Origin of the sequence: Nonomuraea sp. NPDC050643 (assembly GCF_040654715.1) — a bacterium.
In the GTDB taxonomy this organism is placed as follows: domain Bacteria; phylum Actinomycetota; class Actinomycetes; order Streptosporangiales; family Streptosporangiaceae; genus Nonomuraea.
Genome location: NZ_JBFAIM010000003.1, coordinates 113018 through 336157 on the forward strand (window position 1 = coordinate 113018; position 223140 = coordinate 336157).

Annotated in this window: 204 protein-coding genes, 1 pseudogene and 2 riboswitches (2 of these 207 only partly in view); of the genes and pseudogenes, 94 read left to right on the plus strand and 111 right to left on the minus strand. The window is 71.7% G+C overall.

The genetic code is table 11. The annotated features are described in order from the left end of the window. The 6 genes from AB0I15_RS04735 to AB0I15_RS04760 form a co-directional block, all read right to left on the minus strand. A protein-coding gene (locus tag AB0I15_RS04735) for a hypothetical protein (protein WP_358090157.1) crosses the window boundary here: on the minus strand, positions 1–300 show its 5' portion. It extends 594 nt beyond the left edge of the window; the window shows 300 of its 894 coding nt (coding positions 1–300); its start codon is at positions 298–300; the stop codon falls past the left edge of the window. Between the two features lie 5 nt (positions 301–305). Beyond that, positions 306–1211: a hypothetical protein gene (locus AB0I15_RS04740; RefSeq protein WP_358090160.1), complete on the minus strand. Its 906-nt coding sequence runs from the start codon at positions 1209–1211 to the stop codon at positions 306–308. Between the two features lie 34 nt (positions 1212–1245). After that, a complete protein-coding gene (locus tag AB0I15_RS04745) occupies positions 1246–2160 on the minus strand; it encodes a hypothetical protein (RefSeq protein ID WP_358090163.1) in 915 nt (304 codons plus the stop codon). Beyond that, complete coding sequence (locus AB0I15_RS04750; RefSeq protein WP_358090165.1) at positions 2157–2480, minus strand: PadR family transcriptional regulator; 324 nt, start codon at positions 2478–2480, stop codon at positions 2157–2159. Before AB0I15_RS04750 ends, AB0I15_RS04745 begins: the two co-directional genes overlap by 4 nt. 57 nt (positions 2481–2537) lie before the next feature. Continuing rightward, complete coding sequence (locus AB0I15_RS04755; protein WP_358090168.1) at positions 2538–5051, minus strand: glycoside hydrolase family 9 protein; 2514 nt, start codon at positions 5049–5051, stop codon at positions 2538–2540. Positions 5052–5162: 111 nt separating this feature from the next. After that, complete coding sequence (locus tag AB0I15_RS04760) at positions 5163–5708, minus strand: TIGR03086 family metal-binding protein (protein WP_358090170.1); 546 nt, start codon at positions 5706–5708, stop codon at positions 5163–5165. On the opposite strand from AB0I15_RS04760, the gene AB0I15_RS04765 reads away from it, so the two are divergent. Then, complete coding sequence (locus AB0I15_RS04765) at positions 5707–6519, plus strand: helix-turn-helix domain-containing protein (protein WP_358090172.1); 813 nt, start codon at positions 5707–5709, stop codon at positions 6517–6519. The genes AB0I15_RS04760 and AB0I15_RS04765 overlap by 2 nt on opposite strands. Here the strand turns inward: AB0I15_RS04765 and AB0I15_RS04770 are convergent. Continuing rightward, positions 6498–7622, minus strand: coding sequence for an epoxide hydrolase family protein (locus AB0I15_RS04770; protein ID WP_358090175.1), 1125 nt, complete (start codon positions 7620–7622; stop codon positions 6498–6500). The two genes, AB0I15_RS04765 and AB0I15_RS04770, sit on opposite strands and share 22 nt — an antisense overlap. Positions 7623–7706: 84 nt before the next feature. Continuing rightward, positions 7707–8309, minus strand: a complete 603-nt coding sequence (locus tag AB0I15_RS04775) for a TetR-like C-terminal domain-containing protein (protein WP_358090178.1) — start codon at positions 8307–8309, stop codon at positions 7707–7709. An 89-nt stretch (positions 8310–8398) separates the two neighbouring features. Between AB0I15_RS04775 and AB0I15_RS04780 the strand changes: the two genes are divergently transcribed. Next, complete coding sequence (locus AB0I15_RS04780; RefSeq protein ID WP_358090181.1) at positions 8399–9568, plus strand: DUF418 domain-containing protein; 1170 nt, start codon at positions 8399–8401, stop codon at positions 9566–9568. A 43-nt stretch (positions 9569–9611) separates the two neighbouring features. Here the strand turns inward: AB0I15_RS04780 and AB0I15_RS04785 are convergent, their stop codons facing one another. Further along, the gene (locus AB0I15_RS04785; protein WP_358090184.1) at positions 9612–12833 is read right to left on the minus strand and encodes a BTAD domain-containing putative transcriptional regulator; all 3222 of its coding nucleotides are present in this window, start codon (positions 12831–12833) and stop codon (positions 9612–9614) included. A 170-nt stretch (positions 12834–13003) separates the two neighbouring features. Between AB0I15_RS04785 and AB0I15_RS04790 the strand changes: the two genes are divergently transcribed. Together AB0I15_RS04790 and AB0I15_RS04795 are read left to right on the plus strand one after the other, a co-directional pair. Further along, positions 13004–13489, plus strand: a complete 486-nt coding sequence (locus AB0I15_RS04790; RefSeq protein WP_358090187.1) for a hypothetical protein — start codon at positions 13004–13006, stop codon at positions 13487–13489. Between the two features lie 54 nt (positions 13490–13543). Then, entirely contained in the window at positions 13544–14758 is a 1215-nt protein-coding gene (locus AB0I15_RS04795; RefSeq protein WP_358090189.1) for a helix-turn-helix domain-containing protein, read from the plus strand. On the opposite strand, the gene AB0I15_RS04800 is transcribed toward AB0I15_RS04795, so the two are convergent. The 4 genes from AB0I15_RS04800 to AB0I15_RS04815 form a co-directional block, all read right to left on the minus strand. After that, entirely contained in the window at positions 14742–15623 is an 882-nt protein-coding gene (locus AB0I15_RS04800) for an SGNH/GDSL hydrolase family protein (RefSeq protein ID WP_358090192.1), read from the minus strand. The two genes, AB0I15_RS04795 and AB0I15_RS04800, sit on opposite strands and share 17 nt — an antisense overlap. Before the next feature lie 49 nt (positions 15624–15672). Continuing rightward, on the minus strand, positions 15673–16797 hold the full coding sequence (locus AB0I15_RS04805) for an alkaline phosphatase PhoX (RefSeq protein ID WP_358090195.1): 1125 nt from the start codon (positions 16795–16797) through the stop codon (positions 15673–15675). 109 nt (positions 16798–16906) lie between these two features. Next, a complete protein-coding gene (locus tag AB0I15_RS04810) occupies positions 16907–17509 on the minus strand; it encodes a GNAT family N-acetyltransferase (RefSeq protein ID WP_358090198.1) in 603 nt (200 codons plus the stop codon). A gap of 22 nt (positions 17510–17531) precedes the next feature. Then, complete coding sequence (locus AB0I15_RS04815) at positions 17532–17774, minus strand: hypothetical protein (RefSeq protein WP_358090200.1); 243 nt, start codon at positions 17772–17774, stop codon at positions 17532–17534. A gap of 176 nt (positions 17775–17950) precedes the next feature. On the opposite strand from AB0I15_RS04815, the gene AB0I15_RS04820 reads away from it, so the two are divergent. After that, positions 17951–19552: a carbamoyltransferase C-terminal domain-containing protein gene (locus AB0I15_RS04820; protein ID WP_358090203.1), complete on the plus strand. Its 1602-nt coding sequence runs from the start codon at positions 17951–17953 to the stop codon at positions 19550–19552. Positions 19553–19628: 76 nt separating this feature from the next. Then, positions 19629–20423 (plus strand): N-acetylmuramoyl-L-alanine amidase, encoded by a 795-nt coding sequence (locus AB0I15_RS04825; RefSeq protein ID WP_358090205.1) that lies wholly within the window; start codon positions 19629–19631, stop codon positions 20421–20423. Here AB0I15_RS04825 and AB0I15_RS04830 read toward each other — a convergent pair. After that, the gene (locus AB0I15_RS04830) at positions 20404–21042 is read right to left on the minus strand and encodes a TetR/AcrR family transcriptional regulator (protein ID WP_358090207.1); all 639 of its coding nucleotides are present in this window, start codon (positions 21040–21042) and stop codon (positions 20404–20406) included. The genes AB0I15_RS04825 and AB0I15_RS04830 overlap by 20 nt on opposite strands. A 105-nt stretch (positions 21043–21147) precedes the next feature. Between AB0I15_RS04830 and AB0I15_RS04835 the strand changes: the two genes are divergently transcribed. Next, positions 21148–22248: a serine hydrolase domain-containing protein gene (locus tag AB0I15_RS04835; protein WP_358090210.1), complete on the plus strand. Its 1101-nt coding sequence runs from the start codon at positions 21148–21150 to the stop codon at positions 22246–22248. Between the two features lie 81 nt (positions 22249–22329). Here AB0I15_RS04835 and AB0I15_RS04840 read toward each other — a convergent pair whose 3' ends face one another. Continuing rightward, positions 22330–22515: a hypothetical protein gene (locus tag AB0I15_RS04840; RefSeq protein WP_358090212.1), complete on the minus strand. Its 186-nt coding sequence runs from the start codon at positions 22513–22515 to the stop codon at positions 22330–22332. A 420-nt stretch (positions 22516–22935) separates the two neighbouring features. Between AB0I15_RS04840 and AB0I15_RS04845 the strand changes: the two genes are divergently transcribed. Both AB0I15_RS04845 and AB0I15_RS04850 read left to right on the plus strand, forming a co-directional pair. Then, positions 22936–23811, plus strand: coding sequence for a hypothetical protein (locus tag AB0I15_RS04845; protein ID WP_358090214.1), 876 nt, complete (start codon positions 22936–22938; stop codon positions 23809–23811). Between the two features lie 52 nt (positions 23812–23863). Next, the gene (locus tag AB0I15_RS04850) at positions 23864–24682 is read left to right on the plus strand and encodes an SAM-dependent methyltransferase (RefSeq protein WP_358090216.1); all 819 of its coding nucleotides are present in this window, start codon (positions 23864–23866) and stop codon (positions 24680–24682) included. Here AB0I15_RS04850 and AB0I15_RS04855 read toward each other — a convergent pair. After that, positions 24672–25232, minus strand: a complete 561-nt coding sequence (locus AB0I15_RS04855; RefSeq protein ID WP_358090219.1) for a hypothetical protein — start codon at positions 25230–25232, stop codon at positions 24672–24674. The two genes, AB0I15_RS04850 and AB0I15_RS04855, sit on opposite strands and share 11 nt — an antisense overlap. A gap of 303 nt (positions 25233–25535) precedes the next feature. Here AB0I15_RS04855 and AB0I15_RS04860 point away from each other — a divergent pair, with 303 nt between their 5' ends. After that, positions 25536–28952 carry a M28 family peptidase gene (locus tag AB0I15_RS04860; RefSeq protein ID WP_358090221.1) on the plus strand — a complete coding sequence of 1139 codons (3417 nt, stop codon included), beginning with the start codon at positions 25536–25538 and terminating at the stop codon, positions 28950–28952. Here the strand turns inward: AB0I15_RS04860 and AB0I15_RS04865 are convergent. Further along, complete coding sequence (locus tag AB0I15_RS04865) at positions 28949–31825, minus strand: AAA family ATPase (protein ID WP_358090223.1); 2877 nt, start codon at positions 31823–31825, stop codon at positions 28949–28951. The two genes, AB0I15_RS04860 and AB0I15_RS04865, sit on opposite strands and share 4 nt — an antisense overlap. Positions 31826–32027: 202 nt before the next feature. Between AB0I15_RS04865 and AB0I15_RS04870 the strand changes: the two genes are divergently transcribed. Beyond that, positions 32028–32606, plus strand: a complete 579-nt coding sequence (locus AB0I15_RS04870; RefSeq protein WP_358090226.1) for a TetR family transcriptional regulator — start codon at positions 32028–32030, stop codon at positions 32604–32606. Between the two features lie 130 nt (positions 32607–32736). Here the strand turns inward: AB0I15_RS04870 and AB0I15_RS04875 are convergent, their stop codons facing one another. The 7 genes from AB0I15_RS04875 to AB0I15_RS04905 form a co-directional block, all read right to left on the minus strand. Next, the gene (locus AB0I15_RS04875) at positions 32737–34299 is read right to left on the minus strand and encodes a cellulase family glycosylhydrolase (protein ID WP_358090229.1); all 1563 of its coding nucleotides are present in this window, start codon (positions 34297–34299) and stop codon (positions 32737–32739) included. 293 nt (positions 34300–34592) lie between these two features. Continuing rightward, positions 34593–35540 carry an RICIN domain-containing protein gene (locus AB0I15_RS04880; protein ID WP_358090232.1) on the minus strand — a complete coding sequence of 316 codons (948 nt, stop codon included), beginning with the start codon at positions 35538–35540 and terminating at the stop codon, positions 34593–34595. Positions 35541–35588: 48 nt separating this feature from the next. Next, positions 35589–36233 (minus strand): sialidase family protein, encoded by a 645-nt coding sequence (locus AB0I15_RS04885; RefSeq protein ID WP_358090234.1) that lies wholly within the window; start codon positions 36231–36233, stop codon positions 35589–35591. 11 nt (positions 36234–36244) lie between these two features. Continuing rightward, positions 36245–38272 carry a sugar-binding domain-containing protein gene (locus tag AB0I15_RS04890; RefSeq protein WP_358090238.1) on the minus strand — a complete coding sequence of 676 codons (2028 nt, stop codon included), beginning with the start codon at positions 38270–38272 and terminating at the stop codon, positions 36245–36247. 25 nt (positions 38273–38297) lie between these two features. Next, on the minus strand, positions 38298–39140 hold the full coding sequence (locus AB0I15_RS04895) for a carbohydrate ABC transporter permease (RefSeq protein ID WP_358090241.1): 843 nt from the start codon (positions 39138–39140) through the stop codon (positions 38298–38300). Continuing rightward, positions 39137–40003, minus strand: coding sequence for a sugar ABC transporter permease (locus tag AB0I15_RS04900; RefSeq protein ID WP_358090245.1), 867 nt, complete (start codon positions 40001–40003; stop codon positions 39137–39139). The genes AB0I15_RS04895 and AB0I15_RS04900 overlap by 4 nt, the downstream gene beginning before the upstream one ends. Next, positions 40000–41364 carry a substrate-binding domain-containing protein gene (locus tag AB0I15_RS04905; protein ID WP_358090248.1) on the minus strand — a complete coding sequence of 455 codons (1365 nt, stop codon included), beginning with the start codon at positions 41362–41364 and terminating at the stop codon, positions 40000–40002. The genes AB0I15_RS04900 and AB0I15_RS04905 overlap by 4 nt, the downstream gene beginning before the upstream one ends. Positions 41365–41501: 137 nt before the next feature. Here AB0I15_RS04905 and AB0I15_RS04910 point away from each other — a divergent pair, with 137 nt between their 5' ends. Together AB0I15_RS04910 and AB0I15_RS04915 are read left to right on the plus strand one after the other, a co-directional pair. Continuing rightward, positions 41502–42512, plus strand: a complete 1011-nt coding sequence (locus tag AB0I15_RS04910; protein WP_358090251.1) for a LacI family DNA-binding transcriptional regulator — start codon at positions 41502–41504, stop codon at positions 42510–42512. A 71-nt stretch (positions 42513–42583) separates the two neighbouring features. Continuing rightward, positions 42584–43270: a hypothetical protein gene (locus tag AB0I15_RS04915; protein WP_358090254.1), complete on the plus strand. Its 687-nt coding sequence runs from the start codon at positions 42584–42586 to the stop codon at positions 43268–43270. 5 nt (positions 43271–43275) lie between these two features. On the opposite strand, the gene AB0I15_RS04920 is transcribed toward AB0I15_RS04915, so the two are convergent. The 6 genes from AB0I15_RS04920 to AB0I15_RS04945 are packed head-to-tail and all read right to left on the minus strand — an operon-like array spanning position 43276 to position 49259. Next, a complete protein-coding gene (locus AB0I15_RS04920) occupies positions 43276–43800 on the minus strand; it encodes a GNAT family N-acetyltransferase (RefSeq protein WP_358090256.1) in 525 nt (174 codons plus the stop codon). Further along, positions 43797–45236: an ATP-binding cassette domain-containing protein gene (locus AB0I15_RS04925; RefSeq protein ID WP_358090259.1), complete on the minus strand. Its 1440-nt coding sequence runs from the start codon at positions 45234–45236 to the stop codon at positions 43797–43799. The genes AB0I15_RS04920 and AB0I15_RS04925 overlap by 4 nt, the downstream gene beginning before the upstream one ends. Continuing rightward, the gene (locus AB0I15_RS04930; RefSeq protein ID WP_358090262.1) at positions 45233–46003 is read right to left on the minus strand and encodes an ABC transporter permease subunit; all 771 of its coding nucleotides are present in this window, start codon (positions 46001–46003) and stop codon (positions 45233–45235) included. The genes AB0I15_RS04925 and AB0I15_RS04930 overlap by 4 nt, the downstream gene beginning before the upstream one ends. After that, on the minus strand, positions 46000–46944 hold the full coding sequence (locus AB0I15_RS04935; RefSeq protein WP_358090265.1) for an ABC transporter permease: 945 nt from the start codon (positions 46942–46944) through the stop codon (positions 46000–46002). Before AB0I15_RS04935 ends, AB0I15_RS04930 begins: the two co-directional genes overlap by 4 nt. Then, entirely contained in the window at positions 46941–48467 is a 1527-nt protein-coding gene (locus AB0I15_RS04940; protein ID WP_358090268.1) for an ABC transporter substrate-binding protein, read from the minus strand. The genes AB0I15_RS04935 and AB0I15_RS04940 overlap by 4 nt, the downstream gene beginning before the upstream one ends. 42 nt (positions 48468–48509) lie before the next feature. Further along, the gene (locus AB0I15_RS04945) at positions 48510–49259 is read right to left on the minus strand and encodes a sulfite exporter TauE/SafE family protein (RefSeq protein ID WP_358090271.1); all 750 of its coding nucleotides are present in this window, start codon (positions 49257–49259) and stop codon (positions 48510–48512) included. Between the two features lie 155 nt (positions 49260–49414). Here AB0I15_RS04945 and AB0I15_RS04950 point away from each other — a divergent pair, with 155 nt between their 5' ends. From AB0I15_RS04950 to AB0I15_RS04960, 3 genes and pseudogenes are all read left to right on the plus strand, one after another. Then, complete coding sequence (locus AB0I15_RS04950) at positions 49415–51772, plus strand: glycoside hydrolase family 2 TIM barrel-domain containing protein (RefSeq protein ID WP_358090274.1); 2358 nt, start codon at positions 49415–49417, stop codon at positions 51770–51772. Between the two features lie 92 nt (positions 51773–51864). Continuing rightward, complete coding sequence (locus AB0I15_RS04955; RefSeq protein WP_358090276.1) at positions 51865–54345, plus strand: M20/M25/M40 family metallo-hydrolase; 2481 nt, start codon at positions 51865–51867, stop codon at positions 54343–54345. Between the two features lie 4 nt (positions 54346–54349). Then, positions 54350–55398: pseudogene (locus tag AB0I15_RS04960) on the plus strand (GAF domain-containing protein). Here AB0I15_RS04960 and AB0I15_RS04965 read toward each other — a convergent pair. Genes AB0I15_RS04965 through AB0I15_RS04980 form a run of 4 tightly spaced genes read right to left on the minus strand, consistent with a single transcriptional unit; the run spans position 55376 to position 59362 of the window. Continuing rightward, positions 55376–55795 carry a pyridoxamine 5'-phosphate oxidase family protein gene (locus tag AB0I15_RS04965; RefSeq protein WP_358090279.1) on the minus strand — a complete coding sequence of 140 codons (420 nt, stop codon included), beginning with the start codon at positions 55793–55795 and terminating at the stop codon, positions 55376–55378. The pseudogene AB0I15_RS04960 and the gene AB0I15_RS04965 overlap by 23 nt on opposite strands. A gap of 51 nt (positions 55796–55846) precedes the next feature. Continuing rightward, entirely contained in the window at positions 55847–56488 is a 642-nt protein-coding gene (locus AB0I15_RS04970) for a response regulator transcription factor (RefSeq protein WP_358090282.1), read from the minus strand. Positions 56489–56493: 5 nt separating this feature from the next. Next, entirely contained in the window at positions 56494–57999 is a 1506-nt protein-coding gene (locus AB0I15_RS04975; RefSeq protein ID WP_358090285.1) for a long-chain fatty acid--CoA ligase, read from the minus strand. Next, on the minus strand, positions 57986–59362 hold the full coding sequence (locus AB0I15_RS04980; RefSeq protein ID WP_358090288.1) for a helix-turn-helix domain-containing protein: 1377 nt from the start codon (positions 59360–59362) through the stop codon (positions 57986–57988). Before AB0I15_RS04980 ends, AB0I15_RS04975 begins: the two co-directional genes overlap by 14 nt. A 178-nt stretch (positions 59363–59540) precedes the next feature. Between AB0I15_RS04980 and AB0I15_RS04985 the strand changes: the two genes are divergently transcribed. From AB0I15_RS04985 to AB0I15_RS05005, 5 genes are read left to right on the plus strand one after another with little or no spacing between them, the layout of a single operon-like run. Then, the gene (locus AB0I15_RS04985; RefSeq protein WP_358090291.1) at positions 59541–60299 is read left to right on the plus strand and encodes an ABC transporter ATP-binding protein; all 759 of its coding nucleotides are present in this window, start codon (positions 59541–59543) and stop codon (positions 60297–60299) included. Next, complete coding sequence (locus tag AB0I15_RS04990; RefSeq protein ID WP_358090294.1) at positions 60296–61012, plus strand: ABC transporter ATP-binding protein; 717 nt, start codon at positions 60296–60298, stop codon at positions 61010–61012. Before AB0I15_RS04985 ends, AB0I15_RS04990 begins: the two co-directional genes overlap by 4 nt. Positions 61013–61016: 4 nt before the next feature. After that, positions 61017–61898, plus strand: coding sequence for a branched-chain amino acid ABC transporter permease (locus AB0I15_RS04995; protein ID WP_358090297.1), 882 nt, complete (start codon positions 61017–61019; stop codon positions 61896–61898). Continuing rightward, positions 61895–62896 (plus strand): branched-chain amino acid ABC transporter permease, encoded by a 1002-nt coding sequence (locus tag AB0I15_RS05000; RefSeq protein WP_358090299.1) that lies wholly within the window; start codon positions 61895–61897, stop codon positions 62894–62896. Before AB0I15_RS04995 ends, AB0I15_RS05000 begins: the two co-directional genes overlap by 4 nt. Positions 62897–62901: 5 nt before the next feature. After that, positions 62902–64173, plus strand: a complete 1272-nt coding sequence (locus tag AB0I15_RS05005; RefSeq protein ID WP_358090302.1) for an ABC transporter substrate-binding protein — start codon at positions 62902–62904, stop codon at positions 64171–64173. A gap of 4 nt (positions 64174–64177) precedes the next feature. On the opposite strand, the gene AB0I15_RS05010 is transcribed toward AB0I15_RS05005, so the two are convergent. Together AB0I15_RS05010 and AB0I15_RS05015 are read right to left on the minus strand one after the other, a co-directional pair. After that, positions 64178–65131 carry an NAD(P)-dependent oxidoreductase gene (locus tag AB0I15_RS05010; protein ID WP_358090305.1) on the minus strand — a complete coding sequence of 318 codons (954 nt, stop codon included), beginning with the start codon at positions 65129–65131 and terminating at the stop codon, positions 64178–64180. A 63-nt stretch (positions 65132–65194) separates the two neighbouring features. Further along, positions 65195–66709, minus strand: a complete 1515-nt coding sequence (locus AB0I15_RS05015) for an FAD-dependent monooxygenase (protein ID WP_358090308.1) — start codon at positions 66707–66709, stop codon at positions 65195–65197. 73 nt (positions 66710–66782) lie between these two features. On the opposite strand from AB0I15_RS05015, the gene AB0I15_RS05020 reads away from it, so the two are divergent. Then, a complete protein-coding gene (locus AB0I15_RS05020) occupies positions 66783–67979 on the plus strand; it encodes a cytochrome P450 (protein ID WP_358090311.1) in 1197 nt (398 codons plus the stop codon). An 81-nt stretch (positions 67980–68060) separates the two neighbouring features. Beyond that, positions 68061–69008 carry an AAA family ATPase gene (locus AB0I15_RS05025; RefSeq protein ID WP_358090314.1) on the plus strand — a complete coding sequence of 316 codons (948 nt, stop codon included), beginning with the start codon at positions 68061–68063 and terminating at the stop codon, positions 69006–69008. Here AB0I15_RS05025 and AB0I15_RS05030 read toward each other — a convergent pair. After that, positions 68969–70534: a ricin-type beta-trefoil lectin domain protein gene (locus AB0I15_RS05030; RefSeq protein WP_358090317.1), complete on the minus strand. Its 1566-nt coding sequence runs from the start codon at positions 70532–70534 to the stop codon at positions 68969–68971. The two genes, AB0I15_RS05025 and AB0I15_RS05030, sit on opposite strands and share 40 nt — an antisense overlap. 454 nt (positions 70535–70988) lie before the next feature. On the opposite strand from AB0I15_RS05030, the gene AB0I15_RS05035 reads away from it, so the two are divergent. Then, positions 70989–71261 (plus strand): hypothetical protein, encoded by a 273-nt coding sequence (locus AB0I15_RS05035; protein ID WP_358090319.1) that lies wholly within the window; start codon positions 70989–70991, stop codon positions 71259–71261. Positions 71262–71727: 466 nt separating this feature from the next. Here AB0I15_RS05035 and AB0I15_RS05040 read toward each other — a convergent pair whose 3' ends face one another. Continuing rightward, positions 71728–72825: a transposase family protein gene (locus AB0I15_RS05040; RefSeq protein WP_358090322.1), complete on the minus strand. Its 1098-nt coding sequence runs from the start codon at positions 72823–72825 to the stop codon at positions 71728–71730. 722 nt (positions 72826–73547) lie between these two features. Here AB0I15_RS05040 and AB0I15_RS05045 point away from each other — a divergent pair. The 3 genes from AB0I15_RS05045 to AB0I15_RS05055 are packed head-to-tail and all read left to right on the plus strand — an operon-like array spanning position 73548 to position 76012. Then, positions 73548–74690: a methyltransferase domain-containing protein gene (locus AB0I15_RS05045; RefSeq protein WP_358090325.1), complete on the plus strand. Its 1143-nt coding sequence runs from the start codon at positions 73548–73550 to the stop codon at positions 74688–74690. 36 nt (positions 74691–74726) lie between these two features. Then, entirely contained in the window at positions 74727–74858 is a 132-nt protein-coding gene (locus AB0I15_RS05050; protein WP_358090328.1) for a hypothetical protein, read from the plus strand. After that, entirely contained in the window at positions 74855–76012 is a 1158-nt protein-coding gene (locus tag AB0I15_RS05055) for a methyltransferase domain-containing protein (protein ID WP_358090331.1), read from the plus strand. Before AB0I15_RS05050 ends, AB0I15_RS05055 begins: the two co-directional genes overlap by 4 nt. 12 nt (positions 76013–76024) lie before the next feature. On the opposite strand, the gene AB0I15_RS05060 is transcribed toward AB0I15_RS05055, so the two are convergent. The 4 genes from AB0I15_RS05060 to AB0I15_RS05075 form a co-directional block, all read right to left on the minus strand. Then, positions 76025–76867, minus strand: a complete 843-nt coding sequence (locus AB0I15_RS05060) for an ABC transporter permease (RefSeq protein ID WP_358090334.1) — start codon at positions 76865–76867, stop codon at positions 76025–76027. Next, complete coding sequence (locus tag AB0I15_RS05065; protein WP_358090337.1) at positions 76864–77832, minus strand: ATP-binding cassette domain-containing protein; 969 nt, start codon at positions 77830–77832, stop codon at positions 76864–76866. Before AB0I15_RS05065 ends, AB0I15_RS05060 begins: the two co-directional genes overlap by 4 nt. 10 nt (positions 77833–77842) lie before the next feature. Continuing rightward, a complete protein-coding gene (locus tag AB0I15_RS05070) occupies positions 77843–78415 on the minus strand; it encodes an NAD(P)H-dependent oxidoreductase (RefSeq protein ID WP_358090340.1) in 573 nt (190 codons plus the stop codon). Positions 78416–78564: 149 nt separating this feature from the next. After that, complete coding sequence (locus tag AB0I15_RS05075; RefSeq protein ID WP_358090343.1) at positions 78565–79143, minus strand: TetR/AcrR family transcriptional regulator; 579 nt, start codon at positions 79141–79143, stop codon at positions 78565–78567. 65 nt (positions 79144–79208) lie between these two features. On the opposite strand from AB0I15_RS05075, the gene AB0I15_RS05080 reads away from it, so the two are divergent. Both AB0I15_RS05080 and AB0I15_RS05085 read left to right on the plus strand, forming a co-directional pair. Then, positions 79209–80093, plus strand: a complete 885-nt coding sequence (locus AB0I15_RS05080) for an ABC transporter ATP-binding protein (protein ID WP_358090345.1) — start codon at positions 79209–79211, stop codon at positions 80091–80093. Further along, positions 80090–81598 carry a hypothetical protein gene (locus AB0I15_RS05085; RefSeq protein WP_358090347.1) on the plus strand — a complete coding sequence of 503 codons (1509 nt, stop codon included), beginning with the start codon at positions 80090–80092 and terminating at the stop codon, positions 81596–81598. The genes AB0I15_RS05080 and AB0I15_RS05085 overlap by 4 nt, the downstream gene beginning before the upstream one ends. On the opposite strand, the gene AB0I15_RS05090 is transcribed toward AB0I15_RS05085, so the two are convergent. From AB0I15_RS05090 to AB0I15_RS05105, 4 genes are read right to left on the minus strand one after another with little or no spacing between them, the layout of a single operon-like run. Continuing rightward, a complete protein-coding gene (locus AB0I15_RS05090; protein WP_358090349.1) occupies positions 81481–81768 on the minus strand; it encodes an ATP-binding protein in 288 nt (95 codons plus the stop codon). The genes AB0I15_RS05085 and AB0I15_RS05090 overlap by 118 nt on opposite strands. Continuing rightward, positions 81731–81919 (minus strand): hypothetical protein, encoded by a 189-nt coding sequence (locus AB0I15_RS05095; RefSeq protein WP_358090352.1) that lies wholly within the window; start codon positions 81917–81919, stop codon positions 81731–81733. Before AB0I15_RS05095 ends, AB0I15_RS05090 begins: the two co-directional genes overlap by 38 nt. Further along, positions 81916–82449: a hypothetical protein gene (locus AB0I15_RS05100; protein ID WP_358090355.1), complete on the minus strand. Its 534-nt coding sequence runs from the start codon at positions 82447–82449 to the stop codon at positions 81916–81918. Before AB0I15_RS05100 ends, AB0I15_RS05095 begins: the two co-directional genes overlap by 4 nt. Beyond that, complete coding sequence (locus tag AB0I15_RS05105) at positions 82446–83177, minus strand: response regulator transcription factor (RefSeq protein ID WP_358090357.1); 732 nt, start codon at positions 83175–83177, stop codon at positions 82446–82448. The genes AB0I15_RS05100 and AB0I15_RS05105 overlap by 4 nt, the downstream gene beginning before the upstream one ends. Positions 83178–83761: 584 nt before the next feature. On the opposite strand from AB0I15_RS05105, the gene AB0I15_RS05110 reads away from it, so the two are divergent. Beyond that, positions 83762–84268, plus strand: a complete 507-nt coding sequence (locus tag AB0I15_RS05110) for a hypothetical protein (RefSeq protein WP_358090359.1) — start codon at positions 83762–83764, stop codon at positions 84266–84268. A gap of 210 nt (positions 84269–84478) precedes the next feature. Here the strand turns inward: AB0I15_RS05110 and AB0I15_RS05115 are convergent, their stop codons facing one another. Continuing rightward, entirely contained in the window at positions 84479–85498 is a 1020-nt protein-coding gene (locus tag AB0I15_RS05115; protein WP_358090361.1) for a LacI family DNA-binding transcriptional regulator, read from the minus strand. A gap of 277 nt (positions 85499–85775) precedes the next feature. Here AB0I15_RS05115 and AB0I15_RS05120 point away from each other — a divergent pair, with 277 nt between their 5' ends. The 6 genes from AB0I15_RS05120 (at position 85776) to AB0I15_RS05145 (ending at position 93527) form a co-directional block, all read left to right on the plus strand. Continuing rightward, positions 85776–86597: a sugar ABC transporter permease gene (locus AB0I15_RS05120; protein ID WP_358090756.1), complete on the plus strand. Its 822-nt coding sequence runs from the start codon at positions 85776–85778 to the stop codon at positions 86595–86597. Then, positions 86594–87415: a carbohydrate ABC transporter permease gene (locus tag AB0I15_RS05125; RefSeq protein ID WP_358090364.1), complete on the plus strand. Its 822-nt coding sequence runs from the start codon at positions 86594–86596 to the stop codon at positions 87413–87415. Before AB0I15_RS05120 ends, AB0I15_RS05125 begins: the two co-directional genes overlap by 4 nt. Then, positions 87412–88833 carry a glycoside hydrolase 43 family protein gene (locus AB0I15_RS05130; RefSeq protein WP_358090367.1) on the plus strand — a complete coding sequence of 474 codons (1422 nt, stop codon included), beginning with the start codon at positions 87412–87414 and terminating at the stop codon, positions 88831–88833. The genes AB0I15_RS05125 and AB0I15_RS05130 overlap by 4 nt, the downstream gene beginning before the upstream one ends. 6 nt (positions 88834–88839) lie before the next feature. After that, positions 88840–90126 carry a sugar ABC transporter substrate-binding protein gene (locus AB0I15_RS05135; protein WP_358090369.1) on the plus strand — a complete coding sequence of 429 codons (1287 nt, stop codon included), beginning with the start codon at positions 88840–88842 and terminating at the stop codon, positions 90124–90126. Next, positions 90123–91994, plus strand: a complete 1872-nt coding sequence (locus AB0I15_RS05140) for a pectinesterase family protein (protein ID WP_358090371.1) — start codon at positions 90123–90125, stop codon at positions 91992–91994. Before AB0I15_RS05135 ends, AB0I15_RS05140 begins: the two co-directional genes overlap by 4 nt. A gap of 129 nt (positions 91995–92123) precedes the next feature. Further along, entirely contained in the window at positions 92124–93527 is a 1404-nt protein-coding gene (locus AB0I15_RS05145) for a hypothetical protein (RefSeq protein ID WP_358090373.1), read from the plus strand. 57 nt (positions 93528–93584) lie between these two features. Here the strand turns inward: AB0I15_RS05145 and AB0I15_RS05150 are convergent, their stop codons facing one another. Then, positions 93585–94919, minus strand: coding sequence for a hypothetical protein (locus AB0I15_RS05150; protein WP_358090376.1), 1335 nt, complete (start codon positions 94917–94919; stop codon positions 93585–93587). 183 nt (positions 94920–95102) lie between these two features. On the opposite strand from AB0I15_RS05150, the gene AB0I15_RS05155 reads away from it, so the two are divergent. Beyond that, positions 95103–95357 carry a hypothetical protein gene (locus AB0I15_RS05155; protein WP_358090379.1) on the plus strand — a complete coding sequence of 85 codons (255 nt, stop codon included), beginning with the start codon at positions 95103–95105 and terminating at the stop codon, positions 95355–95357. Positions 95358–95360: 3 nt separating this feature from the next. Here the strand turns inward: AB0I15_RS05155 and AB0I15_RS05160 are convergent, their stop codons facing one another. From AB0I15_RS05160 to cobF, 4 genes are all read right to left on the minus strand, one after another. Beyond that, positions 95361–96023, minus strand: a complete 663-nt coding sequence (locus tag AB0I15_RS05160; RefSeq protein ID WP_358090381.1) for a response regulator transcription factor — start codon at positions 96021–96023, stop codon at positions 95361–95363. Further along, positions 96011–97285 (minus strand): sensor domain-containing protein, encoded by a 1275-nt coding sequence (locus tag AB0I15_RS05165; RefSeq protein WP_358090384.1) that lies wholly within the window; start codon positions 97283–97285, stop codon positions 96011–96013. Before AB0I15_RS05165 ends, AB0I15_RS05160 begins: the two co-directional genes overlap by 13 nt. Before the next feature lie 93 nt (positions 97286–97378). Then, entirely contained in the window at positions 97379–97783 is a 405-nt protein-coding gene (locus tag AB0I15_RS05170; RefSeq protein WP_358090386.1) for a hypothetical protein, read from the minus strand. A 71-nt stretch (positions 97784–97854) separates the two neighbouring features. Then, positions 97855–98598, minus strand: a complete 744-nt coding sequence (cobF, locus tag AB0I15_RS05175) for a precorrin-6A synthase (deacetylating) (protein ID WP_358090389.1) — start codon at positions 98596–98598, stop codon at positions 97855–97857. A gap of 50 nt (positions 98599–98648) precedes the next feature. On the opposite strand from cobF, the gene AB0I15_RS05180 reads away from it, so the two are divergent. Genes AB0I15_RS05180 through AB0I15_RS05195 form a run of 4 tightly spaced genes read left to right on the plus strand, consistent with a single transcriptional unit; the run spans position 98649 to position 101708 of the window. Further along, positions 98649–99035 (plus strand): pyridoxamine 5'-phosphate oxidase family protein, encoded by a 387-nt coding sequence (locus tag AB0I15_RS05180; RefSeq protein WP_358090392.1) that lies wholly within the window; start codon positions 98649–98651, stop codon positions 99033–99035. Further along, positions 99032–100246, plus strand: coding sequence for a precorrin-6y C5,15-methyltransferase (decarboxylating) subunit CbiE (gene cbiE, locus AB0I15_RS05185; protein WP_358090395.1), 1215 nt, complete (start codon positions 99032–99034; stop codon positions 100244–100246). The genes AB0I15_RS05180 and cbiE overlap by 4 nt, the downstream gene beginning before the upstream one ends. After that, the gene (gene cobM, locus AB0I15_RS05190) at positions 100243–100998 is read left to right on the plus strand and encodes a precorrin-4 C(11)-methyltransferase (RefSeq protein ID WP_358090398.1); all 756 of its coding nucleotides are present in this window, start codon (positions 100243–100245) and stop codon (positions 100996–100998) included. The genes cbiE and cobM overlap by 4 nt, the downstream gene beginning before the upstream one ends. Then, on the plus strand, positions 100983–101708 hold the full coding sequence (locus AB0I15_RS05195) for a cobalt-precorrin-6A reductase (RefSeq protein ID WP_358090400.1): 726 nt from the start codon (positions 100983–100985) through the stop codon (positions 101706–101708). Before cobM ends, AB0I15_RS05195 begins: the two co-directional genes overlap by 16 nt. On the opposite strand, the gene AB0I15_RS05200 is transcribed toward AB0I15_RS05195, so the two are convergent. From AB0I15_RS05200 to AB0I15_RS05210, 3 genes are read right to left on the minus strand one after another with little or no spacing between them, the layout of a single operon-like run. Further along, complete coding sequence (locus AB0I15_RS05200) at positions 101699–103177, minus strand: precorrin-2 C(20)-methyltransferase (protein ID WP_358090403.1); 1479 nt, start codon at positions 103175–103177, stop codon at positions 101699–101701. The genes AB0I15_RS05195 and AB0I15_RS05200 overlap by 10 nt on opposite strands. 5 nt (positions 103178–103182) lie before the next feature. Continuing rightward, complete coding sequence (locus AB0I15_RS05205; protein WP_358090406.1) at positions 103183–103803, minus strand: precorrin-8X methylmutase; 621 nt, start codon at positions 103801–103803, stop codon at positions 103183–103185. Beyond that, complete coding sequence (locus tag AB0I15_RS05210) at positions 103800–105014, minus strand: precorrin-3B synthase (RefSeq protein ID WP_358090408.1); 1215 nt, start codon at positions 105012–105014, stop codon at positions 103800–103802. The genes AB0I15_RS05205 and AB0I15_RS05210 overlap by 4 nt, the downstream gene beginning before the upstream one ends. Before the next feature lie 12 nt (positions 105015–105026). After that, a riboswitch (cobalamin riboswitch) is annotated at positions 105027–105235 on the plus strand. A 30-nt stretch (positions 105236–105265) separates the two neighbouring features. On the opposite strand from AB0I15_RS05210, the gene cobN reads away from it, so the two are divergent. Then, positions 105266–109003, plus strand: a complete 3738-nt coding sequence (gene cobN / locus AB0I15_RS05215) for a cobaltochelatase subunit CobN (protein WP_358090411.1) — start codon at positions 105266–105268, stop codon at positions 109001–109003. Here the strand turns inward: cobN and AB0I15_RS05220 are convergent. Genes AB0I15_RS05220 through AB0I15_RS05245 form a run of 6 tightly spaced genes read right to left on the minus strand, consistent with a single transcriptional unit; the run spans position 108955 to position 114801 of the window. Next, complete coding sequence (locus tag AB0I15_RS05220) at positions 108955–110418, minus strand: cobyrinate a,c-diamide synthase (RefSeq protein ID WP_358090413.1); 1464 nt, start codon at positions 110416–110418, stop codon at positions 108955–108957. The two genes, cobN and AB0I15_RS05220, sit on opposite strands and share 49 nt — an antisense overlap. Continuing rightward, positions 110412–111014, minus strand: a complete 603-nt coding sequence (gene cobO / locus AB0I15_RS05225) for a cob(I)yrinic acid a,c-diamide adenosyltransferase (RefSeq protein WP_358090416.1) — start codon at positions 111012–111014, stop codon at positions 110412–110414. Before cobO ends, AB0I15_RS05220 begins: the two co-directional genes overlap by 7 nt. Before the next feature lie 2 nt (positions 111015–111016). Then, complete coding sequence (locus AB0I15_RS05230; RefSeq protein ID WP_358090419.1) at positions 111017–113215, minus strand: VWA domain-containing protein; 2199 nt, start codon at positions 113213–113215, stop codon at positions 111017–111019. Further along, the gene (locus AB0I15_RS05235) at positions 113212–113844 is read right to left on the minus strand and encodes a histidine phosphatase family protein (protein WP_358090422.1); all 633 of its coding nucleotides are present in this window, start codon (positions 113842–113844) and stop codon (positions 113212–113214) included. Before AB0I15_RS05235 ends, AB0I15_RS05230 begins: the two co-directional genes overlap by 4 nt. A gap of 4 nt (positions 113845–113848) precedes the next feature. Then, complete coding sequence (locus AB0I15_RS05240) at positions 113849–114601, minus strand: CbtA family protein (protein WP_358090425.1); 753 nt, start codon at positions 114599–114601, stop codon at positions 113849–113851. Positions 114602–114609: 8 nt separating this feature from the next. Continuing rightward, positions 114610–114801, minus strand: coding sequence for a CbtB-domain containing protein (locus AB0I15_RS05245; RefSeq protein ID WP_358090428.1), 192 nt, complete (start codon positions 114799–114801; stop codon positions 114610–114612). A 32-nt stretch (positions 114802–114833) separates the two neighbouring features. Further along, positions 114834–114963, minus strand: a riboswitch (cobalamin riboswitch). 220 nt (positions 114964–115183) lie between these two features. Here AB0I15_RS05245 and AB0I15_RS05250 point away from each other — a divergent pair. Beyond that, on the plus strand, positions 115184–116359 hold the full coding sequence (locus tag AB0I15_RS05250; RefSeq protein ID WP_358090430.1) for a 4-hydroxybenzoate 3-monooxygenase: 1176 nt from the start codon (positions 115184–115186) through the stop codon (positions 116357–116359). Between the two features lie 45 nt (positions 116360–116404). Further along, positions 116405–116776: a chorismate mutase gene (locus AB0I15_RS05255; protein WP_358090432.1), complete on the plus strand. Its 372-nt coding sequence runs from the start codon at positions 116405–116407 to the stop codon at positions 116774–116776. A 31-nt stretch (positions 116777–116807) separates the two neighbouring features. Here AB0I15_RS05255 and AB0I15_RS05260 read toward each other — a convergent pair whose 3' ends face one another. From AB0I15_RS05260 to AB0I15_RS05270, 3 genes are read right to left on the minus strand one after another with little or no spacing between them, the layout of a single operon-like run. Then, positions 116808–117956, minus strand: a complete 1149-nt coding sequence (locus AB0I15_RS05260) for a LacI family DNA-binding transcriptional regulator (protein WP_358090435.1) — start codon at positions 117954–117956, stop codon at positions 116808–116810. A gap of 30 nt (positions 117957–117986) precedes the next feature. Next, entirely contained in the window at positions 117987–118847 is an 861-nt protein-coding gene (locus tag AB0I15_RS05265; protein ID WP_358090438.1) for a PfkB family carbohydrate kinase, read from the minus strand. Positions 118848–118850: 3 nt separating this feature from the next. Next, positions 118851–119855 carry an SIS domain-containing protein gene (locus AB0I15_RS05270; protein ID WP_358090442.1) on the minus strand — a complete coding sequence of 335 codons (1005 nt, stop codon included), beginning with the start codon at positions 119853–119855 and terminating at the stop codon, positions 118851–118853. A 264-nt stretch (positions 119856–120119) separates the two neighbouring features. Between AB0I15_RS05270 and AB0I15_RS05275 the strand changes: the two genes are divergently transcribed. The 3 genes from AB0I15_RS05275 to AB0I15_RS05285 are packed head-to-tail and all read left to right on the plus strand — an operon-like array spanning position 120120 to position 123162. After that, a complete protein-coding gene (locus AB0I15_RS05275; protein ID WP_358090445.1) occupies positions 120120–121433 on the plus strand; it encodes an extracellular solute-binding protein in 1314 nt (437 codons plus the stop codon). 11 nt (positions 121434–121444) lie between these two features. After that, complete coding sequence (locus tag AB0I15_RS05280) at positions 121445–122332, plus strand: sugar ABC transporter permease (protein ID WP_358090448.1); 888 nt, start codon at positions 121445–121447, stop codon at positions 122330–122332. Then, positions 122326–123162 (plus strand): carbohydrate ABC transporter permease, encoded by an 837-nt coding sequence (locus AB0I15_RS05285; RefSeq protein WP_358090451.1) that lies wholly within the window; start codon positions 122326–122328, stop codon positions 123160–123162. Before AB0I15_RS05280 ends, AB0I15_RS05285 begins: the two co-directional genes overlap by 7 nt. 11 nt (positions 123163–123173) lie before the next feature. Here AB0I15_RS05285 and AB0I15_RS05290 read toward each other — a convergent pair whose 3' ends face one another. The 4 genes from AB0I15_RS05290 to AB0I15_RS05305 form a co-directional block, all read right to left on the minus strand. Further along, a complete protein-coding gene (locus tag AB0I15_RS05290) occupies positions 123174–123935 on the minus strand; it encodes a MauE/DoxX family redox-associated membrane protein (RefSeq protein ID WP_358090454.1) in 762 nt (253 codons plus the stop codon). Positions 123936–123945: 10 nt separating this feature from the next. After that, on the minus strand, positions 123946–124542 hold the full coding sequence (locus AB0I15_RS05295; RefSeq protein WP_358090457.1) for a cell wall protein: 597 nt from the start codon (positions 124540–124542) through the stop codon (positions 123946–123948). 11 nt (positions 124543–124553) lie between these two features. After that, positions 124554–125003: a hypothetical protein gene (locus AB0I15_RS05300; protein WP_358090460.1), complete on the minus strand. Its 450-nt coding sequence runs from the start codon at positions 125001–125003 to the stop codon at positions 124554–124556. A 377-nt stretch (positions 125004–125380) separates the two neighbouring features. Next, on the minus strand, positions 125381–126484 hold the full coding sequence (locus AB0I15_RS05305; RefSeq protein WP_358090463.1) for a sialidase family protein: 1104 nt from the start codon (positions 126482–126484) through the stop codon (positions 125381–125383). A 281-nt stretch (positions 126485–126765) separates the two neighbouring features. Between AB0I15_RS05305 and AB0I15_RS05310 the strand changes: the two genes are divergently transcribed. Further along, entirely contained in the window at positions 126766–127617 is an 852-nt protein-coding gene (locus AB0I15_RS05310; RefSeq protein ID WP_358090466.1) for a LuxR C-terminal-related transcriptional regulator, read from the plus strand. On the opposite strand, the gene AB0I15_RS05315 is transcribed toward AB0I15_RS05310, so the two are convergent. Then, entirely contained in the window at positions 127614–129662 is a 2049-nt protein-coding gene (locus tag AB0I15_RS05315) for a peptidoglycan-binding domain-containing protein (RefSeq protein ID WP_358090469.1), read from the minus strand. The genes AB0I15_RS05310 and AB0I15_RS05315 overlap by 4 nt on opposite strands. Before the next feature lie 101 nt (positions 129663–129763). Between AB0I15_RS05315 and AB0I15_RS05320 the strand changes: the two genes are divergently transcribed. Continuing rightward, the gene (locus tag AB0I15_RS05320) at positions 129764–130015 is read left to right on the plus strand and encodes a hypothetical protein (RefSeq protein ID WP_358090472.1); all 252 of its coding nucleotides are present in this window, start codon (positions 129764–129766) and stop codon (positions 130013–130015) included. On the opposite strand, the gene AB0I15_RS05325 is transcribed toward AB0I15_RS05320, so the two are convergent. Next, positions 129987–131138 (minus strand): ArgE/DapE family deacylase, encoded by a 1152-nt coding sequence (locus AB0I15_RS05325; protein WP_358090475.1) that lies wholly within the window; start codon positions 131136–131138, stop codon positions 129987–129989. The genes AB0I15_RS05320 and AB0I15_RS05325 overlap by 29 nt on opposite strands. Before the next feature lie 89 nt (positions 131139–131227). Beyond that, the gene (locus AB0I15_RS05330; protein WP_358090478.1) at positions 131228–132274 is read right to left on the minus strand and encodes a peptidase; all 1047 of its coding nucleotides are present in this window, start codon (positions 132272–132274) and stop codon (positions 131228–131230) included. 280 nt (positions 132275–132554) lie between these two features. On the opposite strand from AB0I15_RS05330, the gene AB0I15_RS05335 reads away from it, so the two are divergent. Then, a complete protein-coding gene (locus AB0I15_RS05335) occupies positions 132555–133166 on the plus strand; it encodes a hypothetical protein (protein WP_358090480.1) in 612 nt (203 codons plus the stop codon). A gap of 266 nt (positions 133167–133432) precedes the next feature. On the opposite strand, the gene AB0I15_RS05340 is transcribed toward AB0I15_RS05335, so the two are convergent. Both AB0I15_RS05340 and AB0I15_RS05345 read right to left on the minus strand, forming a co-directional pair. Beyond that, a complete protein-coding gene (locus tag AB0I15_RS05340; protein WP_358090483.1) occupies positions 133433–133726 on the minus strand; it encodes a hypothetical protein in 294 nt (97 codons plus the stop codon). A 220-nt stretch (positions 133727–133946) separates the two neighbouring features. After that, entirely contained in the window at positions 133947–135152 is a 1206-nt protein-coding gene (locus AB0I15_RS05345; RefSeq protein ID WP_358090485.1) for a serine hydrolase domain-containing protein, read from the minus strand. Positions 135153–135322: 170 nt separating this feature from the next. On the opposite strand from AB0I15_RS05345, the gene AB0I15_RS05350 reads away from it, so the two are divergent. Continuing rightward, positions 135323–136480: a histidine kinase gene (locus AB0I15_RS05350; protein WP_358090488.1), complete on the plus strand. Its 1158-nt coding sequence runs from the start codon at positions 135323–135325 to the stop codon at positions 136478–136480. After that, complete coding sequence (locus AB0I15_RS05355) at positions 136477–137139, plus strand: response regulator transcription factor (protein WP_358090491.1); 663 nt, start codon at positions 136477–136479, stop codon at positions 137137–137139. Before AB0I15_RS05350 ends, AB0I15_RS05355 begins: the two co-directional genes overlap by 4 nt. Positions 137140–137208: 69 nt before the next feature. On the opposite strand, the gene AB0I15_RS05360 is transcribed toward AB0I15_RS05355, so the two are convergent. The 6 genes from AB0I15_RS05360 to AB0I15_RS05385 form a co-directional block, all read right to left on the minus strand. After that, a complete protein-coding gene (locus AB0I15_RS05360; protein ID WP_358090493.1) occupies positions 137209–137793 on the minus strand; it encodes an ATP/GTP-binding protein in 585 nt (194 codons plus the stop codon). Next, positions 137774–138124, minus strand: a complete 351-nt coding sequence (locus AB0I15_RS05365) for a DUF742 domain-containing protein (protein ID WP_358090496.1) — start codon at positions 138122–138124, stop codon at positions 137774–137776. Before AB0I15_RS05365 ends, AB0I15_RS05360 begins: the two co-directional genes overlap by 20 nt. Further along, positions 138121–138546, minus strand: coding sequence for a roadblock/LC7 domain-containing protein (locus AB0I15_RS05370; RefSeq protein WP_358090499.1), 426 nt, complete (start codon positions 138544–138546; stop codon positions 138121–138123). The genes AB0I15_RS05365 and AB0I15_RS05370 overlap by 4 nt, the downstream gene beginning before the upstream one ends. After that, positions 138527–140794 carry a nitrate- and nitrite sensing domain-containing protein gene (locus tag AB0I15_RS05375; RefSeq protein WP_358090502.1) on the minus strand — a complete coding sequence of 756 codons (2268 nt, stop codon included), beginning with the start codon at positions 140792–140794 and terminating at the stop codon, positions 138527–138529. Before AB0I15_RS05375 ends, AB0I15_RS05370 begins: the two co-directional genes overlap by 20 nt. A gap of 373 nt (positions 140795–141167) precedes the next feature. Then, on the minus strand, positions 141168–143378 hold the full coding sequence (locus AB0I15_RS05380) for a hypothetical protein (protein WP_358090505.1): 2211 nt from the start codon (positions 143376–143378) through the stop codon (positions 141168–141170). Between the two features lie 44 nt (positions 143379–143422). Next, entirely contained in the window at positions 143423–143722 is a 300-nt protein-coding gene (locus tag AB0I15_RS05385) for a hypothetical protein (RefSeq protein ID WP_358090507.1), read from the minus strand. 388 nt (positions 143723–144110) lie between these two features. Between AB0I15_RS05385 and AB0I15_RS05390 the strand changes: the two genes are divergently transcribed. Together AB0I15_RS05390 and AB0I15_RS05395 are read left to right on the plus strand one after the other, a co-directional pair. After that, the gene (locus tag AB0I15_RS05390) at positions 144111–146129 is read left to right on the plus strand and encodes a PQQ-dependent sugar dehydrogenase (protein ID WP_358090510.1); all 2019 of its coding nucleotides are present in this window, start codon (positions 144111–144113) and stop codon (positions 146127–146129) included. A gap of 10 nt (positions 146130–146139) precedes the next feature. Further along, positions 146140–147048 (plus strand): sugar phosphate isomerase/epimerase, encoded by a 909-nt coding sequence (locus AB0I15_RS05395; RefSeq protein WP_358090513.1) that lies wholly within the window; start codon positions 146140–146142, stop codon positions 147046–147048. Between the two features lie 37 nt (positions 147049–147085). On the opposite strand, the gene AB0I15_RS05400 is transcribed toward AB0I15_RS05395, so the two are convergent. Further along, entirely contained in the window at positions 147086–148075 is a 990-nt protein-coding gene (locus AB0I15_RS05400; RefSeq protein ID WP_358090516.1) for a hypothetical protein, read from the minus strand. Positions 148076–148399: 324 nt separating this feature from the next. Here AB0I15_RS05400 and AB0I15_RS05405 point away from each other — a divergent pair, with 324 nt between their 5' ends. Beyond that, complete coding sequence (locus AB0I15_RS05405) at positions 148400–149539, plus strand: trypsin-like peptidase domain-containing protein (RefSeq protein WP_358090518.1); 1140 nt, start codon at positions 148400–148402, stop codon at positions 149537–149539. Positions 149540–149545: 6 nt separating this feature from the next. On the opposite strand, the gene AB0I15_RS05410 is transcribed toward AB0I15_RS05405, so the two are convergent. Both AB0I15_RS05410 and AB0I15_RS05415 read right to left on the minus strand, forming a co-directional pair. Beyond that, a complete protein-coding gene (locus AB0I15_RS05410) occupies positions 149546–149758 on the minus strand; it encodes a hypothetical protein (protein WP_358090521.1) in 213 nt (70 codons plus the stop codon). Positions 149759–149795: 37 nt separating this feature from the next. Continuing rightward, positions 149796–150404: a dihydrofolate reductase family protein gene (locus AB0I15_RS05415; protein ID WP_358090524.1), complete on the minus strand. Its 609-nt coding sequence runs from the start codon at positions 150402–150404 to the stop codon at positions 149796–149798. Positions 150405–150601: 197 nt separating this feature from the next. Here AB0I15_RS05415 and AB0I15_RS05420 point away from each other — a divergent pair, with 197 nt between their 5' ends. The 12 genes from AB0I15_RS05420 (at position 150602) to AB0I15_RS05475 (ending at position 166133) form a co-directional block, all read left to right on the plus strand. Continuing rightward, positions 150602–151921 (plus strand): hypothetical protein, encoded by a 1320-nt coding sequence (locus AB0I15_RS05420; RefSeq protein WP_358090527.1) that lies wholly within the window; start codon positions 150602–150604, stop codon positions 151919–151921. A gap of 123 nt (positions 151922–152044) precedes the next feature. After that, complete coding sequence (locus AB0I15_RS05425; protein WP_358090530.1) at positions 152045–154684, plus strand: hypothetical protein; 2640 nt, start codon at positions 152045–152047, stop codon at positions 154682–154684. A gap of 345 nt (positions 154685–155029) precedes the next feature. Then, a complete protein-coding gene (locus AB0I15_RS05430) occupies positions 155030–155557 on the plus strand; it encodes a flavin reductase family protein (protein ID WP_358090532.1) in 528 nt (175 codons plus the stop codon). A 14-nt stretch (positions 155558–155571) separates the two neighbouring features. Beyond that, positions 155572–156483 carry a glutathione S-transferase C-terminal domain-containing protein gene (locus AB0I15_RS05435; protein WP_358090534.1) on the plus strand — a complete coding sequence of 304 codons (912 nt, stop codon included), beginning with the start codon at positions 155572–155574 and terminating at the stop codon, positions 156481–156483. Then, positions 156480–157799: an NtaA/DmoA family FMN-dependent monooxygenase gene (locus AB0I15_RS05440; protein WP_358090537.1), complete on the plus strand. Its 1320-nt coding sequence runs from the start codon at positions 156480–156482 to the stop codon at positions 157797–157799. Before AB0I15_RS05435 ends, AB0I15_RS05440 begins: the two co-directional genes overlap by 4 nt. Continuing rightward, positions 157796–158962 (plus strand): LLM class flavin-dependent oxidoreductase, encoded by a 1167-nt coding sequence (locus tag AB0I15_RS05445; RefSeq protein WP_358090540.1) that lies wholly within the window; start codon positions 157796–157798, stop codon positions 158960–158962. The genes AB0I15_RS05440 and AB0I15_RS05445 overlap by 4 nt, the downstream gene beginning before the upstream one ends. Next, entirely contained in the window at positions 158959–159990 is a 1032-nt protein-coding gene (locus AB0I15_RS05450; protein WP_358090543.1) for an LLM class flavin-dependent oxidoreductase, read from the plus strand. The genes AB0I15_RS05445 and AB0I15_RS05450 overlap by 4 nt, the downstream gene beginning before the upstream one ends. Beyond that, positions 159987–161075, plus strand: a complete 1089-nt coding sequence (locus AB0I15_RS05455) for an LLM class flavin-dependent oxidoreductase (protein ID WP_358090546.1) — start codon at positions 159987–159989, stop codon at positions 161073–161075. Before AB0I15_RS05450 ends, AB0I15_RS05455 begins: the two co-directional genes overlap by 4 nt. Next, positions 161072–162670 (plus strand): ABC transporter substrate-binding protein, encoded by a 1599-nt coding sequence (locus AB0I15_RS05460; protein WP_358090549.1) that lies wholly within the window; start codon positions 161072–161074, stop codon positions 162668–162670. The genes AB0I15_RS05455 and AB0I15_RS05460 overlap by 4 nt, the downstream gene beginning before the upstream one ends. Then, positions 162667–163572: an ABC transporter permease gene (locus AB0I15_RS05465; protein ID WP_358090552.1), complete on the plus strand. Its 906-nt coding sequence runs from the start codon at positions 162667–162669 to the stop codon at positions 163570–163572. The genes AB0I15_RS05460 and AB0I15_RS05465 overlap by 4 nt, the downstream gene beginning before the upstream one ends. 6 nt (positions 163573–163578) lie before the next feature. After that, positions 163579–164514, plus strand: a complete 936-nt coding sequence (locus AB0I15_RS05470; RefSeq protein ID WP_358090555.1) for an ABC transporter permease — start codon at positions 163579–163581, stop codon at positions 164512–164514. After that, positions 164511–166133, plus strand: coding sequence for an ABC transporter ATP-binding protein (locus AB0I15_RS05475; RefSeq protein ID WP_358090558.1), 1623 nt, complete (start codon positions 164511–164513; stop codon positions 166131–166133). Before AB0I15_RS05470 ends, AB0I15_RS05475 begins: the two co-directional genes overlap by 4 nt. A gap of 159 nt (positions 166134–166292) precedes the next feature. On the opposite strand, the gene AB0I15_RS05480 is transcribed toward AB0I15_RS05475, so the two are convergent. From AB0I15_RS05480 to AB0I15_RS05495, 4 genes are all read right to left on the minus strand, one after another. Further along, on the minus strand, positions 166293–167846 hold the full coding sequence (locus AB0I15_RS05480; protein ID WP_358090561.1) for a sulfatase: 1554 nt from the start codon (positions 167844–167846) through the stop codon (positions 166293–166295). A gap of 121 nt (positions 167847–167967) precedes the next feature. Next, positions 167968–169551 carry a serine/threonine-protein kinase gene (locus AB0I15_RS05485; protein WP_358090563.1) on the minus strand — a complete coding sequence of 528 codons (1584 nt, stop codon included), beginning with the start codon at positions 169549–169551 and terminating at the stop codon, positions 167968–167970. A gap of 85 nt (positions 169552–169636) precedes the next feature. Then, positions 169637–169849 (minus strand): hypothetical protein, encoded by a 213-nt coding sequence (locus tag AB0I15_RS05490; protein WP_358090566.1) that lies wholly within the window; start codon positions 169847–169849, stop codon positions 169637–169639. A 133-nt stretch (positions 169850–169982) separates the two neighbouring features. Beyond that, complete coding sequence (locus tag AB0I15_RS05495; RefSeq protein ID WP_358090568.1) at positions 169983–170237, minus strand: hypothetical protein; 255 nt, start codon at positions 170235–170237, stop codon at positions 169983–169985. A gap of 134 nt (positions 170238–170371) precedes the next feature. Between AB0I15_RS05495 and AB0I15_RS05500 the strand changes: the two genes are divergently transcribed. After that, positions 170372–170785 carry an STAS domain-containing protein gene (locus AB0I15_RS05500; RefSeq protein ID WP_358090571.1) on the plus strand — a complete coding sequence of 138 codons (414 nt, stop codon included), beginning with the start codon at positions 170372–170374 and terminating at the stop codon, positions 170783–170785. 4 nt (positions 170786–170789) lie between these two features. Here the strand turns inward: AB0I15_RS05500 and AB0I15_RS05505 are convergent, their stop codons facing one another. Continuing rightward, positions 170790–171722 (minus strand): sensor histidine kinase, encoded by a 933-nt coding sequence (locus AB0I15_RS05505; protein ID WP_358090574.1) that lies wholly within the window; start codon positions 171720–171722, stop codon positions 170790–170792. Position 171723: 1 nt separating this feature from the next. After that, positions 171724–172590 carry an MEDS domain-containing protein gene (locus AB0I15_RS05510; RefSeq protein WP_358090577.1) on the minus strand — a complete coding sequence of 289 codons (867 nt, stop codon included), beginning with the start codon at positions 172588–172590 and terminating at the stop codon, positions 171724–171726. Between the two features lie 125 nt (positions 172591–172715). Between AB0I15_RS05510 and AB0I15_RS05515 the strand changes: the two genes are divergently transcribed. From AB0I15_RS05515 to AB0I15_RS05525, 3 genes are all read left to right on the plus strand, one after another. After that, positions 172716–173048: a winged helix-turn-helix domain-containing protein gene (locus tag AB0I15_RS05515; protein ID WP_358090581.1), complete on the plus strand. Its 333-nt coding sequence runs from the start codon at positions 172716–172718 to the stop codon at positions 173046–173048. Beyond that, on the plus strand, positions 173045–173293 hold the full coding sequence (locus AB0I15_RS05520; RefSeq protein ID WP_358090584.1) for a hypothetical protein: 249 nt from the start codon (positions 173045–173047) through the stop codon (positions 173291–173293). Before AB0I15_RS05515 ends, AB0I15_RS05520 begins: the two co-directional genes overlap by 4 nt. Before the next feature lie 124 nt (positions 173294–173417). Continuing rightward, positions 173418–175460, plus strand: coding sequence for a serine hydrolase domain-containing protein (locus tag AB0I15_RS05525; protein ID WP_358090587.1), 2043 nt, complete (start codon positions 173418–173420; stop codon positions 175458–175460). A gap of 4 nt (positions 175461–175464) precedes the next feature. Here AB0I15_RS05525 and AB0I15_RS05530 read toward each other — a convergent pair whose 3' ends face one another. The 5 genes from AB0I15_RS05530 to AB0I15_RS05550 form a co-directional block, all read right to left on the minus strand. After that, entirely contained in the window at positions 175465–175935 is a 471-nt protein-coding gene (locus tag AB0I15_RS05530; protein WP_358090590.1) for a hypothetical protein, read from the minus strand. Positions 175936–176003: 68 nt separating this feature from the next. Beyond that, the gene (locus AB0I15_RS05535; RefSeq protein ID WP_358090593.1) at positions 176004–177569 is read right to left on the minus strand and encodes a hypothetical protein; all 1566 of its coding nucleotides are present in this window, start codon (positions 177567–177569) and stop codon (positions 176004–176006) included. Next, complete coding sequence (locus AB0I15_RS05540) at positions 177562–178881, minus strand: FAD-dependent monooxygenase (protein WP_358090595.1); 1320 nt, start codon at positions 178879–178881, stop codon at positions 177562–177564. Before AB0I15_RS05540 ends, AB0I15_RS05535 begins: the two co-directional genes overlap by 8 nt. Before the next feature lie 124 nt (positions 178882–179005). Continuing rightward, the gene (locus AB0I15_RS05545; RefSeq protein ID WP_358090598.1) at positions 179006–179776 is read right to left on the minus strand and encodes a hypothetical protein; all 771 of its coding nucleotides are present in this window, start codon (positions 179774–179776) and stop codon (positions 179006–179008) included. Between the two features lie 62 nt (positions 179777–179838). Continuing rightward, positions 179839–180810 (minus strand): helix-turn-helix domain-containing protein, encoded by a 972-nt coding sequence (locus tag AB0I15_RS05550; RefSeq protein ID WP_358090601.1) that lies wholly within the window; start codon positions 180808–180810, stop codon positions 179839–179841. Between the two features lie 183 nt (positions 180811–180993). On the opposite strand from AB0I15_RS05550, the gene AB0I15_RS05555 reads away from it, so the two are divergent. After that, positions 180994–181242: a hypothetical protein gene (locus AB0I15_RS05555; RefSeq protein ID WP_358090604.1), complete on the plus strand. Its 249-nt coding sequence runs from the start codon at positions 180994–180996 to the stop codon at positions 181240–181242. Next, complete coding sequence (locus tag AB0I15_RS05560; protein WP_358090607.1) at positions 181239–182603, plus strand: serine hydrolase; 1365 nt, start codon at positions 181239–181241, stop codon at positions 182601–182603. The genes AB0I15_RS05555 and AB0I15_RS05560 overlap by 4 nt, the downstream gene beginning before the upstream one ends. On the opposite strand, the gene AB0I15_RS05565 is transcribed toward AB0I15_RS05560, so the two are convergent. The 3 genes from AB0I15_RS05565 to AB0I15_RS05575 all read right to left on the minus strand — a co-directional run bounded on the left by AB0I15_RS05565 (position 182590) and on the right by AB0I15_RS05575 (position 185367). Beyond that, the gene (locus tag AB0I15_RS05565; protein WP_358090610.1) at positions 182590–183549 is read right to left on the minus strand and encodes a cytochrome P450; all 960 of its coding nucleotides are present in this window, start codon (positions 183547–183549) and stop codon (positions 182590–182592) included. The genes AB0I15_RS05560 and AB0I15_RS05565 overlap by 14 nt on opposite strands. Continuing rightward, entirely contained in the window at positions 183510–183734 is a 225-nt protein-coding gene (locus AB0I15_RS05570) for a hypothetical protein (RefSeq protein WP_358090613.1), read from the minus strand. The genes AB0I15_RS05565 and AB0I15_RS05570 overlap by 40 nt, the downstream gene beginning before the upstream one ends. A 91-nt stretch (positions 183735–183825) precedes the next feature. Next, positions 183826–185367, minus strand: coding sequence for a nitrilase-related carbon-nitrogen hydrolase (locus AB0I15_RS05575; RefSeq protein WP_358090615.1), 1542 nt, complete (start codon positions 185365–185367; stop codon positions 183826–183828). Positions 185368–185489: 122 nt separating this feature from the next. Here AB0I15_RS05575 and AB0I15_RS05580 point away from each other — a divergent pair, with 122 nt between their 5' ends. Next, a complete protein-coding gene (locus AB0I15_RS05580; RefSeq protein ID WP_358090617.1) occupies positions 185490–186563 on the plus strand; it encodes an AraC family transcriptional regulator ligand-binding domain-containing protein in 1074 nt (357 codons plus the stop codon). Here AB0I15_RS05580 and AB0I15_RS05585 read toward each other — a convergent pair. Further along, positions 186467–187576, minus strand: coding sequence for an aldo/keto reductase (locus tag AB0I15_RS05585; protein ID WP_358090619.1), 1110 nt, complete (start codon positions 187574–187576; stop codon positions 186467–186469). The two genes, AB0I15_RS05580 and AB0I15_RS05585, sit on opposite strands and share 97 nt — an antisense overlap. Positions 187577–187694: 118 nt before the next feature. Between AB0I15_RS05585 and AB0I15_RS05590 the strand changes: the two genes are divergently transcribed. Next, complete coding sequence (locus AB0I15_RS05590; protein WP_358090622.1) at positions 187695–188285, plus strand: TetR/AcrR family transcriptional regulator; 591 nt, start codon at positions 187695–187697, stop codon at positions 188283–188285. On the opposite strand, the gene AB0I15_RS05595 is transcribed toward AB0I15_RS05590, so the two are convergent. Further along, a complete protein-coding gene (locus tag AB0I15_RS05595; RefSeq protein ID WP_358090625.1) occupies positions 188276–189502 on the minus strand; it encodes a cytochrome P450 in 1227 nt (408 codons plus the stop codon). The genes AB0I15_RS05590 and AB0I15_RS05595 overlap by 10 nt on opposite strands. 358 nt (positions 189503–189860) lie before the next feature. Here AB0I15_RS05595 and AB0I15_RS05600 point away from each other — a divergent pair, with 358 nt between their 5' ends. Next, positions 189861–190907: a hypothetical protein gene (locus AB0I15_RS05600; protein WP_358090628.1), complete on the plus strand. Its 1047-nt coding sequence runs from the start codon at positions 189861–189863 to the stop codon at positions 190905–190907. A 150-nt stretch (positions 190908–191057) separates the two neighbouring features. On the opposite strand, the gene AB0I15_RS05605 is transcribed toward AB0I15_RS05600, so the two are convergent. Continuing rightward, positions 191058–192404 (minus strand): acyltransferase, encoded by a 1347-nt coding sequence (locus AB0I15_RS05605; RefSeq protein WP_358090631.1) that lies wholly within the window; start codon positions 192402–192404, stop codon positions 191058–191060. Between the two features lie 441 nt (positions 192405–192845). On the opposite strand from AB0I15_RS05605, the gene AB0I15_RS05610 reads away from it, so the two are divergent. Further along, positions 192846–193601, plus strand: coding sequence for a hypothetical protein (locus tag AB0I15_RS05610; protein ID WP_358090634.1), 756 nt, complete (start codon positions 192846–192848; stop codon positions 193599–193601). Between the two features lie 100 nt (positions 193602–193701). Here AB0I15_RS05610 and AB0I15_RS05615 read toward each other — a convergent pair whose 3' ends face one another. Beyond that, positions 193702–195936, minus strand: a complete 2235-nt coding sequence (locus AB0I15_RS05615; RefSeq protein ID WP_358090637.1) for an Orn/Lys/Arg decarboxylase N-terminal domain-containing protein — start codon at positions 195934–195936, stop codon at positions 193702–193704. Between the two features lie 58 nt (positions 195937–195994). Next, positions 195995–196933 (minus strand): acyl-CoA desaturase, encoded by a 939-nt coding sequence (locus AB0I15_RS05620; RefSeq protein ID WP_358090640.1) that lies wholly within the window; start codon positions 196931–196933, stop codon positions 195995–195997. A 217-nt stretch (positions 196934–197150) separates the two neighbouring features. Here AB0I15_RS05620 and AB0I15_RS05625 point away from each other — a divergent pair, with 217 nt between their 5' ends. The 4 genes from AB0I15_RS05625 (at position 197151) to AB0I15_RS05640 (ending at position 202522) form a co-directional block, all read left to right on the plus strand. Next, positions 197151–198443, plus strand: coding sequence for a cytochrome P450 (locus tag AB0I15_RS05625; RefSeq protein ID WP_358090643.1), 1293 nt, complete (start codon positions 197151–197153; stop codon positions 198441–198443). Positions 198444–198445: 2 nt separating this feature from the next. Next, entirely contained in the window at positions 198446–200032 is a 1587-nt protein-coding gene (locus AB0I15_RS05630) for a peroxidase family protein (RefSeq protein WP_358090647.1), read from the plus strand. Continuing rightward, a complete protein-coding gene (locus AB0I15_RS05635) occupies positions 200029–202164 on the plus strand; it encodes a hypothetical protein (RefSeq protein ID WP_358090649.1) in 2136 nt (711 codons plus the stop codon). The genes AB0I15_RS05630 and AB0I15_RS05635 overlap by 4 nt, the downstream gene beginning before the upstream one ends. A 112-nt stretch (positions 202165–202276) precedes the next feature. Further along, entirely contained in the window at positions 202277–202522 is a 246-nt protein-coding gene (locus AB0I15_RS05640; RefSeq protein ID WP_358090652.1) for a hypothetical protein, read from the plus strand. Positions 202523–202529: 7 nt separating this feature from the next. On the opposite strand, the gene AB0I15_RS05645 is transcribed toward AB0I15_RS05640, so the two are convergent. Further along, positions 202530–202994: an SRPBCC family protein gene (locus AB0I15_RS05645; RefSeq protein ID WP_358090655.1), complete on the minus strand. Its 465-nt coding sequence runs from the start codon at positions 202992–202994 to the stop codon at positions 202530–202532. Between the two features lie 22 nt (positions 202995–203016). On the opposite strand from AB0I15_RS05645, the gene AB0I15_RS05650 reads away from it, so the two are divergent. After that, positions 203017–203640, plus strand: a complete 624-nt coding sequence (locus tag AB0I15_RS05650; RefSeq protein ID WP_358090658.1) for a TetR/AcrR family transcriptional regulator — start codon at positions 203017–203019, stop codon at positions 203638–203640. Here the strand turns inward: AB0I15_RS05650 and AB0I15_RS05655 are convergent. Continuing rightward, positions 203609–204925: an aspartyl protease family protein gene (locus AB0I15_RS05655; protein ID WP_358090661.1), complete on the minus strand. Its 1317-nt coding sequence runs from the start codon at positions 204923–204925 to the stop codon at positions 203609–203611. The genes AB0I15_RS05650 and AB0I15_RS05655 overlap by 32 nt on opposite strands. A gap of 70 nt (positions 204926–204995) precedes the next feature. On the opposite strand from AB0I15_RS05655, the gene AB0I15_RS05660 reads away from it, so the two are divergent. Continuing rightward, a complete protein-coding gene (locus AB0I15_RS05660) occupies positions 204996–205631 on the plus strand; it encodes a hypothetical protein (RefSeq protein ID WP_358090663.1) in 636 nt (211 codons plus the stop codon). A 21-nt stretch (positions 205632–205652) separates the two neighbouring features. On the opposite strand, the gene AB0I15_RS05665 is transcribed toward AB0I15_RS05660, so the two are convergent. Then, a complete protein-coding gene (locus AB0I15_RS05665) occupies positions 205653–206549 on the minus strand; it encodes a cytochrome P450 (protein WP_358090666.1) in 897 nt (298 codons plus the stop codon). A 63-nt stretch (positions 206550–206612) separates the two neighbouring features. Next, on the minus strand, positions 206613–207617 hold the full coding sequence (locus tag AB0I15_RS05670; protein ID WP_358090669.1) for an NAD-dependent epimerase/dehydratase family protein: 1005 nt from the start codon (positions 207615–207617) through the stop codon (positions 206613–206615). A 576-nt stretch (positions 207618–208193) separates the two neighbouring features. On the opposite strand from AB0I15_RS05670, the gene AB0I15_RS05675 reads away from it, so the two are divergent. Further along, a complete protein-coding gene (locus tag AB0I15_RS05675) occupies positions 208194–209783 on the plus strand; it encodes an MMPL family transporter (RefSeq protein WP_358090671.1) in 1590 nt (529 codons plus the stop codon). Between the two features lie 202 nt (positions 209784–209985). Here AB0I15_RS05675 and AB0I15_RS05680 read toward each other — a convergent pair whose 3' ends face one another. Further along, positions 209986–211530, minus strand: coding sequence for a PQQ-dependent sugar dehydrogenase (locus AB0I15_RS05680; RefSeq protein ID WP_358090672.1), 1545 nt, complete (start codon positions 211528–211530; stop codon positions 209986–209988). Positions 211531–211865: 335 nt separating this feature from the next. After that, positions 211866–212546 carry a helix-turn-helix domain-containing protein gene (locus AB0I15_RS05685; RefSeq protein WP_358090675.1) on the minus strand — a complete coding sequence of 227 codons (681 nt, stop codon included), beginning with the start codon at positions 212544–212546 and terminating at the stop codon, positions 211866–211868. A gap of 91 nt (positions 212547–212637) precedes the next feature. Between AB0I15_RS05685 and AB0I15_RS05690 the strand changes: the two genes are divergently transcribed. Together AB0I15_RS05690 and AB0I15_RS05695 are read left to right on the plus strand one after the other, a co-directional pair. After that, on the plus strand, positions 212638–213144 hold the full coding sequence (locus AB0I15_RS05690) for a DUF1772 domain-containing protein (protein ID WP_358090677.1): 507 nt from the start codon (positions 212638–212640) through the stop codon (positions 213142–213144). 164 nt (positions 213145–213308) lie between these two features. Next, positions 213309–213563 (plus strand): hypothetical protein, encoded by a 255-nt coding sequence (locus AB0I15_RS05695; protein WP_358090679.1) that lies wholly within the window; start codon positions 213309–213311, stop codon positions 213561–213563. Positions 213564–213626: 63 nt separating this feature from the next. Here the strand turns inward: AB0I15_RS05695 and AB0I15_RS05700 are convergent, their stop codons facing one another. After that, a complete protein-coding gene (locus tag AB0I15_RS05700) occupies positions 213627–214643 on the minus strand; it encodes an NAD-dependent epimerase/dehydratase family protein (protein WP_358090682.1) in 1017 nt (338 codons plus the stop codon). Between the two features lie 112 nt (positions 214644–214755). Between AB0I15_RS05700 and AB0I15_RS05705 the strand changes: the two genes are divergently transcribed. The 4 genes from AB0I15_RS05705 (at position 214756) to AB0I15_RS05720 (ending at position 216745) form a co-directional block, all read left to right on the plus strand. Next, positions 214756–215349 (plus strand): TetR/AcrR family transcriptional regulator, encoded by a 594-nt coding sequence (locus AB0I15_RS05705; RefSeq protein ID WP_358090685.1) that lies wholly within the window; start codon positions 214756–214758, stop codon positions 215347–215349. Positions 215350–215425: 76 nt separating this feature from the next. After that, positions 215426–215758 carry a MerR family DNA-binding transcriptional regulator gene (locus AB0I15_RS05710; protein WP_358090688.1) on the plus strand — a complete coding sequence of 111 codons (333 nt, stop codon included), beginning with the start codon at positions 215426–215428 and terminating at the stop codon, positions 215756–215758. Continuing rightward, positions 215683–216069 carry a hypothetical protein gene (locus AB0I15_RS05715; protein ID WP_358090690.1) on the plus strand — a complete coding sequence of 129 codons (387 nt, stop codon included), beginning with the start codon at positions 215683–215685 and terminating at the stop codon, positions 216067–216069. The genes AB0I15_RS05710 and AB0I15_RS05715 overlap by 76 nt, the downstream gene beginning before the upstream one ends. Positions 216070–216142: 73 nt before the next feature. Then, a complete protein-coding gene (locus tag AB0I15_RS05720) occupies positions 216143–216745 on the plus strand; it encodes a response regulator transcription factor (protein ID WP_358090693.1) in 603 nt (200 codons plus the stop codon). A 20-nt stretch (positions 216746–216765) separates the two neighbouring features. Here AB0I15_RS05720 and AB0I15_RS05725 read toward each other — a convergent pair whose 3' ends face one another. The 3 genes from AB0I15_RS05725 to AB0I15_RS05735 are packed head-to-tail and all read right to left on the minus strand — an operon-like array spanning position 216766 to position 219093. Further along, positions 216766–217461, minus strand: coding sequence for a GPP34 family phosphoprotein (locus AB0I15_RS05725; RefSeq protein WP_358090695.1), 696 nt, complete (start codon positions 217459–217461; stop codon positions 216766–216768). Next, positions 217458–218177 (minus strand): ABC transporter permease, encoded by a 720-nt coding sequence (locus AB0I15_RS05730; RefSeq protein ID WP_358090698.1) that lies wholly within the window; start codon positions 218175–218177, stop codon positions 217458–217460. Before AB0I15_RS05730 ends, AB0I15_RS05725 begins: the two co-directional genes overlap by 4 nt. Before the next feature lie 31 nt (positions 218178–218208). After that, on the minus strand, positions 218209–219093 hold the full coding sequence (locus AB0I15_RS05735) for an ABC transporter ATP-binding protein (RefSeq protein ID WP_358090700.1): 885 nt from the start codon (positions 219091–219093) through the stop codon (positions 218209–218211). A gap of 226 nt (positions 219094–219319) precedes the next feature. On the opposite strand from AB0I15_RS05735, the gene AB0I15_RS05740 reads away from it, so the two are divergent. From AB0I15_RS05740 to AB0I15_RS05755, 4 genes are all read left to right on the plus strand, one after another. Then, positions 219320–219952 carry a DUF1345 domain-containing protein gene (locus tag AB0I15_RS05740; RefSeq protein WP_358090703.1) on the plus strand — a complete coding sequence of 211 codons (633 nt, stop codon included), beginning with the start codon at positions 219320–219322 and terminating at the stop codon, positions 219950–219952. 94 nt (positions 219953–220046) lie between these two features. Then, entirely contained in the window at positions 220047–221240 is a 1194-nt protein-coding gene (locus AB0I15_RS05745) for an aminoglycoside phosphotransferase family protein (protein WP_358090706.1), read from the plus strand. Positions 221241–221788: 548 nt separating this feature from the next. Beyond that, on the plus strand, positions 221789–222013 hold the full coding sequence (locus AB0I15_RS05750; RefSeq protein WP_358090709.1) for an MbtH family NRPS accessory protein: 225 nt from the start codon (positions 221789–221791) through the stop codon (positions 222011–222013). Between the two features lie 33 nt (positions 222014–222046). Beyond that, positions 222047–223140: the 5' end (the start) of an amino acid adenylation domain-containing protein gene (locus tag AB0I15_RS05755; RefSeq protein WP_358090712.1), read on the plus strand. The gene runs 2164 nt beyond the window's last position; only the first 1094 of its 3258 coding nucleotides appear in the window; it begins with the start codon at positions 222047–222049; its stop codon lies off the right edge, out of view.

Consider the following 223140-nt stretch of genomic DNA (forward strand, 5'->3'; position numbering starts at 1 on the left):
GTGCGCCGCGAACACCCCGAATCCATATTTTTGGCGATATTTCTTCATTGCCGGGTAATCGCCGGAGTTGCGCCTGCGCTGCTCCTCGGTCGGCGGCTTCTCGGGCGCCACGTACGGGATGTACTTGAAGCCCTGCCGCTTCATGCAGTCGGCCTTGGCCGTCTCCAGCCGGTGCCTGGCGTCGGCGGCGGGCGCGCTCGGAGAGGGCTGGGCGCTTTCGGTGGCCTGCCCGCACGCGGTGAGCGCGACGGTCAGTGCGGCGGTCAGCGCGGCGAGGGCCAGAAGGGGTCTCGTGTCCATGGCCGTCAGAAGGCGTACCGGTCGTTGATCTGCTGCTGGAGCGCCGACACCCGCGGCTGGTAGATCGCGTAGAAGTCCTTGCCGCACTCCAGGTCGTCGAGCGCCGCCTTGATCTCCTTGCCCAGGTACGGCCGGGCATCCTGGGGCGTGAGGTCCGGCATGTGCAACTGCATGCCCTTGCCCGGCTTGCGCGGCGGCGCGACGTCGGGCACCTTGTCGTCCTGCCTCCTGCCGATCTTGTCCAGCTCGAACATGAACCGGTCCTCGCCGAGCCTGGCCATGACCGTCGGCTTGGTCTCACCGACGGTGTCGCCCTTGCCCTTGAGGCAGGAGGCCATGACGCCGGCCAGCTCCGCCAGTTCGGCGTCGCCGTCCAGCTCCCTGGTCTTGGCCTGCCTGTGGGCGAGGGTCACGCTGTTGAAGTAGTCCATGTTCGACTTCAGCGTCAGGCCCAGGACCTGCTTGCCCGCCTGCGCCACACAGGTGTCCTTGGCCTTGCGGTAGGCCGTGTCCTGGGCCGGTGAGAGGCTGGTCTGGATCTTGATGTTGGGGTCCTGGACGGCCTCTCCGCCCATGTGCTCCGGGGCGCGCAGCTCTTTGGGGTAGACGAACATGGAGAAGACGCCGAACCCGTATTTCTCGCGGTGTTTCCGCATGGCCTCGTAGTCGCCCGAGGCGACCTTGCGGTCCTGTTCGGTCTCCTGTTCTTCCGGCTTGACGTACGCCACGTACTTGAAGCCCTGCCGCTTCATGCAGTCGGCCTTGACGGACTCGAACCGGTGCTTCTTGTCCTTGACCGCGGTCGTGCTCGTTGCCGGTGTCGGCTGTGCGCTCTCTGCGGCGCCCCCGCAGCCGCAGAGGACGGCCACGGAGAACGACAAGGCAAGAGCCAGGCGGGATCTCTTGAGCATGGTGGGAGACCATACTCCGTTGAATGAAGTATGGTCAATCCAGACAGTGCCGCCGCTGGCGGAGAGGGGTGAAGGCGGCGGCCAGGGTCAGCAGGAGCAGCAGGCCCGCGTAGGCGAGATGTTGCCTGGTCAGCTCCTCCGAGTGGATCGCCAGGTCGCCCGAGACCACCGCCAGGTAGAGTCCGGCGGCCAGCGCCCACCGGTGGTCGCGCGCCAGATAGCCGGCCGCCACCGCCAGCCCGAACATCAGGGCCTCCACGGTCATCCGGCTCAGGCTGATCGTGAAGATCGTCCCGTCCTCCATCCACTCCGGCCCGGCCCACGCGGCGATCACGACCGCCGGCCACCACCACCACGACCTGACCCGCGCCCGCCGTCGCGGGGCCAGCACCGCCAGGCCGATCAGGACGACCGCGTAGGACCCGGCCACCACGTACGGGTCGCTGTTGCCGAACAGGGGCGGCCCGCCGAGCGGGCCCGGGTAGACCGGCAGCAGGGTCAGGTCCAACGGCTGCCAGCCGCCCGAGATCGCCACCGCCTTGACCCCGACGGCCAGCGTGAGCGCGAACCCCGCGCGCATCCACCCGCGCAGGATCGCCAGCAGCCCCAGCGCCGAGACCAGCGTCCACAGCGGCAGCGCGTGCGCGAACGGCAGCAGCGTCGCCAGGTTCGCCGCCGCCACGGCCGTGACGCCCAGGTGCAGGCCGTCCGCCCAGGCGCTGCCGGTCGCCTGGTGCACGACGCGGCTGCGTACGCCGCCCGTGAGCAGGCCCCACGCCTCCCTGAGCACCGGGACGGTCCTGCCGGGGCCGGCCGACTCCAGCAGGACGTCGAGCAGCTCGTCGCCGTGCGCCGTGCGGTATTCGCGCGGATAGACCAGCAGCAGCCGGCGATAGCGCCGTTCGAGTGCCGTCATGGGCGAGGAGTCCGCGGGGTCGAGGGCCGTCATGCGCCGGACGGGCGCAGGACCAGCGAGGCGGCCTCCTGCATCCGTCTGGCCTCGGCCTCCACGAGCGCCTGGCCTTCGTCGGTGATCCTGAAGTAGCGCCGGTTGCGGCCGTTGACCGTCTCCTCGCGGTCCACAGTGATCACGCCCCGCTCGTTCAGGCGCTCCAGGATGCCGTAGAGGGTGCCGACCGACGGCTGGACGCGCCCGCCCGACAGTTCCTTGATCGACTTGCTGATCGCATGTCCGTGCAGCGGGCCCGCGCGGAGAGCGGTGAGCACGAAGTACATCGGCTCGCTGACTTCTGAGGTTCCCCTGGGCATGGGGCTGACAGTATTCCGTTGAACGGAGCGTCCGCAACGCCCAGGGGTCACCACGTCCTACTTGCAGCGGGCTCCGTCGAGATGGAACACCTCGGGAGCCGGGTTGGGGCCTCCGGGGTGCGTGGCGGTGAAGCCGAACGTCGCGGATCCGCCCGGTCTGATCTTGCTTCGGCTCCTGGCCGTCACCACCGAGCCGGACTGCGACAGCGCCGCGCCCCAGTCCTGCCGGACCCGCTGGCCGCTCAGGAACGACCAGCGCAGGCTCCAGCCGTCAACGGTGTGCCTGCCGGTGTTCTCGATCACGACCTGCGCGGCGAACGTGCCCGAGCCGTGCGCCGAGTAGCGCACCCGGCAGTCCGACCGCTCGCCCGGGTCGGCCAGGAAGGCCGAGACCCAGGTCAGGGGCGAGTTCCAGTTGATGGTCAGCTCGTTCGTGGCCCACGACTCGATGTGGTCGATGTAGCAGAACTGCGGCTTGCAGCCCCGCAGCAGGCGCTGCGCGAGCGGGTCCTGGATGCTGGAGTTCGGGCCGCCGGCCAGGGTGCCGCGCGGCGGGTTGGGCAGGGCGGGGTCGAGCTGGCGGGCGTACCAGCGGCTGTGCTGGTTCTTGGAGGCGACCTCGCCATAGCCGGTGACGTATGACTGGTTGAGCGCGTTGCGGCCCAGGATGTAGTCCATGCCCTCGCGTACGGCGGCCCGGTACTTCTCCTGGCCGGTCAGGTCGTACGCGATGGCCATCACGACCATGTTGTTGAGCACCAGGTTGTTCGAGCCCCAGTCGAAGTCCGGCGGATCGTAGGGCAGCCCGTACGGGTGCGCGCGCTGGATCGCCAGATACTTCTCCGCCCCTTCGACCACCGACTGCCGCACCCGCGCCCGGCCGGGCAGCGCGTTCGGCACGGTCGCCAGGTCCAGACGGCCGAGCTGGGCGGTGTTGCCCCAGTCGAAGCCGCGCTCGCGCCAGACGTCGCCGGTGTGGTGCGGCGAGGCCAGCACGAAGTCCCTGAACTCCCTCTCGCCCGTCGTGATGAACAGCTCCGCCGCCGCCCAGTAGAACTCGTCGCTCACGTCCGCGTCGTTGTAGGCGCCGCCGCCGTTGCCGTCGTTGGGGTCGGCGTAGCGCGCCGGCTCGGCCTTGGCGGCCGCCCACGCCCTGCGGGCCGCCTGGAGGTTCCTGGCCGCGAACGCGGCGTCGTAGGGGGCGAACAGCCGGGCCGCCTGCGCCGCCGTCGCGGCCAGGTTGAGCGTGGCGGCCGTGGACGTCGGGTGCAGCTCGCGAAGCTGCGGGTCCAGGTGCGGCAGCAGGGGGAGCCCGGTCCAGTTCTGGTCGTGGATCTTGTGGTGGGCCATGCCCGCGTACGGCTTGCCGTCCGGCACCTGCATGCTCAGCAGGAACTCCTGCTCCCAGCGGGCCTCGTCGAGGATGTCCGGCGTGCCGTTGCCGCTCTCGGGGATGTCGAGCTGCCGGTCCTTGAAGGCGGCCTTGTCCCGCTCGTACGTGGCCATGAGCTGGTGGACCGAGATGCCGCCGTTGACGACGTACTTGCCATGGTCGCCGGCGTCGTACCAGCCGCCCTTGACGTTCAGCGAGTAGTCGCAGACGCCCGGCTGGCACGGCACGCTCACGTCACCCTGGTTCGGCGCGACGCCGGCGTGGCCGGCCGGTCTGCCGTAGCCCGGCCTGAGGCTGTCGAGGATCTCGATGCCGCTGCGCTGGGTGTAGTAGAACTTCAGCGCGTCCACCGGAAGCCGGTCGTAGAGGTCGGCGGCGATGTCGAACGGCCTGCTCGTCTCGCCGTCCGCGCTCACCGTGTAGTCCTTGCCCGGCCGGCGGTAGGAGCCGAAGTCGAGCGTGTGCACGTTCTGGCCCGAGCTGGCGTCCACGCCTCTGGGGGTGGTCCGGCCGCTCGCGACCGTCTCCTTCGCGGCGTTCTTGAGCTCCCAGTCCACGGCCTCGGTCGCGGTCGTGACCACGGTGGCCTTCTTCGGCCCCGCGGGGAGGTAGCCGACCATGTTCACGCGCACGCGGGGGCCCGTGTCAGGCTCATAGACCTCGGGTTCGGCGCCGCCCTTGAGCGACACGTCGTCCATGCAGAACCTCCACGGCTCGGCGCTGCCGCCCAACTGGAAGACGACCTGGGCGTTCGGCAGCGACACGGGGGCGGTGAACGTGTAGGAGTAGCCGTTGCCCGAGACGCTCATCTCCGGTGCGGCCGACAGGTACTGGGTCCAGGGGTCCACGGGGAGCTGGATCAGGGCCCTGCCGACCTTGGCCGGGGTCGCGGCGGCGAAGAACCTGTAGGCGTAGCTTTCGCCCTCCACCAGGGGGAGGTTGTCCTGGCCGATGATGACGTCCCAGGGGTTGGTGGTGCCGCCCGGGATGTCGGCGCAGAGCCGGCCGTCGTCCACGGCGAGGGTCAGGTTGGCGGTGCCCCACCAGGGGGCGGTGCCGGCGTCGAAGGTGCCGTTCACGATCTGCTCGGGTCCCTCGTCGGCGGCCTGGGCGGCCGTGGCGGGGAACAGGGCGACCATGGTGAGGAGGGCCAGTAAGGCGGCCCGGCGTCGGGTCATGGAGGTCCTTAGGGGGTGGGAGCGCTCCCAATGGAGCGATCCCGATCCTCCTTGCCCATTGCCGCCCCGTCAACGGCCCCGCACCATCCGCTTCGGAAGACCGTGAAACTTTCACGCACTCCGGTCGGGAGCCCACTCCGGGTCACGGCCGGCCATCGCCAGCAACCGGTCGAGCTCCGTCGCGCCGGGGCCGACCGCCACGGCCTCGGCGAAGATGCCCCGCTGCCTGCCCGTCGGCGTCATCTGCGCGGCGAAGCCCAGCAGCGCCTTCACCGTCTCCGGCTCGGCCTGGAAGGGCGCGCCCGTGGCCCTGGCCAGATCCCAGCCGTGGACGACCAGGTCGAACAGCGCCATCGTGGCCACCGCGCGCATCGGCAGCCCCATGCCGGGGCTTTCGCCCTCCCACGCCTGCTCGGGCTCCCACGCGGCCAGCATCCGCCGCACCCGCTCGGGGAAGTCGCCCGCGTATTCGCGCTGCTCCACCATCGGGCCCTTGGCCGCCAGCGACGCGAACAGGTCCGCCACCCACTCCAGGTGGTTGATCAGCGCCTTGACGTCGAACTCGGCGCAGGGCGTGCGCAGCCCGAACTGCTCTTCGCGCACTCCGGCGACCACCGCCGCCGTACGCCCGGCGGCCTGCGTCATCATGTCATGCATGGGTCACGAGCTTGCCGGAGACGCCGGGCGGAGTCTTGTAGAAACGCGCCAGCGGGGCTGGATCGATCCCGTGCGCGCGAGTTTCGACCACCGCCGGCACACGGTCGCGCCGGAGCTGGCCCCGTTCGCCGAGCACTTCTGGATCAGCTCGTGGGACCTGGCGGAGCCGTTCACGCAGAGGCTGATCTCCCACCCCATCGTGAACCTGACCGTCACCGAGGAGTTCGCCAGGATCGCCGGCGTGATCCCGGGAGAGTTCTCCTGCACGCTGGAGGGCCGCGGGCGGGTGGTGGGGCTGCGGTTCAGGCCGGGCGGCTTCCGCCCGTTCACGGACGGCCCCGTGTCGGCGCTGACCGGCCGTTTCGTGTCCCTGCCCGACATGTTCGGCACGGCGGGCGCCACCCTGTGGCGGCAGGTCCAGGCGGCGCCGGACGAGGAGGCCATGCGCCTGGTCGAGGCGTTCCTCCTCGACCGGCGGCCGGCGCCCGACCCGCTGATCGACGAGGCCGCCGCGCTGGTGGCCGCGGTGGAGGCCGACCAGACGCTCACCAGGGTGGGGCGGCTCGCCGCCGTGGCCGGCACGTCCGTGCGCTCGCTCCAGCGCCTGTTCCAGGAATACGTCGGGGTCGGCCCGAAATGGGTCATCCGCCGTTTCCGCCTGCACGAGGCCGCGGAGCGCGTACGAGACGGCCTCGACCTGGCGGAGCTGGCGACCGAGCTCGGCTATGCCGACCAGGCCCACCTCACCCGCGACTTCGCCGCCGTGGTGGGCCTGCCGCCCGCCGCCTATCAGCGCTTCGTCGCGCCGTGACCGAGCTTGGCGAAGAAGGCCGTGATGTCGGCCGCCAGCGGGCCGGGGGCGGCCATCGCGAGCATGTGGCTGGGGTGGTCGAGGTCCTGCCAGTGGACCACGTCGTTCCCGCGCTCGGCGATCCGCCGGAACACCGGGGACCCGCCGTGTGACACGCCCGTCGGCACGGCGCTCTGGTCGATCGGCATGCCGGCGGCGCCGTCGTAGTAGGTCCACGACGATGAGCCGCCCGTGTTGGTCAGCCAGTACAGGCTCGCGTTCGTGAGCACGAGATCACGGTCGATGGGCTCGCTCCCGGGCTGCCAGCCGTCGAACTCCTTGAACCTCTCCACGAGGTAGGCGAGCTGCGCCACCGGCGAGTCCGCCCAGCCGAAGCCGAGCGTCTGGGGCCTGGCCGCCAGATAGGGCGCATAGCCGCTCCCGCCCGTGCCGCTCAGCATCTCGGAGACCCACGACAGGCTCTCCTTCTCCTCCTCCGTCAGGCCCTCGAGCTCGGCCGGGTCGCCGGTGGGCAGGCCGATGCCGCCCGTGATGTGCACGCCGACGACGTTGTCCGGGAACAGGGCGCCGAGCTGGGGAGAGACGAGGGCGCCGGCGTCGTTGCCGTGCGCGCCGTAGCGCTCGTAGCCGAGCCGGTCCATCAGCTCCGCCCAGGTGCGGGCGACCCGCTCGGCACTCCACGGACGCTCGTCGGCGGGTTCGGGAAAGGCCGAGAAGCCGAATCCGGGCAGGGAGGGCGCCACCACGTGGAAGTGCTCCGACAGCGGGCCCAGCAGGTCGGCGAACTCGGCGATCGAGTTCGGCCAGCTATGCGTGATGATCAGCGGCAGCGCGTCCTCCTTGGCGGAGCGCACGTGGAAGAAGTGCACGACCTGGCCGTCGATCTCGGTGGTGAACTGCGGGAACTCGTTGAACCTGGCCTCGAAGGCGCGCCAGTCGTAGCCGTCGGCCCAGTACGCCACCAGGTCCCGCAGATACGACACCGGCACCCCTCGGCTCCACTCGGCGCCGGGCAGTCGCCTGGGCCAGCGCGTACCCGTCAGGCGGGTGCGCAGATCGTCCAGATCGGCCTGGGGGATCTCGATGCGGAAAGGCTTGATCACGGAAACCTCCATGTGCGGTCAGCGGCAACGAGCTCGACACTAGGAGGCAAAGCGGAAAGGTTCGTTCCGCGATGGCCGGAGGCTCTACGCGCCCGTCCTGCCGAGGCCGATCGCGGGCAGGATGGCCTGGTCGACGATGGCCGCCAGGTCGGCGTCGTCGGGTGGGACGGCGGCGTCGATCATGCGCTTGGTGACCAGGGCCTCGCCGATGTCGGCCACGACCGGGGTGAGCAACTCGGCGCGGAAATGGCCGCGTTCGGCGTAGTGGCTCAGGATGGTGCTGGTGAACGTGCCGCCGCGCTCGGCGAAGACCCGCTCGAACAGCGCCTCGGAGATCTCCGGGGTGCGCCGGGGGTCGGTGAGGATGGCCGCGACGGCGCGGCCGGCCGGGCTGAGCATCCAGTCCACCATGAGCCGGAGGGCGCGGATCAGGTCGCCGCGCAGGTCGTCGGCACCGGGCGTCGGCTCCTCGACCGGATGCAGGGCGTGGAGCGCGTCCAGCAGCACCTCGACGGGGTCGGACCAGCGGCGGTAGAGCGTGGTGCGGGGCGTCGCCGCCCGCTTGCCGATGCCGTCCATGGTCAGCCGGCCCACGCCGACTTCGGCCACTTCTTCCAGGACCGCCGTGTGGATGGCGTTGATGAGCTCTTCGCCACGCCGCCGGGTCCGCGCGCTGTGATCGCCCATCCTCGCTCCCGCTTGCTCAGGTACGCGGCTGTAGCTTACCGTTGGGCTCATTAGCTACAGTTCGTGTATCTAATTTCCTTGGGAGAGTCATGTCCTTAGCCCCGCCCGCCCCCGTCCAGCCCCGGGGAGCCGTGCCGCTCACTCATCGCGCGCTCGCCCCCGACCTCGCGCGCGGCCTCATGCTGCTGCTCATCGCCGTCGCCCACGCGCACATGTACCTGTCCGGCCACCAGACCGGCTTCCGCGGCTACGCCCTCGACGGCGGCCTCGTCGACCGGCTGGTCGCCGGGGTCCAGATCCTGCTGGTCGACGGGCGGGCGCTCCCCATGTTCGCCGCCCTGTTCGGCTACGGCCTCGCCCAGCTCGCGGGCCGGCAGCTCGCCGCGGGCAAGAGCTGGCCCGAGACGCGGCGGGTGCTGCGACGCCGGAGCCTATGGTTGCTGGCCTTCGGGTTCTGCCACGCGCTGCTGCTGTTCTTCGGCGACATCCTGGGCGCGTACGGGCTGGTGGGGCTCGTCCTCATCGGGTTCGTCCGGCGCCAGGACCGGGCCCTGCTGTGGGCCGCCGGGGTCGGGCTGGCCCTGCACGTCGTCATCCTCGCCGCGTTCGGGCTGCTCACCGTCTCCGCTCCCAAGGGCGACACGCCCGCCGCCATGGCGGACCCGGTCGAGGCGCTGATGATGAGGCTGATCGGCTGGGTGGGGATGACGCCCACGTACTTCGCGGTCGGCGTCGTGTCGGCCTTCCTGCTCGGCATCTGGGCGGCCCGCCGGCGGCTGCTCGAGGAGCCGGCCGCCCATCGGGCGCTGCTCTCCCGGGTCGCGGTGGTGGGCGTGAGCGTGGCGGTCGCCGGCGGGGTGCCGTTGACGCTGGTGGACACGGGGGCCTGGGCGCCCTCGACGGCCGTCGCCGTGGCCGTGTACGTGCTGCACAGCCTGACCGGCATCGCCGGTGGCCTCGCGTATGCGGCCGTCATCGGTCTCGCCGTGAGCCGGACGCGGCGCGGGACCCCGGGGCCGGTGGTCTCCGCCCTGGTGGCGTGCGGGCAGTGGTCGCTGACCTGCTACCTGCTGCAGTCGGTGATCTTCGTGGCGGTGTTCGCGCCGTACGCGGGCGGTCTCGGCTCGAAGGTGGGCGACGCCGCCGCCTCGGGCATCGCCGTGGCCGCCTGGCTGGCCACCGTGGCGCTGGCCACGGCCTTCCGCGGACGGCGGGGCCCGGCCGAGACCGTGCTGCGCCGGCTGACGTACGGTGCATGACCTCGCGCGGGCCCTCTAGGGGGAAGCACAGCCCGGCTGCCGCTCAGCGGCGCACGTGCCCGAGCCGCCGGGTGATCTCTTCCGCTCTGCGGTGGTCGTAGGGGACCGACAGGCGGTCCGCGGCGGCCACGGCCCGCTCCGCCTCCTTCTGTGCCGCCCGGTCCTTGCCCGCCACCGCCAGGGCCAGGGCCCGGGCCCAGCCGATTCGGGCCGCCGCGCCCGGGTTGCGGGCCGCGTACCTGGTCAGATGGGTGGTGAGCCGGCGCGCGGTGGCCCGGTCCGGACGGGGGTCCAGCGCCCAGAGCAGCTCGGCGAGCCCGGCCCAGCACTCGATCATGCCGGGCTGCGCCGACGGCAGCAGGGCCCCGAGCGCCAGAGCCCGCGCGAGCGCCTCCCGGGGCGGGAGCGCGCCGGCGCTCTGAGACGGTGCGGCGAGGTCGAGGCGGGCGGAGGCGGTCAGCAGGCGCATGTCCTGGGTGATCCGCATGACGCGCCCGTCGCGCAACCCCAGCTCCCGCTCGTACGCGATGCGCCGGTCGGTCGAGGCGCGGGCCGCCGCCACCACCTCCCGGATCCGCTCCGGCGCCACCCCGTCCACCCGCAGCAGCGCCTCGGCCCGCCCCGTCAGGCACCAGTAGCGGCCGATGTCGTCCCCGCCCACGCGCTTGACCGACAGCTCCTCCGTGTGCGCGAACAACTGCGCCGCCTCCTCGAAGTCGCCCTGCCACAGCGCGGTCTCGGCCAGCATGCCCACGCAGTTCTCGGCCATCCGCGGGTCGAGCGTCCTGGCCCGGCCCTCGGTGAACGAGCCGCGGGCGGAGCGGAACGCGCCCGAATGGAGCTGGTCGAGGCCGCGCGCCAGCCGGGCGCGGTTGGCGGCGTCGGTGGGGTGGCCGATGGCGGCCAGGGCACGGTCGGCGAGTGTGCCGTAGCGGGCGGCCAGGCCGTGGCGGCCGGCCATGCGGGCGATCGTGGCGAAGTTCGCGTACGCCTCGGCTCTCAGCGCGGGGTCGTCCGCCCGCTCGGCGGCGTTGAGCTGGCGGAGCGAGGCGGCCAGCATCGTGGGCAGGTCCTGCCGGTGGTAGGCGAGCCTGGCCAGCAACGTCAGCGCCTGCGCGGCCTCGGGCCCGGCCGGGTCGGTGCCGGTGAGCGGGAGCAGCCGCCGTATGGCCTGCCGCACCGCGCCTCCCGCCATGGCGGCGACCCGGCCGGCCGCGGAGCCCGGCAGCGGCTCGCCCAGCGCGGCGAGCGCCTGGCGGGCCAGACGGTCGGCCTCACGTTCCCGCGCGAGCTGGTACGCGCTCACCCCGGCCATCCGGAGCCAGCGCGCCCGCAGGTGCGGAGCCTGCGGCGTACGGGCGAGATGCCGCCGGACGATCACCCCCGACTCCTCGTAGAGGCGTAATCGCAGGCACAGGGTCCAGTAGTGGTCCAGGAAGGCCGGCTCGCCCGAGGCCGTCCAGGCCAGCCGGATGTTGTCCAGCTCCGCGCCGAGCACATGGGTGACCTCGGTGTCGGAGGCGTCATGCAGGGCTGGGGCGTGGCGGGCGAGCAGGCGGGCGAAGTGGGCGGCATGGCGGTGGCGGGCCGGGGAGCCGTCGGGACGGCGTGCGGCGGCGAGCTGCTGGATGAGGGGGTGGATGGTGTAGCGGCCCGACGGGGTGAGCTGGATCATGCTGTGGTCGACCAGGCGGACCAGCACCTCCGGCGTGGTCCTGGCCACCTCCAGGGCCGCGCGCAGCGTGCACCCGCCACGGAACACCGCCAGCGCCGCCAGCGCGTCCTGCCCGGCCGGGTCCAGCAGGTCCCACGACGTCTCGAAGACCGTGCGCATGCAGGCGTGCCGGGAGCGGGCGGCCGGGCCGGCGGCCGACAGCAGGCCGGGGTCCACGCCGAGGCGCTGCGCCAGGTCCGCGCACGGCACGGCGCGCAGCAGGCTGGCCGCCAGCTCGATGGCGAGCGGGAGCCCGCAGGTGGCGGCGCAGATCGCGGCCACCAGGGCGGCCTCGCGGTCAGGGTCGAACGCCGGTCGCGCCGCGAGCGCCCTGGCCGCGAACAGCGCTTCGGCGGCCGGTCCCGGCAGGCCCTCCACGGTGAGCGTCACCTGGCCGGGCAGGTCCAGCCGGCGCCGGCTGGTCGCCAGCACCCGCACGTCCGGGCCGGCGCGCAGGAGGTCGCCGATGACCGGGTCGAAGCCGGGGAGATGTTCGAGGTTGTCGAGGACGAGGAGGAGCGGGAGGCGGCGGGCGGCGAGGGCCGCCAGGAGGAGCTCCAGCGCGGGGCGCGACGGCGAGAGATCCACGCCCAGGCGGCGGGCCAGCGTCGTCACGGCCGCCTCCGGCCGCACTCCGGCGAACGACACGAACGCCGTCTCCCGGGAGGCGGGCCCTCGTGTCAGCGAGGAGGGCGGTGGCGGGGTGGCGGCGGCGATGGCCAGGCGCGTCTTGCCGACGCCGCCGGGTCCCATCAGCGTGACCAGGCGCTCGCGGGACAGCAGCGCGCGCAGGCGCCGCACGTCGGTGTCCCTGCCGATCAGCTCCGTGCCGGGAACGGGCAAGGGGGTGCGGCGGGCAGGCGGGGGCCGGGGCACGAGCTCCCGCCTGACGGCCAGGGTCTCCGGGGCGGGGGAGACGCCCAGCTCGCTCGCCAGCCGCCGCCGCAGGTCGTCGTAGCAGGTCAGCGCCGCGGCCCGGTTGCCGGCCCGAGCCAGGGAGGCCATCAGCAGCCGATGCGCCTCCTCGTCGTACGGGTCCAGCGCCGCCACGATGCGCGCCAGCCGGACGACCTGGTCGGTCCCGTCCGGCCCGGTCCGTACGAGGAGTCCGCGCAGCAGCAGCCGGACCCGCTGCCGCTCCGACTCCAGCCACCCGGCGAAGGCGGGGGCGTCGTCGAAGGAGACGCCGTCCAGGAAGTCCCCGCGCCACAGCCGCAGCGCCTCGGACACCGTCGGCGCCTGGGTGAGGTGCCGGTGGTCCACGAAGCAGCCGTCGCCGGCCAGGAAGCGCACGTGGTCGCGGGTGATGTCGAGCCATCCGCCCACCTCCCGGCGCAGCTCCGACAGCGCCAGGCGCAGGCTGCCCCTGGCGTTGACGTCGGGTCGTTCGCCCCACAGCAGCGCGGCCAGCTCACCCCGCGAGCGCGGCCCGGGGGTGGTGGCGAGGTAACAGAGCAGGGCGCGTGTCTTGGCGGAGCGGATGCCCACGGGCAGCCCGCCTACGGCCAGATCCGGCGCGCCGAGCAGCAGCAGGGTCAGCGAGTCTCCCATAACGCGTGAGGGTAGGCGCGACCCCCCTTGCCCGACTGTGTCAAACGTTACGTACGGCGTGTGCTCTGCACTACTGAGCTGCGCTCTAACGATGCGCTCACGATGGCCTACCCACTCTGATGCCGTGTTCGCGAAGGTCGCGACGCGAAAGGACATCAGGAGTAACCAGCATGCGCTCTCCCAAGCTGATCGCCGCACTCGCCCTCGCGGCGGGTCTGATCGCTCCCATGGCGGTGGCCGCGCTCCCCGCCGCCGCCTCCTCCATGGCCTCGTTCTGCCAGGTGGAGCTCTACGACATCGACAACCTCAACGTGGACGAGAGGGACGGAAAGGACGAGCTCCGCTTCCTGGTCGGCGGCAACCTGTTCCCCAACAACGGCTACTACAACATGCGCAACGGCGACGACGGCGACCCCGCCGACTTCGGCTTCCCGAGCACCGTGGTCAGCGACACCGGGAGCGTGTCGTTCGACCTGCGCGAGGTCACCCCGCCGGCCGTCGGCCGCGGTGACAGCCTGGGCACCGCGACCGTCTCCGGGTCCTCCGTGTGCGCCCCGCTCGCCGTCGGAGCCTCCACGACAGTGGTGGACTACGTCGACGGGACCGACGAGACCTTCTACTCCTACCGGGTCGAGCTCGAAGTGACCGGCCTGTAGACATATCGGATGAAGGCCCCGGCGCGGTGAGGCCGGGGCCTTCACCAATGCCCGATGTTCTGGCAGGGTTCGAGCGTGGTCCGCGCCCTCACCCTGGCCGGGCGCCCCGTGCACGAGGTGCTCGAACGCCAGGTCCCCAAGCTGGCCAGGCGGCTCGTGCGGGGCTTCGCCGAGCAGATCCCGCTCTACCGGCGGCTGCCGCGGGAGGAGCTCGACGGCGACATCACCGCCATCACCGAGCACAACCTGCGCCTGATCGCCCGCGTCTTCCGCGACCGCCGCCCGCCCGTCAGGGCCGACCTGGCGCCGCTGCGCGAGTCGGCGGCCCGGCGGGCCCAGGAGGGGGTGCCGCTCGAAGCCCTGCTCGCGGCCTACCACCTGGGTGCGCGCATGGTGGGGGAACGGTTGTTCGCGGACGCGGAGCCCGGCGACCTCGACGACGTGCTGGAGGCCAACCGGATCATCCTGCTGTACATGGAGTCCGCGACGGCCGCCGTGTGCACGGCGTACCTGGAGGAGCGCGAGAGCCTGCTCAGCCAGGAGCAGCACGCCATGCACGCCACCGTGGCCGCGCTGCTCGGCGGTGACCGGGCGGCGCTGGCCGGGGTCCGGCCGGCGCCGCGCTACCTGGTCCTGGCCGTCGCGGCCGGGCGGCATCCCGACGAGGACGGGCCGGGCGGGGCGATCGCCGGCCGCCGCAAGCTGCGCCGGATCAGGACCGCGCTCCAGCGGCACGCGGCCGAGCCGGTGCTGCCCGCGCTCGACACCTCCGGCGGGCTCGTCCTCGTGCCGCTCCAGGGTGACGAGCCCGTGGCGGGCGAGCTGGCACGGGCGGCCGGGGAGGCGGCGGGCGCGCCCGTGTGGCTGGCGGTCGAGTGCGCGCCGCCGCACGAGGTGCCGGCGGCGGCGCGGCTGGCCGAGGAGGTCCTCGACGTCGTACGCATCTTCGACCGCCCACCGGGCGCCTACCGCCTGGCCGACGTGCTGCTCGAATACCAGCTCACCAGGTCCAGCGAGGCCACCGCCGCCCTGGCCGGCCTGCTGGACCCGCTGCTCGACAACCCCGACCTGCTCAGGACGCTCAAGGCGTACCTGGAGACGGGCCTCGACCGGCGGCGTACGGCGGAGCTGCTCCACGTGCACCCGAACACCGTCGACTACCGCCTGCGCAGGGCCGTCAGCCTGACCGGGCTCGACCCGGTGGACCCCGCTCACCTCCAGCGCATCGGGGCCGCGCTGGCCGCGCGCCGCCTCACAGGACCCCGCTGACCGCCCCGCTGGCCGCCCCGGTGACCGCGGCCGTCACGGCGGTGGCGAAGCCCCGCATGCCGAGCGCGTTCGGGTGGAAGGGCGCGGCGGGGGCGGCGGGGACGTACGGCTCGATCCACCGCACTCCGGGCGAGGTGCACGGGTCGTGGCCGACGCTCGGGGTCTGCAGGTCGATGAAGCCCACGCCGGCCCCGGCGGCCTGCTCGGCCAGCATCTGGTTGAAGTACAGGAGCGTGGCCCTGATGTAGTTCGCGTCCGCCCGGATGATCGGGACGCGCGGGTAGCAGCCGTTGGGGCGGGCGTAGGTCGCGTAGCCCACCACGAAGATCCGGGCCTGAGGGGCGCGGGCGCGGATGTCGGAGACCAGGGTGGTCAGCCGGGGCCGCAGCGCGTCGGTCCTGACCCGCCAGGTGTCCTGGCCGTTGTCCATGTAGTCGTCGTTGCAGGCGTCGCCGATGGGCGGGGGCAGGAGGTTCAGGCAGTCCTCGATGAAGTCGGTCAAGCCGACGTCGTTGGCGCCGATCTGCACCGTGACCAGCGTCGTGGCCGGGGTGAGCGCGTCGAGCTGGGGCGGCACGTCGCCGAGTTCGGTGCTTTGCGGCTGGTACATGTCCGTGGTCTTCGCGCCGGAGCAGGTGACGTCACGGAACCCGCTCGCGCCGATGGCCTGGGCCGTCAGGTGGGCGTAGTTGCGGTCGGAGCGCAGGCAGCCGTAGTCGGGGCCGATCTGGTTCGGCACGAGCGGTCCCGCGGCGGCCGAGTCGCCGAGCGCCACGTACACCTCGGCCTGGGCGGCGTGCGCCGGGGGAGCCAGGCTCGATGTGAGCAGGAGGGCGGCGAGCAGGGTGAGGGTGCGTCGGACCATGAGGACTCCTTCGGGCAGGCGGGGTGGGGGTGCGGAATCCGTGGCCGGTTCAGCGGCGGAAGGGGCCGGTCACCTCGTACGTGATGCCTCCGGTGCCCGCGGCCTCGCCGCTGGAGCCGCGCTGGGAGGAGAAGTAGAGCCGCGTGCCGTCGGGCGAGAACGCGGGCCCGGTGATCTCCGAGCCGCCCTGGCCGTCGAGCCGCATGACGGGGGCGACCACGCCGTCGGGCGTGATGATGTTGATCTCCATGTTGCCGCCGTCCTCGGCCACGTAGAGATCGCCGGACGGACGGCCGGTGATGTTGTCGACGCCGTCGAGCGTGCCCGTGCCGTCGTAGATCGCGGTCACGGTCTGGCGGGCGGTGTCGTACGCCCAGACCTTGCGGTCGCCCTTCGCGGTGAAGTAGCAGACGCCGGCGGCGTAGTGGCAGCCCTCGCCGCCGTTGAAGTGCCGGGCCGCCGAGACCTGGTGCCGGGTCTGGCGGGCCAGCACGCCGGGCGACGGGTCGGGGACCTGACGCCACTCGACGCTGTCGCCGGCCAGGCCGCACAGCACGTCGAGCCGGCCGCTGGACAGGTCGCCCCAGGTGGCGGGCGTGAAGCGGTAGAGGCAGCCGTCGGTCTCGTCCTCGGTGAGGTAGACGACCCGGTGGTCGGGGTCGCAGGCGGCGGCCTCGTGCTTGAAGCGGCCCATGGCGGGGCGCGACCGGGCCTCGCCGCCGTACGGGTCGGTCTCGTACACCCGGCCGCGGAAGATCTCCTCGCACGACAGCCAGGTGTTCCAGGGGGTGGCGCCGCCGGCGCAGTTGAGGTTGGTGCCGCTGAGGATCCGGTAGGCCCGCTCGATCGAGCCGTCGGCCCTGAACTTGATCGCCGACGCCCCGCCGATCAGCGGCACCTCGGAGTTGGACACGTAGATCCAGCCGGTGCCGTCGGCGAAACAGGCGCCGCCGTCGGGGGCCGGATGCCAGAGTGTGCCGCCGACGACGCGGCCCGTCCTGGCCACGACGCGGCCGGTGAAGCCCGCGGGTAACGCCATGCCGTTCGCGTCGGGCACCCCGAGCGGCCCGTACGGGCTCGTCCCGGCCCGGACCGAGGAGATCGCCTCGTGCCACACCGCCCCCGAGAACGCCACCGCTGCGGACACGGCTGTGATGAAGGTACGGCGGCGCATGGCGGCTCTCCCCTGCTCGCAGTTCGATTCGCAAGCAAACGATGAGCCATGCTCGTCATTCTGTGAACTGGACGGGAGAGTAAATGTCAGCGGTCAAATCTGTGACGGTTCACAAACCCGGGGAGCCAGGCCGCCACATCGGCCAGACCATCGCCCCGTCCGGCAGCGTGAACGGCGCCAGCCCCTGGTATCCGTGCCGCGCGTACAGGTCGCGGTTGCGCGGGTCGCTGGCCTCCAGGTAGGCGGGCAGCCCGTTCAGCCGGGCGTGGTGGTGCCGCAGCAGCGCCGTGCCGAGCCCCTGGTTCTGCCGGTCGGGATGCACCGCCAGAAAGGCCAGATGATGGTACGGCGCCGCCGGCAGGTGCCGGTCGGACAACTCGTCGAGCGCACGGAAGCGATCCACCCACTCACCCGTGGCCTCGGCCAGCCGGCGGTCGTAGTCGCGCGGCGGCGGCAGCGGCGAGACGTGCGGGAACCAGACCGCGACCGCGGGGCCGTCGTCGATCAGGTGGACCTCGCCGTGCTCGATGGCGTGCTCGACGAAGATGCGGATGTTGGCCGTCATCACCTTGTGCCGCTCGCGGCGGTCGGGCACGAGGTAGAACGCGGACCTCAGCCCGGCGAACGCGGTCGCGACGAGCTCCGCGGCCTGCTCCGCGTCCTCGGCCGTCGCGTGGCGGACGGCCGGCCTCATCGTGAAGGTCTCTCCCATGGCCCAGGTCTCCTCTCATTCGTCATGCGGTGTCCTGGGCGGGGGCCGATTGGGCGCCCATCCCGACAAGAGCGTAAATCGCGGGCTGCCCGGCCCGCAGCACAAGCGCCCGTACCACCCCGAGCAGGGCGGCGGCGCCGTAGACCGCGGGCAGCAGCCAGGCGAGCGGGTCGCCCTCCGGCACGCCGAGCAGGGCCGGGAAGTTGACCAGCGCCAGCCACACCATCACGGCCGGCGCGAGCAGGGCCGGCACGGGGGCGATCACCCGCCGGTAAGAGCTGACGTGCCCCTTACACGGTTGAGAGATCCACTTGTTCTGACCAGGGGTATCGGTGCGCGGGAGCACAACCAGGAGGCACCGAATTGGCGAACTTTCCCATTGTTGTCGGTATAAATCGCTCGCAGGATGGGTCCCTTGCGGTCGCGGTGGGCGATTCGGGCATGTACAGCCTGCAGAAGGAGCGCGTCAGCCGCCGCAGGCACCATTGGGGGCGCCTGGGCGACCTGCCCGACCTGTACCTGCCCGCCATGCCGCTGCTCAAGGAGCCGGTGGACCTGGTCGTCGAGGGCTACTCGGCGGACACCGAGATCGAGCACTCCGGCGCGTACCAGGAGGAGGTGCGCGAGACGCTCGGCCTGAAGGACGGCGCGCCCATCCTGCTCGTCTCCCACCACCTCTCGCACCTCTACAGCGCCTTCCCGCCCTCGCCGTTCGAGCGGGCGGCGGGAATGGTGATCGGCACGCAGGGGAGCCGGGTCAGGGACTTCACCGAGCGGGTCGAGCTGCCGCCGGGTACGGACGGCGACCTGCTGGAGGTCGGCTCGTTCTACCACTGCACGCGCGAGGGGATCGAGTGCCTGGCCAAGCAGCTCTGGGACGGCGACTGGGACCGGCCGGCCGGGCTCGGCTGCTTCTCCGCCCAGCTCACGAGAATGCTCTGGCCGGAGAGCGAGGGCGACGAGGGCAAGGTGATGGGGCTGGCGCCGTTCGGCGACCCGGACGCGCTGGGCCTGCCCGACCTCGACGTACGCGGGCACGAGGTGCACATCCCCGACGCCTGGACTGAGGTGTTCGGCCGCCGCGACGCCTTCCGCTACGAGCCCGGCGGCGGGGCGTTCCGCCGGGCGGCGAACCTGGCCGCCGCCGGCCAGCGCGCCTTCGAGCGGGCCCTGGCCCGCCTGGCCGCGTGGCTGCACGACAGGACCGGCCTGGACGCGCTGGTGTTCGCCGGCGGCACCGCGCTGAACTGCTCGGCCAACGGCATGCTGCTGCGCGAGTCCCCGTTCCGTGAGGTGTTCATCCCGCCCAGCCCGCACGACGGCGGCACCGCCGTGGGCTGCGCCCTGTACGGGCTCATCGCCTGCCTGGGTGTGGACAGCCGCTTCCGCTGGACGGACGACTTCCTGGGCCCCGAGCCCGACGAGAGCGCGATCGAGGCCGCCGTGCGGAGCCTGCCCGACGGCCTGTACGCCGAACGGCCGGACGACCTGGTGGGCGAGCTGACGGCGCTGCTGGAGAGCGGCCGTGTGGTGGGGTTGCACCAGGGCCGCAGCGAGTCGGGGCCGAGGGCGCACGGCAACCGCGCCATCCTCGCCGACCCGCGCGACGGCGACCTCCAGGACTACATCAACTTCGAGGTCAAGGGCCGCGAGTGGTTCCGTCCCTTGGCGCCGCTGGTGCTGGCCGACCACGCCGAGCGGATCTTCGAGGTGGACGGGCCCACCCCGCTCCCGCAGTACGCCGCCGTCGTCCGCCCCGAGTTCCGCGACCTGCTGCCGGGGATCACGCACGTGGACGGCACGGCCAGGCCGCAGACGGCCGACCCGGTCGCCACGCCGTTCCTGCACGCCCTGCTGACCAGGTGGCACGAGCGCACGGGCGTCCCCGTGCTGATCAACACCTCCCTCCACGGCCCCGGAGAGCCGCTGACCGAGACGCCGGAGCACTCGATCGAGACCCTGCGTACGACCGGGATGCACGCTCTGGCGATGCCGCCGTACCTGATCCGCAAGCGTGACGAGCCGGCCCTGCCTGGGGCGTAACCGCGCAGGGCGACACGAAATACCAGGTCAGGGTGGGTCTTGGGATTGCCGGTCCGCTCCCGATACGGTCGGTGGCATGCGCGTCTGCCGAGCCGGGTCCGTGGTGCTGGCCACGCTGGCGCTGTCCACCGCGTGCGGGGGCGGCGCCGTGCCCGCCGTGCGCGAGGCGGCGCTGCCCGCCTCGCCCTCCGCCACCGCCTCGCCCGCCGCGGGCCCGCTGGCCGGCAAGGTCGTGGTGCTCGACCCGGGGCACAACGGCGGCAACGCCGCGCACCCGGAGGAGATCAACCGCCAGGTCGACATCATCAACGGCCGCAAGGCGTGCAACACGACCGGCACCGAGACCGACGACGGCTACCCGGAGCACGCCTTCACCTGGGACGTCGCCGGCAGGCTCAAGCCGATGCTGGAGACGATGGGCGCCAAGGTCGTGCTCACCCGGCCCAACGACAAGGGCGTGGGCCCCTGCGTCACCGAGCGGGCCGCCATCGGCAACGAGGCCAGGGCCGACGCGGTCGTCTCCATCCACGGCGACGGCGCCGCGCCGAGCGGGCACGGGTTCCACGTGATCATGCCCGGGTTGCTGCCCGGCCACAACGACGACGTGGTCAGGCCGTCGCGCGTGCTCGGGCGGACCATCCGCGACGCCTACCGCGCCGGCACCGGCCTGCCCTACGCGAACTACATCGCGAAGAACGGCCTGGAGACCCGGACCGACCTGGGCGGGCTCAACCTGTCGAAGCGGCCGGCGATCTTCATCGAGTGCGGCAACATGCGCAACCCCGGCGACGCCGCCAAGATGTCCGACGCCGCCTTCCGCAAGCGCATGGCCGCCGCCCTGGCCAACGGCATCAAGCGGTATCTGACGTAGCGTACGCGCGCAGGAACGCCGCGACCGCCGCCTTCGACAGGCGTTCGAGGTCGGCCTCGGTGTAGTGGTCGCCGCCGCCCGAGAACATGACCTTGTTCACCGGGATCCACAGCAGCAGGCCCACGAAGTGCTCGGCGGCGAGCCGAGGGTCGTCGGCGCGCAGCAGCCCGCGTTCGGTGAGCCGTTCGAAGGCCGTGGCCATGGTCGTGAGCGAGCGTTCGAAGCCCTGCTCGTACCAGGTGCGGCCGAGGTCGGGGAAGCGGTCGGCCTCGGCGATCACCAGCCGGCGCAGCCGTAGCAGGTCGGGCCGCATGAGCGCGTCGAGGAAGCGGCGGGCCAGCTCGCCGAGGTCCTTCTCCAGGTCCGCGCTGTCGTCGAGGGTGGCCGTGATCATCTTGGCCAGCTCCTCCACTTGGCCGGTGGTGTCCATGATGATGCTGGTGAAGAGCTGTTCCTTGTCGGTGAAGTGCTTGTAGACCGTCTGCTTCGACACCGAGGCCAGCGACGCCACCTCGTCCATGCTGGCGCCCACGTAGCCGTTGCGCAGGAACACCGGCCGCGCCGCCTCCAGGATCTGCCTGCGCTTTCGTGCCGTCCGGCCGTCCTCGTCCGCTGCCATGCCCGCGCCTCTCTGCCGTCGTCGACCACACAGTACTAGACAGTTCCGTACTCGAATGAGTACTGTACCGTCTAGTTCCGGCAACGAACAGGGGAAGAAACTGTCATGAGTGATCTTCAGAAGCAGGTTCAGGAAGCCGCCGACAGGCTCGTCGAATCGGGTGCGGAGCGCGGGCTGCAGGTGGCCGTCTACCGCGACGGCGTCCAGATCGTGGACGTGGTCGCGGGCGTGGCCGACCCGGAGGCCGGGCGGCCCGTGACGCCTGACACGCCCTTCTACAACTTCTCGATCGGCAAGGGCGCCACCGCGACCGTCGCGCACGTGCTGGCCGAGCGGGGGCTGTTCGGCTATGACACGCCGGTGGCCGAGCTGTGGCCGGAGTTCGCGCGGCACGGCAAGCAGGGCGTCACCGTACGGCATGTGCTCTCGCACACGGCCGGCGTGCCCGGCGTGCCGCTGGACACCACACCTGAAGACGTGTGCGACTGGGGCAGGATGGTCGCCGCGCTGGAGGACGCCGAGTTGTGGTGGGAGCCGGGCACCAAGGTCGGCTACCACGCCTACACGTTCGGGTTCCTGGTCGGCGAGATCGTCCGCCGCGCCACCGGCAAGCCGATCTCACAGGTGCTGAAGGAGGACGTGGCGGGGCCGCTGGGCGTGGCCGACGAGCTCTACTTCGGGATGCCGGAGCGGGAGCACGCCCGGCTGGCCAGGCTGGAGGACGCGCCGATGGACATGTCGGCGTTCGGGGAGATGCCGGCGGACCTGCCGATGTTCAAGGCGGGGCCGATGACGCTGATGCCGGGCGCGGACCTGGGCAGCCGGCCCGACTATCTGTCGGCCGACATCCCCGCCGGCGGCAAGACCTCGGCCAGGGCCATCGCGCGGATGTACGCGGCGCTGCTCGGCGAGGTGGACGGGACACGGCTGATCTCGGCCGAGCGGCTGCGCGAGGTCACGGCCGTGGTGTCGAGCGGCATCGACGAGGTGTTCGGCATGCCGTCGGCCTGGGGCCTCGGCTACGGCATCGGCGGCCCGGCCTCCACCGCCGAGGCGAGCCCCACGGTGTTCGGGGTGCCCGGCGCAGGCGGCAGCGCGGCCTGGGCCGACACCGCGACCGGGACCGCGTTCGCCCTGACCAAGAACCGCCTCACCAACGACTTCAACGCCGCCGCGCTGCTCGGAGACCTTGTCTCCCGGCCCTGAACCGGGCCGGGCGCCGGAGAGGATCCGCGCCCTCTTCGACCGAAGGACCGCGCCGCCCTGGCGGTCCTCCGGGGAAGCGGGTCAGCCGTCGCGGCAGAGGGGTTTGCCGCCGACGACGCAGGCGATCTCGTCGAGTTGGCAGCTCAGTAGGGTGCCGTTCATGCCCAAGACGAGCACGAGGTCGCGCCGGGGCGGGTGCGCCAGCATGACTCTGCCGACGACACCATTGTCCAAGATCACGGTCGGGCGGCCTGCCGCATCGTCCATGCCCTCGTGACTCCTCTCAGGTCCGGAACGAGCCCCGCGCCGGACCCGTCCCCACCAGGATGCACAGGGTCATGCCCCGAGCGCATCGGTCATGCGGTTCTATTTCTCCTTCACCCGCGGATGGAATGCCGGTCCGCGGCCCGCGCAGGTCGCCCAGCAGCAGGTCCGGAGCTTCTATCGCGGCAAAATGACCGCCACGGTCGAAGTCTGTCCAATGTACGACATTGTTCGCTTTTTCCCCACGCCGCCACCCCGCGCGTCCCTCTCGGTCATGTGATGACCGGCGGGCATCCCGTTTCAGGGGCGCGAGCCGCGTGATCTGGTGGAAAGCGGGAGGGTGCTGACCGTTCATGTAACAGAACTGGCTATTGTTACGTAAGTTACACCAGCGTCATAAGTTCCCCGGCATCCTTCTTTCTCATGACGAATCAGACTTTGGCTCCGCCGCAGCAGGACACCCCAGACCTCCCGGAGGAGAAGAGCCGGGGCAGCGTGCTGGAGATCCTCGAAAAGGTCGGCACGGTGGCGGTGCCCATCGCCATCGCCGTGTACGCCCTGCTCTACATCGGCTTCGAGAGCGTTTACGACACGTTCGGCGTCACCCCCGACCAGGCCGGCATCAGCCAGGCCACGATCTTCGGGCACCTCATCAGCACGCTGGTGCTGCTCCTCCTGGCGCTCCTGCCCGTGCTCGGGCTGGCCATCGGCATCGGCTGGCTGGTCAACGGGATCACCAGGGGCGGCGCGGCGCGGGCCCTGCGCTGGGCCAGGGAGAAGCCGTGGCTGGCGGCGGCCGTGGGGGCCGCGCTGTCCGGAGTGGCCTACTGGGGCCTGCTCGGCGTTCTCGGCATCACCGGCACGCCGGTGGTGATCACGGTCGCGGTCATCGGGGTGTTCTGCCTGCTGGTGCCGTTCCGGCTGCTCAGGGCGCGGCCGACGGGGCGGGCCGCCATGCGGGTGCTCACGGGCTCGCTCGTCGGGATGGGGCTCGGGTTCGTCCTCGTCGGGTGGATGACGCAGGCCGCCGAGGACGTGCACGACAACGGCATGGGCAGCCTGGTGCTGGAGCTCACCGGCTTCCAGAACCAGTGGGCGGAGGTCAGCGACGGCGATGGCAAGGCCGTGTCCAAGGACGACCGGTGGCTGGTGCTCGGCCAGGACGGCGGCTCGTACGTGTTCTACGACTGCGGCCGGACCGAGACCGTCGTCCGGCCCATCGAGGCGACCATCCTGACCAAGATCGAGCTCGACCCCGACTTCTCGGACAGCGAACCGTGTGGTTATGCCGTGAAGTGACGATTCCTACTGGCGAGTAGGATGGCCGCATCCGGTGAAGGAGACGGCCCCCGTGACCGAGCTAGAACGCGTTCCGCCCGGCGTCGACCCTGCGGTTCCGAGCTCTGCCCGCGTCTACGACTACCTGCTCGGTGGCAAGGACCACGTGGCCGTGGACCGGGCGGTGGCCGAGAAGCTCCTCGCCGTCGCCCCCGACGCCCGCCGGGTGGCCAGGGCCAACCGCCGTTTCCAGGTCGAGGTCGTCCGCCACCTGGCCGAGCGGGGCATCCGGCAGTTCATCGACCTGGGCACCGGCATCCCGACCTCGCCCAGCATCCACGAGACCGTGCGCGCGGTGAGCCCGGCCTGCCGGGTGGTCTACGTGGACCACGACCCGGTCGTGCGCCTGCACGCCCAGGTCCTGCTGGCCGACTCGCCGGGCATCGCGGGCATCCAGGCCGACCTGCGCCGCCCGCCCGACATCTTCGCCGACCCGCACGTCAGCGGACTGATCGACTTCGATCAGCCGCTGTGCGTGCTGATGGTCGGCGTGCTGCACTACGTGATGGACGAGGAGGATCCGGCCGGGATCGTCGCCGCCTTCAGGAAGCGCATGGTGCCGGGCGGCGCCCTGGTGATCTCTCACGTGATGGCCGAGAGCGCCCCCGAGGCGCTGGCGCAGCTCGACCTGGCGACGGCCGGATCGCCGGCGCAGGCCAGGTTCCGCACGCGCGAGGAGGTGCTGGACCTGCTCGACGGCTTCGAGCTGATCGGCCCCGGCCTCGTGCCCGTCCAGGACTGGCGCGTCGGGCCCGCCGAGGAGGGTCTTCCGCTGCTGGACGGCCCACCGCGGCTGCGGGTGGACGGCGGGGTCGGCGTGCTCAGAGCCTGATCCCCTTGATGATCTCGGCGAGCCGCGGGGTGAGGGGCTCGGAGGCCATCACGGTGACCACGACGCCGTCGCGCTCGACCCATCCGGCGTAGCGGCCGTGGCCCAGCGCGCCGTCGCCCACCTTGGTGAGCACCTGACGGCCGCCGATCCGCACGGCCTCGGCGCCGGCGAACCTGCCCAGGTCGACCGGTAGCTTCTTGAGCTGCGCGAGCCTGGTCGCCTTCGGCCGGCACACCACCCGGACCCACAGTGACCGGTGCGCGCGGTCCACGTCGTCGCGATCGTCCGACCAGCGGTAGCCGTACTCGGTGATGCCGTCGTGCCTGCTCGCCGCGACCTCGCCGTAGCTGAAGCCCTTCGGCAGGTGGCCGACGCGCACTCCCTTGATGGCCGTCGCGCCCCTGGGTGGATGGTCCGGCTCGGCCCGCCTCAGCTCCGCCTTGGACGGCGCCGGGCAGGTGGGCCGGGCGGTGGCGTGGGCGGGCAGGGCGATCAGAGCGGCGGCCACGGGCAGAGCGGACAAGGCGGCGAGTCGCTGGAAGTTGTTCACATCCGCATTGGATGCCGCGGTCGTGGCAAAGGTTCGTGCTCGTCCACTTTCGGGTGCTCTGACCTGCGTGGACCTAATTATCGGTATGTCCTACCGATGCACATACGTATTTCCCCGCCGGGGGTGAGCGCTTAGCGTCTGGCGGCAACAAGGCGAAACGGTCCGGTCGCTTTCCTGTCACCCCCATCACCCCCCAATTTCCCTGACACCCCCGCGAACCCAGGCGAACCCGGGTTACGCGGTGGCCGTCGCGCGCTCACAAGCCGCGGCGGCCCAGGGAAACCGCCGAAAGGAGCACCAAGCGTGAAACGCAAAGCCTTACTCGCGGCGGTCGTCGGCATGGCCACGGCCGCGACGATGGCGTTACCCGTGCCATCCGCGAACGCCGCCCCTCCCGGGGTCACCAAGTCCCAGGAGAGCACGGCCAGGCTCGCGGCGGCCGACCCCGCCTCACTCGCGGCGGCGGTCGCGGACAAGGCGGTCTCCAGCCAGCTCGACGAGCTCACCAGGGGTCCCGACGAGGCCTACAGCCGGGTCGCGGTCACCCCGGGCGCGAGCGAGATGTTCTACGTGGCCTACGAGCGCACGTACAAGGGGCTGCCGATGGTCGGCGGCGACGCGGTCGTCGTCACCGACGCGGCGGGGCACGTCAGGGACACGGTCGCGGCGCGCGGCCCGAGCCCGCGGGGCGTGCCGACCAGGCCCTCGATCAGCGCCGAGCGAGCCACCGAGGTCGCCGGGACCAGGCTCTCGCGGGTGGACGACACCGCCGCGCCGCGCCTGGTCGTGCTGGCCTGGGGTGAGAAGCCCAGGCTGACCTGGGAGGCCGTGGTCGGCGGCATCGCCGGCGGCAAGCCGAGCATCCAGCACGTGTTCGTGGACGCGCGCACCGGTGAGATCGCCGACTCCTACGACCTCGTCCGCGCGGGCACCGGCAACGGCTACTACTACGGCCAGGTCACGATCAACACCAGCGGCTCCGGCAGCTCGTACGCGATGACCGACACCACCAGGCCGGGCATCCAGTGCGGCGGCCAGAACGGCAGCGCCTACACCGGCACGGACGACGCCTGGGGCAACGGCTCCGGCACCAACCTGGAGACCGCCTGCGTGGACGCTCTGTACGGCGTCCAGCGCGAATGGGACATGCTGCGCGACTGGCTGGGCCGCAACGGCATCAACGGCAGCGGCCGCGGCTTCCCCGCCCGCGTCGGGCTCAACGACGTCAACGCGTACTGGAACGGCAGCTACACCAACTTCGGCCACAACCAGGCCAACACCGCGCAGGCGACCCCCATCGACGTCGTGGCCCACGAGTTCGGCCACGCGATCTTCCAGACCACGCCCGGCGGCGCCGGCTCCGGCAACGAGAACGGTGGCCTCAACGAGGCCACCGGCGACATCTTCGGCGCGCTCACCGAGGCGTACGCCAACCACGCGGGCGACCCGCCCGACTACCTGGTGGGCGAGGAGGTCAACCTGGTCGGCCAGGGACCGATCCGCAACATGTACAACCCGAGCGCGCTCGGCGACCCGAACTGCTACTCCTCGTCGATCCCCGGCACCGAGGTGCACGCGGCGGCCGGCCCGTTGAACCACTGGTTCTACCTGCTGGCCGAGGGCAACAACCCCGGCGGCGGCAAGCCGACGAGCCCGATCTGCTCCGGCGGCCCCTCGTCGGTCACCGGCGTCGGCATCCAGAACGCCGGCAAGATCTTCATGGGCGCCCTCGCCCGCAAGACCTCGAGCTGGCGCTACACCAACGTGCGCGCCGCCTCCGTCGCGGCCGCCATCGAGCTGTTCGGCGCGAACAGCGCGGAGTGCAACACCACCAAGGCCGCGTGGAGCGGGGTCAGCGTGGCGGCGGCGTCGGGCGAGCCCGCGTGCGGCACGCCGGGCAACGACTTCTCGCTCACGCTCAACCCGTCGGCCGGTAGCGCGTCACCGGGCCAGCAAGTGACGGCCACGGTCAACACGCAGACGACCTCCGGTAGCGCCCAGACGGTGAACCTGACCGCTTCGGGCCTTCCGTCCGGCACCACGGCGGCCTTCACTCCCACCTCGGTGACCTCGGGCACCTCCTCGACGCTGCGGCTGTCGGTCGGGTCGTCCACGGCGCAGGGGACGTACCCGATCACCGTGACCGGCGCCGGCGCGACCACGCACACCGCCACCTACACCCTCACAGTCGGCCAGGGGCCGGGCGGCGGCGACCCGCCGGACATCAGCCTGGCCAACGTCAAGTCCCACCTCACCCAGTTCCAGTCGATCGCGACCGGTAACGGCGGCAACCGCAGGTCCACCGGCAACGGCTACCTGCAGTCGGTCTCCTACATCGAGGAGAGGCTGCGCGCGGCCGGGTACACGGTCGTCCGGCAGAACTGCGGCACGTCGACCTGCACCAGCGGCGCGGGCCCGAACCTGATCGCCGACTGGCCCGGCGGCGACGCCGACCAGGTCATCATGTCCGGCGCGCACCTCGACAGCGTGGCGGCCGGACCCGGCATCAACGACAACGCCTCCGGGTCGGCGAGCCTGCTCGAGGTCGCCCTGACCCTGGCGCAGCGGAACCCGACGCTGACCAAGCACGTCAGGTTCGGCTGGTGGAGCGACGAGGAGCAGGGCCTGAACGGCTCGGAGTTCTACGTCGCCTCGCTCAGCGCCGCCGAGCGGTCGCGGATCCAGGTCTACTACAACTACGACATGACGGGCTCCACCAACGGCGGCTACTTCATCAACAACATCACCACCACCGGGGCCGCCTACCTCAAGGAGTTCTACGACCGGCTCAGCCTCCAGCCCGAGGAGAACGTCGAGGGCGCCAACCGCTCCGACGACGCCTCCTTCCGCAACGCCGGCATCGCCAGCTCGGGCGTCGCGGCGGGCGCCAGCGCCACGAAGACCTCGGCGCAGGCGGCCAAGTGGGGCGGCACGGCCGGGCGCGCGTACGACACCTGCTACCACGCCTCCTGCGACACCACCACCAACATCAACGACACGGTCCTGGACCGGGCGGCGGACGCGGCCATGTACGCGGTCTGGAAGCAGGCGGCCGGCGGCACCCCGCCCACGCGTGACTTCTCGATCTCGGCGAACCCGGCCTCCGGCACGGTGCAGGCCGGCTCGGCGGCCACGTCCACCATCGGCACCAGCACCACGGCGGGCACCGCCCAGACCGTGAACCTGTCCGCGAGCGGCCTGCCGACGGGCGCCACGGCCGCGTTCAACCCGGGCTCGGTGTCGTCGGGCGGCTCGGCCACGCTGACGATCTCGACCGCGTCCACCACGCCGGCGGGCAGCTACACCGTCACCGTGACCGGCACGGGCGAGACCGCGACCCGCACGACGACGTACGCGCTGACCGTCCAGGGCACCTCGGGCGGCAGGACGTTCACCAACGACACCAACTATCCGATCGCCGACTTCAGCAACACCCAGAGCTCGATCGTCTCCACCGCGTCGGGCACCGCGACCTCCCCGGTCCGGCTGTCCATCACGATCAGCCACACCTGCGCGGAGGACCTCGACATCTGGGTACGCGGCCCCAACGGCACCTGGTACGCCGTCGACCGCTACGGCGGCACGACCTGCACCTCGTACGGCACCAGGACGTTCTCCGTCCCGGTCAGCCAGCAGGCCGCCGGCACCTGGGTGCTCGACATCGAGGACGTCTACTCCGGTGACACCGGCTTCCTCGACTCCTGGAGCATCACCGTCTAACCCTCGTGCGGGAGCCCCGGCCAGGGCTCCCGCACCTCCGCCCGCGTCCGCACCCCCAGCTTCTGCAGCACCCGGGCCACATGGGTGTCCACCGTCCGCTGGGACAGGAACAGCACCTCGGCGATCTCCCGGTTCGTCCGCCCGAGCGCGACCAGCCGGGCCACCTCGCTCTCCCGGGGCGACAGCACCCCGCTCCCGCCCTTCCTGCCGCGCCGCGGCGCGCCGGCCCGGCCACGATCAGGGCCGATCTCGCGCAGCACCCGCCGGCAGCGGGCCGCGTCGTGGGTGGCGCCGAGCGCCGCGTACCGCTCGCCCGCGTGGGCGACCAGATCGGCGGCGCGCTCCCGGTCCCCGAGCGCGAGCCGCGCGGCGGCCTCCGACTCGGCCGCCCGCGCCGCCGCGTACGGCCTGGGCATCGCCTGGTATGCCGTCCGCGCCCGCGCGTAACACCGGGCCGCCTCGTCGAACCCGCCGGCGTCCCAGGCCAGCGCCCCACGGGCGGCGTCCAGCCCGGCGTGCGCCGACGGCGAGTTGCGGCCCTCGATGCCCGCCGCGAACTCGGCCACCAGCCCCGCCGCCTCCTCCGTGTGCCGGGCCCGCAGCAGCGCCGCCACGGCGGCGGGCACGAGCGAGTCGCCCCACACCCACACGCCCTTGCGGCGCAGCCGGGTCACCGCCAGGTCGGCCTCGCGCAGCGCCGGCTCCAGCGCGCCCCTGGTCAGGTGGAGCTCGACCAGCCCGCTCGAACCGGCCACCGCGACCGGCAGGAAGCCCGAGTCCAGGTCCCGCACGCCGGCCGCCTCCAGGTGCGCGCCGGCCTCGTCCCACTCGCCCCTGGCCAGGGCCAGCATGCCGAGCGCCAGCCGGGCCTCGACCGCCAGCAGCGGCGCCTCGAACGTCATCTCCACGGCGGCGGCCGCCCGCTCGCGCAGGCCGTCCCAGCGGCCGGTCAGCAGGTCGAGCCTGATCGACGACATCTCCACCAGGAACACCGGGTAGAGCGCGCCGGTCTCCTCGGCGATCCTCCTGCTCCGCTCCGCGAACCGCTCGGCCGCGGGGTAGTGCCCGAGCGCGAGGGCGGCGTCGTAGAGGTTGGAGTAGCCGCGGGCCACCTGCCTGCGTACGGCGGCGGACGGGTCGTTGACCGGCAGCGTACCGGCCAGCTCGAACGCGTCCGGGGCACCGACCAGCATGGCCAGGCTGACCTTGTTGGCCAGCACGGCGGCCGTCAACTCGGGGTCCTGATCCTCGACCAGCAGCTTCTCGGCCTGGGCCATCCACTCCTCGTGCATGGCGAGCGGCTCGCCGCCCCACGCGGGCATCGCCAGCAGGGCCAGCCCGCGGGCGGCCAGGCTGGGGCTGTCGGCCAGGTCGGGGAGCGCGGCCAGGATCTCCTGGCGTCCGGCGGCGACCGCGCCCGCCTGGTTGGACAGCAGCACGCCCAGGTTGAGGCGGGCCTCGCCGCGTGCCCGCCGGGACAGGAAGTCGTCGGAGAGCAGGTGGCGCAGGATGCGGACGACGCGGCGGTGCGACAGGCCGATCGCGGCGACCCTGCTGAGCCGCAGCGCCAGCGGGCCGCGGGCGTCACGGGGGAGCTTGGGGTCGGCGAGCAGCCCTTCGAGCACCTCGACGGCCAGCGGGATGTCGCCGAGCGCGGCGGCGTGGTCGGCGGCGGCGCAGCCGTGCCGCTGCCAGGCCGCCAGGTCGCCGGCGCGGCGGGCGTGGTGGGCGAGCTGCACGAGGGGCGGCGGGTCGAGCGCGGCCAGCGCGGCCATGGCCCGGCGGTGGGTGAGGCGGCGGTCGGGGCCCGGGATGGCGTCGTAGACGGCCTGCTGGGCCAGGGCGTGGCGGAAGCCGTACTGGCCGTCCTGGTGTTCGAGCAGCACCCCGGCCTGCAGCGCCTCGCTGAGCGGCGGGCCGGCCTGGCGGGGCGGCCCGGAGACGGCGGCGATGAGCGACTCCTCGGCGGGCAGTCCCAGCACGGCGGCGGCGTGCACGGCGCGCAGCGCGGCCGGCGACAGCCCGGTGAGCCGCTCGGCCATGGCCTCGCGCAGCAGCATCGGCACGGCCATGCGATCGAGCGCCTCCGGCTCGGGCAACCGGCCCTCGTCATCGAGCAACGAGCGCACCACCTCCTCGATCACGAACGGCACCCCCGCGGTGCGCTCGTGCAGCTTGGCGGCGAAGTCCGCGGTCGGCGCGGACCGGCCGAGCAGGGCGCCGGTCAGGCTGCGCACCCCCTCGACGTCGAGCGGCGTCAGCGAGATCACCTCACAGCGCACCCCCGGCGCCCTCCGGTACGCGTGCCCGAACGGCAGCCCCGGCACCGGCAGTTCCTCCCTGCGGAACGTCACCACCACCGCCAGCCCGTCGGGCGGTTGCCCGGTGAGGAAACGCAGCAGGTCACGGGTGCCGTCGTCGGCCCAGTGCAGGTCCTCGACCACCAGCACGACGGGGCCTGCCGCGCCCAGCAGCGCGTGGACCGCGCGGAAGAGGTGGTGCCGCTCGGCCCGGGGATCGTCGAGCGCGGGCGGGGACGGGGCCTCCGGCAGGCGTCCGGCCAGCTCGGGCAGGTAGCCGCGCAGCGCCCCGGTGACGGGGTTGAGCTGGTCGCGGGCCGGTGGCACGACATGCCGCAGGGCGTCGAGGACGGGCCCGTACGGGAAGGGCTCGCGGATCTGGTGGCAGTGGCCGAGCAGCACCGTCGCCTCGCCGTCGCGGAGCGGGTCGATCGCCGCTCTGACGAGACTGGTCTTGCCTATACCGGCCTCGCCCTGCACCTGGGTGACGGAGGGCGGGCTGGTGAGGGCGGCGACGAGTAATCGCAGCTGGGCGTCGCGCCCGACCAACGCAGGAGAAGCGGGGCTTGCCATCGGGGTCTCCGTAACAGTGCGGTTTACTCCCCCTGTCGGAATACCGTTATCCACTACCGGTAAGCCACGGGTCAAGCCTCAGATACTTAGCTAAATGATCAATTGGCGGGCGGATTCTCTCCCGATCGGGTGGAATTGATCTTGTGCGAGCCCTGACCGCAGCCGGGGCTCGCACGCCCGCGCCTCATAGGATGACCGCATCATGGAGACCACGGTGGGGCTGCGCGAGCGCAAGAAGGCCGAGACGCGTCAGGCCGTTCACGAGGCGGCGCTGCGGCTGGTGACCGAGCACGGGCTCGACGCCGTCACGGTCGAGTCGATCGCCGACGCGGCCAACATCTCACGCCGGACCTTCTCCAACTACTTCGACGGCAAGGAGGACGCGCTGCTCTACGGGGAGGAGCAGCGCATCCGCCGGCTCGTGGAGCAGGTACGCGCCCAGCCGCCCGAGCTGCCGGCCTGGCAGGCGCTGTGCGGCTCGATCGACGACCTGCACCGCTACCTGGGGGAGCCGGAGCGCGAGTGGGCGCTGCGCACCCGGCTGGCCCGCCGGCACCCGTCGCTGCTGGCCCGCCAACTGGCGAACCACGCGGCCCTGGAGCGCGACCTGGCCGACGCGATCGCCGAACGCGACAGCCCGGTGCCGGCCCGGGTCATGGCGGCGGCCTTCCTGGTGGCGGTGCGGCTGGCCACGCATGTGTGGACGGAGGAACAGCAGGCCCGCACCCTCCGCGAGGTCATGACCGAAACCCTCCACCACATAGCCCAACCCTTCACCTGACCCCTTACACCGAATCGCCGCCTCGCCCGAACCCTCACGCGCCCTGTGCCGCGGCACCCCATCGCTCCTTTCAAAGAGCCAGCACCCCCGCGCCCGGGGTGGTGATGGGCGGGAGGTGCTGGTGCTTGGGTCAGCCGCAGGTTGGGTTGGTGGGTTGGGCGGTTGGGCCGTTGGCGGTGAAGCCGATCGTCGCCGAGCCGCCCGCCGGCAGGCTCCGCGCGTGGTCCGGGCCCTTGGCGGTCCAGGTCGTCCCCGACTGCGTCACCACCGCGTTCCAGCCGCTGCCCAGCGTCACCCCCGACGGGAACGTCCACGTGGCGCTCCAGTTCGGGATGGCCGCGCTCCCGGTGTTCCGGACCGTCAGCTCACCCTGGAACCCGCCCTGCCAGGCGTTCGTCTCCCGGTACGTCACCACGCACTGCCCAGGAGGGTTGACCGTCGGCGTCACGGTAGGCGTCGCACCCCCGGCCGGCGAGATCAGGTACGGCTGGAGGATGTCCTGCTTGGCCTGGTTGATGGTGGTCCAATCGTCGTTGGAGATGCCACCGGTGTCGCCCGAGTTCGGGTTCCACGACCAGTACGTGAACGACATCCCGTTCACCCCGGTCCCCATGTACTTCATGAGCTCCTGCAACCAGATCCTGTCGACGTTCGCCGCCAGCGTGGTGCCGAACTCGCCGAGCATGATCGGCGCGATGTTCTGCCTGTACAGGTAGCCCCAGTACTTGTCCCAGATGGCCGGCAGGTTCGCCGGGTAGTCGGGGGCGTCGAACCAGCTCTGCCGGTAGACCGAGGTGGCGTAGTCGTGCGGGGAGTAGACCAGGCGGTTGGCCACGTTCAGCCGTACCGGGAACTGGCCCGCCTTCGACAGGTTGCCGCCCCACCAGCCGCAGTCCTCGTCGTTGCTCGGGTCGCCGTCCCACACGTTGGACAGGCCGCCGCTCGGGCAGCTCACGCCCTCGACGAAGATCAGCCAGTTCGGGTTGACGGACAGGACCGCGTTGCCGGCCCGTTCGGCGGCCAGCCGCCAGTCGCGGGCCTGGTCGCCGCAGCCCCAGCACGCGCCGGTGGCGTTGGGGTTGGTGCCCTCGGCGTGCGGCTCGTTGTGCAGGTCGGCGCCGATGACCGTGGTGTTGCCCGCGTAGCGCTGGGCCAGCGCCTTCCAGTCGTTGATCCAGGTGCTCTCCGGTGTGGCGGAGACGTACCAGAGCGGTGACTGCCCGGCGGCGGTCGGGCGGTGGCGGTCGAGGATGACGCGCATGCCCTTGGTGCCGGCGTACTCGATGACCTTGTCCAGGATCTGCAGCGGCGGCAGGCCGATCAGGTCGGGGTTGATGTAGTCGTTGATGCCGGTGGCCGTCGCGCCCGGCTTGAGGGCGTCGTTCGAGTACGGCACCCGGAGCGTGTTGTAACCCAGCGAGGCCATCTTGTCGACCTGGTTCTTCCAGGGATTGCTCGACCACAGACCGTGGAAGGTGCGGTTGTCGGTCTCCATCCCGAACCAGTTGATCCCGGTCAGGCGCACGGTCGCGCCGGTGCTGTCGACGATCTTGTTCCCGCTGGTGCGCAGGTAGCCGGTGCCGGTGCCGGCGGCCGCGCCGGCCGGGGTGGCGGCGGTGGTCGCCGCCACGGCGATCGCGGCCGCGGTGACCAGCGTGGCCAGGGCGGCCGTCGCCGCCTTGGGCAGATGCATGAGAGGGCCCTTTCGCAGGGGAGGAGAGCGCGGCGTCATGCTCGCCAGCGCCCCGCGACCCCGTCAATGCGACGGCCGCACACCATGGCTTTGACCTGCGCGAAGGCGTGAAACTTTCAGTAGGCTCAGCCGACATGCGGAGCCTGTCCGGCAAGGTGTGCGTGGTGACCGGCGCGACCCGGCGTCGGCAGCGGGATCGCGCTCGGGCTGCTGGAGGCGGGCGCGACCGTGCACGTCACCGGCCGCACGGCCACCGACGGCACGCGGCCCCGCCCGCTCACCATCGAGGACGTCTAGGCCGGCAGGGTCCACTTCTGCGGGTCGAGCCCGTTGCAGTCGTAGATCTGCAGCTTCGTGCCGTTGGCGGTGGCGCCGCCGGGGGCGTCGAGGCAGCGGCCCGACTGCGGGTTCAGCAGCGAGCCGTTGGCCTGGTGGACCCACTTCTGGCCGCCGTTGGTGTTGCACTGCCAGAGCTGGACCTTGGTGAAGTTGGCGGTGCCGTTGGCGTCGATGTCCAGGCACTTGCCGAAGGCCCGCAGGGTGCCGTCGGGGTGCTTGGACCAGCGCTGGCCGGTGGCGACGCCGCAGTCCCAGAGCTGGGCGGCGTTGCCGTTGGCGTTGGTGTTGGTGTCCACGTCCAGGCACTTACCGGCCGCCGCCGGGCCGGTGATCTGGCCGGCCCTGCCGGGCAGGGTGCCGATGCCGTACTTGACCTGGCACTGGTTGCCGGTCAGGTGGGTGGCGGCCAGGTAGAGGAAGTCGGTGCCGTTGGCCAGGGGCGTGATCGGGGAGCTGTACCCCGGGCAGGACGGCTCACCGGCGGAGTAGCCGCCTGTGGGCGAGATGTGCACCGGAGCCTCGATCTCGGTCCACGCGCCCACCCCGAGGTTCGTGTTGGCGAACAGGACCTGGCCGGACTCGCCCAGCACGGTCTTGTTGCCGGTCGGGCCCGCCACGACGCGCTGGCCGGACAGCAGCAGGGTGCCGTTGGCGCCGCCGCCGGGCAGCCAGGCGACGTACGGGGTGTGCAGCAGCTCGCGGTCGTCGGACGTGCGCACGAGCGTGCCCGCCCCGGAGCCCCAGCTCAGGCCGTCGGAGCTGGTCTTGGTGTAGACCTCGCAGGCGTGGTCGGCGTTGGTGGCGTCCCTGCACATCTCGTACGCCATCAGGAACGTCCCGTTCGGCAGCGCCGTCAGGATCGACATGCCGGGACGGGCCAGGTTGTCGGCCGGGAAGGCCACGTCCTGGGTGAGCGTGGAGCTCCAGCTCTGGCCGCCGTTGGTCGAGGTTTAGTGGCCGATGACCTGGTTGTTCGTGGCGGTGTTCGCGGGCCGCTCGTCCGAGATGAAGCAGGCCAGCGTGTTGTTCGGCGCCAGCAGGAACCACGGCTCCCAGATGCCGTGCCCGATCGTGTTGGGCAGGCCGCTGGTCTGGGTGCAGTTGGACAGGTACGTCCAGCTCACCCCGTGGTCGGTGCTCTTGAACACCTCGACCTTCTGGGCCCTGAAGTCGCCCTCGACCCAGGCCGTGCCGGCCGCCAGCAGGTCGCCCTGGTTGAGGCCGTTCGCGGTGCGCGGGACCTCGTACAGGACAGGAGCCCCGAGACCCCAGCCGGAGGTGTTGGAGGTGATCGTGGAGATCGGGTTCGCCGACCACGTGCGCCCGCCGTCGGTGCTGCGGTGGATCGGGAACGAGGAGGGCGTGTTGTGGCCCCGGCGGGCGAACGTGGCCAGCATGGTCTCGTTCGGCGACCCGTCGTGGTCGAGCCTGATCGCCCGGGGATAACTGGCGTCACCCTGGGGATACGTGGTCAGGTTCGGCGCGTAGAGCACCTGGCCGGCCGGCGCCGCCGAGGCGGGGCCGGCCAGTGCTGCCAGGCACGTGCCGATCAGGGCTAACGCGGTCAGGATCCGCGCGGGGGGTGTGAATCGCACTCTTGCTCTCCTTAGCGGTTGTCTCCGATGACGGAGTCGGTGTGGGTGTCCACGTCCACGGCCGCGCGGGCCAGCACGGCGCCGTCGCTGACCAGCGCGATGTGCAGCCGCCCGCTCGCCCAGCCTTCAGGCAGCTCCGCGCGGAGCTCGGCGGGGCCGCTGAGCAGGAACGGCTTGGCCTCGACCCAGGGGCCCTCCTCTCCCAGGACGCCGGGGGTGGGGTTGAGGCGGGTGGTCCAGGTGGCGTGCAGGTGGCCGTTGACCGGCTCGCTCCCGTGGTGCGAGACGCGGACCGGAACCGTGACCTGGCCGGTGCCGCTCAGCAGGTCGCGGCCCGGCGCCACGGGGACGACGTCGAGCACGAGCGTGGTGGTGGCGTTGACGTCGGCCGGGTCGACACCGGCCAGGTCCTTGGCCCGGCGCTCGAAGTCCAGCAGGCCGGCGGACTCGTGCTCGATGTCGTACAGCTCGGTGTAGACGTAGCCGGCCATCCGGTCGTGGCGGCGCAGCTCCTGGGTCTGCCAGCGCAGGTGCCAGCCCCGCTCGACGCTGGTGAAGCCGCCGCCGTACTCGCTGTTGAGGTTGGGCAGGCCGCGCAGCGGCTGGGCGGGCGTCCCGGCCAGCTTCTTGCGCACGACGTAGTCGGGGCCGAGCCGGACCGGGAAGTCGTCCTGCTCGCCGTCCATGAGCGCGGCGACCGTCGTGGCCCAGGAGGCGGCGGACTCGTCGTAGTAGTGCCAGTCGAGCAGGTCGGTCCTGACGTGGGTCCAGCCGGAGTTGTCCACGGCGGGCCGGCTCGGGTCGAGGGCCTTGAGCAACTCGTACGCCCGCGCCGTCGCCCGCTGCTTGGCCGGGTCGCCGGGGATGTCCCAGTCCAGGCCCCATTCCTCGTTGTACAGACCCCAGATGACGATCGCCGGGGAGTTCCCGTCGCGCTCGGCCATGGGCGCGATCTGCTCCTCGAACGCCGTCACCGACTCCGCCGAGAAGCGCCCGGTCGCGGCGGGTTCGGCCCACACGAGCATGCCGAGCACGTCGGCGTGGTGCACGAAGCGCGGGTCCTCCAGCTTGAGGTGCTTGCGCACCAGGTTGTAGCCCGCCGCCGCGGCCAGCTCGATGTCGTGACGCAGCGCGGCGTCGTCGGGGGCGGTGATCCCCGTACGCGGCCAGTAGCCCTGGTCGAGCACGCCGCGCACGAACAGGCGCCGGCCGTTGAGGTACAGCTCCTCGCCGATCACCTCGATCCGGCGCAGCCCGGTGTAGGCGGCGACCTCGTCGGTCCCGTCGGCCGAGGCCAGCGTGGCGTCCACGTGGTAGAGGTGCGGGTCCTCCGGCGACCACAGCCGCGCCTCGGGCACGGGGATCACGGTCTCCACGAGACCGCCGGCGACCGGGACCTCGATCGTCACGCTCGTCCCGCGCAGCGCCAGCCGCAGCGTGGCCTCCGACGGCCCCGCCACCCGGGCCTCCACCTCGATGGCGTCCAGCCCTGCCGCGGGCCGCAGCTTGAGCGCCTCGACGTACGTCGCCGGCCTGGCCTCCAGCCAGACGCTCTGCCAGATCCCCGACGACGGGGTGAAGCAGACGCCGTCGAAGTCGTCGCGCGGGACGCTGCGCTGCTTACCGTGCGCGATCTCCCGCTTGTCCTGCGGCGCCGAGACCCGGACCACGACCTCCTGGGGGCCGCCGTCGCGCAGCGCGTCGGTGATGTCGGCCTCGAACGGCGTGTAGCCGCCCCGGTGCGCGACCACCTCGACGTCGTTGACCCAGACCGTGGCCTCGTGGTGCACGGCTCCGAAGTGGAGCACGACCCGCCGCCCGGCCCAGGCGGCGGGGACGGTGAGGTGGCGGCGGTACCAGGCCAGGGGCAGCCAGTGGGCCTCGATGCCCGACGCGGGGGTCTCCCAGGCGAAGGGCACGGTGATGGTCCTGTTCCAGTCCTGCTCCGAGTCGGCCCGGAAGTCCCAGTCGCCGTTCAGGCTCGACCAGGAGTGCGACCGGTCGAAGTGGGGCCGGGGATATTCCGCACGCGGCGTCATGGTGCTCTCTTTCATGTGATCGGGGTCAGCCCTTGACGCTGCCCGCGAGGATGCCGTTGATGAAGTGGCGCTGCAGCAGGACGAAGATCACCAGCAGCGGCAGCATGGCGATGCTCCCGGCGGCCAGCAGTTCGCCCCACACGGTGGCGAAGTCGGCGCCGATCCGGTTGCCGGTGATGTTCTGCGCCAGCGTGGCCAGGACGACCTGGAGGGTCTGGTGCGAGGTGTCGTTGACGGCGACGACCGGCCAGACGAAGTCGTTGTAGACGTTCATCGTGGTCAGCACGGCCAGCGCGGCCAGGCCGGGGCGGATCACCGGCAGCACGACCTTGGCGAAGATGCCGAACTCGCCCGCGCCGTCCACCCGCCCGGCGTCGATCAGCTCGTTCGGGATGGCGGCGATGGTCTGCCGCATCCAAAAAATGCTGAACGCGTCGATGCTGCCCGGCAGGATCAGCGCCTGATACGTGTTCACCCAGCCCAGCGCGCTCATCTCCAGCAGCAGGGGGATGATCAGCACCAGGGTCGGCAGCATCAGCGTCAGCAGCACTGTGCCGAAGAGCAGGTTCTTGAACGGGAAGTCGTACTTGGCGAACGCGTAACCGGCCAGCGGGGCGAAGAACATCGTCATCGCGCCCTTGACCGCGAGCACCAGCGCCGTGTTGGCGAACCCGGTGCCCATCGGCACGTCGGCGAACATCGCCCGGTAGTTGTCCAGCGTCAGCTCGCCGAGCGACAGCGGGCTGGCGATGATCTCCGCCGCCGGCTTGAACGAGGAGCTGACCGCCCACCAGATCGGGTACAGGAACGCGATCGCGAGCAGCGCCAGGATCGCGTACTGCGCGATCCCCGGCCTGGCCTGGTTCATGACACCTCGTCCTTCGGGCGTAGCAGCCTGACCGAGACCAGCGACAGGCCGAAGACCAGCAGGACCAGCAGGAACGAGTTCGCGGCGCCGGTGCCCAGGTCGGAGGCGGTGATGTGGTCGTACAGGTAGAGGCCGGCGGTGGTGGTGGAGCCGTACGGGCCGCCCTCGGTGACCACGAACGGCTCGGCGAACATCTGGAAGACCGCCAGCGTCTGGATGACCACCAGGAACGCCATGCTGCGGCGCACCAGCGGCACGGTGATCGACCAGAACTGGCGCCATCGGGTGGCGCCGTCGAGGGCGGCGGCCTCGTATACGGAGCCGGGGACGGCCTGGAGGCCCGCGAGCAGGATGATGATCGCGAACCCCGTGGTCTTCCACAGGAACAGCAGCGCCAGCGTCGGCTTGGACCAGGTCGTGGACGTCAGCCAGCCCACGTCGGGCAGCCCGAGCAGGTTGAGCAGATAGTTGATCAGCCCGTAGTCCTGGTCGAACACCACGATCCACACCTGCGCCATGGCCACCAGCGGGGTCACGAACGGCGCGATGAACGCCACCCGGAAGAACCCGCGCAGCCGCAGCTTGGCGTTGGCCAGCAGCACCGCGCCGCCCAGCCCGGCCACGACCTGGATCGGCACGATGAGCAGCCACATGACCGCGCTGTTGCCGAGCGAGGCCCAGAAGTCCGGGCTGGTCAGCAGGTAGAGGTAGTTGTCCGCCCCGACCCAGTGGGCCGCGCCCGCGCCCCGCCAGCGCATGAAGCTGAGCTGCAGCGCGTAGATCAGCGGATAGATCCCGAACGCGGCGAAGACCAGGAAGAACGGGGCGATGAACAGGTACGGCGACAGCCGCGTGGACCTCATGAGCGATCGATCAGGTTGCGCTGGATCTTCTCGGCCGACTCGGAGATCACTTGGTCAGGGGACATCTTGCCTTCCATCAGGCGCTGCACGTTGTTGCCCAGGTAGTCCACCGACTGGGCCCACCACCACGGGATCGGCGCGGCGGCCGGGATGGTGGCGGCGGCCTCGACGGCGACCTTCCACAGGTCCTGGCCGCCGAGCGCCTCGATGGGCTTGAACAGCGGCTTGGCCGGGTCGAGGGCAGGGGTGAAGCTGGGGATCGAGGTGGACAGGCCGCCGGGGTAGATGTCGTTGGGGCCGTACACGGCGGTGTAGCCGGGCTCCTTGAAGCAGAGGAACTCGTACAGCAGCCAGGCCAGCTCGGGGTTCTTGGCCTTGGCCGGGATGACGAAGCTGCTGCCGCCCATCGCGCCGCTGCGCGCGCCGCCCGGCGTCCAGGCCGGCAGCGGCGCGGCCCGCCACTTGCCCTTGGTGGCCTTGAGCAGTTGCTGCGGCGCGAACGACCACCAGATCGCCCACGGCACGAACACCTGCTGCCCGCTGTCGAGCGTGTTGACGTCGGCGGGCTCCAGGTAGGGCGCGTGGGTGACCAGGCCGTCCTTGACCGCCGACTGGATCCAGCCGAAGATCCGCCGGTACTCCTCGGAGTCCAGCCGCAGCTTGCCCTGCGCGTCGGTGAGGCTGGTGCCCTGCTGGTTCGCCAGCATCTCCAGCCAGAGCTGGCTGAGGAACGGCGTCTTCTCCAGGTGGATGGGCTTGGTCTTGGGGTCCTTCTCCTTGACCGTGCGGGCGGCCGTCAGCAGGTCGTCGTACGTCGCCAGGCTCGCCGGATCGACCCCGGCGCTCTCCAGGATGTCCTCGCGGTACCAGAGCAGCCCGGGGTCCAGATCCCACGGCACGCCGTAGATCTTGCCCTCCACGGTGTTGACCGACAGCTTGTAGGCAGAGGTCTGGTCCCGGTAGGGCGCGATCAGGTCCGTCAGGTCGAAGAGGTGCTCGGCCTGCCCGCCGATCTTGGCGTCGTCCCAGAAGCTGCCGTCGGGCACGTCGGTCCCGCTGATCAGGGTGTTGGCCAGCTTGGCGTCGATGTCCACCGCCTGGTGGTTCACCTTGACGTTCGGGTACGTCTTGCGGAACTCGCCGATCGCCGCGTCGAACACCTTGAACAGGTCGCCCGACCGGTTCCAGATGGTGATCTCGCCCTTGGCCGACGACGCGGAGGCGGTCGGCGCGGCCAGTTTGCTGGGCTGTGTGCTCGGGCCGCCCGGGGCGCAGGCCGCGAGCGAGCCGGTGGCGGCCAGCGCGCCGATGCCCAGGGCTCCCTTGAGGAAACCACGGCGACCCATAGCGTGTGTGGACATCTCGAACTCCTCGCCGGGCGGAAAAAGACGTTGTGAGGGCTCTGCAACGATGCAGACATCATGCATACTCGTCTGCAACGATGCAAGAGCGGGTTTAGAATCTTCCCAACAGCCGCAGCCGGAGGTATAGGAGACGCATGGCCGGTCCAACCCTGCGTGACGTCGCCAAACGGGCGAACGTCTCCATCCGTACGGTGTCCAACGTCGTCAACGGCTACGCGCCGGTCTCCGACGAGCTGCGGGCCCGGGTGCAGGCCGTCCTCGACGAGCTCGACTACCGGCCCAACCTCATCGCCCGCAACCTCAAGCAGGGGCGCACCGGGATGATCGCCCTGGTGGTGCCCGAGCTGGACGTGCCGTACTTCGCCGAGCTGGCTCGCGAGGTCATCACGGCCGCCAGGGCGCGCGGCTACGTCGTCATGATCGACCAGACCGACGGCGACGGCGACCGCGAGCGCGAGCTGCTCGGGCGGGACTCACGGGCCACCATGTTCGACGGCCTGCTGCTCAGCCCGCTGTCGGTCTCCGCCGAGGAGCTGCGCGAGCGCGGCAACCGGATCCCGATCGTGCTGCTCGGCGAGCACATCTTCAACGGCAGCTTCCACCACGTGGCCATCGACAACGTGGCCGCCGCCCGCGAGGCCACCACACACCTGCTGGACCTGGGCCGCCGCCGGGTGGCCGCCATCGGCGACCAGCCGTACGCGACGGGCGAGACCGCCCAGCTCCGCACCGCCGGCTACCGGCAGGCCCACAACCGCGCCGGGCTGGAGGTCCACGAGGAGCTCGTCATGTCCACCCCGCACTTCCACCGGCGGCTGGGCGCGCAGGCCATGGAGCGGCTGCTGGCCATGCCCGACCCGCCCGACGCGGTCTTCTGCTACAACGACCTGCTCGCCCTGGGCGCGATCAGGGCGCTGATCAGGGCGGGCCGCCGTGTCCCCGACGACGTGGCGGTGGTCGGCCTCGACGACATCGAAGAGGGCCAGTTCAGCACGCCCAGCCTGACCACGATCGCCCCCGACAAGGGGGAGATCGCGCGCCGGGCGGTCAACACGCTGCTCGAGTCGATCACCGGGACACCCTCCGCGCCGTCCGAGATCGTGGTGCCCCACCGGCTGATCGTCAGGGAGAGCACGTCGGGGTAGTGCCAGGTCCACTTCCGGTTCTCGCCGCAGCGCCCGTGTGCCCGAGGCCGGCCGCGACTTGGATGATCCTCATGACGACGGAGATTCCCGGACGCTGGATCGAGGGCACCGGACTGGTGCTCGGGCCGCTGCTGCTCGCCGGCGGGGTGCTGACGCGGATGGGTGATGACGACTTCTTCCCCGGCCAGCTCGCCGCCTACGCCGCCCAACCAGGGCGCCTGGCCCTGTCCTACGGCCTGTACGCCGCCGGCCTCGTGCTCCTGTGGCCCGCGGTGACCGCCCTGGCCCGCCGGGCGCGGCCCGGCTGGGCCCAGTGGGGCGCCACGCTGGTGCTGCTCGGGCTGTTCGGGCGGGTGTTCCACGCCGGGGTGAGCCATCTGGCCTTCCAACTCGTGGACGCCCTCGGGCCGGCGGCGGCGCAGCGGGTGGTGGCCGACACCTACGGCGCGTTCCACGTGTTCAAGGCCGTCAACGTGTGCATCATGGCCGGCTGGATCGTGCTGGCCGTCGGCGCCTACCGGGGCGGCGCGCTGGGCCTGTTCAGGAGCGTGTGCCTGGGGCTGGCGGCCGGGCTGCCGCTGGGCGTGCTCAAGGGCAGCACGGACCCGGCCTCGCTGGTCGCCCTGGCAGGGCTCGCGATCGCCCTGGTGCCGCTCGGCGTCACCGTGCTGAAGGACGGCCCCGCGCCCCGATGGTGGGCCGTGGGGCTGGCCGTCGCGTGCGTACCGGTCGCGTTCCTGCTGGGGCTGACCGGGTGAGGCGGCTACAGGGCGATCTCGAAGTGCACGGTCTGGAAGTGCTCCGGGTCGCCGTCGCGGGCGTCGAACACGGGCTCGCCCAGCGCCCGCCAGAACGCCTCCGCACCCGGTACGCGGGTGTCGGTGTGCAGGTAGAGGGCGCGGTAGCCGCCGTGGCCGGCGACGAAGCGGGTGGCCTGGCGGACCATCTCGCGGGCCAGGCCGTGCCGGCGGTGGGACGGGGCCACGTACACGCGGAAGAGCTGCGCCGTCGTGGCGTCCGGGTAGAGCCTGCTCAGCCAGCCGGGGTGCGGCGGGCTCTTCGGGCCGCCCGCGCGTACGGCCGTGGTGCCGACCACCTCCTCCCCGCGCACGGCGACCACCAGTGTGTGCCCGGCGGGCCGCAGGTACGTGCCCTCCAGGTCCACCACGTCCCAGTGCCACGCGGGCCGGTAGCCGTAGCCGAAGTCGCGGTAGAACGTGTCGAGCATGACCTTCCGCGCGCCCTCCACGTGGCAGGGCTCGGCGGGCACGACGGTGTAGGGGTTCACGAGGGGTTCTCCGATCTGGTCCGGCCGCCGTCGAGCTCCAGCACGCGGTCGGCCAGCCTGGCCACCACGTCCGTGTCGTGGCTGATGAGCAGCAGGATGAGCCCGAGGTCGCGGCGCAGCTCGTCGAGCAGGTCGAGGATGGCGGCCTGGACGAGCGCGTCCAGGCCGGAGGTGATCTCGTCGCAGATGAGCACCTTCGGCTCGGCGAGCAGCGCGCGGGCGAGCGCGGCCCGCTGGAGCTCGCCGCCCGACAGCGCCGACGGCCGGCATCCCGCCGTGCGCTCGTCCAGGCCGACGCGCTCCAGCAGGTCCCGCGCCTTCGCGGCCGCCGCACCGGGGCTGACTCCGCGCAGCCGTACGGCGGTGCGGGCGACCTGGGCCGCCATCCCCCGGTACGGGTCGAAGGAGGCCCTGGCGTCCTGGAAGACGTACTGGACGTCGCGGGCCCGGGTGGGCAGGTGGCCCGGGAGCGGGCGGCCGTCCAGGGTGACCGTGCCGGAGGAGGCCCGGTGCAGCCCGGCGACGCAGCGGGCGAGGGTGGTCTTGCCGCTGCCCGACCTGCCCGTCACGGCCACGCACTCCCCGGCGGCGGCGCCCAGGCTCACTCCGTTCAGCACGGGGGCGCGCCGATGCCCGGCCACCAGGCCGCGCACCTCCAGGAGGAGCGGCGCGGTGGCTCCGGTGGACGTCCTGGGGGTGAGGCGGGTGGCCAGGAGGCGTGTGGTGTAGTCGTGGCGCGGCTCGTTCAGGACGGTGGCGGCCGGGCCCGACTCGACGACGCGGCCCGCGTGCAGCACCGCCACGTGGTCGGCCAGCGCGCGCACCATGGCCAGGTCGTGGCTGAGCAGCACCAGCGCGATGCCCTGTGCGCGCAGCCCGCGCAGTTCCTCGACGACCTCGGCGCGGATGAGGCCGTCCTGCCCGGTGGTCGGCTCGTCGGCGACGATCAGCACCGGGTCGAGCAGCAGCGCCTGGGCCAGCACGACCCGCTGCTGCTGGCCGCCGGAGAGCTGGTGCGGATAACGCCCGAGCAACTCCAGGGGCAACCGCGCCCGCCCCGCCGCCTCCCGCACCCTTCTCTCGACCTCCCCGGCCCGTACCCGCCCGGCCTCGCCCCCTTCCCGCGCCTGCCCGGCCCTTTCTCCGCTTCTTCGCGCGATCTCCCTGAGCACGCCGCCCACCCGGCGTGCCGGGTTGAGCACGCTGGACGGGTGCTGCGGGACGTAGGCGACGGCACCGGGCGCGATCCGGATGTCGCCGGTGATCCGCACCCCAGGCGCGTGCTCGCCGAGCAGCGCCAGCCCGGTCGTGGTCTTGCCGCTGCCCGAGGCTCCCACCAGCGCGAGCACCTCACCGGCGGCCAGCTCCAGCGACACCCCGTCCACCAGCGCGCGACCGCCCGCCTCCGCGCGCAACTCCGACACCTTGAGGATCACGGCCTGCGCACCGCCCGGTCGAACGTCAGGTTCAGCCCCACCGACAGGGCCACGATCAGCAGCGCCGGCACCAGCACCGCCCACGGCTGCAGGAACATCCCGCCCCTGTTGCGATCGACCATCACGGCCCAGTCGCCGGCGTCCGGCGCCAGGCCGACGCCGAGGAAACTGGCCGAGGCCACCAGGTAGAGCGCCCCGACCAGGCGTACGCCGACGTCGGCCACAAGCGTGGTGAGCATCGAGCGGCCCGTGTAGCCGACGGCGCGCCGCCACCACGTCTCGCCCTGCAGCCGCAGCGCCTCCATCGCCGTGCTCCCCGCCGCCTCCAGCGCCGCCGCCCTGGAGATCCGCACCACTTCGGGCAGCCCGATCAGCGCCACGATCACCACCAGCGCGGCGGGCCCCGGTGAGAACAGCGCGGCCAGCAGGATGAGCAGCAGCAGGGACGGGATCGCCAGCAGCAGGTCGAGCGGGCGCATCAGCACCTCGTCCACCCACCGCCGCCCGGCCAGCGCCGCCGCCATGCCGATCGGCACCCCGGCCGCGTACGCCAGCGACGTCGCCAGCATCGCCACCGACACCACGGACCGCCCGCCGAGCAGCACCTGCTCCCACACGTCCCGCCCCACGAAGTCCGTGCCCAGCGGCGGCACGGCCGCGAAGGAGACCCCGCGCGGCTCGGGCGCGCCCGCCAGCCACGGCCCCAGCAGCGCCAGCCCCAGCGGCACGGCCAGCAGCACCACTCCGGCACCCCGGCGCGCCCTCATCGCGCACCCGCCGGGACCGCCCGGTACGCCCCCAGGTCGGCGGCCAGATTGACGGCCACCGTCGTGGCGGAAAACACCACGCACAGTGCCTGGATCACCGGGACGTCCCTGGCCGCCACGGAGTCGTTCAGCAACGTGCCGAGCCCGGGGATCACGAACACCGACTCGACCACGATCACGCCGCCCAGCAGCCAGTCCGTAGTCCTGGCGAGCTGTTGCGCGCCGGGGGCGAGGGCGTTGGGCAGGGCGTGCGCGAGGCGTACCCGCCAGGGGGACAGGCCCAGGCGGCGGGCGTGGGCGGCGTACCCGGAGGCGAGCGCGTCGATCATGCCGGCGCGCACCAGCCGGCTGATCGAGCACACGGGCCGGGCCAGCAGCACCAGCACCGGCAGCACCAGCAGGGCGGGCTGCTCGAGCAGGTTCGGGGGCGCGCCGACGGCCGTCGGCGGGAACCAGCCGAGCCGCACCGCGAACAGCGCGACCAGCACCACGCCCAGCGCGAACTCCGGGATCGAGTAGAGCCCGACGGTGACGGTGGTCAGCGTCCGGTCGAGCGGGCCGCCCTGCCGTACGGCGGCGAGCACCCCGACGCCCACCGCGACGGGCACGAGCAGCAGCAGCGTGATCCCGGCCAGCACGAGCGTCGGCGGCAGGCCGTCGGCGAGCACGCCGGCCACGGGACGGCCGGACACCAGCGAGAGCCCGAGATCGCCGCGGACGAGCCCGGTCAGCCACGCCGCCCACCGCTCCACGGCCGGCCGGTCCAGTTCGAGGGTGTGGCGGAGCCGGGCGATGCGCTCCTCGTCGGGGATGTCCCCGGCCAGCACGACGGCGGCGTCACCGGGCAGCGCCTCGGTCAGGACGAACACCAGCGTCGCCACCGCCACCACCTGCGCGGCGCCGAGCAGCAGCCGGCGCAGCGCGTAGCGGGCCAGGCTCACCCGAGCCACACCTTGTCGAAGCGCGCCCAGTCGAGCGTGTTGGCGGGCGCGTTGGCCACGCCGCCCAGCCTGGGCGAGGTGCCGAGCAGCCAGTCGGCGAAGCCCCAGATGAGGAAGCCGCCCTCGGTGTGCAGCGTGCGCTGCAGCTCCAGGTAGATCTCGCGCCGCTTGGCCTCGTCGGGGCTGGCGATGGCCTGGTCGTAGAGGGCGTCGAACTCGGGGCGGGCCCATTTGGTGGCGTTCGTGGTGGAGTGGGTGAGCAGCCGCTGTGAGATGTGCGTCTCGATGGGCATGGCGCCGGAGCGGTAGCAGCAGATCGTGCCCCTGTTGAGGACGTCGGCCCAGTACGTGTCCTTGTTGCCGACCTTCGCGCTCATCTCCAGCCCCGCCTGCCTGGCCTGGTCGGCGAAGACGCCGGCCGCCTCCAGGAATCCGCTGGCCGCGGCCGAGGTGTCGAGCCGGATCCGCATCCCCTTGGCCCCGGCCTTGTCGATCAGCCACCTGGCCCGCTCCAGGTCGGGGGTGCGCTGCGGGATGCCGTCGGCGTAGTAGAGGTAGTCCTTGCCGAACAGGTCGTTGCCCACCTGCCCCGCCCCCGACAGCACGCTGTCGATCATCTGGGACCGGTCGGCCAGCAGGAACATGGCCTGACGCAGCCGCGCGTCGTCGAAGGGCGGCCGGTCGACCTTCATCGCGAACGCCTGCATGCCGCTGTTGCTCAGCCGGACGATCGACATCCGGCCGCCGCCCTGGTGGGTGCGGGCGGTGGCGGGCGTCAGGTCGTGCGCGTAGTCGGCCTGCCCGCCGAGCACGGCGTTCACCCGGGCCGACTCCTCGCCCGCGATGAGGTATTCGAGCTCGTCCACGTAAGGGGCGCCGTCCCAGTAGTGGGGGTTGCGCTTGAGCAGCAGCGAACGCCCTGGCCGGAACGACCCGAACGCGAACGGCCCCGACCCGACCGGGCGGCTGAACTCCTCGGCCCCCTCCGGCACGATGTAGGCCCCGAACGCGGCCAGCACGTTCGGGAACTCGGCGTAGGGCCGCTTCAGCCGGAACTCCACCGTCCGGTCGCCGCGGGCGCGGCTGTTCCCGAGGTCGATCAGGGCGAGGTTGGCCTTGGCGCGGAAGGTGCGCTTCTCGTCGGCGATGCGGGCGTAGCTGTGCAGGACGTCGGCGGCGCGGACCGGCCTGCCGTCATGGAAGGCGGCCTCGCGCAGCGTGACCCGCCACGTGCTGAGCTCGGCGTCGGACTCCCAGCCGGAGGCCAGCCGCGGCACGATCGACACGTCGGTCCCGTAGTCGGCGAGCTTGTCGAACATCGCCTTGGAGCGCGACGCCTCCAGGAACAGGTTGGCCAGATGCGGGTCCAGGCTCTCCTGGGCGCCGCCGCCCGCGAACACCGCCCGTAGCCTGCCGCCCCTCCTGGGCCGCGAGGACGCGGCGCCGCTCGTGGGCCGCGCGGCGCAGCCGGCCAGGGCCGCGGCGGCGGCAGCGGACAGGAAGGTACGACGATCTAGGCGCATGACCGACAATGGTAACGATTTTCATTTGTAGTGCAAATGCCTCTAATCGGTCAGGAGCTTGACGATGGCCACGACGCCGATGCAGACGATCACCCCGCGCAGGACCGGGGCGGGCAGTCTGCGGCCCAGCCGGGCGCCCAGGAAGCCGCCGGCCATCGAGCCCAGCGCCACCAGCAGCACCGCGAGCCAGTCGACGTCGGCGACGAGCGCGTACAGGATGGCGGCCGTGCCGTTGACCAGCACCACGAGCACGTTCTTGGCCGCGTTGAGCCGCTGCAACTCCTCGGTGAGCAGGATGCCCATCAGGCCGAGGAGCAGGATGCCCTGGCCGGCGCCGAAGTAGCCGCCGTACGCGCCCGCCGCCAGCGCCCCCAGCCACAGCCACGGGCCGCCGTGGGGACGCCCGGGGCGGGTCGCCAGCAGACGGCTGAGCCTGGGCTGGATCAGGACCAGGGCGCAGGACAGCGCGATGAGCACGGTGACGACCACCGTGAACGTGGCCTCCGGCAGGTTGAGCAGCAGCAGCCCGCCGGTCAGCGCGCCCGCCACGGACGCGGGGGCCAGCCGGAGCAGGCGGCCGCGCTGGCCCTTCAGCTCCGGCCGGTAGCCCATGACCCCGGTCAGCCCGCCGGGCACCAGGCCGATGTTGTTGGAGACGTTGGCGGTGATCGGCGGCAGGCCCACGGCCAGCAGGGTCGGAAACGTGATCAGGGACCCTGATCCGACGACGGTGTTGATGGCCCCGCCCGCGACGCCGGCCGCGAGCACCGCGACCATCTCCCAAGGTGTCATGCTGTCCGACTTTAGGGCATGTCTTATTAATCAAGACAAATTGTATTGCTATTTGAGATTTATCCATTTTACTTCAACGGTTAATCACCGGTTGACGCTGGTACGCACCAGACGTAAAGTCCGGTGATCTTAGTCGGTTCACTAGGGAGAATGACGTGTACCGTCCGCTGCACGACGGCTGGACCCTCAGCTCGGTCACCGGTCACCCCACGATCCCGGCCACTGTGCCGGCCACTGTGCCGGCCACTGTGTCGGCCACTGTGCCGGGCGCCGTGCACACCGATCTGCTCGCGGCGGGCCTGATCGAGGACCCTTACCGCGACGACAACGAGACCGGGCTCGGCTGGATCGGCCGGACCGACTGGGTCTACGAGACCGTTCTCGACTGGCACGAGGACGGCCACGAGCGCGTGGACCTCGTGTGTGAGGGGCTCGACACGGTCGCGACCGTGTCGGTGAACGGCCAGGAGGTCGGCAGGGCCGCCAACATGCATCGCCGCCACCGGTTCGCGGTGCGCGAGCTGCTGCGCGAGGGCGCCAACACGCTCGAGGTGCGGTTCGGGGCGCCGTACGCCTACGCCGAGGAGCAGCAGGCGCGGCACGGCGAGCGGCCGGGGCCCTACGCCGAGCCGTACCCGTTCATCAGGAAGATGGCCTGCAACTTCGGCTGGGACTGGGGCCCTACGCTGGTGACCAGCGGCATCTGGCGGCCCATCGGCCTGCACGCCTGGTCGGGCGCGCGCCTGGCCGAGGTGCGCCCGCTGGTGCGCGGCGACGGCGTGGACGTGCACGTACGCGTGGAGCGCACCGGTGACGCGCCGGTGACGGTCACCGCCGACGTGGCCGGCGTGCGCGTCGAGGCCAAGCTCCAGCAGGGCGAGAGCGAGACCGTGCTGCGCCTGGACGTGCCGCACGCCCGGCGGTGGTGGCCGCGCGGCCACGGCGCCCAGCCCCTCTACCCGCTCACCGTCCGCGCCGGCTCCGACCAGTGGCGGCGCGAGATCGGCTTCCGCACGGTCGAGCTGGACGACGACGCCTTCCGCCTGATCGTCAACGGCCGGCCGGTGTTCGTGCGCGGCTACAACTGGATCCCCGACGACTGCTTCCCCGCCAGGGTCACCCCGGAGCGCCTGGCCGAGCGCTTCGCCCAGGCCACCGCCACCGGAGCGAACGCGCTGCGGGTGTGGGGCGGCGGCGTCTACGAGTCAGAGGACTTCTACACCCTGGCCGACCGCATGGGCCTGCTGATCTGGCAGGACTTCCCGTTCGCCTGCTCGGCCTACCCGGAGGAGGAGCCGTTCCGCTCCGAGGTCGAGGCCGAGGCGCGTGACAACGTGGCGCGGCTGGCCGCCCACCCGAGCCTGGTGCTGTGGTGCGGCAACAACGAGAGCATCGAAGGCCACCAGCACTGGGACTGGCGCGAGCCGCTGGGGGAGCGGAGCTGGGGCGCCGGGTTCTACTTCGACCTGCTGCCGGGCATCGTGGCCGAGCTGGACCCGACGCGGCCGTACTGGCCGGGCAGCCCCTACTCGGGGGCTCCCGACCGGGACGTGCGCGACCCCTCGACCGGCACCGTCCACCTCTGGGACGTGTGGAACCGCCTGGACTACACGCACTACGCCGACCACACGCCGCGCTTCGTGGCCGAGTTCGGCTTCCAGGGCCCGCCGGCCTACGCCACCCTGCGCGCGGCCTCCTCCGATGAGCCACTGACGCCGGACTCCTCGCACCAGAAGGCCGACGACGGGCAGGCCAAGCTGCTGCGCGGCCTGGGCGAGCACCTGCCCCGGCCGGAGGGCTTCGACGACTGGCACTACTACACGCAGCTCAACCAGGCGCGGGCGATGGCGTTCGGGGTGGAGCGGTTCCGGTCGCTGATGCCGTACTGCATGGGGACCATCGTGTGGCAGCTCAACGACTGCTGGCCGGTGACCTCCTGGGCCGCCGTGGACGGCGCGGGCCGCAGGAAACCCCTCTGGTACGCGCTGCGCCGCTCCTTCGCCGACCGCCTGATCACCCGGCAGGGCACGGAGATCGTCCTGGTCAACGACACGGACGAGGAGTGGGCCGGCACGCTCGGGCTGGCCGCGCGCGACCTGTCGGGCCGGGTCCTCGCGGCCAGGGGCGAGCCGGTCGCGGTGCCCGCCCGCGCCACGCTGCGCCTCACCCCGCCCGCCGACGCCGGCGCCCGCGTGCTGACGGCCGAGCTGGGCGGCGAGCGGGCCGTGTTCGCGCTGGCCGAGGACCCGGCCATGGGCTACCCGCCGGCCGAGTTCACCGCCGCCGTGGCGAAGGAGCCGGGCGGGCTCGCGGTCACGGTCACCGCCACGACCGTCCTGCGCGAGCTGGCGATCTTCCCCGACCGGCTCGACCCGGCCGCCACCGTCGACGACCAGCTCGTCACCCTGCTGCCCGGCGAGAGCGTGACCTTCCACGTCACCACCGGCCTCGACCTCGACCCCGCCGCGCTCACCGCCTATCCCGTGCTGCGCTGCGTCAATGAGCGGAGCTGAGGAAAAGCGAGCGGAGCTGAGGAAAACCGCAGGCGGATCCGGGCACGGGCATCATTCCGGCGGCCGGGGCGGCGAACCTAACGTTCCCGGTCATGACCGGAAAGTTGTTCGATGTCCCCCGCCGGACCCTCGCGGCGGTGTCGGCCCTGCTGGCGCTGACCGGGGTGATCGTGCTGTCCGCCATGGCGAACAGCACGATGCAGCCGCTGCCCGCCTCGGCGCCGGCCACGCAGTTCAGCGCCGAGCGGGCCCTGCGCCACTTGGAGCGGTTCGCCACCCGGCCCCGCCCGATCGGGAGCCGGGCGGGCGAGCAGGCCAGGGACTACCTGGCCGGGCGGCTGCGCGAGGCGGGGCTCGACGTGCGGATCCAGCGGGCGGTGGGCGCGAACGCCGCGGCGGGGCTGGCCTCGTTCGGGCAGGTGCACAACATCGTGGCCACCCGGCCGGGTACCGACCCGACCGGCACGGTGGTGATCGCCGCCCACTACGACTCGGCCTCCATGGGGCCGGGGGCCTCCGACGACGCGGCGGCCGTCGCGGCCATGCTGGAGACCGTACGGGCCCTGAAGGACGCCCGGCTCCGCAACGACCTGGTGTTCCTCATGACGGACGGCGAGGAGGACGGCGTGCTCGGCGCCGAGGCGTTCGTCAGGGAGCACCCGCTCGGGAGCAAGGGCGGGGTGCTGCTCAACTGGGAGGCGCGCGGGGTCAGCGGGCCGTCGCTGATGTTCGAGACCTCCCGGGGCAACGCCGGGCTCGTCGGCACGTTCGCCAGGGCCGTACCGCATCCGCGCGGTGACTCGATGATGGTCGAGCTCTACCGGCTGCTGCCGAACAACACCGACTTCACGCCGATGACCAAGGCCGGGTTCACCGGCCTGAACTTCGCCTACATCCAGGAGTCCTCGCGCTACCACACCGCCGACGACTCCCTCGCCTTCCTCGACCGCGGCAGCCTGCAGCACCACGGCACGAACATGCTGGCACTGGCCCGCGACCTCGGCGGCGCCGACCTGCCGGCGCTGGCGGCCGATCACGACGTGACGTATTTCCGGCTGCTCGGGATGCTGGTCACCTACCCGGACGCGCTGGTCCGGCCGCTGGCCGGGCTCACGCTCGCGGCGGTCGCCGGGCTGGCGCTGCTCGCGCGCAGGCGGGAAGTGGCCGGGCTGGGCCGGATCGCGCTCGGCGCGGTGTCGGGCGTGGTGCCGGTCGTCCTGGCGGTGGCCCTGGCGCAGGGGCTGTGGGAGCTGCTGGTGGCGGTGCGGCCCGACTACAACGGGATGGGCGGGCTGCTGCACCGGCCGGAGGCGTTCCGCGCGGCGGTCGCCGTGCTGGCCGGGCTGGCGGTGCTTTGCTGGTACCTGGCGCTGCGGCGCAGGGTCGGGCCCGCCGCCCTGGCCATCGGCGCGCTGGCCTGGCCCGCCCTGCTGGGCGCGGTGTGCGCGCAGATCGCGCCGGGCGCCTCGTTCATGTTCGCGCTGCCCGCGCTGCTGTGCGCGCTCGGCGGCCTGGCCGCGCTGCTGCCACGCGGCGTCGCCGCGCGGGCGCGCGGCGACATGACCCCGGACGGCGTCGCCTCGCCGGCAAGCGTAGATGGCCAGATCGGACGGGCGGTCGCAGGTGGCGCGGTTCGGCGGGCGGTCTCGGGTGGCGCGGTTCGGCGGGCGGTCTCGGGTGGCGGGGTCCGGCGGGCGGTCGTGGGTGGCGTGGTCTGGCGGGTGGGGGCGGTGACGGCCGGGGCGGTCGTGTCGGCGGCGCTGCTGCCGGCCCTGGCCGCGATGGCGTTCGACGGGATGGGGCTCGCGCTCGGCGGGGTGAGCGCGCTGGCGCTGGTCCTGTTCTTCCTGACGGTGCTGCCGATCGTGGAGCTGTGGCTGCCGGAGCGGCCGTCCCGTCCCGTGTGGCTCGGCGTGCCGGTGGGCGCCGCCGGGCTCGCGGTGGCGCTGGTGGCCGCCGGGCTGGCGGTGGACGGGCCCGACGCGGCGAACCCGCGGCGCACGCACCTGGCGTACGTGATGGACGCCGACACCCGGGCCGCCGGCTGGGTCAGCGCCGACCTCGACCCACCGGCCTGGACCAGGCGGTACGTCACCGGCCGCGACACCACCTCCCTGCCTCCCGGCTACGCCCGCGGCTCCCTGTGGGCGGGCGGCGCACCGGCCGTCCGGGCGGCCGGGCCCCAGGTGTCCGTGTTGTCCCGGTCGGGGGACACGTACCGGCTGCGGGTCGTCGCGGGCAAGGGCGCGCGTTCCGTCACGCTGCGCGTCGAGCAGCCGATCACGCAGGCGAGCGCCGAGGTCGCCGGGGCGCGGCCGGTGACCGTGCCCGTCTCCGGCACGCGGGCGAACACCTGGCCGGGCGAGGTGCGCTTCCGGGGGATCCCGGAGAGCGGCGCCGAGGTCACCCTGCGCGTGCCCGGTACGGCGGGGTTCCGGGTGACCGCGATCTCCGAGACCGACGGGTTCGCGGCGGTGCCCGGGTTCGTGCCCCGGCCTCCTGGGCTGGTGGCGGCCACCCGGGAGGACGGTGACCTGGTGGCGATCACGCGGACGTACCCCGTGCGACACTGAGCGCATGGTGGAGCGAGAGCGGCGTCCGTTGCTGCCGCACACACGGCTCGATGAGCTGCTGGCCGAGCTCCAGGTCCGGTTCGACGCCGTGCTGGCCACCCGGGACCGGGTGCACGCCCTGCTCGAGGCGGTCGTGTCCGTGGGCAGCGACCTCGATCTGGAGACCGTGCTGCGCCGCATCGTCGAGACCGCCACCAGGCTCGTGGACGCGAGCTACGGCGCGCTCGGGGTGGTGGGGCAGGGGCGCACGCTTCTCCAGTTCATCCCCGTGGGGCTCACCGACGAGGAGATCGCCAGGATCGAGCACTGGCCGCACGGGCTGGGGCTGCTCGGGCTGCTGATCAAGGACGCGCGGCCGCTGCGGCTCGGCCGCATCGCCGACCATCCCGAGTCCTACGGCTTCCCGCCGGGGCATCCGCCGATGGGCACGTTCCTCGGGGTGCCGATCAGGGTGCGCGACGAGGTGTTCGGCAACCTCTACCTGACCGAGAAGCGCGGCGGCGGGGAGTTCGACGAGGAGGACGAGGCCATCGTGATCGCGCTGGCCACCGCGCGAGACCTGGCTGCAGGCGTCGTCCGAGGTGACCACCCGGCTGTTGTCGGGGGCGGGCACCGGCGAGGTGCTGAGCCTGGTGGCGGCCAGGGCCAGGGAGATGGGCGACGCGGACCTCGTCCGGATCCTGCTGCCGGGCGGCGACGGCGAGGACCTGCGCGTGCAGTGCGTGGACGGCGACCCGGCCGGGCCTGCGGATGGAGGGCCGGCTCGACACCGAGGTCCCGGAGGAGCTCGCCGAGCAGGCGCTGGCCGTGCTGCGCGAGGCGCTGTCCAACGTGGTCCGCCACGCCAAGGCGACCAGGGCGGAGGTGTCGGTGGACCTGACGGTCGACCGGCTGACGCTCGGTGTGCGCGACAACGGCGTCGGGATGCCCGCGGGCGGGCGGCGCAGTGGCCTGCGCAACCTCGAGGAGCGGGCGGAGCGGCTGGGCGGCTCGTTCGGCGTCGCCCCCGCCGAGGGCGGCGGGACGGCGCTCACGTGGGCGGTCCCCCTGTGATCCGGCGCCCGGTGACCTGCTCGGCCCGCACCACGATGTAGTGGTCGCGCCCGCCCGGCGCCCACGGATGGAGCGGCAGCCGGGCCAGGCGCTCCAGCTCGGCGGGCTCGGTCACCGCGCGGGCGTGCCCCACGACGGTCACCGACCACCCCGTACGCGGCCCCGGGTCGAACGCGTCCACCTCGAACGCCACCACCGCCCGCCGCGTGGCCGCCGCCAGCTTGGACCCGGAGCCGGTCCGGATGACGATGGCGTCACCGTCGAGGTGGAAGGTGACCGGCTGCACCGCCGGCAGGGCCCGGTCGGTGAAGACGATCCGCCCGATGGGCGTCGAGGCGAGCAGCCGCAGGCACTCCTCGCGGGTGAGCACCTGCAGTCCGGACGAGTCGAGTCGCATGCCCGTCAGGATCGCGCGCCCGGCGGGGTCTGCTCAGGGCCGAAAGTCCCGTCATTCGCCGCGATCGGCCCGCAGCCGCGCGGCCAGCGCCGCCGCCTGCGTGCGCCGCTGCATGTCGAGCTTGGCCAGCAGGTTGGACACGTAGTTCTTGACCGTCTTCTCGGCCAGGAACATGCGCTCGCCGATCTGCCGGTTGGTCAGGCCCTCGCCGATCAGGTCGAGGATGTTGCGCTCCTGCTCCGACAGCGCCGCCAGGGGGTCCTTCCTGGCCGCCTGATCGCGCAGCCGCCGCAGCATGGCCGCGGTCGTCTCCGGGTCGAGCAGCGAGCGCCCCGACGCCACCGTACGCACCGCGCCGACCAGGTCGGAGCCGTGGATCTGCTTGAGCACGTAGCCGGCCGCCCCGGCCATGACCGCGTCGAACAACGCGTCGTCGTCGGCGTACGAGGTCAGCATCAGGCACGCCAGCCCCGGCACCCGCGAGCGCACCTCCCGGCACACGTCCACGCCGCTGCCGTCGGGCAGCCGCACGTCCAGCACCGCCACGTCGGGCCGGAGCGCGGGGATGCGCGCCATCGCCGACTCCGCCGTGCCCGCCTCCCCGATGACCTCGATGTCGTCCTCGGACTCCAGCAGCGCCGCCACACCCCGCCGCACGACCTCGTGATCGTCGACCAGGAACACCTGAATCATGTTCGTCACGCTAGCCGCCCGGCGCCGCCGGGCGTAGGGCCGTTGGTCCCTGTCAGCGCGCGCTTCAGGATTTTCCCCGTGGGGCTCATCGGCAGCTCGTCCACGAACGACACCCGCCGGGGATACTTGTACGCGGCCACCCGCTCGCGGACGAACTCCCGCAGCTCGTCGCAGGTCACCGGGGCGCGCAGGGCCACCACGGCCTCGATCTCCTCGCCGAGCTCCGGATGCGGCACGCCGAAGACGGCCGCCTGCCGCACCGCGGGATGCTCGTACAGGAGCTCCTCCACCTCGCGCGGGTAGACGGTGTAGCCGCCGCGGATGATCACGTCGCGGCGGCGGTCCACCAGGAAGAAGTAGCCGTCCTCGTCCATCCGCCCGAGGTCGCCGGTGTGGAACCAGCCGTCGCGCAGCGCCTCCGCCGTGCCCTCGGGGTCGTTCCAGTAGCCCTTCATCACGTTGGGCCCGCGTACGACGATCTCGCCGATCTCGCCCTCGGGCGTCTCGCGGCCGTCGTCGTCGACGACCCGCATCTCGACGTCCCTGATGGGCCAGCCGATCGAGCCGGGCCTGCGGTGCCGCCCGCCCCGGTTGGTGGCGGCGACGGGGGAGGTCTCGCTGAGGCCGTACCCCTCGATGATCTGGCAGCCGAGCCTGGCCTCGTAGGCGCGCAGCACGTCCAGCGGCAGCGCGGCCCCGCCGGAGGCGCAGACCCGCAGCATCGACATGTCCGAGGCCCCGGGATGGTCGAGCAGCGCGATGAACATGGTCGGCACGCCCTGGAAGACCGTCACCCCGTCGCGCCGGATGACCTCCAGCGCTCGCCCGGCCTCGAAGCGCCGCAGCAGCGTCAGCCGCGCGCCCGCGACCACGGTCGCGTTGAGCGAGCAGGTCTGGCCGAACGTGTGGTAGAGCGGCAGCGCGCCCAGCACCACGTCATCGACGCCGAGCGCGTGCATGCGGGCGACGGTGGCCGCGTTGCCGCTCAGGTTCGCGTGGGTCAGCTCGATGCCCTTGGGCCGGCCCGTCGTGCCGGAGGTGTAGTGGATGACCGCGGTGTCGCCGGCCGCCATGGGGGCGATCTCCCGCTCGGCCGCGACGGCCCGCAGCAGCCGCCGGAACTCCTCGGGCACCACGAAGAAGCAGTCCGTCTTCGTGCCCGCCGAGCCCGCCTCGGCCGTCTCCGCGAACGCGTGCCAGGCGATGAGCAGCCGCGCCCCGCAGTCCCCCAGGTACGCGGCGATCTCCCGCCGCTTCAGCAGCGGGTCGAGCGGCACCACCACGGCCCCGAGCCGCAGCACCCCGTAGTAGACGACGCCGAACTCGGGCACGTTCGGCAACATGATCGCGACCCGGTCGCCGGCGCCGATCCCGCGGCGCCGCAGCAGGCCCGCGAGGCGGGCGCTCAGCTCCTCGAGTGCGCCGTAGGTGAGCTCCGCCTCGTCCAGCGTGAGAACCGCTCTGCCACCGAGCCGCTCGGCGGCGGTTTGGAGCCGGTCAGCGAGGTTCATGGGAAGACCGTACGTCCGCGCTCCCACGCCGCTCATTGGTCGCGGTGGCCAGTCTTTCCCGTCCGGTATTGGTCGCCCCGCCGAGATCGGGCCGGGCGTCCTGGAGGGCGATCGCCACGAGCAGCTCGACGAGATCGTTGATCGAGCGCAGGCTCCGCCCGGTGCGCTCCTGGATCCGGCGCAGCCGGTACTGCGCGGTGTTGGGATGGATCTGCAGCGTGTCGGCCGCGGCCCGCAGGTTGAGGTCGGCGGCGGCGAACGCCCTGATCGTGGCCGTCAGCACGCCGCCGCGCGCCCGGTCCTCGGCCAGCAGCGAGGTGATGCGCGGGTCCACCAGGTGGCGGGCGGTGTCGTCGGCCTTCAGCGCCAGATACTGGAACGGCGTGATCCTGGGCAGCGCCGCCACGCCGCCCTCCTCGGGCACGAAGTCCAGCACGGCCCTGGCCTCCTGGTAGGCCTGCGGGATGTGCGCGGTGCCGGCCGACACGGTGCTGATGCCCATGGCCAGCCTGATGCCCTCGGCCGCCAGGCTCCGCAGCACCTCCTGCAGCCGGTCGCACAGCTCCTCGGGTCCGGTGCCGGGGCCGAGCACGGGGATGGCCACGATCTCCGACTGCCGCACGACCGACAGCGTACGGGTGCCGTTGCCGCCGGTCCGGGCGATGGCCGCGCAGGCCGCGTGCCGGGCGTCGGCTCCCCGGTCGGGACCGATGGCCGTGGAGACGGGCGGCCCGGCGAGCACCGCGATCACCACGAGCAGCGGCGTGCGCGCGTCCGGGCCCAGCCCGTGGGCCTGCGCCGCGGCCAGCTCCCTGCCGCGCGTCGGCGCGCCGCCGGCCAGCAGCGTCTCGATCAGGTCGCGGCTCTCACGGACGGCCTCGGCCGCCGCGTACTGCTGGAACTCCATGTACGCGTTCGCCGTGTGCGTGCTGGCGAAGTCGGAGTAGCGCATCAGCGGCGCCGCCAGTTCCAGGGCGGCCTCGCGGCCGGCGTACGTGCGGCCCGCCCGCTCGACCACCGCCTCCCAGAAGACCCGCTGCCCGATCCTGAACGCGTTGATGTAGTCGGCCAGCGGCACGCCCGCCCTGGCCCGGCGCATGGCGGCCCGGCGGGTGAAGGTGATGTCGCCGGTGGTGACCGTGCGCTCCTCCAGCAGCACGGCCAGCTTGGCCCGGTAGTGCTTGACCACGTGCTCCCACACCTCGGCGTGGAAGTCGGGTCCCCGCGCCGCGTAGGCGGGGATCTCCTCCGTGATCGTCGTGACCGCGGTCGTGGCGAGTGCCTCGACGTCGTTGAGCAATTCGGACAGGATGCGCGTGCGCTCCATTCCGACGGCTGCCACGGTGCTCGAACCAGTGGACATGCCGGGATGATCCATGGCGATGGCCGGGCGGTCAACGGGTCGTAACCGGTCCGAGACCCACGCTGTGCTCAGAGGACAACTCGCCGGAAACATCTTGGGTCACCGTGCCCAATGCGGCCGTTGACGGGCCGCTCCTACGCTGAGCCCAACTTCAGAACATTGTTCTCCAGGAGGCCGGATGCTGGAGGTACACGATCTTACCGTTCGCTTCGGCGGCATCACGGCGCTGGACGGCGTGGGGTTCGAGGTGGCGGGCGGTGAGATGGTGGGGCTCATCGGGCCGAACGGCGCCGGCAAGACCACGCTGTTCAACTGCCTGACCCGCCGCTACGACGCCGACTCCGGGAGGATCGCGTACGAGGGTCGGGACCTGACCGCCGTGGCCCCGCACGCCATCGCGCGGCTCGGCATCGCCAGGACGTTCCAGAACCTGGGCCTGTTCCCCCGCCTGTCCGTCCGCGACAACGTACTGGTCGGCGCGCACCACCGGGGCCGCGCCGGCTTCCTGTCCGCCGGGCTGCGGCTGCCCGGCGTGCGCGGCGAGGAGCGCGCCCTGCGCGCGGACGCCGACGCCGTGCTGGAGCGGCTGGGCCTGACCGGGGTGGCCGGGCACCCGGCGACCGGGCTGCCGTTCGGCACCCTGAAACGGGTCGAGCTGGCCCGCGCGCTCGTCGGCCGCCCTCGGCTGCTGCTGCTCGACGAGCCGGTGAACGGGCTGAGCACGGCCGAGGTCGAGGAGTTCGCGGGCACGCTGGGCGCGATCCGCACCGAGTACGACGTCACGGTCGTCGTGGTCGAGCACCACATGGGCTTCGTCATGAGCGTCTGCGAGCGCATCGTCTGCCTGGACTTCGGCCGCAAGATCGCCGAAGGCCCGCCCGAGGAGGTCCAGCGGAACCCGGCCGTGATCGAGGCCTACCTGGGGACGGCCGCATGAGCGAGCTGGTGGTGGACGGTCTGGTCGCCGGCTACGGCGACGCCCGGGTGCTGCACGGCGTGGGCTTCACCGTCCCCCAGGGTGAGATCTGCGCGATCCTCGGGCCCAACGGCGCGGGCAAGACGACGCTGCTGCGGGCGCTGTGCGGCATGGTCAAGCCCCGCGGCAGGGTCACGCTCGGCGGCGTCGATCTCACCGGCCGCTCGCCCGACGCGGTCGCCCGGCTGGGCGTCGCCCACGTGCCCGAGGGGCGCGGCACGTTCATGCCGCTGACCGTCGAGGAGAACCTGCGGCTCGGCGCGTTCGTCCGGCGCGGCCGGGCCTCGGTGGAGGAGGACCTCGGCCGCATCTACACCTACTTCCCGGTCCTGAGGACCCGTCTCAAGCAGGCCGCCGGCAGTCTCAGCGGCGGCGAGCAGCAGATGCTGGCCATCGGCCGGGCCCTCATGCTGCGCCCCCGGCTGCTGCTGCTCGACGAGCCGTCGCTCGGCCTGGCCCCGCTGGTCACCCGGGAGCTGTTCCGCATCGTCCAGGCCATCAACGCAGAGGAGCAGACCACCGTGGTCGTCGTCGAGCAGAACGCCCATCTCGCCCTCGGCATCGCCCAGCAGGCGCACGTCCTGGAGACCGGGCGGATCGTGCTGTCGGGCACGGCCGAGGACATCAGGGCCGACGAACAGGTCGCGCAGTCCTACCTCGGGTACCGGGTGTAGCGCGATGGCCGGATTTCTGCAGCAGGTCGTCGAGGGGCTCGGCGCGGGCGCCATCTACGCCAGCCTGGCGCTGGCACTGGTGCTGATCTACCAGTTCACCGGGATCGTGAACTTCGCCCAGGGCGAGCTGGCCATGTTCTCCACGTACGTCGCCTGGCAGTGCGTGGCCGCCGGGCTGCCGTTCTGGCTGGCGCTGGCGCTCACGCTGGTGGTGTCGTTCGCGGGCGGGATGCTCATCGAGCGGGTGATCATCAGGCCGGTCGAGGGGGCGCCGGAGCTGACGATCGTGATCGTCACCGTCGGGCTGTTCATCTTCGTCAACGCCGCCGCCGGCTGGATCTGGACGTTCCTCATCAAGGACTTCCCGAACCCGTTCCCCGGCGGCGCGCTGCAGGCGGGCGGGATCAGCCTGAGCTTCTCCACGCTCGGCGTGCTCGGCGTGGTGGCCCTCGTCATGGGACTGCTCTACCTGCTGTTCCAGCACACCAAGATCGGGCTGGGGATGCGGGCGGTGGCGACCAACCCCGCCTCCGCGCGGCTGGTCGGCATCCGGGTGGGCTGGACGCTCGCGCTCGGCTGGGGGCTGGCCGCCACCGTGGGCGCGGTGTCCGGTGTGCTGGTGGCCCCGCTGCTGTTCCTGGAGCCCAACATGATGGGCGGCGTCCTCATCTACGCCTTCGCGGCGGCCACGCTCGGCGGCTTCGACAGCCCGCTGGGGGCGGTGCTCGGCGGGCTGATCGTCGGCGTCGCGGAGACCCTGGCCGGCGCGTACGTCGGGTTCATCGGGTCCGACCTCAAGGTGGGAGTGCCACTGGTGATCATCCTCGGCGTCCTGCTGCTGCGGCCCCAAGGGCTGTTCGGGCGAGCGGTGGTGGAGCGGGCATGAGCGAGTCCACGCAGGTCGTCGAGCGGAGCAAGGTGCGGGAGCGGCGGGCGCCCGCGCTCCGATGGCGCTGGGCCGCCCTGGGCCTGCTCCTGGCCGCCGCCGTCTACGCGCCCTTCCAGCTCGTCCCCTTCCACGTCTTCCAGCTCACGATGGTGCTGGTCTACGCGGTGGCGCTGCTCGGGCTCAACCTGCTCGTCGGGCACGCGGGCCAGATCTCCCTCGGGCACGGCGCCTTCTTCGCCATCGGCGCGTACGGGGCCGCGATCCTGCTGCACCGCTGGGACGTGCCGTACCCGCTGACCCTGCCCGTCACGGCCGTGCTGGCGTTCCTGCTGGGCCTGGCCCTCGGGGTGCCCGCCATGCGGCTGCGCGGGCTCTACCTGGCCCTCGTCACCCTCGCCATCGCGATCTTCCTCGTTCCGCTGCTCAAGCGGTTCGAGGAGCTGACCGGCGGCTCCATGGGCCTGACGCTGGCCAAGCCCGCGCCGCCCGCGTGGAGCGGCCTGGCCGAGGACCAATGGCTGTACTTCCTCACCCTGGCCGTCGCCGCCGCCGCGTTCCTGGTGGCCGTGGGGCTGCTGCGGTCGCGCGTGGGGCGGGCGCTGCACGCGATCAGGGACAACGAGGCGGCGGCCGAGGTCATGGGCGTGCGGCTGTCGGTCTACAAGACGCTCGCGTTCGCCTGGAGCGCCATGTTCGCGGGGGCGGCGGGCTGCGTCTACACGTGGGTGATCGGGTTCGTGTCGCCTGACTCGTTCACCGTGAACCTGTCGATCAGCCTGCTGGCCGGCCTGGTCGTCGGCGGTCTCGGCTCGATGGCCGGCCCCGTGCTCGGCGCGCTGTTCGTGGTGTTCGTGCCGAGCATCTCGCAGGGATTCAACGACGTCCCACCCGGCGTCATCTTCGGCCTGCTGATCATCGCGGTGATGTACGTGGCCCCGACGGGACTGGCCGGGCTGGCCGGACGCCTGATCAACAAGATTCCCCGGAAGGAGTAAGAGGGATGCGAGTTTCCGCGATCGGCTGTTCGGCGCTGCTCCTGCTCGCCGTCGCCGCCTGTGGAGGGCGCGACAGCGGGGGCGAGACCGGTGGTACGGCCGCCTCGGGCAAGTGCCAGGGGCAGCAGACGACCGGCATCACCGACAAGAGCATCAAACTGGGCGGCATCTACCCGCTGTCCGGCCCCGCCTCCGCCTATGGGGACATCCCCAAGGGCATCAAGGCGTACTTCGACTACGTCAACGCCGAGAAGAACGGCATCGGCGGGCGCAAGGTCGAGTTCGTCGTCCGCGACGACGGCTACCAGCCGCCCAAGGCCGTGGAGGAGGCCCGCAGGCTGGTCGAGCAGGAGCAGGTGTTCGCCCTGTTCCAGACGCTGGGCACGCCCTCGACGACGGCGACCTGGGACTACACCAACCAGCGCAAGGTGCCGCAGGTGTTCGTGGCCACCGGCGCCTCCAAGTGGGGCTCCGACACCGCGCACCCGTGGACCATCGGCTGGCAGCCCAACTACGTCTCCGAGGCCCGCGTCTACGCCCAGTACCTCAAGCAGGAGAAGCCCGAGGCCACGGTCGCCGTGCTCTACCAGAACGACGACTTCGGCAAGGACCTGCTCGGCGGGTTCAAGCGGGCCGTCGAAGGCACCCAGATCAAGGTCGCGGCCGAGCAGAGCTACGAGGTGACCGACCCCAGCATCGATCCGCAGATGCGCAACCTGGCCGAGTCGAAGGCCGAGGTGTTCCTCAACATCACCACGCCCAAGTTCGGCTCGCAGGCGCTGGCCGCCGACGCCAAGAACACGGGCTGGAACCCGCTGCACATCGTCAACAACGTCGCCGCCTCGATCACCGTGCTCAAGCCCGTCGGGTTCGAGAACGTGCAGGGCGTCGTGTCGAGCTCCTACTACAAGGACCCGAACGACCCCACATGGGCGAACGACCCCGAGATGATGCTCTACAAGCAGAAGATGCAGCAGTACGCGCCCTCGGCCGACCCCAACGTGCCCTATCACACCTTCGGCTGGGCGGCGGCCAACAGCTTCCACAAGGCCATGGAGGCCGCCGCGTGCCCGACCCGGGAGGGACTGCGGGACGCCGTGCGCAACCTCAAGGGTGTCAAGATCGACATGTTGCTGCCCGGGGTGACGATGGACACCGCCCAGGGCGACGGCTTCCCGATCGAGTCGATGCAGCTCATGACGTTCAAGGGTGAGCGGTGGGAGCTGTTCGGCCAGGTGATCGACACCCGCAAGGAGTTCGGCCCGCTGACGGGCTGACCCTTCAGGTGCTGATCGTCCCCGCCCTGACCAGCCAGTCGACCGCTTCGGAGATGGCCTCGAGCGAGGTGTAGCGGGGCCGGTGCCCCAGCACCCGCTCGGCCTTCTCCATGCTGCAGTGCGGGCTGTGCGCGATGTGGTCGAAGGTGATCCGCGCGTCCTCCTTCGACACCGTCTCCCGCCACCGGTCCCACGGCAGGTACGTCAGCCGCGCCTCCCGCCCGAACCAGCCCGCCACCGCCTCGGCGTAACCGCGCAGCGTCAGGGCGGTGGTGGCGACCGAGTGGAAGCTCTCGCCCACGGCCGCCGTCCGGTTGGCGATGGCGTCCATGAACAGCCGGGCCACGTCGTCGGCGTGCACGTGCTGGACGGTCTCCATGCCCAGGTTGGGCAGCGCCAGCTCGGCCCCGTCGGCGAGCGTCTGGAACGCTGCCGGGTTGACGTTGCCCGCCGGGGTGACCGGCACCCATCCGGGGCCGGTGATGTGCCCGGGGTGGATGAGCGTCACGGGGAAGCCCTCGCGGTGGGCCAGGCCCAGCAGGAACTCCTCGATGGCGGCCTTCTGGCGGCCGTATTCGCCGATGGGGCCGCGGGGCCGGTCTTCGGTGGTCGGCACCTGGGCGCTCGGGCCGTGGATCCAGATCGTGCCGCAGTGCAGGAAGTGCCGGACCTGGCCGGAGAGCGCGACGGAGAGCGACCTGGCGCTGGACTCCTTGAAGCAGATCAGGTCGATGACGATGTCGCCTTCGAGCCCGGCGATCCGCCGCCCGAACGTGCCGTCGGCCTCCTCGGCCTCCCGGTCGGCGGTCACGGTGGTGACGCGCTCCCAGGCGCCGTGCGGGCTGTAGGGCTCCCGCTTGCCCCGGCTGACGTTGACCACCTCATGGCCCGCGGCGACGAGCCGGGGGACGAGGTAGGTGCCGATGTGCCCGCTGCCGCCAATCACCACTACGCGCATGCCGACAGCGTAGACCGGTGCCCAGAGCGGCAATAGGGCAGGCGTTCGGCGGAGTGCGCGAAGTCATCGGCCGGAGATCCCGAGCGCCAGCCGCAGCGCACCGGCGGGGTCCTCGCCCCGCCACGCGACGTGCTGGTCCGGCCGTACCAGCGTCAGGGGCTCGCCGGGCAGATCGACGGCGCGCAGCGGAACGCCCAGCTCCCGGGCCTCCTCGACGGCCACGCGGGCGCCCGGCAGGCGCTGGTCCCCGACGAGGCTGAAACCGGGCCCCAGCCGGTCGTACAGGGACTCGCCGGGCGCGAGCCACCGGTGCGGCAGCCGCTCACCGCTGCCCGGGGCGACGACGGGCGAGTCGTCGTAGGTGTACCCCAGCACCAGGTCCAGGCTGTGGAACTCGCTGTCCTTGGTCCTGCGCACGGCCTCCGCCACGGCCGGCCGCACCCGCTCGAACGCGGCCTCGTCGCCCATCAGCGCCGGATCCGCCAGCTCGGGGGCCAGCGTGGCCATGTTCGCGGCGGCCGCCTCGATGGTGTCGGCGGCGATCGGGCGACGCTCGCTCTCGTACGTCGTCAGCAGGCCCTCCGGCGCCCACCCGCGCAGCACCGCGGCCAGTTTCCAGCCGATGTTGACCGCGTCGCCGATCCCGGTGTTGAACCCGTGGCCGCCGTAGGGCGGGTTCTGGTGTGCCGCGTCGCCCGCCAGGAACACGCGCTCGCTCGCGTACCGGTCGGCCAGCAGCATCCGCGCGGTCCACGGGTCGGTGGCCAGGATCTCGACGTCGATGTCGGCACCCGCCAGGTTCCGCACCAGGCGCACCGGGTCCGCGTCCTCCGCCCGTACGCCCTGGGCGATGCACCACCAGGTCTCCTTCAGGTCCAGGCGGCCGACCAGGCCGGGCTGGGCCGGGTTCAGCACCCAGTAGTGCACGGCCGGGCCGTGGGGGATGCGCTCGGCCAGGCCGGGGGCGCGGAAGACGGTGTTGAAGTTGGGCCTGGCGTCCTGGCGGCCCTCGTAGCGGGCGCCGATGGCCTGCCTGGTGACGCTGCGCGGGCCGTCGCAGCCGACGACGTAGCGGGCTCGCACCCGGCGCTCCTCGCCCGTGGCGGAGGTGATCCGTACCGTGACGCCGTCGGCGCCCTCCTGGAGGCCGGACACCTGCCAGCCGGTCAGCAGCGCGGCACCGGCGGCCTCGCGCAGCACCTCCTCCACCAGCGGCTGGGGCGCCTGCTGGCCCGGCTCGGCGGCCAGGTCGGAGCCCGCCAGGTCGAGCCCGAAGCAGCCGCCGATCCGGGTGATCTCCCGCCCGAGCAGGCCGGTGACGAACACCGCCTCGTCCGACCACGACACCGCCAGCGGCGCCCGCGAGCGCAACGTCTCCGCCAGCCCCCACCTGCGTAACAGCTCCATCGAGCGCGCCGAGGTCGTCTTGGCGCGCGGACGCAGCCACGACACCGACGCGCGCGGCTCGACCACCAGGCAGGCGACGCCGTGATACGCCAGCTCGACCGCGGTCGCCAACCCCACCGGCCCGCCTCCAGCGACCAGCACCGGTACGGACTCAGGCGTATCAAGATTCATCTGCTGTCCTATTCGTCCATAACGATCAGAGGCTACCGTTCTACGCACAAATCTGGATGATCAAGGGGATTGCATGAGCGAGACCTCGACGATGCCGCTGCACATGCGGCGGGTGGAGTTCGATCCGGCGCCCGAACTTGCGGCGGCGCGGGACGAGGAGCGGGTCAAGCGGGTCACCACCTCGCACGGCGACCCCGCCTGGCTCGTGATGCGGTACGCCGACGTACGCGAGGTGCTGGGCGACGCCGAACGGTTCAAGGTCGCCCCGCAGACCATCGCCCGGCTGCCCGGCGCGCCGAAGATGACCGAGGAGCAGCTCGCCAAGGTGAAGGCGGGCAACCTGCTCGGCGTCGACCCGCCCGAGCACACGCGGCTGCGCCGGATGCTGACGCCCGAGTTCACCATCCGCCGGATGCGCCGCCTGGAGCCGCGGATCCAGCGCATCGTCGAGGAGCACCTGGACGCCATGGAGGCCGCGGGCGGCCCCGCCGACCTGGTGTCGTCGTTCGCGCTGCCGATCCCGTCGCTGGTGATCTGCGAGCTGCTCGGGGTGCCGTACGAGGAGCGTGACGGCTTCCAGGACCGTACGCGCCGGATGCTCGACATGAGCGTGCCGGGCCCGGAACGCCTGATGCTCCAGTTCGAGCAGCGCGCCTACATGGAGGGCCTGGTCGGCCGCATCCAGGCGAACCCGGGCGAGGAACTGCTCGGCATGCTGGTACGCGAGCACGGCGACGACCTGTCCACCGACGAGCTGGTCGGGATCGGCGGCCTGCTGCTGTTCGCCGGGCACGAGACCACCTCCAACATGCTCTCCCTGGGCACGCTCGCCCTGCTGCGCCACCCCGAGCAGCTCGAGCTCATCAAGAAGGATCCCGAGCGGATCGACGGCGCGGTGGAGGAGCTGCTGCGCTGGCTCAGTATCGTGCATTCCGGCACCACGAAGATCACGACCACGGAGGTCGAGATCGGCGGCCAGACGATCGGGCCGGGTGAGCTGGTGATCTGCGCCCTGCCCGCCGCCAACCGGGACGCGGGGCTCATGGCGGACGCGGACACGTTCGACATCGGTCGCGGCGCGCCTGGCCACGTCGCCTTCGGCCACGGCGTACACCACTGCCTGGGCGCCCCGCTGGCGCGCATGGAGATGCGGATCGCCTTCCCCGCACTGCTGCGGCGCTTCCCCGGGCTGCGCCTCACGGACACCGAGCCCCAATTCCGCTCCTTCAGCATCGTGTACGGCATGTCCTCCCTGGAGGTGACCTGGTAGCCCGCGTCCCGCGCGGCGGCACACCGGCGGGACCCGCCCGCACAGGAAAATGTCGGCGGCGGCGGATAGCGTGCAAGCGTCATGCCTATCGACGTCGCGGCGCACGAGCTGATCGGCAGGGAGCACCCCGCCGCGCTGCTGCGTGCCGAGATCACCAGGGTGATCGGCAGCCACGGCGGCCTGGTGCTGGTCACCGGCGAGGCGGGCATCGGCAAGACCACCCTGGTCACCAGCGCGGCGGGCGAGGCCCGGCGGCTGGGCGCGCTCGTGGTCGGCGGCGCGTGCTGGGATTCCGACGGCGCACCCGGCTACTGGCCGTGGGTGCAGGTCATCCGTGCCCTGCGGCGCGCCGCCGAGCCCGAGGAGTGGGCCGCGGCGGAGCAGGCCGCGGGCGGCAGCCTGGCCGCCCTGCTCGGTGAGGCCCACCCCGCCCCCGAAAGTCCCCAGGCCGACGGCGGCCCGGCGGTCGCCGACGCGTTCCGGCTGTTCGACGCCGTCACCTCCGCCCTGGTCACGCTGTCGCAGCGCCGCCCGCTGGTGATCGTCCTCGAAGACCTGCACGCCTCCGACGCGGCCTCCCTCCGGCTGCTGGAGTTCGCCGCGCGGCAGACGTGGTTCGAGCGCCTGCTGCTGATCGGCACCTACCGCGACGCCGAGGTGGAGCCGGTCGACCACCCGCTGCGCGACCTGCTGTCGCCGCTCGTCGCCAAGGCCACCACCATCACGCTCAACGGGCTCGACGAGGCGGGCGTGGGCGCGCTCATGACCCTTACCGCCGGGCAGGCGCCGCCGTCCGAGCTGCGGGCGGCGGCCGGGCTGGGTGGCCGCACCCGGCGGCTGGGCGACGAGGCGGAGCGCGCCCGCAAGACCGTGACCGCCCGCATCCGCGACGCCCTGCGCAAGCTCGACCGCGCCCACCCCGAGCTGGCCGCCCACCTCCGCGCCGCCGTCTCCACCGGCTCCACCGGCTCCACCGGCTCCACCTGCCGCTACCGGCCCGGCGACGCCCCGATCACCTGGCGTCTCTGAGCCGTCGGGCGCAGCTTCGCCGGGTGAACGGGTGTGTTGGGCGGATAGAGCCAGTCGGGCGTGCGCCACTGCTGGAAGTTCGACCGCGTGCACGGACTCATGGAGAGCGATCGCCCGTCCGGCTCCAACTGCAGGCACAGCCCACTGGCGACGTGCTTGACCTCCCAGTAGAGCCACTCGTGGTAGGGCGAGCGGTAGGTGAGGCGCCAAAGCCGGTCGCCTGCGCCGTCACAGGGCTCGCGGACCGGATAACGCCGCTTCCCCTGGCCGGAGACGGTCAGGCAACGATCCATGCTTCTGATCACGTAGTCGCCCTGAGGGCCGCGCTGATAGCTGAACGCCTGGTTGGCGCGGCCATGGCACTCCCACGTGATCACGCCGGAGCCGATGCCGGTGGCGTCCAGGCAGACGCCGTTGTGCGAGCTGGCCAGCGAACTGCCGAGGTCGGGCAGCCGGTCGGTGATCTGCCAGCGCTGCCCGGGCCGGTCGGCGGCGCAGGCCCGCAGGACCAGCGGGGTGCCCGCCTCGGTGGCGCCCATGCTGGGCTCGGCGCAGAGGTCGCCCTGCGGGGAGGGGAGGGCGAGGACGTGGCCGTCCACCAGGCGCCAGAGCTGGTCGCCGGGGTCGTCGCAGGGCGCCTCGGTGAGGTAGATGCCCTCGGTGACGTGCCGGGCCTCGGGCACCAGGCAGCGCTGGCTGGCCCGGTTGCGGATCCGATGGAAGTACGTGCCGTCGCGCTTGTCGGGTTCGAGGTCCCAGCGATGGGCGGGGACGGGGCTCTTACCGATGACGGAGGGGCCCAGCCTGGCGTGCGGGGGGCCGGAGGAGCCGTTCACGACCAGGTATCTGCCGGGCACGTACAGGGAGAGGATGGTCACGTTCGAGCGCCCGAGCGAGTCGCGTACCTGGGCTTCGGCGTACGTCACGTAGCCGAGGAACGCCGCGGTCGCGCACACCACCGGCACCGTCACGACGACGGCCAGCCTGATGCGGCGGGCGGGCACGACGGGCCAGGGGTCGGCCAGCCTGCGGTAGGCCTGCAGCCACTTCTCCGCCACGGCCCCCGGCACCTCGTGCACCGCGAGAAAGCCACGGATGACGGGCTCGGCCCGCTCGGCGTCGTTCAGCCAGCGGGTCCCCTGCTTGGTGACCTTCTCCAGGTCGTCGCGCGCGTAGGCGCACCCCAGCGCGCCGGCGCGCGCCTCGAGCACGGCGAAGCGCGGCGTCCCGCCGTCCTTGCGCAACTCCTTCAGCAGCCGCTTGTACGTGGCCAGGTCATGCGCGGTGAACGGATCCGTCGCGGTCGCCGTGCGATTGGCCCAGCGCGAGCGCAGCAGGTCGCCCAGCGGCGGGATCACGGAGGCCAGCACGGAGAACAGGATCGCGGGCAGGATGTGGGCCGGATTGAGCTGCGGCCGGCCGTCCGTGGCGAAATTGACGTAGATGCCGGTCAGCACGGAGAAGACCGCGCTGAGCACGGCCACCGCGCCGATCACCAGGATGAGCTCGCGTACGGGACCACGCATTGACCCTCCGCTCGACACATTAGGTCAGGAAATGGTAACGGAGAGTGCGTAGTTCGGTCTCCTGGATGGGCGGCATCCCGACGCGTGAGATGGCAAGCGACAGAGAGCCGCCCACGCTCTGGCCTGGGGGCCAGCCGGGATGGTCGGCGGGCAGCGGAACCTGCGCCGGAGCGTGGGCTAGGAGAGGAACTGCTGCCGGGCCTGCGCGGGCATCACCCGCAGCACCGAGTTCGCCACGATGGCCCCGAGCGGACCAGCATGGTCAGCAGGCCGACCACCTGATCACGCTTTGGCTCGTCTCCTCCTGTCACGTTCCATTTCCGGGCTCTGACCTGTACGTGGCGATGGATTGAGGTACCGGTTGGAGGCGACAGCGTCGCGACAGGAACCAGAAAGGCGACCCGGTTAACGTGACTCACGTCCATAGTTCCTCTTTCCGGGGAGATGGCCGGAAATGAAACTCGTCAAAAGGATGGCGGTCGGTACCGCCATCGCCACCGCAGTACTCGCCCCCGCGATCCCGGCGAGCGCGAACGAAAGCACTCAGTTGCGCGGAGCTGGGCTGTCGGCCGGCAACTCTTCCCAGGTCATGGGCCAATTGGTGGGCCCGTTCTCGAGCATGGCGGAGTGCAGGAGGTCGGAACGGGAATACGACATCCACTACACGATCATCATGACGTGCACAGACCCCGGCGGCCAAGGGCGGTACTGGTTCGAGTACGAGTGAAGCGTTGCGGCACTCGACAATCGACCGGCCCTCCAGGATCACCCCGGTTTCCCGAGCGGAGTCACAGCGGCACGGCCGGCCCGAGTGGCACATCCACCAGCCACGGCCCCTCATCGCCGATCACTTCGCTCGCGCTCTCCGCTTCCACAGCGGTTCGGCCGCCTGATCACACCCCGGCTCCGGGCAGCATCCTGGCCACATCCAGCCGTCCAGCAGTGTCGCATGCCCACCAGCACGCCGCATACCGGTCAGATTCACATCCATCCACCGGGAGACGTGCCAAAGGGGCGTGCTCCCCTCTCGAACGAAAGGAAGTGCTGTGCGCAGACGTACTTTCACTGGGTTCGCGTTGGTTCTCGGCGGCCTCGTCAGTGCCGCTCTCGTACCCTCACCAGCCATCGCAGCAGCGTCCGCGAACACGGTTTCGGTTCAGGCGTGCTGCACGTGGACGTCGGGCGTGACGCCGTCAGAGATGATTGCCCTCCAGATCTTGATGGCCGAGTGGCAACTCAAGATGGCGGCGGGATACACGATCATGGTTGCCGTGGTGGACCCGGTGCCTGGCGGCTACCGGGCCCGGCTGGAATACCACTAGATGTGCCGTCTCGTAAGGTTGGTCACGGCCGAGCAGTCTTGCGCGGTCGTCCCGTGCGGCCGGGGAACGTACCGACCGGTGCGCGAGTAGGTCCGAGGTGACCCCGAGCGTCGCGGCGACGGCCGCCCGTCCCTGGTAGCGGGGGCGGGCGGTCGTCGCGGACGGCTGCTCAGACACTCTGCTTGCCCGTCTGCTGCCGGATCCGCCGCGGGCCTCGCTGAGGCTGCTCCTCCAGTTCGCCGAGTCCCGGGCGAACATGAACACTGCGACTGACCCGCAGGCCCGCTGGCTCTTCCCCGGCCGGAGCGCCCGAGAACCCCTCAACGCAGCCACCATTCGGGAGCAACTCCGGCCGCTCGGCTTCCCCAGCGGCGCCGCCAGGGAGGCCGCTCTGTCCCAGCGCTGCTGAGGCGTCATGCCGGTCTGGCGGTGCGGGGTGAGGTTGTAGGTGTGGCGGATGAACGGGCCGATTGCCTCGTCGAGTTCGGCCAGGCTGAGCCGGGCCTGCGCGGCTCGGCTCTTGCTCCTGTCGGGGGCGTAGCCGGGTAGCGAGAACACCGCCTGGATGTGCAGGTCAGCCATCACCCGCTCCGGGTGGGTGGAGGTGAAGTCGGAGCCGTAGTCGGTGTAGAGCACCTCTGGGATCCCGCACACGTTCCAGGCCGGGTCGCTTTTGCGCCAGATCGCCTGCCGCAGCACCAGCGCCGTCGTCAGCGCCGAGGGCGCCTCCAGGCTGACCGCGTAGCCCGCGATCGCCCGGGAGTGGTCGTCCTCGATCACCGTCGGCCAGGGCCGGGTGGGTTTGCCGGAAGGGGCGATCATCCACAGGTCCAGCAGGGTGTGATCGGCCTGCCAGATCTGGTTCGGCCGATCGGCCTCCCGGCGATGCACCAGATCGAATACCTGGCCGTAGCGCTTGGCGCCTTCATGGGCGAGCATCACCAACGCCGGATCCAGGCTGCGGACCACGCCGTACACGGTGGCGCAACTCGGCACTGGCCAACCCTGCCTGGGGCGACGTCGGTGATCTGGCGGTGCGCCGGGGCGATGCTCGGCGGCGGACGCCGCAGCGCAAGACCATCGATCAGTAGTCGGAGCCGCTCGGGCATGGGCCGCTTGCAGGCGTCGCGCCGGGGCCGGCGCACCAGGCCGGGCAGGCCCGCCCGGCGGTAGCCGGCCGGCCAGCGTTGCAGGGTGCGATAGGGCCGTTCAGATTCGACCGACACCCGCGCCAGCGGCACGTCGTCATCAAGGTGCGGGCGCAACACCCGGTAGCGCTCCAAGGCCAAATTTCGCTGGGAACTGCTCAATTCGCTCCGGGACGGCCGATGCTCGCTCACCCTCTTCATCCTCGAAGGGGCCGCCTCCAGGCCCTCGCGAGGTAGGTCGGGCAGGTGGTCGGCCTCAATTCTTCGCAGGTATGCCGGAAAACGCTCAATTCAAGGCAGCACGTCACCCGCTGCTCAAAGTCACAGCTTCCTGGGTGCGAAGGGTTGTCCTTCTTGGGCTCATCGCCGTGCTTGCCGCCCATGTCATCTCCTCTTGTGAGTAGATACGTCTAACTGCGTGGGCAGATATGACACCTGTATTTTCTTGTTGGCAACATGTATTCTCCTCCTGGCCATCGAGACGAAGGAGAGCGCCAGGGTGGGCAGGCACGCGGACACTGAAGGCAAGGACGGTGCGAAGTAGTGGACGAGGCGATCGTTCAGGGCGTGGAGCGCCTCGTCGCGCACGTCAGAGAGGTTGACGGCGTCCGCGGGTTCGTCGCCAGGGCCATGCGCGCGGTGCCCCGCCACCAGTTCATCCCGGACGTGGCACTGGTCGTCCCCGGCGACCCCGAGAAGGCGTTCGTCATCGACCGGGAGCGCGATCCCGTCACCTGGCGCGACATGGTCTACTCCGAACACGCCATCGTCACCCAGCTCGACGAGGGACGGACCGACATCAGGGCCGGGGCGGGCGCGTACACCTCCTCCTCGTCCGCTCCCAGCACCGTCGCGTACCTTCTCACGCTTCTGGACCCCGAGCCGGACGACCGGGTGCTGGAAGTCGGCACGGGCACGGGCTGGACGGCCGCGCTGCTCGACCACCTGGTCGGGACGCAGGGCGCCGTGACGACGATCGAAGTGGACGGGGCCGTGGCCGCGCGGGCCGCCAAGAATCTCGCCGCCGCCTCCGTCGGGGCGCACCTGGTGGTCGGTGACGGCGCCGATGGTTTTCCGCAGGGGGCGCCGTACGATCGCGTGCACGTCACCTGCGGCGTACGCAAGGTCCCCTATGCGTGGATCGAGCAGTGCCGGCCCGGAGGGGTCATCGTGGCCCCGTACTGTCCGGGGTTCGGTGACAATCATGTGCTGCGGCTGGTGACCCTGCCGGACGGCACCGCGGTCGGCCGGTTTCCCGGTTACGCGTCGTACATGATGATGCGCTCGCAGCGCCCCGCCACATACGCCCCCGACGACGGGAGCGGCCTGCGCCGGCCCACCGAGGTGCACCCGCGCACCATCGGGCTCGCACCACCCGGCGCCGACCTCGCCATGGCGGCCATCACCGGCCTGTACGCGCACATCGGGCGGGAGGAGACCCGCTTCCTCAGCTACGTGCTCGACCCGGCCGCCCCCGGTCAGTGGGCGGTCGCCATCCATCACCGCGGCGACGCCGAGCACACCGTCTACCAGATGGGCGACCGGCCCCTGTGGGACGAGGTGACCGACGCCTACTTCCGGTGGGTGAGCTGGGGGAAGCCGGGGCGGGAGCGGTTCGGGATGACGGTGACGGAGGAGGGGCAGCGGGTGTGGCTGGACATGCCTGATCAGGTGATCGGCAAGTGATGGGTAAGCGCCGATCGAGTCGACAAGGAGGTTGACATGGGTGGCAAGCACGAAGGCGGCAAGAAGAGGGACGAGCCCTTGAAGCCCGTCAAACCGAATCCGGATCAGCAATCCGGCGGGGGACGGCACGGCGGCGGGAAGGGCAACGCGGGCGGCGGCAAGAAGTGACCGCATCGTCTGCGATGGTCGAGGCGCTGATCGCCGAGGTCAGCGCCATCGTCCAGATCGAGGAGCACACACGTCAGGCGTTCCGGGCCGTTCCACGCCACCTGTTCATCCCACCCGTCGGACAAGCCTTCACCCCCGAGGGCGACCACCGGCTCATCGACCGCGATGCCGATCCTGACGACTGGTGGAGCGCCGTCTACAGCGACACGTCCGTCGTCACCCAGCTCGACGACGGCGCCACCGACATCACCGACATCACCGAGGGGGCAGGGGAGTGCACCTCGTCGGCATCCGCGCCGAGTACCGTCGCGGACCTGCTGCGCTGGCTTGATCCGCTCTCCGGGCACCGGGTGCTGGAGGTCGGGACGGGCACCGGATGGTCGGCGGCCCTGCTCACGCACATCGTCGGCGCCGGCCACGTCACCTCGATCGAGGTGGATCGGACGATCGCCGACCAGGCCGCCAAGAATCTGGCGGCCGCCGGGCTCCATGCACGGTTGATCGTCGGCGACGGCGCGGAGGGCTTCCCCGATCAGGCGCCCTATGACCGTGTCCATGTCACCTGCGGTGTCCGAACCGTGCCGTACGCCTGGCTGGAGCAGTGCCGTCCCGGCGCGGTGATCGTGCTCCCTTACTGCCCCGGCTTCGGCACCGGCCATGGGCTGCGCCTGGTCGTGACGCCGGACGGGAGCGCGCACGGCCGCTTTCCCGGGTTCGCCTCCTACATGATGATGCGCTCCCAGCGCGAACCCGCAGACCTGCCGCCGCGCGACCTCGACGCCGAACACCGGCTCACCACGACGATGGATCCACGCACGATCGCCTTCGCCCCGCCCGGTGCCGACCTGGCCATCGCGGCGCTGACCGGCTTGACCTCCGTGGGCGGCTACACGGAGGACGAGGAGGGCGGGCTGTACCGGCTGTGGCTGTCGAGTCCCGCCGACCCCTACTCGTGGGGGACGGTGAAGTGGCGGCCCCACAGCACGGACTACGACATTTACCAGGCGGGCGACCGGCCCCTGTGGGACGAGGTGACCGACGCCTACTTCCGGTGGGTGAGCTGGGGGAAGCCGGGGCGGGAGCGGTTCGGGATGACGGTGACGGAGGAGGGGCAGCGGGTGTGGCTGGACATGCCCGATCAGGTGATCGGCTGAGGGGAGGGCCCCCTACTTGCGGTTGTACAGCCGCATGGTGAGGGTGCCGAAGATGGCGATGAAGGCCACCGACGACACCAGGACCCAGGTGATCTCCCCCAGGTCAGGGGTGCCCGCCATCAGTGACCGGACCGAGGTCACCAGGTGTGAGATCGGGTTGGCGGTGACGAACACCTGCAGCCAGCCGGGCATCGTCGAGGGGTCGACGTAGACGTTGCTCAGGAAGGTCAGCGGGAACAGCACCAGCATGCTGACCCCCATCACCGACTTCTCGCTGCGCATCAGGAGCCCGAACATCGTCCACACCCACGAGAACGCGAACGAGAACGCCAGCAACAGCACGATCGCGGCCACCGCCCCGGTGAGCCCGCCCTGTGGGCGGAAGCCCATCACCAGCCCGACCAGCAGGATGACCGTGGAGGCCATCGTGTAACGCAGGATGTCGCCGAGCAGGTAGCCGACCATGGTGGACGGCCGCCAGATGGGCAGCGTGCGGAAACGGTCGAAGACGCCCTTCTCGATGTCCTTGTTGACCTCCACGCCGGTGTACATGGTGATCATCACGACGCTGGTCACCATGATGCCCGGCAGCAGGAACTGCAGGTACTCCGTCGGCGACCCGGCCAGCGCGCCGCCGAACAGGTACGTGAACATCAACGTCATCATCAGCGGGAACGCGGTCACGTCGAACAACTGCTCGGGCACGTGCTTGACCTTCAACATCGCCCGCCAGCCGAAGGTCATCGACGCCGACCACGCGCTCGGCCGGGATGGTTTCGCCCCCGGGGCCAGGACCATGGCGAGGGCCTCGGCGGCGGGCGTGTACGTGGTTCCGGACTCGGTGGTGGTGCTCATGCTGCTGCCTCCTCGGTGGCGGGGTGGTCGGTGAGGGCGAGGAAGACCTCGTCCAGGCTGGGCTGGCCCAGGGAGAAGTCGTCGACGACGATGCCCGCCTCGGCCAGCCGCCCGAGGGCGCGTGAGGCCTGGATGGCCTCGTTGCCGCCCCCGGTGATGCGGGCGGTCAGCGCGACCGGGTCCGACTCCAGGTAGACGGGCGCGTCGAGCGTCTCGGCGAGCACACGCTCGGCGTCGGGGCGGGTGGCGGGGTCGCGCAGCCGTACGTGGACCGAGCCCGACCCGACGGACGACTTCAGCTCGCCGGGCGTGCCCTCGGCGATCAGCCGGCCGTGGTCGATGACCGCGATGCGCGCGGCCAGCCGGTCGGCCTCCTCCAGGTATTGGGTGGTCAGCAGCACCGTGGTGCCGTGGGCCACGACGATGCGGACGATGTCCCAGACCTGGTTGCGGCTGCGCGGGTCGAGGCCGGTCGTGGGCTCGTCGAGGAAGAGCAGGTCGGGCGTGTTGAGGATGCTGGCCGCGATGTCGATGCGCCGCCGCATGCCCCCCGAGTACGTCTTGACCTGCCGCCCCGCGGCCTCCGACAGCCCGAACGCCTCCAGCAGCTCCGCCGCCCGCTCCCTGGCGGCCGGTTTGCGGTGACCGAGGAGGCGGCCGAGGAGGATGAGGTTCTCCGCGCCGGTCATCTCCTCGTCCACGGAGGCGTACTGGCCGGTCAGGCTGACCCGGCTGCGTACGGCGTCCGCCTCGCGCACCACGTCGTGCCCGAACACGGTCGCCTCGCCGGCGTCGGGGCGCAGCAGCGTGGCCAGCATGCGTACGGCGGTCGTCTTGCCGGCGCCGTTGGGCCCGAGCACGCCGTAGACGGCGCCGGCCGGCACGGTGAGGTCGAGGCCGTCCACGGCGCGGGTGTCGCCGAAGACCTTGACCAGGCCGGAGGTCTGTATGGCTGTTTCTGGCATAGCGGTCCTTTCATGAAACGTAAGGCTGGGCGCGGCGGCCCTCGCGCAGCGTGTGGCCCCACCAGGTGAGCTGGTCGAGCATGGCCCCGACGGCTCGCACGCGGCCGTCGGTGTCGCGGGGGCGGCCGTGTTCGTCCACGTCGTCGCCGAGCAGGTCGATGCCCACCCAGTCGCGCGTGGTCACGGCGTGCAGGGCGCCGAAGACCGTACGGAGCTGCTCGACCGCGTAGTGGCCGGCCGAGCCCGAGCCGTAGGAGACGAACCCGACCGGCTTGGCCTGCCACTCGTCGTAGGCGAAGTCGATCGCCTGCTTGAGGGAGGCGGGGAAGCTGCGGTTGTACTCGGGAGTGATCACCACGAAGGCGTCCGCGCCGCCGACGGCCGAGGTGAAGTCGCGCATGGACGGCGTCGCCTCCTCGGGGTAGCAGCCGGGGAAGGCGTAGCGGGCCAGGTCGAGCACCTCGACGGCGAGCTCCTCGCGCCGCCGCGCCCATGCGGCGAACCAGGCGCCGACGGTGTCGCAGACGCGGCCGATCCGGGTGCTGCCGATGATCACCGCGACGTTCAGTGGATCGCTCCCCATGTTCCGCCCCCCTTCACCCTTGAGGCGCTAGGTCGCCCGCTAGATCGGATCTAGCGGGCGAGATCTAGCGGGTCAGCTCTGGTGCGGGCGGGCTCGGGCGGGTGGAGGTCCGGCGGGCGGGCTCGGGCGGGTGCGGTCCGGCGGGCGGGCTAGCGGGTGAAGCCCGCCAGGGCGTGGCGGCAGGCGCGTCCGGCTTCGGCCAGGGTCTCCTCGTCGGGCCGGCCCTCGCTCATGGCCACCGCCGCCGTCGCGCTGATGGCCCCGATCGCCGCCCCCACCATCGCGTACGCGGTCATCCGGTCGAGCTCGCAGGCGTCCGCCAGCGCCGTGGCCAACCGGTCCAGCCGGGTGTTCGAGCGGTCGACGGACGCCCTCGGCGAGAGGATCGGCAGCTCGACCGCCGTCCCGACAAGCCCGACGTTCAGCCCCAGCGTCCAGCTCTCCGCGAGCATCTCGTCGAACGCCCTGGCCAGCAGCGCGGCCGGTGACTCGCCAGGGGCCCGCGAGCCGATCACCTCGACGGCGGCGTCCAGCCGCTCGGCGCTGTTGGTGACGATCACGTCCGCCTTGTGCCGGAAGTAGGTGAAGAACGTGCGGGTGGAGACGCCGGCCGCCGCCGCGATCTGCTCCACAGTGGTGGCCTCGTAGCCCTGCTCGTCGAACAGCCGCCCGGCGGCGTCCATGAGCGCCTGCCTGGTGCGCTGCTTCTTCTGCTCCCGCCACGACATGGCGGCCATGATATTGCAATCCATGCATATTTACAGGACTGCAAAATTTGCGTAGCGTGCCAGCCATGGAACCCGTGATCGCGGTGAACGGTCTGGTGAAGACGTACGGCCGGGTCCGCGCGCTGGACGGCCTCGACCTGCGGGTGGACGCCGGAGAGATCCACGGCTACCTCGGCCCGAACGGCGCGGGCAAGACCACGACCCTGCGCGTCCTGCTGGGCCTGCTGCGCTCCGACGCGGGCGAGGTCCGGCTGCTGGGCGGGCATCCGTGGCACGACGCCGTACGCCTGCACCGCCGCCTGGCGTACGTGCCCGGCGACGTCACCCTGTGGGACGAGCTGACCGGCGGCGAGACCCTCGACCTGCTCGGCCGCCTGCACGGCCGGGTGGACGAGGGCCGCCGCGCCGAGCTGATCGACCGGTTCGCGCTGGACCCGGGCAAGAAGGCCCGCACCTACTCCAAGGGCAACCGGCAGAAGGTCGCGCTGATCGCGGCGCTGGCGGCGCGGGCCGAGCTGCTCCTGCTGGACGAGCCCACCTCGGGCCTCGACCCGCTGATGGAGGCCGAGTTCCGCCGCTGCCTGGCCGAACGCCGCGACCAGGGGGTCACGATCCTGCTCTCGAGCCACATCCTGGCCGAGGTGGAGGCCCTGTGCGACCGGGTGAGCATCGTCCGCCAGGGCCGCGTCGTCGAGTCGGGCACCCTGACCGAGTTGCGCCACCTCACCTGGACTTCGATCACCGCCCGGCTGGAGCGCCCCCCGGACCGGCTGGACGGCGTACACGACCTGGAGATCCACGGCACCGAGGTGAGCTTCCGCGTGGACAGCGGCCGGGCGGGCGAGGTGCTCACGCGGCTGACCGGGTTCGGACTGGTCGATCTCACGGCGCAGCCGGCCACGCTGGAGGAGCTGTTCCTGCGCCACTACCGTGAGCCGGTCAAGTCGTGAACGGGCGGTTCGCCGGGGCCGTCACGCTCGTCCGTCTCATCGCCCGCCGCGACCGGGGACTGATGGCGCTCTGGGTGGGCGTGGCCGTCGCGGTGCCGCTGTTCAACGCCTACTCGCTGGCCGCGCTGCTGCCGACCGAGGCGGCCCGGGTGGCGTTCGCGGAGATCAGCGCGGCCAACCCGATCGCGACGGCGTTGCTCGGCCGCGTCCACGACACCTCCATCGAGGGCCTGGTCGCCTGGCGGTCGAGCGTGCAGAGCCTGCTCATCACGGGTCTGGCCGGGCTGCTGTTCGCCGTCCGGCACACCCGCGCCGAGGAGGACGCGGGCCGCCGGGAGCTCGTGGCCGCGAACGCCGTCGGCAGGCACGCCGCCATCAGCGCCGTCATGGTGCTCGCCGCCGCCGTCAACCTGGTCATCGTCGCGCTGCTGGCGGCCGGGCTGCCCCTCGGGTTCGGCTACCCGGTCGGGGGATCGCTGCTGTTCGGGCTGACGGCCGGGGCGGGCGGGACGATGTTCGCCGCCTGCGGGCTCCTCGCCGCGCAGCTCTGCCAGAGCGCGCCGCTCGCGCGTACCGTCGCCGTGGGCGTGCTGGTGGCGGGGCTCGTGCCGGGCGTGGTGGTGCCGGAGGAGCGGATCGGGATCCTTCCCGCCGGGTGGCCGCGCGTCGCCCGTGCGTACGGGGACGAGCGGTGGTGGGTGCCGCTGGTTCCGCTGGCCTTCGCGGTCGTGCTCGGCCTGGCCGCGTACGTCCTCTCGGCCCGCCGCGACCTGGGCGCGGGCCTGCTGCCCGATCGCGCGGGCAGCACCGGCCCGGTGCGAGGCAAGCTGAGGAGTCCGGCCGGGCTGGCCTGGCGGCTGTACGGCGGGCAGGCGGCCACCTGGACGATCGCCCTGGGTACGGCCGGGCTGGGGGTCGGCTGGGTGTCCACGTCGTTCGAGGCCGGCACGCTGACGGGGCACACCCTGCTGGAGATCTTCACGTACGTCTTCTGCATGCTCGTCGCCTGCCTGACGGTGGTGGCGGCGCTGCGGCCGTACGCCGAGGAGCGGCGCGGTCGCGCGGAGCCGCTGCTGGCCCTGACCGGCAGGTCGCGGTGGTTGTCCGGACACGTCGCGCTCGGCCTCGCCACGCCGGTGGCGATGCTGCTGGCCGTGGGTCTCGGCACGGGGCTCGGCGCCGGAGCGCCGCTCGCCCAACTGGGCAGGGCCCTGCTCTTCGTGCCCGCCGCCTGGGCCGTCGCGGGCCTGACGATCGCCGCGTACGGCCTGCGCCCCCGCGCCGCCGCCCCCGCCGCCTGGGGGACGATCGTGCTCTCGGCCCTGTGCGTGGCGCTGTGGGAGGGCGGGACGATCGGCGAGACGGCGTTCCTGCTCACCCCGTTCGGCTACGGCCATCCCGCGCTCTCACCCGGGTTCCTGGCCCCGGCCGCGTTCGCCCTGGTCGCCGCCGTGCTCGTGGGCGTCGGCGGCGCCGCCTTCGCGAGGAGGGACCTGATCGGGTGAGGCAGGCCGAGCGTGAACACCGTGTTCCCCGGAACACTGCTCACCTCCACCCGCCCGCCGTGCGCCGCCGCGACCGCCGACACGATCGCCAGGCCGTGCCCGCTGCCCCCGGCCACACGCGAGCGCGACCCGTCACCCCGCGCGAACCTGCCGAACACGTGCGGCAGCACCTGCGGCGGGATGCCCGGGGTTACGGGGCGCCGCCGCGTAGGCGTCGCTGACCGCGTTGACCACGATCGGCGACAGGTCCAGCTCCACCCGTTCGAGCGGGCGGCCCGCGTCCAGTCTGGCCAGCAGCAGGTTCTCGACCAGCGTGGTCATCCGGCCCGCCACGGCCCCGGTGCGCGGGTCGGTGTCCACCTCCGGTACGCGGGCCAGGCGCACGGCGTCGCCGGTCGCGAGGGGCGACTCCGACACCCGGGTCGCGGTGGCGGCCAGGCGGCCGAGGGGCGGACGGCGCGGCGTACGAGCAGGGTGCAGGCCACGGCCGTCACCGCCACGCCCGCCGGCGTCACCGCCGCCTCCACCACGACGAGCCTGGTAAGCGTGGCCTGCACGCCGGTGACCGGCAGCCCCGTGACGAGCTGGTCGCCGTCGGGGGCCCGCACCCGCGCCCCGAACGTGTCCACCGACTGCCCCGGGAACAGCAGGAACGCCACCTCGCGGGCCTCGGGTGGCGGCTGCGCCGCGGCGCTGGTGGCGCGGCGGGCGGCCGAGCCGACCTGGAGGTCGAGCCGATCGGTGAGGAAGTCGTTGAACAGCAGGGTCGTCGCGGTGGCGATGACGGCGGAGACGACGGCGAGCAGCGCGATCGAGGAGAGCACGAGCTTCGTCTCCAGCGACATCGTCATCCGGCGGGTCTGATCGTGTAGCCGACCCCGCGCACGGTGTGGATCATGGGCTTGCGCTGGGCGTCGATCTTGCGGCGCAGGTAGGAGATGTACAGCTCGACCACGTTGCTCTGGCCGCCGAAGTCGTAGGCCCACACCCGGTCGAGGATCCGCGCCTTGCTGAGGACGCGGCCGGGGTTGTGCATGAGGAAGCGCAGCAGCTCGAACTCGGTGGGGGTGAGCCTGATCTCCTTGCCGTCCCGCCGTACCTCGTGGGTCTCCTGGTCCAGCGTCAGGTCGCCGACGACGAGGCCGGCGTCCGGGCGTACGCGTGCGGCGCCGGAGCGGCGCAGCAGGCCGCGCAGCCTGATGACGACCTCCTCCAGGCTGAACGGCTTCGTGACGTAGTCGTCGGCCCCCGCCCGCAGCCCGACGAGCCGGTCCTGGACGGAGTCCCGCGCGGTCAGGAACAGCACCGGCACCCCCGGCAGCACCGCGCGCAGCCTGGGCAGGAGCTTGATCCCGTCCATGTCGGGCAGCATGACGTCCAGGACGATCGCGTCCGGCCGGAACCCGCGCGCCGCGCGGATGGCCTCGCCGCCGTCGTGGGCGCAGCGCACGTCCCAGGACTCCTGCCGCATGACCATGGACAGGAGCTCCGTCAGCGGGGGCTCGTCGTCGACGACGAGGATGTTGATCGAGCCTCCGTCGGCTCGGCGCACGGGCGCGCTGGTCGTGTGCATGCTCATGACGATGACGGTCCTGGATGAGGGTTTGATGAACCCGCTGTGAGGACGGGCTTGAACAGCGGAAGGGCCCGGCGCGGTGGCCGGGCCCTTCCTATCCCTTTAAGACTTGCTCAGAGCTACCCAGAGCCCACCCCTTCCCTCGGAATCTGCTTTAGAACAACTTTCCGGACCAGACATTGGCGGCGGAGGCGTAGACGCCGTAGGTCTCGGCGTCCAAGGACGCCGAGCCGATGTAGTCCACGCGGTCGTAGTAGCCGTGGTCGCCCTTTGTTCTTCGACTTGGAGGTGGAGGTGGTGGTGCCGGTCGGCGCCGTGATCTGCGCGGGATCTTGACGCCGTACGTGTTCGGCGAGGCGGGTGCGGATCCTGAGAGCGAATCCGGAAAAAGACTGAGTTTTCCCTAAGAGAATCTATGTGTTGCACATCACTGCCCCCAGGTCAGGGCGATGACCTGCACTTATCCAACTCATAAGCGCATGACAGGCGCTTCTCATATTCGGTCGGCAGAGTGCAGGGCAAGCGGATGACCTTCGGGGCTGAATTCAGATGTTCGGCCAGGTCCGTCCCGGATTGGATTTCCACTCGTGCGCTTCGCCAAGCCTTTCACCGTCACCATCGCCAGCGCCGCCCTCATCGCCCTCCCCTTCGCGGGCTCGGCCCTCGCCGACGGTGCCCGCCCGCACCCCACCCCGACCGCCACCACCACTGCCAGGGCCCCGCAGCCGACGCACTCGACGCCCGCCAAGTCGCCCGCCAAGTCGCCCGCCAAGGGGACCGAGCGGCATGAGGAGACCAGGGACTCCGGGCACCGGCAGCAGCAGGTCTCCCTCAAGGTGGCCGTCAACCCGAGCCGCGTCCGGGCAGGCTCGTCGTACGGGGTGACGATCCTCGTCAAGGGCCTCTCGTCGGGCACGGCCACCGTCACGAGCCCTGAGGGCAAGACGTACCGGGTCGGGCTCTCGGGCGGCCAGGCGACGAAGACCCTGACCGTGCCGTCGAAGGCGAGGCCGGGCAGCAGGACGGTGACCGTCAAGGTCGGCAACAAGACCGCCACGGCCGCGTTCACGGTGACCTCCGGCAAGCGCGGGTAGCCCACCCTCAGGCCGAAGGGGCGCTTCGCGCGGGGGAGTCAGACGCATTCGCCTAAGGTGCCTACGGCGCGACCCCCGCGCCACCCGGGGCCGAGTCGCCGCCGGGCGATTCCCAGGCCCTGGCCGATCACCACGCCGGGAACTGGTTACTGGAATGGCAGGACGTGCCCCACGCGTCGGCCGGTGACGCAGCGGCGAGGTGCTCGGCCTTCACGTCGCCGGAGGCGCTGTGCTGGAGCGGGTGACCAGGGTGGTCGGGAGTTCGGTGCGGGCCGGAGGGTCGCCGGAGAGCAGTGCGGTCAGGGCCGCCGCGCCCAGTTCGGGCCAGGGCTGGCGGACCGTCGTCAGTGCCGGGGTGACGTGCCCGGCGGCCCACGAGTCGTCGAACCCCACCACGCTCACGTCGCCGGGCACCCGATGCCCGTGCTCGCCGAGCGCCTCGTACACCCCGACGGCCATCGAGTCGGAGCAGGCGAAGACGGCGGTCGGCGGTTCGGGGAGGTCGGCGAGCAGCGTACGGGTGGCGGTGAGCGCGTTGTCGCGCTGGAAGTAGCCGCACACCTCCCACCGCGGGTCGACCGGCAGCCCGGCCGCCGTCATGGCCTGGCGGTAACCGGTCAGGCGCTCCACGGCGCACGGCACGCCGGGGCGGCCCGTCACGATGGCGATGCGTTCGTGGCCCAGCTCGATGAGGTGCTCGGTGGCCGCGCGGGCGCCGTCCAGGTTGGCGGCGGCGACGACCGGCAGGCCGGGCGGGGGTTTGCGGCGGGGGTCCACGATGACGGCCGGGATGCCGTGGTCGGAGAGCCAGGCACGCTGGGTGGCCGTGGGTGAGGTGCGGACCAGCAGGATGCCGGCGCTGTCCCGGGCGCCGAGGCGGTCGAGCCAGGCGGGCGGGGGCTGGCCGTTCTTCGTGCGGCCGACCACGGCGGAGACGACCAGGTCGACGCCCAGCCGCCAGGCCGCGTCCTCCACGCCACCCAGGATGGCCAGCGCGTACGGCGACTCCAGCCCTTGCAGCATGACGTCCACCATGCTGCCGCGCGCGGGCTTGAGCCGCTGCCGTGGATAGCCGCGGCGTTCGAGCACCTCGGCCACCAGGCGGCGGGTCTGGGCGGAGACGTCGGCTCTGCCGTTGAGTGCCTTGGAAACGGTTGCAACCGACACCCCGGCCTCGCGGGCGATCACTGCCAGCTTGGGCAATGGCGGGGGCGGGTCCTCGGCCGTCATGCCCCCCACTCTCCTCCGGCACGCCGGGAAGAGACCAGGCTCTAGGGGCGAAAATTTCGAAATTTCGGCATTCGGGCTGGTAGCGACGTGTGCCGCGTTCGTCGGCCATTGACGTTGCGTGCATGCTAACGCAACGTTTCCTGCAACCGATTGCAAGGCCGCACCGAGTGAAGGAGTCCGTCACGTGGCCGTCGTCTCGGCGCCCCCGCCCCGTACGAACCCACGTCGAGCAGGAGCGTTAACCCCATATGTACTGATCGCCCCGTCGGTGATCGCGATGCTCGGGTTCCTCGTGTACCCGATGGCCAGCGTCATCTACTACAGCCTTCAGCGCTACAACGTCACCAAGCCCTGGGACAACGGCTTCGCCGGGCTCGACAACTTCCGCCGGCTGCTGTTCGAGGACCCGATCTTCTGGCAGAGCCTCGGCTTCAGCGCCAAGTGGGTGGTCGTCGAGGTCGTGCTGCAGTTCCTGCTCGGGCTCGCGCTCGCGCTGATCGTCAACGAGAGCTTCATCGGGCGCGCGCTGTCGCGGGCGCTCGTCTTCTCGCCGTGGGCGGTCTCCGGGGTGCTCACGACGGCGATCTGGGTGCTGCTCTACAACCCCTTCACCGGGGCCTCGCGCTATCTGGCCGACATGGGGCTCATGGAGTACGGCGCCGCGCCGCTGGCCGACCCGGACACCGTGTTCTGGGCCGCGGTGGTGGCCGAGCTGTGGCGCGGGGTGCCGTTCTTCGCGATCCTGCTGCTGGCCGACCTGCAGTCGGTGTCGAAGGAGCTGTACGAGGCCGCGTCGGTGGACGGCGCCGGCCGGACGCGCCGGTTCTTCCACATCACGCTGCCGCACCTGAGGGACGCGATCATCCTGTCCACGCTGCTGCGGTCGGTCTGGGAGTTCAACAACGTCGACCTCCTCTACACCCTCACCGGCGGCGGCCCCGCCCACCAGACGACCACACTGCCCCTGTACGTCGCCTCGCTGGCCGCCCAGTCGCACGACTTCGGCTACGCCACCGCGCTGACCACCGTGGCGTTCCTCATCCTGACCTTCTTCTCCATCGCCTACCTGCGGCTCAGCAAGTTCGGGGTGAAGTCGTGAGCCTTCGCTCCACCCGGGTGTCCCGCTGGCAGATCTATCTCCCGCTGGGCCTGTACCTGCTGTTCACGCTGGTGCCGTTCTACTGGATGCTGGTCTTCGCGTTCCGGCCGCGAGGCTCCACGTCGATCGTGCCGTGGCCGATCACGTTCGAGCATTTCGACACGGTCTGGAATGGGATGGGGTTCGCCGTCTTCTTCCAGAACAGCCTCATGGTCGGCGTCGCCTCGCTGGTCGCGACCGCGGTGGTGGCGCTGGCCGGCGGATACGCGCTGGCCCGCTACGACTTCCGGGGCAGGGGCGCGTTCATGGTCGGGATGCTCTGCACCCAGTTCATCCCTGGCGCCCTGATGATCATTCCGCTGTTCGAGATCTTCAGGAACCTGTCGCTGACGAACTCCCTGTGGAGCCTGGTCATCGCGGAGACGGTCTTCCAGTTGCCGCTCTCCCTGATCCTCATCAGCGGCTTCATCAGGAACATCCCGTACGAGCTGGAGCAGGCCGCCTGGGTGGACGGCTGCTCCCGGCTGCGCGGCTTCCTGGCGATCGTGCTGCCCCTGCTGCGCCCCGCGCTGGTCGCGGTCGGCTCGTTCGCCTTCATCCACAGCTGGAACAACTTCCTTTTCGCCCTCATGTTCATCAACGACCAGGAGAAGTTCACCGTGCCCGTGGGCCTGGCCTACAACCTCGGCGAGAACAGCGTCGACTTCGGCGCCCTCGCCGCCGGCGGCGTCGTCGCCGCACTGCCCGTCGTCATCGTCTTCGCCTTCATCCAGCGCTACCTCGTCCAGGGGATGTCCGCCGGGGCGGTGAAGGGATGACCGCCACCTACCGCAACCCCGTGCTCAACGCCGACTGGTCCGATCCCGACGTGATCCGGGTGGGTGAGGACTTCTACCTGACGGTCTCCACCTTCACCAAGGTGCCGGGGCTGCCGATCCTGCACTCGCGTGACCTGGTCAACTGGACGATCATCGGGCATGCCGTGACCGGCGGGTACGACGACGTACGGCCCGGCTGCGGCGTGTGGGCGCCGTCGCTGCGGCACCACGGCGGCCGGTTCTGGATCTTCTACGGCGACCCCGACGTGGGGATCTGCTGGGTCGGCGCGCAGGATCCGCGGGGCCCGTGGAGCGAGCCGCACGTGGTCAAGCCGGGGCTCGGGCTCATCGACCCGTGCCCGCTGTGGGACGACGACGGCCAGGCGTACCTGGTGCACGGGTGGGCCAAGAGCCGCGCGGGCGTCAACAACCGGCTCACGATGCACCGCATGGCACCCGACGGGAGCGCGGTGCTCGACGAGGGCACGCTGGTCATCGACGCCGACCTGCTGCCGGGCTACCGGACGCTGGAGGGGCCCAAGCTCTACAAGCGCGACGGGGTCTACTGGATCTTCGCGCCGGCGGGCGGGGTGGAGCAGGGCTGGCAGTCGGTGTTCCGGTCGGAGTCGGTCTTCGGCCCGTACGAGGACCGCATCGTCCTGGAGCAGGGCGGCACCGACGTCAACGGCCCGCACCAGGGCGGCTGGGTGGACACCCCGTCCGGCGGGCACTGGTTCATGCACTTCCAGGACCGGGGCCCCTACGGCCGGGTCGTCCACCTGCAGCCCATGCGGTGGAACGGCGGCTGGCCGGTCATGGGCGCGGACGGCGAGCCGGTGCCGGGCGGCCCGGTGCCGGTCCCGGGCGGCGAGCCCGGCGAGCCCGCCGTCTCCGACGACTTCGCGGGCCCCGGGCTGGGGCTGCAGTGGAGCTGGCAGGCCAACCCCGACCCCTCGTGGTGGGAGCTGCGTGACGGACGGCTCCGCCTGGCCTGCGTGCCGGGACCCGAGGATCTCAGGGAGCGGCCGTCCGTGCTCGGGCAGCGGCTGCCCGGCGACCCGTGCACGGTCACCACGAGCCTGACCCTGGAGGGCGAGGGCCGGGCGGGGCTGGCCGTCGTCGGGTTCACCGCCGCCTCCGTCGGGCTGGAGCGCACCGGGGACAAGACGGTCCTGGTGTGCGGGGACATGGAACCCGTGCCGGTCGAGGACGGCGGGCCCGTCACCGTCGGCGCGCGGGTCGGCGCGGGCGCGCTCGTCACGTTCCTGGCCGACACGGGAGAGGGGCCGCGCGAGATCGGCGAGCCCTTCCAGGCCACGCAGGGCCGGTGGGTCGGGGCGGTGCTCGGCCTGTACGCCGCGGGGAGCGGAGCCGGTCAGGCGATCTTCGACGCGTTCACCGTGGACATCGAAAGGTAGAAGCCAATGAGACGACGTGTGCCGGCGGTGCTCCTCGCCGCCACCGTGCTGGCCGGATGCGGCTCTGGCGCGGGCTCCGACGGCAAGACCGAGATCACCTTCTGGGACACCAACGCCGGACCGGCGCGCACGCCCGTCTGGCAGCACGCGATCGCCGAGTTCGAGAAGGTCAACCCGACCATCAAGGTCAAGTACGTGGGCATCCCGATCGCCCAGGCCCCCCAGAAGATCGACACGGCGATCGCCGGCGGCGGCACGCCCGACGTGGCCGACATCGCGACCGCCGGGGTGGGCAACCTCGTGGCCCAGAAGGCGCTCGAACCGGTGGACGAGCGCATCGCCAGGAACCCCGCGCTGAGCGGCAAGCACAACGAGGCGTTGCTGACGACGGTCAGGAACGTCGTCCCCGACGGCAAGCTGTACATCTACCCCCTGTCCACCAACGCCGGGGCGTTCTGGTACCGCAAGGACTGGTTCGCCGAGGCCGGGCTGGAGCCGCCCAAGACGTGGCCGGAGTTCTTCTCGGCCGTGGACAGGCTGACCGCGCCCAAGGAGAACCGCTTCGGCTTCACCATCCGCGGCGGCGCGGGCTCCATCGCGCAGATGCTCGAAGTCGTCTACGGCCAGTCGGGCATCACGGAGTTCTTCGACGCCGCCGGCAAGGCCACGCTCAGCGACCCGCGCAACGTGACGGCGCTGGAGAGGTACGCCGGCCTGTACAAGAAGAACACGCCCGAGGGCGACCTGCAGAACGACTACGTCAAGATGGTCGCGCAGTTCGACACCGCGGGCAGCATCGCCGTCATGCAGCACAACCTGGGCTCCTACCAGGACCACATCAAGGCGCTCGGCCCCGAGAAGGTGGCCTCGTTCTCCGTGCCGAAGTCCGACTCCGGGGTGCAGACCGTGCTGTCGAACCCGGTCGGCGGCGTCGGCGTCTTCTCGGCCGGCGAGAACAAGGAGGCGGCGTTCAAGCTCGCCGAGTTCTTCGCCGCCGCGGAGATGGACGGCTACATCGCCGAGAAGACCGGCGTCATCCCGGCCAACACCGACGTGCGGGGGGCGCGGGCGCCGCACATCACCGAGGCGCAGCGGGTGCTGAACGACCCGGCGACCAAGGTCGTGCAGATGCCGTACCACCTGCCGGAGTTCAACGAGATCACGAAGACCTGGGCGGAGCCGCTGTTCCAGAAGGTGCTGCTGGGGCAGCTCGGCGCGAAGGACTTCCTGGAGCAGTTCGGGGCCAGGCTGACCGAGGCGCAGGCGGCGTACAAGAAGCGGAACGGCTCATGAGGGCGGTGGCGCTGGCCCTGGTGCTGACGTTGGTGCCGGTCCCCGCCCAGGCGCAGGCGAGGGGGGCTCCGCGGGCCGACGGGTTCGCCTCGCTGGACGCGCTCGGGGTCGACGGCACCACCGGGGGCGCGGCCGGTCGCACCGTGACCGTGTCCGACCAGGCGGCCCTCGAGCGGTACGCCACGGCCGCCGAGCCGTACGTGATCAGGGTCAGGGGGTCGATCGCGATGGAGCCGTACGGCAAGGAGATCGAGGTCGCCTCCGACAAGAGCATCGTGGGCGCGGGCCCCGGCGCCGAGATCGTGCACGGCGGCTTCTTCCTCAACGGCGTGCACAACGTCATCATCCGCGACCTCACGATCCGCGACTCCTACGTCCCCGGCGACTGGGACGGCAAGAGCAGGGACTACGACGGCGTGCAGCTCGACGGCGCCCACCACGTCTGGATCGACCACAACCACTTCACCAGGACCGGTGACGGCCTGCTGGACATCCGCAAGGACAGCGACTACGTCACCGTCTCCTGGAATGTCTTCAGCGACCACAACAAGGCCGTCGGCGTCGGCTGGACCGCCAACGTGGTCACCAAGGTGACGATGCACCACAACTGGATCCGCGGCACCTACCAGCGCAACGCCAGCATCGACAACACCGAGGCCGCGCACCTGTACAACAACTATGTCCAGGACGTCGGCCTGTACGGGACCATGATCCGGGGCAGTGGCCGCATGGTGGTCGAGAACAGCTACTACCAGGGCGTGCCCGACCCGATCGTGGCCAAGGACGCCACCGCGCAGGTCGTGCAGCGGGGCAACGTGTTCGACGGCACCCGCGGGCGCGTCGACGGCGCGGGCGCCGCGTTCGACCCGTCCGCCTACTACGCCTACGCCCTCGACCCCGCCGGCCGGGTGCCCGGCATCGTCACCCGGGGGGCCGGGCCGCCGGGCCGGGAGCGGCCGGCGCCCCGCCGGATCACGGTCGCGCTCGACGGCACCGGCGACTTCGGCAGCGTCCAGGCGGCCGTCGGCGCGGCGCCGCGCGGCGCGGTGATCACCGTCCGGCCCGGCGTGTACCGGGAGATCGTCCGGGTGTGGCCGGGGCGCGGGGACCTGACGATCAGGGGCGAGACCGGCGACGCCGCGGACGTGGTGATCACGTACGACCTGCCGGCCGGCGGCCAGAAGTTCTACGGCGGCACGTACGGCTCCGCCGACAGCCCCACCTTCGGCGTGCTCGGCGACGGCGTCACCGTCGAGGACGTCACGCTGGAGAACGCCTACGACGAGTCGGTCACCCCCAGCCAGGCGCTCGCGGTGCGGACGGTGGGCGACCGGATCGCGTTCGAGGGCACCAGGTTCCTCGGCGACCAGGACACCTTCAAGGCCGACACCCCCGACAGGGACACGGTCAGCCGGACGTACCTGCGGGACTGCTACATCGAGGGCGGCGTCGACTTCGTCTACGGCAGGGGCACGGCCGTCCTCGACCGCTGCGTGCTGAGGTCGACCGGCGCCGGATACGTGACGGCGGCCAGCACCAGCGACTCCAACCGCCACGGCTTCCTCATCGTCGGCAGCCGCCTGGAGAGTGACCTGCCGGACAAGACGGTGCACCTCGGACGGCCGTGGCATCCCGGCAACGACCCCAGGGCGATCGCGCAGGTCGTGATCCGCGACTCCTGGCTCGGCGCGCACGTCAAGGACGACGCCTGGGCCGACATGGGCGGCTTCTCCTGGCGGGACGCGCGTCTGGCCGAATATCGCAACACCGGACCGGGCGCGGCCGTCACGGCGGACCGGCCGCAGCTCACCGACGCGCAGGCGGCCGGCCACACCGTACGCGACTACCTGGGAGGGTGGCGCCCCTGACCGCCGGAGCCCGGCGGGCGGCTTCTCCGCCGGGCTTTACCCGGAACAATCCTGCCCTAGAGTAACCGAATCAATACTCAAAGTTACGATGGCGAAGTTCGCACATCAAACGCGCCAGGGGGCTGGAAAATGACTGATGACACGCAGGCCGACAAAGTAGGCGTCGTCGACGCGGAGGAGACCGCGGTGGGCGGCGAGGCCACGCTGCTGCACGCCCAGGACGACCCGGCGGCCTCCGCCGCCGTGGACGTGGCCGTCGAGACCGAGCTGCTGGAGGACTCTCCGGCCCGCGACGCCGTCGAGGCCCGGCGGGAGAGCGAGCGGCAGATCGCCGAGCTGACCGCCAAGGACCAGGAGCGCGTGCAGCGGCTGCAGCGCGAACTGCGCGCCATGGGCGCCGACGTCTGGCCGGTGGCCAGGTGGTGGGGCTACGAGGTCCACCTCAACGAGTCGGCCGCGCTGCTGGCCGCCGAGATCCCGCAGCTCATCGGGGAGCTGACCGGCAGCGTGCTGGGCATCTGGCTGTCCCCTGTCGTCGAGCGCTCGGTGCAGGCCAAGTCCGGCTGGATCTCCTCGATCGCCCGCCCGTACGGGGTCAAGCTGGTCTCGCCCTGGACCGCGCCCGGCATGCTCGTCCCCGCCCGCCAGGACGGCCGGCCCGCGGGTGACACCACGCTCTACTGGACGGTTCACGAGCCGGGCGAGGGCTGGAGCGTGGAGCAGCGGTTCGTCGACCACTTCAGCGTGTCGAGCCCTGCCCTGGCGCAGTTCCAGGACCGGCTCTACCTCGTGCACCGGGGCAACGTGGGCGACTCGAGCCTGTGGTGGACCGTCTACGACGCCGAGCAGGGCTGGAGCGAGGACCAGCGGTTCCCCCATCACTTCAGCGACTCGGGGCCGGCGCTGACGGCGTACGACGGGCAGCTCTACTGCGTGCACCGGGGCAGCGACGGCGACGCGGCGCTGTGGTGGACGCGCTGGGACGGCTCCTCCTGGAGCGCCGACGCCAGGCTGCCCGAGCACTTCAGCGCCGCCGCCCCGGCGCTGGCCGCGTACGACGGGCACCTCTACTGCGTGCACCGCGGCGCCGGCGACGACCAGGCGCTGTGGTGGACCCGCTGGGACGGCGCCAACTGGAGCCCCGACCAGAAGCTGCCCGGCCACGCCAGCCGGTCGAACCCGGCACTGGCCGTCTACCGGGGGCACCTCTACTGCGTGCACCGCGGCGCCGGTGACGACTCGGCGCTGTGGTGGACGCGCTGGGACGGCTCGAAGTGGAGCCCCGACCAGAAGCTGCCGGGGCACCACGCCACCGAGGGCCCGGCCCTGACCGTCTACAAGGACCGGCTCTACTGCGTGCATCGCGGCGGCTCCGACCAGAGCCTGTGGTGGTCGAGCTTCAACGGCTCCGGCTGGACGGCCGACGAGCGGCTGCCCCACCACTTCAGCGGTGAGAGCCCCGCCATCGTCGCCTACCGCGACAAGAACGCCACCCGCGACCAGCTCCTTTGCGTGCACCGGGGTAGTCGCTGACGTTCTCGCCCGCACGGGAGTGCCGGCTCGCACGCGAGCCGGCACTCCCGTGTTCGATCACCAACCGGCGAGCTGCTCCAGCACCCACTCGGCCAGCGTCTTGGTCACGGCGCCGTGCGGCCCGTTGGCGATGTCACAGCAGAACGCGTCCAGGAACGTCTCGTCCTTGGGCAGGTCGGTGAGGTCCCGGTAGAGGTCGGCCGACCACTCGAACGGGTCCCTGGCCAGGGCGATCGCGCTGACCGCCGGGACGAAGGAACTGCTCCTGTACCGGTCCTGGATCGGCAGGCCCATCGCGTCGGCGATCTTGCCCCACGAGTCGAGCGTGCCGCCGGGCGCGCCGTCGAAGGCGGGCACCCACGAGGTCGCGCTCGTCCAGACCGGGGCGCCGAAACGCACGGTGCCGACGTTCTGCAGCTCGCCCAGGTTCGGCTGGATCCGGGCGGTGAGCTGCAGCGGGTCGTGGTGCAGGTCGAACACCGGCGTCCCCGGAGGCAGGTCGGGCCCGGTGCCGTTGCCGACCCCGTTGGCCACGCCCAGCTTGTACGGCCGCATCGGGAACCAGCCGACCCGGCGCAGGTCCTCCAGGAACTCCGTGCGCAGCCGGCTCGACGTGGTCACCGGCCCCGAGTAGTCGGCGCTCTCGACCCAGCCCCACAGGAGCTGCTGCGCGGCCGGGCTGCGGATCAGCTCGGCCTGCCCCGGCCCGTCGGAGCGCGGCTGCAGCGCCTCGTGCAGGTAGGCGAGCTGCTGGAGCACCAGCGGGATCCAGGCGCCGAGGTGCGGGGTGTCCCAGGAGAAGAACTTGTCGGTCTGGTGGTCGATGCGCTCGCTCTCCATGCGCGCCAGCGCGTACCTGGTGACCATGCCGCCCATGCTGACGCCGCCGACGACCAGCGGGTCGTCGCCCCGCCGCTCGTCGATCGCCCGCAGCACGCACGAGGCCGCCACGGCGGCGTTGGCCTGGATGTGGATCTGCCGCTGGTCGAAGCCGAGCAGCACGACGTCGATGCCCATCGCCCTGAGCTGGTCGAGGAAGCCGGGCGTGCCCTTCTGGTAGGGCGCGTTGAAGTGCCGCCACAGCTCGTCGAGGTCGCTGGGCCCGTAGTTGAAGCCGTCGGCCAGGATGAATGGCCTGGTCAGCTCGTCGTGTCCCTCGGCCAGGTGAACGGCGGCCCGCCCGGTGGCCACGCGGCCCTCGTGCGCCCAGTCGCCCACCAGGTCCCAGGTGCGGTCGGCCGGACGCGCGTCGCCCCGGCGGGAAGGCGGGGCGGCGAACCATACGCCCTGCCGTCCGAGCGCCTCGGAGATGCGCTCGACCTGCTCGGAGGTGAGGCTGTGCTCGACCCCTTGAGCTCTCGTCTCGACGTCGATCCTCGGTTCCTGCGCCATGCTCAGTCCTCTCTTCGTTGAGGGGCCGCTGGGGCCACTGAGCACACCATACGATTACTCTGAGTAATTGACCGAGCACATAGGGCGGCGGCGTGTGGCTATCTCAAAAACCTGCCGTGACCTGCGACGATGAGGTTCCAGGCGGCCGGTTGTGCGCGCCGCCCGCAGCGGAAGGACGACCCGATGCACATGTCCCTCGTCGATCGAGAATGCGTACGCCGGCTGCTGGACTCCCGGCACCCCGACGCCACCCTCGTGTTCGTCAGGGGTGAGTGCGTGGTGATGCCCGCCTCGGAGGTGGACGACGCCCACAAGGGGCTCGTGATCGCCGCCCGCGACGACATCGTGACCCAGCTCCCCGACGGCGCCCCGACCGACAAGGATCTCGACGACCTGGCCGTCCGCCTGGACAACGTGGTCAGGGACCTGGGCGCCTGAGGATCACGCCGGCCGGCGGTCGCCGTCCTCCAGGTAGTGCAGGACCGCGGCGACCCGGCGGTCCGTGCCGTCGGTGGGGGCCAGGTCGAGCTTGGCGAAGATGCTGCGGATGTGCTTGTGCACGGCGCCGTCGGTGACGAAGAGCCGCTCGGCGATCGCGGCGTTGCCCAGCCCTTCCGCCATGAGCGCCAGGACGTCGCGCTCTCGCGGGCTGAGGCGTTCCAGCCGGCTGTCGGGCCGGCTGCGCGACAGGAGCTGCGCGACGACCTCGGGATCGATGGCGGTGCCGCCGTCGGCCACCCGGTGCAGCGCGGTCAGGAACTCCTGGACCCGCCCCACCCGCTCCTTGAGCATGTAACCGAGCCGGGAGGTGCCGTGGGCCAGCAGGTCGGTGGCGAACGCCTGCTCCACGTACGCCGACAGCACCAGCACGGCCAGCCCCGGCAGCCGCCGCCTGGCCTCCACCGCCGCCACGATGCCCTCGTCGGTGTGGGTCGGCGGCATCCGCACGTCCACGATGGCGACGTCCGGCCGTTCGGCGTCGACGGCGGCCAGGAAGCCGGCCGGGTCCCCGGCGGTGGCCACGACGTCGAGGCCCTCGGCGCGCAGCAGCAGCGCGAGGCCCTCGCGCAGCAACGGGTCGTCCTCGGCGATCACAATCCGCATGGCAAACTCACATTCAGGGTGGTCGGTCCACCTGGAGGGCTGGTCAGCTCGAACATGCCGTCGTGCGCCTCGGTGCGGCGGCGCATCCCGTCCAGCCCGGACCCGCCGTCCTCGCCGGCCCCGCCGCGGCCGTCGTCGGTGATCCGGACCTGGAGCCGGTCGTCGTGCCGGCGGACCATCACGGTGGCGTGCCCGGCCTGGCTGTGCTTGGCGATGTTGGTGAGCGCCTCGGCCACCACGAAGTAGGCCGTGGCCTCGACCGAGGCGGCGCACCGGCCGGGCACGTCGGCGTCGACCTCGCAGGGCACCGGGCAGGCCGCGGCCAGCCCGGTGAGCGCGTCGGCCAGGCTCCGGTCCGCCAGCACCGGGGGCAGGATGCTGCGCACGACCGCGCGCAGCTCGGCCAGCGCCTGCTCGGCGGCGTCCTGGGCACGTTCGAGCAGGGCGTCGGCGGTGGCCGGGTCGCGCTGCACGGCCCGGCGGGCCGCGCCCAGCATGACGGTGACGGCGACGATCCGGTTCTGGGTCCCGTCGTGCAGCGACCGCTCGATCCGGCGCAGCTCGGTGGCGTGCGCGTCGAGGGCGCCCGCCCGGGTGGCGGTGAGCTGGGCGACCCGCAGCGCCAGGTCGGTGCCGGGGTCGGCGGACAACATCCGCCGTCCGGGCCACGCCTGCAACCGCGCCATCCCGGGGACGATGGCCAGGGCGAGGGCGAGCCAGCCCACGCCCAGCAGGCTGACCCCGAGGCCGCTGGGCAGGCCGTCCACCTGCCAGATCCCCATCGCCGCGCCGGCCATCTCACCCGGCGGCAGCAACCCCATGTACAAGGGGAACAGCAGGTCGCGCAGCGCGCTGAACGGCAGCGTCATGCCGATCACGCCCAGGAGCAGGCCGAGTGTCGCGTGGGTGAGGAGCCAGCGCAGCTCCCGGCTCGTGGCGGGATGCCGGATCGCATCCCGCACACCTGGCGGCACCGGGTCGGGGTCGATGATGACGTCGGGGCCCCAGCGGGACAGCCGGGCCCGCTCCCGGTTGGCGACCGCGCGCACGGCGCGCAGCGCGTGGGGCACCAGCGGCAGGCCGATGCCGACGAGGCAGAGCGCCATGACGGTGATGACCCCGATCAGCGCCACCAGCGCCAGGGTGGCGGTGCCGACGCCGCCGATGAGGTGTTCGAGCCCGTCCAGCGTGACGCGGGCGCGGGCGAACACGTCCAGCGAGCGGGCCGGTCGCCGCTCGTCCGTCGATTCCTGGGTCGGCATCCCCCACCTCCTGGGCTCCGACCATAGGACATGAGCCAGGATGTCGTGTGATCGCCGGACGAAAAGTACAGCCTGCTGTACCCCTCGTACGGCTCACGTCCGGCGGGGCGGCTCCGAGCTGACCCACCAGAGCGTCCCGAACGGGTCCACCCAGCCGCCCATCCGCGTGCCGCCCTCCTGCTCGGTGACCTCCATGATGGAGGTCGCGCCCTTGGCGATCGCGGCGTCGTACGCCTTCGCCGGGTCGGGCAGCGCGACGTACATCTGCGTGCGCGACGGGTCCTCGCCCTTGCGGTAGGGCGGCAGGCACTGCGCCCCGTCCATCCTGGCGTCGGCGAAGTAGAGCGTGCTCGTGCCGATGCGGACCACCCCGTGCACGACCCGCTCGGGGTCACCCTCCAGTGGGATGACGTTCTCCGTCTCCGCCCCGAACACGGCGGCGGCGTAGTCGGCGAACTGCTTGGCGCTGTGGACCATGAGGTACGGCGTGACTTCCACGTTTCCTCCTGCTAATCAAATTTGACTACTTGGCCACCGTAAGCCCCGAAGCCGCCACTGGTCAAACTTGATTAGCTCCGGCGCAGCAGATAGGTGTCCATGATCCAGCCCTTGCGGGCCCGCGCCTCCGCGCGTACCTCCTTGATCCGGTCGGCCACCTCGGCCACCGGCCCCGACACGAGGATCTCGTCGGGTGTGCCCAGGTAGGCGCCCCAGTAGATGTGGTAGCCCGAAAGGCCGGCGAAGGAGCAGTGGGCGTCCAGCATCACCACCACGTCGTCGGCGGTGGCGCCCTCCTCGGCCAGGCGGCGCCCGGTGGTGAGGTGGACGGGCCGGCCCACCTGGGTGAGGCTCGTGCGGTGGCGGGCGGTCAGCGCGCTCACGCTGCTGACGCCGGGGATCACCTCGTAGTCGAAGGCCACGTTCCCGCGCCCGAGAATCTCCTCGACGATGGCGAGCGTGCTGTCATAGACGCCGGGATCGCCCCACACCAGGAACGCGCCGGTCTCGTCCGCGCCCAGCTCGTCGCGGATGAGCGCCTCACAGGCCAGCGCCCGGCGCGAGCGCCAGTCCTCGACGGCCTCGGCGTAGGCCGGGGTGGTCCGGTCGCGCTCGGGATCGCGGGCCTCGGCCACCCGGTACGGCGGGCGCCCGTGCTCCTTGATCAGGTCCTGCCTGAGCTGGACCAGCTCCTGCTTGACCGCGCCCTTGTCCACGACGAAGAACACGTCGGTCGCGGCGATGGCCTTGGCCGCCTGGAGGGTGAGATGGTCGGGATCGCCGGCGCCGATGCCGACCACTAGTAGCCGCTTCACCCGTGAAAGTCTGCCAGTACGATGTCCGTCGCTTATCTCCGAGGAGGACCGTGAACCTGGTGGAGCAGGGTGCCGCGTTCGCCGCGTTCTGGCAGGAGCGCCATCTGTGCACGCTCGCCACCGCGCGTCAGGACCGCCCGCCGCATGTGGTGCCGGTCGGCGCCACCCTTGACCTGGACACCGGCATCGCCCGGGTGATCACTTCGGGCACCTCGCACAAGGCCGGCCTCATCGGGGCCTCCGGCGCGCTGGTCTCGCTCTGCCAGGTGGACGGCCGCCGCTGGTCCACGCTGGAAGGACGGGCGGTGGTGCGCACCGAGCCCGAACAGGTGGCCGACGCCGAGCGCCGCTACGCCGCCCGCTACAAGCCGCCCCGGGTGAACCCGGCGCGGGTGGTCGTCGAGATCCAGGTGACGCGCGTGCTGGGCAACGTGTGATCACCGTCGTCGGCATCGGCGCGGACGGCTGGGACGGCCTGGCCGCCGGCTCGCGGCGGGCGCTGGAGGCGGCCGAGGTGCTCATGGGCGGTCCCCGGCAGCTCGACCTCGTGCCCCCGTCGGCCGCCGCCGCCGAGCGGGTGGCCTGGCCGTCGCCGCTGCTGGCCGCGTTGCCCGCGCTCATGGACGAGCACGCCGGTCGCGAGGTGTGCGTGCTGGCCAGCGGCGACCCGATGTTCTACGGCATCGGCGCCACGCTGGTGCGGCTGCTCGGGGCCGGGCGCGTACGCGTGCTGCCGCACGTGTCGTCGCTGTCGCTGGCGTGCGCCCGGCTCGGCTGGCCGGTCGAGCAGGTCGACGTGGTCAGCCTGGTGGGCCGCCCGCCCTCGGCCCTCAGCGCCGTCGTCACGCCGGGCCGCCGCGTCGTCGTGCTGGGCGCGGGCCCCGAGTCCCCGGCCCTGGTCGCGGGGCTGCTGACCGGGCGCGGGTACGGGCCCAGCCCGATGCGGGTGCTGTCCGACCTGGGCGCGCCGTCGGAGTGCGAGCAACGGGGGAGCGCCGACGGCTGGACGGGCCCCGCCGCGTCCGCGCTGCACGTGATCGCCGTCGAGTGTGTCGCGGGACCGGGCACCGAACCGCTGGCCAGGGTGCCGGGGCTGCCCGACACGGCCTACGAGCACGACGGGCAGCTCACCAAGCGCGAGGTCCGCGCGGTCACCCTGTCGCGGCTCGCCCCGCTGCCCGGGGAGCTGCTGTGGGACGTCGGGGCGGGAGCGGGCAGCATCGCCATCGAGTGGATGCGCGCCCACCCGTCGTGCGCGGCCGTCGCCGTCGAGGACCGGGCCGACCGGGCCGCCGCCGTCCGGCGCAACGCCGGCGCGCTCGGCGTGCCGTCACTGCGCGTCGTCGAGGGCCGGGCCCCGGCGGCGCTCGACGGGCTGCCCAAGCCCGCCGCGGTGTTCGTCGGCGGCGGCGCGACCGTGCCCGGCCTGCTGGAACGCTGCTGGTCGGCGCTGCGGCCCGGCGGGCGGCTGGTGGTCAACGCCGTGACCGTGGAGTCCGAGGCCGTCGTGGCCGGATGGTACGCCCGGCTCGGCGGCGACCTGGTGCGGCTGGCCGTACAGCGGGGCTCGCCCGTGGGCGGGTTCACCGGATGGCGGGCGGCGATGCCGGTGACCGTGTGGTCGGTCACCAGGAGGGACGAATCGTGACCGTGTACTTCATCGGGGCCGGCCCCGGCGCCGCCGACCTGATCACGCTGCGCGGGCTGCGGCGGCTGGAGTCGTCGCCGGTGTGCCTGTACGCGGGGTCGCTGGTGCCCCGTGACCTGCTGGACTCCTGCCCGCCGGACGCCAGGCTCGTCGACACCGCGAACCTGACCCTCGACCAGATCGTCTCCGAGCTGGCCACGGCGCACCGGGCCGGGCTCGACGTGGCGCGGCTGCACTCGGGCGACCCGTCGGTGTTCAGCGCGGTGGCCGAGCAGATGCGCCGGCTGGACGCGCTCGGGGTGCCCTACGAGGTGGTGCCCGGCGTGCCCGCTTTCGCCGCGGCGGCGGCCTCGCTGGGCAGGGAGCTGACCGTGCCGGGCGTCGGGCAGACGATCATCCTGACCCGCACCTCGGCCAGGGCCACGCCGATGCCGCCCGGCGAGGACCTGGCGACGCTCGGGGCGAGCGCGGCCACGATGGTGCTGCACCTGGCCGTGCAGCGGATCGACGCGGTCGTGGCCGAGCTGCTGCCCTCCTACGGGTCCGGATGTCCCGTGGCGGTGGTGGCCAGGGCCAGCCGGGCCGACGAGGTGATCCTGCGCGGGACGCTGGGCGACATCGCGGAGCAGGTGCGGGAGGCGGGCGTCCGGCGTACGGCGGTGATCGTGGTGGGGCGGGTGCTGTCGGCGTCGGAGTTCCCCGACAGCCACCTCTACAGCGCGGAACGGGCCAGGGCGTGCGACGGGTCCTGATCCTGGGCGGCACCGCCGAGGCCAGGGCGCTGGCCGCCGCGCTCGTCCCGGGATCCGTCCACGTGGTGTCGTCGCTGGCCGGGCGGGTGAGCAACCCGCGGCTGCCGGTCGGGGAGGTGCGCGAGGGCGGCTTCGGCGGGCCAGAAGGGCTGGCCGCCTACCTGGTGGAGGAGCGGATCGACGCGCTGGTGGACGCCACGCACCCGTTCGCCGGGCGGATGACGGCCTCGGCGGCGCTCGCGTCGGCCGCGACAGGGGTGCCGCTGCTCGTCCTGCGGCGGCCGGGATGGCGGGAGGGGCCGGGCGACGCCTGGCGCCGCGTCCCCACCCTCCACGCCGCCGCCGATCTCCTGACCGGCGGCCGGGTGTTCCTGACCACCGGGCGCAGGAGCCTGCCCGTCTTCGCCGGGCTGCCCGGAGTGTGGCTGCTGGCCAGGTCGGTCGATCCGCCGGAGCCGCCCGTGCCGCCCAACGTGCACGTGCTGCTGGACCGAGGGCCGTACACGGTCGAGGGCGAGCTGGCCCTCATCCGCGAGCACCGCCTCGACGTGCTGGTCACCAAGGACAGCGGCGGTGCCATGACCACCGCCAAGCTCGTCGCGGCCCGCGAGCTCGGCCTACCGGTGATCTTGGTGAACCGCCCCGCCCCGCCCACCGGCGTGCGGGCGGTGGACACGGTCGAGGCGGCCGTGGCCTGGGTTCACGGGTAGCGGCGCGGCGTGTAGACCCCGCCGCCGGCGGCGACGCGTGTGGTGGAGGAGCCGATGATCAGCAGGCAGCGCATGTCCACCCGCGCGGGGTCCAGCTCGCCCAGCGTGGTGACGGTGACGCTCTCCTCCGGCCCGCCGACGTCCCGTCCGATCACGACGGGGGTGGCCGCGTCGCGGTGTTCGAGCAGCAGGTCGCGGGCGGCGCCGAGCTGCCAGGTACGGCTGCGCGAAGCCGGGTTGTACAGCGCCAGCACCAGATCCGCCCGCGCCGCCGCCTCCAGCCGGCCGGCCACCACCTCCCACGGCTTGAGCAGGTCCGACAGCGACAGCACGCAGTAGTCGTGCCCGAGCGGCGCGCCCGCCCTGCTCGCCACCGCCTGCGCCGCCGTCAGCCCGGGGACGACGCGCACCGGCACGTCGGGGAAGTCCTCGGCCGCTTCGAGCACCGCGCTGGCCATGGCGAACACGCCCGGGTCGCCGGACGACACCACCGCCACCCGGGCGCCCTCCCTGGCCAGTTCGAGCGCGTGCCTGGCCCGCTCGGCCTCCACCCGGTTGTCGGTACGGTGCCGCCGCTGCCGTGGGTTCGGCGCCACCCGGTCCACGTACGGGCCGTACCCGACCAGGTCCGTCGCCGCCGCCAGCGCCTCCTGCGCCTCGGGCGTCAGCCACGGCCGCCCGGCGGGGCCGAGGCCCACCACGGTCACCTCGCCCGGCCCCTCGCTCACCACCGGCTCGGGCACGAAGGTGCGCTCGGCCGGGCTGGCGAGCAGGGCCAGCGAGAAGTACGGCACGCCGCCCGCGTCCACGTCCTTGAGCGGCGCGACCCGCTCGGCGCCCATGGTGGCGCGCTCGACGTACCAGGCGTCGTCCAGCCGCCCGGCCTCGGCGAGGGCGTCGCGGACCTTCTCGAACGTCCGGCCCAGCTTGAGCACCGCCGCCGAGTCGGTGCCGCGCAGCCGCTCGGCGAGCACGTCGGCGGGCAGGGTGCCGGGCAGCACGGTGAGCACCTCGTCCCGCTCGACCAGCGGGCGGCCCAGCACGGCGGAGGCCGCGCTGACCGAGGTCACCCCGGGCACCACCTCGGTCGGGTAGCGGTGCGCGAGCCGCTTGTGCATGTGCATGTACGAGCCGTAGAACAGCGGATCGCCCTCGCTGAGCACCACCACGGTCCTGCCCGCGTCCAGGTGGGCGGCCAGCCGCTCGGCGCAGTCGGCGTAGAAGTCGTCGAGCGCGCCCTGGTAGCCGCCGGGGTGGTCGGTCGTCTCCGTGGTCAGCGGGTAGAGCAGCAGCTCCTCGATCTGCCCCTCCCGCATGTACGGCAGCGCGATCGAGCGCGCGATGCTCCGGCCGTGCCTGGCGGCGTGATACGCGATCACGTCGGCCTCGCCGATCAGCCTGGCGGTCTTGACCGTGACCAGCTCCGGGTCGCCGGGGCCGAGGCCCACGCCGTACAGCCGTCCCGTCATCGTCCTCACTCCGCCTCACTCGCGATGGCGTTGATCGCCGCCGCCGTCATCGCACTGCCGCCGCGCCGGCCGTGCACCACCAGATACTCGAGGTCGCTGCCGGCGAGCGCCCGCTTGGACTCCTCCGCGCCGATGAAGCCGACGGGGACGCCGAGCACCGCCGCGGGCCGGCCGGCGCCCTCGGCGACCAGTTCGAGCAGCCGGAACAGAGCGGTCGGGGCGTTGCCGACGGCCACCACCGAGCCGTCCAGCCGGTCGCGCCACAGCTCGAGCGCGGCGGCGCTGCGCGTCGTGCCGAGCCGCTCCGCCAGCTCCGGCACGCCGGGGTCGGACAGCGTGCAGATCACCTCGTTGGCGGCGGGCAGGCGGCGCCTGGTCACACCGGAGGCGACCATCTGCGCGTCGCACAGCACGGGCGCGCCCCGGCGCAGGGCCTCCCGGGCCCGCCGGACCACCTGGGGGGACCAGGCCAGGTCCCTGACGAGGTCGGTCATGCCGCAGGCGTGGATCATCCGTACCGCGACCTGGGCCACGTCGGGTGGCAGGGCGGTGAGGTCGGTCTCGGCGCGGATGGTCGCGAACGAGCGCCGGTAGATCTCGGCGCCGTCGCGAAGGTAGTCGGTCACTGCTGCCTTTCCTGGTATCCGTCGCCGGTGGCGACCATCTGGGTGACCTCGCCGGGCGGGAGCCCGCAGCGTCGCTCGCATCCCGCCCAGTGGGTCGGGGTGGGGCGGGGGCCGGTCAGGCTCGCCACCCAGCGGCGGGCGTCGGCCTGGACGTCGGCGAGCGACTTCGCGCACCCCGGCCGCCCGGTGCAGGCCGTCACCCCCGCCCACGGGGACCGCGGATCGGCGCTCAGCCCGGCCTCCTCCAGCCGCCGCGCCACGTCGTCGACCTGGTCCGCCGGCAGATCCGGCACCACGACACTGCGCCAGGGCGTCAGCCGCACGGGCCCGGCCGCCGCGAGGGTCCTGGCCTGGGCGGGGGTCAGGCGGCCGAGCGGGGCCAGGACCTCCAGGGCCACGCGGCCGTCCCGCTGGGCGGTGCATCCTGGGCGGTGGGGGACGGCAGGGGACAGGGGGCTGCCGGTGGTGGTGGCGCCGCCCAGGCGGGCGGCGATGCGGGCCGGCCCGTCGGGCAACTCACCGATACGCCAGGCGGCGGCCGGCGCGGGCCCGCCCGACTGGCCTTTTTCCTGATCGCCCGGCTGATCGCCCGCTGTCGCGAGGCCGGGCGGCCGGGCGTTCGTCGGTTCGGCGCTTTGAGCGGCTCGTTCGTCGAGGAAGGCTTCGGCGGACGCGAGCATGGTGGGCACCACCGACTCGGGGGTCAGGGCGAGGCCGGAGTCCGCGCCCGCCAGCAGCAACCGGCCGTTCAGGTGGGTGACGTCCGCGTTCAGCGCCGTCATGTCGCCCGTCCCGTCGTCCAGGGCGAACAGGAAGCGACCCGGCAGCCCGGCCAGCCGGGGCCGGGCGCACAGCTCGTGGTCGAGGGCCTCGACCAGGGCCATGATCGCCCGTCCGCCCAGTGGTGAGGCGACGATGTTGCGGACCCGCTCATGGGAGGGTGACGGCAGGAGGCCCGCCGCCGCGATGCGGGCGGCGAAGGCGGCAGGGGAGCGCAGGCCGCGTACCTGGACGTTCGCCCGGGAGGTCAGCTCGATCACCCCCGTCCCGAGCTCCGCCGCGCACGCCGCCAGTTCGAGTAGCCGGGCCGGGGAGATCGCGCCGCCGGGCAGGCGGACGCGGGCCAGGGGGCCGTCGGCGGCCTGGTGTACCTGTAGCGCTCCCGGACAGGCGTCAGGGCGTACACGTCCGGGAAAGTCGGCTATGGACACGAAAAGGATGGTAACGCCTGTTCTGATGGCGGCCTCCCCTGTCGTAGGCTCCTCGGTAGGCGATGGCAAAGGGAGGAAGCCGGTGCGAATCCGGCGCGGTCCCGCCACTGTGACCGGGGAGCGAACCCCACCGCAGGCCACTGCCCGGAGACGGGTGGGAAGGCCGGGGTGAGTGCCGATCCGGGAGCCAGGAGACTCCTGCCGTCGTGACACCCGCGACCGGGGCGAGGACCCCCAGGGAGGATTGCGCCGTGCCTGGCGACAGCCGTACCGTCCTGCTGCTTTCCACCTCCGACACCGACCTGCTGAGCGCCCGCGCCAGCGGCGCGGGCTACCGGCTGGGCAACCCCGCCCGGCTGGCGGCCGAGGATCTGCCCGGCCTGCTCGAAGACGTCGATCTGGTCGTCCTACGCCTGCTCGGTGGACGCCGCGCCTGGGAAGAAGGGCTGGACGCGCTGCTGGCCGGGTCGCGGCCGGTGGTGGTGCTCGGCGGCGAGCAGGCGCCGGACGCGGAGCTGATGGAGTTGTCCACGGTCGCCGGCGGGGTCTGTGCCGAGTCCCACGCCTATCTGGCGCACGGCGGGCCCGGGAATCTGGCCGAGTTGCACGCGTTCCTGTCCGACACCGTGCTGCTGACCGGTCATGGGTTCGCGCCGCCGGTCCCCGCGCCCTCGTGGGGGCGGCTGGAGCGGGCAGCCGGTACGCGCGGCGGGCCCGTGGTGGGCGTGCTCTACTACCGGGCGCATCACATGGCGGGCAACACCTCCTTCGTCGAGACACTGTGCGCGGCCGTCGAGGCGGCGGGCGGGCAGGCGCTGCCGGTGTTCTGCTCGTCCCTGCGCACGGCCGAGCCCGAGCTGCTCGAAACCCTGCGCGCGGCCGACGCGCTGGTGGTCACCGTGCTGGCGGCGGGCGGTTCCCGACCGGCCACGGCCGGTGCGGGCGGCGACGACGAGGCGTGGGACGTGGGCGCCCTGGCGGCCCTGGACGTGCCGATCCTCCAGGGGCTCTGCCTGACGACCTCGAAGCAGGCGTGGGAGGAGAACGACGACGGCCTCTCCCCGCTGGACGCGGCCTCGCAGGTGGCGATCCCCGAGTTCGACGGGCGGATCATCACGGTGCCGTTCTCGTTCAAGGAGATCGACGAGGACGGGCTGACCGTGTACGTCGCCGACGCCGAGCGGGCCGCGCGCGTGGCGGGCATCGCCGTACGGCACGGCCTGCTGCGGCACACCCCGCCCGGCGAGCGGCGGCTGGTGGTGATGCTGTCGGCGTACCCGACCAAGCACTCCCGGGTGGGCAACGCGGTCGGCCTGGACACCCCGGCCAGCACCGTACGGCTGCTGGCCCGGCTCGCCGAGGCCGGCTACGACCTGGGCGAGGGCTTCCCCGGCGTGGCCGAGCAGGACGGCGACGCGCTCATCCACGCGCTCATCGCCGCCGGCGGGCAGGACCAGGACTGGCTGACCGAGGAGCACCTCGCGGGCAACCCGGTACGCATCTCGGCCGCCTCCTACGAGCGCTGGTACCGCACGTTGCCCGCCGGGCTGCGCGAGGAGATGGAGCGGCACTGGGGGCCGCCGCCCGGCGAGCTGTTCGTGCACGAGGGCGACATCGTGCTGGCCGCGCTGCGGGCCGGGAACCTGGTGGTGATGGTCCAGCCGCCGCGCGGTTTCGGGGAGAACCCGATCGCCATCTACCACGACCCCGACCTGCCGCCCAGCCACCACTACCTGGCCGCCTACCGCTGGCTGTCGGCCGAGTTCGGCGCGAACGCGATGGTGCACGTGGGCAAGCACGGCAACCTGGAGTGGCTGCCGGGCAAGTCGGCGGGCATGTCGGCCGCGTGCGGCACCGACGCCGCCATCGGTGACCTGCCGCTGGTCTACCCGTTCCTGGTCAACGACCCAGGAGAGGGCACGCAGGCCAAGCGGCGGGCGCACGCCGTGCTGGTGGACCACCTGGTGCCGCCCATGGCCCGCGCCGACACCTACGGCGACGTCGCCCGGCTCGAGCAGCTCATGGACGAGCACGCCACGATCGCCGCCATGGACCCGGCCAAGCTGCCCGCGATCAGGGCGCAGATCTGGACGCTGATCCAGGCCGCCCGGCTCGACCACGACCTGGGGCTGGCGGACCGGCCGCACGACACCGAGTTCGACGACTTCCTGCTGCACGTGGACGGGTGGCTGTGCGAGATCAAGGACGCGCAGATCCGTGACGGCCTGCACGTGCTCGGCCAGGCGCCCGAGGGCGAGGGGCGGGTGGATCTGGTGCTCGCGGTGCTGCGGGCGCGGCAGATGTGGTCGGGGCGCGAGACGCTGCCCGGCCTGCGCGAGGCCCTCGGCCTGGCCGAGGACGGCACGGCCGGGCTGGGCGCCGTGGACCGGGCCGAGGCCACGGCGCGTGCGCTGGTGGCGGGCATGGAGGAACACGGCTGGGCGGTGGAGGCGGCGGACGAGGTCGCCCGCGCCGTACTCGCCACGGCGGATGAGGTCGCGGACGCCGGGTTCGAGACAGCGGGCGGGGCTGTCGTCGGCGGGCACGAGGCGGTGGCCGGAGCCGTTCTCGGCGGGATCGAGGCGGTGGAGAGCGCCGGACCGGAGGGTTCTGGTGTTTTGGCCGCGCGGGAGCGGGTGGCGCTCGTCGCTCGGGTGCTCGGGTTCGCCGCCGCCGAGGTGGTGCCGCGGCTGGCCCGTACCACCGACGAGCTCGATCACATCCTGCACGCGCTCGACGGGGGCTACGTGCCCGCCGGGCCGAGCGGGTCCCCGTTGCGCGGGCTGGTCAACGTGCTGCCGACCGGCCGTAACTTCTACTCCGTCGACCCGCGCGCCGTGCCGAGCCGGCTGGCGTGGGAGACCGGGCACGCGATGGCGGAGTCGCTGCTGGAGCGCTACCGCGCCGACACCGGGGAGTGGCCGCGTTCGGTGGGACTGTCGGTCTGGGGCACCAGCGCCATGCGGACGGCGGGCGACGACGTGGCCGAGGTGCTGGCCCTGCTCGGCGTCCGTCCCGAGTGGGACGAGGCCTCGCGGCGCGTCACCCGCCTGGAGCCGATCCCGCTCGCGGAGCTCGGCCGGCCCAGGATCGACGTGACGGTACGCATCAGCGGGTTCTTCCGCGACGCCTTCCCGCACGTCGTGGCCATGCTCGACGACGCCGTACGGCTGGCGGCCGGCCTGGAGGAGCCGCACGAGGACAACTACGTGCGCGCCCACGTCGCCGCCACCGGCGGGGACGAGAGGCAGGCGACGATGCGGATCTTCGGTTCGGCGCCGGGCGCGTACGGGGCCGGGCTGCTGCCGCTCATCGACAGCCGCAACTGGCGCGACGACGCCGACCTGGCCGAGGTGTACGCGGTGTGGGGCGGCTTCGCCTACGGCCGTGACCTCGACGGCGTCGCCGCCCGGCCCCAGATGGAGGACGCCTACCGCCGGATCGCCGTGGCCGCCAAGAACGTCGACACCCGCGAGCACGACATCGCCGACTCCGACGACTACTTCCAGTACCACGGCGGCATGATCGCCACCGTACGGGCGCTCACCGGCAAGGCGCCGGCCGCGTACGTGGGCGACAGCACCCGGCCCGACGCCGTACGCACCCGGACCCTGTCGGAGGAGACCTCGCGCATCTTCCGCGCCAGGGTCGTCAACCCGCGCTGGCTGGCGGCGATGCGGCGGCACGGCTACAAGGGCGCCTTCGAGCTGGCCGCCACCGTCGACTACCTGTTCGGCTACGACGCCACCACCGGGGTCATGGCCGACTGGATGTACGACAAGCTCACCGAGACCTACGTGCTCGACCCCGAGAACCAGGCGTTCATGGCCAAGTCGAACCCGTGGGCGCTGCACGGCATCGCCGAACGCCTGCTGGAGGCCGCCGAGCGCGGCATGTGGGAGCACCCGGACCCGGAGCTGCTGCGCGGGCTGCAGGAGGTCTACCTCAAGACGGAGGGCGACCTGGAGGACGACGAGACCAACCGCTGAGCCAGCTCGGGCGTACCGGCCCAGTGCAGGTGCAGGTAGGACGCGGTCACCCGGGCGTCGCCATGGCCGTCGGCGCCGCCCGGCCAGCGGAACAACGGCTCGCCCGGGTAGGTGACGGTGGTGCGGTGGAACTCGTGGCCCCGATAGCGCTCGCCCGGCCGGGTCAGGGGCGAGCGGCGCAGGGCGACGGCGTCGCGGTAGCCGAGGGTGAGCTTCGGGGTCATGCGGGCGCGGCCCGGGATCCGTCCGCACATCGGGCGGCCGTCCAGCTCCTCGCACAGGTACAGCAGGCCCGCGCACTCGGCCGCGATCGGGCCTTCGAAGGCCGCCACCTGGGCGCGTAGCGGCTCGTTGGCGGCCAGGTCGGCGGCGTACACCTCGGGGAAGCCGCCGCCGATGACCAGCGCGGCGGTGCCGTCGGGGAGGCGCTCGTCGCGCAGCGGATCGAAGACGGCGAGCTCGGCTCCGGCGGCGCGCAACAACTCAAGATGCTCCGCATACCCAAAGCTGAACGCCACCCCACCCGCCACCGCCACAACCCCGCCCCCAGCACCCACTCCACCTCCGGCACCTGGCCCGCCCTCAGCAACCGGCGCGCTTTCGAGGCCCGATTCGCTCCTGGCGTTCGACTCGCCTGTTCCGTTCGATCCGGGTGATCGGTGCGGGGTGCCCGTGTCCTTTGCCGCGTGTTCGGTCTCCGGGTTCCAGGGTGGGCCGGGCAGGGTGGGGGCCGTGGTGGCCAGGCGGAGCAGGGCGTCGAGGTCGCAGGAGCGGGCGACCAGGGCGCCGAGCCGCCGCACCGCGCGTACCGCCTCGGCCTCGCGTTCGACGGCCGGCACCAGTCCCAGGTGCCGGGACGGGGTCGAGACGGCGTCGTCGCGGCGGATGGCCCCGAGCACCGGCACGCCCGCCGAGGCCAGCGCCGCCCGGCACAGCTCCTCGTGCCGGTCCGAGCCGACCCGGTTCAGCACCACCCCGCCCACCCGTACGCGCGGGTCGAACGTGGCGAACCCGTGCACCACGGCCGCCACCGACCGGCTCTGCCGGGCCGCGTCCACGACCAGCACCACCGGCGCGTCCAGCAGCCTGGCGACGTGCGCCGTCGAGGCGAAGTCCGTCTCGCCCCTGCCGTCGAACAGCCCCATCACGCCCTCGACCACCGCCACGTCGCACCCGGCCGCGCCGTGCAGGAACAGCGGCGCCACCCGCTCCTCGCCCACGAGCCACGGGTCCAGGTTGCGTCCGGGCCGCCCGGTGGCCAGCGCGTGGTAACCCGGGTCGATGTAGTCGGGCCCCACCTTGTGCGGCGACACCTCCAGCCCGCGCGCCCGCAGCGCCGCCATCAGCCCCGTGGCCACCGTCGTCTTGCCGCTGCCGGACGAGGGCGCGGCGATGACGAGCCGGGGAACTACCACTCGATCCCCTTCTGGCCCTTCTGCCCGGTGTCCATGGGATGGCGTACCTTGCCCATCTCCGTCACCAGGTCGGCCACCTCGATCAGCCGCTCGGGCGCGTCCCTGCCGGTGATCACCACATGCTGGTTGCCCGGCCGCCCGGTCAGCGCCGCCAGCACGTCGTCCAGCTCCAGCCAGCCCCACTTCAACGGGTACGTGAACTCGTCCAGCACATAGAAGCGGTACGTCTCGGCCGCCAGATTCCGCTTGATCTGCTCCCACCCCTCGCGGGCGTCGGCCGCGTGGTCCTCCTCACTGCCCGGCCGCTGGATCCACGACCAGCCCTCGCCCATCTTGTGCCAGGTCACCGAGCCGCCCTCGTCGCTCTCGCCGAGCACCTTGAGCGCCCGCTCCTCACCGATGCGCCACTTGGCCGACTTCACGAACTGGAACACCCCGACCGGCCACCCCTGGTTCCAGGCCCGCAGCGCCATCCCGAAGGCGGCCGTGGACTTGCCCTTGCCGGGGCCGGTGTGGACGATCAGCAGCGGCCGCGTACGGCGCTGGCGGGTGGTGAGGCCGTCGTCGGGCACGACGTCCGGTTTGCCCTGCGGCATGGTCAGACCGCCTTCCTGTAGTCCCGCACGACCGACCCCAGATCGGCCAGCGAGTCGAGCGGTACGAGCCGGGCCCGCAACCGCATCGCCAGCCGGCCCGCCAGCCCGAGCCGGACCGGACCGTGCTCGCAGTCCACGACCACCGCCGCCGTACCGTCGAGCAGCGCCGCCGCCCGCTCCACGGCCGTGGTCTCCGCGAACGTCGTCCGGCCGTCGGTGACCAGCACCAGGAGGGGACGCCTGGCCGGGTCGCGCAGGCGCTCCACGCGCAGCACCTCCGCCGCCCGTACAAGTCCGGCCGCCAGGGGCGTACGCCCTCCGGTCGGGAGCGAGCGCAGCCGGGCCGCGCCCGCCTCCACCGACGACGTCGGCGGCAGCGCCAGCTCGGCCCCCCTGCCCCTGAACGTGATCAGCCCGACCTTGTCACGGCGCTGGTAGGCGTCCAGCAGCAGGCTCAGCACGGCCGTCTTGACGGCGGTCATCCGCTTGCGCGCCGCCATCGAGCCGCTCGCGTCCACCACGAACAGCACGAGGTTGCCCTCCCGCCCTTCGCGCACCACCTCACGGAGGTCGTCAGCACGCATCACGAGCCCGCGACCGGCACGTCCGCGCGCGCTCTGATGCGGCGCGGCGGCCCGCATGGTCGCGATCAGATGCAGGTCACGCACCCGACCGGCGGGCAGCCGCGAGCCGGTGGCCCGCCCTCTGGGGGTACGCGCCCGCGACCGCCGCCCCACCACGCCCTCACCGAGGCCCGGCACCTCCAGCAACGGCACCCGGTACGGCACCGCCACCCCATCAACCCGCCCGGCGCCACCGGCCTCACCGGCCTCATCTCGGCCGGCCTCCGCACCGTCACCCGCACCGCGATCCGAACCGTTGCCCGCCCGGCCGTCCGAACCGTTGCCCGCAGCACTGTCCGAAGCACGGTCGTCCGAACCCATGCCCGCGCCGTCGACCGGCCCTCGGTTCGCCCGGCCATCCGACGAGTCGCGGGCCCCGCCGTCCGGGTCGCGGCCCGCCCTGCCGTCGGCCGTGGCATCCGGCCCGCCTGCCGCGCCGTCGGGCCTGCCGTCCGGTCCGCTGCCCCGGCCGTCGTCGGCGGCGCCGCGAGAGCCGTCCTCCCCGCCCGGCCCGTCACCGGAGCCGTCGGGGCCGCCGTCAGAACCTCCGTCGGGGTCGTCGTCCCCGTCGCAGCTCGCCAGCAGCTCGTCCAGCAGGTCCTCGTCCAATCCGGGCGCGTCGAACGGGTCGCGTCGCCGCCGGTGCGGCAGTGACAGCCGGGCCGCGGCCCGTACGTCCTCCGTGGTCACCGTGTCGCGCCCCTGCCAGGCCGCGTGCGCGATGGCGGCGTTGGCCGTGACCAGGTCCGCTCGCAACCCGTCCACCTCGAAGGCCGCGCACACCGTGGCGATCTGCCGCAGGCGCGCGTCGGGCAACCGCACGTCGGGCACCCGGGCGCGGGCCCGCGCGATCCGTCCGGCCAGCGCCGACTCCTCCGCGGCCCACCGATCGGCGAACGCCTCGGGCCCGGCCTCGAACGCCAGCCGCCGCCGTACCACCTCCGCCCGCTCCCCGGGATCCCGCGACGCCTTCACCTCGACCGTCAGCCCGAACCTGTCGAGCAACTGCGGGCGCAGCTCGCCCTCCTCGGGGTTCATGGTGCCCACCAGGAGGAAGCGGGCGGCGTGCCGTACCGACACCGACTCCCGCTCCACATAGCACGTGCCCAGGGCGGCCGCGTCGAGCAGCAGGTCCACGAGGTGGTCGTGGAGGAGGTTGACCTCGTCCACGTACAGGACCCCGCGGTGCGCCGCGGCCAGCAGGCCCGGTTCGAACGCCTTCACGCCCTCGGTCAGTGCCCGTTCCACGTCCAGCGAGCCGACCAGGCGGTCCTCCGAGGCGCCGACCGGCAGCTCGACCAGCGCGGCCGGGCGCCGCAACCGCTGGGCGCCGGGCTCATGGGGGCCGTCCGGGCACCCGGGGTCGGGGGCTGCCGGGTCGCACGCGAACCGGCAGCCGGGCACCACGTCCACGGCCGGGAGCTGGGCCGCCAGCGCCCGCACGATGGTGGACTTGGCCGTCCCCTTCTCCCCGCGTACGAGCACCCCGCCGACTCTGGGGGAGACGGCGTTGAGCACCAGGGCCAGCTTCAGGTCGCCGAGCCCGACGACGGCGCTGAAGGGATAGGTGACGATCAAGACACGACCTTCCTGTTGACGTGGGCGACCCGCCAGCCGTCCCGCGCGTGGGTCAGTTCGGTGGTGGACAGGGGCGCAAGGTCGAACCGCGCGGCACCAAGGAGCGCAAGCGAAGCAACACTCCCCGGCGCGTGGGGTGTGGTGGTCAGGGCGGTGGTGTTCGGGGCGTGTGGTGTGGCGGCAATGGCGGTGGTCGTTGATGCGTGTGCGAGTGCCGCTCGGATGACGCCCACGTCGCAGACGACCACCCCCTCGGGTCTTTCACGCATCGTGTCGAGCCATCCCGCCACCCGCGCCGCCATCGCCGCCAGGCTCTCGCCGCCGTGTGGCGCCGCCTCCGGGTCGGCCAGCCATCGCGCCAGCGCCTCCGGTTCCTCCTCGGCGACCCGCCCGTACGGCAGTCCGCGCCATCGGCCGCAGTCCGCCTCGGCGAGCGCCGCCACGACGCGCGGCTCCAGCCCCATGGCGGCGGCCGTCTGCCGGGCCGCCGGGGCCGGCGCGACCCACGCCGTGCCCGCGGGCAGGCGCAGGGCGGCGGCCCTGGACAGGCTCGCCGGGTCGGCGTCCTCGTCGGCGGGGAAGCAGGCGGTCCGCATCCCCGGCGTCGTGGCGAGCCGGACGAACAGCACCGGGTCAGCCGCCCGGCGCGGCGCCGACGGGAGCGGACGCCGTGGCGCGCGCCGCCCTGTCGCTCACCCAGCCGAACAGCACGCCGAACGCCGCCCAGAAGACGAGCTGCGTGCCGAGCGAGGCGAGCCGGAACTCCCACAGGAGTGTGGCGGGGAAGCCGTCCGGCACCTCGTTGATCGACGGCAGCAGCGCCCAGGCCGCCACCACCGGCACGAGGAACGCCAGCGCCGTCGCGACCCACCGCGCCCACGGCCCCGCCGTGACGCGCCGGGCCGTGGCCACCGCGATCGCCGTCGCGGCCAGGCCGACGAGGATCATGACCACGTAGAGCAGGGTCCGGCTGTTGATGGTCTCGGGGTCTCCGACGGCCGGAGGGTTGGCTGGATATTTCACGAACGGTACGAGGATGACCGCCACGAACGCCGTCCCCGCCGCCGCCAGGGCCAGCGGCCCGTCGGTACGAGGGCCGACCCGGCCGCGCAGTCCGGCGTACACGAGGGCGAAGATCCCGCCCACGGCGAGTCCGTAGAGCCCGGTGGCGAGGAACAGCCCGGCCTTCTGCGCCGGCCTGCTGACCTCGGCCTCCTCGCCATGGCTGTGGTCGGGAGCCTCTTCGTGCGCTGTGGCGGCGGCCGCCTCTTCCAGGGCGATCGCGCTGTCCACGCGCGGCTCCCCGAAGGCGAAGGCGAAGCCGCCCGCGATGAGTCCGGCCAGCAGCCCCAGAAGCAGGCCCCTGACCAGGAGGGTGCGTACCATGCCGCGCTCTAGTGGCAGGGCACGCCGAGCAGATGACGCCCGTCGTGCATCAGCTCGTGCAGGAACGCGCCGGTCTGGGAGATGGCGCCGTTGTCCATCAGCACCAGGTAGGCGACGAGCAGCAGCAGCGGCACGGACAGCAGCCAGCGACGCAGACGGGGGAAGGGGATGACGGTGGAAGGAGTGGCCAGACCACTCATACGAGCCTCCTCAGGGTGACGCGTCCCATTTCGCGAGGTCACGGTCTCCAAGCGACCTGGCTCCCGGGATCTACGTCCCGGATACAGTGGCGCGTCCGCACCGGCATCTCACCGGATTTCCCTTGGACAACCGTGAAATCTACCGGAACGTATCCTTTCCTCCTGTTCGCGTCAAACACCTCCCACATGACGGGACTCCGCGGTGCGCAAGAGATTCCGGCCGAGATCATCGCCGGTCTCGCCCGGCTGAGCGCTGGCCGCCGTGGTCGCAGGTCCGTCTGGCCGGGCGCAGGCGGAGCGAGCGGTTGTGCCGGGGGCTTGCGGATGGGTCGATCTTGGTGTCGGATGCCGACCAGTGGGCCGATCGGCGAAGGAGTGCCGCATGAGCGAGAGCACCGAGGTCGTCATCATCGGAGCCGGTCCGGCCGGCCTGACCCTGGGCAACCTGCTCCTGCGGGCCGGGGTCGCGTGCGTGGTGCTGGAGCGGCAGAGCCGGTCCTATGTGGAGCAGCGGCAGCGGGCGGGCGTGCTGGAGCACGACGGCGCGCGGGTGTACGAGGACTGGGGCCTGGGAGACTCGGTGCTGGCGGGCATGCCGCACGACGGTCTCCTGGAGATCCGGGTGGACGGCGAGCCGCACTTCCTCGACCTGCCCACCCTGGCCGGCGGCAGGACGGGGCGGATCGTGCCACAGCAGGTGCTCGTGGGCCGGCTCATCGGGGCCTTCCTGGCGGGCGGCGGGGACCTGCGGTTCGACGCGGCCGAGGTGATGCCCCACGACGTCGGGAGCGGCGGCGCGCCGAGGGTCACCTACCGCGATCCCGGCGGCGCGGCGTACGAGATCGCCTGCGGATACGTCGCGGGCTGCGACGGCTTCCACGGCATCAGCCGGGCCGGCGTGCCGGACGGGGAGCTGACCACGTACACCTACGACCACGGCATCGGCTGGTTCACCGTGCTGGCCGACGCGCCACCGCCACGGCACCCGCTCTTCGGGATCCACGCGGCCGGGTTCGCGGCGCAGTTCGCGCGCGGGCCGCGGGCGAGCCGTTACTACCTCCAGTGCCCGGCGGGCGACGCGCTCGGCGAGTGGACCGACGAGCGCGTCTGGGCCCAGTTACGCCTGCGGCTGGGCGACGACGGCCTGCCCACGGGGCCGATCACGGAGAAGGCCGTGGTGGAGATGCGCAGCTTCGTCGTCGACCCCATGCGGTACGGCCGCCTGTTCCTGGTCGGCGATGCCGCCCACATCATCACCCCCATGGGCGGCAAGGGGATGAACCTGGCGATCGCCGACGCGAACGTGCTCGCTCACGCGCTCCGCGCGGCCGTGCGCGACGGCGACGACGGGCCGCTGGCCGCGTACTCGGCCACCTGTCTCAAGCGGGTGTGGAACCACCAGGAGTTCTCCCGCTGGATGACCGAGATGATGCACGACTCCGGCGACGCCACGCTCGCCGGACCGTTCCGGCACCGGCTCGCGCGAGCCCGCCTGGACCGGCTGTTCACCTCCGGCGCCGCCGCCCGCGCCTTCGCCGACCTGATGGCCGGCGGCTGAATTTTCACAATCTAAGCAATTGTCGCATTGTGGTAAAAAACCCTTATGGGAAACTCCTCCGCGGATCAGCCTGACCAGGATGCGTACGTCCGTAGAGAGCTGCAACGGCTGCGCGACAGCATCGACAATCTCGATGCCGCCCTCGTCCACCTGCTCGCGGAGCGGTTCAAGTGCACCCAGGAGGTCGGCCGGCTGAAGGCCGAATATGAGCTGCCCCCGGCGGATCCGGAGCGGGAGGCGCGGCAAATACGGCGGTTGCGCAGTCTCGCCGAGGAGTCGAAACTCGACCCCGTCTTCGCCGAGAGATTCCTGAATTTCATCATCGCCGAGGTCGTCCGGCACCACGAGTTAATCGCGGCGGCACGCGCGAACGACTCGGGCGCCGGACCGGGCCTGCGCCGCAGCGCGGCCAACTGACACGCCCGAGGAAGGCACAGCGCGCGGACGGCTACGGGTCGCGACTCTCCGCCGGAAACGGCACCTGCCCCGGGGGCTCCTGCCCCGGCGGCACCGGCCTCGGGGGCGCCACCGAAGAGCGCTGGATGAGGCGGGAGCGCAGCGTGTGCATCTCGCGGGCGGGCTCGGCCCCGCCCAGGATGTCGAGCAGCACCGCGGCGGCCTTCGCCCCCAGTTCGTGCACCGGCTGCGCGATCATCGTCAGCGGCGGCTCCATGACCGCCGCCCACGCGCTGTCGTCGAACCCGATCAGCGCCACGTCGTCCGGATAGGACAGCCCGGCCTTCCGCAGGGCGCGCAGTGAGCCCGTCATGCCGTCGGTCTCGGTGCAGAACACGGCCGTGACGCGGTCGGGCAGCGCCAGCATGCGGCTCACCTCGCCCACCACCCGCTGCTCGGTCTTCGGCCCCACCATCACCAGGTCGGGATCGAACGGGATGTGCGCGTCGTCGAGCGCGTCGAGGTAGCCGCGCAGCCGCTCGCCGTCGGTCCAGAGGTTGCGGGAGGCCGCCGCCAGCAGTTCGCGCCTGGTGGCCGGCGCCTGCGCCACCGGCGGCCCCCAGACGAACCCGATGCGCCGGTGCCCGGCCGCGACGAGCACCTCGACGGCCTCGCGCGCCGCCTCACGGTTGTCGATGACGACCGCGTCGAGGTCGAGCGCGGCCACCGCGCGGTCGACGAGCACGACGGGGATGCCCCGGTCGATGGCCGCCCTGAGGTGGGCGACCTGGTCGCGGTCGAGGGCGGCGGAGGCCACGATGACGCCGTCCACGCGCTTGTCGATCAGCACGTTGGTGGCCGCGACCTCCTGCCCCAGGTTCTCGTACGTGCTCAGCACGATCACGTCGAACCCCCGCTCCCGCGAGGTGTCGGAGATGCCCCGTAGCAGCCCCGCGAAGAACGGGTTGCCGATGTCGGCCACGATCACGCCGAGCGTGTGACTCACCCCGGTGGACATGCTCCGCGCGAGCGCGTTGGCCCGGTAGCCCAGCTTCTCGGCCGCCGCGAGCACCCGCGCCCGCAGCTCGGGGCTGACGTAGCCGTAGCCGCCGAGTGTGCGGGCCGCCGTGGCGCGGCCGACGCCGGCCTCGGCGGCCACCTCGGAGATCGTCGGGCCGGCCTGGCCGCGGTCAGCTGGCATGGTCCTCGTCCCTTGTTCCTGATAGGCCCATCAAATGCTAGTCACGGGCGTCGGCCGGCCGTGACCGAAAGCGCCTTCGACGAAGCATTGTCCGCGAGCCGTCTCCGCGCCCAGCCGCAGCGCCCGCTCGATCATGGCAGGCCGGGCCGGTGCGGCCCTGCTCCAGCCGTCGCGCAGCAGCGACACCGCGAACCCGGACAGGAACGCGTCGCCGCAGCCCATCGTGTCCACGATGCCCTGCGCCAGGCTGGCCGGGGCCGACAGCGTGACCTCGCCGTCGTGGGCGATCGCGCCGTGCACGCCGCGGGTGCCGAGCGCCAGCCGGGCGCCGCGCCGTACGGCCTCGGCGAGCAGGCCGGCGGTGGCCTCCTCGCTGAGGTGGGAGCAGGACAGCAGCACCAGGTCGGCATGCGGGCAGACGCGGTCGAGGTAGGCGGGGGAGCGGTGGTCGTCCTCGCTGGACAGGTCGAAGCTGACCAGCGTGCCCAGCCTGGGCAGCTCGGATTCGCTGCGCGAGTAGACGCTCGAATGCACGAGGTCGAAGCCGCCGGCGTAGCGGAGCAGGTCGTCGTCGAGCACGAGAGGCTCCTGCACGGTGACGCCTCCGCCGTTCCAGCCCAGGAAGACGCGGTCGCCGTCGTCCACGCGCAGGTGGGAGACGCCGCTCTCGCCACGCCGTACGACGCAGCGGTCCACCGCCACGCCCTCGGCGGCGATCGAGTCACGCAGGAAACCGCCGAGCCCGTCGTCGCCGAACACCCCCAGGTACGCCGCCTCGACGCCGAGCCGCCGGGCGTACACGGCGACGTTGACGCTGTTCCCGCCCGGGTAGTCGATGCCCCGGTCGAGGAACCGGTCGACGATGTTGTCGCCGAAGCCGAGCACTCTCATGCCTCAGTAGTCCATGACCCGGTAGTAGCGGCGCAGGTCGAGTGAGTGCTCGCGGACCCGCTCCAGGTGCTTGCTGACCCGGCTCATCACGGTGTCGAGGACGACGGGCCCGAGCAGGCCGCGGAACTCGGGGCTGATCCCGGTGAGGGGGTAGTCGCGGGTGTCGAAGACGGTGACGTCCTTGGAGACGCGCCTGGCGAAGGACTCGGCGCGGTCGGTGAGCGGGCGGGTCTCGTCCTCGCCCTGGAAGATGATGACGCTGGTGTCCTCTTCGAGCAGTTCGAGCGAGCCGTGGAAGAACTCGGCGCTGTGCACCCTGGTCGTGCGCAGCCACTGCATCTCCTCGAGGATGCACATGGAGTACAGGTAGGTGAAGCCCCAGAGGTTCCCGCCGCCGATGAGGAAGTGGAAGTCGTCGTCCTTGTGCGCGTCGGCGAACGCGGCGGCCACCGGCTCGGCCTGCCGGGCGACCTCGACGAGCACCGACGGCAGGCCGGCCAGCTCTCCGGCCAGCCTGTCGTAGCCGTCGAACTCGCCCCTGCGGGACAGCAGCCGGCCCATGAGGAGCAGGAGCTGCATGTCGAAGGGCCAGGTCTTGGGCTTGGAGACGAGCGCCGCGTCCACCTTCGTGGCGATGGGGGAGTCGGGGTGCCCGGTGAAGGCGACCGTGTAGGCGCCCTTGGACTTGCAGTACTCGATGGCGCGGACGCTGTCGTCGGTGGTGCCGGAGACCGAGGTGAACACCGCCACCGTGCCCGTGCCCAGGCGGGCGTCACCGGAGACGATCAGCTCGGCCGCGATCGCGGCGCGCACGTCGAGCGTGGACAGGCGCCTGGCGAGGTGCTCGTACGGCCACATCTGGGCGTAGGTGCCGCCCGCGCCGACGAGGAGAACCTGGTCGAATCCCTCGTCCACGAGCCGGTCGACCAGCTCCTCGATCTGAGGGCGCAGGGCCACCGCGCTGGCGACCTGGGAGACAAATTCCGGCTCGTTGAATCCGAGCATCATCGCATCCTTTCCGGAGGAAATGCCGCGACCGGCGCCGTACATGCGGCCTGATACCGGTATCACGCGGCAGTCACGTTGGCACAGCGAGCCGCGACCCGTCAACCTCGCGGTTCTTGAAATAGCTACTGACCTGCCGATATGACCGCGCCGACCAGGTCACGCCGGGTTAACGAAAGAAAGATCTTGGCTTGCGGGTCTGGTACCGGTATCAGAGCGGCTGTAGGGTCGGCCAACACCAAGGCTCCTGGAAGAGAAAGGAAGCCCATGCGCCCTCGCGCACTGCCGACGTTCGCGGCACTCGTCGGGACCCTCACGCTGACCGCCTGCTCCGGCGGTGGTGCCGCACAGGCTCCCGCGGCCGACGCCGCCGCGACGCCCGAGTTCTCGGGCACGCTCAGCATCCTCACCAAGTTCGCCGGCGACCCCACGGGTCCCTACTTCGAGAACCTGGCGGCCGCGTACCAGAAGCAGCACCCGCAGGTGAAGGTGGAGCTCATCCAGGAGACCGACCAGAGCGTCAAGGACAAGCTCAAGACGCTCACGGCCTCCGACGCGCTGCCCGACGTCTACTTCACGTGGACCGGCAACTGGGCGGACAACTACATCCGCGGCGGCCGGGCGGCCGACCTGACCAAGGTGATCGGCCCGGACACCGCGTGGGGCAGGACGTTCAGCCCCGGCTCGCTGGCCGCGTTCGCGCGTGACGGCAAGAACTACGGGATCCCGCTGTACGGCAACGGCAAGTTCATGGGCTACAGCAAGAGCGCCTTCGGCAAGGCCGGGGTCAAGCCGCCGGCCACGTTCGAGGAGCTCGTGGCCGCCTGCGGCCCGCTGCGCGAGGCCGGGTACGAGCCCATCGCCTTCGGCAACAAGGACGGCTGGCCCGCCCTGCACTACCTGCAGCAACTGTTCGCGTACAACGTGCCCGACGCCATCCTCCAGGCCGACTTCGTCCCGGAGACCGCCAAGCTCGACGACCCCGGCTACGTCACCGCGCTCAACCAGTTCAAGACCCTGGTCGACCAGTGCACCGACACCCGCGACGGAACCAACGGCGTGCTCTACTCCTCCGCGCAGGAGGCGTTCGCCAACGGCAAGGCCGCCATGTACTACCAGGAGATCCTCGAGTTCGACAACGCCACGTCCGGCAAGGTCAAGCCCGGCGACTTCGGCATCTTCCAGCTCCCCGCCCCGCGGGGCGCCGCCGGGGACGCCACGGTGCTGGAGGGCTCGCCCGAGGGATACCTGGTCAACGCCAAGTCGCCCAGGGTCGCGCTGGCCGTGGACTTCATGAAGTTCGCCACGAACCCGGACAACGCCAAGACCCTGTCGTCGCCGCCGTACGGGCAGCCCAGCACGGTCGTCGGCGCGGTCACCCCCGAGACCTCCAGCAAGGCCGTCCACGAGGGCGTCCAGCTCGTCAACAAGGCGTCGAAGCTGGCCATCTGGCTCGACACCGTCACCGTGCCCGAGGTCGCCGACGCGTGGCTGGCCGGCGGCGAGGGCCTCATCAGCGGCGGGATGACCGCCGAGAAGGTGCTCGAAAGCGTGCGCCGGGCCTCGACCGAGGCCAAGTAGGAGGACCGCACGTGCGCGCCACCTTGCGAAGGATGCTCGGGCTCGCCTGGGTGCTCCCCGCCCTCGTGCTGGTCGGGGTGTTCGTCTACCTGCCGCTCGTCCAGAACCTGCGCTTCAGCACGCTCAAGTGGGACATCTACAGCGGCAGCGAGGAGTACGTCGGCCTCGGCAACTACACCAAGCTCGTCGAGGACCCGGTCTTCTGGTCGTCGCTGGGGAACAACGCCCTCTACGCGGTGATCTCGATCGTGTTCCAGGTGTTCGGCGCGCTCGTGCTGGCCGCGCTCATCGAGAGCATCCGGGGTGAGAGGTGGCGGCGCGCCCTGCGCGCGATCTACTTCATCCCGGCCGCGCTCTCGCTGACCGTCGCCGGCCTGCTGTTCTACTTCATCTACGAGCCGAACCTGGGCCCGCTCAACCACGCGCTGCAGGCCGCCGGGCTCGACCGGCTCACGCAGGCGTGGCTGGGCCAGGAGAGCACGGCCATGCCGGCGATCATCGCGATGAGCCAGTGGCAGGGCTTCGGCTACTCCACGCTGCTGTTCGCCGTCGCGATCCAGCGCATCCCGTCGGAGATCTACGGGGCCGCCGCCATCGACGGCGTCGGCCCCGTGCGCCGCTTCACGCAGGTGACGCTGCCGCTCGTGCGGGAGATGACCGGCCTCATGGCGATCGTCACGATCTCGGGCGCGTTCCAGGTGTTCAACGAGGTCATGGTGATGACCGGCGGCGGCCCCAACAACTCGACGCAGGTGCTGGGGACCTGGCTGTACCGCAGCGGCTTCGTCCGCAACAACTTCGGCTACGCCGCCGCGATCGCGACCGTCCTCTTCGTGATCACGCTCGGCATCGCGGTGGCGCAGCTCTGGGTCACCCGCAGGAGAAGGGTGGAATGGTGAGGCGCCTGAGCTTCCTGGGCGTGATCGCCCGCGTCTTCATGTGGGCGTTCCTGCTGGCCCTCGCGGTGGTCGTGCTCTATCCCCTGCTGTGGATGACGCTCAACGGGTTCAAGACCAACGCCGAGCTGTTCGGCGACCCGTTCGCGCTGCCCCTGAGCTGGAGCTTCGAGAACTACCAGAAGGCGTGGAACCGCGGCGTCAGCGACTACCTCACCACCAGCGTGCTGGTCACCGTGACCTCGACGGTCGCCACCGTGTTCATCAGCGCGTGGGCCGCCTACGGGCTCACCCGCGTGGCCGTCCCGTTCGGCCGGACGCTCACGTCGCTGATCCTCGGCGGGCTCATGCTGGCCCCGACCGTGGCGCTGGTGCCGCTGGTGAAGATGTTCCAGGCGATGGGGCTGTACAACACGTTCTGGGCGCTGCTCATCCTCTACACCGCCTTCCGCATTCCGTTCACGACCTTCCTCATCCGCGCGTACATGATCGACCTGCCGCGCGAGGTGGACGAGGCCGCCGAGATGGACGGCGCGGGCCGGTGGACCGCGTTCTGGCGGGTCATCCTGCCGATGTGCAAGCCGATCCTCACCTCGACGGTGCTGCTGCACATCCTGTTCACCTGGAACGAGTACCTCTTCGCGATGGTCTTCACCAGCGGCTCCGGCGTGCAGACCCTGCCCGTCGGGCTGACGAGCCTGATGAGCAAGCACGGCACCGAGTACCCGGTCGTGTTCGCCGCGATGGTGATCGCGGCGCTCCCGGTCGTGCTGCTGTTCTTCCTCGGCCAGCGCTACATCGTCAAGGGGCTGGCCGACGGCATCGGCAAGTGAGGACGCCGCGGTCAGTCGAGCAGGGCGACCAGGGCGACCCGGACGGCTTCCGGGTCGTCGCCCGACAGCGGGACGGCGAAGACGGCGGTGCGGTCGCGGGCTCCGTACACGACGAAGCGCAGGCCGTCGTCGTCCCACGTCTCGCGTACGTCGGAGGTGAGCTGGGCGGACGCCGCGCAGTAGGCGGGGCTGCGGCGCAGCAGGAGCAGCGACGCCTCCAGCGGGACGTCCGGCGTCGGGGGCAGGTCGAGGGGGCGGCGCAGGCGTACGAGGAGGCTCCGCAGCGGGACCAGCCAGTGACGGTCGAGCTCCGCCGAGAGTGCCAGCAGGAGCACGACCTCCGCCACGACGAGCGGCACGACCGGCGGGTACGGCCCCGCCCCGACCGCCGCGACCCCGGCCGTCAGCAGGATCCCCGCGCGGGCGAAGGCGCGCCGGTCCGCGGGCCGGGAGTGGGCGCCCAGGCATCCGCACGACGAGGTGGGCGCGGCGACGTGGGCGTAGGTGAGATAGACGAGGAACCCGGCGGCCAGCAGCGCGGCGGCCGTGCCCTCCAGGGGGTGTGCGGGCGGCGCCAGCAGCGCGGCGGCCACGGCGAGCTCGGCCAGCCCGACGAGCCGCAGCGCGGGGACCGCGCGCGCCGGGCCGGTCAGCCGGGCCAGGGCGCTCTGCCCGGCCTGCGCCCGCATCCGCCTGCTGAGCAGCTTCATCAGACCGGCCCAGAGAAGGAAGAACGCGATGACGTACGGCTGCGACGCGGCGATCCCGTGCATCTGCTGCCTCCTAGTGCGGGGAGAAGACGGTGGCGATGTCGACCTCGTTCGTGTCCGGCCGCCAGGCGCCCAGGATCTGCACGTGCTGGCTCACTTTCAGCATCGACAGGTCCGCGGTGGGCGGTGACTCGGAGTGGATGGCCACCGACTTGCCGGCCACGACGTGGCACAGCACCTCGTGACCGTTGTGGTCAAGGTGGAGTGTCTTGTCGGTGATGTTCTTGATGTGGCCCTTGATGTTGACGATGTTGAGCCACACCGACTCGGCGGCGAGCATCCCGTCGGGCATGCGCACGCCTCTGGCGTACAGGCCGTCGCCGGGCTTGGCCTGCTCGAACCCGACGGGTCCGAGCTTCCACAGGCTGGTGCCGTCCACGACCCTGATGGTGTGGAACACCATGTTGGAGCCCAGGACGAGCAGCGTGTTGTCCTTGATCGAGCGGATCCGGCCCTCGGCGAAGTCGGGGTCGGGCGCGCCGGGCTCGACCTTCTGCGCCGAGGCGGCGAAGGCCGCCTCGGGGCCGAGCGAGCCGAGCGTGGTCGCGGCGACGACACCCGCGCCGCCACCGAGCACGGCGGACTTGAGCATGTCCCTTCTGCTGCGCATCGTTCCGCCTCCTAGGCCGACGAGATCTCGCACGGCCGCAGGCCGCTGGACAGGCTGGCGATCTGGCTGTAGGCGGCCGGAGTGAGGTCGATCAGCCGGTTGCCGGCACAGGTGGCGCCGCAGCAGCTCCGCTCACCGCAGAACAGGTCGGTCTGCGGGCCGCAGTCGGCGATGGCGGTGACGACGCTGGTGCCGGTGCACAGCGCCGTGATGCGGTGCCGGTACCCGCAGGTCCTGCGGGACAGGCTGACGCCGCAGGAGTCGGGGCGGGTGATGTTCCAGCAGGCGTCGGAGGTGTTGGGCCAGGCGTGTTGAAGGTTTCCCGAGTTGCAGGTGCCGCAGGCTCCCTTACCGGTGCTGCTGCACGGTCCCCAGGCGGTGCCGCAGCAGAACCAGGAGACCTCTCCTTGGACGGGGCCGAGTAAGTCGGCGGGCGGGTCGGCGGACTTGCTACGCGCCATGCGCGTCCTCCTTGGGTGAGCTCTGGACGATCTCAGCGAGGGGGTTTGAAGGTTTCCGACTTGATCTATGAGTACCATGTAAGGATTTTTCGTCAATGCCGGATTTCTGAGCCCTGCGTGCCGCGTGCGGCGCGCGGGGCTCAGAACCACAGGTCCCACTTGTCCAGAGAGGGGGAGCGCCTTCCCGGCCGCGGCGGCCTGGCGAACTCGGCCTTGACCGGCTCGGGCGCGGGCGCGAACGACAGCGCCGGCGAGCGAAGGGCCAGGTCGGAGAGAGGCGGTTCGGGAGGTCGCGTACGCGCGCCCGGGGGAGCGGGCCGGCCGAGCCGGCGGTGGCTGGTCGATCATCGGCGCAGGCCGTCCGGCGGCCGCCCGGACTACGACTCCTCGGCCACCCCGAGGTACATGAGCTGCGGCGACGCGGGGTTGAAGGTGATCGAGGTGACCCGGTCGTAGTTGTTGTGGTTGGTGGTCACCTTGTTCGCGCGGGCGTCGTAGCGGTAGAGGTCGGTGCCGGTCCCGGCCCAGCCGGTGCCGAACTCGAAGTAGAGCACACCGGGGTTGGCCGGGTGGGTGGTCAGCAGCGGGCCGTTGGAGATCGTGATCTCGGCGCCGTGGTCCACCACGGGAGTGAAGCTGCGGCCCCCGTCGGACGACATGTAGATGTGCCGGCCACCCGAGGGCACGCCCGCGTCCAACTCCTTGAGGTTCAGCCCCATCGCCCACACCACGTTGGGCGCGACCGCGGAGATCGCGGCGCTGAACACGTTGACCTTGCCGCCCTCGCTCATCCCGGTGGCCGTCGACCAGGTGCGGCCGCCGTCGAAGGTGACACGGGCGTCGCCCGCCGAGCCGAGCACCACGTGGTCGAGGTCGGCCGGGTCGAACACGGCCGTGTAGACCATGAGCAGCTCGCTCTGCGGCCAGGCGGGCACCCCGACGGGCTGCCACGTGCGCCCGCCGTCCGCCGACTCGTGCAACTGCCCGTCCCCGTCCGCCACCCGCAGGCGGCCGGCCTGGTTCCGGTCCGTGCCGAGCCCGGCCACCTCGGGGGCGGGGGAGGTGAGCGGGGTGATGCGGCTCTCGGCCGTCGTGAGGGACAGGTTGCCCTCCCGGTCCCACGCGTAGGCGGAGCCGCCGGGGGCGGCCACGAGCTCGACGTGCGAGCCGTTCACCTGGCCCAGCGGCCGCCACGTGCAACCGGCGTCGGTCGATCTCGACAGCCGGTTGTTGGCGATGGACAGCAACGTGTCCGGCCTGTCGAGGGCCACCAGGCCGGTGGTGTAGACGACCGGGCTCAGCCTCTTGCTGGTCGGCGTGATCGTCTTGCCCTCGGTCCGCGTGTACGTCACCGTCCCGTCGCCGGTCACCGTGCCGCACGACGGCACGATCCAGTCGTCGTACCCGTTCGCGGCGGCCGGCGCGGCGGCCGACACGACCGTCAGCGCGGCCGCGACTCCTATGGTGATCGCTCTTTTCACAACTGCCTCTTCCCTGACCGGCTGAGCTCGCGGGGCCTGGCCGGCTGCGCGGCACAGGCCCCCGTACCGTCCTACCGGTGACGGGATCCCGGAGGCCAGGAAAGTGCTTGGCGACTTTATGACATTGCAGCCATCTGACATGCTTTCCGATCATGGACACGCATGACAACGCACTTTCGGCGGTCGGGGTCGACGCCGAGGATGAGCGAATATACCGGGATCTGCTGCGTCACCCGCGCGCCACGCTGCCCGAGCTGGCCGGGCACACCGGGCTGACGACGGTGGCCCTGCGCCGCGCCTTCTCCCGGCTCGAGGCGCTCGGCCTGGTCAGCCGCATGGCGGGCCGCCCGGTGCGATTCGTGCCGATCCGGCCGGACGTCGCGGTGGCGGCCCTGATCTCCCGCCGCGAGGAGGGGCTGGCCCAGGCCCGGCTGGCGGCGGTCGCGCTGCTCGCCGAGACGCCGCGCACGGAGCACCAGTCCCCGGAGGAGCTGGTCGAGGTCGTGCAGGGCCAGGCGGCCGTGGTGCAGCGGTTCACGCAACTGCAGCAGACCGCGACCAAGGAGCTCCTGGTGCTGGACCGGCCGCCCTACGCCCAGGACCCCACGCAGCAGAACGTCGCCGAGATCGAGCGTCTCGCCCAGGGCGTCCACGTACGCGGCATCTATGACGCCTCGGCCCTGGAGATCCCCGGCAAGCTGCGTCTGGCGCAGGAGTCGGCCGCCGCCGGCGAGGAGGCCCGGGTCAGCCCCGACGTGCCCATGAAGCTGGCCATCGCCGACCGGAAGTGGGCGATCCTGCCGCTCGGCACCGACGCCTCCGCCCATGCCGACAGCGCGGTCATCGTGCACTCCTCGACCTTGCTGGACGCGCTGGTCGCGCTGTTCGAGGTTCTGTGGCGCTCGGCGCTGCCGCTGCCGCTGAAGGCGCCCGGCGGGGACTCCACGGCGGGGCTGCCGGACCCCGAGCTGTTCACGCTGCTCGCGGCCGGGCTCAAGGACGAGGCCGTCGCGCGCCAGCTCGGGGTGAGCCTGCGGACCGTGCACCGGCGGGTGAGCGAGCTGATGGACCTGCTGGGCGCGCGCACCCGCTTCCAGGCCGGGCTGCTGGCCGCCCGGCGCGGCTGGTTCTAGAGGGCGGGCAGCGGCAGGTCGCCGGCGTCGAACGTGAACGAGCGCCGGGCCGTCCTGAGCCTGCGGCCCTGCCCGTCCTCCGCCTCCGGCAGGATCTCGACCGGCAGCGTGTAGCCGCGCGGGTTGGCGCCGTACGCGGGCCAGTCGATGACGTACTGCAGGGAGCCGACCAGGCCCGCGTCGGCCGGGCTGAGCCGCTTGGCCCGGGTCGTCAGGTGCTCGATGAGCGCCCGCTCCGCGTCGTCCCCCCACTGGTCGGGGGTGCCGGCGAACAGCGCCTTGTCGTCCGTGACGGCCTCCTCCACGGCCGTGCGGAGCTGTGGGCCCGCGCGGCCGATGCGGCGGCTCTCGGCCGGTTCCGAGGCCGGGCCGCCCGAGACCATGTTGGCCGGGCGCTTGATGTGCCAGCGGTAGACCATGGCCAGGCCGCGCTCGGAGGTGATCACGTCCTGGACCAGGGCCGGACGGGTGCCGCCTGGGGCCTGCGGGTCGGGCACCACCCAGGTGGGCGGGCCCTCGGGGCCGTCCCACGGCGTCCGCATGATGTCGCGGATCCGGAGCCTGGCCATGTGCCACATCCTGCGGCGGAAGCCCTCCACGGTACGGGTGGCCATCTGGAAGCGGTAGAACCAGTGCCAACCCCGGAAGACGTCGAACTCCTCCACCACCTGCGGCAGCAGCCGGGCCGGGCCGCCCTCCTGCGGGACGGTGGGGCGGGAGACGTACTTGCGCTGGCCGGGCAGGAACAGGTCGCCCCCGTTGTGGCCCCAGTCGGCGACGGAGACGCCGTACCGGCCGACGGTCTGCTCGAAGGCGGCCGGGTCGGCGGACTTCAGGTAGGCCAGATAGCCCCACAGCTCGCCGGCGTCCACGGAGCCGCCCGCCGCCGGGCCGCTCGCCGCGCCCGCCGTCCAGTGGCACGGCCCCAGCGAGACGAACGCCGGGTCGTAGCCGTTGAGCCCGTCGAAGAAGCCCACCGCCTCGACCTCGGCGACCGCCCTGACCACCTTGTACGTGCTCAGCCCCGCCGCGTCCGCCATCAGCTCGGCCAGGGTCGGCCCCGTCCCCCCGGCGCGTACCGGCAGCAGGTGCTCGGGCAGCATCTCGGCCTCCGGCCGCCACGTGTGGCCGAAGTTGGGCCACGCCCGCGGGCCCGACCAGTCCTGCAGATAGGTGGCGAACTCCCCGGTCACGTCCAGCTCCGGGTGCGCCGGGGCGGACGGCGGGCGGGCGGGGCGCCGCCAGGTGCGCGTCAGGTCGCGGACGTAGAAGCGCAGGGCCTTCACGGGCACGTCCCGGTGCCCCCAGACGTTGCCGGCGGCGGGCAGCGTGTGGAGGCGGTCGGGCTGCCCCTGCTGGAGCTGCCACGCCTCCACCACGATCGGGCACCGCCGGCGGGCCTGCTTCCAGCGCCGCAGCACGAACCGGGTCCACGGGTTGACCACGCCGGTGATCGCCTCGGTGTAGCGCTCGTAGAAGTGCGCGACGACCGGTACGAGCCGGTCCGACCAGCGGATCGGCTCCACCACGGCGCCGACGGCGTGGGCGGCGGCCGTCGTGTCCTGCGCGCCGCGGGTCACCGTCAGCTCGCCGCGCACGCCGGTGACCTCCAGGATCTCGGCGTCGATCCGCACCCGGAAGGGCGGGACGCCCGGGAAGGCCGAGAGCGCGCTCACCTGGAGCGCGCCGTGGGCCGCGGTCAGGTCCGTCACGAGGGTCGCGCTGTCCGGCCGGCGCTGGGCGGCCGAGTCGGGGAGCGAGGCGTAGCGCTGGAACTCCTGGACCGCCCACCGGGTGTCCCGGGTGAAGGTCGTCGCGTCTTCGGGGGCGAGCAGGAAGCCCAGCTCGCGCAGGTCCCGGTGCAGGTCGCGGACGTGGGTGGTGCCGGTCAGCCCGGGGCGTTCGCGGCCGCCGTATCGGGCGGTGACGCCGTCGCGCGGGTCTCTGTCGTCGTCCCGCAGGTCGAACTCGCCGTACAGGCCGGAGGTGGGCCGGATGAGGGTGGCGAGGAGCCAGGCGAAGATCTGGTCGAGGTCTTCCAGCATGACCACGACGGTAGGCGCGGACGCGCGTGCGCGCCCCAGGGGTCGCACTAGGGAAAACTCTGGGTTTATGTCAAGTCGTTTGTATTGGGTACGGCGGACGAGTGCCAAGACAGGTCGATCACGATGAGCGGCGGACGAGCATCGCCAGGGCGCTGCGGCGGGCGGGCGTCGTCGCCTGGACGTTCGGCTCGTCCCCGTTCGGCAGGCGGGCGGGCGTGGTGACGCTGACGGCGGCGGTCGCGGCAGGGGAGCAGGGCTGCCGCATCCCCGACCTGGCCGAGGACGAGGCTCCCGCGCTGGCCGAGGCGGCGGCGCCGCGCATCCTCACGGAGTTCCTGAGCAGAACTCCGTGATCGTGGCGGCGAGGACGTCGGTGACCTGACGTACGGAGGCGAGGTCGGCCCACTCGGTGTCCGCGTGCGCGCCGCCGCCGTCCACGCCGAAGAGCAGGCACGGGATCCCGGCCCGGGCCAGCAGGGCGCAGTCGGTCCAGAAGGGTTCGGCGCGGATCACCGGCGGCCGGCCGAGCACGCGCTCCGCCTGCCGCAGCACGACGCGGGCGATGGCCGAGTCAGGGTCGGCCTCGAAGGGCTCGCGGTGCAGGCCCTCGTGCAGCCGGTACGCGAATCCGGGCACCGTGGCGCCGAGCCCGTCGAGGATCCCGGTGAGCTCGGCCCGTACGGTGGCGGCGCTCTCGCCGGGCACCGTGCGCCGCTCCAGGGTGATCCGGCAGTGGGCGGGATAGGTCGAGGGCCCCTCACCCCCGTCGATGAGCGAGGCGTGCACGGTGCCCGGGCCGAGCAGCCGATGCCCGCCCGACGCGGCCAGCCGGCGCCCGAGCTCCTCCAGCGCCACCAGGAAGTGGCCCGCCTTGGCGATCGCGTCCACGCCCAGGTCGGGCCGGGAGCCGTGGGCCGCGCGGCCCAGCACCTCCACCTCGAACCAGGCGAACCCCTTGTGCGCCAGCGTCACCTCCAGGTGGCTCGGCTCGGTGACGATGGCCGCGTCCGCCGTGAACCTCTCCAGCACCTCCTCGGTGCCGAAACTGGCGTGCTCCTCGTCGGCGACGCACGCGAGGAGGACGTCGCCGGGCAGCCGGGCCCGTTCGGTGGCCTGGGCGGCGGCGGCCATCATGGCGGCGACGCCGCTCTTCATGTCGAAGGCGCCGCGCCCGAAGAGCTTGCCGTCCTGGACGCGCGCGGCGAGCGGGTCGCCCTTATAGGTGCCGTACGCGACCGTGTCCAGGTGGCCGTTGAGCATGAGCGAGCGCCCGCCGCCGCTGCCGCGCGCCACGGCCACCAGCGAGGGGCGGCCCGGCCGCCGTTCCAGGCGGTGGACCTCGAAGCCGCGTTCGCGCAGCCAGTCCTCGCAGAAGCCGGCGACGGCCGACTCGCCCGCGCCTCCGGGCGAAAGGTCGGGGTTGACCGAGTCGAGGGCGATCAGGCGTTCGAGCAGCGGCAGGGGATCGATGGCCATGGCGGACCTCCTGAGGTGGGGTGTCCGCCCATCGCATCAGGTGATCGCGCGGCCGGGAAGGGGTTCCCGCCGCGCGGTCGGAGGCGGCCTCAGAGGGCGTCGGCGTTCTGCGCGGCCTGGTAGACGGCCATCGCCTCGTTGCCGAAGAAGGGGCCGAACATGAAGTTCGGGGCGAAGTTGTAGGTGAAGCTGTTGACGGAGTTCAGCATGCCCTGGCCGGTGCCCTCGTTGAAGTTGAGGAACCAGCCGCCGCCGCTCGACCCGCCGGTCATGTTGCAGCGCAGGCCCTGGTCCGTGGTCTGGACGGTGTCGTTGAACGTGCGCCCGCTGCAGTAGATCAGCTCCGAGCCGTCGAAGGGGTCCGCCGCCGGGAAGCCGAAGGCGTACATCTGCCGCTGTCTGGCCTGGTTGAACGCCACTCCCTGCCCGCCGACGACGTCGGTCAGCGTCTGGCCCTGCAGCGGTGCGACCACGACGGCGGCGACGTCGAAGTTGATGTCCTCGCGGGCGTTCCACTGCTGGGTGGTGAGCATGCGGGTGCCGACCCAGGTGCCGAACGGGCGGCGGCCGTCGTCGAAGGCCGGGACGAAGGCCCAGTTGCGGTGGGCGGCGCCGTTCAGTTTCACGCAGTGCCCGGCGGTCATCACGACGCTCTCGTTGGCGCTGGTCACCGCCGTGCCCGAGCAGGAGGAGTTGCGGCCGTCGGCGGTGGTGAAGAAGACGCGCCCGAGGGTGCGCACGATGGCGCCGCCGTCGGTCCACTGCAGGCCGGGGCTGTTGGGGATCAGGGTGCGCTGGGCGCTGACGGGCTGTACCGAGAAGGCGGCCCCTCTGGTGGAGAAGCCCGAGCGCCGGAACCTGGAGCCGCCGGTGGCCCAGGGGTCGCCCTCGGAGGGCTGGCCCAGCCGGACGTTGCGGCGCGGCGTGGGTGCCGAGAGCGGTTGTGCCGCCAGCATGCGCTGCGCGGTCCAGTACTGCGAGACGGACCTGCGTTCCGACCAGGAGTCCGTGGCCGTCCACCCGACCGGCCTGCGGTCGAGCTCGGTGGAGGCGCCGGCCTGCGCGGTGCCTGCGGGGAGCAGGGCTCCTGCCACGGCGAGCGCGACGGCGGAGACCAGGGCGACTCTGTGGTGCATTACGTACCTCCCGAAAACCGGAATCTGCCGAAGAAAGGTACGCACCACACCGTCAATCTTCCTCAATGCATGCGCATATGGATATAGTATGACTACGGAGTGTGCGAGTGCCGATACCGTGCGTCGCGAGAGGGCGGCGCGCGAGCCGTTCCAATATGGCCATTTTTTCACCGGCACTTTCCCGTTATGGGGAATTCAGATCCGGCGTGGCGTTATTGCGGGACAAGCGGTAACTGTAAGCATCGAACCGGTCGAATGATGAAAGGACCGGTACATCACGATGCCGATATCCCGGAAGAAATCCCTGCGTGGCTTCGTCGCCGTGGCGCTGGTCGCGACGCTGGCGCCTGCCGCCCCCGCCGTGGCCGACAACACGGACAACATCAATGACCACGGCCACGAGCATGACCACGACGGCGACAACACGTGCTCGCCGCGCCTTTTCTACAAGCTCCACAAAATCTCGCCGCGCAACTTCTTCGTGCCGCGCACCCGCTACACCGACGGCCCCGGCGGCTCGATGACGGTGTCGGTCACCCGCGAACACGAAGTGCTCGCCTTCCTCGAGACCGAGAAGGAGAAGGAGCTGAGCGTCACCACGGGAGACCTGGTGAAGCGCCTGCGCAGGCTGGGGCTGCCGCACCTCGAGGAGCGGCACATGGTCTTCACCGGCCACGAGTACACGCGCGAGATCAGCAAGGGGATGTACGGCAACATGTGGTACCGCGTCTTCGGGTACCGCGTCGGATGGTCGGCCTGGTCGGTGCTCCGCTCGTGCCGCCACATCAAGGTCACCACCGGGATCGCCAACGTGCCGGCCCGGGTGGAGGGCTGGCGCTACTGGGAGACCAAGCACCCGATCTTCAAGGATCGCCTGCTGTCTCTCAAGTGAGTGGCCAAGCGCAGGTCAGGATTGTCCTGTCTGTGTTGCTTTGTCTGATTCCGGGTAAGTTGGAAGTTCGGAGCCCCGCATCTTGCAACAGGGGGACAGCATGGGCATCTTGCATTACCTGGGATACATCCGTCTGCCGTCGGCGGCACCGAAGCCGCTGCCGGACCGCGACAGCGATTCGGGTTCGCGCGCGCGCCGGCGGCGCCGCCGCAGGCGCTGAGCGGGGCGTACGAGGCCGCCAATCCCGACGGCCTCGTGCGCTCACGTCACGGCATGGTCGCGCAGTACGGCCCCGGCCGGACACCGACGGCGAGCAAGGTCACGCAGATCCTGTCGCCCGAGACCAGCGGTGGTGTCGGGCGGAAGGTGCCGCGCAGGAAGGTAGGTGTACGAACGTAGGAGAAGGACCCGCCGGCTGGCAGACCGTTGACCGTGGCGGTCGCCGACAGCGAGGCGGGCGGCGGCTTGACGATGAAGACGAAGCTGCCGCCGTCGAGGCCCGCGCACACCGGGGCCTCGGGAACGCAGATCGGTGCGGCCTGGGCGGGCTGACCCGCCACCAGCAGCAGGGCGAGGGGCAGCAGGGCCCCCAGGACGATTCGTGTGATCAGCTTCTTGGCGTTGATGACACACCCCCGTGTGGGTTCGCGGTTGACGAAATGGCGCAGAGTGGGCTCGGGGAGTCGATCGCGAAACGCTTCGACGGTAACCCGGCCGGGGCACCCGGTCCATACGGTCGCACCCGCGCGACAGCGCGATGAAGCCGATCTGAAAGGCCCGCTACTTCTGGAAGGCGGCCAGCGCGATGCCGAGCGTCCGCTGGTTCTGGCCGGAGGCCTTGGCGTCGGTCGAGTTGACCGAGTAGACCAGGGTGCGGCTCAGGTCGCGGGTCGCGCCCACACCGGCGGAGTAGCCGTAGCGGGCGCCGGTCTTGCCGTAGGCGACGATCCCGCCGGGCAGCACCATGCGCGACATGCCCGAGGTGTAGATCGCCGGCTGATTGCCGCACTCGTCGTGCATCTTCACGTCGGGGACGGTGAACATCGGCTCGAGCTGCGCGGATGGCACGAGCTTGCCGGAGAACAGCGCCTTGACGAACCTCTCCAGGTCCGCGGCCGTCGAGATGAGGTCGCCCGAGGCCCAGGTCGAGGTCACGCTCGTCCTCGTCATGTCCACCACGTGAGCGTCACCGTAGGCGATGGCGTCGTCGAAGCCTGCGGGCACCGCCTGGTAGCCCTTGTGGTGCGGGCCGCGGATGAGCGGCGAGGCGCCGGGCAGATAGCTGTCACGCATGCCGGCCGGGCGCAGGATCCGGGTGGTGACCTCGTGCTCGTACGACCTGCCGGTGACCTTCTCGATCAGCAGACCGGCCACGAACGTGTTGGTGTTCAGATAGTGCTGCCGGGTGCCGGGCGGGAACTCGATGGGGTTCCGCACGGCCAGCGCGACATACTTCTCGGGCGTCCACGTCCTGAACCGGGTCTCGTACACCCAGTCGAAGGAGCCGGGCAGGTCGGGAGCAGGCAGGCCGCTGGTGTGGTTCAGCAACTGGCCGACACGGACGTCGGGGTAGGAGTCGGGCAGCAGCCCCGGCAGGTGGTCCTGGACGGTCGCGTTGAGCGAGAGCCTGCCCTCGGCCACGAGCTGCAGCACGACCGCGGTGGTGAACATCTTGGTGACGCTGCCGGCGCGGAAGCGTACGTGCTCGGACGCCTTGCGCCCGGTGGTGAGGTCGGCGACCCCGTTCACGCCCTTCCACGAGCCCTTCGTGCCGCTCACCCGGACGATCGCGGCGGTCGCGTCGGCGGCCGGCAGGTTCGCGATGGCCTTGGTCAGGGCGGCGTCGTTGACCGGCGGGACCGTCGCCTCGGGGTCGGACCGGACGACGGCCGGCGGCGGGCAGGGAGCGGGGGTGGGAGCGGCCGCCTGAGCGGGCACGGGCACCGTCACCAGCGCGGCGGCGAGGGCGAGAACGATAGGCTTCATCGCTGTATCTCCAGGTGAGAGGTGTTTCGAGGTGATGTGGCAATCCTGGCGAGCACGGCGCCGCCGCGAATCGCCGGTGCGACCCATTCGCGCTCACTCCTTGGAGGGAGTCCCCGAATCCCCCATACCGGCGATGCCCGGGAACAGCGGGTCGGGCAGGATCAGGTGCCGTGTCTGAGTCAGGGTTGTTCGCGCGGGTGCGCTCGCTGCCCCCGCCATGGGTGGACGGCGCGCTCGCGGCGCTGGTGCTGGTCGCCGAGCTGTGGCCGTTCTTCTCCCGCGAGAGCCCCCACGGCGTGCCCTGGCACTGGTGGGGCTACTTCATCGTGATCGTCTCCGCGGTGCCGCTGACCTGGCGGCGCCGCGCCCCGGCGATCGTCCTCACGGCCACGCTCATCCCGACCGGGCTCTACGACCTGGTCGACGCGGTGGCCGCCCAGCCCATCTGGTACGGCGGGCTGATCGCCCTCTACACCGTGGCCGTCCAGTGCACCCGGTGGGTCCGCGTGAGCCTGCTCGTCGCCACGATCGGCGGCGGCCTGTTCCTGGTCGGCTCGTCCGAGACCGCGATGCGCGGCGTCCTGCTCTTCGTGGCCGCCTACGCCATCGGCCGCGCCGCCGCCGCCTCCCGGGCGCACGCCGCCGCGCTGGAGGAACGCGCCGTCCAGCTCGCCCGTGAGCGTCAGATCGCGGCCGAGCGGGCCGCCGAACGCGAGCGGGCCAGGATCGCCCGCGACATGCACGACATCCTCGCCCACGCGGTCAGCGTCATGGTCGTCCAGGCGGAGGCGGGCCCGGTGGTGGTCGGAGGCGATCCGGCCCGGGCGGTGGCCGCGTTCGACGCGATCGCCGCCGCCGGGCGCGACGCCATGGACCAGCTCCGCCGGCTGCTGAAGGTGCTCAAGGAGGACGAGGGCCCGCGCTCGCCCCAGCCCACCATCTCCGGCCTGGCCGCCCTGGCCGACCGGGTCGGGACCGGCGCCGGGTTCCCGGTGACCTACTCCGCCTCGGGTGATCCACGGCCGCTGTCGCCCGACGCCGAGGTGGCCGCGTACCGGATCACGCAGGAAGCCCTCACCAACATCGTCAAGCACGCCGGCGCCACCCGCGCCGGCATCGCCCTCACCTGGCAGGATCACGCACTCATGATCGACATCACCGACGACGGCCACGGCCGGGAATCGTCGCTTCCCTCCGGCGGCCACGGCCTGATCGGCATCCGCGAGCGGGCCACCGCCTGCGGCGGCACCGCCGTCGCCGGGCCGCGCGCCGACGGCCGCGGCTTCCGGGTCCTCGTCCGCCTGCCGCTGCAGAAGGTGGCGGCATGACCGTGCGCGTGGTGGTCGCCGACGACCAGGAACTGGTCCGGGCCGGGTTCAGCATGATCCTCGACGCCCAGCCGGACATCGAGGTCGTGGCCGAGGCGGGCGACGGCGCACAGGCCGTGGCCGCCGTCCGCGAGCACCGCCCCGACCTGCTCCTGCTCGACATCCGCATGCCCGTCATGGACGGCATCGAGGCGGCCCGCGTGGTGTGCGCGGACGGCGACTGCCGGGTCCTCATGCTGACCACGTTCGACCTGGACGACTACGTCTACGACGCGCTGCGCGCGGGCGCGAGCGGGTTCCTGCTCAAGGACGTGCGCCGCGACGACCTCGTGCACGCCGTACGAGTGGTCGCGGCCGGTGAGTCGCTGCTCGCGCCCTCGATCACCACCAAGCTGATCGCCGAGTTCACCACCAGGGCGACCCCGCGCCCCGCCGGGCCGCCGCCTGAGCGGCTCACCGTGCTCACGGCACGCGAGCGGGAGACGCTGCGGATGATCGCGCGGGGGCTGTCCAACGCGGAGATCGCCCAGGAGATGGTGGTCAGCGAGCACACCGTGAAGACGCACGTCAGCAACGTGCTGAGCAAACTGGGGCTGCGGGACCGGGTCCAGGCGGTCATCGCCGCCTACGAGAGCGGGCTGACCGTGCCCGGGGCCTAGGGGGTGCCGGAGCGGCAGAGGCGGTTTCGCCATCAGTATGGGAGGCCGGGAACGGCCCGGCCATGACCACTATGAGATGCCCTTCACCGCGTAGGTGACGAGCGTGGTGAGCACCTGCTTGACCGAGTCGCGGTCACGCACGTCGCAGAGCACGATCGGGATGGTCTCGGTCAGCCCGAGCGCCCGCCGTACCTTGACCGGGTCGTAGCGGCGGGCACCGTCGAAGCAGTTCACGGCGACCACGAACGGGATGCCGCGCTGCTCGAAGTAGTCGACCGCCGGGAAGCAGTCCTGCAGCCGGCGGGTGTCGGCGAGCACGACGGCGCCGAGCGCGCCGAGGGACAGCTCGTCCCACATGAACCAGAACCGGTCCTGCCCCGGCGTCCCGAACAGGTACAGCCACAGCCCCTCGCGGATGGTGATGCGGCCGAAGTCCAGCGCCACCGTGGTCGTGGTCTTGGCCTCCACGCCCGAGGTGTCGTCGACCCCGACGCCGCGCTCGCTCAGGAGTTCCTCGGTGTGCAGCGGGCGGATCTCGCTGATCGTGCCGACCAGGGTCGTCTTGCCGACGCCGAAGCCGCCCGCGATGAGGATCTTGATGGCCAGGGCCGAGGCGACCGCGGTCGTGCCCGGCTCAGAGACTGCGTAGCCCATGCAGCACTTCCCTGTAGATACGTTCATCGATCGTCTGCGCCACCGGGCGCGGGCGTTCGATGGTGACAAGACCCTCGCGCCGCAGATCGCCCAGGATCACCCGGGTGATGTTGAGCGGCAGCTTGAGGTGCGACGCGACATCGGCCACCGGCGTGGGTTTGCGGCACAGAGACAGCACGGCGCGATGCTCGGGTATCAGGTCCCCGGTGTGGAACGGCCCGTCGACCGTGGTGACGATGGCCACCAGGTCGAACGTCTCTCCCTGCGGGCGCGCCCTGCCGCCGGTCAGGCCGTACAGCCGGATCAGCGGTCCGGGATCCTCCCCGGTCACGGTCTCGCGCCGTTCCAGGCGGGTGCCGGTGCCGCTCCCCTCGGCTGCGCGGAGAGGTGCTCGCCGACCCTCTTGACCAGAAGCGCCATCTCGTACGTGACCATGCCCAGCTCGGCGTCGGCCGTCGCCAGCACGGCCAGCCGCGCGCCTTGACCGGCGGCGGTGACGAACAGGAAACCCCCTTCCAGCTCGATGATCGTCTGACGTACGCCGCCCATCCCGAAGTGCCGTCCCGCGCCCATGGCGAGGCTGTGGCTGCCGGCGGAGATGGCGGACAGGTGCTCGGCGTCCTCCCGGGTCAGTTCCCGGGAACCCCCCATGGCCAGCCCGTCGGCGGACAGCACGATGGCGTGCCGGATGCCGGGGACGCGGTGGGTGAGGTCGTCGAGCAGCCAGCTCAGTTCACTTCTGGGGTCGGGCATCGGGCTGGTCGTCCTTTCGGTTCCACACGTCTTGTCCCTGCTCTACCTGGCGGCGGCCCTGCTGCCAGCCGCGTTGCATGGACGACATGAGATCTGCGAGCTGCTCGGGCGAGCGCCCCGTCACCGCGCCCCGGTCCACGCGCTTGGTGGCGGTGCGGAGCTGGGGAGCCAGGCTGGCCTGCGGCACCCGCATCGGCAGCCCGTCGAGGTCTTCGTCGGCGTCCTGGGCCGAGACCGTGACGCTCCACTCGGTGGACGGCCCCGGCACGGGCACCGGCCGGGGAGCCGGCATCTCGAGCGGCGCCGGGTCCGGCCTGCGGGCGGCCTCGAACCAGGTCACCTGCTCGGGCTCGTCGGGGTCGGGGGCCCTGTCGAGCGCTCGTACGGTCCGGGCGGCCGGCTCTACCGACGTGACGGCCGGAGGTTCGGCGCCGACGAGCAGGACGGCGGGCAGCAGGACGATCGCGGTGGTCCCGTCGTACGGGGAGCGCCGCAGCGAGAGCTTGATGCCGTGCCGGAACGCGAGCCGGCCCACCACGAACAGGCCGAGCCTGTCGCTGTCGGCCAGGTCGAACTCCGGCGGGTTGGCCAGCCGGACGTTGAGCTCGTCCAGCGTGGCCTGGTTCAGCCCCAGGCCGCGGTCCTCCACCTCCAGCGCGAACCCGTTGGCCGCCCGCATGCCGCGGATGTGCACGGTCGTGTCGGGCGGCGAGAAGACGGTGGCGTTCTCCACCAGCTCGGCGACCAGGTGGATCACGTCGGTGACCACGGCGCCGACCAGCAGCGGGGCGTTCGGCATCGGCGAGACGGTGACGCGGGTGTAGTCCTCGACCTCCAGCACCGCCGCGCGGACGACGTCGAACAGCGACACCGGATCGCGCCAGCGGCGGGCGGGCACGGAGTCGGACAGGATGATCAGGTTCTCCGCGTGCCGCCGCATGCGGGTGGTCAGGTGGTCGAGCTTGAACAGGTCCTCCAGGACCTCGGGCTCCTCCACCCGGCGCTCCATCGTGTCCAGCAGCGCGAGCTGGCGGTGCAGCAGCGCCTGGTTGCGCCGCGCCAGGTTGAGGAAGACCTGGCCGACGCCCTTGCGCAGGACCGCCTGGCCCACCGCCGCCTCGACCGCCGTGCGGCCCACGGCCGAGAACGCGTGCGCCACGCGATCGACCTCGGCCGTCTCGGCCCGGTCGAGCGCCGGGGCCTCGGTGGCCGGGTCCACGTCGTCGCCGCGGCGCAGCCGCTCGACCAGCCGGGGCAGCCGCTGCTCGGCCAGCTCCACCGCCGAGCCCTGCAGCTTCATGAGCTCGGCGACCAGCGAGCGGCCGAACCGGTACGACAGCGCGATCGAGACGATCACCGCCGCCAGCCCCAGCAGCAGGACCAGCCCGATCCGCCAGTACGCCCCGCCCTTCTGCCCCTGGGCCGCGTCCGCGGCGCGGGCCAGCTCGGCCTCGGTGTCGCGGTTGATCGTGTCGAGGAGGGCGTCGGCGTCGCTCTTCCAGGTGGCCGGGTCGACCGGCGGCGCGCCGTTGGTGTCCCACACGAACAGCGCGTCCTCGACATCGGTCAGCCGTTTGTACGGGGCGCCGGCCACCAGTTTGTCGTAGTTCGCCCGCAGCTCGGGCCCGGCGTCGCGCTCGGCGTTGGCGAAGACGAGCCTGCGGTTGGTCATCGCGGCCACGAACGCGGCGCGGTCGGTCGGGGTCATCCTGCGGTTGACGATCGTGCTGGTGAGGACGGCGTGCTCGCGGCCCAGGTATTCGGCCGTGGCGCTGTAGGCCGCCATGCCGCGCACCGCCCGGTAGGACGAGACGTCGCTGAGCGCGTCGCGGTCGTTGAACTGCCGGTTCGCGACGCTGATCAGGTTGTCGTACGCCTGGATGATCGTCAGCGGCGGGGCCAGCACGCCTCCGTCGGCGGACGCGCGCAGCGACTGCAGCCCGTCGAGCGCCTGGACCATGGCGCGTACCTGGGCCGGGGTCTCGGTGCCCGTCTCGGTGACGTCAACGGTCCCGATGACCTCGCGCAGGCGTTCCACCTTCCCGTCGGTGACCCGCCGCTGCTGGGCCAGCGGCGCGTACGACGCGGTCCCGCGCGGCGCCTCGGCCGAGAGCTGGCGCTCCCGCTGCAGGTCGACGATGAGCTGGTGCACCGGCGATCCGATCGCCTCCCAGCGGTCCTGCGCCTGGGAGACCGTGACGATCTCCTCCACGCTGGAGTACGCGATGAACGCCCACAGAGCGATCATGGAGACCAGCGGGAGCAGGAGGATCCTCAATAACTTGCTTCGGATCGGCGGGGGCGAGGTCATTCGTCATGTCCAATTCCGCGCGTGACAATGCGCCGCTGAGCAGTCGTCGTGAGCTGCCGGCATCGAGCCCCCGAGGACGCTCGCCACGACTGGGTACGCCTTGTGGTCCGTCCACTATGCCGATGGGGGCTGATGGACTTCAAGACACAGATGCGAAGAATCAACACGAATGGTGTGTTGACTCTTTGTCAGCACACGGTTCGTGTTCGTAACGGTATGCATGTCACGGACAGTGACGCTTATTGGACGCGCGGGCCATGGGATGGCCGGCCGGTTGCGCACCGGCCGGCCATCGTGGTTCAGGGTGCGGTCACGCCTTCTCCTGCCGCATCCTGATCTGCTCCAGCACGCTGGGCCGCACCTTGCGCTGTTCGAGCGTGTCGTACAGCTCCCGCAGCTCCCGCTGCGCCTGCTCCGAGTCGTCCGCCGCCGCGAGCAGATCCGCCCGCCTGCTCACCAGGTTGTGGTAGGCCAGGTTGAGCCGCCGGTCGGGGCTGTTCCGGTAGAGCTCGACCGCAGGCTGCGTGAGCTCGATCGCCCGCTGCGGTTCGGCCCGCGCGACCTGGGAGAACGTGCCCCGCTGGTAGTCGGTGACGCGGTTGAACGCGCGGCCGTACACGCCGGTGAGGATCTCCGCCGCCCGCGCCCCGACCAGCCGGTCCTTGTGCCGCTGCGCGATCTCCGTCAGCGTCTCCAGGCCCTTGGACAGGTGCGGGGAGGCGGAGCCGCCGAGGGCGATGTTGAGCCCGACCTGGTCGGTGAAGTACTCCGCCGCCTGCACCTCGTCCTGGCGCGACGCGGGCGTCAGGACCCGGACGGTCAGGACGTTGGAGATCGCCACGATGCCGCCGGGTCCGTGGTAGGTGGCCCGGATCCGGTACGTGCCGGGGTCGGTGAACATGAACCCGGACCGGCCGTAGGTGAGGTCGATCTCGTGGCTGTGCCGGTCCTCGCCGGTCGTGGCCATGGTGGTCGACTGGAGCGTGGCCGTCTCCGGGATGGCGATCACCGACATGATCGGCTCGAAGTGGTGCACCCTTCCGTCCGGCCGCTGGACGAAGACCGACATCGAGCCGTAGGCCGGGTCGAGGTTGGTGTCGATCTCCATGGGCACGTTGAGCAGGTTGCGCAGCCGGGCCTCGACCGTGACGCGCTCCATCAGGTCGTAGACGGGCGGCTCGGCCCGCAGGAGCAGCTCGACCGGCGCGAGGCCCTCCATGACCGAGAACGCCTCGCCCGCCTGCGGCTGCTCGAGGTGGCCGCCGCTGGCCCAGGCGTCGCCGCCCATGATGACGGAGGCCATGTCGCCGTGGCGCATGTGGATGAGCTCCTGGTCGTCGAACCTGAACATGAACCGGTTCCAGAAGGTGTCGGTGCCGTTGCGCAGGTCGTACCGCCAGGGGTAGTTCATCCACGACAGGGAGTCCGGCCGTCCCTTGTCCCAGCTGTGCAGGAAGTTGAACGCGTGCCCGGCCTCGTGCACGTAGGTGTAGAGGAAGTCACGCAGGGCGGCGGCCTCGGTGTCGTTGGCGGGGGAGCCCGAGGGCAGGTTGTTGAACCAGGAGTGCTTGCGGAAGAGGGCGAACCCCTGGCGCTCCGGGGCCTCGCCCGCCCCGCCGAAGGCGGCTGCCGCGTCGAACATGATCCCGGCGACGCCGGAGTTGTCGAAGCTGCCCGCCATGAACCCCCACATGCTCCAGCGCGGCCAGCCGCCCGAGAACTGGCTGAAGGCCGTCTCCATGGCGTCGTGCAGCTCGGGGGCCGACCAGGTGCTGAAGGTGTTGTTGGCGTCGTCGAAGATCGTGTGGGCGGGGGTGTTGAGCGTGAGCCCGATCCCGGCCTCCTGATACGCGCTCTCGACGGTGACCGTCCTGGCCGGCACGTTCGCCGGCCGGTTGGAGTGGGCGTGGGTGTGGTACGCGGGCATCAGCGGGGTCACGTTCACGGAGTTGCAGACGTCGACCTCGAGCGTCATCTCACGGAAGTTCACCGAGGTGCGCGGGCAGTGATAGGTCCTGGCCACGCCGCCGTTCTCGGTGAAGGTGATCTCCGCGGGCCCGGCCGGGGCGAACGTGCCCCAGGGAATCCTGATGCGCGTCTGCGTCATCGGGTGCGTGCCCTTCCAGAACCGCACCTCACCGGTGATCGTCACCTCGCACCTGCTCCAGGTGGCCCGTGGCGCGTCGATGATCCACGATTCGCGATACCGGCGCCAGATGATCGGCGGCCGTCCCGGCAACTGGATCGTGAACACCTCGTGGAAGTCGCCGCTGACGCGGTTGGTGACGGGCGAGTTGACGCCGCGCGGATCGATGTCCACGCGGCAGTCCAGGAAGCTGGTCCTGCTGGTGCTCTGGTAGCCCTGATACCGGCCGCTGACGGGGCCGAGGCGGACGCAGTGCCACGGCGGCAGCGGGGGCAGTGCCTGCTCCTGAGCGCTCTCGGAGTGGGCGGACATCGGGTCGAGGACACCTTGGCCGTGCTCTTCGGCGATGCGCGGCTCTTCGGATGGAATGGACATGGGGACCTCCCCGCCCGGCTTCCTTGCCGGGCGTGATGCACGGATCAGCCGTAACCGAACTCCGTGCCTTCTGCGGACACGGTGTGGGACAGCGCGGAACCGGACACCGACACGGCCACCTGACGTGACGCTCGAAGATCCAGGCGCGTCGCGGCGCCGCGCCCCGGTAGCTCGATCTCCGCCTCCGCGTGCTCGCCCGGCAGCGTGAGTTCGACGGATTCCGCCAGCCCGATCAGCGGACTTGTCGTCACGTTGCGACCATGAAAGGCGATCTCGCCATTGACCCTGACGATGATCTCGTCGTTGTCGAAGCCCTCGGTGAAGTCGATGCGCGCGGAGGTCATCTGTACGTCCTGACCTTGACATCTCGGATGCCCGGCTCCTGCTTCCCGCACGGTATTCCGACCTGCGGGGAAGGGCCCCAGGGACGTATTAAGGGATGACCCTAGTCACGAGTCCGTTTCATCCCTAGGGCTGGAACTTAGTCCGATGGGAGGCGAAAGTTCGTTGATCGTCTGGGATTAGGCCCTCCTCGATCGGCGTAACTCGGGTTACATTCACGTTACTTTGCCCTCTCTTGTCCCCCCGAGTAGACCGAAGGAGAGAGGCATGCGAGCGAGAACCGCGATCGCGGCCATGACTGCCGCGGCCATCCTCATGCCGAGCACAGCCGCACAAGCCCTCCAAGCAGAGCAAGTCGCACAGGCAAGGCAAGGAGCACAGGCGAAGCAGATGACGCAGGCTCCGCCGCCCGACAGCCAGTTCCAGAAGGTGACACTCAACGACAACCCCGGCGAGCCCATGGACCTGGCGGTGTTACCGGACTCCAGGGTCCTGCACACCACCAGGAAGGGTCAGGTCTGGTTGCACGACCCGAAGACCGGACTCAACACGCTGGCCGCCACGCTCAACGTCTACCAGCACGACGAGGAAGGGCTCCAGAGCGTCGCCCTCAGCCCCGGCTTCGGCAAGGGCTCGAAGAAGGACGACTGGGTCTACCTCTACTACTCCCCGCCGCTGAACACCCCGATCGACAACCCGGCGACGCCGAACGTCAACGAGGGCGACGCCCCGTTCACCGGTACGCCGGCGGACTTCGCGCCCTTCAAGGGGCTGATCCGGCTGTCCAGGTTCCGCTTCACGGGCGCCACGATCGACCTGCGTACCGAGCAGCAGGTCATCGACGTGCCGGTGGACCGCGGCATCTGCTGCCACGTCGGCGGCGACATCGTGTTCGACGGCGAGGGCAACCTCTACCTGTCGACCGGTGACGACACCAACCCGTTCCAGTCCGAGGGCTACACCCCGATCGACGAGCGGGCCGACCGCAACCCGGCGTTCGACGCCCAGCGCAGCTCCGGCAACGCCAACGACCTGCGCGGCAAGATCCTGCGCATCAAGGTCCGCGACAACGGGTCCTACTCGATCCCGCGTGGCAACCTCTTCCGCCCGGGCACGTCGGGCACCCGGCCGGAGATCTACGCGATGGGCCTGCGCAACCCGTTCCGCATCGAGCTGAACAGGCGCAACGGCGATCTGTACGTCGCCGACTACTCACCCGACGCCCGCGAGGCCAACCCCGCGCGCGGCCCGTCGGGCACCGGCAAGTGGACGACCATCCGCAGGGCGGGCAACTACGGCTGGCCGTACTGCGCCACGGCGCGGCTCCCGTACGTCGACTACGACTTCGCGACCAGCGCGTCCGGGGCGACGTTCAACTGCGCCGCGCCCGTCAACGAGTCGCCGCGCAACACCGGCGTGCGCGCGCTGCCGGCGGTCGTCCAGCCGAACGTGTGGTACTCCTACGGCCCGTCGGCGGAGTTCCCCGCGCTGGGCACGGGCGGCATCGGCCCGATGGGCGGCCCCGCGTACGACTTCGACGCCCGCAACACGCGTGGCCGCACGGCCACGGGCTGGCCGAAGTACTACGACGGCGTCCCGCTCTTCTACGAGTGGACCCGCGACTACGTCAAGGCGTTCCACCGTGACGGGCGGATCGAGCCCGTGCTGCCCTCGTTCGTGTTCGACAACCCGATGGACATGGAGTTCGGCCCCGACGGCTCGCTCTACGTCCTCGAGTACGGCGACGGCTTCTTCAGCGAGAACCCGGACGCCCAGCTCGCCCGCTTCGACTACATCGGCAACACCGGCAACCACACGCCCATCCCGGTGGCCGCGGCCTCGGTGACGGCCGGCATCGCGCCGCTCACCGTCGCGTTCACTAGCACGGGCACGACCGACCCCGACGGCGACAGGCTCCGCTACGCGTGGGACTTCAACGCCGACGGCAGGGTGGACTCGCGCAGCCCGGACGCCTCGTACACGTTCACGGCCAACGGCCTCTACAACGCCACGCTCCGGGTCACCGACCCCGCCGGCATGTCGGCGGCGACGTCGGTGCGGATCGTGGTCGGCAACGCCGTGCCCGTCGTGACGATGGTCCGGCCGGTCAACGGGCAGACGTTCGCGTTCGGGGACGTGGTCGAGTTCGAGGTGCAGGTGACCGACGACCAGCCGGTGAACTGCGCCAACGTGACCGTCGACTACATCCTCGGCCACGACGACCACGGCCATCCGCAGACCACGGCGCGCGGCTGCACGGGCTCCATCCAGACCACGGAGCCGGGCGGGCACGACCCGGAGAACGACGATCTCACCGGCGTGTTCGTGGCCACCTACACCGACCCGGGCACCGGGGGCCTGCCCCCGCTGACGAGCAGCACCCAGGTCGTGCTCCAGCCCACGAGTTAGGGGAGACCCCATGTGTTACGGCTACGGCCCCAGCAGGCGTTCTCTGCTCGCCGCCGCGGGCCTCGGACTCGGGGCGGCCGCGTTCGCCGCCACGTCCCCGGCGGCGGCCGCGACCTCCGCGGCGACGCCGCACCACGGAGGGCGCGACCGCGTCCCGCCGGACCAGATCAGCATCCAGCTCTGGACCGTGCGTGACGACCTGGCCCAGAACTACGACACCACGCTCGCCTACCTGGCCGGGATCGGCTACCCGAAGGTCGAGCTGGCGCTCGGCTACTTCGGCCGGACGGCACGGCAGTTACGCCGGTTCCTCGACGGGCTCGGCATCCGGGCCAGCTCCAGCCACGACGGCATCAGCGCCGACGACGCCGCGCTGGAGACGAAGATCGACAACGCGCTCACCCTCGGCCAGACGTACATGGTCGTGCCCTACCTGAGCTCCACCAGCCTGGACGAGTGGAAGGGCTGGGCCGAGCGCATGAACGTGGAGGCGCTGGCCGCCAGGAAGGCCGGCCTGCGCTACGGCTACCACAACCACGCCCACGAGTTCACGACCGACCTCGGCGGCGGCGTGACACCGTGGGACGTGCTCACCTCCGAGCTCGACCCGCGCCTGGTCCACCTGGAGATCGACATCTACTGGGCGGTCACCGGCGGCGTCGGGCGCGGCGCCCGCGACCCGGTGCGCTTCGCGATCGACGTCATCCGGAGGGCGCCGCAGCGCGTGCTGCAGTACCACGTCAAGGACCGGCACCTGGACGGCGACATGGCCGACCTCGGCACCGGGACCATCGACTTCCGGCGGGTCTTCGACGCGCACCGGGTGAGGGAGTACATCGTGGAGAACGACACTCCCGACGTGACTCCCCGGCGTACCTCGGAGGTCGGCTACCGCTACCTGCGCAGGCTGCGGTACTGACGACCTTCGGGAGAGCCCGGTCCCCCCGGGGCCGGGCTCAGGTGGTGTGACAGAGACGGGTCAGCAGGGTGTCGGCCTGCGGGCAGGCGATCTCGAGCTTGGCGATGCCGGGCCCGTTGAGCGTCAGCGTCTGCGTGACGCCCTGCGGCGCGGTCATGGTGGCCGTGCTGAGAATGCCGCCCGCGGAGTCGAAGGCCGTGACCGTGGCCGGCTGGGCGAAGTGCACGAGCGTCGCGTCCACCTGGGCGACCGGCGACGGGAACAGCGCCGAGGCGGCCATGAGCAGGTTGAGCCCCGTGGTGCCGCCCCAGGTGACGACGTGCGTGTCGGGCGCGGGCGAGCCCGAGGCGACGAAGACCGTGAACGTGATGGCGCCCTCGACCCGCGGGTTCGGCCCGACACCGGTGACGGTGAACTCGACGCACTCGGGCTCGGCGGGCCGGTCGGGGCAGTCGCTGATCACGACGCCCTCCAGCGTGCCCGACACGCCCCCGGACCCGCCCTCCCGCGAGGGGTCGAACCGCAGCCGGTAGGTGGCCATCACCCGGGCCCCGAGCAGGTTCCGGTCCCGGGTCCGTACGACCTCGCCGCACAGGCGGCCCTCCATGACCCCCTTCGTGTCGCAGACCTGGACGGGCTCGAAGAAGGGCTCGCGATGGGTGCCGACGTTCGTCATCCCCGACAGGTTGCCCTCGACGATGGTGCCGGCGGCGTTCCAGAGCACGTCCCCCGCGTGCACCCCGCGCCGTTCACCGTCGCCGCCGGCGAAGGCCGTGGTCAGGTTGCGTACTTCGAGTCGTCCGTCGAGCGCCTGTCCGAGCCGTGAGTCGCAGGGCACGTGCGAGCGGACCTCCAGCGACAGCGTGTGGACGGTCTTGAGGGTGACGCAGTCCCGCTCGCGGCACCGCTCCCGCTCGGCGGTGGGCCGCGACAGCTCGCCGCGCGCGTCCTTGGAGAGCTCGTCGAGGCAGAGCACAGTGAGCAGGAGTTCTTTGGGCTGGTCCAGGCAGCGTGATCGATCGGCCATGACAAATCCCCCGTTCCAGTGGTGGACTCGTTCGTACTCCGCGACGGGTCCGCCTTCAATGGGGTGTCCTATCCCGGCCGTTTTTCGGGAATTTCGGGCCGGCCCTCTCGCGTGCTGCCAGCGGCGATAAGGCCGGCATCAGGGCCTGCCGCACTCCAGGATCATGCGCTTAAGCAGGACTTACGCCTCATCTCCCACTCTTGTGTCATCGGGACTCTAGGAGATGACATGGACGTGAACGAGCCCAGCGAGCGGCGCGCAGGTGGTTGGAGCCAATTCGGTGACACTCCCCCTTCCGCGGGGGGATTCGCCCGGCGGAGCCCGTTGTTCACACCGCCCCCTCCGGCTCCCGCTCCGCCGGCGCGGCGGGCGGGATTCCCGTTCAGCCGCAGGGCGATCGCCGGGCTCGCGCTGGCCGCCGTGACCGCCCTGTCGGCGGCGGCGCTGGGCGGCGGGGCCGTGGGCGCGTACTTCGCCGGGGCGGCCCAGCCGGCGCCGGCCGCCACCACGACCGTGGCGAGCCCGGTGTTCCGGACCGCCTCCGACCAGTTCACGGTCGCGCAGGTGGCGGCGAAGGTGCAGCCGTCGGTCGTGATGATCAAGGGGCAGTCGAGCGAGGGCTCCGGCGTGGTGCTGTCGGAGGACGGGCTGATCCTGACCAACAACCACGTCGTGGCCGGCCAGAACACCGAGTTCACCGTGCAGTTCAGCGACGGCAGGACCGCCAAGGCGAGCGTGGTCGGCACCGACCCGGCCACCGACCTGGCCGTCATCAGGGCCAAGGGCGTGTCGGGGCTGGCCAAGGTGACGCTCGGCGACAGCGACCGGCTCAAGGTCGGCGACGACGTCCTGGCCATCGGCAGCCCGCTCGGCCTGGACGGCACGGTGACGGCCGGCATCATCAGCGCGCTCGACCGTACGGTGACGGCCGGCAGCGGCGGCGGCGGCCAGGAGCTTCCGCCCGGTCTGGGCGGCCAGCAGCAACAGGCGTCCGAGACGACCACGCTCGGGGGCATGATCCAGACCGACGCGGCCATCAACCCCGGCAACTCGGGCGGCGCCCTGGTGAACGCGGCCGGCGAACTGGTCGGCATCAACAGCGCGGTCGCCGCCGACGGGGTCAACCTGGGCTTCGCGATCCCCGCGAACACCGCCAAGCACGTGTCCGAGCAGCTCATCAGCAAGGGGACGGTGAGCCACGCGTACCTCGGGGTGAGCCTCGCCGACGCCACCGGCGACGTGCCCGGCGCGCTCGTCCGCGAGGTGACCGCGGACGGCCCGGCCGAGAAGGCCGGGCTCAAGCAGGGCGACCTGATCACCAAGATCGGCAGCACGCCGGTCCAGGGCGGGGACACGATCGTCGGCCAGGTACGCGGATACAAGGTCGGCCAGCGCGTCGAGCTCACCTACCAGCGCGACGGCAAGCCGAGCACGGTGAGCGTCACGATGGAGGAGAAGAAGTGACCGTCGCTAGCTGAGCCGCCCGTACGAGCGGTGCCGCCCGAAGAGGCGGTGCCACCAGCGGCGCCGCCACGGGGAGCGGCGCCGCCGGCGCTCGGCGTCCAGGACGGTCACCCGCCGCCGCCCCGGCACGCGCAGGGGGTCCTGGCGGATCCGCAGCGCGCCGTCAGGCAGCGCCGTGACCTCGAAGCGCCACTCCGACAGCACTAAGTCCTCGTCCATGGGGCTCTCCCGCGCAGGAGGGTAACCCCGGCACCCGCTAGGCGACAGAGCCGTACAGGGGCTTGCCGGCCCACTCGTAGGTGACGTACAGGACGCCGGCGTCGGTGGCCGTCGAGCCGGTGAACTTCAGCCCGGCCGGCAGGGTGCCCTCGGCGAACAGCCGCTTCCCCTCGCCGAGGACGACGGGGAAGATCAGCAGGCGGTACTCGTCGATCAGCTCGGCCCGCTGCAGCGTACGGAGGACCTCGCTGCTGCCCTGGACGAGGATCTCGCCGTCGGTCTCCCGCTTCAGGCCGGCCACGGTCTCAGCCGCGTCGCCCACCAGCACCTTCGTGTTGCGCCATGCGGCGGTCATGGGCGACCTCGTGATGACGTACTTGGTCATGCCGTTGATCTTGGCGCCGCCCTCCTCGTCGGGCACGTCGGGCCAGTACGAGGAGAGGATGTCGTACGACCTGCGGCCCAGCAGCATGCCGTCGGCCCGCTCGAGCTGCTCGCCCATGATCTGGCCGAACTTCTCGTCGACGTGCGGGGCCAGCCATCCGCCGTGCGGGAAGTCGTTGGAGTCGTCCTCGCCGGGCCCGCCGGGGGCCTGCATGATGCCGTCCAACGACAGGAAAGTCGAAACCACCAGCCTGCTGGCCATCTGAATGCTCCTCTTGTTCGTCTGTGTGCTGTGGTCTCAGCCTGCCGGAACCCGTTTACGGATTTCTTAAGACGTCCCTAAGGCCGGTGGGCCCTTTCTCCGGCAGGTCCCCCGGAGTATGAACGAATCATCGTCCCCTGAGCAGGTCGCCTCGGAGGTGTCGGCAGATGCGCCGTCGGAGCATGATCCTTTCCGCCATGGCGTTATCCGCCGTGCTGTTCGTCCCCGGGCCCGCCCCCGTCCTCGCGGACGTCCCGGTGGCCGGCGGCGACCGCGTACCCGGTGATCAGCCGCTTCCCGGCTACACGATCGACAACCCTCCGCTGGCGCCCGCGACGGTGGGCGGGCGGCCGAGCCGGGTGCTGCAAGGGGTGCACGGTCACGCGGCCTACGACATCGAGGTGCCGCCACGGTGGAACGGCTCCCTGCTGATGTGGGCGCACGGCTTCCGGGGCGACACCCGGGTCCTCACCGTGGACCCGCCCGGGTACGGGCTGCGCCAGCGCCTGCTGGACCAGGGCTTCGCCTGGGCGGCGTCCTCCTACTACGGCAACGACTATGACGTGCGGGCCGGCGTGCGCAGCACCCGCGACCTGGCCGACCACTTCAGGCGGGTGGTGGGCAAGCCACGGCGCGTCTTCCTGGCCGGGGTCTCCATGGGCGGGCACGTCACCGTGCGTTCGCTCGAGGAGTACCCGGGCTTCTACGACGCGGCCCTGCCCATGTGCGGGGTGCTGGGCGACCACGAGCTGTTCGACTTCTTCCTCGACTTCCACCTGGCCGCGCAGGACCTGGCGGACGTGCCGGCGTTCCCGTTCCCGGCGGACTACGCGACCTCCGCCGTGCCCCTGATCGAGGAGCGGCTGGGCCTGGCCGGGCAGGGGCCGGGCAACGCGCTCGGCGAGCAGTTCCGCGCCATCGTGGTCAACCTGACCGGCGGCGACCGCCCCGGGGCGCAGGCCGCGTTCACGTACTGGAAGGACTTCCTGTTCGGGCTGGCCGGCCCCGCCGGGGACGGCACGCTGGCCCAGGAGCCGGGCCGGGTGGCCACCAACCTGGGCACCGGCTACCGTCCCAGCTCGCCGGTCGACGTCAACGCGAGCGTCCAGCGGGTGCCGCCCGAGGACCCGGTGGCCCGCCGTACCCACCGGCTGACCGCCGTACCGGCCGTCTCGGGCAGGATCGACGTGCCCGTGCTGTCGCTGCACGACCTGGGCGACAACTTCGTGCCGTTCTCGATGGAGCAGTACTACCGGGCCGACGTGACCCGTCAGGGGCGTGCCGGGCTGCTGGTGCAGCGGGCGATCCGGGCGGTGGGGCACTGCGAGTTCAGCGCCGCCGAGGCCGGGGCGGCCTGGGACGATCTGGTCCGCTGGGAACGCGGCGGCCCGCGCCCGGCCGGCGACGACGTGACCGACCCGGCCACGGTGGCGGACCCGGCCTACGGCTGCCGCTTCACCGACCCGTCCGCCCGGCCCACCGGCACCCGCCCACTGTTCCCTGCCTGCCCCACCTGAGCCGGCAGGGCCGGGATGGGCGCGGCGGGGGGCGGTGCGATCAGCCTGCCCAGGACGTACTCTGCGCTGGAGGCCGACACCCGGAACAGGCAGGGCGACCGCCATCGCAGACGGGATCCGGACATGGAAGCTGAACGAGCACGGTTGGAGCAGGCCGGTACGGCCTGGCGGCGCTGGGGGCCCTACCTGTCCGAGCGGCAGTGGGGAACGGTCCGCGAGGACTACAGCGCGTCCGGCGACGCCTGGTCGTACTTCCCGCACGACCACGCGCGGTCGCGGGCGTACCGGTGGGGTGAGGACGGGCTCGGCGGGATCTGCGACGACGGGCAGCGGCTGTGCCTGTCGGTGGCGTTGTGGAACGGCCGCGACCCGATACTCAAGGAGCGGCCGTTCGGGCTGGCCAACGGCGAGGGCAACCACGGCGAGGACGTCAAGGAGCACTACTTCTACCTCGACAGCACGCCCACCCACTCCCGGATGCTGTTCCTGTACAAGTATCCGCAGGCGCGCTTCCCGTACGGCGACCTCGTGAACGTCAACCGCGAGCGCGACCGGACCGCCTTCGAGTACGAGCTGCTCGACACCGGCGTCTTCGACGGCGGCCGCTACTTCGACGTGTTCATGGAGTACGCCAAGGCCGGGCCCGACGACCTGCTGATCGAGGTGCGGGCGGTCAACCGGGGCCCGGAGGAGGCCGTGCTGCACGTCCTGCCGACCCTGTGGTTCCGCAACACCTGGTCGTGGGGGGAGGGCTCGGCCAAGCCCGTGCTCAGCGCGCCGGCCCCCGGCGTGGTCCAGGCGGAGCACGCGGAGCTGGGCGCGTACCGGCTTCACTGCGAGGGCGGCCCGCCGCTGCTGTTCACCGAGAACGAGACCGACAACGAGCGCGTCTTCGGCGGACGCAGCGCCTCCCCGTACGTCAAGGACGGCATCGGCCGCTACGTCCTCAACGGCGAGCAGACCGCCGTGAACCCCGGCCTAACCGGCACCAAGGCCGCGGCCCACTACGTGCTGACGGTCCCCGCGGGAGGCACGGGAACGGTACGCCTGCGGCTGGCCGCGGGTGAGCCGCCCGAGCCGTTCGGCGCGGAGTTCGCCGACGTGCTGCGGGCGCGGCGGCAGGAGGCCGACGCCTTCTACGCCGGGCTCACCCCGGCGGGCACCGGCGAGGACGAGGCGCTGGTCCTGCGCCAGGCGCTGGCGGGCCTGCTGTGGTCGAAGCAGTACTACGGCTACGACGTCGGCACCTGGCTGAACGAGCACGGGCTGGACCCGTGGAGCCGCACCACGCGCCGCAACCACTCCTGGTACCACATGGAGAGCAACGACATCATCTCCATGCCCGACAAGTGGGAATATCCCTGGTTCGCCGCCTGGGACCTGGCCTTCCACACGGTGGCGCTGGCCGTGGTGGACCTCGGCTTCGCCAAGGAGCAGGTGGAGCTGCTGCTCAACGAGCGCCACCTGCACCCCAACGGCCAGATCCCGGCCTACGAGTGGAACTTCTCCGACGTCAACCCGCCGGTGCAGGCGTGGGCGGCGGACTTCGTCTTCAACCTCGAGCGCACGATGACCGGCCGCTCCGACCTCGACTTCCTGGAGCGCGTGTTCCAGAAGCTGCTGATCAACTTCACCTGGTGGGTCAACCGCAAGGACCCCGACGGCCGCAACGTCTTCCAGGGCGGCTTCCTCGGCCTGGACAACATCGGCGTGTTCGACCGCAGCGCCGACCTGCCCACCGGAGGACGGCTAGAGCAGGCCGACGGCACGGCCTGGATGGCCTTCTTCAGTCAGTGCATGCTGCAGATCTCGCTCACGCTGGCCGCCCGCAACCCCGTCTACGAGGAGATGGCGGTCAAGTTCGCCGAGCACTTTTTGTGGATCTCCGCCTCGATGGACCGCGTCGGCGACCTCAAGGACGAGATGTGGGACGAGCAGGACGGCTTCTTCTACGACGTGCTGTTCCTGCCCGACGGCAACGCCACCCGCCTGCGGGTGCGCTCGCTCGTGGGCCTGCTGCCGCTCTGCGCCTCGACCACCTTCGTCGACACGGGCGCGCCGCACATCGCCAGGGTGACCGAACGCGTGCGGGAGTTCGTCCGGCGCCACCCCGAGCTGTCCGGGCTGGCGGGCCAGGACCAGGCGCGCGCGGACCGGGCGCTGCTGTCGCCGCTGGACGAGCGCAAACTGCGCGCGGTGCTGGCGAGCCTGCTCGACGAGAAGGAGTTTTTTGGCACCTACGGCATCCGCTCGCTCTCGCGGCACCACGCCGAGCACCCGTACGAGTTCTGGGTCGGGGACCAGTGCCACCGCGTCGGCTACCTGCCCGCCGAGTCCGACTCCGGGATGTTCGGCGGCAACTCCAACTGGCGCGGCCCGATCTGGTTCCCGATGAACGCCCTCATCGTCAGGGCCCTGCTGCAACTGCACTCCTTCTACGGTGACTCCTTCACCGTCGAGTGCCCGACCGGGTCCGGCGTCAGGATGACGCTCTTCGAGGTGGCCAAGGAGATCGCCGACCGGTGCACCCGGATCTTCCTGCGCGACGGGGAAGGGCGCCGCCCGGTGTACGGCGGGCAGAGCGTGTTCCAGCAGGACCCGCACTGGCGTGACCTCATCCAGTTCCACGAGTACTTCCACGGCGACAACGGCGCCGGCCTCGGGGCGGCCCACCAGACCGGCTGGACCGCCCTGGTGGCCACCTTCATCGTGCTGTTCCGCCTGCCCGGCGGCCCCGGCCTGCTGGAATCCGACCACGGCTGATCGCGCCGGGCCGGCCACTCCCGCCGATCGCGGCTAAGGTTATTTCCGTCAAAACCAGTAGGAAATATTGACTTATCCGGAATCGCGGCCTAGCGTCGATGGCATGAGCAAGGGCTCCCTGCTGACCAAGCGCTCCCACGTGGACTTCGGTCACGTCGCCAGCGCACAGTGTCGTTGATCACGGATCTGTAGCCACCTTCACCCTCGTGCTCCCGGCGTGGCCGACGCCGCCCACGCCCTCGCCGACGATTTTCGCTCCCCGCCCGAGACCGGGCCGCGTGAGCATGCCTTTCCCCGTGAGGAACTCTCGTGATCTTGCCATCAGTGACATATGGAGGCGCCCGCATGACCGACACGCTGCCCGACCGCACGCTGCCTGATCGCGCTGTGGCCGCCGACCAGTTCAGGCAGGCCCTCGCCGTACACGCCAGTGGTGTCGTGGTCATCACCGCCCAGAGTGACGGCATCCCCGTCGGGCTCACCGCCACCTCCTTCTCCTCGGTCAGCCTCGAACCGCCCCTGGTCTCCTTCTACGTGGACCGTTCCTCGACCACGTGGCCCCAGCTCAGCACCGCCGACCACTTCGCCGTCAACATCCTGGCCAGCGACCAGGCCGACCTGGCGTCGCGTTTCGCCCGCAGGGGCATCGACCGGTTCGGCGCGCCCACCCGCTGGCGGCCGGGCCCGCTCGGCGCCCCCCTACTGCGGGACGTCTCGGCCCACCTGATCTGCCTGCCCTACGAGCGGGCCGAGGTCGGCGACCACGTCCTGGTGGTCGGCCTGGTGGCCGAGGCCGACGTGCACAACACCGGCCGCCCCCTGCTCTACCACCAGGGCCGTTTCGGCCGCTTCCTGGCCCACCCCGACTCCTGAACCCTGGAGACCCCGTGTCCATCTCCGCGCAGACGCGGATCTACGCGACCCCCGTCGACCACGCCGCGTACGGCCACTACGGCCCCGGTCGCCTGCACCTCTCCCCGGCCTGGAACCGCCCGGTCTACCCCTTCCAAGGCCGGATCACCGACGACGGCGCGGGCGGCTTCCGCGCCGAGCCCGGCCGCTACCACCTCTACGTCGCCTGGGTCTGCCCCTACGCCCAGCGCGCGGCCATCGTCCGCAAGCTCAAGGGCCTGGAGGACGTCGTCTCGCTGTCCTACGTGGACGACGAGCGCGACGGCAGGGGCTGGGCGTTCAGGGAGCGCAGGGGACCCGACCCGGTCAACGGCTTCACCCTGCTGGAGCAGGCGTACGACGCCACCGAGAAGGGGTACGGCGGCCACATCTCGGTCCCCGTGCTCTGGGACCGGCGCTCGGGCACGATCGTCAGCAACAACTTCCCCGACATCACGATCGACCTGGCCACCCGCTTCGAACGCTGGGCCGACACCTCGGTCCAGCTCTACCCGGACGCGCTGCGCCCGGAGATCAACAAGCTGAACGGCTGGATCTACTACGACGTCAACACCGGGGTCACCCGCGTGGCCCGCGCCACCGGTGAGGATGAGCGCGAGCAGGAGCGCCACCGGGTCGTCGCGGCGCTGGAACGGCTGGACGAACGCCTGGCCGAGCAGCGCTTCCTGACCGGCGACACGATCACCGAGGCGGACGTGCGGCTGTGGGTGACGCTGGCCAGGTTCGACACCGAGCACAACCGCGCGCACCTCATCAGCGAAAGGGAGCTGACCGACTTCGAGCACCTGTGGCCGTACGCGCGTGACCTCTACCAGCGCCCGGCCTTCAGGGAGACGATCGAGGGCCTGCCCGCGGCCTGGGACGCCCCGCACGGGCGGGGCCGATGACGCGCAAGCAGGTCCATCTGGCCGCCCACTTCCCCGGGGTGAACAACACCACCGTCTGGACCGACCCCCGCTCCGGCAGCCAGATCGACTTCTCCTCCTTCACCCACCTGGCCAGGACGGCCGAGCGCGGCAAGCTCGACTTCTTCTTCCTCGCCGAGGGGCTGCGGCTGCGCGAGCTCAAGGGCCGCATCCACGACCTCGACGTGGTGGGCCGTCCGGAGGCGCTCACCGTGCTCAGCGCGCTGGCCGCGGTGACCGACCGGCTCGGCCTGGCCGGCACGGTCAACGCCACCTTCAACGAGCCGTACGAGCTGGCCAGGCGCCTGTCCACGCTCGACCACCTGAGCGGCGGCCGGGCCGCGTGGAACGTGGTGACCACCTCCGACGCCTTCACCGGTGAGAACTTCCGGCGCGGCGGCTATCTCGACCGGGCCGACCGGTACGAGCGCGCCGCCGAGTTCGTCCGCCTGTCGCGCGAGTTGTGGGACTCCTGGCAGCCGGACGCGGTCGTCGCCGACCGGGCGGCCGGGCGGTTCGTCCGCGACGGCGCCATCGGCACGGTCGAGCACCAGGGGAGGCACTTCTCGGTCGACGGCCGGTTCACGCTGCCCCGCAGCCCGCAGGGCCGCCCGGTCATCATCCAGGCCGGTGACTCGGCCGAGGGCAGGGAGTTCGCCGCCGCGCACGCCGACGTGATCTTCACCGGGCACGGCAGGCTGGAGGACGGGCAGCGGTTCTACGCCGACGTCAAGAGCCGCCTGGCCCGCCACGGCCGTGAGCCGCACCAGCTCAAGATCATGCCCGGCGTCACGTTCGCGCTGGGCGACACCGACGAGGAGGCCGCCGAGAACGCCGCCGGCATCCGGCGCAAGCAGGTCGGGCCGCAGACCGCGATCGCGTTCCTGGAGCAGGTGTGGGGTCGTGACATGTCGGCCTACGACCCCGACGGCCCGCTGCCCGACCTCGATCCCGACCTGTCCGAAGGCGTCTCCCAGGGCCGGGTGGCGATCAAAAACCGCGCCGCCGTGGCCGCCAAGTGGCGGGCGCTGGCCGAGGAGAAGGGGCTGACGATCCGCGAGCTGGTCATCGAGGTGACCGGGCGGCAGACGTTCGTCGGCACTCCCGAGACCGTGGCCCGGCTGATCGACGAGCACGTCCAGGCGGACGCCGCCGACGGCTTCATCCTCGTGCCGCACCTGACGCCCGGCGGGCTGGACGATTTCGTGGACCGGGTGGTTCCGCTGCTGCAGGAGCGCGGCGTCTTCCGTACCGACTACACCGGCCACACCCTCCGCGACCATCTGGAGCTCGCATGACGTTGCACCTTGCCGTGGCGCTGGACGGCGCGGGCTGGCACCCCGCCGCCTGGCGCGACTCCCCGGCGGAGGTCTTCTCGGCCGGATACTGGGCCGGGCTCGTGACCGAGGCCGAGCGGGGGCTGCTCGACTTCGTCACCATCGAGGACGCGCTCGGCCTGCAGTCGACGCTGCCCGACGGCCCCGACGACCGGACCGACCAGGTGCGGGGCCGGTTCGACGCGGTGCTGCTGGCCTCCCGGCTGGCCCCGCTCACCAGCCGGATCGGCCTGGTGCCGACGGCCACCACCACGCACACCGAGCCCTTCCACGTGGCCATCGGCATCGCCACGCTCGACCACATCAGCCAGGGCCGGGCCGGCTGGCGGGCGCAGGTCTCGCCGCGCGCCTCCGAGGCCCGGCACTTCGGCCGCAGGGAGTTCCCACCGATCGACCGGATCCTGAACCGGCCCGGCGGCGTGGACCTGTCCGCGGACCCCCACGTGCGCGACCTGTTCGCCGAGGCCGCCGACGCGGTCGAGGTGGCGCGGCGGCTCTGGGAAAGCTGGGACCACGACGCCGAGATCCGCGACGAGGCCACCGGCCGCTTCATCGACCGGGACAAACTCCACTACATCGACTTCGCCGGCCGGTTCTTCTCGGTCAAGGGGCCGTCGATCACGCCACGGCCGCCGCAGGGGCAGCCGGTGGTGACCGCGCTGGCGCACGCGCGACTGCCGTACGAGTTCGCCGCGGGCGGCGCCGACGTCGTGTACGTCACGCCGCACTCGGCCGAGCAGGCCCGCGCCATCGTCGAGGAGCTCAGGGGGCTCAACGGCGAGATCAAGATCTTCGCCGACCTGCTCGTCTTCCTGGGCGAGGACGCCGCCCGGCGCAGGGCGCGGCTGGACGAACTGGACGGGGCCGAGCTCGTCTCCGACGCCGCCATCTTCACCGGGACCCCGGGAGAGCTGGCCGATGTGCTGCTGGAGTGGCGGCGGGCCGGGATCCAGGGCTTCCGCCTGCGGCCCGGCACCCTGCCGTACGACCTGACGCGGATCACCCGCGAGCTGACCGCCGAGCTGCGGTCCCGCGCGGCCTTCCGCCACGAGTACGAGGCCGCCACCCTCCGCGACCTGCTGGGCCTGCCGCGCCGGGCCACCCGCTACGCGGAGGTGTCATGAAATTTCTAGCCATCACGCTGATCGTCCACAACGATGACCGATCACCCACCGAACGCTTCCGCGAGGTCGTCGACAACGCCGTGCTGGCCGAGGAGCTCGGCTTCGACGGGTTCGGCGTGGGGGAGCGGCACGAGCGGCCGTTCATCTCCTCCTCGCCGCCGGTGGTGCTGAGCCACATCGCCGCCAAGACGTCCAGGATCCGGCTGTTCACCGCGGTCACCACCCTGAGCCTGCTGGACCCGGTACGCGCCTACGAGGACTACGCCACCCTCGACCACCTGTCGGAGGGCAGGCTGGAGCTCATCATCGGCAAGGGCAACGGCGCCGCCCAGGCCCAGCTCTTTCACGTCACGCCCGAGGACCAGTGGGAGCGCAACCGGGAGTCGTACGAGCTGTTCCGCCGCCTCTGGCGGGAGGACAAGGTCACCTGGGAGGGCCGCTTCCGCCCGTCGCTCACCGAGGCCGAGACGTGGCCGCGGCCCCTCCAGCGGCCGATCCGCGTCTGGCACGGCAGCGCCACCAGCAAGGAGTCCGTCGACCTGGCCGCCAAGTACGGCGACCCGCTGTTCTCGGCCAACGTCACCAACCCCATCGACCCCTACGCCGAGCTGATCGACCACTACCGGGAGCGCTGGGCCTACTACGGCCACGACCCGGCCGCCGCGCTGGTGGGTGCCGGGACGGCGGGCTACTACGCGGCCAGGACCTCGCAGGAGGCCATCGCGACGTACCGGCCGGTCTACGACGCCCGCGTGGCGTTCCAGCGCCGGCTCGGCCTGCCGGTCGTCTTCCCCACCCTGGAGGACGCCATCGAGCGGAGTTCGATCCTCGTCGGCAGCCCGCAGCAGATCGTGGACAAGGTGCTGGGCTACCACAAGAGGTTCGGGCACGAGGTCATGCACCTGCACGCCGACGCCGACGGGCTCACGCCGAAGGACCACCGGACGGCGCTGGAGCTGTTCCAGGCCGAGATCGCACCCGTGCTGCGGGCGGAGATCCCCAGCCGACCACTGGGAGGTGGCTCGTGACCCTGTCGATCCTCGACCTCGCCCCCATACCCTCGGGGCACACCGCCGGCGACGCGCTGCGCAACACCATCGACCTCGCCCAGCGGGCCGAACGCTCCGGCTACCGCCGCTACTGGCTGGCCGAGCACCACTTCGCGCCCGGCGTGGCCGGCTCCGCCCCGGCCGTGCTGATCGCGCTGGTGACGGCGGCCACCTCCACGATCCGGGTCGGGTCGGGCGCCGTGCAGCTCGGGCACCAGACGCCGCTGTCGGTGGTCGAGCAGTTCGGCCTCATCGACGCGCTGTACCCGGGCCGCGTGGACCTCGGCATCGGCCGCTCCGGGCAGCGCCGCGCCGAGCCGGCCAAGGCCGTCCCCGAGCCGAAGGAGGCCAGGGTCGTGGACGGGCTGCTCATCCCGGCGCCGTTCGACCTGTCGCGGCTCGCCAAGCACCCCCATCTGGCCCACTACGCCACGCTCCTCCAGCAGCCCGGCGCCCAGACGCCGGACTTCGCCGGCCAGATCGACGACGTGCTCGCCTTCCTGGCCGGCACGCACGACGCGCACGCCGTCCCGGGCGAGGGCGCCGACGTGGAAGTGTGGATCCTGGGCAGCAGCGGCGGGCAGAGCGCCCAGGTGGCCGGCGAGCGCGGGCTGCCGTTCGCGGCCAACTACCACGTCAGCCCGTCCAGCGTGCTGGAGGCCGTCGAGGGGTACCGGGCGGCGTTCAAGCCGTCCGACGTGCTGCCCGACCCGTACGTGATCGTCTCGGCGGACGTGGTCGTCGCCGACGACGAGGCCACGGCCCACGAGCTGGGCAAGGGCTACGACCTGTGGGTACGCGGCATCAGGACGGGGGCTGGCGCGATGCCGTACCCCACGCCGGAGGAGGCCGACGCCCACGTCTGGACCGCGGCCGACCGGGGGCTGGTCAAGGACCGCGTCGACACGCGGTTCGTGGGCTCGCCCGCGCAGGTGGCCGAGGGGCTGCGCGTGCTGCGCCGGGTCACCGGGGCCGACGAGCTGCTCGTCACCACCATCACCCACCGACACGAAGACCGCGTGCGCTCGTTCGAGCTGCTCGCCGAAGCCTGGAACCGCCCGTGAAGCGCCTGACCCCGCTCCTGCTCGTCGCCGTGCTGTCCGCGTGCGGCGCGCAGGTCGCCCAGACCCCTCAGACCACCACGCTGACCTGGGCCATCGAAACGCAGCCGATCACGCTCAACCCGCAGCTCTGGTCGCAGAACAAGGCCAGGCTGCTGGTGTTCAACCAGTTCGACGCGCTCGTCTCGCGCGGCGAGGACGGCTCCTTCCAGCCGTGGCTGGCCAAGTCGTGGAAGGTGTCGGACGACGGGCTGACCTACACCCTCGACCTGCGGGACGACGTCACCTTCCACGACGGCACGAAGTTCGACGCCGCCTCCGTCAAGGCCAACCTCGACCAGTTCCGCGTGGAGGGCTACAACCCGGGGGTGGCCGCGATCCAGCTCAAGGCGTTCGACCGGGCCGAGGTCGTGGCGCCGTACCAGGTGAGGATCACGCTGAAGGAGCCGGACGCGCTGTTCCTGGACTTCCTCGCCTCGCCGTACTCGGGGCAGGTCTCGCCGAAGTCGCTGAAGAGCGCCAAGGACCTCAAGTTCGGCGGGCTCGACCTGGTCGGCACCGGCCCGTTCATCCTCGACCGGTACGTCCAGGGCCAGGAGCTCCACTACCGCCGCAACCCCGCCTACGCCTGGCCGCCCGCCGGAGCGGCGCACCAGGGCCCGGCCCACCTGCCGGAGATCACCTACCGGTTCCTGCCCGAGGCCGCGGTCCGGGTCGGCGCGCTCACCTCCGGCCAGGTGCAGGTCATCGAGGGCGTCCCGGCCACCGAGGTCAACCTCATCAAGAAGGACCCGAACCTGACCCTGAACACGTCCCTGAACTCCGGCACCGCCTACTCCTACTACTTCAACACCTCCCACGCCCCCTTCGACGACCAGCGCGTACGTGAGGCGTTCCGGCAGGCCGTGGACGTGGACGCGGTGCTCAAGTCCGTCTACCAGGGCACCGCCACCCGGGCGTGGAGCATCGTCGGCGAGAAGAGCCCCTTCTACGACGCCACGCTCAAGGGCGCCTACGGCGGCGACGTGGCCAAGACCAACGCCCTGCTCGACGCGGCCGGCTGGGCGCGGCGTGACGCCGAGGGCTATCGCGTCAAGGACGGCAAGCGCCTCACGGTCCGCGAGGTCGCCTCGGCCCCCTTCGTGCGCGACCGCAGAGACATCCTCTCCCAGGCCATCCAGGCCCAGGTCAAGCAGAACGCCGGCATCGACTTCCAGATCAAGATCGTCGATCAGGGCAGCGCCCAGAAGGCCCTGGACGAAGACCAGTACGAGCTTTTCGGCAACTCCCGCGGCGACTCCGACGCCGGCGCCGCCCTCAACCTCATCCTGCCGGAGAAGGGCGCCATCAACCGCACCCACTTCGCCGACCCCCGCGTGGACAAGTGGCTCGCCGCCGCCTCCGCCACCTCCGACCAGGCCGAACGCAAGGAGCTGTACGCCAAGGTCCAGCAGGCGGCCGTGCTGGACAAGGCCATCGTGTTCCCGGTCTACGTCCCCGCCGACCAGATCGCCGCGCACAAGAGCGTGCAAGGGCTCGGCTTCCACCCCGCGTCCGGCACCCCGGCCGGCGCGTACGACGTGCGGATCGGCACATGATCAGACGGCTGGGCACCGGGCTGGCCGTGCTCTGGGCCGCCGCCACGACCTCGTACGTCGCGCTGCTGCTCGCCCCCGGCGACACCATCGACATCCTGGTCGGCGAGGGCCCCGACACCCCGGAGATCCGGGCCACGATCATCGCCGAATGGGGGCTCGACCGGCCGGAGATCGTGCAGTACCTGGCGTACCTGTGGCGGCTCGTCCACGGCGACCTCGGCCGCTCCTACCAGCTCCAGCGCGGCGTCGGCGAGATCCTGGCCACCCAGGTCCTGCCCACCGCGCAGCTCACGCTGGCCGCGGCGGCCACCGGCGTGGCGCTGGCGGGGCTCATCGCGCTCGTCACGGCCGGGCGGGGGCGGTGGCTGCGCGGCGCCGCCTCGGCGGCCGAGCTGGTGTCGGTGTCGGTGCCGCCGTTCCTGATCGGGATCGTGCTGCTGTCGGTGTTCTCGTTCACACTCGGCTGGTTCCCCGTCTCGGGCGCGCAGGGGCCGGGCGCGCTGGTGCTGCCGGCGCTCGCGCTGGGGCTGCCGATCGCCGGCGTCCTGGGGCAGGTGCTGCGTGGAGGCCTGGAACGGGCGCTGGAGCAGCCGTTCGCGGTGACGGCGCGGGCCCGCGGCCTGACCGAGCGCGCCCTGGTGGCCCGGCACGCCCTGCGGCACGCGCTGATCCCCGCCGTGACGCTGGCCGGCTGGTTCACGGGGACGCTGCTGGGCGGCGCGGTGATCACCGAGGTGCTGTTCGGCCGGCCGGGGCTCGGCCAGGTGGCCATGCAGGCGGTCACGGGCCGGGACATGCCGGTCGTGATGGCCGTCGTCCTGCTGTCGGCCATCGTGTACGTCACCATCAGCACCCTCCTCGACCTGGCCTACCGCGTCATCGACCCCCGCATAAGGGGCTGATCGGCGATGCGCGCGTTCACCGGCCGCCCACCCCGTACCGTCACCCCCGCCGTCTCCGTCGTGACCACCCCCGCCGCCGCTCCCACGCGGTCCGCCGCCTCCGGCCGGTTCGCCGCGGTCGTGCGGTCCGGCTCCGCCGCCGACCTCTCGCGCCTGCTGCTCCCCGTGGTCTTCCTCTTCCTGCTCGCCCTGGCCGTGTCCGCGCCCTGGCTCCTGACCCCCGCCGACCCCTTGACCGCCGACCCGCTGAACGCCCTCGCCCCGCCCACCGCCGGCCACTGGTTCGGCACCGACCACCTCGGCCGCGACGTGCTGGCCAGGGTCGTCCACGGCGCCCGTCACTCCATCAGCATCGGCGTCGCCGCCACCACCCTGGCCGTCACCTGCGGCGTGCTGCTCGGCCTGGCCGCCGGGCTGTCGCCGAAATGGCTGGACGAGGCGCTGGCCCGCTCGTTCGACGTGCTGTCCACACTGCCCGAGCTGCTCCTCGCCCTGCTCGTCGTGGCGATCACCGGCCCCGGCACCGGCAACGTCATCTTCGCCATCGCCATCGCCCAGGTCCCCAACTACGCCCGTGTGATCCGCGCCCAGACCTTCGTCGTCCGCCACTCCGGCTACGTCGAGCAGGCCGTCACCTTCGGCCGCTCCCGCCTGACGATCACCGCCGGGCACGTGCTGCCCAACGTGCTCGGCCCGATCCCCGTGCTGGCCACGATCGGGCTCGGGCAGGCGGTGATCGCCAGCTCCGGGCTCAGCTTCCTCGGCATGGGGCCGCAGCCGCCGGCCGCCGAATGGGGCGCGATGCTCGCCGAGGCCCGCAACTACCTGCGCGTCGCCTGGTGGGAGGCGTTCTTCCCCGGCCTGGCGATCACGCTCACCGTCGCCTGCCTGACCATCGCCGGGCGGCGCCTGCAAGGCCGCTTCGAGGGGAGAACACGATGACGACCTACGCGGCCCCGCCCGCCGTCGACACGCTGGTGGCCGTGGAGGGCCTGCGGGTGAGCTTCGGCGGGACCGAGGTCGTGCGCGGCGTCTCCCTGTCGGTGGCGCCGGGGGAGTGCGTGGCGATCGTGGGCGAGTCCGGCTCGGGCAAGAGCGTCACCGCGCGGACCCTGCTCGGCCTGGCCGGGCCCGGCTCGGCCGTACGCGCCTCGGCGTTCCACGTCTCCGGCCGGGACGCGCTCACCTTCGGGGCGGCGGACTGGCGGCGGCTGCGCGGCAGGTTCGCCGGGCTCGTGCTGCAGGACGCCCTGGTCTCGCTCGACCCACTGCGCACCGTGGGCGCCGAGATCGCGGAGGTGCTGGCCGTGCACGACGCCGTACCCAGGGCGCGGCGCGCGGCCAGGGTGCTGGAGCTGCTCGAAGCGGTGGGCGTGCCGGAACCGGAGATCCGGGCCGGGCAACATCCGCACCAGCTCTCCGGCGGGTTGCGTCAGCGGGCGCTGATCGCCTCCGCCATCGCCGCCGACCCCGAGCTGATCATCGCCGACGAGCCCACCACCGCGCTCGACGTCACCGTGCAGGCCCAGATCCTGCGGCTGCTGGCCGAGCGCAGGGCCGCGGGGACGGCACTGTTGCTGATCAGCCACGACCTGGCCGTCGTGTCCTCGATCGCCGACCGCGTCCTGGTGATGAAGGACGGCCTGATCGTCGAGGAGGGGGCGGTGGGCGAGGTGCTGGCGGCGCCCGCGCACGACTACACGAAGGCGCTGCTGGCCGCCGTGCCGTCGGCGGCCTCGCGGGACACCCGGCTCACCACCGGCGCGCCGCGTACCCGTCCCGTCCCGAACCCGTACGCGCAGGTCCTCGCGGGCTCCGGCCTCACCCGCTCGTACGGCCCGCGCCGCGTCGTCGACGACGTGTCGTTCGCCCTCCACGAGGGCGAGACGCTCGGCGTCGTCGGGGAGTCCGGCTCGGGCAAGACCACGCTCGCCCGCCTCTGCCTGGGCCTCCTGGAGCCCGACAGCGGCCGGGTCACCCTCCACCAGCGCCAATGGAGCCGCCTACCGGAACGCGTACGCCGCCCCCTGCGGCCCAGAATCCAGCTCATCTCCCAGAACCCCCTCGACTCCTTCGACCCCCGGCACACCGTCGGCCGCCTCATCGCCGAGCCGCTGCGCCTGCCGAAGCCGGCCCGGCACGCCCGGGTGCTCGACCTGCTGGCCCGCGTCGGCCTGCCACCTGACTCGGCCACCCGCCACCCGCGCGAACTGTCCGGCGGCCAGCGCCAGCGCGTCGCCATAGCCCGCGCCCTCGGCCCCCGCCCCGACGTCCTGGTCTGCGACGAGCCCGTCTCCGCCCTCGACGTCTCCATCCAGGCCCAGGTCCTGGATCTGCTGGCCGACATCCAGTCCGAGTACGGGACCGCGATGCTGTTCATCTCCCACGACCTGGGCGTGGTCCACCATGTCGCGGATCGCGTGCTGGTGATGAAGGACGGCCGTGTCGTGGAGGAGGGCGACGTCCGTTCGGTGTTCTCCCGGCCCCGTGACCCGTACACACGGGCTCTGGTGGCGTCGGTGCCCCGCATGCCCGCACACGACGAACGAGCCGGTCGGTGAGAACTCCACCGGCCGGCTCGCCGAGTTGTCACTTAGTGATCGCTACCGCCTTGTGATTCCCCACGATCTCGTCGCGGGCGGTGGCATGGAGCTCTGCGACCACGTAACCCACCTGCGGCGAGACCAGGGCCCAAGGTGTTCTCTCTCCCTTCGAGGGGCTCAGGCGTGGGTCCGGCAGGTCGCGCCCTGGCAGGAGCCGAGCTGCGCCATACGCTGGTCCAGCCGGGCCACCAGGTCGGCGTGCTGCTCGCGGCCGGCGGGCGTGGCCAGCAGGTTGGTGAGCTGGTACGGGTCCTTGACCAGGTCGTAGAGCTCGTACTCACGCTTGTCCGCGGAACGCTCCAGGTCGTACCAGCGGGTGTAGACGTACCGCTCGGTACGCAGGGAGCTCCATGACGGCACGTCGATGAGGAAGATCTCCTTGTCGGCGCCGCCTGGGTACTCCTGGAAGATGCCGTCGCGGTCGGTGACCCCGTCACTGGCGTACTGGCCGAAGAAGTCGGTGCGCCAGCCGGCCGGGGTGCGCCCGCCGAACAGCGGGCTCAGCGAGGTGCCGTCCATGTCGGCCGGGATCGGCACGCCGGCCAGGTCGAGGATGGTCGGCCCGTAGTCGATCGAGGTGGCCATGGCGGCGGTGGTGCCGTGCGTGACGCCGGGGCCGGAGACGACCAGCGGCACCCGCGTGGACTCCTCGTAGGGGGCCATCTTCTGCACGAGCCGGTGCGCGCCCATGTTGTAGCCGTTGTCGCTGGCGAAGACGAGGTAGGTGTTGTCGTACTCGCCGGTGTCCTTCAGCGTGGTGACGATGTCGGCCACCAGGTCGTCCAGGGCGAGCAGGGTGCCCATGCGGTTGCGGTGGTCGCGGTCGTTGGTGGCGGCGACGAGGCCGGAGCGCAGCTTCTTGGTCTGCTTGAGCCAGGTGGGTTTGTCGCTGACGTCGGCTTCCTGGAAGTTGGGCAGGTGCGGGGGCGGGCCGAAGGTCTTGCGGGCGTACCTGGGCGGGGCCGGCATGGGCAGGTGGGGGGCGGTGGAGGCGGCGTACCAGAAGAACGGCTTGCCGCCGGCGGCCGACTCCTTGATGAAGGCGGTGGACTTGTCGGCGATGACGTCGACCTGGTAGTCGGACGGCTGGTCGCCGTACTGGACCATGGTGCCGTTCTCGTTGAGGGTGTAGTTGTAGCCGTTGTAGAGCGACTGGGTGACGCCGGCGTTCCAGTCGTCCCAGCCGGGCGGGATGTGCTCGGGGGAGTCCTCGAGGCCGTTGAGATACTTGCCGGCCATGCCGGTGCGGTAGCCGGCGTCGTGCAGCCGCTTGACGAACGTCTTGTCCTCGTTGCCCTTGGCCTCGAAGGTCTCGAAGCCGCCCCATTCACCGAAGTTGGTCAGGACGCTGCTGTTGTGGCCGTACTTGCCGGTCAGGATCGCGGCGCGGGCGGCGCAGCAGATCGGCGTGGTGGCGAACGAGTTCGTGAACGTCAGCCCGGTCCGCTGTAACAGGGCCTTGGTCTTGGGCATCGCGTCCCAGTAGGGCGTGGTGCGGTCGTCGAGGTTGTCGGCCAGGATCATGACGATGTTGGGCCGGTCGTCGACCTGTGAGCCGCCGGCGACCTGCATGGTCACGGCGTGCGAGTTGACCACGGCCATGGTCGTGGCGACCGTGGCCAGCGCGGTGAGTCCTGCGGTGAGGAGTGCGCTCCTCCGAAAATGTGTCATGGCTGACACTTTAGCGAAGAAAATGTCAGTCCTGACACTTTTGGTTGTCCGGATGCGGACACGTGAAAGCGCCGTCGCGGTCGTCAAGGAGTTTTCGCAGGTCAGCGCATGGCCGACGGTCTCAGTTCCGGCCCTCTGCCCGGGTGAGGCTGATCGTGCCGGTGGTGCCGCGCAGGCCGAAGCCGTAGCGGTGCTGCTGTCGCGCCTGCTCGGTCGCGAGCGCGTCGCCGATCGAGGCGGTGTGCAGGCGGCGCCACTTGCCCGCGTGCTCGGCGTAGGACGTGACCGTGCCGCCGGTCAGGAGCAGCGCGAAGCGGTCTCCCGGGTTCAGGGTCAGCGGAATCTCGTCGGGCGCCTTGCGGAACTCGCCGCCCACCCTGAGGTCGAAGCCGGTGCTCTTGCGGGTGTTGTTGTACCAGGCCGTCAGGTAGTTGTCGCCGTCCTTGACCCAGCCGACGAACACGCTGTCCTCGAACTGGCCGCTGCCGGCGAACGCGCCGGTGGTCAGCACGCTGACGGCCTGGTCCGAGGAGAGCGCCTTCGGTCCGGCCACCATGCCGAAGAACGGTCCGGTGCCGCCGCCGCTGAACCTGCCGCCGCCGACGGTGATCGCCGGCAGGTTCTCATCGGGGAACGGCCGGTACGTGGCGTACCGGCGTGAGGTGTCGTCCGCGAACTGGTCGGAGACCTCCACCGTGGGCAGCGCCGCCAGGTCGAGGCTCGCGCCCGGCACCAGGCGCACCGCCTGGCTCCGCCCGTCGAGCCAGGACGGCACGACCAGCACGCCCGCCGTCGCCAGCAGCGCCGCGGCAACGGACGCCACCGCGACCTTCACCCCTCGGGACCTGCGGCGCGCGACCGGCTCCGTCGCGACGGGCACGACCAGCGTGTGACCGCCGGCCGGCGGGAGCTCCCCGCCGGTGAGGTCGCGCAGCAGCCGGGCGGCGGCCGGGCGCGCCGCCGGGTCCTTGGCCAGGCAGGCGAGCACCAGCGGGCGCAGGGGCGCGGGCACGCCCGACAGGTCGGGCTTGTCGTACAGGATGGCGTGCAGGATCGCGGGCACCGTCGAACCAGGGAACGCGGTGCGCCCCGTCGCGGCGAAGACCATGGTCCCGGCCCAGGAGAACATGTCCGAGGCGGGCGTGAGCGGCTGGTCGGTGAACTGCTCGGGCGGCATGTACGACGGCGTCCCCGCCACCTGCGCGTTGCTCGTCACGTGGTCGAGGGCGCGGGCGATGCCGAAATCGATCACGACCGGCCCCTCGGGACCGAGGATCACGTTGCCCGGCTTGAAGTCGCGGTGCACGACCCCGGCCGCGTGGATCGAGGCCAGCGCCGTGAGCGTGGAGACCGCCAGCCGCTCCAGCCCGCTGCCGGTCCGGGGGCCGTCCCGCTTGACCAGCTCGTCGAGGGACGGGCCGGGGACGTACTCGCTGACGATGTACGGCCGCTCGTCCACGACCCCCGTCCCCAGGACCCTCGCCGTGCAGAAGGCGGCAACGCTCGCCGCGACCTCCGCCTCCCGCAGGAAGCGCCGCCGCGTCTCGGGGTCGCCCGCGTACCGTGCGTGCAGCACCTTGATCGCCACCCGCCCGCCGCCGGGCGACTCCCCGAGGTAGACCGTCCCCTGGCCGCCTTCGCCGAGCCGCGCCAGGATCCGGTGATCGCCGAGTTGCCGATACTCCAGCGCGCGATGAACGGTCACGGCAGCACTCCGCATGATCGGACGATCTGTCTATGCCGCGCTCAGGGTAGCCCTTGACCGCCCATCAAGAACGATATTTCACGACTTAAACGGCGCGTCGGTTCTTGTAGTGGTGCCTGATCAGCGTGCCCGCGCAAGCCAGGGCGACCAGCCCGAACGCGGGGCCGACGAACACGTTGACGTCCGCCGTGTTGGCCACCACGTTGCAGACCGAACTGACCACCAGCAACAGCCACAACGCGGGCCGCTTCAGGTCATGCGCCGCGCCGTTGCGCCGGGTGGACTGGATGCCGCTCATGGGGTGCTCCTTCGTCGAGGTGCGGTGTGTCCGTTACCCCAAAAGGTACGAAGCGCAGCCCCCGACAGGCGATCCAGTCAACGGCACATCCGAGGTACAGCAGGCTGTACCTGGATCCCCGGAGGCGACCGGCTCAGGCGCGCAGCGTGGCGCCGGGGCCGCAGCCGTAGGTCTCGCGGTAGAGGGCGGCGAAGCGGCCCGGGTGACCGAAGCCCCAGCGGGCGGCGATGTCCGCGTCCACCTCGCCGTCCTCGCCCATGGTGCTGTTGGGGAAGGTGGCCAGCGTGGTGGTGGCCAGCAGCCGGCCGGCCTGCCCCATCAGCAGCCTGCTGGCGGCCGCCTGCGGGACGGCCAGGACGTTGCGGGCGAGATGGTCGACGGCCGGCATCATCCAGGCGTACACCGGCCGCCCAGCCGGCCCTTCTCCCCTCGATGATCTCTAGTAGAGCGCTCGTGCGGTTGGTTACCGTGTAAGCGGCGGGGCGCCGCCGACCTGCGGTCATGGTGAGCAAGGGGCCTCCGATGTCAGTCATCGCATTCGTCGCCGTGTGGCTGACGTCTCTGGTGGGCGTCCTGGGATCGTCGAGTCACGGACGGCGCGGCGAATCGGAGGGTGACGCGGAGCCACCGGTCGAGCAACTGCTCTACACCGACTCACTGCTGTGGGTGGCCCTGACCCAGGAGCCGGAGACGTCGCTGGTGCGGCTGATCGGGGAGATCGACTTCACCAACGCCGACGCGGTGGCGGACGCGCTGGCCGGGGCCAGGAGCTTCTGTGCCGCGCTCGTCATCGACATCGAGCAGCTCAGTTTCGTCGACGTCGCCGGGATCCGGGCACTGGCGGTCTTCTCCCACGAGAACGCCGTCCCCATCCGCAACGTCCCGTCCTACGTGAAACGCGCCGTCGAGCTGCTGGACCTGCCTCCGCTGGGTTGACGGGTCAGGCGATGGTCAGGTGCAGGCGGAACCGGGTCCCCTCCGGCCCGCTGCGGATCTGCACCAGGTCGCACAACTGGTGCACCGCCCACAGCCCGTGCCCGCGCGCGGCTCCGGGCTCCGGGGGCACGTAGCAGAGCAGCGGGCTGGGCAGGCGGCTGGAGTCGAAGACGTCGCAGACGACGGTCGGCCCGTTGATCCACAGTGCGATGTCGCCGTGCCCGGCGCCGCTCTGGACGGTGTTGGTGGCGACCTCGTTGACCGCCAGGACCAGCGACTCGATCTGCCCGGCGGTCATCCCCAGCTCGGTGGCGTGGGCGCTCAGCCGCCGCCGCATCGAGGACAGGTCGGCGTCGAAGGGGATCTTCATGGCGTGGGGCGGCGCCGTCGGCAGGCGGTCGTCGGAGGACAGGAAGTCGGCCGGGTCGCTGTAGGCGTCGCTGTCGCGGGTGCCCGCCCCGGTGACCACATGAGGATGGGTACGCCGTGCGTCGGCGACGATCTGCGCGGGCAACCTCCGGGCGTCGTACGGGCACAGGATCCAGGCGGGGCTGCGGACGAAGGCGGCGTTCAGCACCGACTCGTACCGGGTCCACTCGTTCTCCTCCGGCGGGGTGCGGCCTTCCCAGACCGGCTCGCCGATGATGCGTACGGTGCCGTGGAGGCGCCGGTGGACCGCGACGTAGCGGTTGTAGGCGGACAGCGTGCGGCCGGGGGAGTCGTACCAGTCGCGGGCCATGACGAACTCCACCCGCCCGGCGTCGGGGCCGAGGCTGTCGCGCAGCAGCGCGATGTTCGCCTCGGTGGTCACGGCCAGCACCTTCTCGCCCGCCCCGAGGCCGTCGAGGCAGAACCCCGTGGTGGCCTGCTGGAACGCCTGGTCGCTGCCGTAGATCAACGCTTGGTGGCAGAACTTCGAGACGGTGACGGGAGGCATGCTAGTCGGCCTCTTTCGTGATGAGTTGGACCGTCTCGTGCCAGCCCATCAGCGTGCAGACCCGGACCGCCGTCGCCGCCAGGTTCGCCACGGACAGGCGGCGCCCGGCCGGGAGCCGGGCGGCGGCCTGCACCAGGGCGTACAGTCCCACGACGTCGATGAACTCCACCTCGGACATCTCGATCAGCAGGTCACCGCCGGCGTCCGCGTCGGTGGCGTGGCGCAGCGCGGTGGTCCAGGCGGGGGCGGTGGCGAGGTCGATCGTCCCGATCACGTTCAGGACGCGGCGGCCGTCCGGATCGAAGGTGGGCAGGACCCGTAGCCGGCCGTCGCACAGGGCGTTCATCCGCACGGTGTCGAGGTGGCAGGCGATGAGCGTCTCCAACCGGTGGGGCGGGAACAGGCGGCGGTCGTAGTGGCAGATGCCGACCAGGCCGCCCTCTCCGTAGAGCCCCTTCAGCCGCCGCTCGTACTCCTCCAGCCGTTCGGTGCCGGACGCGCCGGTCAGCGCCCAGTCCATCTCCCCGCTCATCCGCAGCCCCTTGAACCCCGACCGCGAGGTGCGGGCGACCTCCCGCCGCAGTTCGGCGATCATCTCGTCGGGGTCGAAGCGCCCCGAGCGCAGGTAGGTGTCGGACGACGGCAGGACCTCGAGCCGCCCGGAGACCATGGCGGCGGTCAGGTCGACGCCGCCCCCGCCGAGCCAGGCCAGCAGGCTCGCGGTGGAGCCGCCGGTGATGCAGACCACTCGCTCACCGCGTTCGAGCCCGTCCGCGACATAGGCCGACAGGACCGCACGCTGCTCGGATTCGTGCGTGAACGGCAGGCACAGATGATCGCCTGGCCGAATGTCCTTGATCTCGGGCATCCCGCCTCCTCGGCTGCCGCCCACGCTATAGCCGACCGGTCGAGTCCACCACTGGCGACAGGGTTTGACGCGCGAAGATGTCACCTGTAAGACTGGGCTAACAGGTGACATCGAATAAGGACAGCATGCTGACCAGTGAAGAGTTGCTCCAACTCCTCGCCGCGGTCGGGCACCCGGTGCGGCTGCGGATCCTCGCCGCGCTCGCCGACGGGCGTGTGCACGTCAGCGAGCTGGCCCGGCGCGTCGGGGTGTCCCGGCCGCTGCTCTACATGCACCTGGAGCGGCTGGAGAGGGCCGCGCTGGTCGAGGGGCGGCTGGAGCTGTCAGATGACGGCAAGGCGATGAAGTACATCGAGCTGCTGCCTTTCGAGCTCACCCTGACGATCGACACTGTCCTCGCGGCACTTCGCGCGGATGATGAGGAAGGTCCCAACGACGTGCAGGAGACTTCGCAGTGATCGACATCGGTTCGATCGTGATCCCCGTCGGGGTCACGCTGATTCTGTTCGGCGCCATCACCGGCTGTGTCGCGTTCTACTTCCGCTTCGAGCGGCACCGTGCCGAGGTCCTCACGGCGGAGATGGCCAAATACCGCGAGCTCGCCGAGCAGGCCGTGCGCCAGCAGGAGCAGGTGCAGGCCAGGCTCAAGGAGCTGACGGAAAGAGTCGCGGGGGTGGAGCGGATCCTGCGCAGCGTCGACTGACGAACCCCGTGAAGAGGCCCGGGAGCGAGCGGCAACTCGCCCCCGGACGGTGGAAACCGCACGACCACGCCGTGAACGGCGTGCCTTTGACGCGTACGTGCTTCCAGAGAAAGGAGAGCAGCTCATGCTGCTCGAACGCAAACCGTCCCGCCGGCGTGCCCTGATCTGCTCATTGGCGCTCGCCCTGCCGATCCTGGCGATGAGCTCTCCCGCCGCCGCCGCCGACCCCGCACAGTCCGTACGTGAGTTCGCCGACGCCTTCGTGCCCCGCCAGTTGGCGGAGCACCAGGTCCCGGGGGGCGCGGTCGCCGTGGTGGCCGGAGGGCGCCAGGTGTTCGCCCAGGGCTACGGCGTCGCCGACGTGGAGAGCGGCCGGCCCGTGGACGCCGCCCGTACCGTGTTCTCCCCCGCCTCGGTGGCCAAACTGATCACCGCCACCGCGGTCATGCAGCTCGTCGAGCGGGGCCGTATCGACCTGAAGGCCGACGTCAACGACTACCTCACCACGTTCAAGATCGAGAACACGTATCCCGGCCGGCCGGTCACCACGGAGCACCTGCTCACCCACTCCGCCGGATTCGCCGCCGGCGACTTCGGCACGGGCGCGGCCCGCCCGGAGGACGTCCACGAGCTCCGCGCCCACCTCGCCGACCACCAGCCGAGCCGGATCCGCCCGCCCGGCACCAGGGCCGTCTACTCCAACTACGGCATGGGCCTGGCCGGCCATCTGGTCGAGCTCCGCTCGGGCCTGCCCTTCCACCAGTACGTGCGGGAGAACATCTTCCAGCCGCTGGGCATGACGCTCTCCACCATGGCCCAGCCGGAACCCGCCCCCATCGGCGCGGCACTGGCCCCCGGCTACCGGCTGCAGAACGGCCGCCAGGTGCGGGCGGAGGGCACCAACCACGGGCACATGCCGCCGCACGGCGCGGGCTTCCGCTCCACCGCGACGGACCTGGCCAGGTTCATGCAGGCCCAGCTCGGTGACGGTGGCCCGATCCTCAAGCCGGAGAGCGTCCGCCTGATGCAGAGCCGGCGCTTCGGCAACGCCGAGGGCACGGCCGGCATGGGGTACGGCTTCCAGGAGTACACGAGGAACGGCAGCCGCCTGCTCGTCCACCGGGGCAGCATCCCCGGCTATTTCGCCGTCATGGCGCTCGTCCCCGAGCGCGGCATCGGCATCTACGCCTCCTACAACGGCAGCGGCAAGGGCGGCCCCGACTCGGCCTGGGACCTGGTCAACGCCTTCGCCGACCGCTTCGCCCCAGCCCCAGCCCCCGCCCCGCGGCCGGCCGGCGCGGGGCCTTTGCCCGACCCCGCCGGATACGCCGGCGCCTACCGCTCGGCCCAGACCTCGGACATGACCGACCTCGGCAGGCTCAGCGGGCTCATGAGCGTGGTGAACGTGACCACCGCCGGCGACGGCATCCTGACCACCACGGGCGCGGTCGCGCACGGGCCCGCCGAGAGCCGGCAATGGGTGCAGATCGGGCCGGGGCTGTTCCAGGAGAAGAACGGGTACCGCACGATCCGGTTCGGCGCGGACGGCCTGCTGGCCACGGAGAACCCGGTGGGGCCACTGGTGCGCCTGGCCTGGTACGAACTGCCCTCCCTGCACCTCGGCGTGCTCGGCGTCAGCCTGACCATCCTGCTCCTGTCCACACTGGCCTGGCCCATCGCACGCATCGCCCGCCGCACCCGCCGCCGCCCGACCCGCCCAGCGGGCTCGCACACGCTTGACCCGACTCCTCCGGCGGGCTCGCACGCACATGACCTGACTCCTCCGGCGGGCTCGTACGCGCATGACGCGGCCCACGCGGCCGGTTCGCCAGGAAAGGCCGGTCCCGCCTGGGCGGCCCGTGTGGCGGGGTTGCCCGGCTGGGTCGCGGCGGCGCTCGTCACGGCCTCCGCCGTCTCGGTCGTGGCGCTGTTCGCGAACTTCGACGCCAACCAGGCCGACTTCTTCCTCGGCGGCAGCCCGCTGTTCTCGCTCATCATGACGCTGCCCGTACTGGCCGCCCTCGCGACCGCCGCGACGCTGGTCACCGTCGTGCTCGCCTGGCGCGGGCGCTGGTGGAGCCTGGCCGGGCGCACGCACCACACCGTCGTCGTGCTCGCCGCCATCGGCTATCTGTCCGTGGCCGCCGCCTACAACCTGCTCGGCTGACGGCTCACCCCTGCGGGCTCGGCACCTCCAGCCGGAGGAACGTGGCCTCTCTGACGGCCGCACGGGCACCGAGGACGTGCCCGTCGCACATCCTGGTCTCCGTGCCGGCCCGGTCGATGACCTTCCACGTCACCGGCTCGCCGCACGGCCGGCCGGGCCGGTCATAGGTCCAGGTGCGCCGGCACACCCGGCACGTGGAGACCCCGGCCTTGGAGGAAAGGGTGTTGCCGTGCTCGGGGCAGACGCCCCACGGCATGGAGCACGTCTGCTGGGCCCGCAGCCTGGCCAGGTCGCCGGCCGCGAGCTGCAGGTCCTCGGCGCCTCTGGCCAGCCACTCCGCGGCCTGCCGCGCGGCCACGAGGGGTTCGTGCTCGGGCGACCCGGCCGGGACGCTGTCACAGAGTTGCCGGATCTCGGCGGTGAGCGCCTCGACGCGGACGGCGAGAGCGCTCAGGTGCGCTGGAGTGACGGTCATCCGGGCTTCCACCTCGCAAGAGTTCGGCCGGCGGCTGGTCGGCGGTGACGCCCCCACCTACTGCCAGGCTAGCCAGGAGACCGCACGTGCGAGCGGGCGGCGGACATTGTTCTCGCACAGAGATACGGACGCGACAGTGTCAGCGCGGTGGTGGTCAGCGCCATCCCGACGAAGACCGGCGCCAGGTGCCAGAGGTCGACGTACCCGATGCTCAGGTGGGTCGCGACGGCGGGCACGAACCCGGCCACCGCGGCGAGCGCCAGCGTCCACCACACCCACGACTCCCCGCGCCGCCACCCCCAGGCGCTCAGCAGCGTGATGGCCGTGGCCGCCGCCATCAGCGCGCCGCCGAACCCGGCCCGGTCGTGCGCGACGAACGACGGCAGCCGCGCGTTGACCGACCCCAGCGCGTCGGCCCCGGCGCCCAGGAACGCCACGTCACTGGGGACGAGCACGCCGGTGAGACCGACGGCCGACACGGCCACGCCACCGGCGAACAGCCCCGCCCCGGTGATCACCATGAGGAGCTGGCCGGTGAGCGCCCGGCGCCGCTCGCGCTCCGGCCCCTCGGGCAGGGACGTCCACCGCGGGCCCCCGGAGGAGCGCCGCGTCGCGGCCACGAACATCGGCAGGAACACGGCGGTCAGCACCAGATGCAGCGGCTCGGCGTACCCGTGGGCGAAGAGGTAGAGCTCGGCCACGAACCCCACACACCCCGACGCCAGGTACGCCTCCCGCGCCCAGGGCCAGCCGCGCCGCATGCCGCCGGCGGCGAGGCCCGCGTACAGGACGCCGATGGCCACCATCGTGCCCGCCAGCGTGATCCGGTCGTGGCGCAGGAAGTGGACGAGGTGGTGGTTGACCGCGTGCAGCGCCTGGCGGTCCATGCCGAGGAAGGCGCGGTCGTACCAGAGCAGGACGGGGCCGAGCGCGACGGCGGCGGCCACGATGCCGGCGACGGCCATGACGGCGCCCGCCATCAGCCCCCACCACGGCCGCCCCCCGGCCGCCGGCCCCCGCACGGCGTCCCGCAGGGGGAGGGCGGGCACGGTCGGGGTCGCCGCCTCCATCACCCGCCCGAACCAGCCGGGCCCCGCCTCGATCAGCAGACCGGGCGTGGCCAGCACGACCCTGCCAGGGTCGGCGAGCATCCGGACGGCCGCATCGACGGACGGCGATTCGGCACGCACGAGTTCCCCGCCGGCCCCGCTGGGCGTGGCCAGGACCGCGTCCACGTGTGGTGCGAGGGCGTCCGCGACGGCCGGGTCCTCCGTGCGTACCAGCACGGGGATCCGCCGGCCCGTCGCGGCCTCCCGGATCTGTGGCACGTCGGCGGCTGTGACCGGTTCCACCAGGATCAGCCCCGCCCCGAGCGGGGGCAGCGCCCGGACGGCCTCCCACGCCACCCCCGGCGGCACCACCGCGCCCAACCGGTTGCGCACCGGGACCCCGCGCACCGCCCCCGCCAGGTGCGCGGGCGGGTGCCGGTGCCCGAGCAGCCGTGCGACCACCCGGCCGCCGCCCGGCAGCGACCCTGTCCAGGCCAGCACCCGCAGCGCCGCCAGCCGTGACCGCCGCACGCCCAGCAGCGCCCCCGCGATCCCCCGCAGCGGCTGGTACGTCCAGTCAGGCATGGATCCCCCTCATCGGCCCTTCCTCCAGGACAGGCGGGACCCACGAGAGGACGGGTTTCATCGACCGCGCCGGCAGCGTGGACGGCATCAACCGGGCGCCCAGATCCCGCACCCACACCCCAGGCGCCCACGCCATCAGCCCGACCGCCCCCAGCCGCGCCGCCCGCCGCGCGATCGCCCGGGTACGAGGCCGCCGCACCCGGTCATACCGCGCAAGCCCCGCATTCAGCCCCGCGTCGAACCCCGAGCCCGCCCCCGCGTCGAGCTCCGTGCCCATCCTCGCGTCGAGCCCTGTGCCGACTCCTGTGCCGACTCCTGTGCCGACTCCTGTGCCGACTCCCGTGCCGACCCCCGGGGCGCTTCGCAGGCAGGCCGCCAAAGTGACCGCGTCCTCCAGCGCCGTGCCCGCCCCCTGCCCCAGCGCCGGATCCATCGCGTGCGCCGCGTCCCCCAGCAGCACCACCCGCCCGCGTACGTAGGAGTCCAGCGGCGGCGCCTCGTACACGTCGTGCCGCAACACCCCGCTCTCCGGCACGGCCGCCAGCAACCGCGGCACAGGATCCGGCCAGCCCCCGAACCGGCCCACGACCTCGGCGTACCGCTTCCGGCCACCGCCCTCCGCATCCCCTTCGACCGGCGAACCCTCCGGTGTCCGGGCCGCCGCGAAGCAGTAGAACCGTCCGCCGGGCAGCGCCGTGAATCCGAACCGCTCGCCCCGCCCCCAGAACATCGCCCCCTCGGCCCCGAGGCCGTCCAGAGGCTCGGTCACCATCCGCCACGCCGTGCATCCGGTGTACCGAGGTCCCTTGGCCTCCGGCCACCCCTTCCGCCGCACCAGGCTGCCCACCCCGTCGGCCCCCACCACCAGGTCCGCCCGTTCCCGGCCGCCCCGGTGCTCGACGACCACGCTGCCGTCCGCACCGGGCCGCACCTCCCGCACGTCGCCACCCGCCCGCAACGCCGCCGCCGGTAACGCCGCCAGCAGGATCCGCAGCAGCTCGGCCCGGTGCACCATGAGCAGCGGCCACCCGTACCGCCGCGCGAGGTCGGCGTTGTCCGTCCGGTGCAGCCACCGCCCGGCCCGATCCCGCACCCCGCCCGTCGTCTCGACGGCGGCGACCGCGCGCACCCGCGCGTCCAGCCCGAGGGCGGCGAGCGCGCGCATGGCGTTGGGCCACAGCGCCAGCCCGGCCCCGATCTCCCCGAACTCGTCGGCCCGCTCCAGCACGACCACCCGCCACCCGATCCGGTGCAGGGCGATCGCCGCCGCCAGCCCTCCGATGCCGCCCCCGGCCACAACCGCAGCAGGCATGTCCGCCCCCCGACCTCACGTTTGAGCGACTGCTTAAATCGACACTAAGCCTATTTAAGCACTCGCTCAACCGCTCGGCCGGCCGGGGTCCGTGATCGGCCTTGGGGGGCGTCCGCGAGGACGGTCAGTGGGCCCTGGGCTCCGTCACGGGCGCGCTGAACGGGAACACGAAGAGCGGCCCCGTCACCACCGCGTTCTCGCTGCCCGGCCCGTAGGGGAGGTTGGCGAGCTGCCGGCAGGTGCCGCGGTCCTCGATGCCGTAGACGGTGTTCTGGCCGTCACGACCGGCGTTGAAGCGGCCGACGAGGGAGATGCGGTCGCGGACGCGTCCTCGTTCGTCGACGAAGAACCCGTGGATCGGCGCGGTGGCGGAGAAGGTGTCGGCGGTCATGACCTCCTGCACCAGGTCCGAGATGAGGAAGCGCAGGGTGCGGCCGTCGGCGTCGGTGACGGTCCCGTCGAGTTCGCCGACGAACGGGGTGAAGATGCCCGGCGCGCCGGTCGCGAAGCCGTCGGTGTAGGGGAGTGGCCGCTTGGCGAGCTGGGAGACGCGCCAGGTGCGTTTGAAGGTGCCGGTCCTGATCGTGTACGTGCCGTTGCGGCATTCGAAGGGCCGGAGGGTGAGGCCGGTAAGGTCGATCGTCTGGCGCACGATCGGGTTGCCGGTGGCGGGGTCGCCGAACCTGTCCTCGTCGATGCGTACGTCGAGCCCGCGCGGCGTCAGCTTCAGCACGAACCCGGGGCCGGTCGCCTTGAGATGGAACCGGCTCTCTTTGATCCTCAGGCCGGGGGCGCCCGGCTGGTGCGCTTGCGCGGCGGTGGCCGGTAACAGGCCGACCGCCAGCGCCGCGAGCACGATGACGGTGGAGCGCAGGACTGGAATTGCAGGACTCATGGGTCCCCCCTCGCAGTCGCGACGATCAGGTCATGCTACAGCGGGGGTGCGGCGACGGTCGATCAGGTGGCCGCCGCGATCCCGCGAAGCGCGGCTCGCTGCGCCGGGCTCAGGCGGTCGGGTCTCGTGGTGAGCGCGTACGTGCCGGGCGGGGTGTGACGAAGCGCGAGCGGGTCGGCGACGGCCGGATGGCGTTCGACCACGTCCAGAGCGTCGGCGACGCGCCGCGCCGGCCAGCCCAGCGCCATGGCCAGCTCGTCCACGGTGAGCGCACGAACAACCCACACCGGCGCGCCGTCCACGGGTGTGGCGTCCGTCAGGGCGGTGTGTGTCAGGGCGGCCACCACCGTCAGGGCGTCGAGCACGACGGCGTCCGTGAGACTGCGGCCGCTCATCTGCTCGCTGACCTGGCCGAAGAACCGCCCCATCTGGCCCAGCCGCCCCCCGGCGGGCGTGTCGGCCCCGAACAGCTCGACCCCGCGCCGCGCCGCCCGAGCGACCTCGGCGTGCGCCCCGGTGTCGGCTCTCCATGCCCGCCGCCAGACGTCGTCGTCGATGACGTAACGCTCCCGGCGCCCGCCGAGCTCGGGCCGGCGGCCGACCAGCTCCATCGCCTCGAGGTAGCCGATGGCCTTGGACACCGAGGCCGGGCTGACCCGCAGGCGGCGTACGAGCTCGGCGGCCGTCAGGCTGCCCGCCTCGGAGGTGATCAGGCAACTGAACACCCGGGCGGCCATCCGCGACAGGCCGGTCCCGGCCAGCAGGACCGCGAACTCCTCCACGAACTCGGACGCCCGGCCGTCGGCCTGCTCCTGGACGGCACGGACGGGCTTGCGGCGGCGAGCGCGCCGCCCGGCGGTCTGGTGGGCGTGGTCGGCCACGTAGCCGCCGGGCGCGGCGTTGCGGGCCACCTCGCGGCTCACCGTGGACGTCGGCCTGCCGAGCCGCCTGGCGATCTCGGCGTAGCCCAGCCCCTCGCTCACCCAGGCCGCGATCTGCTGCCGCTCCTCGTGGGTCAGCCTGCCTCCGGGCATCGGCCCGCCTCCTGTCGTCGCTGTGCGTTCATCCACACTACATTGCAACGGTCATTGCGTTTGCCAACAATACTGTTGCAACGATCTCGGTCAAAACCGCTATTTCCGTTGACGATATTTTGAACGCAACGTAGCGTTTCCTCGTCCGGAAACATCAGAGGAGGCACAGGCGACATGCATGTGATGGCGATTTCCACGATCTCTGACGAGAAGGGGTTCTGGAGTGCGCTGAAGAAGGCGCACGGCCGGCTGCCCAAGGGGTCGAAGTGGGCCCTGGCGGTGGCGAGCACCGACGGGACCAGGGCGGTGAACATCATCGTTCACGACTCGGTCGACGGCGTGCGGGACTTCTTCGACGGCCACGCCGGCTCCTTCGCGACGACCGAATACCTCGAGGCCGACGCCTCCAACGCGGTCGGCCTGCCGAAGTGAGCGGGCTGCGGGCCCGCCTCGCCGGGCTTCTCGCGGAGTACGGCGTCCCGAGCGCGGCGATCGGCGTTCTCCATGACGGCGAGATCACCGACCTCGCCGTCGGCGTCAAGGACGTCTCGACCCGCGAGCCCGCGACCACCGGCACCGTCTACCAGTGCGGCTCCCTGAGCAAGACCTGGACCGCCCTGGCCTTCATGCAGCTCGTCGACGAGGGAAAGGTGAGCCTGGACGAGCCGGTGCGGACCTACCTGCCCGGCTTCGAGGTCGCCGACGCCGAGACCGGTGCGAAGCTCACCCCTCGTCAGTTGCTGTTCCACACCAACGGCATCGAGGAGGACTTCGGCGACCCCGGCGAAGGAGATGACGTCTACGAGCGCATGGTCGCGAACATCGCCGACGCGCCCCAGGTCCACCCGCTGGGCCACACCCACGGGTACAGCGCGGCCCTGGGCTACGCGATCCTGGCCCGCGTCATGGAGGTGATCGACGGCAAGGGCTGGGACGACATCATGCGGGACCGTCTCTTCGTCCCGCTGGGCCTGAGCGCCACCAGCACCCGGCCCGAGCAGGTCCCTCCGGACCGTGCCGCGACCGGGCACGTGATCCGCTCCCTCGAAGAGGGGCCGGTCATCTCTCCGATCGATCACCTGCCGCGCGCCTACGGCCCTGGAGGGAACGTCAACTCGACGGTCGGGGAGGTGCTCGCGATGGCGTACGTCTTCCTCAACGGCGGAAAGGCGGCGAACGGGACGCGCATCGTCTCGGCCGAGGCCATCAGGGAGATGATGGAGTCCCGGGTCTCCGTGCCGGACCCCTACCTGTTCGGGCCCGCGTGGGCGCTCGGCCTCATCGTGTGCGACTGGCACGGCGAGACCGTCTACGCCCACGACGGCAGCACCATCGGCCAGAGCGCCCGGCTGCGGATCCTGCCGGACTCGAACCTCGCGATCGTGATGCTGGCCAACGGAGGGCCGCGCGACAGCTTCTACCGGAAGGTGTTCAACGAGATCCTGACCGGCCTCGGCGCGGCCACGATCCCGGACCTGCCGGAGCCGGACCCGGCGCTGGAGCTCGACCTGGCCCGGTACACGGGCGTCTACGAACGGCTCGGCACCCGCTACGAGGTGACGGCCGACGATGGGCGGCTCCACCTCACGATGGTCCTCGACCCCATGCACGCCGAGTTCCTCGGCAAGCCCGATCGCGTCACCTACGAGCTGCTGCCGATCAGCGACACGCACTTCCTGATGCCCTCGGACGACCCGCTCGAGGACACCCAGACCGTCGCGATCTACGACTTCCAGCAGGGAGCCGCCCAATACCTGCACACGAACTGCCGGGTGACCCCTAGGGCGGGGTGAGGAGGGCGGGCAGCGCGATCGCGGCCTCCAGCCTGGCCAGTGGCGCGCCGAGGCAGCGATGCATGCCGTACCCGAAGGCCAGGTGCTCCTTGTCCTCCCGGGTGACGTCGAACCGGCAGGCGTCGTGGCCGTGGACGAGCGGGTCACGTCCGGCGGCGCCGTAGCAGGCCAGGATGGGCTCGCCCGCGCCCAGCACGATGCCCTCGCCGACGTCGATGTCCTCGACCGCGAAACGCAACGGCAGGTTCGCCACCGGCGCCTGGCTGCGCAGCGTCTCCTCGATCACCTCCTCCCACGTGACGCCGCCGTCACGGACGAGGGCGAGCTGGCCGGGGTGGGTCAGCATCGCGAAGATCGCGTTGTCGAGCAGGTTGACCGTCGTCTCGTGCCCCGCGCTCAGGAACAGCACCAGCGTGTCGACCAGCTCGTTCTCCGACAGCCGTGCGTCGTCGTCGCGGACGGCGATCAGAGCCGAGGAGAGGTCGTCGCCGGGGTGCTCGCGCTTGTCCGTGATGAGCCCGCGCAGGAGCTCCTGAAGGCGCGGGTAGGCGGTGGCGGCGTCGGGGACGTCCTTGCCGGTGTGGAAGAAGGCGTCCACCCAGCGGCGTGTCTCCTGGCGGGTGGCCTCGTCGCCGACCCCGAACAGCTCGCAGATCACCCGGATCGGCAGCGGGTACGCGTACCGCTCCCGTAGGTCCACCACCGTCCCCGGCGGCGGCGTCGCCAGCTCGCCGATCAGGTCCTCGGCGATGGCCTCGACGCGCGGCCGGAGCGCGGCGGTACGGCGGACGGTGAAGGCGTTGGAGACCAGCCCGCGCGGCCGCCGGTGCTCGGAGCCGTAGGCGGTGAGCGTGTTCCGCACGGCCACCCAGGCGAACAGCGGCCACTCGGGGGAGATCTCCCCCTTCATCCAGGCCGGCCAGTGCTGGTAGGCGTCCTTGGACACCCGGGGTCGGTGAGCAGCCGCCTGAGCAGCTCCTGGTCGCTCACCGCCCAGGCCAGGACACCGCCTGGCAGTTCGACGTGGGCGGCGGGCCCGAGCGCGCGGATGCGCTCGGCCTCGCCGTGGATGTCACGGCCGGTGGGATCGATGACGAAGGGGCGGGAACCGGCCGGCTCGTCCATGCTCATCTCCCAGATGGTGTCGTCCCACGAGCAGCGTCACCCACGCCGCGCGTTCGGGCAACCGCCATCCGCTCACCGCAGGACGAGCCGCACGTCGTCACGGCTGCCGCGACGGTTTCCGCCGCCGGACGCCGAGGCCGATCGCGGCCACGGTCAGCGCCGCGCACAGCCAGGCGAACACGTCGCCGATCACGCTGTACGGCGTGGCCCCGCCCGCCACCGGGACGTCCACGATCCACGGCGGATTGTCGCCGGTCGTGGTGTCCTGCTGCGACAGCACGTGCCCCTGGCGGTCGAAGGCCTGCGAGGAGCCGTTGAAGTCCTGCCGGACGAGGGCGTAGCCGTTCTCGATGGCCCGCAGGCTCGCCATCTGCGTGTGGGTGCGTCCCATCTCCGGCCAGTCGCCGCCGGGGACGAGCATGATGTCGGCGGGAACGTGCATCATCGCCGGGAAGTCCGCGTCGTAGCAGATGACGTTGGACAGGCGGCCGTACGGGGTGTCCACCACGGGCGCCGGCCCCACGCCGGGCTCGTAGCTCTCCAGGCCGGGGATGGGATGACGCTTCTGGTACGTCCACAGCACCTTCCCGTCGGGCCCCAGGAGCACGGTCTGGTCGCGGCCGTAGGGGGCCTGGCCCAGGTAGACGTTCATGGCGACGCTGAGGTAGACGCCCTGCTGCCGGGCGAGCGCGGCGGCCTCGGCGAGGAACGCGGGCTCGTCGTCGGCGCGGACCTTGGCGGCGTTCTCCGACCAGAAGACGATCTTCGCGCCCGACTGCGCCGCCTTCCTGGTGTCGTCGAACAGTTGCCGGCTGATCAGGCCGGACGCCGTGCGGACCACGTCCGCGGGCACCCGGGAGACGCCCCGCAGGTCGGCCGGGTCCGTGCCGAGCACCCGCTCGGCGCCGTCCAGGGACGCCGTGCTCGGGTTGACGCCCGCGACGCGCACGGTGGGCGAGCTCGCGGCGGGCGCGAAGGCCAGCCGCGCCTGGCCGCCCACGATCACCACGGCCAGCACACCGGCCACCGCGAAGGCGGGCCGGGCGCCGCGCCAGGACACCCCGTGCTCCCACAGGTGGTTGGCGGCGGTCGCGACGATCCCGATGAGGAAGGCGATCGCGTACGGCCCGGCGACGGAGATCACCTGCAGCAACGCCAGGTTCCCGCGCTGGGTGACCGCCAGCAGCCCGTACGCGGTGCCGAACGGGTTGTAGCTGCCGAGCAGGAACCCGGTGGCGGTCAGCGCGGCCGGGAAGACGAGCAGCCTGCCCACCGGCCCGAGCCCCGGATGCAGCAGCCGGTCCACGGCGAAGGGCACGAGAGCGGCCGACCCGAGGGCGAGCACGCCCACGAGCGTCAGCGGGGTCATCGGCACGGCGAGCTGCCAGACCCAGAACAGCGCGCCGGCCACGCCCGTCAGCCACACCAGCGCGAGCGCGGGCGCGGCCCGGCCGGTGCGCACGAACCGGAGCAGGAAGATCAGGAATCCCCAAGCCGCGAGAGGCAGGTCCCACCGGCCGCCGACGGCGAACAACTGCAGAAGCAGGCCGAGGGCGAGCCAGACAGGGCGCGGGTCACGCCGGCGCCCCTGGTGCGCGGAGGGCGTCGATCGCTCGACGCCGATGGTGCTGGTCGTCATAAGCCCTTCCATCCGTACGGGTCCGTGCTCCGAAAGCTACGGACCGTCCCCGGGGCCTGCCGAGCACCGCTTCGAGCGCATGTCATGACCGTTCCGCGCACCTGGGCGAGTAGGGTGAGCCGGTGGGCGGCTCGGCGCCGCTGGGTGACGTGGCCCGGCGGCTGGTGCGGATCGGTGAGCGGCAGGGGCTCGACGTGGGCTCGATGCTGCGCCGCACCGCGATCCCGGCCGACTCCACCTGCCGGCCCGGGGTGACACTCGACCAGGTCGCGGAGCTGACGCAGGAGCTGTGGATCCTCACCGGCGACGAGCTCTTCGGGCTCGGGCCCCCGCTCGCCCCGGGCTCGTTCCAGCTCGTGATGCGCTCGGTGCTGCACGTCCCCGACCTGCGGGCGGCGCTGCAGCGGCTGGTGGAGGCGAGCGAGGTGCTGCCCGGCATGCCGCGCCTGCGGGTGACGGCCGACGAGGCGCTCGTCCGGATCGAGATCGACCTCAGCCTGCTCGACGACCCCGACCACCTCGCGGCCGAGATCCTGGCCGTGCTGATCCACCGGATGCCGGGCTGGCTCGTCGGGCGGCGCATCCCCCTGCGCGAGCTGACCCTGCCCTGGCCGGAGCCCTCCTACGCCGCCGACTACGAGGTCGTCTTCGGCCGGCATCCGGTGTTCGACGCGGGCGGGCTCACCCTGGCCTTCGACACCGCCCTGCTGAGCGCGCCCCTGATCCGCGACGAGCACGACCTCGCCGACTACCTCAGAGACCAGCCCAACAGCTGGCTCGCCACCCGCGACTACGGCTCGTCCACGGCCGACCAGGTGCGCAAGATCCTGGAGCACGGCCTGTCCGGGCACTGGCCGGCCCCCGACGACATCGCCGCCCGGCTCAGCGTGAGCACGCAGCACCTGCGCCGGCTGCTGCGGGCGGAGCACACCTCGATCCGGCAGATCAAGGAGGAGCTCCTTCGTGACGCCGCCGTCGCGAGCCTGACCCGCGGTGACGAGTCCGTCGAGGAGCTGGCGCGGCGGCTGGGCTTCTCCGAGGCGAGTGCCTTCCGGCGCGCCTTCCGCCGCTGGACCGGGCAGCCGCCCGGCGCCTACCGTCAGGCCGCGTCTCCGGGCACCCAGTTCCGTACGGAAGGGGCGTACCCGGAGGGCTTGTCCCCGACCTTGAGGCCGGGGCTGACCAGCCAGTTCTGATAGCCGGGCGTGAACATCCGGTAGACCGAGTCCGGCGGCACGGCACTCGCCTCGTCCAGCTCCGCGCGCAGCTCGTCCGGCAGCTCGAAGTCGAGGGCGGACAGGTTGGCGTCGAGCTGGTCCGCGCTGCTCGCCCCGACGATCGCCGCGGCCACGCCGGGCCTCCCGGCCACCCAGTTGAGGGCGACCTGGGCCATCGGCACGCCGAGCTTGCCGGCCACGCCTTCGAGGGCCGCCAGGAGCCGCCAGTCCCGCTCCGTCCACGAGAGTCCGGCCGAGCCGGCACCGCTGAGCCGGCCCTCCCCGGTCGGGCCCTGGTCGGTGGAGCGGTATTTCCCGGTGAGGAAGCCGCCGCCGAGCGGGCTCCACGCGGTGATGCCGAGCCCGAGGCTCTGGCTCATGGCGACGTGCTCGCGTTCGATCGTCCGGTCGATGAGGGAGTAGGGCAGTTGCAGGCTGACCATCGGCACCAGGGAGTGGGCCTCGGCCAGGGTCTGGGCGCGGGCCGCGTACCAGCTCGGCACGTCCGACAGGCCCGCGTACCGGATCTTTCCGGCTCTGGTGAGGTCGTCGAAGGTGCGCACGACCTCTTCGACGGGGGTGATCCGGTCCCAGGTGTGCAGCAGGAACAGGTCGAGATAGTCGGTACGCAGGCGGCGCAGCGACGCCTCGACCGCCCTGATCATGTGCTTGCGGCCGTTGCCGCCCGCGTTCGGGTCGGCGGGGTCGACGCTGTTGGTGAACTTGGTGGTGAGCACCACCCGGTCGCGTACGCCGGCCTCGGCGAGGAGGTTGCCGATGATGGTCTCGCTCTCCCCGGCGGTGTAGAAGTCGGCGGTGTCGACGAAGTTCCCGCCCGCTTCGAGGTAGCGGCGCAGGATGGGGCGGGCTTCGTCCTCGGTCTTGCCGTACGCGGCGTGGAAGCCGCCGGTGCCGAAGTTCATGGTGCCCAGGGCCAGCCGGCTGACGCGCAGGCCGGAGCGTCCGAGCAGGTAGTAGTGGTCGAGAGACATGGATGGACTCGCTTTCTGAACTGTGCGGTCCACTCAGCTTGCGAAGTCGAAAATGGACTGTCAAGTCCAAAAGCGCGACCCTAGTATGGACCGGAGAGTCCAAACCTGGAGGGTGACCATGCCCACGCTGACCCGCAAGGGGGCCGCCACGCGGCAGCGCATTCTCGAGGGCGCCGCCGCGCACATCCGCGAGCACGGCGTGGTCGCCACGACCCTCGACGACGTGCTGGCCAGAACCGCGACCAGCAAGAGCCAGCTCTTCCACTACTTCCCCGGCGGGCGGGAGGAGTTGCTGCTGGCCGTGGCCCGTTTCGAGGCCGGTCGCGTGCTGGAGGACCAGCGGCCCCAGCTCGGCGACCTCACCTCCTGGCCCGCCTGGCAGGCCTGGCGTGACCGGGTCGTCGACCGCTACCGGCGGCAGGGTCGCCTGTGCCCGCTCAACTCCGTCACCTCACACCTGGGCAACGGCACACCCGGCGCCCAGGCCGTGGTCACCGAGCTGCTGCACCGCTGGCAGGGCGAGATCGCCGCCGGCGTACGGCACATGCAGGCCGCCGGCGAGATCGACCCCGGCCTCGACCCCGACCGCGCGGCGGCCGCCCTGCTCGCCTGCATCCAGGGCGGCGTCCTGATCCAGATGTCCACCGGCGAGACCACCCACCTGGAGGCGGCCCTCGACATGGGCATCGCCGCCCTGCGTCACCACTGAAGCCGAAGCGCGAGCGGGCCCCGGTGGTCGAGCGTGCCGCGATATTCGATCCGCTGCCCCGGCACGAGCCGGAGACCGGGCAGCCGTTCGGTGAGCAGCCGCAGGGAGATCTCGACCTGGCGGCGGGCCAGCCCAGCCCCAGGACAGTAGTGGGCGCCCTGCCCGAAGACCACGTTGGCCTGCGGGGCCCGGGTGATGTCGAACTCCTCGGCCCGGTCGAACGCCTCCTCGTCACGGTTGGCCGAGGCCAGGCAGACGGCCAACTCGGTGCCGGCGGGCAGGTCGCGTCCGCCGAGACTGGTGTCGGTGGTCGTCACCCGCAGGAAGACGTGCGTCGGCGTGTCGAAGCGGGCGATCTCCTCGGCGGCGTTCGGCACGAGATCGGGTCGTTCGCACAGCAGCCGCCACTGGTCCGGCTGGGAGAGCAGCCGCAGCAGGCCGTTGCCGAGCAGCGCGGAGGTGGTGATGTGGCCCGGCAGGGCGGCCCCCAGGACCAGGCCGACCAGCCCCGCCGTCTCGTCGTCGGTGAGCGCGGCCTCGCCCGGGGCGTACGCGGCCAGGTAGTCGCTGATCAGGTCGTCGCGGGGCTCGCCACGGCGCGCGGTCACGTACCGCTCGATGAGGCGCTGGAACCGGACGAAGGCCCGCGCGCACGCGACCCGCTCCTCCTCCGACCCGAACCGGTGCCCCATGCTCATGGCCGCCCCGGCGCGGCTGTCGTCCCCGAATGCCCTGCCGTCCTCCTCCGCGAAGCCCACCAGCCGGGCGATCACGTCGACGGGGAGCCGGTTGGCGTACGCGGCCATGAACTCGACGCCGCCGTCCTTGGCGAAACCGTCGATGAGCCGCGCCGCCCGTTCGGTGATGTACGGCTCGGCCGCGGTGACGCGCTCGGGGGAGAGGGCCGCCGCCGCGGGCGCCCGCAGCCGCCGGTGCGCCTCGCCGTCCATGGTGATGTAGAGCTCCCGCTGCGGGAACCCCTTGGCCAGCTCTTCGAGGATCGCCGGCGGGAACGGCGCGTACGGCCGCAGCGTGTTGGCCGAGGAGAAGGTGCGCCCGTCGCGCAGGATCCGGCGGACGTCGGCCATCTTCGTCACGACCCAGGCGCCCATGACCGGCGAGAAGAACAGCGGCTCCTCGCGGCGCGCCCGCGCGTAGAAGGGATAGGGATCGCTCAGGTGCGCACGGAGAGGGTCGTAGAGATCGCCCAGGGACATGCCCATCACCCTTTGCCAGGAAGCCGGCAACCGCCCTGACTATAACGTCCCGGTCGGCGGCGGCGGTACGTTCTCGTTCTCGGCGTCTTTCTGGAATGATATGCGCGGCAAGCCAGAGAGTATTTCCGAAGAGACCCGCACGCGGACGCTGTTTCTTTATCGCGCGTCCCCCGATGGGCCGGACCTCCTCCGGTGGAAAACCCGGGAAGTCCGGCACGGGCTCACCGATTGTCCGATCGTTTCCCTGACGCCGGCTCAAGAGGGCCGGTGGCCTGGGCTGGGCCGGTGCTCGCTTAGTGATCGCGGGCTCGGGCATATAGGCCGGGAGGCGATGTTCTCCCAGCCGGGAGGTCCAGAGATGCTGGATGAGCAGGAGGCCTGGGCCGTCGCGAAACTGCTGGCCGACCTGGCCGGGCAGGTGGGGGATGACCCACTCGGGGCCGAGGCCGTGCGGATGGCCGCACTGCTCCGCGAGAGGCTCGGCGCGGGCGGACCGGTGGCGCCGGGTGGAGACGCCGAGACCCGCGACAATGCCGCCGCGGCCCGGGACCGGGCGGCTGAGCTGCGCGATGTCGCCGCCCGCCTGCGCGACGACGCGGCCGTGCAGCGTGATGCCGTCGCTGTCGTGCGCAGCCGGCATGGGCAGCGCACGAATGCGGCCGCCCATGCCGCCGACCGCGCCTTCTACGACGCCCTGCGCTCCACCGACCAGCCGGACAGGACCGCCGACCAGCCGGGCAAGGCCGCCGACCAGCCGGACAGGACCGCCGGGCAGCCAGCCAAGGTCGCCGGGCAGCCGGACAGGACTGTCGACGAACTGGACAGGACTGCCGGGGAGCGCGACGGTGCGGACGGCGTACCGGGCGAAGGGGAGCGTGGTGCGGACGGTGTGCGGGGTGCTGCCGGGGTGACCGGGGAGGCGGAGGTGCTGGAGCGCGAGCTGCAGGCCGCCGAGCGGGGGCGCGACGGAGGAGACGCGGACGTACACGAGGCCTGGATGCTGGCGCGCGAGGACACGGCGGCGGTGGCGCAGGCTCATGAGGCCGCGGGACGGGAGGACCGGCTGCAGGCCCGCCGCGATCGCCAGGCGAGCGCCAGAGACCGGGCCGACGCCGCGGCCGACCGGATGGCGGCGTGGGCCGACCGCGATCAGGCCGTCATCGAACGTGAGCAGCACGGGCGCCCCGAGCCCGCCGGCCGCGCCCCGGGCGGCCCCGGCCGTCACCCGCCGGTTCGCGACACCCCGTTCACGGCGGACCTGACCGAGGCCCGTGGGCGGATGGAGGAGATCCGCCGACGCTGCGAACAGGCCCGCCAGAACGCCACGGCGGCCCGGATCCAGGCCGAGCAACTGGCCGCGCGCCTGTCGGAGATCCGGCGTCGGCAGGGCCTGAGCAACGACTGACCGGCCGGCCGGGAGCTTTGTGCGGCGGATCTCGCGCGGTTTCCGAGCGGGACGCGTAGAACTCCGCCGGCATCGCCTCCCGGGCCGCCGGCGTCGGTCACGCCCACCCACCGGCCACTTTCCCGATCGGTGGTCAGGGCCGGCGCTCCATCACCGGCGCGGAGACGGGCCTGACCCCGCCACGCCACTGACCGGCCCGGCCGGGCGGCCGTCGTACGACGTGACCGAGCGGGCCAGGCGGCGGCCGAGGTTCTGGGCGGGCCGCTCGACGTACCGGTGGCTCAGGGCGGCGCAGGCGACCACCACCGTCAGCAGCGCCACGGCCCAGGCGATCCGCCCGGGGAGGGACACCTGGGCGGCGTCCGGGACCAACCGCCGCAGGACCTGCACCGCGAACGGGTGCAGCAGGTAGACCGAGTAGCTGATCAGGCCGAGGCGTACCAGGAAGCGGGGCATGGCGGATGACCGCAGCAGGCGGCCGATCACGAAGGTGAGCCAGGCCGCCGCCACGGCGGCGGACCAACTCGACCTGAACGCCAGCGCCTGCTCGTCGGACATGCCCCACCCCGGGCCGAACCAGACGGCGGCGGCGATGGAGACGACGGGCACCAGCCCGATCATCCAGTTGGCCACGCCCCGGCGAAGCTGCCCCTGGTGCAGCCGGTAGAGCGCCGTCCCGGCGAACATGGTGGCCACGATGGCCAGGCTCTGCCACGCGCCGAGCCGGCTGTTGACCCCGAGCAGGACGACGGCCAGGACGCCCAGGGCGGCCGCACCGCAGAGGCGTACGCGATGACCGCCGCCGAGCACCGCGGCGAGCCCCACCACCAGCACCACCGTCACGACCAGGACGACGGCACCGCCGCCGAGCGCGCGAGACAGGGCGCCGGCCGGAAGCACGCCGCCCACGAGCACGGCCGCCACCGCGAAGGCGAGGATGCCGTTGGTGCTCGCGCGGTGCGGCCTGAAGACGAAGATCGCGGTCACCAGCAGGTAGAACACCATCTCGTAGGAGAGCGTCCAGAACACGTTGACGACGCTGACCACCTGCAGGAAATCCTGGAGCATCGTCAGGTGCGCCAGGCCGGCCGTGACCGGCCGGCCGCTGAGCTGGCCGGGCAGGGCCGAATACACCTCGACGAGGCCGAACACGGTGCCGATGACCGCCGCCACGATCAGCAGGGGATAGAGGCGGAACAGGCGGTTGACCCAGAAACCGGCGACGCTGCCGCGGCGTTCGAGCGAGGCCGGCACCACGTAGCCGCTGACGAGGAAGAACACCATGACCCCGAACTGGCCGAAGTCGAACCAGGGGCTGATCGTCGCGCGGACTTCGGGGAAGAGGGGATCCAGCAGGTGCTCGAAGAGCACGGCGAGCACGGCCAGACCGCGTAGGGCGTCCAGCCATGTCTGTCGGCTGGCCGGCGGGGGCGCCTGCGTCTGGACCTCGGCCTGCAGCCCGCCGCCGCCTTCGCGGGCGGCCAGGTTGATGGACATCCTGTCACGCTAAGAGGTCAACCTGAGTGAATGCTTGGAGTAAACCCTGGTGAGGTACTCGGGCGGCACGCCGCCGCCGGCCCCGGCCGTCAAGGGAGTTGGTCAGGAAAACACCGAATGTTCATCCGGGAATGGCGCGCGCTGAATGCGGGATGAGAGAGCGCACCAGACCGGAAATTCGGGGTGACGCAATTACCGGATACGTGCCGACAATCCCGTGGCAAATAGCGGTCACAAGCCTTGTTGGGCCGGTCGTGCGGGCGCACAGTCGAGGCACGATCAACCGGCTCAGGAGGATGGATGAACGGAAAGGGCGCACTAAATCCACGCACAAAAATAGCGATAAGACGTCTCTTATCCGCTGGCCTCGCGGTATTCGCCGCCGCCTTCCTCATCGCGCCGCCCGCGGGGGCACTGGCCCCGCCGACGCCGAAGGAATTCGTGACGAATCTCGACCTGGAGTGCTTCAGGACCACTCAGTACCAGCCGCCGCCCACCACACTGCTGCTGCGGCACATCAACCCCGTGCTCGGCAACCAGCCGCCGGTGCAGGTCACGCTCGGCCAGCGCGAGCAGTTGTGCGTCCCGGTGGCCAAGAACGGCGTCATCCCGCCGCCGAACGTGCTCGACTACCTCAGGTTCGTCGACCTGTCGTGCTACCGGGTGACCGGCCCCGCGATCAACCTGACCCTGGGGCTGCGCCACCTCAACCCGGTCCTGCAGAACGTGCCGGGCTTCAGCGCCGTGCTGAACGTGCCCGAGCACCTGTGCGTGCCGGTCGCCAAGAACGGCGTGGTGCCCGCCCCCGACATCCTGCGGGTCATCTCGCACATCGACCTGCTGTGCTACGCCCACCGGCCGAACCCGGCCATCAACGTGCCCCTCACCCTCAACCAGCTCAACCCGGTGCTGATCAACCAGATCCCCACCAGGGACGTCAGGGTCACCACCGCCCGCCAGCTCTGCGTGCCGGTGCAGAAGGCCGGTGACGAGATCCCGCCGGACGTGTTCGCCATCGTCCGCTGGGTCGACCTGGAGAAGTTCGACGTGATCAGCCCGACCATCTCCCCGGTGTCGCTGAGCCTCAGGCACCTCAACCCGGTGCTGGGGAACCTGCCCCCCGAGGAGCTCAGACTCACCGGCTCCGTGCAACTGGCCGTCCCCGTCTCCAAGAACGGGATGGTGCCGCCCGGCTGACGCGTTTACCGCGACCGGGCCAGGTGACCGGCCCGGTCGCGTTCGAAGCGCACCTGACGGCCGGCCCTTCGTGACCGTGCCATGGAGACTTCCCACGCGCTCAGCGCTCGACCTCGATGTGGTAGCGGCCGTCACCGTCGCGGTGGGCGCCGTGGATGTCGGTGGCCAGGTCGGGGAAGGAGCGGTCGAAGTCCTCCAGGGCGTGCAGGTAGGTGATCAGCGCGCCGTCGGCGGGCCCGGTCGCCTCGCCGGGCATCAGCATGGGGATCCCCGGCGGGGTGACGACGACGGTGGCGGCGCAGACGCGGCCCGGAAGATCGGCGAGCGGGACACGTTCGGTGCGCGACCGGATCAGGGCCTGGTAGCTGTCGGCGGGCGTGCGCACGGGTTCGGGGAGGGTGGTGAAGATCTCGTTGAGGAGCGTGCCGATCCCGAGAGCGCGGAGCCGGTCGTGGGCGTCGGTGCAGAACCGGCGCAGCGTGGTGGCCGGCGGGCCGAAGCCCGGCAGCACCTCGGCCAGCGGCAGATCGTCGTCGTAGGCGCGCTTGAAGTCGGTGAGCGCGTCGATCAGCGTGCCCCACTTGCCCTTGGTGATGCCCATGGAGAACAGCACCAGCAGCGTGTGGTCGCCGGTCTTCTCCACCACGATGCCGCGCCGCCGCAGGTAGGCGGCGACGATCCGGGCGGGAATGCCCCACTCGAGCGTGCCCTCGGCGGCGTCGGCGCCGGGGCAGATGATGGTCACCTTGACGGGGTCGAGCAGGCAGTAGCCGTCGGTCAGCCCCTCGAAGCCGTGCCAGGCGGCGCCGGGCTCCAGTGTCCAGCACGCCGGGTCGGTGCTCAGCGTGAGAGGGTCGGCCTCGGCGAAGGGGACGGACCGGCCGGTGCCGGGGTCGGTGACGTGAGGGGGCTGCCAGACGCCGAAATACCAGTCGGCCCGCCGGGCGTCCTCCTGGATGTGGGCGGCCAGCCGCACCATGGCCTGGCGGAACCGGACCGCCTCGATGACGGCCTCGCCCGTCAGGTAGGGCCCGGACGGGCCGTCCATCATCCCCGCCGCCACGTCCAGCGAGGCGATCATCGGGTAGAGCGGCGAGGTGGAGCAGTGCATCAGGTATGTCGCGTTGAGCCGCTCGTAGTCCACCGGCGCGCGTTCGGCCGACCTGACGTGCATCATCGCCGACTGCGACAGGGCCGCCAGGAGTTTGTGCGTGGACTGGGTGGCGAACACGGTGGGGCGGTTCGGCCCCGGCAGCGTCCGCTCGTCGACGGCCATGCCGTAGCGGCGGGCGTACAGCGGGTTGAAGCGGGCGTAGGCGAACCACGCCTCGTCGAAGTGCACGCGGGGGACGCTCTCGCTGAGCAGCTCAGCGACCTGTACGGCGTCGTAGCAGAGCCCGTCGTAGGTGGAGTTGGTGATCACGGCGTAGACCGGGTCGCTCTCGGCGAGAGGGTGGCCGGACAGGCGGGCGCGCACGGTGCCGGCCCGCAGGGCGGCGGGCGGGATGGGCCCGGCCAGGCCGAGGCCGTTGCGTTCCGGCACCAGGTAGACCGGCCGCGCGCCGCTGATGGTCAGCGCGTGCTGGAGCGACTTGTGGCAGTTGCGATCCACCAGGGCGCTCTCGTCGCGGGCGATGGCGTGGTGGCCGACGATGCGGTTGGCGGTGGCGTTGCCGTTCATCACGAAGAAGGTGCGGTCGGCGCCGAAGACGCGGGCGGCATTGCGTTCGGCGTCGCCGACCGGGCCGGTGTGGTCGAGCGGCGAGCCGAGCTCGGGGACGGAGATGGACAGGTCGGTCCGGAGCAGGCGCTCGCCGTAGAAGTCGAAGAACGCCCGCCCGACCGGCGACTTCAGGAACGCCACGCCGCCGGCGTGCGCCGGGGTGTGCCAGGAGTACTGGTGGTGGTCCTGGAGGTCCCGCAGCGCGCGGAAGAACGGCGGCAGGATCCGCTCGGTGTACTCCTCGGCGGCGTGCGCGATGCGGCCGGCGATGAAGTCGGGGGTGTCCTCCAGCGGGAACACGTAGCCCTGGATGACCTCGTACACCCAGAGGGGCAGCTCCTGCTCGGCGGTCATGAGGAAGACCGGCAGGCACCGGAAGCGCCGGGTGACCGCGCTCAGGACCTGCTCGGCGCCCGGCGCGTCCCAGTCGGCCAGCATCCCGGCCAGCGAGGCGTCCGAGCCGATCACCGCCAGCGCGTCCTGCGTCCGGTACGTCCACCGCAACTGCACACCGAGCCGGCCCATCGCCGCGCCGACGCGGCGGACCTGCTCGGCGAGCGCCGTGTCGGCGTCGGGACGCTCCGCGATCGCGGCGAGGACCGTTCTTTCCATGAGAGCTCCATGACCGGGAGAGACGATGGGATGCGCGCCGGACGTCAGGCCCGCTGGGTCACGGCACGGCGTCGCCGCGGTGGCTCGTGAGGCGGTCGGGGTTCGGCCAGCGGACGCCGCTCGCCCAGCCCGCCCGCTCGAACCAGCGGATCAGCCGCGCGCTGGGGTCGAGCTGGCCCTTGAGCACGCCGTGGCGGGCGCAGGCCGGCTCTACGTGGTGCCAGTTGTGCCAGCCTTCGCCGAGCGTCAGCATCGCCACCCACCACACGTTGGACGACCGGTCGCGGGTGCGGAACGGGCGGTCGCCGAAGGTGTGGGCGATCGAGTTGACCGACCAGGTGACGTGGTGCACCACGGCGTAGCGGACCAGGCCGCCCCACAGGAACGCGCTCCACGCGCCGGCCCACGACATCGACCACAACCCCCCGGCGGCGGCCGGGAGCGCGAACGACAGGAGCGCGACCGCCGGGTAGGCGGCGTCGAAGCGTCGTACGTCGGGGTCGGCCAGCAGGTCGGGCACCCAATGCCGGCGGCTGGAGCGCCGGCGGGCCGTGTAGAACCAGCCGATGTGGGCGTGCAGCATGCCGCGCAGCAGCGCCAGGCCGCTGTCGCCGTAGCGCCACGGGGAGTGCGGGTCGCCCTCGCGGTCGGCGTACTTGTGGTGGCGGCGGTGCTCGGCAGCCCACAGCGTGAGCGGCCCCTCGACGGCCATGCCGCCGGCCAGCATGAGCGCGACGCGGAGCGCGCGGTTGGCCTTGAAGGCGCGGTGCGTGAAGAGCCGGTGGTAGCCGATGGCGATCCCGAAGATGCTCACCAGGTACATCGCGACCGCGATGACCAGGTCGCGGGGGCCGACGCCCCAGCCCCAGGCGGCCGGTACGGCGAGGACCGGCAGCAGCACGGGCAGGACGATCAGGACGACCAGATAGGCGGTGCGGCGGCCGGTGGTGACCGCCACCGTCTCCGCCGTGCCCGGCCGCGGGATGGGTGCGGTCACGTTTCCTCCCATGCGCGGTACAGAACGATCAGGCTCCCTATTCAACGGCCGGGTCCCTGGAGTGCGGCAATGTCCTGACAGTGACGGATCAATTACTCAGAGGAAGCAAAACAATGCGCTCGGTAGCCATGCGGGTATGGGGTGACGCCTCCCTAGATTGTGATTGCACAACGTGATCATCGGTGTTCGCTCCGATGCCGGGCGGAAGGTCTACGCGATGGATGCTGTCGATCAGGGGAGCAAGGGCGGCCACCTGGAGAGATACGACGAGGCACTGGCCCGGGACCCGATGTCCGCGTTCGGCCTGGTCCGGGCGTGGATGCGGACCGACTGGCGGAGCCTGTTCGCCGAGCTCCGCGAGCGGCGGCCCGTCTTCGTCACGCCCGCCTTCACGGTCGTGACCCGCTTCGCCGACGTCATCGAGGTGCTCTCACACGAGCGGGTCTTCTCGGTCCGCGCCTTCGGCCCGCGACTCGACGCCGCGCTCGGCGGCCCGTTCATGCTGGGCCGGGACGCCACCCCGATGAACTGGCGGGAGAAGGGCCTGATGCAGGTCATGCTCGACCCGCGCGACGCGGCCCGCGTCCGCGAGCTGACCGGCCGCCTCGCCGACGAACTGCTCGACGCCGCCTGCGCCGACGGGCGTCTCGAAGCCGTCACCGGGCTGTTCCGTCCCGTCGCGCTCGGCGTGTGCGCGCGCTATTTCGGCGTCCCCGGTCCCGATCCGCAGACCTTGTCGCGATGGACGCGGGCCATCGTCGCCGACGGCTTCGCCAACTTCCTCGGCGACCCGAAACTCCAGGCCGCGTCCGTCCGCGCGGGCACCGAGCTGGTCGAACATCTGCGAGAGCGCCTCGCCGGGCACCGGGCCGCGCTGCGGGCCGGACGTGAGCTCCCCGACGACGTCTTCGCCCGCCTCGTCCGCTCCTCCCTGCCCGGCGTGACCGACGATCGCATCGTGATCAACATGGCCGGCATGCCGCTCGGCTTCGTGGAGAGCGCGCCGGGGGCCATGGCCGAGGCGGTCGAGCAGCTTCTGCTGCGCCCGCCGGTGTTCTCGGAGGCCGTCGCCGCGGCCGGCGACCCCGAGCGTTTCGACCTGTACGTCTGGGAGGCGCTGCGGTTCAGCCCGTTCTTCAAGCTGCTTCCCCGGCTGTGCGAGCGCGACCACGTCCTGGCCGCCGGCACCCCGCGCAGCACGGTGATCCCCGCGGGCACGTTCGTGCTCGCGGCGCCGGCCTCGGCCATGTTCGACGCGGACGTGGTGCCGGATCCCGGCGAGTTCCGTCTCGGCCGCCCGCGCCACCATCGGCTGTTCTTCGGCTCAGGTCATCACGCCTGCCTGGGCGTCCACGTGGCCGGCGTGGTGATCGGCGAGACCGTACGCCGCCTGCTGCTGCGTCCCGGCCTGCGCCTGCTCCCGCCGCCGGAGGGCGGGATCGAACGCAGCCTCGGGATCTTCCCCGACCGGTTCCTCCTGGGCCTCGGCACCGAGAGGCGGGCGGGCTGACGATGGCGACCACCCGAGCCGGCGCACGCACCATCGCCACGGACGGCCTGGCCAACCGGCTCAGGTTCCTGGCCCTGACGCATGGCCGGCCCTTCTGGGACCTCCTGCAGCGCAGCCGGCCGATCCGGCACCGGGTCAACGCCTCGCTGATCGACCACGCGATCCGCGAGATGGCGCCGCGCCCCGAGCCGTTCAGCACCATGGCCGGCTACACCTCGTGGGCCTCCCTGACCGACCGCACCTACAGCGGCAGGCACCTGCCCGCGATCGCCGCCGACGACGGGAGCCGTCCCACTCCCGAGAGCGCCGCCCGCCTGTTCACCCGCGGCGAGTCCATGATCCCCTGCCCGCGTTCCACGGTGTTGTTCGCGTATTTCGCCCAGTGGTTCACCGACGGCTTCCTGCGCGGCGACACCAACATCCCGCGCGACCCCCGCAAGAACAGCTCCAACCACCACATCGACCTCAACCAGGTGTACGGCCTCGACGCGGCGGCGACGGCCGCCCTGCGCACGTTCGGCGGCGGGCTGCTCAAGAGCCAGGTCATCAACGGCGGCGAGTTCCCGCCCTACCTGTGCGAGAACGGCAAGATCAAGCCGGAGTTCGCCGCGCTGAGCGTCATCCGCTTCGACGAGCTCACCGACGCGCAGCGCGACACGCTGTTCGCCACCGGCAGCGACCGGGGCAACATCCAGATCGGCTTCACCATGCTCACCGTGCTGTTCCTGCGCGAGCACAACAGGGTGGCCCGGCTGCTCGCGCGGGAGTATCCGCGCTGGGACGACGAGCGGCTGTTCCAGACCGCCCGCAACGTCCTCATCGTGCTGCTGATCAAGCTGGTCGTCGAGGAGTACATCAACCACATCACCCCCTACCACTTCCGGTTCACCCTGGATCCGCGCCTGTCGGCGACGCTGGCCCGCGCGCCCTGGCACCGGGAGAACTGGGCCTCGGTGGAGTTCAACCTCGTCTACCGCTGGCACAGCCTGATCCCGTCGCACCTGTCGGTGGACGGGCGCGACCTGCCGATGGCGCAGACCCTGCTCGGCGGCTCGCTGATCCCCGGCCCCGGCCTCGGCCGGCTCTTCGAGGACGCCTCCCGTCAGCGGGCCGGCCGCATCGGCCTGTTCAACACCGACCCACTTCTGCAGGTGGTCGACATGGCCAGCATCGCCGACTCCCGGGCCCTCGGCCTGGCGCCGTACAACGGCTACCGCGAGCACTGCCGTTTCCCCAGGGTGCGGGCCTTCGAGCAGATCTCCGGTGACCGGCGGGTCTCCGGCGCGCTGCGCGACCTCTACCGCGACGTGGACGACGTCGACCTGTACGTCGGCCTGTTCGCCGAGGAGCCCGGATCCCCCGACGCCATCCTGCCGCCGCTGCTCACCAAGATCATCGCCATCGACGCCTTCTCCCAGGCGCTCACCAACCCGCTGCTGGCCCCGCGCGTCTTCAACGCCGCCACGTTCTCCCCGCCCGGCCTGCGGGTCATCGCCGCCACGCGCACGCTGTCCGACGTGCTGCGCCGCAACACCCCGGAGGACCCGAGCCCCCGCCTGGTCACCATGTCCCGCCGGACCCGGCCGTGAGCGGGAAGGACGATCCGGCCACCGAGCCGCTGCGTGCCGCGGCCCGCGACCTGGTCGACATCGCGATCACGATCCAGGACGCGGCGGCGCACGCCACCGCCGCGCTCACCGACGGCGCGCTGCTGCGCGCCCTGCCGAACGCCCCCTCGGCGGCCGGCCCCGTCTACCGCGCGCTGCTCCGGGCCACCACCCACGGCCAGGGCCTCGGCCACGCGCTCACCGGCGGCCGGGCGGCCACCGTGGCCGCCAAGGCCGGGGCCATGATGGGGGCCGAGAGCCTGGCCGTACGCGTGCTGGCCACCTCGCTGCGGCTGCGCGTGGCCGCCGTCGCGCTCGATCACCCCGAGCTGACCGGCGACCCCATGCTCGCCCGGCTCATCGACGCGGCCGCCGCGGACCGTGACCTGGAGGCCGTCCGCGCCCTGCGCGCCCTGATCAAGGACCGCGGCGCGGTGCACGCCCTCAACCGGCTCGCCCCGGTCTTCGGCGAGGTCCTCGCGCTGCGCGCGCTGCTGGACGAGAACCCCCTCAACGACGCCACCGCCTGGCTCATCGCGACCGGGAAGGGCTTCGCCACCGCCGACCCGATCACCGGCATGAGCAACCGGGCCGTCGCCGCCCTCGACACCGGGGCGGGTGCCGCGCGCCGGATCGAGCTGACCGCGGCCGAATCGGCCCGCCTGAGCACGCGGGGGTCGCTGCTCGGCTTCCTGGGCAACATCGGCACGATCGGCACCACCGGGCGGATCCTCATCCAGAGCGTCGAAGGCCCCGACGGGGTGATCCGCCACATCCTCCAGGCGCCGGGCATGCGGGCCGGGCGCCCCGACGGCGACTCACCCCAAGACCTGCTCGGCGCGTTCAGCAGCGCCGTCCTGGCCCACAGCCCCTACAGCCGCGCGCTGGCCAAGGCCGTCGCCGACTACGGGCTGCCCCAAGGCGCCGAGCTGGCACTCGTCGGGCACAGCGCGGGCGGCGCGGCGATCATGAACCTGGCGCAGGACACCGGCTTCTGCGCCCGCCACAGGGTCACGCACGCCATCGCCGTCGGCTCGCCCATCGACTTCAAGCGGCCCGCCGACCCGCGCACCTGGGTGGCCAGCGTCACCAACCAGCACGACATCATCCCCGTCCTCGACGGACAGGGCGCCGGCACCTGCTTCGACCTGCACCCCGACTGGTACGTGGTCGACTACGCCGACTCCACCCACCTGTTCCCGCGCTGTCACGGCATCGAGCGCTACCTCGCCAACCTCGCCGACGACCTGCCCGAGGCCCGCGATCACATCGAGGAGCGGCTCGCGCCCTTCCGGGGGCCGGTCGTGCGGACTCAGGCGTACCTGCTGTTCGACCGGCCGCCCGACCCGGAGGACTTCCCCTTCCTGACCGTGCCGACCCATGCGGTGGACGGTCCCGGGGGAGCCGTCGAGCTGCCGATCCGGTGCCGCGACGGCGGCGGGCTCACGGCGTACTTCGCCGCGCGGCCGGCGGCGGCGGCCGGGCTGCTGGAGGGGACCGGGTTCGGCCCCGCCGTACGCGTGGCAGGCCGCGCCCTGGTCGTCGTGCACGCCGCCTGGAACCGGCGCAGCAGTGTGGGCGGTTTCCGGGAGCTGCAGGTCGGCGTCGTGGTACCCGGGCCGGGGCGGCGGCGCTCCGTCCTCGTCTGGCCCGACCTGCTGCGGCAGGCGGACGTGCGGCGTTCGGGCGGCTTCCTCGTGGGCTCCGCGGTCGACAGTGAGACCGTCCACGCTCTCGCGCCGCGGTTGTGGGGTGGCGAGACGTGCCTGACGTCCCTCGAACTCCGGCTCGGCGCCCAGGCCGCCCACGTCGCCGCCGGCCAGATCCTCACGCTGCGCGGGCGGCTCGGGCCGGGCTTGCCGCTGAGCGATCCCGACCTGGTCTGCTACACCCGCGGGGCCGGTGGGGCGCTGCGCTCCCGCGTACGGACCCGGGGGCCGGCCCGGCTGCACCCGGCGCCGCTCCTGCGGCTGGCCGTCGAGCCGCGGTCCTCCCATCCGCTGGCCGGTCGGCTCCGCGAGCTGGGGCTCGACGGCGCCCGGCCGTTGCTGTGCCTGTCGGCCCCCACCCGCCAGACGCTCCGGGACGCCGCCGCCCTCGTCCCGCCCGCCTGATGCTCCGGAACGTCACCCGGTGCCGCCCGCCTGATGCTCCGGAACGTCACCCGGTGCCGCCCGCCTGATGCTCCGGGACACCGCCCGGTGCCGCCCGCCTGTCGGAGGAGTCATGTCAGCCGAACGTACGGCGATCATCGCCCACGCCGAGGTCCTGCGCTCGGACGCCCGCGCGCTCACCGCCTGCGCCGAGCGCCTGCGCGCGATCGAGGCGAGGCTGGAGGCCGCCGGCGCGGCACCGCCGTGGTTGCGCGCGTCGGTGAACGCCCACCTCGCCGCCTGTGTGACGGCCGCCGCCGACCTGGAGACGGCGGCGCGGCGCCTGCACCGCTACGCGGACCCGCGCACGACCGGTTGACGGCGGCCTACGCGCTCTCCAGCCGCTCCTTGGCTCCGCGGACCTCTTTCTCCACGTCGGCGGGCAGCCGGCGGCGCAGCACGGGCTCCAGCAGCCATCGGACGAACGGCGCGAAGTCGATCGAGATCATGCGGGTCACCTTCGAGGTGCCGTCGGCGGCGGCCTCCGCTTCGAAGGAGGCGCTGAAGCGGGACAGCCGGTGGTTCAGGCGGTTGCGGGGCAGGGGCGCGTACTGGACGTCGACGCGGCGGCCCGGGGTGAGCCGCATCTGGGAGACCAGTTTGGGCGCCGGCCCCGGGACGCCCGGCAGGACGGGACGGAACCTGAACTCCGTGAGGTCTCCGGTGCGCCGGACCCAGTCGATGGGGCCGATCTTGTCGTCGATCTCCGCGTAGCGTTCGGCGTCCATCACGAACTCCAGGAACTCCTCCGGCGTGCAGCGGATGACCTCTTCCACGATGACTCGGACCATAGTAAGAGAGTACTCTCTCACTATGGCGAGAACCACTCCGGGCGTCACCAGGGAGCGCATCCTCGACGAGTCCATCCGGCTGTTCGCGGCCAGGGGCTACGGCGCGACCTCCGTGGCCGACATCCAGCAGGCCTGCGGGCTGACCGGCGGCTCGGGTGCGCTCTACAAGCACTTCCCGTCCAAACAGGCCCTGCTGGAGGCGGCCGTGCGGCGCAACCTGGGCGCCATGGCGCTCAGGAAGCGTGAGGTGGTCGAGCAGGTTCCGGCCGATCCGCGCGAGGCGCTGCACCTGATGGCGCTCGCCGTGTGGGACGTGATCGACGGCGACAAGGACCTGGTACGGATCATGCTCCGGGAGCACACCGCGTTCCCGGAGATCTTCGAGCCGATGTGGCAGGGCGTCATGGCCACCCTCTACCGCGAGTTCGCCACCTGGATCGCGGCGCAGCGGGCGCTCGGCGTCGTCGAGGCGGCCGACCCGGAGGCGACGGCCGCCGTGCTCATCTCGTCGCTGACCTACTTCCCGCTGCTGGATCTCCTCATCGGCCACACTCCGGGAGACCTGGGCCGGGAGGTGTTCCTGGCCACGTGGACCGAGCACGCGGCCCGCACGCTCAACCTGCGTTCACCGCGGCACCGGCGGTGATGTGGAACTCCATGCTCGCGTAGTCGAAGGTGATCGCGCGGCGCTTGAAGAACTCGTGCGAGAAGTTGCCGATCGTCTCGAACCCGAAGAGGCTCAGCCACGGCCAGTCGCCGACGAGCCCCGTGACGTTCCGGCCGACCGCTCTGCCGAGGCTGATCCTGGCCGGAGCGATCGGATAGACCCGCATCGGGCCCATGTCCTGCGGATGGTCGTAGTCGATCTCCACACCCGCCCGTTTCGCGTTCTTCTCGTTCATCAGGATGCCGAGCCCCATGCCACCCGTGTCGAGCGAGGCCACCCGTGGCCCGTCGTGGTTGACGCTGCCCATCGTGCACGGCACGTGATCGCCCGCGATCCACAGCGGGAGGCGGTCGGCGCCGGTGCGTCCGGCCTCCGCCCGGAGCTCTCGCACCTGCGCGGCGGTCTTGCGCCGCAGGACGAGCGCCTGGCCGGCGTAGTCCATGGTGGCGATGAAGTGGTAGAGGAGCGTCGTGCCGATCACACCGGCCGGCAGGGAGCCGTCGGGCAGGGTGGGCACCCTCAGGTCGTACCAGACGACGGGAACGTTGCGGAGCACGACATCACCCAGCCGGTACGACTCCATGACCCCGTGATAGGTCGTGAGGGTCTGCCCGGCGGGATGGGTGGTGCTGGTGGCCATCGCCCGCAGCCCCGCCTCCTGCGCCGTCTTCGTGGTGAGGGCGAGCGTCCCCCCGGTGTCGATGAGGAAGGTCCGCTCCGGCCCTCCGTTCACGGAGACGCGCACACTGGGCAGGGGATCGACGGACACGAAAGGCAGGCGGGTCTTCTGCGCGCCCGCCATCTGGTACGGCCTGCCGGTCACGCCGGCGTACTGGTCGGCGTACGCCGCGTCCGTAGGGTCGCCGGTGCTGCGCAGCAGCGGCACGGCCCGGGCCACGTCGTCCTGCCGGACGAAGCAATCCGCCAGATGCCGCTTGGCGGAACCGTTGCCGGGGGCGAGCTCGACGGCCCTGGCCAGGAACCGCTCGGCGCGCCCGAAGTCGTTCGACAGCAACGCGATACGCCCGCGCTGCGCCAGGGCGTGCGCGTCGCCAGGGTTCTCGCGCAGAAGCGAGGCGTATCCCCGGTCGGCCGGGCCGAACCTACCCGCCTCGAACAGCCGATCGGGATCCGAGGTCGCGGCCATGGCCCGGCCCGCGCCCTCCATCAGTGGCAGCGCGGCACCGAGCCCCACCGCCAGGCCGGCCCGCCGCAGGAATCTCCGGCGGTCGATGATGCTTTCGTACGTGTCGGCACGGGTCATGCACGGCAGTGAACCCGCAGATCCGTTTCCCCGGCGTTTCCATGGCCGCCTCGGTGGGCGACACTGCAACGTGCACTCAGAAGAGCAAGCCCCGTGGCGGGGCGACGAGTTGAGCGGCCGGATCTACCTGGCCTTGCGTGACGGCGTCCTCGACGCCGAGCCGGTCATCGAGCTGGCCTGCCTGCTGGAGGAATGGGACGAGGGCACGCCGGCCACACGGGAGCTCCTCGAACGTCCCGTCGCCGAGCTGACCACGGCCGACCTGATCCGCCTGGGCGAGAGCCTGCTCGCCGACGTCGGCTTCGAGCCGACCTTCGCCCTCGAACCCCGCCTGTGGGCGACGCTGGAGCACGCACTGGAGGCCGTGAAGCGCGATGTCCGCGCCCAAGGAATCACCGGCACACTCCGCCTGGCGACCCCCGACTGGGACGGCAGCGGTCACGCTCGGGTGGAGTTCCAAGGCGACTACCACGGCAACGGCATCCCGCCCACCGCGGGGAACATCGCGGGGAACAGCGCTGCGGGCACGCTGGCGAATGTCGCTGAGGCCGTTCAAGAGACGATCATGGGGTTGATCCTGAAGGTCTGGCCGGTGTGCGCCGCGCACGATCTCGGCCTGCATGTCGGATGTGAGCATGAGGTCGCCGTCTGGCGGTGCGTCGGTGGTGGGACGCATACGGTCGCGCCGGTCGGCGAGCTGACCTGATCGCGGGGCCGCCTCACCTCGTCAGCCCGTGGTGGGTGATGTGGAGGTCGCTGACGCCGCGGACGCCAGGCCGGGGTCGGCGCGCAGGGTGGCGAGGTGGGCGGGGTGCCGCAGCAGGGCGAGCACGCCGTTGGCGATCAGGTTGACCGTCGTCTCGTGCCCCGCCACCAGCAGCAGCACGATCGTGGAGACCAGCTCGTCATGGCTGAGCACGTCGCCGCCGTACTCCGCCGCGAGCAGCTCGGAGATCAGGTCGTCCCGGCGCGGGCTCTTGCGCCGGTCGGCGACGAGCTCGTTGACGTATCGGTGCATCTCGACCGTGCCGAGCACCCACTCCGGGGTCCCGCCGTCGCCGTCGCCGGGGTCGGAGAAGCCGTCGAGCAGCCGGGTGAGCTGGGCGGACCACCCGTGGAACAGCCGCTCGTCGGCGGGTGGGACGCCGAGCAGGCGGCAGATGACCGTCACCGGCAGGGGGTAGGCGAAGCCGGACAGCAGGTCGAACCTGTCCCAGTCGGCCACGCGGTCGAGCAGCTCGTCGACCAGTCGTGCGACGGAGCCCTCCATCCGGGCGACGGTACGGGCGGTGAACGCGCCGGCCGCCAGGCGGCGCAGCCGGGTGTGGTCGGGGGCGTCGAGGGAGAGGAACCACGGCCGCCGGACCGAGGACGGGGCGTCCGGGGGATAGGGGTCGGTCTGGTCGGGGTTGAAGTGCCGCCAGCGCTCGGCGCTGAGCCGCGGGTCGCGCAGGAGCGTCTCGCAGTCGCGGTAGCCCGTCACCACTAACGCGGACAGCTCCTTGATCCAGACCGGGCCGTGGGCCCGGAACTCGGCATAGATCGGGTACGGGTCGGGCCTCGACGCGGGGTCGAGCAGCCTGCCGACCAGGTGGAAACCGGACGTCTCCGTTGCCATGGACATCTGCACTCCTTGGGACGCACACTATTGACCTGAGGTCATTAATATTGACCTGAGGTCAATATGTCAACCGCGACGAGGAGGCGTTCGGGGTGGGAGGCGGCGGGTCCAAGGGGCGATCGACGCGGGCATCCCGCGGTGGAGCGGGGTCGTGGGGGTGTAGCCGAGTTCGCGGGTGGCCGCGGTGATGCCGTCGGCCGGGCACACCCAGCTATGGCCCATTTCCCGGGCCTTGTCGCGGTTCAGGACGGGCACCTGGCCCCTGATCAGGCCGACGGCTTCGGAGATCCAGGCGGCGGCGTGCACGGCCGTCATGGGAACGGGCAGTACGGCCGGGCGCCGGCGGCCCAGCATCCGGGCCAGTTCGGCGCACACGTCCGACCAGTCGTGGGCCTGGCCGTCGCAGATCGGATAGACGCCCGCTTCGGGGTCCGTACGGGACAGGGGAGTGCCCTGTTCGGCGGCGGCCAGCAGGGCGGAGCACAGGTCGTCGACGTAGAGGAGGCAGTAGTGGCGGGGGCCGGTTCCCGTCTTGAGCACCAGGCCGCGGGCCAGCATCGGCAGCAGTGTGGGCAGCAGCGCCGGTTCGCCGGGGCCGTAGACGATGCCGGGCCGGAGGACGACGGCCTGGAGCCGGTCGGCGTGCGCGCGTACCGCCTGTTCGCCGGCCAGTTTGCTGGCGCCGTACCGGGAGACCGGCCGCCTGGTGGGGGAGGGGCCCGCGGCGGCCAGCGATGAGCAGACGACCAGGCGGGGCGGCCGGGGCAGGGCGGCGAGTACGCGGGCCAGGCGGGCGCTGCCGTCGCGGTTGACCGCCTGGAAGGCGGCTCTGGTGCGCGCCTTGACCAGGGCGGCCAGGTGGATCGCCCGGTCGGCGCCGGTGACCGCCTCGGTGAGGCCCTGCCCCGTGGTCAGGTCGCCGTCGATCACGTCGACCCCCAGTTCGCGCAGGGCGCGGGCGCGTGCGGACGGACGGGCCAGCGCGGTGACCGCGTCCCCGCGATCGAGGATCATCCGGGTCAACCGGCTGCCGACGAAGCCGGTCGCGCCGGTGAGAAGGTAGCGGGTCACCCGTGGCTCCCGAACGCCCTGGTACGGACACCGCCGAGGGTGTGGTCGACGCGGCCCGCGGCCCGGCGAAGGCGCCGTGCCAGGGCGCCGGCTTCCTGCTCCGTCATCGGAGTGAACCCCCAATTGGTGCTGCCGTGGGCGGTCGTACACCTGCTGGACCCGAATTCGCGCAGGTCGATCGGGGCGCACGCTACACCGGGCGCGCCGCCGGACACGCTCCGCGACACGCGGGCCGTCGATGGAGTGGTCGTCGCGTCCGTACGCGCGTGGCGATCCCGAGGTCGAGACGCACCACAGTATGACCGGACGATGACACTACGTGACGATCATGAGGTAAAGGCTTGGCAAAGACGCGCTCGGACTTGGCATTTGCTGTTCAAAGCTTTCCCCCGCAACACGCTCCGTGATCACCGCGACAGAAAGAGAGCTGCGCACCGTGCTGGACGCCTTCGGCAAACGCGGTCCCCGCCCTGACCTGACGTCCGCGATCGAGGCAGGGACCAATCCGAACAACATCGGTGGCCGGGCCGGCCGGCGTCCGCTCTGACCGCGTCGATGGACAGCAAGGAGTCCCCCATGCCCGACGTCGCCAGGCCCAGGCGGTACGGATGGGCCGTGCTCTGGCTGACCGTGGCCGTCTTCGTCGTGGCGTTGCTGACCGGCCATGACGTCCAGGACCGGCTCGTGCTCGGCGACACCGCCTCCATCGGACCCGTACCAGCCGGTGAGCCGCCGCGCAGGGCCCACGGAGGCGAGAGCCCCCAGTTCGTGCTGATCGCCACCGCCGCCCGTTCCGTCGACGCCCGGGACAGCGCCGCCGCGGGCGGCAGACTGGCGGCCACGCTGGCCCGCGCAGACGGAGTGCTCCAGGTCAGCTCCTACTGGGAGACGCGCTCGCCGTCCATGCGCAGTCATGACGGCCGGAGCGCGCTCATCCTGGCCCGCCTGGACGGAGACCACACCCGCCGGATCGCCACGGCGCGCCGGCTCGTCGCCGAGCTCACCGGTCACCGGTACGGGTTGTCGGTCACGGCGACCGGGGAAGCCCCGATCAGGGCCGAGAGCCGCCCACGCACCGAGCACGGCCCGCGTACCGCCGAGTTGATCGCCGTCCCGCTGACGCTGGTGATCCTGCTGCTGGTGTTCGGCAGTGTGGTGGCCGCGCTGCTGCCCCTCCTGGTCGCCGTTCTGGCCGTCATCGGCGCGATGGCCGTGTTGCGGCTGCTCACCGAGGTCATCGAGGTCTCGGCGTTCGCCATGAGCGTCGCCGCCACGCTCGGATCCGCGCTCGCGGTCGCCTTCAGCCTGTTCATCGTCACCCGCTTCCGCGAGGAGCTGGCCCGCTGCCGCGACCCCCAGCGTGCGATCGCCACGACCATGCGCACCACCGGCCGTGCCATGGCCTACTCGGCGGCCACGGTGACCCTGTCGCTGACCGCGCTGCTGCTGTTCCCGTTCACCGTCCTGCGGTCCGTCGCCTACGGCGGCATCGCGATCACCGTTCTGGCGGCCGCCGTGAGCCTGATCGTGCTGCCCGCCGTCCTGGCGCTGCTCGGCGAGCGCGTCAACAGCCTGCCGATACCCGGCCCCTGGCGGGCCGGGCGGGCGCCGGGGCGGGGATGGCCGAAGCCGGCCGCCGTGGTGATGCGCCGCCCGCTGCTCGTGGCCGTCCCCACCACGTTGCTCCTCACCGCGCTGGCCAGCCCCTTCGCCGGCGCCCGCCTCGCGACCCTGGACGACGGGGTGCTGCCGCCGCAGGCCCCCGCCGCGCAGGCGGCCCAGCGGCTACGCGAGGACTTCGACGCGGGCGGCGGCGTCGCCCCCACCACCATCGTGCTGCCCGATCTGTTCGCGGCGGCCGGTCCCCGCGCCGCCGGCTCCCGCCCCCGAGGCTCGGCCGTTCTGAGCCCGGCCGTCACCCGGTCAGTCCGTTCGGTCCGGCCGGTACGCGCCACCGTCGGCGGGGCCCAGGTCTCCCACCCGCTCGACACCCATGACACGCTGCCCATGGCCGTGACCCTGGTCGCGCTCTCGACCCTCAGCCTGGTCACCGCCCTCACCGGCCGCGTCGTGCCGGCCGTCAAGGCGCCGCCGATGAACGCGCTCGGCTTCGGCGCCCTGTTCCACCTCTTCCGGCGGCGCCCGCCGGCCGTTCGTCTCGCCTGAAAGGTCTCACATGCTCGCTCGCCCTCTTCGGTCAACGGCACCGTGCCGCCCGGCCGGCCACGCCGCCGAACTCGTCGTCTCGGGGCCCTGCCTCTTCTACCACTCGTTCGAGAGCCCGTTCGTACGCCGTGCGTACCCGGCCCGAACCGCTCCCACGCCGGTGCCGTCGGCGACCGGCAGGGGTAGCGGCCAGGGGTAGCGGTCAGCGGGCGACGGCGCAGGCGTCCCTGTTGAGGGAGATCCGGCTCGGCAGGGACGCGTCGCCCGTGTGGCCGGCGAGGTAGCCCATGGTGACGCTACGGCCGGGGGCGATGGAGCCGTTGTGGGAGGCGTTGACCGCGGTGATCATGTCACCGCTCTGGGTGAGGTCGGTGTTCCAGTCCGAGATGACGCTCTGTCCCCGGGCGAGGGGGAACCTCAGCGTCCAGCCGTCGATCGGTGCGGTGCCGGTGTTGGTGATGGTGAGGTCGACGGTCATGCCGCCACCCCAGACCTGCGTCTTGTACGCGATCCGGCAGGTCGGCTTCTCGTGCTGGAACGAGATGCGGTGCAGGCCGCCCGGAAGGTCGTTGACGACGTAGAGCTCGCCCTCCGGCGTGGCGCCGAACGCGGTCACCTGCGTGGGCGTCTGGCCGATCTCTGCCTGGGAGTAGCCGCCCGAGCCGTTCTCGCGCAGCGCCCACACGGTGGAGTAGCAGTAGTCGGTGGCGATGTAGGTGCCGCCGACCAGGTGCGCGAACTCCGCGCCGCGATACACCTGCCCGCCGATGACCGCGCAGCCGAAGGTGTGCGGGGAGTAGGTGAAGACCGGCTTGGTGTACGTGGCGTCGGAACGGCACTGGGCCTGGTCGAAGACCTCCAGCCCTTCGTAACAGGACCAGCCGAGGTTCGCGCCGGCCTGCCGTCCGGTCTTGAGGTGGTTGATCTCCTCCCACCGGCCCTGGCCGACGTCGCCGATCCACATCGAGCCGTTCGCGGGGTCGACGGAGAAGCGCCAGGGGTTGCGCCCGCCGTACATCCATATCTCTTCCCGCGCGCCCGCGACGCCGACGAACGGGTTGTCCCTGGGAACGCAGTAGGCCAGGTTGCCGCAGCTCCGGCTGACGTCGACGCGCAGGATCTTGCCCAGCAGGGTGTCCAGGCGCTGCCCGGTGTCGAAGGGGTCGCCGGCGCCGCCGCCGTCGCCGATGCTCATGTACAGGTTGCCGTCGGTGCCGAAGGTGATCTGGCCGCCGTTGTGGTTGGTGTTCTCGGAGTGCTCCTGGGCGAGCAAGGGCTCCAGGACCCCGGTGTCGAGCCGGTACCGGCCCAGGGTCACCGCGCCGTCCGGCAGCGCGGTGTAAGCCAGGTACAGGTCCTGGCTCTCGGCGAAGTCGGGGGAGAGGGCGATGCCGAGCAGCCCTCGCTCGTTGCCGGATTCGTCCACCGACGCGGTGATGTCGATGATCGGGGTCTGCCCGAGTCCGGTGTCCGGGTGGTAGACCCGTACGGTTCCGCGCTTCTCGGCGATGAACAGCCGCTTCGTCCCGTCGTCGGGGGCGGCGATGGCGATGGGGCGGCGTAACCCGAAGGCGACCTGGGTGGTGGTCGCGTTGATCTCCTCCAACGGCACCGGGGAGGCCTCCGCCGCCCGCGCGCCGGATGAGGAGGTCGCCGCGGCGACTGGTGGGGTGAGTGCGCTCACGGGGGCGAGCAGTGGCAGGGACAGGGCGAGCAGCACGGGGGCTGCCCAGCGTCTTCCTGGCATGTCGGGCTCCAGAGGCGGGGCTTCGTCGGGATCCGGAAGACGGAGGTTCCCCCGGACCGGGGCGCGTCCGGGCTCGCAACACGCCCGGCCCGCGCGCGTTCCGTCCTGAGGCGAGCGGAATACGGTGCCGACCGGGCAGTTCCCGTGCTCTGACGTGCCCGACCGGACGGTATCCGCTCCCCCGCCGTCACAACCAGGCCCGCGACCACGCCCGCCGCCCCGAAGCCGGCTGCGGCCGCTCCCACCCACTCTGACCGGCGACGATACGAAAGCGCTCCGGCGGGGCCCGCATCCGGCCCATGAAACGTACATCGCCGAGGCGGACCCGCGGAGCGTCAGTGGGGCTTGTCCCGGTAAGGGGGGTCGAGGAGGGTCGCGGTGAGCGTCGCGGTGAGCCACTCCTCGTACTCGGCCTCGCTCCATTCGCACACTTCGGTGAGTTTTTCGAAGTTCTCCGTCGAGGTGAGGACGTAGATCTGCGCGGCGGCCCTGGCCGGAGGAAGGTCCGGGCGCAGCGCGCCGAGCGCGTGGAGGTGCTCGGCCGGCCCGCGGCTTCCCAGCAGCCTTTCGTGTTCGATGCCGGCCAGCACGTCCTGGAGCCCCGCGTCGGTCGGGGACGCGGCGGCCGCCGCGCGCAGGACGCGGTGCACGGGCTTGATGCGCCGCAGGATCGCGGTGGCCATGGCGGCGTACCGGGCCAGTTTGCGTACGGGGTCGGGCTCATCGATGATCGCCCGGACCTCGGGGCGGTCGCTCTGCGGCACGGGCCGGTCGTCCCCGGCGAGCGTGATGTCGTAGACGAGCTTGGCCAGCGCGGGCTTGCCGCCGGGGCAGGACGTGTACAGCGTCTGAACGGCCACGCCCGCCTCACGCGCTACCTCGGCCATGGTGGTGTCGGCGTAGCCCTTGCTGATCATCAGTTCCCGCGCCGCCGTCGCGATCTTCTGGCGCGTGGCCTGGGCGTGCTCCTGGCGCAGGGCGCTGGAGTAAGGGCGTCGCTTCTTCTGCTCGGTCATCGGCAGCCATGATTTCAGAAGTACATTGACTGGATGCACCTCTAATGAAAGAGTGTCGATATAGTCAAATGCTCGTGGGGAAGGGCGTACGGTGTCCCTGGTTCTCACCGCGTCCAGGATGGTCGCGCTGTTGCTGGTCGGCTTGTACGCGGGCGGCGTCTTCTTCGTGGTGATCGCCCCGTCCGTGACCCGGATGCCGGGGCCTGCCCACGTCAGGTACTGGCAGGCCCTCAACGTCGACTACGGCCGTGCCATGCCGCCACTCCTGCTGGCCGGTATCGCGGCGATGTCCGTCGTGGCGGTCCTGTCGTGGACTCGTGGGTGGCTCGTCTTCGGCCTCGGCTCGGCCGCCCTCGTCCTGGTGATCCTCACGGTCGCCCTCACCCTGGCAGGTCTGGAGCCTCTCAACCGGATCGCCGACGCCTGGGATCCCGACCGGCTGCCCGTCGGCTGGCACGAGAACCGTCGACGGTGGTTCAACCTGCACCTCGTACGGACGGCGCTCGCCCTTGCGGCGTTCGCGTGCCTGATCACCGCCCAAGCCCTCGACCGGTCCGAGCCTTCGCCCGATCGCCCTGTTCAGACCCGGGCCGGTTGAGCGTTCTTCCAGAGATGAGGAATCCGCATGGCCCAGCCGGCCCTACAGAGATCACCCGTACCCGTCCTCGCCCTGGCCGCGGCCCTGCTCGCCGGTCGATCAAGGCGACGGTCTGCCTCTACACCGCCGCCGACGCCCCGCAGCAAGGCTACGATCCGCTGACCATGCGGGTCGACCTGGTCGAGGGCGCGGACTCCGCCGCCATCAGGAAGAGTTTCACCGACACCTGCGCCGAGAACGGCGGCAGCGTCCGGGACTCGTCCGGGGCCAAGGTGTGCGACAGGAACGGCTCGGTCGTGGAAGGCCTGGCGGGGGACGGGGACCGGGCGATCAGCGTCTACTGGGTCAATGCCGACACCTCCACGGCCACCACGTTCACCCCGGCCTTCGCCCGGATCCTCGCGGCGGTCGCCGATTAGCACGTTCACCCGGCGGTTCGAGGTACGGGCCTCCGGAGGGGCAGGACCTGGCGGGCGGTTCCGTCAGATGACGCCGTGGGCGATGAGGCTGTGGGCACAGTCGAGGACGGTCTGGGACGCCGGCCGGGGACGCCAGCCGAGGACGCGTTCGGCCTTGCCGGTGCTGTGCCGGTTACGGCGTCCGAGTGAGACGGTGATCGACCGCAGCGGCCTGTCGAAGATCGAGATGAGGCGGACGAGGAGGTCGGGAAGCTGACGGGTCGACACCTTCGACCCCGCCTCCCCGAGCCCTTCGCGCAGGGTGAGCGCCATCTGGCGCATCCAGGTGAACTCGCCGGTGGCGAGGAACCGCTGCCCGGCGGCCTCCGGCGCGGTCATGGCGCGGATGTGGAGGTCGGCGAGGTCGCGTACGTCGACGATCTCGAGGCCGATGCGCGGGCTGCCTGGCAGCCTGCCGCCGATCATGCGCGCGACGATCCGCGTCGAGCCGGCGTTCGCGGCGGTCAGGATCGGGCCGAAGACCGCGCCGGGCAGGATCGTGGTCAGGGTCGTCGGTCCGTGATGTCCGGCCATGAAGTCCCAGGCCGCCTTCTCGGCGAGGGTCTTGGAGCGCCGGTACGGGCTGAGTGTGGGGTCTGCCGGATCGGTCCAGAGGGTTTCGTCGGTGATGCCCTCCTCGGCGTACGACGAGGGGCTCGCGGCGTTGGCCGCCGAGGTCATGACGACCCTACGTACACCGGCTTTGGTCGCAGCCCGGAGCACGCGCAGGGTGCCATCGCGAGCGGGAGCGGTCAGAGCGGTGTCCGTAGCGGTGTCCGTAGCGGTGTCCGCGCCCAGCGGCGAGGCCACGTGGAGCACGTAGTCGCAGCCGGCCACCGCGGCGTCCCACCCGTCGTCGCCGGTGAGGTCGGCGACGACGAAGCTCAGCCGGTCACCGGGGCCGACGGCGGCCCGGACGGCGGCCTCTTTCGACGCGTCGCGGACGGTGGTGCGCACCTGGTAACCGCGCTGGAGAAGCTCGAGGACGCACCATCCGGCCACGTAACCGGTGCCACCGGTCACCAGCACCGTCTCGGTCATGTCGGCTCCGATCTCACCGCTACACTGAACAAATGGAGGATTCTTCCACTAACCATATGGAGGAATCCTCCATTTAGCAACCAGGGAAGGGCGCCGGATGGTTGGAGACCGCGTGAGCGGTGAAGGACGCCCGCTGCGTGCCGATGCCCGGCGCAAACGTGAGGCGATCCTGGCCGCCGCCGTCGACGTCTTCGCCGAGCGCGGCATCGAGATCGCCCTCGACGAGGTCGCGCGGCGCGCCGGCGTCGGGATCGGCACCCTCTACCGTCACTTCCCCACCCGGGAAGCGCTGATCACCGGCGCCTACGTCCGGGAGATCGACCTGCTCTGCGACGGGGTCGACGACCTGCTGGCCGCCATGCCGGCCGACGAGGCGCTGATCGCCTGGATGCAGCGCTTCGTCGGCTACGTGGCCGGCAAGCCCGGCATGGCGCTGGCCCTCAAGTCCATCGTCACCACCACCGACGCGGAGGCCCTGAAGGGGAGCCACGACCGTGTCCACGCCGCGCTCGGCCGGCTCATCGACGCCGGTCGACGCGATGGCCTCATCCGCGCCGACGCCTCGTCCGAGGACGTGGCCAACGGCCTCAGCGGCGTCAGCCTCGCCAACAGCCGGCCCGGCACCCGGGAGCGCGCGAACCGGCTCATCGCCCTGCTCGTCGACGGCCTGCGCTACAACGCCACGCCCCGCGGCACCACCCGGTGACGCCACCGGGAGCATGACGAGACGTCCGCGGTGCGGCGCTTGACTTCAAGCGCTTCAAGTATCGGAGACCCGGTGCATGTCGGCGATACAGAACCTGGCGGACGCCTCCCCGCTCACGATCCAGGACGTGTCCAGGCTCAGCGGGCTGTCAGAGCCGACGCTGCGCTACTACGAGAAGATCGGCCTCATCGACCCGGTGGACCGGAACGAGAGCAGCGGCCACCGCCGCGGTGCAGACCATCGAGGCGTTGAGCTGCCTGCGGTCGACCGGAATGAGCGTCCAGGACATGCGCGCCTACCTCCGGCACCTGTCCGCGGGGTAGGACGGGGACCATGCCGGTCGTCCTGCCCGTGTACTTCGGCGTGGTCGACGTACGCGACGTCGCCGACCTCCATCTACGCGCCATGACCCATCCCGGCGCCGCCGGCGGGCGTTTCCTGGCCGGCAGCGGCGAGGCGATCAGCTTCCTGGGGATGGCACGCATCCTGTCCGAGAACCTCGGTGCCCACGCCGCCCGGGTGCCGACCCGGGAGCTCACCGCCGACGAGGTACGTCAGGCCGCCCGTACCGATCTCGCGATGCGCGAGGCGGCCGGCCGGCTGGGCCGGATCCCGGTCCTGAACACCGGCAAGGCCCGCACCGTCCTCGGCTGGCGGCCCCGCACCCCGGTCACGACCATCGTCGACACCGCGCGAAGCCTGCTCCGCGTGGGGGCATGACCGTCGAGCCACCTCAGCAGGGTGTGGGCGTGGGTACCCTCAGGGAACGTGCCGGTGCGTGGAAGGACGATCGATGACCACCGTGGTGCTCGCCGATGACGAGGCCCTCCTCCGCAAGGCGCTGGCGTCGTTGCTGCCTCTCGAAGGTGACATCACCGTGCTCGCCGAAGCGGCGGACGGCGCGGCGGCCGTGCAGGCCACGCTGCGGCACCGGCCCGATGTGCTGGTCATCGACCTGGAGATGCCCGGTGTCGACGGACTCGGTGCCGTCGCGGAGATCCGGCAGGCGCGGCCGGAGCAGGTGATCCTCATGCTGACCCGCCACGCCAGGCCCGGCGTGCTCCGCAAGGCGCTGAAGCTCCGGGTGCAGGGCTTCGTCAGCAAGTCCGCGGAGCCGGCGCACATCGTTTCGGTCATCAAGACCCTGCACTCGGGCAAGCGCTGGATCGACCCGGACGTCTCCGCCCTCGCCGTCGTCGACGACTGCCCGCTCACCGACCGCGAGATCGACGTGCTGCGGGTGACCGGCGAAGGCTACTCGGTCGCCGACATCGCCGCCCAGCTCCACCTGGCGGAGGGCACGGTGCGCAACTACCTCTCCAATGCGATGCAGAAGACCCAGACCAGGACCCGGCACGAAGCGGCACGCTACGCGCGTGAGCACGACTGGCTGTAGCCGGGGGCGTCGTGGAGGAGCTAGGTGACCGTCGTGATCACGGAGAGACTGACGGCCACGCTCGACGCGGTGATCGCGGCGGCGGTCCGGGTCACCGCGGTGTTCACGGCCGCGGCCCCCCAGTTGCCGTTCTCGAGCTCCTTCGCGCGCAGGTAGACCTTCGTCGACCACTTCGGCACGGGGTGAAGGGTCGGCAGCGTCCCGCTTGAGGAGAGCAGCGCGATCACGGCGGCGGTGCGGGCGTCGGGGCTCTCACCGTCCTCCAGTACGGCCCGCACCTTTTGCCGGAGTTCCGCCTCGTGCCCCGTGTCCTCGGCCGGCAGCCTGGTCGTGCGGAACACGCCCAGCACCCGCCTGCTCTCGCGGCGAATGAGGCCACGCTCGACAAGCCGGTCGATCACGGGTTTCCAGAGGCCGCCGCCGATGGCGAGGAGGAGCGTCTGGACGCCCTGGGGTCGTTCGGCGACCTTGTCGTAGGCGGACTGGAGCAGGGGGTCCGGGAGCGGGCCGTCCCCGATCGCGAGGACCTTGGGACCGTTCAGTCCCGCGCGACCTCCGTCGGTCTCGATCCTGCCGCGCAGCGCGAGTTCGACGAGCAGGGCGCCGCCGAGGGTGTAGTGAAGGGTGCCGGCTCCGGCCACGGCCCCCGTCGCGTCGTCGAGCATCAGCAGCATCAGATCTTCGATGATCAGCGTGGCCGGCGGTTCGGGCGTCATCGGCGCGGCTCCCAGCGGAAGATCCGCGAGGCCAGCGTGACGGCGACGACGACCCAGGCCAGCGTGGGGGCGAGCAGGAGCAGGGAGTCGGCGACGGGGACGCCGCCGTTCCAGGCGTTGACGGCCAGCTCGGTGGCCGCGCCGCCGGGAAGCAGCCGCTTGAGCAGGGTGAGCTCCTCGGTTCCGGTGATCCCCACCCAACTGGCCACGGCGATGGTGCCGAGGCTGATGGGCAGCGTGGTCACCTGGGCGTGCTCGGGGGAGTTCGTCAGTCCCGCCGTGGCCAGCCCCAGGCCGAGCATCATGGTCACCGTCGAGAGGACGGCCGCCACCAGGAGGAGAACGTTGTCCGGCGGGCCGGTGATCACACCCAGCACGGTCGTGATCACGGCCACCTGGACCAGCGAGATGACCGTGAGCGGCAGGAGCAGCCCGGAGAGGATGACGGCGTCGCCCGCCGCCGTGGAGCGCAGCCGTTTGAGGAAGAGGTTCTGTCGGCGTGCGGCCAGGGTGGTCACCGCGGTGGTGTAGAGCCCGAACGCCCCCACGGTGAACATCACGATCGCCGCGATGTAGCCGAGGCTGCCCAGAGCCGCGAAGACTTCGTGCTGGTAGATGAAGAACCCGCTGACCACTACGGGCATCACGAAACTGGTGACCAGAACCAGCCGGTTCCGGAAGATCTGGACCAGCTCACTGAGAGCGATCGAGAGCATGGTGAAGGTCCTTTGCCTGGAAGGTTCGGGTCTAGTCGCTGCCGAGGGCGCGGAAGACGTCGTCGAGCCGCGTCGGCCCGGCCTGGAGGTCCCGCAGCTCCACCGCGTGGTCCTGCGCCCAGCGGAGCAGGGTGTGCAGGTCCTGCTGCAAGGCGAAGGTCTCGACGAGGAACTTCCCGTCGCTCTCGCGCCTGGCCTGCACCGGCGGCGCGGGTACGGAGGTCGGCAGGGAGAAGCGGATGACGGAGGGCAGGGTCCGCGTCAGTTCGGAGACGGTCCCTTCCTGGTGGAAGGCGCCTTTGTGCATGAGCCCGATGCGATCGGCGCGCTGCTGGGCCTCTTCCAGGTAGTGCGTGGTGAGCACGATGGTGGATCCGTCTTCGCGCAGCTTGTCCACGACCTCCCACAGGTCGTCCCTGGACTGGATGTCCAGGCCGGTGGTGGGCTCGTCCAGGAAGATCAGCTCAGGTGCTCCGTACGCGGCGGTGGCGAAGTCCAGCCGCCGCTTCTCGCCGCCGGAGAGCTGGGACACCTTGGTCCCGGCCTTGCGGGTGAGGTCGACGATGCCGAGCACGCGGTCGACCTGGTCGGTGCGCTGGGAGAGCCTGCCGATCAGCCGGACGGACTCCCGCACCGTCAGATCGGGAGAGAAGCCGCTCTCCTGCAGCATGATGCCCATCCTGGGCCGAACCGCCCGCCGGTCACGCGGGCTCTGCCCGAAGACCCGCACGGTGCCCGAGGTGGCCGCACGGTGGCCTTCGATGATCTCCAGGGTCGAGGTCTTCCCCGCCCCGTTCGTGCCGAGCAGCGCGTAGAACTCACCGGGCCGCACCTGGAAGGACAGATCTTTCACGGCGTGGAAGTCGCCGTAGCTGAGGTTCAGACGTTCGACGTCGATGACTGGTGTCGAGGACATGTGTCGATCTCAGCCGTCGCCGCGCACATCTGCCAGTGCGACCACGTCATCACCTGGCCATGACGTTTCTGCGGGTGAACGTATGACGCGGCGTCACTGGTGCCGCCACGGAACCCGGATGACACTGGAGGCGGACGCCCGCACCACCAGAGCCGCGACACAGCCCAATCCGGGCAGATCCGCCGTTGATGGCGCCGCCACCAGGCCGCCGTTACCGTCAGCAGGTATGAAGCCTTCGCTCATGCTTTCGGCTCTCACCCGACTGGTCGGTGCGGTGATCATCGGGGCGATCATCGGGTCTTCCGGCTGGCTGATCGCGGACGTGCCGCTGGGCGTTCTCGCCGGCATCATGTCGGCCGCGGCGATCTTCGTCGCCTCCGGGTGGATCGCGTTGTGGCCGATGGACGCCGCCGCCACCCGTCGCAACATTCGACGCGAGGACTTCCGGCCCGGGGCCGAGGAACTCGTCATCGTCCTGGCGGCCGTGTGCGGTCTCGTCAGCATCGTGGTGCTGCTGGTCCGCGGCCAGTCCTCCAGCCATGTCGAGGCCGCGACCGCGCTCGGGGGCGTGTTCATGTCGTGGGCGAGCCTGCATCTGATGTACGCCACGCGCTACGCGTACCTCTACTACGACACGTCCGCCGGCGGCATCGATTTCAACTCCAAGGACGAGCCGACGTTCCGGGACTTCCTCTATTTCAGTTACAACCTCGGCATGACCTACCAGGTCTCCGACACCTCTGTGTCGAGCCAGATGATCCGCCGGGTGGTGCTGCGGCACACGCTCCTGTCGTACGTCTTCGGCACGGTCGTGCTGGCCACGACCATCAACCTGGTGGTCGGCATCGCCACGGGATGAGGTGCCCGGCCCACGGCGACGACTTCGGCGCTGGCATACTCCCGGGGGAAGATCACTGACTGAACCGGCCGCCGCCGTCCGAAGGAGATCAACCGTGACGACCCCTCCCCGTACCGGAAACGCGAGACTCGAGGTGCTCAAGGGGATCGCCCGCGTGGGTGGGCATGTCGCCCGTGAAGGGCTCACGCGTCAGCCGGCCGGCATTCCCGTGTCGAGCAAGGAGGTCACCCGCGAGTGGCTGACGGCCGTCCTCTGCGGCGGGCATCCGGGCGCGGCGGTGGAGTCGTTCACGACCAAGGACGTGAGCAGCGGTACGTCGTCGCGCTGGGGGATCACGGTCGGTTACAACGAGACCGGTCGTCGGGCGGGCCTTCCGCCGAACCTGTTCGCCAAGACGACGGCGGGTTTCAAGCAGCGCCTCACCCTGGACCTGGCCGGCATCCTCGAGGGCGAGCCGAACTTCTTCCGCCATCTCCGGCCCCACCTCGACATCGAAGCGGCTCGTGGCTACCACGGGGCGGTCGATCTGCGGTCGGGCCGCTCGATCTCGCTGATGGAGGACATCGTCGCCACCAAGGGGGCGACCTTCTGCTCGCCTCGGACACCCATCTCACGCGACCAGATCGAGGATCTTCTCGCCAACATGGCGACCTGGCACGGACGCTACTGGAACGCTCGCGAGCTGGCCGGACACGCCTGGCTGAAGGTGCCCAGCGCGCACTTCGGCAACCTCAACAGGCTGATCGGAATGGAGCAACGCGCCAAGGTCGGAGCCCGGCGGGCCAGGTCGGTGCTGCCCGAGGCGCTCCTGCCCCTCCAGGACACGCTCTACCGCGCGCTCGAACAGGCTCTGCGGACGGCCAGCGAGGGGCTCCTCACCCTCCTTCACGGAGACTCCCACATCGGCAATACCTACCTGGCCGCGGACGGCCGGATGGGGTTCACGGACTGGCAGATCGTCATGCGGGGAAGCTGGGCGTACGACTTCGCCTACACCGTCGCGTCCGGGCTCACGGTGGCGGACCGCCGCGCCTGGGAGCACGACCTGCTGGCCTTCTACCTGGAGCGGCTCGCCGCGGCCGGGGGCGAGGCGCCGTCGGCGGATGACGCCTGGCTCGCCTACCGCCGCCAGGCGATCTATCCCTACTTCATCTGGCTGGCCACCATCGGGCGCAGCGTGATCCAGCCGAAGTACCAGCCCGACGAGATCAGCCTGGGCATCATCGAGCGAACGGCGAACGCCGTACTGGACCTGGACCCGCTCAGCGCCCTGAGCGAGCGCGGCTGAATCACCGACCTTGTCATGGTCGCCTGCCCATGCTTGAGTGTTTCCGATGAGTCGCGATTCGGATATCGGCGAGCGCCTTCCACCTGCGCTGACCGTTGTCGTGTGCGCGGCGTTCCTTCTCGGCACCGCTCGCGCTGGTAATACTCGCCAGCCAAGCCTTGGCATACGGTCTGTGGCGTAAATCGCCCTCCACCGCGCCGGTTCGAGACGCCGCCCGCTGACGACCGCCTCGCGAGAGCGTTCAACTGCGGCGTCAGCGCAGTTGAACGCCGCGCATTAACCCGTCGCCGGCGCAGACGCGGACCCGTGACACCCCACCCTCCGGCGTGACGAATGCGCGGCATTGTTCATCCGCCGAGGCATACGCCATAGTGGACCCCGGCGAAACGACAATGCCCGGGCCGGTGATTCATACTTTCGCCGTGTCGCCCTTTTCTTAGTTATTTGCCGAGTTCTGATGATTCCGTTGTCATTCGCACAGCGCCGGTCGTGGCCGACGGAGAGCCCTACCAGCGCATCCTCGGCCTGAGAAAGAGGGGGTCGTCTTCATGAGCAGCGCAGATCACGGTCCAGGTCGGTTCAAAGTCGTCCTCAATGACGAAGACCAGTACTCGATCTGGCCCGTCGGCCGGGAGAACCCGTCCGGCTGGCGCGACGAGGGCACCGGCGGAAGCCGCGAGGAGTGCCTGGAGCATATCGGCCGGGTGTGGACGGACATGCGCCCACGCGGCGTACGCCTGCGAATGGCTTCGTCGTCTCCGCAGGACCGGTGAAAGGCGGGCATGAGAATGACGGACACTTCCGCGGTGATCAGGCCGGTGGACGACCGGGCGCGTGCCGCACTCGAACCGTTCTCGCTCGTGAAAAGCAAGGACCGCGCCAAACTGCCCCATGCGGTTTCGAATGCCTATCCTATGTCCACGCTGCAACTGGGCATCGTCTATCACGCGTTGTCAGAAGGCGATGAACGGCCGTATCTGAATTTCTGCAGTTTGCGCGTGCGCGGGATCGGGCTCGACCTGGAGCTGTTCGACCAGGCCGTCCAGGACGTGGTGAACAGGCATGCCGTCCTCCGGACCTCGTTCGACCTGGCCACCTATGGCGAGGCGATGCAACTCGTACACGCGGTGGCGACGGTACGGCGCGAGGTCCACGATCTCCGTGAGGTGCCCGAGCAGGAGCGGGAGCGGCACCTCCTCGCCGCGCTTCGCGCCGAAGGGCGGCGGCCCTTCGATCTCGCCACGGCGCCCCTCCTGCGCTGCGTGCTGCACCGCTGGGCGGAGGAGGAGTTCCAGTGGACCGTCACGTATCACCAGGCGATTCTCGACAGGGAGAGCCTGCTTCGCGTTCTCGACGAGACGCTGAGCCGTTACGCGGACCTCGTCGCCGATCCAGGGGCCACGACCTCCGCGCCGCCCGCCGAGGTCTTCCCGGAGTTCGTTTCGTCGGAGCGGGCGGCCATCGACTGCGCGGAGCACGGCAGGCGCTGGCGGGAGCACCTCTCCGGCTACACCGCGAAGCCCTTGCCGGCGGCGGCCGCCCGGGGCGCCGCGCCGACGATCGCCGGCGAGGTCACCGCGTACAGGTCGGTTGAGTCGCCCATTCCGGACGCCATCGGCGACGCGTTGCAGAAACTGAGCAGTGAGGCGGGCGTGCCGGTCGAAGACGTCCTGCTGGCGGCGCACCTGAAAGTGATGAGCCTGCTGACCGGCGACAGCGACGTCGCCACGGGAGTGGCCATGCGTCCACTCCAGGAGAGCCCTTCCTCCCACGTGGCCGGAGGCGTCTTCCTGAACGTTCTGCCGCTCCGGGTGGACGTCTCCGGAGGGCGATGGCTGGATCTGGTGCGACGGGTGTCCGGCCGAGGAAAGGACATGCTCCCGTACTGTCGTTACCCGCT

What these genes read in the sequence shown, in the direction of transcription:
- AB0I15_RS04740 (WP_358090160.1), bottom strand. Translation starts at nt 1,211, where the DNA reads ATGCTCAAGAGATCCCGCCTGGCTCTTGCCTTGTCGTTCTCCGTGGCC.
- AB0I15_RS04745 (WP_358090163.1), bottom strand. Translation starts at nt 2,160, where the DNA reads ATGACGGCCCTCGACCCCGCGGACTCCTCGCCCATGACGGCACTCGAA.
- AB0I15_RS04750 (WP_358090165.1), bottom strand. Translation starts at nt 2,480, where the DNA reads ATGCCCAGGGGAACCTCAGAAGTCAGCGAGCCGATGTACTTCGTGCTC.
- AB0I15_RS04755 (WP_358090168.1), bottom strand. Translation starts at nt 5,051, where the DNA reads ATGACCCGACGCCGGGCCGCCTTACTGGCCCTCCTCACCATGGTCGCC.
- AB0I15_RS04765 (WP_358090172.1), top strand. Translation starts at nt 5,707, where the DNA reads ATGGGTCACGAGCTTGCCGGAGACGCCGGGCGGAGTCTTGTAGAAACG.
- AB0I15_RS04760 (WP_358090170.1), bottom strand. Translation starts at nt 5,708, where the DNA reads ATGCATGACATGATGACGCAGGCCGCCGGGCGTACGGCGGCGGTGGTC.
- AB0I15_RS04775 (WP_358090178.1), bottom strand. Translation starts at nt 8,309, where the DNA reads ATGGGCGATCACAGCGCGCGGACCCGGCGGCGTGGCGAAGAGCTCATC.
- AB0I15_RS04780 (WP_358090181.1), top strand. Translation starts at nt 8,399, where the DNA reads ATGTCCTTAGCCCCGCCCGCCCCCGTCCAGCCCCGGGGAGCCGTGCCG.
- AB0I15_RS04785 (WP_358090184.1), bottom strand. Translation starts at nt 12,833, where the DNA reads ATGGGAGACTCGCTGACCCTGCTGCTGCTCGGCGCGCCGGATCTGGCC.
- AB0I15_RS04790 (WP_358090187.1), top strand. Translation starts at nt 13,004, where the DNA reads ATGCGCTCTCCCAAGCTGATCGCCGCACTCGCCCTCGCGGCGGGTCTG.
- AB0I15_RS04795 (WP_358090189.1), top strand. Translation starts at nt 13,544, where the DNA reads ATGTTCTGGCAGGGTTCGAGCGTGGTCCGCGCCCTCACCCTGGCCGGG.
- AB0I15_RS04800 (WP_358090192.1), bottom strand. Translation starts at nt 15,623, where the DNA reads ATGGTCCGACGCACCCTCACCCTGCTCGCCGCCCTCCTGCTCACATCG.
- AB0I15_RS04805 (WP_358090195.1), bottom strand. Translation starts at nt 16,797, where the DNA reads ATGCGCCGCCGTACCTTCATCACAGCCGTGTCCGCAGCGGTGGCGTTC.
- AB0I15_RS04810 (WP_358090198.1), bottom strand. Translation starts at nt 17,509, where the DNA reads ATGGGAGAGACCTTCACGATGAGGCCGGCCGTCCGCCACGCGACGGCC.
- AB0I15_RS04820 (WP_358090203.1), top strand. Translation starts at nt 17,951, where the DNA reads ATGTACAGCCTGCAGAAGGAGCGCGTCAGCCGCCGCAGGCACCATTGG.
- AB0I15_RS04825 (WP_358090205.1), top strand. Translation starts at nt 19,629, where the DNA reads ATGCGCGTCTGCCGAGCCGGGTCCGTGGTGCTGGCCACGCTGGCGCTG.
- AB0I15_RS04830 (WP_358090207.1), bottom strand. Translation starts at nt 21,042, where the DNA reads ATGGCAGCGGACGAGGACGGCCGGACGGCACGAAAGCGCAGGCAGATC.
- AB0I15_RS04835 (WP_358090210.1), top strand. Translation starts at nt 21,148, where the DNA reads ATGAGTGATCTTCAGAAGCAGGTTCAGGAAGCCGCCGACAGGCTCGTC.
- AB0I15_RS04840 (WP_358090212.1), bottom strand. Translation starts at nt 22,515, where the DNA reads ATGGACGATGCGGCAGGCCGCCCGACCGTGATCTTGGACAATGGTGTC.
- AB0I15_RS04845 (WP_358090214.1), top strand. Translation starts at nt 22,936, where the DNA reads ATGACGAATCAGACTTTGGCTCCGCCGCAGCAGGACACCCCAGACCTC.
- AB0I15_RS04865 (WP_358090223.1), bottom strand. Translation starts at nt 31,825, where the DNA reads ATGGCAAGCCCCGCTTCTCCTGCGTTGGTCGGGCGCGACGCCCAGCTG.
- AB0I15_RS04870 (WP_358090226.1), top strand. Translation starts at nt 32,028, where the DNA reads ATGGAGACCACGGTGGGGCTGCGCGAGCGCAAGAAGGCCGAGACGCGT.
- AB0I15_RS04875 (WP_358090229.1), bottom strand. Translation starts at nt 34,299, where the DNA reads ATGCATCTGCCCAAGGCGGCGACGGCCGCCCTGGCCACGCTGGTCACC.
- AB0I15_RS04890 (WP_358090238.1), bottom strand. Translation starts at nt 38,272, where the DNA reads ATGACGCCGCGTGCGGAATATCCCCGGCCCCACTTCGACCGGTCGCAC.
- AB0I15_RS04895 (WP_358090241.1), bottom strand. Translation starts at nt 39,140, where the DNA reads ATGAACCAGGCCAGGCCGGGGATCGCGCAGTACGCGATCCTGGCGCTG.
- AB0I15_RS04900 (WP_358090245.1), bottom strand. Translation starts at nt 40,003, where the DNA reads ATGAGGTCCACGCGGCTGTCGCCGTACCTGTTCATCGCCCCGTTCTTC.
- AB0I15_RS04905 (WP_358090248.1), bottom strand. Translation starts at nt 41,364, where the DNA reads ATGTCCACACACGCTATGGGTCGCCGTGGTTTCCTCAAGGGAGCCCTG.
- AB0I15_RS04910 (WP_358090251.1), top strand. Translation starts at nt 41,502, where the DNA reads ATGGCCGGTCCAACCCTGCGTGACGTCGCCAAACGGGCGAACGTCTCC.
- AB0I15_RS04915 (WP_358090254.1), top strand. Translation starts at nt 42,584, where the DNA reads ATGACGACGGAGATTCCCGGACGCTGGATCGAGGGCACCGGACTGGTG.
- AB0I15_RS04930 (WP_358090262.1), bottom strand. Translation starts at nt 46,003, where the DNA reads ATGAGGGCGCGCCGGGGTGCCGGAGTGGTGCTGCTGGCCGTGCCGCTG.
- AB0I15_RS04940 (WP_358090268.1), bottom strand. Translation starts at nt 48,467, where the DNA reads ATGCGCCTAGATCGTCGTACCTTCCTGTCCGCTGCCGCCGCCGCGGCC.
- AB0I15_RS04945 (WP_358090271.1), bottom strand. Translation starts at nt 49,259, where the DNA reads ATGACACCTTGGGAGATGGTCGCGGTGCTCGCGGCCGGCGTCGCGGGC.
- AB0I15_RS04955 (WP_358090276.1), top strand. Translation starts at nt 51,865, where the DNA reads ATGACCGGAAAGTTGTTCGATGTCCCCCGCCGGACCCTCGCGGCGGTG.
- AB0I15_RS04965 (WP_358090279.1), bottom strand. Translation starts at nt 55,795, where the DNA reads ATGCGACTCGACTCGTCCGGACTGCAGGTGCTCACCCGCGAGGAGTGC.
- AB0I15_RS04970 (WP_358090282.1), bottom strand. Translation starts at nt 56,488, where the DNA reads ATGATTCAGGTGTTCCTGGTCGACGATCACGAGGTCGTGCGGCGGGGT.
- AB0I15_RS04975 (WP_358090285.1), bottom strand. Translation starts at nt 57,999, where the DNA reads ATGAACCTCGCTGACCGGCTCCAAACCGCCGCCGAGCGGCTCGGTGGC.
- AB0I15_RS04980 (WP_358090288.1), bottom strand. Translation starts at nt 59,362, where the DNA reads ATGTCCACTGGTTCGAGCACCGTGGCAGCCGTCGGAATGGAGCGCACG.
- AB0I15_RS04985 (WP_358090291.1), top strand. Translation starts at nt 59,541, where the DNA reads ATGCTGGAGGTACACGATCTTACCGTTCGCTTCGGCGGCATCACGGCG.
- AB0I15_RS04990 (WP_358090294.1), top strand. Translation starts at nt 60,296, where the DNA reads ATGAGCGAGCTGGTGGTGGACGGTCTGGTCGCCGGCTACGGCGACGCC.
- AB0I15_RS04995 (WP_358090297.1), top strand. Translation starts at nt 61,017, where the DNA reads ATGGCCGGATTTCTGCAGCAGGTCGTCGAGGGGCTCGGCGCGGGCGCC.
- AB0I15_RS05000 (WP_358090299.1), top strand. Translation starts at nt 61,895, where the DNA reads ATGAGCGAGTCCACGCAGGTCGTCGAGCGGAGCAAGGTGCGGGAGCGG.
- AB0I15_RS05005 (WP_358090302.1), top strand. Translation starts at nt 62,902, where the DNA reads ATGCGAGTTTCCGCGATCGGCTGTTCGGCGCTGCTCCTGCTCGCCGTC.
- AB0I15_RS05010 (WP_358090305.1), bottom strand. Translation starts at nt 65,131, where the DNA reads ATGCGCGTAGTGGTGATTGGCGGCAGCGGGCACATCGGCACCTACCTC.
- AB0I15_RS05015 (WP_358090308.1), bottom strand. Translation starts at nt 66,709, where the DNA reads ATGAATCTTGATACGCCTGAGTCCGTACCGGTGCTGGTCGCTGGAGGC.
- AB0I15_RS05020 (WP_358090311.1), top strand. Translation starts at nt 66,783, where the DNA reads ATGAGCGAGACCTCGACGATGCCGCTGCACATGCGGCGGGTGGAGTTC.
- AB0I15_RS05025 (WP_358090314.1), top strand. Translation starts at nt 68,061, where the DNA reads ATGCCTATCGACGTCGCGGCGCACGAGCTGATCGGCAGGGAGCACCCC.
- AB0I15_RS05030 (WP_358090317.1), bottom strand. Translation starts at nt 70,534, where the DNA reads ATGCGTGGTCCCGTACGCGAGCTCATCCTGGTGATCGGCGCGGTGGCC.
- AB0I15_RS05035 (WP_358090319.1), top strand. Translation starts at nt 70,989, where the DNA reads ATGAAACTCGTCAAAAGGATGGCGGTCGGTACCGCCATCGCCACCGCA.
- AB0I15_RS05050 (WP_358090328.1), top strand. Translation starts at nt 74,727, where the DNA reads ATGGGTGGCAAGCACGAAGGCGGCAAGAAGAGGGACGAGCCCTTGAAG.
- AB0I15_RS05060 (WP_358090334.1), bottom strand. Translation starts at nt 76,867, where the DNA reads ATGAGCACCACCACCGAGTCCGGAACCACGTACACGCCCGCCGCCGAG.
- AB0I15_RS05065 (WP_358090337.1), bottom strand. Translation starts at nt 77,832, where the DNA reads ATGCCAGAAACAGCCATACAGACCTCCGGCCTGGTCAAGGTCTTCGGC.
- AB0I15_RS05070 (WP_358090340.1), bottom strand. Translation starts at nt 78,415, where the DNA reads ATGGGGAGCGATCCACTGAACGTCGCGGTGATCATCGGCAGCACCCGG.
- AB0I15_RS05075 (WP_358090343.1), bottom strand. Translation starts at nt 79,143, where the DNA reads ATGTCGTGGCGGGAGCAGAAGAAGCAGCGCACCAGGCAGGCGCTCATG.
- AB0I15_RS05080 (WP_358090345.1), top strand. Translation starts at nt 79,209, where the DNA reads ATGGAACCCGTGATCGCGGTGAACGGTCTGGTGAAGACGTACGGCCGG.
- AB0I15_RS05095 (WP_358090352.1), bottom strand. Translation starts at nt 81,919, where the DNA reads ATGACCACGCTGGTCGAGAACCTGCTGCTGGCCAGACTGGACGCGGGC.
- AB0I15_RS05100 (WP_358090355.1), bottom strand. Translation starts at nt 82,449, where the DNA reads ATGACGATGTCGCTGGAGACGAAGCTCGTGCTCTCCTCGATCGCGCTG.
- AB0I15_RS05105 (WP_358090357.1), bottom strand. Translation starts at nt 83,177, where the DNA reads ATGAGCATGCACACGACCAGCGCGCCCGTGCGCCGAGCCGACGGAGGC.
- AB0I15_RS05115 (WP_358090361.1), bottom strand. Translation starts at nt 85,498, where the DNA reads ATGACGGCCGAGGACCCGCCCCCGCCATTGCCCAAGCTGGCAGTGATC.
- AB0I15_RS05120 (WP_358090756.1), top strand. Translation starts at nt 85,776, where the DNA reads ATGCTCGGGTTCCTCGTGTACCCGATGGCCAGCGTCATCTACTACAGC.
- AB0I15_RS05130 (WP_358090367.1), top strand. Translation starts at nt 87,412, where the DNA reads ATGACCGCCACCTACCGCAACCCCGTGCTCAACGCCGACTGGTCCGAT.
- AB0I15_RS05135 (WP_358090369.1), top strand. Translation starts at nt 88,840, where the DNA reads ATGAGACGACGTGTGCCGGCGGTGCTCCTCGCCGCCACCGTGCTGGCC.
- AB0I15_RS05140 (WP_358090371.1), top strand. Translation starts at nt 90,123, where the DNA reads ATGAGGGCGGTGGCGCTGGCCCTGGTGCTGACGTTGGTGCCGGTCCCC.
- AB0I15_RS05145 (WP_358090373.1), top strand. Translation starts at nt 92,124, where the DNA reads ATGACTGATGACACGCAGGCCGACAAAGTAGGCGTCGTCGACGCGGAG.
- AB0I15_RS05150 (WP_358090376.1), bottom strand. Translation starts at nt 94,919, where the DNA reads ATGGCGCAGGAACCGAGGATCGACGTCGAGACGAGAGCTCAAGGGGTC.
- AB0I15_RS05155 (WP_358090379.1), top strand. Translation starts at nt 95,103, where the DNA reads ATGCACATGTCCCTCGTCGATCGAGAATGCGTACGCCGGCTGCTGGAC.
- AB0I15_RS05160 (WP_358090381.1), bottom strand. Translation starts at nt 96,023, where the DNA reads ATGCGGATTGTGATCGCCGAGGACGACCCGTTGCTGCGCGAGGGCCTC.
- AB0I15_RS05165 (WP_358090384.1), bottom strand. Translation starts at nt 97,285, where the DNA reads ATGCCGACCCAGGAATCGACGGACGAGCGGCGACCGGCCCGCTCGCTG.
- AB0I15_RS05200 (WP_358090403.1), bottom strand. Translation starts at nt 103,177, where the DNA reads ATGACGGGACGGCTGTACGGCGTGGGCCTCGGCCCCGGCGACCCGGAG.
- cobO (WP_358090416.1), bottom strand. Translation starts at nt 111,014, where the DNA reads ATGCCGCAGGGCAAACCGGACGTCGTGCCCGACGACGGCCTCACCACC.
- AB0I15_RS05240 (WP_358090425.1), bottom strand. Translation starts at nt 114,601, where the DNA reads ATGGTACGCACCCTCCTGGTCAGGGGCCTGCTTCTGGGGCTGCTGGCC.
- AB0I15_RS05245 (WP_358090428.1), bottom strand. Translation starts at nt 114,801, where the DNA reads ATGAGTGGTCTGGCCACTCCTTCCACCGTCATCCCCTTCCCCCGTCTG.
- AB0I15_RS05250 (WP_358090430.1), top strand. Translation starts at nt 115,184, where the DNA reads ATGAGCGAGAGCACCGAGGTCGTCATCATCGGAGCCGGTCCGGCCGGC.
- AB0I15_RS05255 (WP_358090432.1), top strand. Translation starts at nt 116,405, where the DNA reads ATGGGAAACTCCTCCGCGGATCAGCCTGACCAGGATGCGTACGTCCGT.
- AB0I15_RS05260 (WP_358090435.1), bottom strand. Translation starts at nt 117,956, where the DNA reads ATGCCAGCTGACCGCGGCCAGGCCGGCCCGACGATCTCCGAGGTGGCC.
- AB0I15_RS05265 (WP_358090438.1), bottom strand. Translation starts at nt 118,847, where the DNA reads ATGAGAGTGCTCGGCTTCGGCGACAACATCGTCGACCGGTTCCTCGAC.
- AB0I15_RS05270 (WP_358090442.1), bottom strand. Translation starts at nt 119,855, where the DNA reads ATGATGCTCGGATTCAACGAGCCGGAATTTGTCTCCCAGGTCGCCAGC.
- AB0I15_RS05275 (WP_358090445.1), top strand. Translation starts at nt 120,120, where the DNA reads ATGCGCCCTCGCGCACTGCCGACGTTCGCGGCACTCGTCGGGACCCTC.
- AB0I15_RS05285 (WP_358090451.1), top strand. Translation starts at nt 122,326, where the DNA reads ATGGTGAGGCGCCTGAGCTTCCTGGGCGTGATCGCCCGCGTCTTCATG.
- AB0I15_RS05290 (WP_358090454.1), bottom strand. Translation starts at nt 123,935, where the DNA reads ATGCACGGGATCGCCGCGTCGCAGCCGTACGTCATCGCGTTCTTCCTT.
- AB0I15_RS05295 (WP_358090457.1), bottom strand. Translation starts at nt 124,542, where the DNA reads ATGCGCAGCAGAAGGGACATGCTCAAGTCCGCCGTGCTCGGTGGCGGC.
- AB0I15_RS05300 (WP_358090460.1), bottom strand. Translation starts at nt 125,003, where the DNA reads ATGGCGCGTAGCAAGTCCGCCGACCCGCCCGCCGACTTACTCGGCCCC.
- AB0I15_RS05315 (WP_358090469.1), bottom strand. Translation starts at nt 129,662, where the DNA reads ATGCTGGAAGACCTCGACCAGATCTTCGCCTGGCTCCTCGCCACCCTC.
- AB0I15_RS05325 (WP_358090475.1), bottom strand. Translation starts at nt 131,138, where the DNA reads ATGGCCATCGATCCCCTGCCGCTGCTCGAACGCCTGATCGCCCTCGAC.
- AB0I15_RS05330 (WP_358090478.1), bottom strand. Translation starts at nt 132,274, where the DNA reads ATGCACCACAGAGTCGCCCTGGTCTCCGCCGTCGCGCTCGCCGTGGCA.
- AB0I15_RS05335 (WP_358090480.1), top strand. Translation starts at nt 132,555, where the DNA reads ATGCCGATATCCCGGAAGAAATCCCTGCGTGGCTTCGTCGCCGTGGCG.
- AB0I15_RS05345 (WP_358090485.1), bottom strand. Translation starts at nt 135,152, where the DNA reads ATGAAGCCTATCGTTCTCGCCCTCGCCGCCGCGCTGGTGACGGTGCCC.
- AB0I15_RS05355 (WP_358090491.1), top strand. Translation starts at nt 136,477, where the DNA reads ATGACCGTGCGCGTGGTGGTCGCCGACGACCAGGAACTGGTCCGGGCC.
- AB0I15_RS05360 (WP_358090493.1), bottom strand. Translation starts at nt 137,793, where the DNA reads ATGGGCTACGCAGTCTCTGAGCCGGGCACGACCGCGGTCGCCTCGGCC.
- AB0I15_RS05370 (WP_358090499.1), bottom strand. Translation starts at nt 138,546, where the DNA reads ATGCCCGACCCCAGAAGTGAACTGAGCTGGCTGCTCGACGACCTCACC.
- AB0I15_RS05375 (WP_358090502.1), bottom strand. Translation starts at nt 140,794, where the DNA reads ATGATCGCTCTGTGGGCGTTCATCGCGTACTCCAGCGTGGAGGAGATC.
- AB0I15_RS05380 (WP_358090505.1), bottom strand. Translation starts at nt 143,378, where the DNA reads ATGTCCATTCCATCCGAAGAGCCGCGCATCGCCGAAGAGCACGGCCAA.
- AB0I15_RS05385 (WP_358090507.1), bottom strand. Translation starts at nt 143,722, where the DNA reads ATGACCTCCGCGCGCATCGACTTCACCGAGGGCTTCGACAACGACGAG.
- AB0I15_RS05390 (WP_358090510.1), top strand. Translation starts at nt 144,111, where the DNA reads ATGACGCAGGCTCCGCCGCCCGACAGCCAGTTCCAGAAGGTGACACTC.
- AB0I15_RS05395 (WP_358090513.1), top strand. Translation starts at nt 146,140, where the DNA reads ATGTGTTACGGCTACGGCCCCAGCAGGCGTTCTCTGCTCGCCGCCGCG.
- AB0I15_RS05400 (WP_358090516.1), bottom strand. Translation starts at nt 148,075, where the DNA reads ATGGCCGATCGATCACGCTGCCTGGACCAGCCCAAAGAACTCCTGCTC.
- AB0I15_RS05410 (WP_358090521.1), bottom strand. Translation starts at nt 149,758, where the DNA reads ATGGACGAGGACTTAGTGCTGTCGGAGTGGCGCTTCGAGGTCACGGCG.
- AB0I15_RS05415 (WP_358090524.1), bottom strand. Translation starts at nt 150,404, where the DNA reads ATGGCCAGCAGGCTGGTGGTTTCGACTTTCCTGTCGTTGGACGGCATC.
- AB0I15_RS05420 (WP_358090527.1), top strand. Translation starts at nt 150,602, where the DNA reads ATGGCGTTATCCGCCGTGCTGTTCGTCCCCGGGCCCGCCCCCGTCCTC.
- AB0I15_RS05425 (WP_358090530.1), top strand. Translation starts at nt 152,045, where the DNA reads ATGGAAGCTGAACGAGCACGGTTGGAGCAGGCCGGTACGGCCTGGCGG.
- AB0I15_RS05430 (WP_358090532.1), top strand. Translation starts at nt 155,030, where the DNA reads ATGACCGACACGCTGCCCGACCGCACGCTGCCTGATCGCGCTGTGGCC.
- AB0I15_RS05440 (WP_358090537.1), top strand. Translation starts at nt 156,480, where the DNA reads ATGACGCGCAAGCAGGTCCATCTGGCCGCCCACTTCCCCGGGGTGAAC.
- AB0I15_RS05445 (WP_358090540.1), top strand. Translation starts at nt 157,796, where the DNA reads ATGACGTTGCACCTTGCCGTGGCGCTGGACGGCGCGGGCTGGCACCCC.
- AB0I15_RS05450 (WP_358090543.1), top strand. Translation starts at nt 158,959, where the DNA reads ATGAAATTTCTAGCCATCACGCTGATCGTCCACAACGATGACCGATCA.
- AB0I15_RS05465 (WP_358090552.1), top strand. Translation starts at nt 162,667, where the DNA reads ATGATCAGACGGCTGGGCACCGGGCTGGCCGTGCTCTGGGCCGCCGCC.
- AB0I15_RS05470 (WP_358090555.1), top strand. Translation starts at nt 163,579, where the DNA reads ATGCGCGCGTTCACCGGCCGCCCACCCCGTACCGTCACCCCCGCCGTC.
- AB0I15_RS05475 (WP_358090558.1), top strand. Translation starts at nt 164,511, where the DNA reads ATGACGACCTACGCGGCCCCGCCCGCCGTCGACACGCTGGTGGCCGTG.
- AB0I15_RS05480 (WP_358090561.1), bottom strand. Translation starts at nt 167,846, where the DNA reads ATGACACATTTTCGGAGGAGCGCACTCCTCACCGCAGGACTCACCGCG.
- AB0I15_RS05490 (WP_358090566.1), bottom strand. Translation starts at nt 169,849, where the DNA reads ATGAGCGGCATCCAGTCCACCCGGCGCAACGGCGCGGCGCATGACCTG.
- AB0I15_RS05495 (WP_358090568.1), bottom strand. Translation starts at nt 170,237, where the DNA reads ATGCCGGCCGTCGACCATCTCGCCCGCAACGTCCTGGCCGTCCCGCAG.
- AB0I15_RS05500 (WP_358090571.1), top strand. Translation starts at nt 170,372, where the DNA reads ATGTCAGTCATCGCATTCGTCGCCGTGTGGCTGACGTCTCTGGTGGGC.
- AB0I15_RS05505 (WP_358090574.1), bottom strand. Translation starts at nt 171,722, where the DNA reads ATGCCTCCCGTCACCGTCTCGAAGTTCTGCCACCAAGCGTTGATCTAC.
- AB0I15_RS05510 (WP_358090577.1), bottom strand. Translation starts at nt 172,590, where the DNA reads ATGCCCGAGATCAAGGACATTCGGCCAGGCGATCATCTGTGCCTGCCG.
- AB0I15_RS05515 (WP_358090581.1), top strand. Translation starts at nt 172,716, where the DNA reads ATGCTGACCAGTGAAGAGTTGCTCCAACTCCTCGCCGCGGTCGGGCAC.
- AB0I15_RS05525 (WP_358090587.1), top strand. Translation starts at nt 173,418, where the DNA reads ATGCTGCTCGAACGCAAACCGTCCCGCCGGCGTGCCCTGATCTGCTCA.
- AB0I15_RS05530 (WP_358090590.1), bottom strand. Translation starts at nt 175,935, where the DNA reads ATGACCGTCACTCCAGCGCACCTGAGCGCTCTCGCCGTCCGCGTCGAG.
- AB0I15_RS05535 (WP_358090593.1), bottom strand. Translation starts at nt 177,569, where the DNA reads ATGCCTGACTGGACGTACCAGCCGCTGCGGGGGATCGCGGGGGCGCTG.
- AB0I15_RS05540 (WP_358090595.1), bottom strand. Translation starts at nt 178,881, where the DNA reads ATGCCTGCTGCGGTTGTGGCCGGGGGCGGCATCGGAGGGCTGGCGGCG.
- AB0I15_RS05545 (WP_358090598.1), bottom strand. Translation starts at nt 179,776, where the DNA reads ATGAGTCCTGCAATTCCAGTCCTGCGCTCCACCGTCATCGTGCTCGCG.
- AB0I15_RS05550 (WP_358090601.1), bottom strand. Translation starts at nt 180,810, where the DNA reads ATGCCCGGAGGCAGGCTGACCCACGAGGAGCGGCAGCAGATCGCGGCC.
- AB0I15_RS05555 (WP_358090604.1), top strand. Translation starts at nt 180,994, where the DNA reads ATGGCGATTTCCACGATCTCTGACGAGAAGGGGTTCTGGAGTGCGCTG.
- AB0I15_RS05570 (WP_358090613.1), bottom strand. Translation starts at nt 183,734, where the DNA reads ATGAGCATGGACGAGCCGGCCGGTTCCCGCCCCTTCGTCATCGATCCC.
- AB0I15_RS05575 (WP_358090615.1), bottom strand. Translation starts at nt 185,367, where the DNA reads ATGACGACCAGCACCATCGGCGTCGAGCGATCGACGCCCTCCGCGCAC.
- AB0I15_RS05585 (WP_358090619.1), bottom strand. Translation starts at nt 187,576, where the DNA reads ATGTCTCTCGACCACTACTACCTGCTCGGACGCTCCGGCCTGCGCGTC.
- AB0I15_RS05590 (WP_358090622.1), top strand. Translation starts at nt 187,695, where the DNA reads ATGCCCACGCTGACCCGCAAGGGGGCCGCCACGCGGCAGCGCATTCTC.
- AB0I15_RS05595 (WP_358090625.1), bottom strand. Translation starts at nt 189,502, where the DNA reads ATGTCCCTGGGCGATCTCTACGACCCTCTCCGTGCGCACCTGAGCGAT.
- AB0I15_RS05600 (WP_358090628.1), top strand. Translation starts at nt 189,861, where the DNA reads ATGCTGGATGAGCAGGAGGCCTGGGCCGTCGCGAAACTGCTGGCCGAC.
- AB0I15_RS05605 (WP_358090631.1), bottom strand. Translation starts at nt 192,404, where the DNA reads ATGTCCATCAACCTGGCCGCCCGCGAAGGCGGCGGCGGGCTGCAGGCC.
- AB0I15_RS05615 (WP_358090637.1), bottom strand. Translation starts at nt 195,936, where the DNA reads ATGGAAAGAACGGTCCTCGCCGCGATCGCGGAGCGTCCCGACGCCGAC.
- AB0I15_RS05625 (WP_358090643.1), top strand. Translation starts at nt 197,151, where the DNA reads ATGGATGCTGTCGATCAGGGGAGCAAGGGCGGCCACCTGGAGAGATAC.
- AB0I15_RS05630 (WP_358090647.1), top strand. Translation starts at nt 198,446, where the DNA reads ATGGCGACCACCCGAGCCGGCGCACGCACCATCGCCACGGACGGCCTG.
- AB0I15_RS05640 (WP_358090652.1), top strand. Translation starts at nt 202,277, where the DNA reads ATGTCAGCCGAACGTACGGCGATCATCGCCCACGCCGAGGTCCTGCGC.
- AB0I15_RS05645 (WP_358090655.1), bottom strand. Translation starts at nt 202,994, where the DNA reads ATGGTCCGAGTCATCGTGGAAGAGGTCATCCGCTGCACGCCGGAGGAG.
- AB0I15_RS05650 (WP_358090658.1), top strand. Translation starts at nt 203,017, where the DNA reads ATGGCGAGAACCACTCCGGGCGTCACCAGGGAGCGCATCCTCGACGAG.
- AB0I15_RS05655 (WP_358090661.1), bottom strand. Translation starts at nt 204,925, where the DNA reads ATGACCCGTGCCGACACGTACGAAAGCATCATCGACCGCCGGAGATTC.
- AB0I15_RS05665 (WP_358090666.1), bottom strand. Translation starts at nt 206,549, where the DNA reads ATGTCCATGGCAACGGAGACGTCCGGTTTCCACCTGGTCGGCAGGCTG.
- AB0I15_RS05675 (WP_358090671.1), top strand. Translation starts at nt 208,194, where the DNA reads ATGCCCGACGTCGCCAGGCCCAGGCGGTACGGATGGGCCGTGCTCTGG.
- AB0I15_RS05680 (WP_358090672.1), bottom strand. Translation starts at nt 211,530, where the DNA reads ATGCCAGGAAGACGCTGGGCAGCCCCCGTGCTGCTCGCCCTGTCCCTG.
- AB0I15_RS05685 (WP_358090675.1), bottom strand. Translation starts at nt 212,546, where the DNA reads ATGACCGAGCAGAAGAAGCGACGCCCTTACTCCAGCGCCCTGCGCCAG.
- AB0I15_RS05695 (WP_358090679.1), top strand. Translation starts at nt 213,309, where the DNA reads ATGCGGGTCGACCTGGTCGAGGGCGCGGACTCCGCCGCCATCAGGAAG.
- AB0I15_RS05700 (WP_358090682.1), bottom strand. Translation starts at nt 214,643, where the DNA reads ATGACCGAGACGGTGCTGGTGACCGGTGGCACCGGTTACGTGGCCGGA.
- AB0I15_RS05710 (WP_358090688.1), top strand. Translation starts at nt 215,426, where the DNA reads ATGTCGGCGATACAGAACCTGGCGGACGCCTCCCCGCTCACGATCCAG.
- AB0I15_RS05715 (WP_358090690.1), top strand. Translation starts at nt 215,683, where the DNA reads ATGCCGGTCGTCCTGCCCGTGTACTTCGGCGTGGTCGACGTACGCGAC.
- AB0I15_RS05720 (WP_358090693.1), top strand. Translation starts at nt 216,143, where the DNA reads ATGACCACCGTGGTGCTCGCCGATGACGAGGCCCTCCTCCGCAAGGCG.
- AB0I15_RS05725 (WP_358090695.1), bottom strand. Translation starts at nt 217,461, where the DNA reads ATGACGCCCGAACCGCCGGCCACGCTGATCATCGAAGATCTGATGCTG.
- AB0I15_RS05730 (WP_358090698.1), bottom strand. Translation starts at nt 218,177, where the DNA reads ATGCTCTCGATCGCTCTCAGTGAGCTGGTCCAGATCTTCCGGAACCGG.
- AB0I15_RS05735 (WP_358090700.1), bottom strand. Translation starts at nt 219,093, where the DNA reads ATGTCCTCGACACCAGTCATCGACGTCGAACGTCTGAACCTCAGCTAC.
- AB0I15_RS05740 (WP_358090703.1), top strand. Translation starts at nt 219,320, where the DNA reads ATGAAGCCTTCGCTCATGCTTTCGGCTCTCACCCGACTGGTCGGTGCG.
- AB0I15_RS05750 (WP_358090709.1), top strand. Translation starts at nt 221,789, where the DNA reads ATGAGCAGCGCAGATCACGGTCCAGGTCGGTTCAAAGTCGTCCTCAAT.